Origin of the sequence: Xenorhabdus mauleonii, assembly GCF_900113945.1 — a bacterium.
Taxonomy (GTDB): Bacteria; Pseudomonadota; Gammaproteobacteria; order Enterobacterales; family Enterobacteriaceae; genus Xenorhabdus; species Xenorhabdus mauleonii.
Map to the genome: position 1 here is coordinate 1 of NZ_FORG01000004.1, position 230,686 is coordinate 230,686.

Genomic DNA, 230,686 nt, shown 5'->3' on the forward strand with positions numbered 1-230,686 from the left:
TTTGACAAGGAGAAAGAGCGCCAGCGTCTGGCACAAGCTCAGGCCATTGCAGAAATTGGTAATCAGGCGATGGATATCTACAATACGCAGGAAGCAATTACCGCGACGAAGACCGCCACGGAAGCGATGAAAGACCCACAACAGCAACAGGCATTAAAGGAAAAAGCGCAAGCCCAACTGAAAAAAGAAAACAAGGAAATCAATGCCAAGACCGTTGCTGACCGTGCCTATGACATCGCATATGATAGGGCTCTCGAAAATCAGGGGGCAGCCATCGGTGGCGAGCGACGTCAAGCAGTGACGGCTGTCGTCACGGCGTTGCAGGGACTGGCTGGCGGGGATATCAAGGCAGCCATTGCCAGCGGTGCAGCCCCTTATTTGGCGAATGCCGTCAAAGGGCTGACGTATGGTAATAAAACGGAATATAGTCAGCTCACGCCGGAAGAAAAAGCCACCAATCTGCTGGCGCACGCGATTTTAGGCGGTGTTATTGCGGAGATGAAAGGCGGGTCAGCAACAGGCGGCGCAGTAGGCGCAGTGGGAGGAGAACTGGCGGCTTCTGCCATTGCCGGAGCACTTTATTCGGGCAAATCCATAGAAGAATTGTCACCGGATGAGAAGGAAAAAGTCAGTAACTTGTCTACACTGGCAGGTGGGATAGCGGCAGGACTGGCGACGAATTCCACGGCGGGAGGGGTAGATGGGGCACAGACCGCCAAAAACGCCGTCGAGAATAACTTTTTGACCGCGAAGCAAATCGATGGTTTTGCGGCGAAAGCAAAAGGTTGTGAAGCTCGGGGAGATTGCCAGCAAATCAATCAGGAAATGCGAGATCTGAGCCTCAAACAGCAAGAGGAAATTATTGCGGTCTGTGCATCCAATCCGGCGGCCTGTAAAGAAAAATACGGGGATATTCCAGCTAATGGCCTGCTCGTGCGTCAAGCCATTGATCGTGTACTGGGTGCTGATGTCCCTTCACAGATGAAGAATGACATGTCGTCCCTGCTGGCTCAGCAGATTGAAGCGGAAGGTGTAGTTTCCAGTACGGAATTTGCCCATCAGTTGATTAGCCGTTACGGTATCGACAAACAGCAGGCTGAAATCTTGGCGGGCGCTGCATTAGGGGCTGTTACTGGCGGCATGGGAAATAAAGGGTCTAAGCCTTCAACCGTTGCGACAGATAATAAAGGCAGCAACTGGAGTGCAGGCAAGGGACAATACAGTACGAAGGATCAAGGCACGGTAACAACTGTTGAGCATCCAAAAGGTAAGCACGATGGGAAATCGTTGCCTTATTTTGAAATTAAGTCACTGCCTGATATACATGGTAAAGGACATATAACAGCGGTTAAAGGTGATGCCAAAATACCAGTTGATAAAGTAGAACTGTATATGCGTGGTAAAGCGGCAGGTGATCTTGATGCACTTAAAAAAGAATATAATTCACTTAAAGATTTGAGGATTCAGAACCAAAGAGAATTTGCTAAGAACCCAGAGAATAAAACAAATTTATCTATTTTGGAGAAGAAAATTCACAATGTTGAACGTTCCCAAGAAATGAATAGGGTGTTAAATGACGCGGGGCTTCCTGATACTAAAACTAACAATAATATGATCATAGGCAAACTGTTAGATTCGGCAAAAAATGTTACACCTGAAAATAGGAAAACGTCAGTAGTTGTTTCAGGAAATAATGGGTCGGTTAGAGTTTATGCAACTTGGACAATTTTGCCTGATGGTTCGAAGAGATTAGCTACTGTTCAAACAGGTACTTTCAAATGACAGAAATAATAGAAGTTCAAGAGTTGATTTCAGGGCTAGAAAGCTATCTTGAAAATGGTTATGTAAATGCAGATTCGTATGAGAATCCTGATGATGATGCAATAGATTATCTAGGAAAACTGTTATTGAAAGATTCTGGATATTGTTTAGATTTTTGTAAAAAAATTCTAGAGTTGAGTTTTTCTGATGGTGATGCAGTTAAATCTACTGCCTTAAGTTTTTTAATTTTATCGGAATCTAATTGGTCAGATGCTTTTAATTATTTGCTCAATACAGCTGAGAAACTATCTATTTTGGAATTAAAAGAAGCATTCTTCTACTTTTTTTGCGCAAAAAATGAGCTTGAACCATACCCTGTACCGGAAGGGCTTTTTGAGAAACTGATAAAAAGGTATCAGACATTAAAAAATGAATTTGATGCAAATTTTTATCATCTACATGAAACATACGATGCCTTTATCAAGGCATATTCATTGGATTTTTAACTAGCTGTTAGATATAAAAGATCCCGGCTAAATAGCCGGGATCTTCCTTTTAGCCGTCAATCATTCTCAACCAGCCGGATAATCAACAGCCCGTGCTCAATGCAGACCTGTACCGGTTGCCCGGTAGCAAATCCCGCCGCTTCCAGCCAGTTGCCCTTCAAGTGCAAACTGGGGTGCTGGCTGTAGTGGCGGGTCATGCCGGTGTGTCTGTCGGCGTGACGGGTATTGATATAGCCGACTTTATAGCGGCGTTGGGCTGTCGAACGGCCTGAATTTACATTACAATCGCGGTTAGCCATGGTTAACTACCTCGTATAGTTGATTGTGGTTAGCGGCTATCATGAGGTGAGAACTCATGGTTGCCGCGTCATCTCAGCGCTTGGCGCTCTTCATAACAACTTTTTCCATCATTGACTTGGTGACAAAACTGTCAATCACCATAATCAATGCCTTTTGCTCTTCATCCGGTAACGAATCTGCCTGCTGCCAAAGCTCATGCAAGGTGTGGTTACGTATCTTCACATCTTTGCTGGCTTCGCTACGGCCGACCAGTTCATCAAGGGAAACCTGTAAAACATCAGCCAGCTTAATCAGGCTTTCCAGTTGTGGGACGATGTGACCGCGTTCCCAGCGGTTATACACTCTGGGGAGCGTCTCAATCATCTCAGCAAGACGTGACTGAGTTAATCCTCTGGCTTCCCTCAGCATTTTAAGGCGTTCAGAAAATGCGGACATATCAATACCTGTTTGCATCAAATTAATGTCCGGCATTGTAACCCCTCCTTTTTAGCTGCCTGTTGTAAAATCTCTATGATGCGATTATTATACATCGCATATGTGTCTATTGACAAGGTTCAAAAGGAAACACTTATGGCTAGCAAACCTGAATCCGATTTAACCCAGCTCAAGCAGTTTGTCTCGTTGCTGGGTCTGGCACGTCAGCAAGGCCGCCCGCTGAAAAAGCGCGGGACGGATTATGTGCTGTGCTGCCCGTTCCATAAGGAGAAAACGGCGTCGATGGTGATCACCCCGGCCAAGAATCTGTATCACTGTTTTGGTTGTGGTGCAGCGGGATCGGTGCTGGACTGGATCATACAAACGGAAGGCGTGACGCTGAAAATGGGTATCAAACGGTTACGGGCGCTGGCCGGGTTGCCGGAGATGGAAAATGCGGTAAATCTCTCTTCTTTAGCCGCTCAACCGGGATCACAGGCGGCTTCTCCGTCACGAGCAAAACTCGCGGATCTGGATGATGACGGACAGGCGCTACTGCGTCAGGTGGTTGCGTTTTATCACCAGAACCTGCTGGACGCCCCGGAAGCGGCCGAATGGTTGGCTAAGCGCGGGTTGAACCATCCGGAACTGGTGAGCCACTTTAAGCTGGGGTATGCGGGTAATCACGGGATCGGCGGTTCCGCCGGGCTGCTGCCGTCGAAATCGAGCAAGGAAGGCCAGCAACTGCGGGATAAACTGGCCGGGTTGGGTGTGTTGCGTGCCTCTACGCGGCAGGATCACTTCCGGGGCTGCGTCGTTGTGCCGATTATCGGTTGGGCAGAGTCGGCGAATGTGGCGAGCCGGGGGCGGATACTGCAACTCTATGGCCGCCGTACCCAACCGGATTACAAGGTGCTGAAAGACAGCCCAAAACACCTGTATCTGCCGTCACCGTTGGCCGGGGTCTGGAATGAGGGAGCCATGAAAGCCTCGTCAGAAATTATCCTGTGCGAAGCATTAATCGATGCGATGACGTTCTGGTGTGCCGGGTTTCGGCATGTGATCGCCGCGTATGGCGTGAATGGCTTTGGCCGTGAGCACCTTGAAGCGCTGCAATATCACGGCGTTAAACGAGTGCTGATTGCCTTTGACCGCGATGAGGCTGGGGAACGCGGGGCGGAGGCGGTGGCCGCAGATTTACTGGAAGTCGGCATTGAAGCGTGGCGGGTGCAGTTCCCGCCGGGCATGGATGCCAATGACTATGCGCTGAAAAGCGGCAACGCCGAACATGCATTGGGGCTGGCGTTGCAACAAGCGGTCTGGCTGGGGCAGGGAAGTGCGCCGGGCGCGGTGTTTAGCCATGAACGGGCGGTGTTACCGGATGTGATGGAAAAGTCACAATCTAGCAGCGAGGACAAAACGTCTTCTTTAGCTGCCCAGCCGGAACCGCAGGTAGCACAAGTGCCCTGTGAGCGCACGGCAGCCGGTGAACTGCTGATGAAAAGTGGCCCCCGGGTCTGGCGGGTGCGGGGCATGAAAAAATCGCCGGTGCCCGATGTGATGAAAGTCAATGTGCAGGTGCGGGATGAAGCCTCGGGTCTGTTCCATGTGGATACGCTGGACATGTACCATGCCCGGCATCGCCAAAACTATATCAACACGGCTGCACAAGAACTGGAATGCGAACCCTCGGTGATTAAACGGGAAGCCGGGCGGGTGTTGCTGATGCTGGAGCAGCAACAGGATGTACAACAACAAGCGGAGGCGGAATCCCAAGGCACCACGGCCGTGACCGTGAGCGCCGATGACGAAGCGGACGCGCTGGCCTTGCTGACATCGCCGGACTTGGCGGCGCGCATCGTGTCAGATATGGCGGCCTGTGGCGTCGTCGGCGAGTCCACTAATTTGCTAACCGGGTATCTGGCGGCGGTCTCCAGAAAGTTAGATAAACCGCTGGCCGTGCTGATACAAAGCAGCTCGGCGGCGGGGAAATCCTCGCTGATGGATGCGGTGCTGAACCTGATGCCGGATGAAGAGCGTATCCAGTATTCGGCGATGACCGGACAAAGCCTGTATTACCTCGGTGAAACCAGCCTGCAACACAAGATACTGGCTATCGCGGAAGAAGAAGGGGTACGGCAGGCGGCCTATGCGCTCAAGCTGTTGCAATCGGACGGGGAGCTGAAAATCGCGTCAACGGGCAAGAATGAGCAGAGCGGCGAACTGGTGACACGGGAATACAAGGTACAAGGCCCGGTGATGCTGATGCTGACCACGACCGCCATCGATGTCGATGAAGAGTTGCTGAACCGCTGTCTGGTGCTGACCGTCAACGAATCGCGCGAACAGACGCAGGCCATCCATGCCATGCAACGACATCGCCAGACCTTAGCAGGCTTGTTGGCTGACAGCGAGAAAGGCTACTTAACGAAGTTGCACCAGAACGCCCAACGGTTGCTACGTCCGCTCAAGGTAGTCAATCCTTATGCGCATCAACTGACGTTCCTGTCAGACAAAACGCGGATGCGGCGCGACCACATGAAATACCTGACGCTGATACAAGCTATCGCCTTGTTGCACCAGTACCAGCGGGAGGTCAAGACAGCGAACCATCGCGGGCAGGTCATTGAATATATCGAAGTCACCCAAGACGACATCGCGTTAGCCAACCAACTTGCTCATGAAGTGCTGGGGCGCACGCTGGATGAAATGCCGCCGCAGACGCGCAAGCTGCTGCTGTTGATACAGGACATGGTGAAAGAACAAGCCCAGCGCCAGCACTGTCAACCCAACGAAATCCATTTTACCCGGCGGGATATCCGCGCCTTCACGCACTGGACGGATAATCAACTGAAAGTGCATTGTCTGCGGTTGGCTGACATGGAATACCTGTTGCCGCATGGCGGCAGCCGGGGGCATCTGTTGCAGTACGAACTGCTCTGGGACGGCGCTGACAACGGTTCGGCTCACCTGTGTGGCCTGCTGGATGTGAACGAAGTCCCCCCAAAAATAGCAGGCAATGATGGCAAGTTGGACTCAGGGACCCGCAAGTTGGCCTCAAGTTGCGCCCAAGTTGGGGCTGGGTTGGACTTGGAAAATACGGCTTCAAGCCTGATGCAGCAAGGGCTGGCGTCTTCGCAAGTTGGAGACAGACAAAAAGCTGTTATCAGAAGAAAAAATAAAACCGTGTCATTGCCTGTGCCCGAAGGGAGTTATCAACCAAAATCCAATATGACAGGCAATGAAGGCAAGTTGGACTCAGAGGCAAGCAAGTTGGCCTCAAGTTGCGCCCAAGTTGGGGCTGGGTTGGACTTGGAAAATACGAACTCAAGCCAGATACCACAAGGGTTAGCGGTGCCGCAAGTTGGAGGCCGGCAAGACGCAGTTATCAAACGTAAAAATAAAATAGTCTCGCCGCCCGCTGCCTTAGCGGCCGATGCCCAGACCGAAACGGAGATCAATGATGGCAAACCGTAAACCACGTAAAGGCAGCTTCCTGAGCATTGCTGAGGTGTACCGTAAGCCCGTCGGTCCGGCGCATGACCCGAAAAGCCTGTATGCCTTGCTGCTGCGCTTTGTGGCGTGGCGGCGGGAGCGGAACTGGTCAGAGACCACGCTGAAAGTGCAGACCCACCATACTTATCACTTTATCCTGTGGGCGACCGAGCGTGGCTTGTACTATGCCGCCGACATTACCCGACCGATACTGGAGCGTTACCAGCGCCACCTGTTCCTGTACCGCAAGAAGAACGGCGAGCCGTTGAGTACACGGACGCAGCGCACCCAGTTGCAGCCATTGCAGGTGTGGTTCAAATGGCTGACGAAACAGAACCTGATACTGGCGAACCCGGCGGCCGACCTCGAACTGCCCCGAGAAGAAAAGCGGCTGCCGCGCTATATCCTGAGCATCGACGAACTGGAAGCCATCCTGAACCAGCCGGACTTAGCCACATTGCAGGGCGTGCGTGACAGGACATTAATGGAGCTGCTCTGGTCAACGGGTATCCGGCGCGGCGAAGTGGTCAGGCTGGATGTCTACAGTGTGGATGCGTCGCGCAAAACCCTGACCATCCGGCAGGGCAAGGGCAACAAAGACCGGGTGCTGCCCATCGGTGAACGGGCGTTGGGCTGGCTGCTGCATTATCTGCGGGAAGTCCGGCCGCAACTGATTGTCAATCCCGACATCCAATCGCTGTTCGTGGCGATGGACGGGCGGGACGGCTTGCAGGCCAACGGGATCAGCAATCTGGTGGGTGCCTATGTCAAAGCCACCGGAATCGAGAAAAAAGGCAGCTGCCACTTGTTCCGCCATGCGATGGCGACGCAGATGCTGGAAAATGGCGCTGACCTGCGCTGGATACAGGCGATGCTGGGCCATGCGAGTGTGGAATCGACGCAAATCTATACGCAGGTATCGATACGGGCATTACAGGCGGTTCACGCCAGTACCCACCCGGCCGAACGGCAAACTGACGAAACGCCAGATAATGACGACACCGGCTTGTTGGCCGATCTGTATGCCGAAGAGCACCCCGACACAGAAACCCTACCGGACAACCCCACGCCGACCTCAACCCCAAAATCTCGCTGACAATCTGCAAGCCCCCGTTGAGTTGGGCGGGGTTCGGCGCGGGGGCAGACCGTGACCGGACTGCCCGTCAGCCTCGGTGCGGCGGGGGTAAATAGGCAATGGTCGGCCTGACCTGCGGTGTCCCTGTAAAATCTGGTGTGGCCGGCCAAAGCCTATTCAACATAATGTCGGGGAATTATGCGAAATTCGCCGTCCGGCTCGGCAATCCACCTAAACGCCGTGCCGCGGCTCACATCGCATAATACACATTATGTCTTAGGCCCCCGCTGTTCGGCCTCGCAGGGTGTGGCGCACAAGGCTGCGCCTTCTGCTGTCAGCCGCACAGCCGATCCTCGGCCAACACCGTGCCGAACCTGAGCACCGTGCTCGCATCCAGTTAACACCGTCTCTTCTTTAGTTGCCGTGCGGTGTCCGGCCAAGATCCCTGAAGGCAGGTCGGCCTGCGGCCTCCGTTAATTTACCTCCCCCGCCCCGACCCCGCTGCACTGGCTGCGCGCGGCTCGCAGTCGCAGGCTCCTTGCTCGTTCCCGTGCTCGCCATCTCCGCCCCGTGCAGCCCCCTGAGGGGGCTTCCCTGAACCCGGTTGCGTGGTCATGCAAAACCGTGCTCAATCTGAAACCCCGGTGATCCTGAGCGTCGCAGGGGCGCCGCTTGCAGGCTCTATGCCGCCCGCACCCGCAGAACGTGCGCCCGCCGTTCGCCCGTTGCCGAAAAGGGCACTACACTGAAGTGCGTTCATCAGGCAAAACTGGCGTTCAAGGGCAAAAAGTGCGTCTGGGCGTTTTGGGTTCGACGGTGAATGTGCATCAACAGTATCCCCTTGTAACTGGCTGAGTGCAAAGGAAAAAATGGCGTTCGTCAGTGAAGTTCGCATCGGAGTGAGTTGTTGTTGAGAATAACTTTTTGCACGCTGATCAAATTGATGATTTTGCAGCCAGAGCCAAAGGCTGTGAAGCACGGGGTGACTGCCAGCAGATCAATCAGGAAATGCGAGATCTGAGCCTCAAACAGCAAGAGGAAATGATTGCGGTCTGTGCATCCAATCCGGCGGCCTGTAAAGAAAAATACGGGGATATTCCAGCTAATGGCCTGCTCGTGCGTCAAGCCATTGATCGTGTACTGGGTGCTGATGTCCCTTCACAGATGAAGAATGACATGTCGTCCCTGCTGGCTCAGCAGATTGAAGCGGAAGGTATAGTTTCCAGTACGGAATTTGCCCATCAGTTGATTAGCCGTTATGGTATCGACAAACAGCAGGCTGAAATCTTGGCGGGCGCTGCATTAGGGGCTGTTACTGGCGGCATGGGCAGCAGCAAAGGAAATAAACCATCATCTTCAAACGCAGTAAAGGAGAATAAAGGTGCTAACTCATCCACCGGCCAGCAGGTTAATGCTGGAAATAGCGGGGTGAAAACACCACAAAATCAAACAGGGAAAACAGCTGAACGTGTAATACCAGAAAATTTCACGGCCGAAGTATCAAAGCATAACACTCAGGTTGGTTTACTGAATAAGAAGAAAACAAGTATATCTGGCGCCCATAAGCAAGATACATTTTTAGAATCCGTTGAAATATTAGGAGCGAAAGTAACGAATAAAATAACCGATAAGAAATATCCGGGATTAATAGAATATAGTTATCAATTACCTTCGGTAGACAGGACAGGGAAGCCTATTGGGTACAAAAAAACTCAATCGAAGACAACATATGATCCTCGGCTCTTATCTGACGATAAAGTTCTTAATATGTCTACTCAAGCTGCTAAACAATCAAAGGATTATTTTATATCCAACCCAGATAAAAGGGAGTACTCAACTAAAGTCGATGGATATTGGTTTAGAGTAACGAAAGACGCTAAAAGTGGGGAAATTAGTAACGCATTCATCACAATGCCATCAAGGAATATTCCATGAGTGATAAAACGAAATGGTTAGACGAGACAAAAGAGTATTTAACAAATAATGATGGTGAAGATTTATACTACCTCATATTTACTATGTTGGATGAAGAGAAAATGAGCTTCATAAAATTTCTCTTGGATGCTTCAAAGGGTATTGGGTGTGTAGTACATGAAGGGTTAGAATATGTATTAGATCAAGACTTGGATTATCCGGAAGACTTTGATTTAGTAACCTTTTATGTTGGAGAGTTTGAAAGTTCAGAAATTACGCCAAATCAATTTGTGATGCTGATGCGGTATATATCTGATGCTTATAATAATGCTTTTCCTGACAGTAAAGAAACGGTAGAAAGGCATATGAAAGCACTGACAGAGCGTTACGCTTAACACTGTATCCTGTTGAGAACGTAAAAATGATCCCAGTCCAAAAACTGGGATCTTTCTTTTAGCTGTCAGCCCTTCTCAACGAGCTGAATAATCAGTTGTCCTTGTTCAATACTCACTTTTACAGCTTGTCCGGTGGCAAATCCCGCCGCTTCCAGCCAGTTGCCCTTGAGATGTAAACTGGGGTGCTGGCTGTAATGGCGGGTCATGCCGGTGTGTCTGTCGGCGTGACGGGTACTGATGTAGCCGACTTTATAACGGCGCTGGGCTTTCGAACTGCCTGAATTTACATTACAATCGCGGTTAGCCATGATGAACGACCTTACTTAGTTGGTGATGGTGAGCGGTTGTAGCAGGTTGCCGCCTGCTGCCTCCGCGTTAAAAAATCCTTTCCTTTAGTTGCCTGTCTTTTACTGTTGCGCCTGCGCAATCACTGCATCTAGCATCTCTGATACCAGCTTCTGCTTAGCGCGGGGTAACTGGCTGATAATCTGTATCTGTTGCTCAAGCCATTGTCCACTCCCCAATAATTGAGACATACCTACTTAGAGTTTTCTACCTGTTTTCGATAAGCCTCCGGCGGGAGATGATTTAAACTTTCGTGTGTTCGGTTCAGATTATAATCCTGCTGCCAAAACCACACCATTTCTCTGACCTGACTTAATGATTTAAATAAATAAGCATTTAAAAATTCACGGCGGAACGAGCCATTAAATCGTTCAATAAACCCATTCTGTTGCGGTTTACCCGGTTGAATATGGCATAATTCAATTTGGTTTTCTTCACAGTAATTCAATAATTTAATTGAGATTAATTCAGGGCCATTATCCACCCGGATTTGTTTTGGGAGCCCTCTTTCAACTTTCAAACGTTCGAGAACTCGGATAACACGTTCCGCAGGCAACGAAGTATCCACTTTAATCGCCAGACATTCACGCGTACCTTCATCAATAATATTCAATATTCTGAACCGATTACCGCAATATAAACTGTCATGCATAAAATCTAATGCCCATTGAGCATTAGGGAGCCTCTCGACCGTTAACGGTCTTTTTTCACGTACTGGAAGGACTTTTTTAACTCGACGTTTTAGATTTAACCCTAAGCAACAATCAACGCGATAAACGCGTTGATGATTAAAGGGGTAGCCTTGAAACCGCAGTCGATAATAGCACTTCCAAAATCCAGATTGTGGAGACTTGGCTAAAACAGATTGTATGGCATCAATGACGGCGTTGTTTTTTTTGCGCCAATCCATCCTCTTACGATAGAAGGTTGCACGTGTCAGGGACGTTAACTGACAGGCTTTTATGACCGACAAACCCGCCTGAACCCGCGATTGTGCGCAGGATTTTTTCTCGGTCACTACCAACCCTTTTTTGCGAAAAGTTCCTTCATGGCATGATTTTCAAGGCAGACTTCCGCAAATAGCTTTTTAAGCTTGGTATTTTCTTCCTCAAGTTCTTTTAGTCTTTTAACATCATTGGCTTCCATGCCACCCTATTTAGACTTCCAATTGTAGTAAGTGGCATTACTAATGCCATTTTGGCGGCAGATATCGTCCACTTTCATACCCGAATCGGCGAGTTTTAAAATATTCACAATCTGAGCTTCAGTAAATCGTGCTTTTTTCATGTTAACCTCTGCAAATATTGGGGCAGAAAATCTAATTATAATTGTCTCATTTTAGGGGGAGTGGGCAATAATATGCCTGCTTTGTTGTTGGAATGAACATATCAAAAGCAGGCAAATACACAATTTAAATTACAGTCTCCGACATTCGTTTTGTATCTATTGAACTTCAAAAGAAAGTTTTTATGGCACCATATTAAAAACGCATAATATGAGTTTGAGGTAGCTCTTCAACTGGTATATATTCTTTCCAAATCTCCCTGCTCTCTGGATTTTCCCAAGGGGGCATACTGAGTTGCCCACGTAACCAAAAGTGTATTTTTTGTTTCACCTTAGGATTGTGTCTATTTCTATAGATCCATCTCAATTCACTTGCAGTTATATTAGTACGACTACCATTATAGCTTTCTTTTCTTACAACAGATTTCATGTCTATACCATCAAGAATAAAATGTATCTTAATATTTTGAACTATAGGATCATTGCTCATGACAACCCAAGATAATCCTCCTTTGCACTTTCTGCTAAAGTGTTTTTTACGAAATTCATCATCCCGCACATACTTAGGCGACACTGCGGTATGATACTTGTGGTTTTTCATATATGTGTTGTAACTATCCCTAATTCCTCGATTTTCAGGCAGACTCATGTTGTAATCGCGCCTGTTAGCGCTCTGTTTATATAAATCATCACTAGACAATCTTTCAAACGGAATTACAAAATGATCCATAGTTGTAGGTATATAATGATGATCATTCTCTTCTGGGTGATATTTCATATAAATAAACTGAAACGGTGTGTAAGTTTTAACATAATTACTTCTTTCTTTGGATAATCCATAAATTAGATCACCGCTAGCAATTTTTACAATAGGAATTTGGTTATGTGTCATTTTATTTTTACTTCGCTAACTAATAATGATTTGCTTGATATAAGGAAATGTAGTGTGTAACCACACTAAAAATGCGCGCTACTGAATGTGAAATATATATCTAATAAAGATGAATTACTAGCGATTTATTCTAACCATTTGCCGTTATAAGATAGGTTCTTGGTTGATGTTTTGTTTTTTATTAATTTTTTAATAAAAACAAGCGTGCACCATTTCATATATGTATGCAAAAATATTTACTTAGTGATTTTCAATAAATAAAATCTCTGATTAACATAATTAAAACATGTTTATATATAAACAAATTAAATCCTATGTTTTTCTGAGGGTTATATTGACTCATGTATTTCATAATTAATATTTATGATAATGTAATATTTTGCTTTTAGATTTAATTTACCAATCAGGATTGTTTAAATCTGTAAGTCTAATAATATATTTTCCTTCATTTAATAAAGGAAAATTATTAGTAAATACTGGTAGGCTACAATAATAAAATGAAAATTTTAAAAATTTTTCAGTCTACTTTACCAGCCGGTTTATTCCCCGCGGGTTAATCACGTAGAGCGCTTATGGCAAGCGTTGCATGACACAATAACGCGCAATCATCAATGCCGGATGATGTGGCAGTTACTGAAAAAAGTCCGACATTTTATGGAAACTATCAGCCCATTTCCCGGCGGAAAACAGGGTTTGGCAAAAGTGTAGCGGTATTAGACGCAGCTATTTAGAATTTTCGATCTGTTTTCGATATATCTCCGGCGGGAGGTGATTTAAACTTTTATGGGGTCGATTTTGATTGTAATCCTGCAGCCAAAACCACGCCATTTCTCTGACCTGACTGAGTGATTCAAATAAGTAAGTATTTATTTAGTAAATGACCCAAAATTTCAGTGTATTTATTGAGCCTAAATCATCTTTTACTATGACCCCACTGTACGATATTTTATCAACATATTCTCTGTTTCATCCCAAAGGAATTTCTCAACAAAAAGCTAAAATGGCGATGGCATTACAAGGGAAAAATCGCCACGGAGACGGGATAACAAACACCTGACGTTATCCAATATGTTGCCACTCAACTACCTGATAACTTCCCTTCACATATCAGTGGATTCATATTTGAAAATATGATGAAAAAAGCCAGTAAGCTCTACAAAGTAGCACTGGAGTCGTTTGCTCAATACGATGTTAGGTCTTCAACTTGTCTGTGTGTTCCTACAAGCTCGGGTTAATGCCTGACCTGATGTTTCATGACATTCTTTACGCCATGAATACTCAACTCAGCATCCTTACGTTATGAATACACAACTAACTGAATTAACAAGATTATTAAGAAATCTAATCCGAACAGGGGTTATTACCCAAGTCGATACTACAAACGGCATGTGCCGGGTCGCAACAGGTAATCTTGAAACCGACTGGCTGCACTGGCTGACCGCCAGAGCGGGACATTCCCGCACATGGTGGGCACCCAGTGTCGGTGAACAGGTTTTGTTGCTTTCCATCGGCGGTGAACTGACCACATCCTTTGTATTGCCGGCGATTTTCTCCAATGATTTTCCGGCCCCTTCAACATCCCCTGAAGCGACGCATACTGTATTTCCCGACGGTGCCGTGATGGAGTATGAACCGCAATCCGGTGCATTGACGGTAACTGGTATCAAAACCGCCACAGTCACTGCATCAGAATCTGTCTATATTACCGCACCGGAAATCACCTGTGTCGCCAGCACACGAATTACGCTGGACACACCGGAAGTCACGTGTACACAGCTACTGAGCACAGGAAATTTAATCGTGCGTGAAGGTGGCAAAATGACCGGCAATATTGCACACACCGGAGGTACCTTCAGTTCCAATGGCGTGGTCGTGGATTCGCATACACACACGGGTGTCAGAGCTGGTAATGATACTTCAGGCGGCCCTGTTCCTTCGGCAGCACCGGTAGCTCCAGAAGCACCAACAGAACCAAAAGAGCCAAAAGAGCCAAAAGAACCAAAAGAACCAAAAGAAGATAAAAAAGAAAATAAAGACCCGGCTCAAGATAAACCAACTCAAGATAAAGATGATGAAATGGATCTGAAATGGCTCAAAGTGCCTAAAGAACGACAATTAACATTTGATGCTGAAGGGAATGATATTGAACGTAGTAGTGGCTTTACCCGTAAAATACATTGGCCCGGTGGTGTATCAGGGATAACAATTGGCCGTGGCTATGATTTAGGACAACAAGCCAAAGCAGATGATGACTTAACACGGGCAAATATATCTGAACCCTTGAAGAGTTGGTTAGTTGAATGTCAGGGGAAAAGCGGGGAAGAAGCGAAAGGCAAATATAGATCAGCGCCAGATAATATCAAAAACTTTCATATTACCAGAAAACAACAATATGACCTATTCAATATGGCATATGATAGATTAGAAAAAGACGTTAAACGCATTTGCGAAAAGAAAGATACACTTTTAGCATACCATAGCAACCCAAATATAGATCCAGAGCAGGCTTGGAATGAAATACCTCAAAAAATAAAAGTGATATTAGTAGACCTTCGATATAGAGGAGATTATTCTCCCGCAACTCGAAAACTGATGCAACGCTATGCATATTCTGGCGATATAGTTAATTTTGGTATTATTTTAAAAAATAAAAGTAACTGGTCGCCGGGACTCCCAATTGATAGATTCAATAGAAGGGTAGAATATTATGAATCCAATTAGGCTATTTATTATTTTCTTATGCATTCCACATTTGAGTTACGCATAGTTAAGTTAAAATGAATAATCAAATTGACAGAAAAACCAAAGCAGTTAAAAGACATTATGTTACACATGCTACAATTCAATCCATTGTTATACATAGAATTGTTAGTGGGTAAGGTGTGGCGCTATTTTGTAAAGTTATTTATATGCTTGGATAATGTATTTTTAGTGAAATAAAAAATTATATCTCCATAGGGATTTATAGAATAATACCTATAATATATCAATATTCGCTTATTTTACTATCTATTATATTCCCGTTATGCGGGAATATAATAGATGCATTTTTAAATATGGTGGGTATGATTTCAATCATTAGATATTATATTAACCTGCTTAGTACTTTTTGCCTTTCAAATACGGAATATTCCTAATGGGGTGAGTGTTAAAATTGATGTAATGAATTAAAGCAGTTAGTCAGTTTGAATCGCTACGGGTTTAACAGACACCTCTGAGTCATTTAAGATGGCTTAAAGAGAGGTGCACATGAGTAGTAAGCGTTATCCAGAAGAGTTTAATTTAGTGATTTTTTATGTTGGAGAATTTGAAAGTTCAGAAATTACGCCAAATCAATTTGTAATGCTGATGCGGTATATATCTGATGCTTATAACAATGCTTTTCCTGACAGCAAAGAAGCGGTAGAAAGGCATATGAAAGCACTGACAGAGCGTTACGCTTAACACGGTATTCTGTTGAGAACGTAAAAACGATCCCAGCCCTAACAAGCTGGGATCGTCCTCTTATTCGTCAGCTAATTGGATGATTAGCAGTCCTCGCTGAACAATAATTTTTTACCGCTTCCCCGGTCGTAAACTCAGCTCCTTGTAGCCAGTTGCCCTTCAAATGCAAACTGGGGAGGCTGGCTGTAATAGCGGGTCATACCGGTACTGCGGTCAGCGTGACGGGTACTGATGTAGCCGACTTTATAGCGGCGCTGGGCTTTCGAACGGGTTGAATTTACATTACAATCGCGACTAGCCATAGCTAACTACCTTATATCGTTGGTTATGGTGAGTTGTTGTAGCAAGCTGCCGGCGTGTTAAAAAATCCTTTTCTTCGTTGTCTGTCTCTTTATTGTTGTGCCTGTGTAATCACCGTATCCAGCATCTCTGACACCAGGTTCTGCTTGGTGTGAGGCAACTGGCTGATAAATCTGTATCTATTGCCTCAAGCCGTAACACAGCTCTCCGCATGCGGATTTTTATGCCGTCTATTGCATTGAAAGAAGGCAAGTAAGTTAGTGTGAAGATAGAACCTGTTTATTCTGGCAGCAGCCAGTGGCCTACTAGTATTAACGTTCGTTATTCAGTAAATGGGGGCGTGAGAAAGAAAGAGATCTTCAGAAATGCACCGGGAGGGAAGTAATGAGAAGTGATCAGGAAATTTACAAAGGCATGGGGCTTATTCTATATAAAATCAGTCCCGACAGTGCTGAAAAAATAATCATGCGGGCAGATTTATCTCCAGAAGGTGATCACTGTGCATACGAGTATGATTATATAGATAATAGTGGCAATACTGAATGGCTAACAGCCGGAGGGCAAGCCGATACTGATATGCTGCGTTATTTGGTTGAGTTACGTGATTACTATATAGATAACAATCTTACTAATGATCGCCCTGTATGGCATGGCTGTGAGGTTACACTCGATATAGAACAAATGAAGCTCAATATAGATTTCAAATACGAAGACTAATCAGAAAATGATCCCAGCTCAATGAGGTTGGGATTTTCCCTTTATCTTTCAGTTCTTCTCAACGAGCTGGATAATCAACTCCCGTACTCAATGCTGATTTGCACCGATTGCCCGGTGGCAAATTCCGTTTTTTCTAGTCAGTTGCCTTTAAGGTGAAAACAGCAGTAAGGGCGTCAGCGTATGCACCGTATCTACTGCCTGCTGAAATTGAATTTCCGCCGCAAAGGAAAATAGCGTCTGCCAGCACGTAACCCGGCTCCACTTGCTTCGCCGGAAGCTCTGAATCAGAGCGGATCGATAGGTTTCATGCATAATGCGCTGACCTGTGGGCGGCGCTTTCGTACCTTAGCGATGTCCAGACCTGAGTATTTTACCAACAGGTGTCACTCCTTGCACTTTGGCTCTGTAATAGTGACTCCATTTCCCCAGCATGTAGCTGTCTTTTTAGGTTTTTATAATTAACTAAAGTTGGAAATATTGTTAAGATTTTATATATCAATATTTAAAGATATTTTTTATTTTGATATCAGTTTATTTATTTAATGATAATTAAATCCATATTATTAGTGTGGTATTTTATTATTTACACATTAAAATGAAAATGCCTACTTATAGAATAAAGTAAACAAAAGAACGTTATGTGATCAATGCAAGTGTATTACTTGCCCAATATATTCTTTTTAGCTAATTTTTTAATGTTAATCGTTTGATTGATTTTGAAAATTGTAACTACCATTAAATTAATAAACTCTATTTTTTACGTCTGATAATAAATTGTTCTTTCATTCTATGGTAAGAGCAAAATAAATTATTTTTTCACCATTTGCGTAATGATAATTATTTTTATTCGCGCTAATTGGTTTTAATTAATAAAATGTAACCTTTTGATAATCAGGTTATTGCGGTAGCTATTGTCTAAATCTAGTCTTTATTGTTCATATTCTGATACGGAGATGGCGCTGTGATTATTATTTATACCCAATGAGCTTCAAAATATATCCAATATAGCTACAACTTGAAATGTAATGGATATATACCACAAGCCAAAAATTAAACATTTCGTCAATCATTCATTAAGGTAAAATTATGGCTATAACTTCAGATAAAATCGCTGTTGAGTATCCAATTCCTACATATCGTTTTATTGTTTCAATCGGTAATGAGCAGATTCCTTTTAATAGTGTATCTGGGCTGGATATTCAACATGATATTATTGAATATAAAGATGGGACAGGGGGGTATTATAAGATGCCTGGGCAACGTCAGGCGATTAATATCACTTTACGTAAAGGTGTGTTCTCTGGTGATACAAAGCTTTTTGATTGGATTAATTCTATCCAACTTAATCGTGTTGAGAAAAAGGATATCTCAATCAGCCTGACCAATGAGTCAGGGACTGAAATTCTTATGACTTGGAATGTGGTAAATGCTTTCCCAACGCAATTGACCTCTCCTAATTTTGATGCCACCAGCAATGAAATTGCGATTCAGGAAATAACGCTGACTGCGGATCGGATAACAATTCAAGCATCATAATTCGATATACCCTGTTTGATAGATTTTTGCTGACGAATATTCATTCGTTATCTTATATCTATATTTAGCTCAATAACTATTTTTAACTCAATAATTATTTTATTGAGCCTATCTCGCTGTAATTGGAGATTACATGTCAATGTATTCATATCCTGGTGTTTACATTCAGGAAGATGCTTCACTCGCTCTTTCTGTACGCACGGCTTTAACCGCCGTCCCCGTTTTTGCTGTTGCAAAGAAGAATACCTTTGTAAATAACATTTGCCGCATTAATAGCTGGATAGATTATCTTGGCTTAAAGAATGCACCGTTTGATGCTGCTAATGCGCTTGATGTTTCCCTGCGTGCTTATTTTATCAATGGTGGAGGATATGCTTATCTTATCCAAACAGCGGACTTAACAGCACAAGTGCCAAAACTCGATGATGCGACTTTGTTGGTCGCTGCCGGAGAAGATATCCAACAGGCTGTAGGGGAGCTGTGTAAACCGGGTAAAGGATTATTTGCCATTTTTGATGGCCCGCAAGATAAGATTGAAGCCGAAACTAAAGGAAACTCTCAAGCTAAAGATAACTCTGAAAAATCAATTCTCGATTCGTATCCAGAAACACCCTATGGTGCAGTTTATTATCCTTGGTTAACGGCAGAATGGGGTCATGATAAAGCACCGGTTGATATTCCGCCCAGTGCAGTGATGGCGGGAGTTTACGCAAGTGTTGATAACAGCCGAGGAGTCTGGAAAGCACCGGCCAATGTGGCTGTCCAAGGCGGCTTGCAGCCTAAATATCCGGTCACGGATGATTTCCAGGCTAAATATAATCAAGGTAAGGCCTTGAATATGATCCGTACCTTTGCCAATAACAATACGTTGGTTTGGGGTGCCCGTACTTTAAATGACAGCAATAACTGGCGTTATATCTCAGTTCGTCGTCTCTTTAACAGTGCTGAACGGGATATCAAGAATGCCATGAGCTTTGCGGTATTTGAACCTAACCACCAGCCAACTTGGGAGCGTGTACGAACTGCCATTAATAACTATCTGCATAGTTTGTGGCAACAAGGTGGTTTGGTCGGCGCTAAACCAGAAGATGCTTATTTCGTGCAAATCGGCAAAGATATCACGATGACGGATGCCGATATTAAACAAGGGAAAATGATCATTAAAATCGGCATGGCGGCAGTGCGTCCGGCTGAATTCATTGTTTTGCAGTTTACGCAGGATATCGCACAATAATCTGGAGGCCGTATGCCAATTACTCCCACTTTTCCCGGCGTTTATATTGAAGAAGATGCGTCTTTGGCGCTTTCTGTTAAACAGGGAAATACCGCCATACCTGTTTTTATTGGGCGCTTTTCACCCAAAAAAACCAGTACAACCCCTCAAATTATCCGCATTGCCAGTTGGCTTGATTTTACTCACCTGTTTCAGGTGGGATGTATAAAATCAGTAAAAATAACCCCAACGCTTCCTGCAAAAGCGCAATCTGTCTCAGAGAAAAATGAGAGTGATACTGATTCTCTGACGACAAGCGATGACAGTTCTCAACATGATGCAAAGGATGATCAAACCTACAAGGTAGACATTGCTTATACAACGAGCAGTGATGCCCTAAAGCTGTATTTCCAAAATGGTGGCGGGCCTTGCTATATTTTACCAATGGGGGATACCAAACAGAAAAACTTGGCATTCATTCCCGATTTAATCAGGCAGGCTTTAGATATTACCTTGATTGTCTGCCCTGAACAGGAAGCAGATTACCAAAGCAAAATATACAGCAACTTGCCAGCCGATTTACTCAATGAAGGCCGCTTTCTTATCGCTGATAACGCTGATAAAAACAAAAAGCCTAAAACAAATGCCCCTTCACAAACGGCCACTTATTATCCTGCGGTTAATGTTCCACAACTGATAGAGGTGGAAGATGACGCTATTGCCGTTTCTGGATATCACCGCGAAATTGAAAATTTAACTCAGTTGAATAACAAGGAAAATCAGGCTGTTTATCAACAAGTGAAGCATGCCATTCAGGAAGCGATTGCCGCACAGAAAAACGTGATCCCTGCCAGTGCGGTGGTGGCTGCCGTGTATTGTGCAACTGATGCCAAACGTGGCGTCTGGAAAGCACCGGCAAATGTGGCATTAAACGGGATAAGTGAGATCACTGAGCGTCTTACTGACGAAGAGCAAGGAATTATGAATGCAAATGGCATTAATGCCATTCGTTATTTCAGCCAAAAAGGGTTTGTCGTATGGGGTGCCCGGACTTTAGAAGACAGCGAGCGCTGGCGCTATATTTCTGTTCGTCGCTTGTTTAATACAGCGGAGCGGGATATCAAGCAAGCCATGCAAATGGCTGCTTTTGAACCCAATCATCAACCTACGTGGGAAAAAGTGCGATCTGCCATTGATAATTATCTTCATCAACTCTGGCAACAAGGTGCATTGGCGGGTAATAGCCCGAAAGAGGCCTATTTTGTGCAGATTGGCAAAGATCTCACAATGAGTGCTGATGAAATCAAACAAGGCAAAATGATTGTCAAAATTGGCATGGCGGCAGTGCGTCCGGCTGAATTTATTATCCTGCAATTTTCGCAAGATGTAGCACAGTAACTGTATTGAGGCGCAGCTCAATGCTGCGTCTCAGCAGGAATGAAGGATATAAAGATGGAAATAATGCAGCCGGGCATCACAATAACAGAAAATTTTATTTCTCAGAGAGAGAATAATGCATTTATTGGCCTGCCAATTTTTATCGGTTATACCCAACCTCTTAACGATGAAGATATTCACCATAACACGGCGATTAAGTTAAATAGCCTGACTGATTTTGCCTTATTTTTCAGCCAAACGGGTTTAATGTACCATTCTGTGCGCCATTTCTTTGAGAATGGCGGAAAACACGCCTATGTGCTGTCATTGGGTCATGAATCCGCGCAAAAAAACGGGCAATCCTTGTTGGTGGAACTGCAACAAGATTGGCTAAAACAAGTTATTGCGACAAACAGTGAAATCACACTGATTATTGCACCTGATATTGTTTGTTTTAATCAATCCGACGATGCCATTTCATCGGTCGATTCTTGGTTACAGCTTTGGCAATCGGTATTGGATCTCTGCAAAAGCCGTCGTGGGATAATGGCATTATTGGATGCACCCGATGAACCTGCATTGGCAGCGCAATGTTTAGCTCGATTTTCTTCACATGATCGCCAATGGGGGGCGGTATACTGGCCAAGACTGAACAGCGTTTATCAGGAAAACAACCAACCTGTTGTACTTTCACCGACAGCAGCAGTTGCTGCCATCATTCAGCGCTACGACGATGAAGAAGGCATGTGGACAGCACCGGCGAATGTCCCCTTATCTAAAGTCATTAGCCCGTTATGTTCTCACATTAAAGCCGATGGTTTATTTAACCAAAATGGAACTTCATTAAATCTGGTGCGAAGTTTTCCGGGTAAAGGTATCCGTATTTGGGGATGCCGTACATTGGAAAACATACCTAATTCCCCTTGGCGTTATATTCAGAACCGACTTCTGGTTTCTTATATTGAATTTCATTTGACCCAATTAGGACGTATTTTTGTTTTTGAACCCAATAACGCGATTACTTGGATGAAATTTAAAGGTCAGGCCCATAACTGGTTACGTCAATTGTGGCTTAAAGGAGGGTTGCGGGGAACTCAGGAAGAACACGCGTTTGAAGTATTGTTAGGGATAAATGAATCCATGAATGAGATTGATTTGCTGGAAGGCAAAATGATCATGAAAATCAGGCTGGCGTTGTTAATTCCAGCAGAATTTATTGAGCTGAGTCTGGCATTTGATACTCGAACCGGAATGATTTCTTAAGTGGGGAACATAATATGAATAAGTTTTACACCCCGTCCGTATCACATCGTTTTATCGCCAGCTTTCTTTTTAACAATATTCCCAGCCCGCTTGATATTGCTTTTCAGCGGATATCAGGACTTAGTCGTGAATTACAAACGACTCAGTTAAGTCAAGGGGGCGAAAATGCCAGAAATACTTGGTTGGCGGAAAAAATCCAACATGGCAGTGTCCTGTTTGAACGTGGCGTTATGACAGTCACTCCCTTGACGTGGATGTTCGATCGCGTGTTACGTGGTGAAAAAGCCGTTTATGCTGATGTTGTCATTATGCTCCTGAATGAAGATTCAATTCCTGTGGCAAGCTGGACATTAAGCAACGCACTACCAGTGCGCTGGTCTACCGGTGATCTTGATGCCAACAACAATACTGTTCTGATTAATTCGCTGGAATTGCGTTATCAGGATATGCGTTGGTTAGGAGTAAAACTATGACCGTTGAAATTAAGGAATTAATCATTCAAGCCAAAGTGGTAGAGCCTTCCAATGAAACTCTGCCGTTACAGACATTGGCACAAGAGAAGCTGGATAATGCTCGTCTGATTGAAATTATTAAACAGGAAGTGCTGGACGCATTGCGGGAATCAAGGGGGGGATATTATGAGCTTGATTGAACGTAATCTCTCCAAACTGACTCTGACAGCATTCAAAGATCGGGAAGGTAAAATTTCAGTTGGTAGTTTACAGGCAATGTACAATCCTGATGCTATCCAGCTTGATTATCAAACCCGCTATCAACAGGATGAAAGCATCAACAATACCAGCCAGAGCAGCCGTTATGTCTTATCCCAGCCGGTGGGGTTGTCACTGGTATTGCTTTTTGATGCCACCATGCCCGGAAATAGCACGCCGATAGAAACACAACTGTCAACGTTGAAATCCTTGTGTGCCGCAGATGCCAGTACTCATGTCCCGCATTTTTTAAAAATCAAATGGGGAAAAATGCGCTGGGAAAATAAAGGTTACTTTGCCGGTCGTGCAAGTGGCCTCAGCGTGAATTACACATTGTTTGACCGAGATGCTACGCCATTGCGGGCTAGTGCAAGCCTGACGCTGGTGGCAGACGAAAGTTTTGTTATTCAGGCGACTGAACGGCAATTACAATCGCCACCTGCCACGGCGGTCAGTGTAACCGATATGATCTCTTTACCGTTGATTGCTCTCGGAGCAGGCGCCTCTTTAGCCGGAGGGATTGATTATCTCACGCTTGCCTGGCAAAACGATCTGGATAATCTGGATGATTTTACGTCAGGACAAATGCTGCAAGCACGGGAGGAAACATGAAGTTACCTATGCTCCCAACGATAGAAATCAAGATAGGGGGCAAATCTCTCAGTCAATTTTCCGTCATAAGTATCGCAGTGAATTGCCATATTAATGACATTCCTTCAGCCAGCATAACATTAGGAATGACGGGAGATGCCAGCCATATTTTTGACAGCAAGGCTCAGGCTGAGTTGGCACGTTTTCGTCCCAATAATGAACTGACTGTTCAAATCCAAAAAGACGTTATTTTTAAAGGGCTAATTGTCCGGCAGAGGCTTGCATTAAAAGGTCAGGATAATTTAGTCACCCTGACGGCAAAACATTCGCTACAGAAACTCACTCATGGTTTGCGTTCACAAATATTCAGCCAGCAAAGTGATGAAACCATAATTAGAAGGTTATTTAACCAAGCGGGGCTTTCTGCAACCATCAAACAGGCGCCCCAGCTTAAAACCACCCATGAGCAAATGGTGCAGTTTCGGTGTAATGACTGGCGCTTTATAAAAAAACGGTTAAACGCAACAAACACCTGGTTGCTCCCGCATCACGAAGCGGTAACGTTAGTCACGCCAGAATCGCTTAATCAATCAAAAGTGCATACGCTCCACCAGCGGGTCGGTACGCAGGATGTTGTGCTTTTCGAAGCGAATCTGCAATGGGATAACCAATATAGCCCTAAATCCGTCAGCATACAGTCGTGGGATATTACCCAACAAAAATTATCTCAGGCAATTCAGGCAAAGAACAGTGCGCTTGGCCACGGGCAACTCGGTTCAGACAATGTCTCCACGTTAGCTCATCAAGAGTGGCAATGGGTTTTCAGTTACCCATTGGATAATGAACAGGCGCGCTCCCTTGCCCAAAGTACCCTGAATAATCGACGTCACCATAACGTCACTGGTCATGTGATTGTTGAGGGGGATAACCGTTATCAAGTGGGTGATGTTTTGGCGTTAAGCGGTTTTGGCCAAGGTATGGATGGTCAGGCGATCATCACTGGCATTAATCAAAATATCAGTCAAAGGCAGGGTTGGCGAACACGATTGACTATCGGTATGCTTCCAGAGCCAGAACCTCCCGTACCTCAGGCTAAAGAGCTGCATATTGGCGTTGTTGGAAAATACCAGCAAGATAACCAATCGTTGGATCGATTACCCGTTGTGATACCCGCGTTAAGTTTAACCGGTGGCTCACTGTTTGCACGTTTAGGCAAACCTTACGCCAGCAATGAAAGTGGATTTTGTTTTTATCCGGAACCGGGAGATGAAGTCATTATCGGTTTTTTTGAAGCTGATCCTCGTTTCCCTGTCATATTAGGCTCTATGCATAATCCGAAAAATAAAGCCCCGTTGGAGCCAAGTGAAAGTAATCAAATAAAAACGTTAGTTATTCAGCAAGGAGAAAATCAACAATCATTTATTTTTGATAATAAAGAAAAGACGCTCGCCATTAATAGCGGAAAACATTCACTCTTATTGCCGCAGGATAAAGAGATTACATTTCACTCAGAGAGTGATTTCATCATGAACGCTAAAGAAATTAAAATAGAAGCTGATAATTCTTTATCCATCAATGGTAAATCTGGTGTTGATATTAAAGGTGCGAAAATTAATTTAACGCAATAATTTAATAGAAGTCTAAGACAATAAAATGACAAAAAAAATATTATCAGATATTTATGGCAGGGGGTGGGCATTTCCTCCTCAATTCTGTATTCAGAATAATGAAGAAGATATTCCACCCGGTGTCGTGATGGCAGAGGGAGCAGAAAATGTTCGCCAAAGTATAAAGACGCTGTTTTTAACTGAACCTGGCGAAAGAATTATGCGTGAAGATTATGGTTGTGGTCTGAATGATTATTTATTTGCCAATATCAGTGATGAATTAATGGCGAATATTCAAAATAGTATCGAAGAAAGTGTATTGCGTTACGAACCTCGTGCAGCTATCACTGAAATACAAGTCAGACAAAAAATCGATTCTCCCAATACTCTGCATATTTATACCACCTATACCTTGAGAGGCAGTGAAATTAGCCAACAGCTTGAAGGTGCTCTTGATATTAATGAAGGACAAGTACGAGTGATTTTATGAGCAAGCAACTGGTTGTTGATGGTGACAGTTTGCTGTTCGAACCCTTATTTGGCAACCGGCAGGTCACTGTTCTCGGGCTGGCAACCATCCGTGGCAGTGGGCACGTCACCATTCAGGGTAAAAAAACAGTAATGCTGGGCGATGAAAAAAAAGTGCAGTTTCAGGCACAATATATTACGCCAAGTCATCCAATACCCGGAATGGGTACCATTACTATTGCCCAATTGGATGCCAGCCAACCCATTAATTTTTGCCGTACTCCGGCCATGATGATGGCCGTCGGGCAACAATTTATTGCCCGTTTTACGCCGACACAACCTGCGAATAATCCATCAACAGGGCCTGATGTGACTGCGCCGAGCATGGGGAAAGGCCGTTTTATTGCCAGTCAATATATTGTCAGTACTGGATAGCCGTTAATGTTTCAAACTTATTTTTATATAAATTCCATATCCTAAAAAGTATTAAGGATATATTCAAATAACAGGTGGTATAAATATGGGACAAGCTGAGTTAGAAGAAAAACTTGCTGCTATTGTACCAGAAACGGAATTTAAACTAGATGAAAGAAGTACGCTGGATATTTTAACTTGGTTAAAAGAATATGCAGCGTTAATTCCGTTCGACAAGGATAAAGAACAATTTTGGGATGGATTCTATTTTATTCAGGAAAATGATCCCCAAAAACTGACTGAAATTTATCATAACACGCGTCAGGCAGATGGCCTTTTACCGCCACATCAGACTTTTGTATTAGCATTTTTAAAACTTTTGGAAACCACCAAAACGTTATTGAATACATTTCCGGCGCGGCATCGTCATCTTTATTATCGTGAATTATTGGGGCTGAAACCCAGAGAAGCTCAAGCAGATAGCGTTGCTTTGGGGATTGTTTTAAATAAAGAAGTAAAAGAGTATTTTCTTCCTAAAGGAACGCATTTTGAAGCTGGGCAAGACAGTGCAGGCAATCCATTACAATACGCATCAGAATCGGGTTTACTTGCGAATCAAGGGAAATTGACTGATTTACGTTGGCATCGAAAAGGCACGGATCATGTCCTATCCGCCATACCTCTGAACTTGGCTGACAATAAAATATTTCCTGAAAACGGCATGCGGTTGTTTGAACCTACTTTAGAGGAAGTTCCGGTTCTATCTGGTTATCTGGTGGCTTCACCTCTCTTAGCTATGTCAGGAGGGGAACGCTGCATCAATATCAGATTGGCGGAAACCGTAAAAGAGGATGCCACCCTGATCCAAGCTCAAGTCAGTTCAGGCAATCACTGGCTGCCTTTGGCTGTTGTCAAAGAGGGTGAGGATACGCTCAATCTTTACTTACCGGCTGATGCCGATCCTATCACTCCGCCTAATAACCTTGATGGCATGACATTTGATGTTCCGGTACTAAAGCTAGGCACGGCTAAACAGCGTGTATTGCCAGAAATCGCGGAGATTACTGTTAATATCAAGAGCCATCATGGGGTACTTTATTCTTCGGATTACGGTATTGAACAAACGGATTCAACCAGCTTTCCGTTCGGACAGTCGCCTTCATCAGGTGCAGGGTTTAATCTTATTGCACCTGAATGGTATGGGACAGAAAACGCAACACTGACCATTACGCCCCAATGGAACGATTTACCTGAAAAGAGCTTTAAAACATGGTATCAGGGGTATGAATCTAATATTGCGGATGTTGTTTTTAACGTTCAGGGCTACTTAATTACGCCTCAAGCAAGAAAAGCATTGGGTAATGCCCAACCCTTATTCAGCAGCAATAACAATCAGGCGCCACAAGGACAAAGCCTGACATTTACCTTACCGCAAATAGATTATCCTGTTGCGAACAGCATTTCTCCGCGTGAATGGCCAGCATCAATACGTGTGGAGCTGGTACAGGATTTTGGACATGCACAATATTGGAACAACCCTGCGGGAAAAAATATACCTTATACACCACAAATCAGCATGTTGCAGGTTCAGTTCAGTGCTAAAGCAACACCGGCGCAATTCGTTATTTATCCTTTGACCCCTTTTGGTTGGGGTGAACCGGCAAAAAGCGCACTTTCATTAAACAATGATACATTCTATTTAGGCTTTACTGATGTATTACCCGGACAAACGTTATCGCTTTACTGGCAATTAACCGGTTTTAAACCTCTTCAATTATCCTGGTCTTATCTCAATCAAGAGAATATCTGGTGCCCATTAGATAAATGGGTTGACGACCAAACCCGTCATTTATTTGATCGGGGCCTCTGGCGCGCATTATTGCCACACGATGCGTCAAATCAGGCAACACAAATGCCAGCGGGTCGATATTGGCTAAAAGCCGAAATACAAAAGCAGGTAGAGATCCAGAATTATCCGATCATTAAAGGGATGTTATATAACTCGACGACGGCAACGCTGATCAACCCGGAATCGGTGGCACAAGCGCATTTTATTAACGGATTGGCGGCTAACAGCATTAAACAACAGGTTAATGCGCCAGTTGAAGTGAGCAATATTATCCAACCTTGGGCACCTTGGAATGGCCGTCCACAAGAAACCGAAAGTGATTTCCTGACACGGGTTCCTGCCCGCCTATCCCATCGTAATCGGGTATTGAGCTGGGGAAATATGGCGACCCTACTGAAAGATCATTTTGTCAGCGTATTTGATGTTCAAACACCTTCCGCAGGGGAGTTGACCAAAATTCCTGCACCGGAAGTACAGCAATTGGTTGTGATCCCAGAGAATCATTATAAAGACAATGATGACGCCTTGCGCCCGACATTGAATTCAGCCCGATTGACAGAAATGGGGGAGTGGCTAATGCAATTAAGCAGCCCGTGGGCAACGATTGACATTAAAAACCCAGCGTATGTGGATGTTTATGTGCAATATGAACTGGCATTTGTTGCGGATGTTAATCCTGATTATGCCCATTATCAGTTGCAACAGGAATTAAGCCGGCAATATATGCCGTGGGCTGAAAACAGCGCTATCGGTGTCATCACGGGTACTCATATCGATTACTACCAGTTATTAGCCACTATCCAGCAATCACCTTTTGTTGAACGTGTGACTGATTTGAAAATCAAGCGTTCTGACAGCACAACAAATGCTGATGCGGAAAACATTCAAGCGGCTGATAACGAAGTATTGATTTTAGTCTGGCGGGATAAAATCCAAGGAGTGAGTCATGCGTAATCAGGATGCTTTGTTTCCCCTTGTTAAAAATGATATTAACTTTGATACCTTGCTCACTCAGGCCAAGGCGTTCATAGCGCAGCAATCCGGTCAAAAATGGACTCAGCTGAGTGAAAATGATCCCGGTATCACCTTATTGGAAGCCTGTTGTTATGGCATTTCTGATTTAGCTTATCGCCATTCATTGCCTCTTAATGATCTGCTCACCCCTAAAAGCGAAACACAAACGGCCGGAGATACTATTTTTCCGCAGGAATTTGGCCCACAGAAAATGCTAAGTTGCGGCCCGATCACCGCTGAGGATTATCGTCGGGCATTACTGGACTTGCACAGCAACGATAGCGTCAATAAACCCATTGAAGAAAGCAGTGCGGGGTATTTCCTTTTCAATGACGTACAGCTTATCCGGGAGCCGGATACAGAGCGCTATACCTATTGGTATGACAAGAAAAAACGGGAATATTGTTTTAATTCAACGTCTGACAGCGAAATGCTGGCTTTAAGGGGAAATTATTGGCTTTATCTGGTTCCCAGCCGAGAAACAGAGACGGACAGAACGCTAGCTCAGGAAATACTGAATACCTTTCTTAAAAATAATCGCAATCTTGGGGAATTTGTCAGTAAAGTTATCTGGCTAAAACCGGCAGATTTACCCTTGCAGATGAGTCTTGAGCTTGATGATGAAGTCAGTGATATCGCTGATATTTTCGCTCAGATTTATATGACGACGGAATACGCAGTACAGGCAAAGCCAGTGCGTTATACCACGGAGTCTTTGCGAGAACAGGGCTACAATCATGAGGAAATCTTTTCTGGGCCTTATTTGCGCCATGGTTGGATACCGAAATTACCGCAGACTAAAAACTATGCAGGTTCCACGACCTTAAATCTGAGTCATTTGGTTAACCAATTACTGGCGATCAAAGGGGTTAAAAATATTACCAGACTGGTGATAACACCAAATGAAAAAAATACCTTAATTTCGCCATTACCAAACGATAAATGGTCGTGGAATATTGACCAAGGTCATTATCCTAGGTTATGGGGAAATAACCCTATAACGCTAATCGCCTCATCAAAAAGCCCGCTCAAAATTACAGTAAAAGGTGGGGTGGCAGTGAGGGTGACTCAACAACAGATAGAAGAAAAAATTGTTTCTCTTCCTTTGATTAATACCCAACCGGTTGTGCTCCATCGAGGTAGACATCGCAAAGTGCGGGATTATTATCCGGTGAGCAATAAATTGCCTGCCTGTTATGGGTTACAGCGCTACGCCAGTTCAAAACCGCAGGAACAGTTGCACCAATTTATGCTGCCTTTTGAACAGATGTTGGCAAATGGCTGCGCTGAACTAGATTTATTGCCTGAATTGCTGGCATTTAAGCAACGGGGAAATCACGTATACGGTACCCAATGGCCTTTTAAAACTGATACGGTTAATCAACATGCCCATCAGAAAATCATGCCTGATTTAATCAATAAGCTGGCGCATGATACACAAATTGAAAATACCCAAGGTATTAATGAGAAAAACTACGCAAAAGAGCTGGCAATTCTGAATTATTTATTGAGCTATTTTGGGGCTCAACGTGCAATCAGGCCATTGATTACTGATCCGCAAGATTTCCTCTCAACCCAACGCGGTTATCTTGCCCAACAGCCGGAACTCACATATCAACGTAATAACATCCGCATTGATAAAGTTTCGGCACTCCAAAAACGCATCGCTGCCCGCATTGGTTTAGGAGGGGAATGTTTTAGTGAAAATCCAGATTTGGCGAAACTGCCTTTCTATTTGATTGAACATCGTCAACTCTTACCGATAAAACCGGATAAGGCATTCGATACAAAGCAAAAACCAGAAGCATTAGAACAAAGAGGCGAGCTATTAATCTTTACTCAGCAAGGAATAGCGGATCGACTGCTGCAAGGGCAAGTCATCAATCTGATTTTCCCGGACGGTGGCAGTACACACATTTTGCGTGGGCAAATGATTACCGATGTGTCAGGTGACACATTCTCGCTTACCATAAAAAACAGTGCAGATTTAGAGCGTAATCTGAGCCGTATTGAGGCGGCCTTTAAAGATGGTAACCTGAACTGGTTAAATAGCCCGATTTGGCTGGAAGACATGGATTATCAGTTGGTTTATGCCAGTGAAAAGGAGCAATGTCTTGCTGATGATGAGCGCTGGATCACATCTAGTGCACAGAGTCCCTTTCCGGCCATGGTCGAAGAAGATGACGAAATTACCCTTCAATATAAAATTACCCCTTCAGGGCCGGGTAAGTATTTTGTGCCAGCAAATCCAGTCAATAATGGGGACGGTTTTCAGCTCAAAGCTCGCGTAGTGAAATTCGATCGTATTCAAGGAAAAATTTTAATAAAACGTGATAAAGCTTCAACACATGCTTTCCCGGTCGAAGCCGAAGCTTGGCGCTATCACTGGTATTTCTCCAATGCTAAATACGCTTTGGCCGATCGTTTTTCTTTTGTTGTCAGTGTGGTTATTAATCGACAATTAATTGAAAAAGAAGGCGTTGATTTGCATAAATTGGAATCCTGGGTGAAAACTGAAATATTGGCTGAATTTCCTGCACACATTTCCATGGTTATTCACTGGTTATCACCGGATCAATTTAAAAATTTCGCCCGTACTTATCAGCGTTGGCAAAACAATGGTGCACCATTAGGTGATGAAGCATACCGTATTTTAGAAACTTTAAATTTAGGCAGATTACCGTCTGCGGCCATAGGTATCGGTAATATGCGAATTGCAACAACAGCGCAGCGTATTGAAGTTATCGGAGATAGCGGAACACAATGGAATGAAGAAAAAATCACTAATAATCAATTAAACTATGTGCCTTATACCCATGGTTTAAAAAATAAAGTCTAATTTAACATCCTATTTTATATAAAGTGGTGTTAATAAATATATTTAACTTACTGAGATGAATTGAATATATTTTGCAGTAAATGGCAAAATATATAAGGTGGTAAACATGGAAAAAGAACAAAATCTATCTAATACAGAGAACGCCAATATAAAATCAACATTACCTTCGGCAGATGCATTAAAATATCGTTTTAAAGAAGGAAGTATTCCATTACAAACCGATTATGCCGACCTGATTGAAATAGCTGACATGGGCCGAAAGGCTTGTGGTTTAGCTCTAGAACAACAAGGCGCAGGAACAGGTTTGAAATTGGGTGAGGATGGGGCGCTTAATTTAAAAATAGGCAATCTTTCCAATCAAAACGCAGCGCCTTTGGTATTAAAAGAGGATGTATTATCTGTAGAATTGGGGGATGGCTTGAATGGCGGAAATAAAGGCATTTCTGTAAAGGCCGCTCAGGGTATCAAAGTGGATTCAGCGGGTATTGGCATTGATTACAATCATGTACTTCCCCGTGGAATGATCGTGATGTTTTCCGGTGATACAGCGCCTGATGGATGGGCTTTTTGTGATGGGGGCACTTATGAGGGCGTGACAGTTCCCGATTTAAGAAATCGCTTTATTATGTGTGGTGAAACCGTTTCTGAGAAAGGTGAAAATGGTAAAGCTCGCGGAGAAGGGAATGGTAAAGAATTCTGTATAGATACAGAAGCTAAAAGAATTAATATTAAAGTGCAGGAAACAACATTAACCACATCACAAATACCTCAACACAACCATATTAGTGGGATAACGTTCCATTCTGAAAATGAGGGTATGAAATATAAATTCGATCACACTAAAGTTGAAAAGTATGGTGCAAAAAAACCACCTTCTGTATTCGCGTTAAAGAATGAAACGTGGGAGGTTAAGGAACCTAAAATTGTAGAACACCGCATTGGTTTTGGTTATAGAAGTTTTTATCAAACTAATGCCTATAATCCATATACCTCAGAAACAGGGGAAGGAAAAGGCCATAAACATGAAATAGAGACATCATCAACAGAACATACACACAGCGTTAATGTTATTCCGCCTTATTATCTGTTGGCATTTATCATGAAGCTTTAATTTTTTATTTAAAAATAATTTTAGGATTAAATTATTATGGCTTCGGAGCCAAATCTGTTAAGTCAGATTACCATTGCTATTGAAACGAATAGTCAACAGGTAGCTAAAAAAATATTGCATGGCTCCCTGCTTAATCAGGAGTATATCAATCGTTTTTTTAATGCCTACTTTGATGAGCATGGCGTTAATTTAGATATTCATTTGGAAAGTCTCACGCTAGATCTTGGTGAAATACATTTGCGTGATTTTAATTCATTATTTCCCGTTAAATTAAAAAATGAATTAAACAAAATACTTTTAAAATATAAATCAGGTTTCTATCAAAAAAGAGAAAAACAAAATTCTGAAGAAGATAAAGTATCCAACAAAGAATTTGTATTTGTTAATGCTGAACAATTGTGCCATGAAAAGAAGAAGAACTATGTTCCTAATCAAGAACAACATATAACGCAAGTGATATCTGATCACACTATAAGTGGAGCTGTATTCTCTGATAAGGTAAAGCCAGTTGAAGCCGAACAGCTTATCGCATCTTTATCAAAAATAAAATCAATCTCAAATCAACATGAGTTTATAAAAAACAATCCTGCTATTAATAATATTGACAAGGCAATAAAACAATTAGACAAATTGGAAAACCGATGGGTCGTATTATTGGCAAAAAATTGTCTGATTGAATCTTGTTTGCAATCAATTTTGTCGTTAAAGAAACCAGAGTTACTCGTTGCGATTAGCCGGCAACTGGTGGAAAGAAAAAATGAAAGCAAAAATAACGTTAAAAACAAAATTACAAGCATATGCACAAGTAAAAACAAGACATTCAAAGTGGGGATTTCTTCTGGTGAATTGATATGTCATGCGTTGATCTATTTAGAGAAGCACGAGGCTTTAGAGATACCTGAACCTGATAATCATATCATTTCGCGTATTGTTACAGAGATAAACACCGGATTAGTTAATAAAGAATCTGTGTTGTTATTATTCCGTCAGGCAAAAAGAATGGAAACTCCGCTAGTTCACTGGCGAAAAAAAATCTGGCAAGGAATATCCCCAAAAGTTAAAAAATATTTTTCCGCAAGAGAATATCAAGAGATATCAACAAATTTCGATGCCAGTAAAATAGATAAGGATATATATAAAACTGAACCTGATACACAAAATATGGTATTTTCAGCAAATTCCGGAAACAGTAAACCTGATCGGCTTCACATTGAAAATAAACCATTTTCTATTCCGCTAATGTTACCAGAGAAACAAATTCCTCATGAAATCAGTAATAGTGGAATTTTAATTTTATGGCCAATGTTACCAGCTTTGTTTAATCAACTGGGTTTGCTTGAAAAGCAGAATTTCATACATCTACAGGCTCAACTGAGCGCTGTTACAGTGCTCGATTACTTGATATGGGGCAATGAAAATGCACAAGCAGAACGCAACATGTTGAATAACGTGCTATGTGGATTGTCTATTGAGGAAAAAACGGAATTATTGCCGTTGGCACCAGAAAAACAATTTATCATTGATCACTGGTTTGATGCCGTTATCGCCCAACTTCCCGGTTGGAAAAAACTCAGTCGCAATGATGTCCGCCATTTATTTTTACAACGCAAGGGAAAATTATTGGTGAATGAGCAGGGCATCAACATCACGATACAGAAACAACCTTTCGATGCTTTGCTGACGGATTGGCTCTGGCCATTGAACGTCGCTAAATTCCCTTGGCTTAATCATCCCTTAGTTATCGATTGGCAATATATTTAAAAGGTTTATATGGACTATCCATTCATAAATAATGGTGGCAGCTTTTTGCCTACGATGTCGGATTTGCACTGGATTTATCCCCATTTGGAACGTATTGATTTACGATTGCAGCACTATTATTACCGGAAAATAGACAAATATGATTCTTTGCCTGAGAGTTTTTTGCTTAGTCCAGAGCAGGTCAAATTACGTCTGGCAGAACCAACAGGGGCGCCTCATTGGTTACAGCAAGAGAATGGTATTGTCCGCCATGCTAAAATAGATGAAAGCATTGATAGATTATCGTTATTAGTTGAACGTTTTGAACTCACAGAATTTGAACGGGATGTTTTATTGCTTGGGTTATTGCCTCATTTTGATGACCGTTATTATGCTCTATTTGCTGCTCTTAATGGAAATCATAAATTACCGTGGCCCAGTTTTATCTTGGCAATTGAACTCTTCAGCGAAAGCCAAAATGACTGGCAACTACTGCAAAATAGTTTTTTACCTCAATCTCCTTTATTCAGCAGTCGCCTTTTGAGGTTTGATAAGTCTGAAAATGCTGTTTGGTCAAGTACGCAATTTTTAACGCATAGCACTATTTGGCATTTTTTATTGGAGCAACGAACTATTTTGCCGCCATTAGACAATTGTGTTTATTGGCATGTTTCAGGCACACAAATAGAATATCCACAAACACTTTATCATTCCTTTGAGCAAACAATACTGAATGACACTGATGAAGTTCGCCCGTGGGTCATACTCAGGGGCAAGCAAGACAGCGCCAGAGAATTAGCAGTGAGCCATATTATGGCATCGCATGATATCAGCACTCTAATTCTGGATTTTGCCCAATTGCTAGAAATGGGAGGAACAACGGAAATAATTAATCTGTTGGCAGAGGTAATACGGGAAGCGAGATTACATGATGCCTGTTTATTAATTCGCAATTTTGCGTTACTGACAGAAAAAAGAAAAATAGCACATCAACAGTTATCTGTTTTATTCAATCAGCCTGGATTGCGTGTTGTTTTACTGGCAGCGCAGGAAGATTCATGGGAATGGGGAAACCATTTATCCATCGTGCAAATTGATATGCCAATCATGACGCTGGCAGATAAACAAGCCATGTTACAGGCAAGATTGCCGGATTATGTTGTTCAGGAAATCGATCTTCCCCGGCTATGTCAGCGTTTTTCATTTACCGCAGAAACATTGCCCTTAATTCTTCAAGAAGCGGCGCAATATCAACGACTGAGAGAACCCACAGGCAAATTGGAAGAAATCGATTTGCGCAAGGCACTGAACCTTCGTGCCCAGCAAAATTTTGGCAAGTTAGCCCAACGAATTACGCCTAAACGCAGTTTTCAGGATTTAGTCGTTTCTGACAGTTTAATGCTGCAATTGCAGGAAGTTATTGCTGCTATCCATTATCGTGAACATATTTTGGCAACCGGTTTTCAGGAGAAAATAGGCTATGGCACCGGGATCAGTGCACTGTTTCATGGAGAATCAGGAACCGGTAAAACCATGGCCGCTGAAGTGATAGCTGGGCAGCTCGGTGTTGATCTCATCAAAGTTGATCTCTCTACCGTGGTCAATAAATATATCGGTGAAACTGAAAAAAATATCTCCCGTATTTTTGATTTAGCAGAAGCGGATTCTGGGGTTTTATTTTTCGATGAAGCCGATGCATTATTTGGTAAGCGTAGCGAAACGAAAGATGCTCAAGACAGGCACGCCAATATTGAAGTTTCCTATTTATTACAACGATTGGAAAGTTATCCCGGATTAGTGATTTTAGCGACGAATAACCGTAGTCATTTAGACAGTGCTTTTAGCCGCCGTTTTACTTTTATTACATGTTTCACTTATCCAAGCGAAGAAGAACGTAAAAAAATGTGGCAAATTATTTGGCCCGATAATTTGAAATTGTCTGGCGATATTGATTTTGGAAAATTGGCTAAACAAGTTGATTTAACGGGAGCAAATATCAGGAATATTGCTTTGCTTACATCCATATTGGCAGAAAGTGAACATTGTGAGCAAATAGAAAACAGACATTTAAAACGCGCGATTAAGCTAGAGCTCAATAAAATGGGCCGTTTAACTTTTTAACCGTTATTTGAGGTAATTATGGCAACTGTAGTGACATCGAACAATATTATCATTGAAGTCAATAAAGCATTAAATAAAATTTTCTCCCGGCATCTTAATAAAGAATCGATTTACTTATCAAATGATAATGAGTTTGATTTTTTGGATAGTCAAAAAAAAGAAATTGACGAAGGCGAGGTTAATATCAGGTTTGATTTACCTGAAGTGAATTCCATTCAATCTAAACCGACCATAAGTGTATTTCTTTATGATATCAGCGAGGATTTACAACTGCGTACTGCTGAATCAAGAAGATATAATGCAGCAACCAACACGTTATTGCCAGGATGGGTTAATATTAATTGTAACTATTTGATTACCTACTGGGATACGAATTCTCCCTCAAATAGTGGTATGGGGCCTGATAGCCAACCGGATAACCAGGCGGCAAAAATCATGACTCGTGTTTTAAGTGCGTTAATTAATAACCGCCAATTAGAGGGTATACCGGGTGCCTATACGAGAGTCATTCCACAACAAGAAAATTTAAACAGCTTAGGTAGTTTTTGGCAAGCGTTGGGGAATCGACCTCGCCTCTCTTTACTTTATTCCATTACAGTACCAATGAGACTCGAAAATATTGAAAATAAAGTCGTGAAGGTTGAAAAAGATTTAATCTCAGCGAGTTTTGAAGAAAAATAATACTGATCCAACCTATTTAATAAGAGAAATTAAGATGTATTCAGTTACAACAATAAGAGGCGCTCTGCAAGAACTCGGAGTAAGTATGGGTAAAAACCCATTTATGTGGGAAGAGAATAAAGGTGTTATGCATGAAAAATTAATCAAGAAATATCCCTATGGCAGACGGTCTGATAATCACCTTAATAACTTCACTGAATATTGTTGGCGAGCTTATAAAAGAGCGCTGAAATCAGAAAAGCAAATGTATGTCGGTCGTGTGAAAAATGTATGGACGAAAGATATATTAGAAAAAGCCGGCATGGAAAACGAAGGGGATTTTCTCTGGAAAAAAGGTGCCAAAGGTAATGTACTAAAGATGGATAAGTGGTCTCTCATTCTAAATGATATTTGGGTGCTTGGTGGTATTCACAGGCATGCTGATTTTCATTTAGAATCTCCGAATATACCAGAGAATTTGTGGGATTCTAAAGATAACCGTCATATTGTAACAGCGAGAGAAATATTAGGGCTATTGGGATCTGGATATAAAAAAGTAAAGAAAGGCAATAAAACGATATTTAGATGTGAAGACAAAGCAGCCGCAGACAGAGCAACGCTTCGTTCATATCAAATTATAATGGATGCTGAAGCATTACTGGGAAAAGCATCAATAGAAAAAATTCTCCCCGAAGTAGGTGGGGTGGATGTGAATAATCGCACTGCAACACTTAATTATTTAAGATTTAATGAAATAAGGAAAAAATATACCTAATTCTGCATACCCTCGTTGTCTTTCAAGCTGTATTTTTGTTGGCTGCGCTCGCCCACCCCGGCCACATAGTTTTCTAAACTTCCGGGGACTTACTTCTTTGCCGCCGCGATGTAACTTGAAATCCATAGGGTATATACGCGTCGTACTTCAAGGCGCATGTATCATCATCCCGCGACGCGGGATGATGATACGTTGCTTCCTGAAACTTGGAGTTAATAGGGTATAGATCCTAGTCAGTATGAACTGCATCCCAAAAGTAGACACCACAACTCATTGAGGTGCAGTTCACAGCCCTGGAATTTACTTTTAAGCTTTCCATACATCAATAGCCTCTGGTTGAAGGTAAGTAAGATTCTGCTACTGTTAATCTATAAGGAAGAAACAATAGGACGAGGCTTATGTCATCAAATAATTGTACCTTTCAGCGTAGATTTCATAGCAAAATCGGATTGTTTTATATACTTCTTTCAGTGAGCGCCGTAGCAGGTATTTCACTCAGCAATTTTGTTAACCCAGCATGGATTTGGCTCCATTATCTGACCAAGCCTACCGCGACTGCATTACTCGTGTTTTGGGTTTTGTTGCGCGGTGCACCTGTCTCAATCCGTTATCGCAACGCTATTGCGTTTGGGCTGGTATTTGCCGTAGCGGGTGATATTTGTTTGATGTTACCGCAAGACTATTTTTTGGCCGGACTGTTTTGTTTTCTACTCACTCATTGTGCTTATATTTATGCGCTATGTTGTGACAATATTTCTCTTTCTGATATTAAAAATAATGCATTAAATTCAGAATTTACCCTTGTTCGTACGATTCTCGTTATAACTGCCGTTTTTGCCATATTTGAGGGCATTGCAGCATTAATACTCATCGGATTGTGGGATCATCTCCCGAACAGCATGGAAATTCCGGTTTCTGTCTATGCTGTAATTTTGGCGTTTATGGCCGGGCTGGCGGTTAACAGGGCAGTTATTTATTCATTTAAAAACCCGTTGCCTCCAGTGTCATATGTGGCAAAAAATGTTGCGAAATATATCGCGAAAAATCCCGCGCATAGTGCAGCCTTTGGCGGTATCTTCTTTGTTATCAGCGATAGTTTGCTCGCTTATGGGCGCTTTTACGTTGAAACGCCGTTAAGCCCGCTTTTAGTTCTCGGTACTTATTATATAGCCCAAGGGTGTTTTGCCAGCTCCGTGCAGAGGCGCGATCAATGACAGAATTAATCAATATTAAATTTGATGCACTGCGCCAAGCATGGGAGCAGAATCGACCTGATGAAAATCAGCGGCGCAATGATCTGTTGCGCTTACGGGCAAGTTTTAAAGCCAGCCTGAATGAAATGAGGGAAGCCATTTCCCGTGATTTTGGTCATCGTTCCAACCATGAGAGCATGCTGGCAGAAGCAATAACGGTGTTGGCGGAAATCGATCTTTGTCTGCGGCATCTTAAAAAATGGGTAAAACTGCAAAGGCACAAAGCCGGGTGGCAATTGTGGCCGGCAACGGCTGAAATACGTTATGTGCCGCTTGGCGTGATTGGCATTATGGCACCGTGGAACTATCCGGTTAATTTAACTCTCTCCCCATTAATAGCAGCGATTGCCGCAGGCAATCATGTCTTTATTAAACCGTCTGAACATACTCCGCATGCCAATGCTTATCTAGAAAAACTTCTGGGTGAGGTTTTTCCGGAAAATCGTGTCTGCATTGCGCAGGGCGGAGCAGATATTGCGGCCGCTTTTTCTGCCTTGCCCTTTGATCACCTGTTTTTCACTGGCTCCGAGGCTAACGGTAAAAAAGTCATGGCGGCGGCCGCACAAAACCTCACTCCTGTTACGTTAGAGCTTGGTGGCAAGTCTCCGGTGCTCATTGCTCCTGATGCCGATCTGAAAAAAGCGGTAGCCCGCATTGTAACCGGGAAACTTTTCAATGCCGGGCAAACCTGTATCGCGCCAGATTATGTATTATTGCCGGAAAGCGTGATTGAGCCGTTTGTTACTGAGGTGAAGGAACAGGTTTCGCAACGTTATCCTCAGTCAGGCAACCTTTCGGACTATACGCGCATTATCAATGACAACCAGTATCAACGTATTTCCAAATTGCTTGAAGATGCGATCAGGCGCGGCCATCAGGTTATTCCGCTGATGTCATTTGATGATCCGCAACAAGCGCGTGAGCAAGGTGTTTTCGTTCCTGCGCTAGTCCTGAACCCCGATGATGACAGTGCAATCATGCAGGAAGAGATTTTCGGCCCATTGTTACCGATTAAAACTTACCGATCTTATGATGAAGCGATCAATTATATTGCACGCCGTGATCGCCCATTGGCTTTTTATTGTTTCAGTAAAAACAATGAACACATTGAAGTTGCCTTATCACGTATTATCGCAGGTAGTATCTGTATCAATGACACGCTGTATCAATTTGCATGTCCAGATTTACCCTTTGGTGGCGTAGGGCAGAGTGGGATGGGAAGCTATCATGGTTATGAAGGCTTTAAAACCTTTTCCAAGGCGATGCCAATTTTGCGCAAATACAATCCAGCACTGACAGATAAGTTGCGGCCTCCTTATGGTAAGTTAGCTGATATGATTATCCGCTTTCTCACGCGATAAACTTTCCCACACGACAAAAAACGCAATACTTCAGACAAATTCAGCTTTCGCTTGGAGCGTTACATATGCTTTATATAACTAATGCATAAGCCTATTTATTACGTTTGATTATTATCAGGGGAGCGAGTAGATACCCGGAAATTGAATCCGCTAACTTATTCAATAAAGGTGTAGCGTGAGAAAGAAAAAGAAGTGGCTTGAAAAAATGTAAGTAGGGCCAATCGATAAGGCCCTACATATATCTTATTGAAGATTACTCGACTTCCAATACCCGACAGGTATTGGTACTGCCGATTGTTCCCATTTGGTCACCTTGGGTCACCAAAACGACATCTCCAGAGGTAAGGTAGCCTTTATCGCGCAGACGATTCACCGCTTCGCTTGCTGCGGCAATACCATCGGTATGCAGGCTGCAATAAACGGGAGTCACTCCACGGTAAAGCGCGGTACGATTTAAGGTTGATTCGTGGCGTGACATGGAGAAGATAGGCAAGCCGGAGCTGATGCGGGACATCATGCGAGCTGTGCGGCCAGATTCTGTCATGGCAATAATGGCTTTGACACCTTTCAAGTGATTGGCGGCATACATCGTGGACATTGAAATCGCTTCTTCAACGCTGTCAAATGTAATGTCCAGACGATGCTTGGAAACATTGATGCTCGGCATTTTTTCTGCGCCCAGACAAACTCGTGCCATTGCGGCCACCGTTTCCGCCGGGTATTGGCCTGCCGCAGTTTCGGCAGAAAGCATGACGGCATCAGTACCATCCAGAACCGCATTGGCGACATCCATCACTTCAGCGCGGGTCGGCATTGGGTTGGTTATCATGGATTCCATCATCTGAGTGGCCGTAATCACGACTCGATTCAGTTGTCGGGCACGTTGGATCAGCTTTTTCTGTACACCGACTAACTCGGGATCACCAATTTCAACGCCCAAATCACCACGGGCAACCATCACAACGTCGGAGGCGAGAATAATTTCGTCGATAATTTCATCGTTACTGACGGCCTCGGCTCGCTCAATTTTGGCAACGATTTGAGCATCACAACCCGCATCACGTGCAAGACGGCGGGCATAGTTCAAATCTTCACCGGAACGGGGGAATGAGACAGCAAGATAATCAACACAGATTTTAGCGGCAGTAAGGATATCTTCTTTATCTTTTTCAGTCAGCGCTTCGGCCGATAACCCGCCACCTAATTTATTGATACCTTTATTGTTGGAAAGAGGGCCTCCTACAGTAACTTCCGTGAAGACTTTCATGCCCTGAACATCCAGAACTTTTAACTGCACCCGCCCGTCATCCAATAACAGGATATCACCGGTCACAACATCAGACGGTAGACCTTTATAGTCGATACCGACTTTTTCTTTATCGCCTTCTCCTTTCCCCAGATTGGCATCCAGCAGAAATTTATCCCCGATATTCAGGAAAATTTTTCCTTCTTTAAAAGTGGATACGCGTATTTTGGGCCCTTGAAGATCACCGAGAATGGCAACGTGGCAGCCTAAGCGAGCAGCAATTTCACGAACTTTATTTGCACGTTGGATATGATCTTCCGCTGTGCCGTGGGAGAAATTGAGGCGGACGACGTTGGCTCCCGCGCTGATAATCTTTTCTAAATTGTTGTCACGATCTGTAGCCGGGCCAAGTGTAGTGACAATTTTTGTTCTTCTGAGCCGTCTGGACATGCATTACTCCGTTGACCTGTGAAGTATGAGTTTCTGATTACCGTAGGATAACCATTTAATTTTGTTATTATCAACCCTACACTGCCAAATGATGCAGTTGGGTGCCTCTATACCTTGCGTCTTTCAAGTTGCTTTTTTTGTTTGCTGGCTGCGTTCATTCACCCCGAGCCAAGCTCGCCGGGGCTTTTCTTGCTGCCGCAATGCAATTTGAAATCCATTGGATAGATATGATATCAGTCCGGAGAGTTGATAAATAGTGAACAAAAACACAGCCTATTTTCTGGTTTATTCATGCTTATCAAACCGCGAATTACGCAACGCTTCCTTGACCTTTTTCAAATTATCTCTGAATTTTGAGCCTCGGCGCAGTGTAAAACCCGTTGCCAGCACATCAATGATGGTAAGTTGAGCAATTCTGGACACCATCGGCATGTAAATATCGGTGTCTTCTGGAACGTCCAATAAAATGGAAAGGGAGGCTTCATGTGCCAGTGGAGAACCTGTTGAAGTAATGGCGATGACGGTTGCATCATTTTCACGGGCCAGTTTTGCTATCTCCACAAGGCTTTTTGTTCGTCCTGTATGGGAAATCAGTACAACCACATCTCCTTCATTGCAGTTCATGCAGCTCATTCTCTGCATCACGATATCGTCAAAGTAGGTAACCGGAATATTAAAGCGAAAAAATTTGTTCATGGCATCATGAGCCACTGCGGCAGAGGCGCCCAAGCCAAAAAACGAAAGCTTTTTGGCTTGGGTCAGTAAATCCACCGCGCGGTTAATCGTGGCAATATCCAGATTATTTTTCACCGTATCGAGGTTAGCCATGACCGATTCAAAAATTTTATTGGTGTAAGAGGTGACGCTGTCACTTTCTTCCACATTGCGATTGACATAGGGAGTGCCATTGGCAAGGCTTTGTGCCAAATGCAATTTAAAATCGGGAAAGCCTTTAGTATCTAATCGACGACAAAAACGATTAACCGTAGGTTCACTCACATCCGCCATTTTAGCCAAAGTGGCGATACTTGAATGGATAGCTGTCTGGGGGGAGTCAAGGATAACCTGCGCAACCTTTTTTTCTGACTTACTCAAAACATCAAGACTATTTTGGAGCCGTTCCAGTGTGTTCATAAAACGCAGTTCAACCTCGGTTTTAACGATTTCATTAACAGGAGAAATCTATGTCATTTTTGTGAAAATATACTACTTGTTATTGAAAGCTGGCAGTGCCTAAAACGGAATAATTCGAGAATTTTCATTAAAATATGACAAGTGTCTAACTTTCAACTTAGTAAGATTACTTCTTAAACGTTGTAAATTTTCAATAAACCACCACTATTTCGTTATATGCGATAACAGATAGATTTTGGTTATGGAGCAGTATAAATGCAAAACAGCGATGAATGTCAAAGCTCCGATGATAAGATAGGGGGAATACATGAATAATCAATGTTTACTGCTTATAACCAAAAGAGTACATTACTCGCAGATTCTGTAAAAAAATTACAATATCCCGTAATCGAGGAGATGCAACATGGCGGTGACGTCTACAGCTCAGGCTTGTGATTTGGTAATTTTTGGGGCTAAAGGAGACTTAGCGCGCCGGAAATTAATGCCTTCCCTTTACCAGTTAGAAAAAGCGGGTTATATCCATCCTGATACCCGGATTATCGGTGTTGGCCGTGCTGACTGGGATAAAAAAGCCTATACCAAAGTTGTTGAAGAAGCGTTGGCTACATTTATGTCCGAGAAATTGGATCCAGAATTGTGGCAGAAACTCAGTGCTCGCCTGGAATTTTGCAATCTGGATGTGAATGAGACGGAACATTTCAACCAACTGGCAAAAGTACTTAACAAGAGCAAGTTGCCAGCCATTCACTACTTTGCCATGCCGCCAAGTACATTTGGCTCAGTATGTCATGGGCTGGGGGCTGCGGGGCTGAATAAAGAACCCAATCGTGTTGTGATGGAGAAACCTCTGGGAACGGATCTTGCTTCTTCCAGGGCCATCAATGATGAAGTAGCGAAATACTTCGAAGAAAACCAAATTTACCGAATTGACCATTATTTAGGTAAAGAAACCGTATTGAATTTGCTGGCCTTGCGCTTTGCCAACTCACTCTTTGTCAATAATTGGGATCATCGCACGATTGATCATGTACAAATTACTGTTGCTGAAGAAGTGGGGATTGAAGGGCGTTGGGGTTATTTTGATCAGGCTGGGCAGATGCGTGACATGGTTCAGAACCATCTTCTGCAAATTCTGACGATGATTGCAATGTCGCCTCCGGCTGATTTGTCAGCGGATCGTATCCGCGATGAAAAAGTGAAAGTGCTGCGTTCCTTGCGCCGGATTGATCATACCAACATACGGGATAAAACTGTTCGTGGACAATATACCGCGGGTTTCGTTCATGGTAAGAAAGTGCCCGGTTATCTGGAAGAAGAGGGTGCGAATAAAGGCAGTAAAACAGAATCTTTTGTATCAATTCGTGTCGATATAGATGATTGGCGTTGGTCTGGTGTCCCTTTCTACCTGAGAACGGGAAAACGTTTACCTGCCAAATGCTCCGAAGTTGTCGTTTACTTTAAAGAGCCTTCTTTGAATTTATTTGCTGAATCCTACCAGCAATTGCCGCAAAATAAGTTGACGATCCGCTTGCAGCCAGATGAAGGCATTGATATTGAAGTATTGAACAAGGCTCCGGGGTTAGATCATAAACATCGTTTACAGACAACCAAACTGGATCTGAGTTTTTCGGAAACATTTAATCAAACACATCTTGCGGATGCGTATGAAAGATTGCTGTTGGAAGCGATGCGCGGCATTCAGGCGTTGTTTGTCCGTCGTGATGAAGTCGAAGAAGCATGGAAATGGGTTGATTCCATCATGGAAGCTTGGGCGGCGGATAATGAACCACCAAAACCTTATCAGGCGGGAACTTGGGGGCCGGTGGCGTCCATCGCTTTGATTACCCGTGATGGGCGCTCATGGAACGAGTTTGAATAACGGGCGATTTTTTCTACTGCATTCCTCTTTCACTATATAGATATATCTGAATCTGACCGCATCCAGCGGTCAGATCTTAGTTAAGCCAATCTTTATTCTAATTTTTTTGAAGTTCATCACTCTGAAAATAAGGAGTGGGCATTATCGACCCATGAGGCAATCTGTATTAGAGTTTGGTGCTGCAGCTCATATATTACCCCGTAAATTGTTTATAGATTGCTTCGGCTGAATGTTTTTTGTTATATCCGGTTGGAAGAATAGTGTTTTGTTTGAAAAATAATCGAGTAACCTAAAAATCTGCCGGATATTTGTGTTTAATTTTTGAATATGCTATAAAAACAAGACAATCAATTACATATACCACTAATATGAGGATTCGTAGTATATCACACAGCAAAAATCGTGTGATGAAAGAATAAAATATTATGAATAGCGCCAAAAGCGTCAACATTCAACACAGTAACAAAATTCAACGTTGTACCCATGTTCTTTTCCTTTCAGCTATCTTATCCAGTGAGCACTATTGGTGTGGTGCCCTTTAGGGTCTTCTCCTGCTAATCGGTTTTTCACCGATAAATTTCTATCTGCCAACATATTCGCCTAAAACGTCAACTCGATCTTGGTATCGCGTAGTTGCATTCGCGTCTGCGCCTGTTGGCTTTTATTGCTTGAATATCTTGGCATGCTTATCTGTATGTTCAGGAGAAGAACAATGATTTATTGGATGTTTCTTGTACTGGCAATTGTGGCAGAAGTCATCGGTACTCTGTCAATGAAACAAGCCAGTATTTCGGGTGATTTTGCGGGCATGGTCGTGATGTACACCATGATTACAACTTCTTACATTTTGCTGGCAATTGCCGTGAAAAAAGTGGCTTTAGGTGTGGCTTATGCTTTATGGGAAGGTATCGGCATCCTGTTTATCACTGCGTTTAGTGTACTGTGGTTCAACGAATCTCTGTCACCAATGAAAATTGGTGGTTTGGCCCTGCTGATAGCCGGAATTATCTTGATTAAAATAGGCGCGAAAAAAGACTCAGATGGTTCTTCAAACAAGGCTGCCAAAAGTGCCGTAAACCAGCAAATGAAGGAGGCATAGTATGTTGGCTCAATTTGAATGGTGGCATGCTGCATTTTTGTTTTTGGCTGTTTTTTTAGAAATTTTAGCGAATATTTTATTGAAATTATCTAACGGCTTTCAGCGTTTTTGGATAGGCATTTTATCTTTGGTTTCTGTTTTGGGCGCGTTCAGTGCTTTGGCTCAGGCTGTTAAAGGAATAGAACTCTCCAGTGCCTATGCTTTATGGGGAGCGTTCGGGATTCTCGCGACAGTGGCGGCAGGCTGGATCATGTTTAATCAACGGCTGAATTTTAAGGGATGGGGCGGTATCGTGTTGCTGCTCATCGGCATGATTATGATTAAAATGGCTTAAACGTAGCCTATAAAATGGCATTGAGTGAACGGCATGGTTTTGCTCAATGCCATCTTGCCCGGTAGTCGATTAGTTTGATAATTGATCAGTTGGCAAAAGATTACCGTTAAAACATATCTCAATCTGCTAATTATTTGCTAATTTATTTTATAATGAACTTGATTATTTTTAATATAAAACAATAAGTTAATTTTTTGGCTAAAAAACAACCAATTCTTTGTTGCCCAATTGTAATTATTGGTGATATCGTTTCTGTCATTCATATCATTTAGTTATTTAAGTTTTTAGCAATCGAGCATTGAACAGAAAGCTCAATTTACTTTAATAAAATTGATATTTTAAACCTTCATTAATACACACTGATTTATCACCAACAACGCAAGTAAGCATTTTTCACTCCCTATTATTCATATGAAAATGCTTCATTTGAATATTTCGATTTATTTATGATAATAAATTATCACAAATAGATTAATGCGAATTCATCGAGCGTATTTTCCATTGATACGTACTTTTCTGGGCTAAAGAGTAAAACATAATATTTTAGTCAGTATCTAAAATAAGTTAGCTAAACTCAGTTTATGAGGTTGTTTATGTTATTAGATATTAAACCTATTAAGAAGCATTTTGGTGCGTATGTGACCAGTAAAGATAATTACTCAACGCTTAACTGATGTTAATGCAGAAATGCGGGTTTCAATTAGTGCATTGGATACCAATGAACAACTAAAACAGCGGCTCGACTTTATTGAAAATTTCCGGGAGGCGGGGGGAATTGTTATACCCATTGTGCTGACCGCGTTTTTTAAAGATATTACCTTGATGGAACGACAGCAAAATATAGTCGATTGGATGGTAAAACATGATTATCCTGCGGCCGAAAATAGCTTGAGATTCCCCAAAGATGCCAGTATTACTCAGGTCATTGATCCTGAAATGATTAGGCCATTGGGCGATGGTGATTCAATCTGGAGTGGGCGTCTCTATGCGGATCAGCTTGTTTTTCCTGCAACAACAACTGTTCCGGAGGATTATCAGGGCATTGATAGTGGTTATCTTTCTGAACTGGATTTGGATGAAATTCAGCAATTATTCATCGATCCGGTTAAAACACATCAAGAGGTCATGCTATCCGATCCGCCGCTTGCCAGTCCCAAAATGTGCGGGTTATCTGATACGCATCGTCATGTCAGTCCGAATTATTCTCAATAAAAGAGTTTATGCCCGTCATCTTTGAAGATGTAATTTGAAATACAGTGGGTATATTTATGAAGCCTGAGAGCAATACCCTCAGGCTTTTTTTCTACAGAATGGGAAACTAATTTGAAACCAATTACAAACTCATTCGCTGCTATGCAGGCTTTATAAATAGGGATTATAAAGCCGCGATAATTTTGATTTCTACTTTATATTGAGGGTTCATCAGTTCAGCCTGAACGGTACAACGAACAGGCGCGCTTCCTGCAACGACCCATGCATCCCAAGCGGCGTTCATGCCGGCAAAATCGGTTTTGTCTGCCAGAAAAATGGTCGCGTCCAAGATCTTGCTTTTATCTGAACCCAAACGGTGCAACAGGGTATCAATGGCTGCCAAGGTATCGGCTGTTTGTTCTGTAATATCACCATCAAGTTTCTCGGGTACGCTAGTATAATAAATGGTGTCATTATGAACGACTGCTTCAGACCAACGGGTATCTGGATCAATACGTTTGATAGTCATTAAATCTCCTGTTAATTTATACAGTTTTTGCTGAGTTGAAGGTTTATGACGCTATGTTTATAACAACTGCAACTCAGTGCTGACATAATTTGGCTACACCGCCAAATCGGATGGGATAGTTTATCTGCCTGTGTATTCCTAAGGGAAAGATTATATTCCAATTTAAGTCAGGCTGGAAAGTTAAAGGAAAATTGCACTGACACAGGATGCGATTCAGCAATATTGAAAGAAGTTGGCGCAGCATCCTCAAGCCAAATGGGTTATCATTTGTGGAAGAGTAGTTATCTGATCATTAAAATCATTTCATTGAAAGAGACAGTTCGTGTCAGACGATTTTGCGAAAAATGGCGTGCTAGCCAAGGCGATACCGGGGTTTAAGCCGCGTGAAGCTCAAAGAAAAATGTCTTCGGCAATTACAATTGCTATCGAAAATCAAAAGCAATTGGTTGTGGAAGCAGGAACAGGAACCGGCAAAACGTTTGCTTATCTGGTGCCTGCACTGCGTTCCGGTAAGAAGGTGATTGTTTCTACTGGCTCTAAGGCGTTGCAGGATCAACTCTATAATCGTGATCTTCCTACCATCGTGAATGCCCTGGGTTTCGAGGGTAATTTAGCCTTGCTGAAAGGCCGTTCAAATTACTTATGCATTGAACGCCTCGAACAACAGTCCCTCGGCCATTCTCAGTTAGATGCTGAAATACTGGCAGAAATAATCACACTGAAATCTTGGTTAACCCAAACGGAAGAAGGGGATATCAGCAATTGTCATCATGTTGCGGAAGATAGCTCCGTTTGGCCATTAGTGACGAGTACTAATGATAATTGCCTTGGGAGTGATTGCCCGAGTTACCAAGAATGTTTCGTGCTGAAAGCTCGCCGCAAGGCAATGGAAGCCGATGTGGTTATCGTCAATCACCATCTGTTTATGGCTGATATGGTTGTTAAGGATACGGGATTTGGGGAATTAATTCCGCAAGCTGATGTGGTTGTATTTGATGAGGCACACCAGCTTCCTGATATTGCCAGCCAATATTTTGGACAACAATTAAGCAGCCGACAATTACTCGATTTATCACGCGATATCATTATGGCGTATCGGGTTGAATTGCGTGATCAGGCTCAGTTGCAAAAAAGCGCCGATCGGCTTAGCCAGAGTGTGCAGGATTTCCGTTTGGCATTGGGTGAAAACAGTTATCGGGGCAATCTTCGCGAGATCTTGCAACAACAGCATGTTCAGCGGATGCTTGTGAGGCTGGATGATGCGCTGGAGCTTTGTTATGACGTGATGAAACTCTCTCTAGGGCGTTCAACCATGCTGGACGTCGCTTTTGAACGGGCGACACTCTATCGTAACCGCCTGAAACGCCTGATTGATGTCACCATTCCCAATTATAGCTATTGGTTTGAAAGCTATGGGCGGCATTTTTTATTGGCGCTGACGCCGTTGTCTGTCTCCGATAAATTCAGTGACATGATCCGCGAACAATCAGGTTGCTGGGTATTTACATCAGCAACCTTATCAGTCAATGAACAACTCAATCATTTTACTGAGCGTTTAGGTTTAAAACACGCTCAAACGCTACTATTGCCCAGTCCTTTTGATTATGAGCGCCAAATGCTGTTGTGCGTGCCACGTCATTTACCGCCACCAAATCAGAATGGAGGGGCTAAATGGTTGGCCAAGATGCTGAAGCCTCTGATTGAAAGCAATAAAGGGCGTTGCTTTTTCTTGTGTACTTCCCATCAAATGATGCGCAATTTGGCAGAGGAATTCCGGGCCAGCATGACATTGCCCGTTTTGGTGCAGGGGGAAACAAGCAAGGGGAAACTGTTATCACAATTTATTGCAGCAGGTAATGCCGTTCTGGTTGCCACCGGCAGTTTTTGGGAAGGGGTGGATGTGCGTGGTGATGCGCTATCCTGTGTAATTATTGATAAATTACCATTCACTGCCCCGGATGATCCGCTGCTTAAGGCGCGTATTGAAGATTGCCAGCTAAAAGGTGGTGATGCATTTAATGAAGTGCAGCTTCCTGATGCCGTGCTCAGCCTGAAACAAGGGGTTGGTCGTTTGATCCGTGATATTGATGATTATGGGGTTGTGGTGATTTGTGATAATCGATTGGTAATGCGCCCCTATGGTGAAGTGTTTCTCAACAGTTTGCCGCCGGCTCCCCGTACCCGTGATTTATCAAAAGCAGCAATGTTTCTGAAATCACGTCCTTCACAGTCAGAGTAAAATCATTGGGGCTATGATAGTATAGCCCTTTGTTTCGAATTCTATTCTTGCCGGAGTTAAGGCATGTCCACGCGGATTTTAGCTATTGATACTGCAACTGAAGCCTGTTCTGTTGCACTTTTGAATGATGGTGCCGTTGAGGCGCAATTTGAAATTTCCCCACGAGAGCACACTCAGCGTATTTTACCTATGGTGCAGGATGTATTGTCGAAAGGAAATATAGGCCTGCAACAGCTGGATGCATTGGCATTTGGTCGTGGCCCTGGCAGTTTTACCGGTGTGCGAATTGGGATCGGTATCGCCCAGGGGCTGGCTTTGGGGGCTGAATTGCCGATGATTGGGATCTCTTCCTTAAAAACAATGGCACAGGGTGCATTTCGTCTGAAAGGGGCAACCCAGGTGTTAGTTGCGATTGATGCGCGCATGGGCGAAGTGTATTGGGGGCAATATACCCGCAATGCTTTGGGTGAATGGCAGGGCGATGAAACAGAAGCCGTGTTGAAACCTGAACAGGCACAGGCCATGATGAACTCGTTGTCTGGTGAATGGGCAATTGCAGGGACAGGGTGGGAAGCATATCCTCAATTGCTGGATAGCCACTTAGCATTGATAACCAGCGATATCACTTTGCCTCATGCAGAGGATATGCTGCCATTGGCAGTGCAAATGTGGGAAGCAGGAGAAGCAACGGCGGTTGAGCATGCTGAGCCGGTTTACCTGCGTAATGAAGTGACATGGAAAAAACTACCGGGCCGTTGAGGTTCTTTTGCCTGACGCACTAAAAATTCATGCAACTTGTGACAGGAAGTGGTGTCCATGAAATATACGCTTCACACCTTTTAAGTTGTACGCTGTCGTAAATCGTGCGTTGTTGTAAGTTGAACGTATTGGTTGCGTTAACTTCCACCCATTTCCCGGTTGCATCGAATCACTCATGCTGCCGGGGATGCATCCCTTTGCTGCCCCTCAGTTACTTGAAAGCGAACGTTGTCGTATATAACTCTTTTAGACAGTTTCCTGCGTTGGAGGAATTATGCTCAATAGAACTCACTATCGAAGAATGTGGCAAGCGGTGATGCTGTTGGGAACGATGACACTTATAGGTTGTGTATCGGTTCCTGATGCGGTTAAAGGGACAGCCAAATCACCGGTAGAGAATTTATTTGCTGTTAAAAATACGCCTGAAATATATATCGGGCACGAAGGGCGGTTTGGCGGAAAAGTGCTCGGTGTGCTCAATGAAAAAGACCAGACCCTACTGGAAATTTCTGCTATGCCACTGGCAGCTAACGCCTCACCACGTCTAGAGTCTGCTTCTTTGGGGCGAATTTATGCCTACGTGGATCGTTTTTTAGAGCCGAGTGATTTTAAAGACCGCTATGTCACTGTTGTGGGGCCGATTATTGGTATTGAAAAAGGAAAAGTAGGCAATAGCCCGTACAATTATGTCGTGTTGAATGTCACGGGTTTCAAACGTTGGCATGAATCCCAGAGAGTTATTTTCCCATCCTCAGCAGGTGTTGATTCATGGGGATATTATGGCAATTCTTACCCTCTGGATTGGCATGGCTATTCGTCATCCCGGCCAGCATCAGTTGAAACAATATTGACTGAATAAATTTTGATTGAATAAATTGGCTGAGTAGATTTTCCCTCCATAAAATTGCAAAACATAACACCATTAGCCTCATTCCTGATGAGGCTATTTTATGTGCGGATTTTATTTTAGCCTTACTCTTAATAATTATCTTTCAATGAAGTATCATTGTTATAACCATTTGGAATAATGACGAGACTTTAAGTCAAAAATTAGTAAATAGGTGTATAATCAATGAATTATAAATTTAAGTGTCAACAAGTTATGTAATTTGTTGATTATTGGAATAAAAACACCCAGGTGGCAGAAGCTGCCTTATTTTTTGCAGTAATTAATGATAATAAAATAGTGATGTGTATCGCCAACCTGAACATTGTCGCTTTTCAAACTGGTACGCTGAGTTAATAATTTGTTAAATATATAGTTCTGGTTTTTTTATGGTCAGTGGTTACACCGCAATTAGATTTCAGGAGTATTCAACTTGGAAAAAGTCTGGCTAAAACACTATCCGGCAGATGTTCCGGCAGAAATCGATCCCGACCGTTATTCGTCGTTGATTGAAATGTTTGAAAATGCTGTGGCGCATTATGCTGATCAAGTCGCATTCATCAATATGGGCGAGGCTATGACCTTCCGCAAACTGGAAGAACGTAGCCGTGCCTTTGCTGCCTATCTACAAAATGGGCTGGGGCTGAAAAAAGGGGATCGCGTGGCATTGATGATGCCAAATTTATTGCAGTATCCCGTTGCTTTGTTTGGAATTTTGCGGGCAGGAATGATTGCAGTCAATGTCAATCCGCTCTATACCCCTCGTGAATTAGAGCATCAGCTCAATGATAGTGGAACTTCAGCCATCATTATCGTTTCTAACTTCGCGCATACCTTAGAAAAAATCGTATTTAAGACACAAGTTAAACACGTTATTCTGACTCGAATGGGAGACCAGCTTTCCCGCCCGAAAGGGACTCTGGTCGATTTCGTTGTTAAGTACGTTAAACGGCTGGTACCGAAATACCACCTGCCAGATGCCATTTCATTCCGTAGCGCTATGCAGAAAGGCTACCGGATGCAGTACATTAAGCCAGATGTAAAAAGTGAGGATCTCGCTTTTCTGCAATATACCGGCGGCACGACTGGCGTTGCAAAAGGTGCGATGCTGACTCACCGCAATATGCTGGCAAACCTTGAGCAGGCCAAAGGTAATTACTCTCCATTGATGAAACCAGGAGAAGAGTTAATAATCACGGCATTGCCGCTGTACCATATTTTTGCCTTGACGATAAATTGCCTGCTATTTATTGAATTGGGCGGGCAAAATCTGTTAATCACTAATCCCCGTGATGTAAATGGAACGCTTAAAGAAATCTCACGTTATCGCTTCACGGCGCTATCGGGGGTTAACACGCTGTTTAATGCTTGGCTGAATAATCCAGAATTCCAGAAGATCGATTTCTCTTCATTGCGCTTATCTGTTGGCGGCGGTATGGCGGTGCAAAGAGTGGTGGCTGAGAAATGGGAAGATATGACAGGCTGCCATTTGCTGGAAGGTTATGGGCTAACAGAATGTGCTCCTTTGGTTTCCGCCAATCCTCATAACTTGACACACTATAGCGGCAGTATTGGCTTTCCGGTTGCTTCGACAGACATCAAGCTGGTTGGATCTGATGGCAATGAAGTGCCTTTGGGAGAAGCTGGTGAAATGTGGGTACGTGGGCCACAGGTGATGAAAGGTTACTGGAATCGCCCTGATGCCACGGCGGAAATATTGCAAGATGGCTGGTTGGCAACCGGGGATATCGCCAGCATAGATGAGAAAGGCTTTTTCCATATTGTGGATCGGAAAAAAGACATGATTCTGGTTTCCGGTTTCAATGTCTATCCAAATGAAGTTGAAGATGTTGTTGCTTCTCACCCCAAAGTGCTGGAAGCGGCGGCAATAGGTGTTCCGAGCGAAAATTCGGGAGAGACGGTCAAAATATTTGTGGTTCGTAAAGATGTTAGTTTGACTGAGGATGAAATTAAAGCACATTGTCGCCGTTATCTGACGGGATACAAGGTGCCGAAAATCATTGAATTCCGCGATGAGTTGCCAAAGTCTAACGTGGGTAAAATTCTTCGCAAGGAATTGCGCAATGAAGAATTAGCAAAAACAGAAAAAGCAGAGAATACTGCTACAAATTAAGCACATATATCCCTATCTTTGAAATCGATAACGCCGGTTTTTCCCGGCGTTGTTATGTACAGTTCACCTCGCTCACCTCCAATATTTTCTTTATATCTCCAGCCCTGAACTCGTTAAAGTTGTGGTAAGTGGAAAGTATGTCTAATACTATAGAAACAACTATCCAAATAATGGATGTTTAGAGATTTTTATTGTTTGTACATAATCGTGTACATATACTATATTTTTAGCTTTAATGGCTGCGTAACGTAATGTATTTAAAGGATATTCAATCTTCTGGTTCTAATTATCAGTTGATTACTAACGATGCCCAATTACAGGCAATCTGTGAACAGGCAAAAAATCATGCAAGAATTGCACTCGATACCGAATTTGTACGCACACGTACGTATTACCCGCAATTGGGTTTGATCCAATTGTTTGATGGCGAAAATCTTTCTCTGATTGATCCCCTCGAAATTTCGCAATGGCAACCCTTCAAGGATCTACTGATTGATCCGAATGTACTAAAGCTCATCCATGCCGGCAGTGAAGATTTGGAAGTTTTTAGTAACAGTTTCCAATGTCTGCCTACTCCTTTGATTGATACCCAAGTATTGGCTGCATTTATTGGACATCCGATATCATGCGGCTTTGCAACTCTGGTTTGTGAATATTTGCAGGTAGAATTGGACAAAAGTGAATCTCGTACCGATTGGCTGGCTCGTCCATTGAGTGAAAAGCAATGTGAGTATGCTGCGGCAGATGTTTATTATCTATTGCCACTTGCCGATATTCTGTTGGAGAAAGCAGAGCAAGCGGGTTATCTGGATGCGGCAAAAGATGAAAGCGATTTGATTTCTGAACGACGTAAAGAAATATTGATGCCGGAATATGCTTATAAGGACATTGGCAATGCATGGCAATTGCGTCCAAGGCAATTGGCCTGTTTGAAAAAATTGGCTGGCTGGCGGTTAAATCAGGCGCGGGAACGTGATTTGGCAATCAATTTCGTGATCCGCGAAGAAAATTTATGGCAAGTTGCCCGTTATATGCCGACATCTTTGGGGGAATTGGATGCCTTGGGGCTAAGTGGGCAGGAGATCCGTTGTCATGGCCGCCGTTTGCTGGCGATGGTTGCAGAGAATCGGGATACTCCAGATGAAGAGTGCCCGGCCCAGATCATGAATCTGGTTGATTATCCGGGTTATCGTAAGGCATTTAAAGAAATAAAATCATTGATTGCCCAAGTGGGGGAAAGTCATCAGTTTAGCGCAGAATTGCTGGCATCACGCAGGCAAATCAACCAATTGCTTTCGTGGCATTGGAAACTGAAATCACTGGAAAATCAACCGGAACTACTCAGGGGTTGGCGTGGGAAGTTGTTGGCTGAACCCATTACTGAAATTTTGGCAGTCTATTAAAGAAAGCCGCCTTAAGAACATGAGTGGCATGATTAGTTAATCATGAACTGGATAGGACAGAATAAATCGGGATGCTAAAGCATCCCGATTTATTATCCCTGAAAAATCACAGCCTTAAATTAAATAGCACAATTTGATGCCGTTATTTTGGCGATTCCTCAACCTCAGGTAATGTTACATTAAGTTCCAGTACAGAGATATCGTCATTTTTTTGCTCAAACTGTACAGAAAGCATATCGGGATGAATTTGTACATACTTACAAATCACAGCCAAAATATCCCGTTTCATTTCTGGCAAATAAGCAGGCTCGGAGTCACCACGGCGCCGCTCTGCCACGATGATTTGCAGCCGCTCCTTGGCAATATTGGCTGTCGGTTTTTTTCTCGACAGGAAGAAATCTAACAAAGCCATGCGTTACCCCCCAAACAGGCGTTTTAAAAAGCCCTTTTTCTCTTCTTCGATGAAACGGAAAGGCCGTTCTTCACCGAGTAAACGTGCGATAGTATCTTCGTATGCTTTACCCGCATCAGATTCCTTATCCAGAATAACGGGTTCCCCTTGGTTGGATGAACGGAGAACAGATTGATCTTCCGGAATAACACCAATTAAAGGAATGCACAGAATTTCCAGTACATCTTCCATGCTAAGCATATCGCCACGGTTCACGCGTCCTGGATTATAACGCGTCAGCAGAAGATGCTCTTTGATAGGATCTTCGCTCTGTTCTGCACGGCGAGATTTAGACGCCAGAATACCTAAGATACGATCAGAATCACGGACAGACGAAACTTCCGGGTTTGTTGTAATAATTGCTTCATCGGCAAAGTAGAGTGCCATTAATGCACCGCTCTCAATTCCTGCCGGTGAATCACAAATAATAAAATCAAACCCTTGCTGAGTTAATTCATTCAGAATAAGCTCAACACCCTCACGGGTGAGGGCATCTTTATCACGAGTTTGAGATGCAGGCAGAATATAGAGATTCTCTGTGCGTTTATCTTTGATCAGTGCTTGATTCAAGGTGGCATCACCTTGAATCACGTTCACGAAGTCAAAGACCACTCGGCGTTCACAGCCCATGATTAAATCGAGGTTCCGCAGGCCGATATCAAAATCGATAACTACAGTTTTTTTTCCTCTTTGGGCGAGACCGGTAGCAATGGCCGCGCTTGAAGTGGTTTTGCCAACGCCACCTTTACCAGATGTAACAACAATAATGCGTGCCATGAAGCGATTCCTTGTTATAAGGGCTAGACTAAGGTTTCAATAGTTAATTCATTGTTCACCAGGCGTAATTTTGCGGATTTACCGACAAAATTTTCTGGGATCTGTTCGCTGAGCCAATATTGACCCGCAATAGAGGTCAGTTCAGCATTTAAATGGGTGCAGAAAATCTGGCTTTCTCTATCACCAGATGCGCCTGCCAATACTCGTCCGCGTAGCACACCATAAATATGAATATTTCCATCAGCGATTAATTCTGCACCAGCGCTAACATTATTTGTCACAATAAGGTCACTGTCTGGTGCATAAATTCTTTGTCCTGAACGAACAGGCGTATTAATTATACGAGTTTTTTTGAAAATAGGTTCAGTTGGTTTATTTTCTTGAGTGGTTGTTTTAAGACGTTTTCCTTCTTTCAATAAAGGAAGCTCAGAATTTAAAACAATTTTTCGTTGTTCTTCATTTTGACAACCGCTGATACCAACAACTCGTAATCCGACGGATTCAATCGCCCGGTGAAGTGCAAGAAGATCTGCCTCAATAGGAAGCGCAGATATATTGATAACGACTGGTGCATTCTTCAAAAACTCGGGTGCCTGTTCCATTTTCTCCTGTATGGCTCGGTGGATGATTTCCGGCTGATCATCATACAGATGAACGACCGAAAGCGTAAAATTACTGCCTTTTAGCTCAATTGGCGACTGTGACATCGATATTCTGACTCAGCAAGGTTAAGTTTCCCAAGATAGTTTTAAATCATTTCCGAGAATCAGTCTCAGGAAGACGATATTCTTAAATATAATAAGCATGTTATAGTTAGTGAATTATTCAAGCAAGTCGCAGAGTTAATTTAAAAGAGTTTATGACAATGATTTGTGTAATCTACCGAAGCCCAAAACGTGACCAAACATATCTTTATATTGAGAAAAAAGATGATTTTTCACGCATTCCAGAAGAATTATTAAAAACTTTTGGCAAGCCACAGTATTCAATGATGATTTCATTATCGGATAGAAAAAAATTAGCCAATGCAGATATTGAAAAAGTAAAGGCTGCATTGAATGAGCAAGGATTTTACTTGCAAGTGCCGCCGCCTGTAGAAAATTTAATCGATGAACATTTGGCGTCAATCAAATAATAAATGTTGGTTGGCAATTGCTTGATCCTAAGTTGAGGGCTGGTTTATGAAATTAATCACTCAAGTGACCTTATTGGCAGCAACTCTGCTGGCAGGTTGCAGTACATCAAGTAGCAACCAGATGTACAGTCCATCTGAGCAAGCCAGGCAAGCACAAATAGACACCAACATACTGGAACAGCTCTTTCCCCTGAAATCTCGTGATCCGGCGCAATTTCCTGCTTATGTCGCTTTACTGAAGCAGCAAGCTCAGACGCAAGGTTTCAGTGAAAAAACGTTGGATCGCGCATTTTACGATATCCATTTTATTCCACGCGTAATCAAGGCTGACCGTAACCAACCAGAGAAAAAGGTGACTTTGGATGATTACTTAAACCGTGTCTTGCCCGCATGGAGAATCAAGCAAGGCGTTACGCAATATCAAAACCATCTCCCGCAATTAGAAAAAATCAGCAATCGATACGGTGTCCCAAAAGCCTATATTGTTGCCTTGTGGGGCTTGGAAAGCGGGTTTGGCAAAATTCAAGGAAAAGAAAATGTCATATCAGCCTTGTCCACGCTGGCCTTTGAAGGGCGACGGGAAGCGTTTTTCATCAAGCAGGTATTGGCTGCGTTAGAAATAATGGAAAACCAATATATTGATGAAAACCAAACGCTGCAAGGCTCTTGGGCTGGAGCCATGGGGCAAAGCCAATTCATGCCGACATCTTATTTAACTTATGGTGCAGATGGTGACGGCGATGGAAAAATTGATATTTGGCAAAATAAGGAAGATGTATTCGCCTCAACAGCCAACTACTTATCTAAGGAAGGCTGGCAAAAAGGGTTGCCGTGGGGGTATGCAATTTCATTGCCTGAGGGTTTTGATACTGCTTTAGAAGGTGTTAAAACTGAACAAGGAAAAACCTTGACCCAATGGCAGGCTTTGGGGGTTTCATCGCCGCATTTTGCAAACTTGCCTGCCAATACTAAAGGCTGGATTGTGATCCCTGATGATTCAGAGGGACGGGCATTTTGGGTAACGCAAAACTTCCGTACTATCATGCACTGGAATCGCTCTTACTATTTTGCGCTCAGTGTTGGTATGATGGCGGACGGGATCACACAAGGTGTTCATTCCCTTGCCCAGTGACAATCAAGGCTCAATGAAAATCAAATTTTGAAGCTATAATAGCGGTAAATTCGTGAATTGGACTCAGTGTATTGAAATCGTCGGGGGAGAATATTATGTATCAGCATCGGGATTGGCAGGGCGCACTGTTGGAATTTCCTGCCAATAAAGTTGTTTGTGTTGGCAGCAATTACGCCAAGCACATGAAAGAAATGGGCTCTCAATCTACCGAAGAGCCGGTAATATTCATCAAACCTGAAACGGCACTGTGTGATCTCAGCCAGCCGGTTTCAATCCCACAAGGATTGGGTTCAGTGCACCATGAAATTGAATTGGCCGTCTTGATTGGTTCCTCCCTCAAGAATGCCAATGAAGATCGCGTCAGCAAGGCTATTGCGGGTTTTGCGGTCGCGCTGGATTTGACACTTCGTGATTTGCAGCGAGAATTTAAACAATCGGGGCAACCATGGGAAAAAAGCAAGGCATTTGACGGGTCATGCCCGATATCGGGCTTTATTCCTGTTCATGCTTTTGGGGATCCCCAAAATGCTCAATTGTCTTTAACAGTTAATGGCGAATTGCGGCAAAACGGCAATACGAGTGACATGCGAACGCCTATCATTCCATTGATTAGCTATATGTCACGTTTTTTTACCCTGCGTGCAGGCGATATCGTCTTAACGGGCACACCTGAAGGCGTAGGGGCACTACAATCTGGTGATTTACTAAACATCGCTCTTAATGAGCATATTTTGATAACCAGAGTGATTTAACCATGAGGAATGACAGAAATTATGTCTCAACCTTTCTGGCAGGTAAAAACCCTGGAACAAATGACAGATCAAGAGTGGGAAGCACTGTGTGATGGCTGTGGTCAATGTTGCCTGCATAAATTGATGGACGAAGACACAGATGAAATTTATTTCACCAATGTTGCCTGCAATCAATTGAATATTAAAACCTGCCAGTGCAAGAATTACGAAGATCGCTTCAGTTACGAGCCGGATTGCATCAAATTAACCCGTGATAATATGTTCACTTTTGAATGGTTGCCACAAACCTGTGCCTATCGTTTGATTGGTGAAGGGAAAAAGCTGTTGCCGTGGCATCCATTAGTCAGTGGTTCAAAATCAGCCATGCATGCGGAACGCATTTCAGTCAGACATATTGCGGTGCGTGAAGAAGATGTCGTGGAGTGGGAAGATCACATTTTAAATAAGCCAGAGTAGCTATATTACTAATTGATATAAAAGGGATTTTATATCATGTGTATGTTTGGGGATATTTTCCCAAACTCATGCGCAAATTTCAGCGTATCTCATGCTCGTGTTGATTACTCATATTCATAAATTTCGCCTTTGTGTTGCTGGCGATATATAGTGGTTCGTCATTAAAGGTCGCATCCGCCCGAACGAATTACTCACTTTCATCTTCTTATTTATTGCTAATGCCAGTGGGCTTTTTCCTGCCTGTGGCGTTCCGAGGAAATTAATTATTGTTTTAATTTGAAGTTATATTAGAATCAGTTAAGTAATATAAATGGAAAAGGCCTACCAATATGGATAAATGGTTTTGTACTAAATGTGGGAAAAAGGAAATACCTCAAGACACAGAATATTGCGAAGAATGTGCAGAGGATTCATTTAAGAAAATTGGAGGGTGGCTTTATCTGCCCGCTATAGGTTTAATATTCTCAGTGATCTTCATCATATTTCAAATTGTGGTGGCTGTTCATACAATACCCAGAGTTTCATATTACTCTACATTGCAGAATACAGTCATATTTACTCTCGTTGCAAATATAATATTATTGTTATTAACTATTTATACGGCCATTCAATTTTTTAATAAATTAAAAAAAGCCCCTCGTCTTTATATATTATTGCGCCTGTTGAATATTGTTTTTCAAATTATTACTGTTTATTTGATTGTTGATGGATTGGGGGAGTCAATGACTTATAGCCTTATGGCACCTGTTCTACAACAGGGCATTACAGCTGCTATATGGATACCTTATTTTATGGTGTCAGTGAGAGTTAGGAAAACCTTTGTGAATTAGCTATTCCGATACAACTCTCTGCAACTTCAGAATCTGAGTGAGTTTATTTTAACTGAAAACCACCTCCCCCGTGGAGAGGTGGTTAGTGTGAATAATAGTAACTTATTTACTGTTTGGAGGTTTTTGGATATCTGTTTTTAGGATTATAATTTTTCCATTCTTGTTTATCAAAGATGTTACTATGAGGAACAAACTCTCCATTTTCCCAAAACTTTAGATTTTGCTTAACTTCATCAGTATCTTTATGGCGATATAACCAGCGTAATTCACTGGAGGTTATACTTTGGCCATAACCTTCTTTTGATACAACTGTACCAATATCTTTACCAATCGTATCAGTTAAAAAATGAACGGGTAATTTTCTATGCATTAATTGATATTCCAATCCCGCTTTACTTGTTTTTTTCCACATTTGTTGCCCTGTGTTTCCCATTGGATTTTCCTTAATTTTTTTAATAAGCTTATCATTTTTAACATCATATTTAGGGTGATTAGATAGAAACTCTTTAAATCCAATTGCACGATTGCCATCATGCAAATCTCTTTTTATACTTTCATCGTCAGAATATTCTTCTGGATTAGCAGGATTCCAAACAGCATTGGTAATATCATTCTGTGTCAGAATATTTGTCTTTTCCAGCTTTTTTCTATTAAGACGTTCTTTTAAGCTAGAAAATAATGCTTTTGAAGCCCCCGGTATTCTACTTTTGCGGCGAAATTTTAGGCTTGATAAAGCTGTATCTCTTGGTGAATCTAGGCCATATAAAATATCACCTGGCTTAAATTCTGTAATAAGTTTCTTTACTTTTTCTTTTTCTTTGACTTTATATATATTCATAACTATTCCTTAATTTTTTAATGGAATGGGTGATTTTTTAATGTTTTTTATAATCTTTGAAATTTCATATACCTACTCGGTTTCATGCTTAATAAAACCATGGGTTTTACGCTATCTAACTTATTGTTGCTTATTAACAAGAATTAGTGAATGAAACTAGACGTGATAACTTTAATTGTCATTTTATTTATGCCGATGTAATTATTTTGTTAAAACAAATCATATGTTATTTATTATTAATTTCATAATAGGATGGCTTATGATTCTTGTAGTCATTTTCGATATTTTTAAGTTGTTCATAAATTGACAAAACTTTATTGTATAGACATTCTCCTTCTTCCGTTAGTGTTAATCCTTGGCTTTTTCTGATAAAGAGTTTTACACCTAGTGAGAACTCCAGTTTTTTTAAACTTCGGCTAATTGGCGACTCTGTAATAAAAAGCTCCTTTGTTGCCTTGTTTATTGATTTATTTTTGGCTACAACAATAAAATTTGCTAAGTCTTTTGAAATAAACACCTGAACTCCTTTTTAAATTAAATAGGCTTTATTCCTGGCGTTGTAAAATTTTTAATAAATTGTTGTTTTTATATTTTTTAAAAAAGTTGATGCAGTGGTTTATCTTAATAAAATTCATTAGCCACACAATAATCATATATATGCATTAATATTTGTCAATAATTAATAATGCGACTGCCATATTTATCAGTATGAATTTAAAATGAAAATTCTTATTTAATATCAGAGGAATGCCATGATATAAGGCGGGTCAACCTTATTAATTATAAGTTTTATTTAAATATTATTGGATGAAATTTTACTGACTCCTGCTTTTTATTTCGTGGTTTTTTTAAAAGATAATAAATTAAATGCCCAAAAGATGATTATTTTCTATGTTTTTAATGTATATTCCATAATCATCAATTGTAATAACAATCTTGTTATCATTTAGCCAATGCGCAAAGATTTTATTAATGTCCTGAAGATATTTCTGATGGGTAATGCCCGATACAGACAGAGATATCGAAATTTCTTTTGAGTTATCTGTGTTCATAGCTTCTTTCTTCGTTAATAGTTCAACTTTGCTCAGGGCCAGCCTAATATTTTCTTCACGTTCTGATTCAGCCGCAGGTTGCTTTTGTAGTTCTGTAATTAATAATTCTCGCAAGGTATGGCTAATTGTTTCCGGATTGACGGATGTGGCCTGTTCCAAGGTGGAAGAAATGGTGCTTACCGGCGTTGCCGTATTCTGTTCATCAGTAAGGCTAATCGGTATTGTCACTGAGTAATTTAAAGAAAGTCGTGGGCGATTCCCCAGGGATTGCCAAAAACTGCCCAAACTGTTTAAACTTTCTTTCGGGGGAACAACCTGAGTATAAGCGCCAGGAATACCTGCCAGTTGGCGGTTATTAATCAGGGCATTCAAGACTTGCGACATGACTTGTATTGCCTGATTATCCGGTTGGCTATCCGGGCTATTGGGATCGGTTGCGGGTTTGCTTGATTCCCAATAGGTAATCAGATAATTACATTTAATATTGACCCAACCCGGCAATAATCTGCCTGAAGTGGCATTGAACACTCTGGATTCTGTTGAACGAAGCTGTAGATCTTCATGGATATCATAAAGAAAGACACTCACCATTGCGTCAGATTGCACGGTATCTAACTCAGGCAGGTCAAAACGGATTGCGATTTTTTTATCCAGATATTTTTCCAAAATTTCTTTCATTGCTTTATTGGCATCAATAACAGTTTGCATTTTTAACATAAAATGATCCTCTTGATATACTTTTAGGAAAAAGAGTGGGTCGTTGATACATTTAATTTTTAGTTCTACTTATTTTTATGGGGTTTTAAATATCAATCTGCCCACTTTATCTAATTCTCGTGTTAATGCTGTTTCAATATGATTATTATTCACTTCTTTATAGTTGTTCTCTGCGGCAAAAAGCGAAGACAATAAAGCAATATTCCGAATATTTGCTCCTGTTATACCTGCCCGTTGGGCTAATTTATCAAAATCCACATCTTGGGAAATCGGTATATTTTCAGGCCAGATTGCTTGCCACATTTTTTTGCGGAGAATTTCATCTGGGTAAGTAAAACGAGTAATAAAGGTAAAACGGCGATTAAAGGCGTTATCCAAATGGCTGCGATTATTCGTGGATAAAATAACTAAACCAGGATAATTTTCCAGCCGTTGCAACAAGTAAGAGACTTCAATATTTGCGTGCCTGTCTTGAGCATCTTTGGTTTCACTGCGTTTACCAAACAGTGCATCTGCTTCATCAAAGAATAAAACACCGGCATCCTGTTCTGCCAAATCGAATATACGGGATAAGTTTTTCTCGGTTTCACCGATATATTTATTCACGACGGTGGCTAAATCCACTTTGATTAAATCAACGCCAATACAATTGGCAATCACTTCTGCCGCCATGGTTTTTCCTGTTCCAGAATCACCATAAAACAGGGCGCTGATACCCGTCCCATAACCAATTTTGTCTTTAAAACCTTCTGCAAGAACGTGTTCCCGATATTTAATTGCTGTGAGTATTTCTTGTATTTGTTGAGCAATATCATCGGATACCAATAAATCTTTTAATGAACGTTTAGGCGTGATCCGCTGTGCCAATTGACCAAAATTTTGTTGGGCGCGTAAATTGAGCGCTTGATGGATATCGCATTGCTGCAAAATATCCAAAGGATTTCGTTGTTGTTGGTAAAGTTGGGCTTCCTGCAAAATCAATGGCAGGGTTTCAGGATTAAAGGTGTAACGCTGGCTTAAGGACATTGCGTCAATATTATTTGCGCAGTGATTGGGTAATTGCGCCGTCAATAGATTCGTTTTTTCCTTCAGGGTCAGAATGGGCATTTCTACCAATAATGTTGATAATTTTCTCAACCAGACCAGTGGGGAAGAGGGTTCAATTAAGCATACCACTCTTAATTCAGGTTGCTGCAATAATGCCGACAGCGGTTCCAGTAGCTGTTTATTCTGTTCAACGAATAAGCAAAAATTTCGCAGCAATAAGCAGGCTCCGCGCATGCGAATTTCCCGCAAAATGCGCTTCATTCGGGAAAGCAGGGCGCTATTATCATTGTCAGCCAATTTGGCGATATCTACTGCCAATGTTTGTCGCTCTTCTGAGGCCATGATATTGGCAACGGCATAAGCTCTGGCACTGCCGGCATTGCCCTTTAATAAGATAATGGAGCGAATATCATCGTGGTCAGATAACAACGCATTATTGAGTAATTGCTTTAATTGGGGTGGATAATAACCATTCTCTATAGGTGGTAACCACTCAGAATAATATTCTAAGTCAGGCGTAATAGGGTGATGCCCCAGTAAAAAATGATACACACTGTTATCAGTGATAAAAGGTGTTTGGATCCAGGATAATACTTTTTGATGGCTCTCAATGGATAATAGCCGGCAGTTAATCAGAGGAGAACAATGCAGGAAACTGGCTTGTTGTGCCTGCTTCTCCGACATTGAGTGACAAAATAGTTCCAGTGCCAGCGTAAAAGAAGGAAGCCGGGCTTGTTGTTCTCCTTGGATGAGCGCAAACAGTTGATAGTATCGGCTATCAAAATGGGGAAGTAGGCCTAACAGCAACACATCTCTTTCAAAATCAGTCAGTTCAAAACGATCAATTAAATCAGTCAGCCGGGAAGCTACAGAAGTGACGGTTTGCGGTATTGCCAGATAATCATCATTGAACCAGTGAGGTTTACCCTTGGGGTTATCTAATCTGGCGATAATATCTTCTTCATTTAGCAGGAATTCATCAAGACGTTCATCTTGTTGGATGGAGATGCAATGGAGATGATATTGAAGAACGAGATCGATACGTTCCAGTTGGCTCAATAAAAACGCTAAATTAGCGTCATTATTCTGCTGAAATAAATTAGGGAAAATAGATGCTGTATTCATATAGTTTACTCAGGCTATTTATACCCAATGAATTTCAAGATGCATCGTAGCGGCCAATGAGTCAGCCAATAAAGAAGCAATTTGAAAGGCAAAGGATGTAGGATGTTTGATAGTTTTTTATGACTATAACCATGTTGTCATGACGGGCTGTTCCAACCAGCTAAAGCGGGCTATATTTATTGGCCACGGCCAATTGTTTATCAGTGCATCATAAACTTCGGATTTAATATGGATATTGGTTAATCCATTTAATTCACTCAATTCCCCGGAACGTTGTAAAAATAAATGCCGCACATCATTTATCCCCATTTTTTTCCAGTTCGGAAGTTGTACGAGCGTTTTTTCCAGCCATTGGTTGATAGCAATTTGTTGTTCTGGCTCAGGTGCGCGCCATAGCGCATCATCATGTATGGATAGCCCGCACAGTATTTTATTGAGGGTCAATCGCCATGCCGGTATTTCCTCTTCAGCCCAAATCATCCAATCCAATAAACAGACCGCCACTCTTTGCGCTTCAAGGCTGATAAATTGTTTTTCCTTCAATAAATCAAAGGTGCGGAAAAATGTTGGCAATAACGGCCATAAAAGCATACAGCCGGCATTACTGATGGGTAAAACAGATTGTACTGATGGCGTTTGAATCCCATTATTAGGTTGTTTGAATGACATGTGCGCTGACAATGCGGATTTCGGCAATTCTTTGTGTGATTTCTTGTGCTGTAGAATTGTTGGGTTTTGTTTTAATTCCCCCTTTATCAAACCATAACGCTGCTGTAGGGGAGCCGGTTGCTGATTGATTTTTATGGAGTGGGGTGTAACTGGCGGTATTGTATCTATTGGTATATGGATTTTATGAACAGCCTGTTTTAATTGATGGTTTTCATCCTGATGGATACTGACTGTTGATGTTTTCTTAATTTTAGTTTGTGATAACTTTTTTGTTTGCGTATGGGATTCACTATTATCCGGTTGTAATGAATTAACATAATTTTCTGCAATACCATTCTCTGGTATTTGTTTGTGTTGAATTTTTGGAGCTGTTTTTATTTTCGCATGCGTTTCATTACTAGTTGGTTTTGATAAATTAATGTTATTCTCAATAATATTATTCTCTGATGCCCACTTGTTTTGCGTGCTCATGAGGGTTTTCGTTTGTGTATGGTTTTGATCAATATCCGGTTTTATTGCATGACTGCTATTTCCTGAAATGCCGTTCTCCGGCATCCGCCTGTTTTGCGTTCTCAACGTAGTTTCTGTTTGCGCATGGATGCCGCTGTTAGCCGGTTTTAATGGATGGCGGCTATTTTCTACAATATCGTTCTCCGGTATTCGTTTATTTTGCGTTCTCAGTGTGGTTTCTGTTCGTGTATGAATGTCATTATTATCCGGTTTTAATGAATGACCGTTATTTTCTTTAATGTCGTGCTCCGGCATTCGTTTATTTTCTGTTTTCAGTGTGGTTTCTGTTGGTGTATGAATAGCATTATTCTCCGTTTTTAATGAATGATTGGTATTTTTCATCATTCCTTTTTTCGATGCCGGTTTGGTTCCAGTTTGTAATGTGAATTTTTTTTGTGTGTTATTTGCATAATTTGCCTGATGTTTCAGATAATATTTTGCAGATAATTTCAATTTTTCTGGAGTCACACCTTCATCTTTGATTGCTGGCTTATCAATAAGTTGGGGGCTTTTTATTGCCTCGGAAAATAAATTGAAAAGTATGTGGAGAACATCGGCTTGGCAGATTTTAATTAATCGACTTAGCTTCTCGGGTTGTAAACAATGGTTAGCTAGCATGGGAAGCCACTGCTGTGGTTGAAGGTTGATTTCTTCCAACAACCAATAACTAAATTCAGAGTTGCTTACCTGTTGCCATAAAATAGGTGAGTCCCAGTTGCCATGATTCAAATAGTTATCGACACTATTTAATGTGAATTTTTCTGGATCTAACGTATTGGATACATTGAGATCACGCTTAATTATCGATGAAATATCATTTTTATCCCCGTTATCCTTCAGATTACCTCTTTGTTGGTTGCAATCGTTCACTCCAGTAGCACGGCTATCTATTCCATCTGTGCTATTTATTCTCAGGAAATGATGCGTGGTTTTTGTTTCCCATTGAAATTTGGCCTTTGGCGGTACAAATTCGTCTCTGGTGAAGTTGTCACTCCCTTGCTGCCTCGATACATCCCGAAGTTCATAAGGTATAGTTTTAGCTTTTCTTGAGGTGAATAAGTTACGGTCAGCATTCTGTTTCATGCTTTCTGTGAATTCATGGGTCTTATTTCTTAATTCTCTTTCCAATCGCCAAATAAATTGTTGTTCAAAATTTTCTAACGCTATCTCTCCAAGATCTAAAACTATTTTTGTTAATGATAGATCATTGTTCTGTCTTGCCCATTTTTCCACTTCTTCATTAATTAAATGACGCAGTTTACGTTTAAATAAAGCAGAGCATTTTTCAATTATCTTATTGCTGTGATGTTTCTCTGTTTCAAGTGATATTGATAATTTGTCAATGACACCCTTGAGATTTTCTTTGTGGTTTCTTTCCAAGACAGTTGTCCCTTTACATGCTATGAATATGTTCAATGGGCGATAAATAGCGACGCCCATTGTGAAAGAATTAAGACTTCATAATAAATGCCAATATGTAATAGGGTGGGACTATATCGACTTGATGTGTATGGGCCGGCAGCGTCGTTGATGCAGTATGATCATGGCCTTCTGAACTGCCTGTTGAACTGGTGTACGGCCACCAGTGATTATAATTAACCGATCTGATCCAGGGTTCTTCTGTAGTATTATATATTATGCGATAGTGGTTAAGATCCTTGTTATTAATTTCATCGTTCAGGTCATTATTTAATACAGCACTGTATCGTAATCCTGTGTTTTCAGTGAATCCACCACCTTGTATGTGTTTATGCTTTGGTATTTGTTTTATATTTAATTGGGTTTCATTGACTCTAACATCCATTTTTTTAGTTGAGTTCTCGTTGCTATTGACGACAAAAGATTTCGCATTACTTTGCCCTGTAGCTGTTTTTCCATTAGTGCCATCGATATTTGCAATAGTTCCCCCTAATATAAATCTATCTATTAGATTAGGCGTGCCTTTAGTGCCATCGCATAATAACCAGCCTTGTGGTATTGCCGAGCCTGAAAACATAACAATCATACCCTTGGGTAATACAGTATTAGGATCAATGGCAACTTGATCATTGTCTATCTTAATACCGTGGCCCGTTTTAATACGAATGCCTGATGAACTATTACCGATACCGCCATTGGCATGAAGATGAACTTCTAGACCATTACCAACGGTAATTCCTCTTCCTGCCTTAACTTTTATGCCGGCACTATCTACTGTAATGGTTGAATCCGCGGGGGTCGCTTCCAATGCACCCTCTGAGTTAAATGCTATTCCGTCGCCCGGTTTTATGGCAATGCCATTGGCATCAACAACTAAGCCTTTGTTCGCCGCCAATTTTACCGCAACACTTTGAGAATAAACGGTAATGCCATGCCCCTGACCCACCGATATTCCATCACTTTTATTCGTCAGGCCACGGCCCAGACTGACCGATAAAATATCTTGTTCCAGTTTTAATGGAGAAGAATTATTGTGGTCAATGATACCCATTTTTAAATTCAGAGTGCCATCATCACCCAGCGTTAATCCTGTTCCCGGGCCATTTTGTTGTGGTGCCAGACCACAGGCTTTGCGCCCGACATCGGCAATATCAATTAATTGGCTGAAATCAATTTGTAAAGGAATACTTCCTTCTTTGAATTTATATTTCAGTTTATCCGTTTCAGGCCCAATACCTTTTTCATTAGATAATGCTTGTTGCGTTTGTATTCTTGCAGAATAAAGCGTCTCTTTCATGGTTAACTCCATAAAATTTAGTAAATATAAAATATTGCGGTAGGTGTTTTTATTTGTTCTCTTTAGGAACGTAGAATAATTCGTTTTGAATTATTTTTTCGGTATTCCACTGATCATTATTTTTACCGACAACTTCCTCTCTCTGATATGGTGTGGCAATCCGCATTGTTCCTATTCCTTTTAAAGCAGCAGGTAATTTGCCTAATGTTAATTTTTCCAGAATAGAGTAGGCTGCATCCCCCAATGGAGCACCATTATTTTGCCAGCGTTGATACGTATTGCCGAAATTGAAAAATGCCTCTTGATCCATCCAGTGAATAATCATGGCGGTATGGGCAGGAAATTCGGTCAGCATCGTTTCTTTAATCCATGCCTCCAATTTATAGAGATCAACACCGGAGATTTTAATTAACTCAATGTTGACTACAACACTAATCACGAATGAAAAACGGTCTGTCTTTTCATATTTTTCACCTGAAAAATGCCAACTGTATTCCCAGGCTTCTTCAGGGGCAGGAAATTTCAATGTCGAATTATCTTGGCGTTCAATAATTAAAGTGCCTTTGATGCGGTCAAAGCTGACGACTTTGGCATACAATTTTTCTGCTTTATCTGCATATGCCAATGTGGCATTGGCTATTCCTAATTTCTGATTCAGGGTAATTTCATTGCCTACTGCAATCAGGGAAGGGAAAGGGGTCTGCGCGGTGCGGGACAGACGCCGCTGATTTTCAGGTAATGGATTACCATTTTGGGACTGGTCGCCATCGTAGGTTAAGCGGTAGTCCATATCTTCCATCCAGACCCTGCTGTTTTGCCAGAACAATTTTTTTGCTTTGGCTGCGGCCATTACCCGTTCCAGATTGTATTCCAGTTGGGTGCTATTCCCCACATCCAGCCAAAACTGATCCCCTTCGGTTTTGGTTATCATTTGGCTATATATTGTAAATTGATTTAGGTTCTGCTCGCCTTCATAGATAACTAAATTGATCACTTGCCCTTGTGTCAATTTACCCTTAATACCCGCTTGCTTAATGACTACATAATGTTGATTAGTTTGGTTCTCTTCTGCCACTGAATCGGGTTTCTGTTCTTTATCAAATTGGTTGTTGGGCCTGATTGGCAGCAATGCCCGATGCTCTACCAGATAAAACGGCAGCTTACTCAGATCAGGTTCTGGCTTAAATAGTTCACCGCCTAATCCCATGCGAGCCGCAATACGCTTCTGTAGTGACGATACTTGATCAATCTGAATATTGGCACGGTGATAAGTCAATATCGGTTGCTGGGCCAGATAACCTTGTTGTATGGCACGAAACTCATTGATGTCGCTAGTAAAGGTGCGGGGTGCCCGCTGAGTGCCAAAGTATCCGAGCAGGTAATTGACAATATCCAATTCATGATCGCTATCGTGCGCAATTTGTTTGAGCAGTTCCTTTAATGTCGAAGCATAATTTTGATGAACATGATTGCTGACAGAATCCGGCTTAAACGGCCATTGATCGCCCCAAACTTCATATCCTTCACGCTTAAAGGACAGCAACTTGGGCAGCATGGCAATTTGTTGGCAGCTACAGGCTAAGAGCTGTTCAAATGGCAGCATAAATCGATGAAGTGACTTCAGTCGTTGGTCATCCCCATTGTTTGATAGTTGGTTATCTTGGTTTTCTGATAAAGGCTGTTGTAGCTCGTAGCAAGCGGGCAACGTATCGCTGACGGGATAATAGCGGCCTACATCGCGGTGTTTCCCGTAAGCGAGTATCACTGGTTTATTTTGGATCAGGGGGCGATCGGGTAAATTGTCGCGAATCTGATTTTCATTGACCGTAGCGCGAAGCCCGCCTTTGGTGATGACTCGCAGCGGGCCATCATGCTGTGCCAATTGGTGAAGCGGATCTTGCCCCCACAGACGAGGGTAATAACCTTTTTTAATTGACCATGACCAGCTATCTTGGTTAACCGGTTCAATTAAGTTTTTATCAGCGCTGTCAGCTAGACTCAGGTGGTTAATACTCTGAATGCCTTTAATCTCCAGCAGCTTATTAACCAAACGGCTAAGATTGAGGGTAAGCCGATTGGTATAATCACGAACTGCCGGCAGTTCAGGTATCCAGCCATGTTTTAATTGCGGCCCTTCAAAAATTTCATCATTGCGCAATCCTGCATTTTGCAGTGTTTCAGTAGGGTAACGTTGTGCCTCAGGCATCAAGTATTGCTCTGCTGTGCTATAGACGGCAGCAAAAATACCCGCGACATTTTGCACATCGTCATCCAGTTCGATCTCCAGCAATAGCGGGAAATCAACCGGCTTTGTCCAGATAATTTGGCTGACAGATTCACCAATATTGCGATTCTTGGTTAAAAAATCAGTTAATTGCTGGGTGGCATGGTTCAAATTTGCCTGAGTGCGACGGGTTGGTTCCAGATAAAGCCAGTAATTTCCCCGCAGCGTAAATTTTTTCGCATCCTGGCTACTGGCGAAGCTATATTCCCTTTTGGCGGCATCATACCAATAGGTATAACGTTGCGTTTCCGGTTCACGGACTAATTGCACGTTACGGAACAGAAAATCCCCTTTATCCTGTTCTGCTTTCGATTTTCCTTTTGTCCAGTCGCTACTATGTAAATCCAGCAGCGCTTTTCGATAATCAGCGGTAGTGATGGGGCCACATGTCAGTGTATTGTGAGGGCCAAATTCGGCAGGGAAAATGCCGTCTTGCTGTTGCTGCTTATCGGGGGCAGGGGTCAGTAAATCTGTTAAGGGAAGGGTATGGCGGTACGACAAATCTGACACGCCGTAGCTGAACGCTTCCAGAAACGTTATGCCGGGATCATGTTCCGCAGTGTCACTCCAGAGTTTTCCTGCTTGTTGCTCAACGACCTGATGAGCCTGTTCCAGCAAGGTATCAAAGTGAATATCGTCTTTCACTTTGTGAAACAGTACATCTTGATTACTCATAGCGATTTCCTCAGTGTTATAGCTTGTCACCTGCTTCCCAGACTAAGATCAGCACTTCATTATCTTTGGCTTCTACTGATGTGGTGATATCACTGTCTTGAGTCGCATCCGACCGATGCAATGCCAGACGGATGACTCGCTCAACCAAGGGTTGCTGTTGAATGGTCGCCAGCAACTGATAATAACTTATGCTGTTATGCAACATCACCGGACGTTGCTCGTCGATGCTCCAGGGCATGTATGTCTCACTGAGTCGCTGTCGTAGCTGGCGATAGCCAAAATCTTCGTTCACGTTTGGCTTAAAAATCACGTCGTAACTGATTTTCACATCAACGTATTTAGGATTGCTGATCTCAATCTCAGCCCAGGGCGAGCTTTTTTGCTGTAGCCATGTGGCCATTTCTTGCAGGCGTGCAGGGTTTAGTACCGGACGTAAAGGATCATCGCTGTCGTTGTATCGATTAGCCGGAATGATCGTGAGCTGTTGCTTTTCTAATGCAGGGACTCGGGTGAGTTCATCATTGCCGGGGTATTTAACATCAAAGATGCTGACATAACGCTCTTTTAACAGTGCAGCCATGTTGCCCCAAGTTAAGGCCCGGTTACGGTGGGACAGGTGTTGTGCTTCCCGCTTAAAAAAGTCAGTGTAGGATTCCTGTGCACGCCCATTCCATGATGCCCATGGTTGGTTGATTGACGCGACCATCATGATAGGAGCAACCGGGCGCTGAATAGTGCCTGCCGGTAATGGCGCCAAGAAATGGCTGTTACTGATGTTATCGGTATTCACCAATGTTGCTGTCATCGCGTTATAGCTCAGGCCATATAACCAAGGGTTTTCCCCCCACGAGCCTTTAGGTGTGGATAGGGCGGCGACAGCTTTCAACCAATAGTGCCCCGTTGGCATTTGGGTTGCCTGAGCAGAAGCATCTGCCGGCAGGGTAACTTGCCAGATGCCATCTTGATACAGATGTTGGGTTTCATCATTGACCCATGCATCCAGTGCAATCCATTGATTCTTTTTATTCAGGTAATACCAGGAAACTTTTTCCGGTTGCTGTGGCGATTTTAATTTCCAATATAATGATAGAGTTTGTCCCGGCTCGACGCCCGTGAAACCAAGATACAATGTGGGATATTCTTCCAGTGGCTCGATTTCAAGACCATAACCAAAGGGAGTGAGGTAATGTGTCTTGAATGAGGCTCCGACGATATTCTGTACTTTGAGGGCCGTTATCGTTGGCAAGGGTGAGCTGTTTTTTCCCTGTAACCGGAGTACAGGTTCATTGAAAATCAGGTTATCCAAATCCTCTGGCGCACGGGTTGCTGGCTCTGTATCTGCCAGTGTCAGTGTGATTTCTGTTCCTTTTCCTTTAGCAATCAAGGTTAGCCATTGATCTCCACTGCTGATTTGTGCCATCAGGTTTTGGCTGTGAACCTCTTTTTCAAAGGTAACCGTTATCTCTCTCGTTCCTTCTTCCATCGCCAGATGTTTTGACGTGATTAACACACCGCCCAGTACCTGTTTATCAAAATCCGTTTTGCTGAATAATCGTATTCCATCAGATGGTAATGATAACTGTGCCTGTGAATCCCAGGGCGCAGAGGTTATCCACTTATGTTTTTCTTTTTTACGTAGCCAATACAATTGACTGATATGGCCACGGTTCGCCAGTAAATTGGCGTCCAGTGCATATTGCAAGGCGTTGCCTTGTTCATCTTGCCCGGCTTCAAATAAGGTACCTTTCGTCAGCAATTGCTCTGTGACTGTGGTATTCAGTTCGACAGATAAGGCGACTTGATCAGGTTGCGCCGGGCGGGGCGATAATCCTAACAGCGCCCGGTAATAGAGATTGCGATGAGTTGCAGGTAAGGCATTAAATAAAGATATCGGTGTTTCCAATAATCGTAATATTGCCAATAGAAAAGCTTGGTGAGGCAATAATTCTCCATTGGCTTCAATTTTCCCTTGATACAATTCGGCAAGTTTGCCCGGCGTGTTATTCGCCATAAAGAAGAATTCATTCCAATGTTTGTCGTTCTCTTTATTAAAGGGAACTATTTTTGTGTAGGCTTCAATATATTGGAGTAATTGCAAACTGGTTCGATTATCTAATTTAAAATCGCTCATCGGTACCAAGTCTGACAATTTTTTATTTAACTTAGTTAGTTCCATGACATCACCTGTATGGCACAGCGATTCCTCTGTGAATAAAAGTTTATTCACACCATTTAATATGAATATTTTGATTCAGATAATGCGTTAATTTACGGTGGAAAAATTCTGTTGAGTAATAAAACTTCCTGTACCTAATGAAGGTGTCAGAATATCCGGTTGTGGCGGAATGACGGTATTATTCATGGCCGGAACTCGGGGTGTAAATATAGCCGTAAATCTTTTCCCTTTGATAATTAGGGCAGCGCCACTGGTACACTGAAGGGCCTGTTGACTGATATCCAACAGGCTGATGGTCAGAGTGCCAATTCCCGGTGTCATATGGATGATTGTGGTATAAGTCGCAGTTACCGTAACCCGTTTCTCATCACCTAGAATGCAAACTTTTTTGCCGTTAACCTGTGCATGGCCTGTGCCAATGATCTTGCCGGGGATGGGAATTTTCACCTGTCGATGCCCAAATTGAGGCTCAAACTGAAGTATGTCACCGTCTGTTACAATGGGGCCACTCATGAAGCCTCCAGTCTCTGGCCTTCATTCAGCGCCAGTGTTCCTTGGATCTGCTGGTGGATATCGCTTCCCCGCAGGCGATACATCACCTGCACTTGCAAAGCGCTCTTATTATTTGGCGACTGACGAACCTGAATATCGGTAATATCTGCCCGTGATTCATAACGCAATACGCTGTCATGAATATGGGACTCCATTTCCGCAAATAATTCGTTGCGGATATTTTCAAACATAAAATCATTTAATCCGCAGCCATAATTTTCGCGCATAAAGCGTTCCCCCGGTTCAGTTCTGAATAAGATGTGCAAACTCTGCCGCACATCTTCCGCGCCTTCGGCCATTTCTACCCCTTTTTCAAGGGTGAAGACGGGAGGGAACGCCCAACCACGACCATAGAGTTGTGTCAGTATTCGGTTTTCCATTATTCACCTTTTATTGGGTCAGATTAATTTTCCGGCCTTTGATCTCAACGCTATTTTTGCCAGAAATATTGAGTGATTTATCCATTTCGGCATTCATGGTTTGCGCTTTCAGCATGAATTCTTTTTTCGCTGTCAGCGAAATATCTTTATCCTGCTGGAGCATGATTTGATTTTCTCCCGCACTCATTTGAATGATTTTTTCTTTGCCATGAATCATGATTTGTTGTTGATTTTCTCCTTTTTTCACCACCAGAACTTTTTCCTGATTATCCTGAGTGGGTTCTAAAGGCGCTTTATTTTTCGGGTTGTGCATTGCTCCCAGAATGACCGGATAACGGGGATCGTTTTCAAAAAATCCGACAATCACTTCGTCACCGGGTTCAGGATAAAAACAGAAGCCGCTTTCATGGCTGGCGTAAGGTTTTCCCAATCTGGCCCACAAGAATTCATTCGGGCGATTCAGTACCGGCAGAATAATCGGAATGCGGTTCAGAGCCGCTTTATCCTGTTGATACTTGGCGACTGTCGCAATGTGCAATTCGGTGGCATCGGGCAGTATTGGCAGGTATTCCTGCTGTAATCCAATGCTCAACGTCGTTTCCCAATCAATTCGTCGGTTAAAATGATGGCGAACCGCAGTGATGTTTGCCGTGCCGTCCAATTGTGAACCAAATCCCGTCAATTGAACGTTGTCTCCCAATTGATAACGCCCATTACCTTTAAGCAGAAATTCGCCTGTCACACCAGAAATGCGCTGATTCAACAATAGCCCCTGTGCCAGATAGCCACTCTCTTGGGTGGTTAACGGGCTGCTGTAACGAATATCCCAGCCTGTTTTATTTAAAGAAGCTAACCGGTCAGGAGAGAGGGCGGCTTGGCCCAAGGCTATGCTGCTGTGGCGACCGCCTGATAATTCCTGTTGCTTGTTGATATCCCAACTACTGACTTCCAGCGAAGCAGGGTTAAGATGGTTATCAAATTGCCAACTGGCATCTTTGACGAGGATATCTTTTTCCTCATCTCCCCGGCTTTTCAGGATATGGATTGGTTTGGATTTCAGGGTGTCAGGTTGAATAAGGTGAGCACCTTCTGTTGTGGGTAACAGCCAGACGCCGGTGGCCGATAGCCGACACAGCAGAAAACGCCAGTCTGAACAACGAAATTGCACCATCTGCTCATGTTTTTGCTCCAATGCGGCGATCTGTCCAAAATGTGCTTTGATGCCTGCCTGATTCAATAACGTGTTCAGAATGTTTTTTTCGTTACTGGTTTTGAACAATTGTGAGTGCTGTGTATCTGCCATCAGTTGCAATCTATGTCGGACAACCAAAGTAAGCAACAGTTGATTATTTTTTATCTTCAACGAATTACGGGTGATTTGGCCGTTAAACAGCACCGATTTTTGGCCGCCGTCAATCAATTCCAAAAGCAGGGTTTTTCCTGTCTGACAAAGTGCCAGCTCTGCCTGTATATCTGGTTGATTGAAAGAAGAATGCGGCTTGTCCGGCAGACTGAGCTTCAGCGTTGCGGAAGGGATGCTGTTAACGCGGAAGTAGGTATCGACATCAACGGCAGCCAGCAAGGAGAGCGCCTTACCATCGGCAATGACGTTCAGTTGATGATTCATCAGGCATCTCCTCTGGTGGCCTGCAATATCTGGCCAGGTGCAAATCCGTTAAGATTATCCAACCCGTTTTGCGAGGCCAGCGTCAGGTAATCAACACCGCCAGACAGCGTTGAAGCTGTGCTGGCTGCCATCAGGGCCAGTGAAGCGCCATCCTGTACCCGCAAAGCGATTTGTGCGGGGGATTTCAGGTTTTGCTCTGTCTCTTGTATGACCAGACTTTCATCCGCCACCAGTGTCAGGATGACCCTTGCCCGTAAAGGCGTGGCATCGCGATCAAACAAAGTGTAATTCACCGACAACCCGGTCACTCTGCCGGAAAAATAACCGCGATTTTCCCAACGCATTTTTCCCCATTTGACTTGCAGGAATCGTGTTTCATTGCTGGTAGCGTCCACGCTGCACAACTGCTTGAGCTGCATTAATTGTGCTTCAACAGGGATTTTATTGTCCGGCATTGTGGCATCAAAAATCAGCTCAAGAGATAACCCTGCGGGCTTGGCTTGAATATAAATGCTGCTCTGTTTTTCGTTATTGATTGCCAGAGATTGTTGGTAATCCGTTTGGTAATCCAGTTGCAGGGAATCAGGGTTATACATGGCTTGGATCGTGCCGGCCTGTATTTTTCCTTCTCTGTCTTTAAAAGCATTAATCGTCAGCTTTGCTAAACCACGTTCAATTAAACTCATGGGCGCCATCCTTCCTCATCGCGTAATGCAGCCAGCACTTCGCGTTTAATTTTTTCAACGAAAACCGCCTCATCCAGACTTTCCTGAATCAACGAATGGCTTTGTTGAGCTGGGCCAGTTGGCTGTGTTGATGAAACCACTTTTGCCTGAATAACTAATTCTCTGATTTCAATGGTCATACTTTAACTCCCAGCCAGCACATATCCTGATAGCGCAGTTCGAGGGTATTCACCAGAATGGCATTGCTGTTTGCATCAAAGTCGCTGGTCTGCCAGCGTATCGGCAGGGCATTACTTAACGTCCAGCTGGATAGGGGCAGTGAATGTTCGTTTAGCAGCATAATCACGACATCCGCATAGACGATTGTTTCACCGCGCAGTACCCGATCAAATGCCACGGTCAGGGGAGAAACCGTCATCACGCCACGTTCCAGTGTTAGGGTGCCGTGCTGGATCTTTTCGGCCAAATAGTTATTGCGGGCGTTCTCACCACCTTGGCTGTGTTGGGTCACCTGAAGTTCCCGGCTCAGGCCGGAAATACGCTGAAACCGGATATCCAGTGGATTGGGAATGCCGTTAAAAATAAAACTCGCCATAAAACGGTGGGATACCACGGGGGTATAAAAATCGCTCATTGTGCTCTTTCCTTTTTAAGATAAAAGCGCGCCCGTTTGAGTATCAAATACCAAACTGATCTCGATAAATTCAACAGGAGACAATACCGCTAAGGCGACTTTCATGATCATTTTCCCGGCTCGGATATCCTCTTCCGTCATCGTTTCATTGACGCCTAACAATACAGTAAATGCCTCATCTTCCCGTGAACCGTACAAACCTCCCTGTAGCCACAATTGCCGTAGCCAGTTATAACTTTGCCCCTTGCATTTCATCCACGTCAGTTCGTTATTAGGCTCAAAGATGTACATACGGGCCAATTGCGCCAAATGGACAGTGACATAAGAAACCAAGCGCCGGGTTTGCAGGTAACGCCAAGGTGTGTGATCCGTATTTTCCAGTGTGCGGCATCCCCATACGCGTATACCTTTACCGGGGAAAGTGCGGATCACATTAAGAGAGGTTCCATTAATGCTAAACAGCCCATTGCCTTGAAGATACGACTTAACTGGCCGGATAACTTGAGTCAGGGCAATATTGGCTGGTGCTTTCCATATTCCCACTTCACTATCCGTGTGCTGGATAAGCGCTGCAACGGCAGCAGTAGGGGATATCAGCCTATTTTGGGGGTTGGGGATATCCTGATAGGCCGTTTCCAGACGAGGCCAATAGGCGGCTCCCCATTGGCGGTATGCTGACGAGAGTCCTTCCAGACATTGCTTTGCCTGCACGATGTCATCCGGCGCGTCCAGCAGCACAAAGAGATTAGGGCGGATCTGGCTGAGTTTCAGCAGGGTATTCCAACCAGCAGACCACAAATTGACCGGGGTTTGTTCGTCATCAATTACACTGTCATTCAGCCGGGCGATATCCGGCGCCAAAATCAGGGTAATCTGTGTTTCCTCGCCAATGGCGTTTTGCACCGCATCAGCGCTTAATGCTGTCATCAGGGCTTGCGCTTCTGTTTCGGTGATGTTTGCTGAAGGCATATCTCCTTGCAGTGGCAAAATAAAAGCCGGTTGACCGCCATTATCGAAATAGTGCCTGATTGCCAATGCCATCAAATGATGGTCGCCGAATAATCGGATATATTCCGCCAGATTGTCGATACGAACTGTGGTTTTCGCGTGTTGCTGGTTGCGGGAGGTATAACCAATAAATACAGGCACTGCGCTGGCGATTTCTGGTTGCCCCGTGGTGATGATACTTTCTGTTAAGGTCACGCCCGGTTGAATGATTTTCATCATCATCTCCTTTCATTGGGTGAGATAGGCACTGTTAATACAATTAATATTGCTAATACAGTGCCTTGTGTTTAATCACGGAGATTACTGAGCGACATCCTGCGTGAATTGCAGAACGATAAATTCAGCCGGCCGTACTGCGGCCAAACCGACTTTCATGACCATTTTTCCTTGTTTGATATCTGTATCAGACATAGTGATATCCTGACCAATTTGCACAAAATACGCTTCTTCAGGGGTGTTTCCCATCAGGGCATTTTTTTGCCAGAGGGCGTAAAGATAGTGCTCAACAGCCGCCTTGGCGCGCATCCAGGTCGGTTGATGATTGGTTTCAAATAGCACGGCACGCAGTGCCTGACGGATATCACGTTCAATGGAATTGAACAGACGTCGGACAGGAATATAGCGCCAGCGGGTATCGTTTACTTCTGTACAAGTACGGGCTCCCCAAACTATAAAACCGCGATCTGTAAATGATCGAATTACATTGATGCCCTTGTCATTCATATTACCTTGCCGATCATCATCAACTTTATCGGTCAATCCTTTGATACCGCTGAGGGCAACGTTTGCGGGGGCTTTCCAGACACCACGCTGGTTATCCGTTTGGCAATAGATTCCCGCGATGGCAGTGCTGGGTGGAAGAGTGAGCGGGTGTTGTTGCTCCTGCTGTAATGTGGCATCAATATCCTGCGCCAGCGTTTCATTTTTTTTCCTGAGTTCAGCCAGATTTTTCAGTTTATCCTTGCCTGATTCATCTTCATATCCACTGATAATAATGTTCTTGTCATCAGGCAAGGCAGATAATGTCAGGTGAGTTTCCAACTGAGGATAATAGACGGCAATCTTGGTACGCGTTCCCGAACTCGGTATTGATTCACCATCAGGGCTATCGGCAATCAGAAAATAGCCCGCTTTGTTATCATTCAGCAGTGAGCTGACTGCATCATAAACTTTGTTTTTGTAATCCCACTCGGTTTCCGGGCAAACCAGCAGGGTAATATCCCCTTTTTGTTCAATTAACTCAGGGAGGGCGGCCAGAGCTGCATTGTCATTAATATTGTTCAGTGGGTAGATATAACAGGCACCGCCCCCATTTTGGAAATAGAGCTTTAAGGCTTCTACAGCCAGAGATTGGTTGATTTTCTCAATATTGTGGAGCCATTTTTTGTTTTCCCCTTCAGCAGGAAGGTTTGATTTGATAACAATGTCTGTCACGGGAGCCAAAGAAAACGCGGAAGTAAATTCAAGCCAATTGCTGATACGAATGCAGGCTTGGGTCGGCTCTGCGGTGTTGGGTGTGAATTTACCGATAAAAACAGGCACGGCAGTGGGGCTATTGCTGACAGATAATGCAAGGGAAGCATTTTCTTCAATATAAACGCCGGGCGTTTTTAGATTAGCAGGCATAATAATTCCTCATCAATCAATGAGATTAACGCTGTTCTACATCTTGCGTAAATTGGAGGATGATAAATTCCGCAGGCCGGACAGCCGCAAGACCGATTTTGACGATCATTTGCCCCTGATTAATTTGGTCTGGTGTCATCGTAATTCCTTTGCCTATCTGCACAAAATACGCTTCTTCTTCCTTGCTGCCCGCCAATCCGCCTTGTTGCCACAGACTATGAAGGTAATTACTGATTGCTGCCCTGACACGTTCCCAAGTGGGTTGGTTGTTAGGTTCAAACATGGCAAAGCTCATGGCACGCTTAACATCCCGTTCGACGGTATTAAACAGGCGACGCACAGGGACATAACGCCAGTTATCATTATCTTCCAGCGTTCTTGCACCCCAGACAGTGGTGCCGGTATTACTGAAATTTCGAATCATATTGATGGCACGTTTGGCGTTATATACTCCCTGAATTTCATCAGTGACTAAAAATACAGGTTCAAGCCCGCCTTTCAATGCAATATTGGCAGGCGCTTTCCACACGCCACGGGACAGATCGACGGAAGCGTAAACGCCAGCCATCACCGCACTCGGTGGAATGGTAGTTTTTGCCCAATCGGCTTTCAGCCACGGGTAGTAAACTGCTGCGAATGCCGTGGAATCATACTTGCCTTTGATGGTTTCGGCATTTGCAATAGTCAGTGCTTCTTCAGGGCCATCAAAAATGGCAAATAATCCTTTTCCCGGCCGGCATAAAGTTGCCGTTGCGGTTTTAATATCTTCACCCGCAGCAACCAGTAAAGTGACATCATCTAAGGTCGGAATCACTTTTTCTAAATTACTGGTTTTGACGAGGTAACAGTAACCTCCGCCATTGGTAAAATAAGCACGTAGAGAAACAGCCAATTTATCGGTTGCATCAAAACTGCTTGATACTTTATTAAGGTATTCCATCCAAGAATTGATTCGGACTGCGGTGTTTTCGCCAATAATATTATTTTTATCATTCGCGGCAAAAACAGGAACGGCAGTCGCGTTATTGGATATGGATAGTGCCAGGCTATTTAATTCTTCAATATAAACGCCAGGATAACTGGTAACGGTTGTCATAAATAAATCCTTTATACAAAATGATTAATTATCAATGAATCAAACAGCCTGCATAATGACGCGATCGGCTGCCAAGGTAATTTCCTGCACAGCAATATCATTGCTGGTGGCATCAAAGGAAGGGGAGGTTAATGATGTCGGAAAAGCATTGGCAACATTCCAGGTCATTAATAATTCAGTGCCAGCATCGTTGGTTAAACTAATGGTGATATCTTTTTTCTCAATTTGATTAAGTTGGATGGAATTAATCCAGTCAAATAATTCTGTTTTACCCGGAAAAACACCTTTACGCAGGGTAATGTTAATCGGTTGGGGCTGGCCGGGCATTTTAAACCAATTACCTATGCCATCACGATATTCAATGGTTTCAAAATTAATATCCAGCCCTGAAACGCTATTGAACGGAATGTTTTCGCCTCCAATAGAAACGATGAAACGATAAGAAGGAATAGGGTATTCAATAGCAATTTGAGACATGCTTGTAGACATAATAGCCTCTCTGTAAATAAAGTGAGTTATGGTTGATTAAATTAAGTGGGTTTTTAAAAAGCATATATTTAGACAAAGCTACCGCCACAAAATGAAAGTAAACTTCCTTTTGAAAAAAATTATGCGGTAATATTGGTTTTATATCGAAAATGATCGTGCCGAAAAATTTATAATGTGTACATTGCCAATAATGCAAATTGCTTTTTATGCAATTTAATTCTTTTTGAAATAAAAATGTTTTTAAGAATGTTTGAAATACATTCAGTGTGTATTAAAAATTATTCAATAAACGAAGAGTGAAGTATTGATTCTGGGATGGCAAAGGGAATATCAGGAGACAATAGCCAGAATCTCTCAGATTCGGAAATGGGTGTTATCAGCGAGACGGAGGTAAACTGTCCTGCGAATAACTTCACGTGCATCCTGTCGTTGGATAAAGGTATTATGATGTTTTTCTCATAGCTGATTATATTTAGATCAAGAGAGTGAGGAAGTAACCTACGCTCGACATAAATTAATTATGAATATTTATATATTTCTAGATAAAATCATTTACTATTCCTAGTATGTCATAGCCATCATTATGTCGTCTGGACATAACGTTTTTACTCAACGTGGCATATCAGCCATAACTCGCACTGCGATCTCCACGATAATACAAACGAATAATCCTTACTTGTTGTTTACTCTTTGAAAATAAATGAAATATTAATCACTTCGCCCATTTTTTCACGGTCAGAATAATAAGGTAGTCGTTAAAATAAGAGCTTGTGTTACCACCTTTCCGGATATTGTGGCATTTCTAAATTTGTATGTTATCGCGCTTCATTTGAAGCACTATCAAAGGCCATTCAGGATAAACCTTGAAGAAAGCCAGTCACGGTCTGCTTAACCTTTTTGGAGGTGATTATCCCTGAGAGAGAGATTAGCACTGAAGGTTTATCGCTGAAAGGAACGCAACCATAAGTGCCGCTTTATTTCTTAAAGAGCACGAAATGATTTTGTTTTATGTTGGATGGTTAATTAATCAAATGGCGAAAAAAAGAACACTTCTGTACAGTGTGCCAGACAGCATAAAGCGGAGGAATGAATGATGAGTCAATATATTGTTACTTATAATGGCCTGGGTAGTGACAATTCTGTTTTGGTTAGCTCACAAATTTCTTTCGATTTTGATTGGAGTGATAATGCGGTTAATGATTTTTTAAACTTGGTGATAGATACCGCATCTTCTAACGCTAATCAACTTAATAATAGCGTAGCAAGAATCTCTATTGTCAGAATATATAACCTACCATAAAAATCCCATTAACTAACCCGCTTCCGGCGGGTTTTTGGTTCCGATCGCCAAAGCGGTTTTTTTTAATAGGTACTCAAAGAAATAGTCATTAATATCGGTTTTTTTCTTTCTTTTCTCGCTTTAAATAGTAAAGGAAAACTGATAACTTGTTTGTTCAATAGTCGATACAAGGAAAGAAAAATGGCAAGTTATTTGGTTCGCGTAGAACTTTATGGTACAGGTTCTGATGGTTATGACAAATTGCATAAAAGGATGACGGCGAATCAATTCAGCCAATCTATTCGCTTTCCCAATGGCAAATGGCATCGCCTTCCCAGTGGGACTTATATCGGCAGCTCTACCTTGGAATCTATGCAGTTAACGGAAAAAATTAAATCCATGGCAACACCGTTTTCAAACAAAGATCCGGCCATATTTGTCTGCACTTACAGTAACTGGAGTGCGGCGCTTTATCCCGAGAAACAACATACAGAAGCAGGTTCGGGGGATTAAGCCCAAAGGAAAGGCGGCGGCGGCCCGGATGCCAGTGCCCAAAGGTTAAAACATTCGATATGGAATCGTTGGAGCTTGTTTTTATCATGCTGTTTGGTTTTTTTGATAAAAACAGCTCCCCCTCTAATATATTTCATCTTCTCTGATTTCTGGCTTTATTGCTCAGGAATTGTCTTATTTCTAAAACAACCCAGCCGTTTTTATGCTCATTGTAATAAATATTAAAATAGCGCTTATGCTGCTTACCCAATATATATAAGGTACTGTCGAAATGATTTCTATTTCAGACAATCAAAGCCACTACCGTGCAGCTATGGATATTTGTTTGATAATAAGGGAAGGTGAAAAAATGAATAACAGATTGATGAGCTATATAACGTTTGTAGGGGTTTGGATTGTGGTAACACTGGCTATTGGTATTATGTTGTCACAATAAATAACTATATGAAAAAGTTCTATGACCTCGCTTTGGCGAGGTTTTTTCTACAAAACTATCTTAAGTAACTATTATAAATATTGATTATCAACAATAATAACTATTATTTATAATAACGGCATCTCGAAATAACTATTTACACAGTGGCTACCATCATGCTGTTCCGTTTATCAGATTACCCAGCATCATACCGGGTAATCGAAAAATTATGTGAGCGTATAGTTTTTAAAACAGAAAAAAATAATGCATTAAACTGAGCCTGAATGACTGTGCATTAACAACTTATTGAGTAAATTCCCTATCCCGTAACGCATAGATCAATGTGTTTTGGCCTTGCACCAGAATGAGTTTCTTGCCTTGTAAACTGACTTTTGCCCCTTTGATCAGTACATTACTGATGACTCTATCCCATTGATTAAGCTTATTATTAACACACGACATCTGGGTGCTGGCTAAGTTTTTTACAGTGAGAATGCTATTTTTTAATTTGCCTACTCCCATGAAATTGTTGCACATAGCACCAGATATGTGCATGTCTTTACCGAATGTAATGGAGAGTTTGCTATCGTTTTTATTTGAGACATCCTCACTATTGACGCTGACTAGAGCAAAATGATGATTTTGTAAGTCTTTGATTGTGACATTTCCTGTGGCGTTAACCTCCTGAGACTGACACGCTGCAAGTAGTAAAGTGGCGACCACTAACGGAATCGCTTTTTTCATTTGATCTCCTGATGTTTGCTGACATTATCCAACGAGATTCGGGCAATCTTTCCCGGAAGTTAATTGCTGGATATTTTGTAAAGTAGTTTCACTGATGCTGGTTAATGCTTCTTCTGTCAAAAATGCCTGATGACCGGTAAACAGTACATTATGACAGGAAGACAAACGGCGGAAGATATCATCTTGGATAACATCATTTGATTTATCTTCGAAGAATAGTTCGCGTTCGTTTTCATAAACATCCATACCTAATGCCCCAATTTTCTGCTGTTTCAATGCATTTATGGCGGCAATAGAGTCAATGAGGGCACCCCGGCTGGTATTGATAACCATAACTCCATCTTTCATTTTACTGAATGCAGTTTCATCCAATAGATGATGATTTTCTGGAGTCATGGGGCAATGCAAAGAAATGATATCTGATTCAGCATATAGCGTATCTAAATCAACATATTCTACTCCCATATCCAAGGCTTCTGGATTTGGGTATGGATCATGAGCCAACAAACGCATCCCGAATCCTTTCAAAATCCGTAGAGTGGCAAGGCCAATTTTCCCCGTACCGATAATGCCTGCCGTACGTTTGTACATATTGAAACCTGTCAATCCCTCAAGGGAAAAGTTGGCATCGCGGGTACGTTGATAAGCACGATGAATACGCCTATTCAGGCACAACATCAGCCCAACAGTATGTTCAGCGACTGACTCAGGTGAGTAGGCAGGCACCCGGACAATTTTAATGCCTAACTCTTTGGCTGTATCGAGATCAACATTATTGAAACCTGCGCAACGCAATGCGAGTATCTTGATACCCATCTCTGACAATTCTTGCAGAACTTCCGGCCCACCATCATCATTGACGAAAATACAAACTGCATCTGCTCCAATCGCATTCTTGGCTGTTTGTACGCTCAGGGGAAAGTCAAAAAACTCGATGTGATAGTCAAGGCCAAGTTTTTGGTTGAGCATTTCAAAATGTTTACGATCATACTGCTTTGTACTGTAAACAACCAATTTCATAACAACATCTCCACCCAACAGTAACGTGAAATCATTCGAGTCGTCCATTGAACTCATCTTGCTGTAAGTCTGTGTGCAATAATGATTTCTATTGAAGACTCTAAGCGTTATCTCTCGCTATACTCGAATAAGCCATTCTTCGTAATTGCCAGTATAATAAATCGGCTCAGAGCCTGATATGAGACTATCATAACAGGAAGTTGCTCTTAGGTTGAAAAGATGAGATATGGATTTGATGACCAAGCTATTAAAAGTGTTCGCAGTAATGTTGATATTGCTGGTGTTATTGATTTTGGTGGGATGGTTTACACTTCCACGTTGGGTGCCATGGATTGCCAGTTATTGGTTGCCACAAGGCGTTACCCTCTCTTTAAGCCAGCCCGAATGGAAAAAGCAGGGATTATGGTTGGAAAGCCTGTCATTAAGAGCAAAAGAGTGTGAATTGATTGATATATCAGGTCTTTCAGTGGCGTATCTGTACCGCAAGGATTCGTCCCCTAAAAGCAACCAAGGCCATAATTGGGATGTTCATGCAAATAATATTGACACCCAAAGCCAGTGTTTGACGCAGCTATTGGCCGAACAACCGACAGAAATGCAATCCTCACCTTTATCGATTCAACACATATTATCTTCTATTCCTGCGCGTCATTTTACAGTCGAGCGTTTCACGCTAATGCCGTGGCCGCAATTTGCCGGTAGAGTTCAATTCAGTTCTTCATCTCAGAAACAAACTTTTTCTTATCAAGGGGAACAACTAAAACTCAGCGCGAACATCACGGATAAAAAGGCGCTTATTATTCAGCAGTTTTTTATGAAGCTGCCTGAACAAGAAATTAATCTGCAAGGTGATATCGAATTGCCTTTGGATATTGAAACCTGGCCTGAACAGGGGCAAGTCATCGCTTATTTGTCTTTGAATCAATATTCTGAGCCACTGCAATTGGCGTTGAAATGGAAAGGGCGAGCCGGGCAACTAACCGTTACAGAAGAACAAAAACAACACAGGCTGGCGGAATTACCTTGGTCGTTTGATGAATCTCAATTTCAGATAACGAATGGTAAATGGCAATGGCTGAATGCAGGGCAGTCTTTGTCTGGCGGGATAAATGTGCGACTCGAACAATGGAAAAAGGGATTGGCTGGAATGTCTGTCAGTGGGCGGATAAATCTGGTTACGCAAAATGAACAGGGTAAAGGCAATGTTGTCCTTTCAATACAGCCGACATCCATCAATATTACTGATGCCCATATTCCATTCCAGTTAACCGGGCAAATGAATAGAGATTCCATGATCATGACCATGTCATTGCCTGCTGTTGTGACAGGATCGCTGGCTGCGCCTAAAATCACGTTTCGGTCAGGCGCCTTATTTAGAGCATGGGGGAAAGTGAGTGAAACTTTTTTTGTCAAAGAAGCCCGTTTGCCTTTAGCTGGGACTCACTTGACTCGCGACGGATTCACGGGCCGGCTTCAAGCGATTGTGCAAGCAAAAGACAGTTATTGGGGAGCATTTAAAATCCACCTGGATGGTTATGCAGAGAATTTTATTCCCGATCACGGAAATTGGAAATGGCGTTATTGGGGGAATGGGAATTTACCTCCGCTACAAGCAAAATGGGATATTGCAGGCACCGGCAATTGGAATCAATCACGAATAACGGTGAACCAATTAAGCACAGGATTTGATCGTATCCAACATGGCTCGGTGAAAATCATCGAACCACGTTTAGCGTTAGTTAACCCACTGATTTGGCAAAGGCCTCTAAATCGTCCCGCTTCAATGGGGGATGTGCAATTATCATTGCAGTTGTCCGCGAAGAGAACAGAATTCCGCTCCGGGGGCTTTTTGCCTCCCTTCGATTTTAAAGCCTCATTGGTTGGCCAATCGCCTGAAAACTTTATGCTGAATGGTAAATTGTACTCTAAAGGAATTGGCCCCATTCCATTGTATGGGCGTTGGGACGGCGATCGCTTGAGGGGAGAGGCCCGTTGGCCACGACAATCGCTATTGGCTTTTCAGTCGTTGATCCCGCCGGATTTGGGAATTACATTACGTGGCGGAAATATTTACGCTCAAGCCGCTTTTTCAATAGCAAAAGGGCAAGGTCTGCGTGCCGGCGGGCATTGGGTTGTGAAAAATGCAGGCATGTGGTTAAAAAATGGCGAAGTTGATGGTTTGAATTTCGTTTTACCATGGCGTTTGCAGGAGCACATTTGGCAATTGGGCGTGGCATCTCCGGTTCAGCTACGCGTCAAATTGATTCAAGACTTATTTGCCATGCAGAATGTGACTGCTGATTTGCAGGGGTTTTATCCGTCAACTGATACCAAGCCATTGGTATTGAGCAATGTGAATGTTGATCTGTTGGATGGCAAACTGGAGATGGATAAATTACAACTGCCGCAAAAAGAGGCAGCCGTCTTGCGGTTTAATAAACTGAATTTGAGTAAATTATTTGGTGTCTTGAAAGTCAAGCAAATGGCCATGTCAGGTCACATCAGTGGCGAATTGCCCGTGTTGTTGAATGATAACTACTGGATTATCAAGAAAGGGTGGATCTCCAACGAAGGGGATTTAACCTTAAGGCTGGATAAAGATACCGTAGATTCCATCGGGAAAAATGACTTATCTGCAGGTGTAGCAATGGATTGGCTGCGTTATTTGGAAATAAGCCATTCAAAGGCCTATGTTACGCTGGATAATCTGGGTGTGTTGAGATTGCATTCAGAAATTAGCGGGGTTAACCCTGTGGTAGATAGACGGCGTGAAGTCCGGCTCAATTATCGCCATGAGGAGAATATTTTTCAATTATGGCACAGTCTGCGTTTTGGCAGTAATCTGGAAGAATGGTTACAGAAAAACATATCTGTAATGGGTGGGAGTGACAAATGACAACAGAAATTGGGTACAGGTCGCAGGGTGCCAGTATGCGAATGATGCTGGGGAGCATGATATTGAGCAGCCTGATGTTGATGGGGTGTGTCAGGCTGGAAATGGCGACACCGGATAAGCCCATCAACATCAATATGAATGTGAAGATTGAGCATGAGATCCATATTAAAGTCGATAGGCAAATTGAGGATATGCTCAAAAATAACTCTAATTTATTCTAAGGGCGGGAATATGAAAAAGGCAGGAATAGTATTTGTATTGAGTCTGCTATTCAGTTCTTTTGCCATCGGCATGACGTTGAGTGAAGCAAAGCAACAAGGGTTGGTAGGAGAGACATTCAGCGGCTATCTGGCACCGGTAAAAAATACTCAGGATGCGCAGTCTGTGGTTCACAAAATTAACAGTGAGCGAGGAAAAAAATACGCTGAAATTGCCGCTCAAAACAATATGACAGCCGATCAAGTTGCGAAAATCGCAGGTGAAAAATTGGTAAACCGGGCTGCCCCAGGAGAATATGTTCTTGGTATTAACGGCAATTGGGTGAAGAAATAAGCGCGCCACACGGCGCACTTATTTTTTGTATGTTCAGGTTTTGTTTGGGGCTGTTCAGGCGGCATTTTCTTCTGGTAGTGTCTGTATCATTTCCTGGATGATATCATCCATCAATTTATTGGCATTCAAGTGGGCTTGCTTGGCTGATTCTTCACCTAGCGACAGACCTTCCGCATGTATGAATTCCACATCAGTAATACCAATAAACTCAAGAAAAACACTCAGGTATGATGGGATTGTATCCCTTGGGCCGCCTTTATAAATACCACCATGACTAATTAAGACGATGGCCCGTTTACCTTTCAGCAAGCCTTGGGCACCTTTTTCGGTATATTGGAATGTCATTCCTGCCCGGGCTACCAAATCAAAATAGTTTTTTAGCTGTGTAGGGATAGCAAAGTTATACATTGGTGCAGTAATCACGATGACATCGTGTGTTTTTAGCTCTGAAATCATTTCCTCTGACAGAGCCAGAGCGGCTTTTTGGCGCTCTGATAACTCTGTACTGTTTTGGCGTAACGCATCGAATAGTTCACTGTCTAGCACTGGAACCGGAGTACCAGCCAGATCGCGCTCTGTCACTTGGCTATCAGGATTATGAGACAGCCATTCTCCGGTGAAATAATCAGCCATTTTGCTGCTTTGTGATGCTTGTGCCAGAATACTGGATTTCAATACGAGCACTTTACTCATTTTCAATTCCTTATATAACAAAGTGTGAATTGTCACTTTGTTTATTATTGTGGAGTGGTGCTATCTTAAGTGGTAAACCAGATTTCTAATAGTTCATTATTTCGAGGTTAGAGTTCAAATTTATTGAATAACTTCATTACCTAATCAACCACCTGGTATACAAAGTAATAAATTAGCTAAGAGTGGATTGTATATGAGTTACATTGAATTTCATAAAATATGTTACACTTTTAACCATTAAGCTAAGCCATAAGCAATTACCCTCTGAGCCTGCATTAGACAGCGCTACTCAGTTAAAAACGTCACAAGGATTTATCACTGTGGAATTACCCTTGACCGCACCTATTGCTAAATTATTTGCTGAACTTGATCATATATCGCTGCGCGATCAGTTCCGTTTAAAAAAACGTTTGCATGGAGCAGCAAAAATTAAGAACCAGGCATCCCAGCAGGCGGTTGCTCAATCCATTTCTACGGACATTGCGGCTGCAAGACAAAAAGTCATCAATCGCCAAGCGGCTTGTCCATCAATTAAATATTCTGAAAATTTACCTGTCAGCCAAAAGAAAGACGATATCTATAAAGCCATTCGGGATAATCAGGTTGTTATCATTGCCGGGGAAACCGGTTCGGGGAAAACCACCCAAATTCCGAAAATCTGTCTTGAATTGGGGAGAGGGGTTAAAGGGTTAATCGGTCATACCCAACCCCGCCGTTTAGCCGCACGTTCAGTTGCCAACCGCATTGCTGATGAGTTGGAAACTTCGCTTGGTTCTACGGTAGGTTATAAAGTCCGCTTTAATGATCAGGTGAGTGACAACACGCTGGTCAAGTTGATGACTGATGGTATTTTGTTGGCAGAATTGCAGCAAGATCGCTTACTGTTGCAATACGATACGTTGATTATCGATGAAGCCCACGAGAGAAGTCTGAATATCGATTTTATTCTTGGCTATTTACGGCAATTGCTGCCGAAACGCCCTGATCTGAAAGTTATCATCACTTCAGCCACCATTGATCCTGAACGTTTCTCCCGCCATTTTAATAAAGCGCCAATTATTGAAGTCTCTGGGCGTACTTATCCGGTGGAAGTCCGTTATCGGCCTGTAGCGAGTGATGATAGTGACGGCGACCGGGATCAACTTGAGGCCATCATTGATGCGGTGACGGAGCTGGGGCGAGAAAGTGCCGGTGACATATTGGTCTTCATGAGTGGTGAACGAGAAATTCGTGACACCGCAGATGCGCTCAATAAACAAAACTTCCTGCACACTGAAATTTTGCCGCTGTTTGCACGCCTATCCAACAGTGAACAGAACCGGATATTCCAGCCTCACGTCGGCCGGCGTATTATTCTGGCAACGAACGTAGCAGAAACATCACTGACGGTACCGGGCATCAAGTATGTGATTGATACGGGTTTTGCGCGCATAAGCCGATACAGCTACCGCACCAAAGTACAGCGTTTGCCGATAGAGCCTATTTCCCAAGCATCGGCTAATCAGCGTAAAGGGCGTTGTGGGCGAGTTTCGGACGGTATCTGTATTCGCCTTTATTCGGAAGATGATTATTTATCACGGCCGGAATTCACGGATCCTGAGATTTTGCGTACCAATCTGGCTTCTGTTATTTTGCAGATGACCTCCATTGGTTTGGGGGATGTCAGTGCATTTCCATTTGTTGAAGCTCCGGACAAACGTAATATTCAAGATGGTGTTCGGTTGTTGGAGGAACTGGGAGCAATTGATCCGGAAACCTCGTCAGAAGGCATTTATCGACTGACTTCAATGGGGCGGCAATTGGCACAATTGCCCATCGATCCGCGTTTAGCCCGTATGGTGCTGGAAGCCAAGGCTCATGGCTGTGTTCGTGAAGTGATGGTCATCGCCTCGGCACTATCCATTCAAGATCCGCGGGAAAGGCCGCTGGAAAAACAACAGGCTTCAGATGAAAAGCACCGCCGTTTTGCGGATAAAGATTCTGATTTTATTGCGTTCCTGAAATTGTGGGATTTCTTACAGGAACAGCAAGAAGCACTTTCCAGTTCCCAGTTCCGCAAGCTTTGTCGTCAGGATTACCTGAATTATCTGCGCGTCAGAGAATGGCAGGATGTTTATACCCAGCTCCGACAAGTGGTGAAAGAAATTGGCTTACCAATCAATAGTCAAGAAGCGGATTACCGCAGTATCCATGTTGCGCTGCTGACAGGGCTTCTTTCCCATATTGGCCAAAAAGACACGGATAAACAGGAATACACTGGTGCACGCAATGCCCGTTTCTCTATCTTTCCTGGTTCGGGATTATTTAAAAAGCCGCCCAAATGGGGAATGGTGGCGGAATTGGTCGAAACCAGCCGCTTGTGGGGGCGTATTGCTGCGCGCATAGAGCCTGAATGGATTGAACCATTGGCAGCCCATTTGATTAAGCATCATTACAGTGAACCACACTGGCAAAAATCACAGGGCGCTGTGATGGCAACGGAAAAAGTCACCCTGTATGGTTTGCCTATTGTGGCAGGGCGGTTGGTAAATTACAGCCAGAAAGATCCCATGCTATGTCGCGAATTGTTCATCCGTCACGCATTGGTTGAAGGGGACTGGCAGACTCGCCACTCTTTCTTCCGTGCTAACCTAAAACTGCGTGAAGAAGTAGAAGAACTGGAGCATAAATCGCGTCGGCGGGATATCTTGGTGGACGATGATACTTTGTTCAGTTTTTATGACCAAAGAGTCGGCAAGGACGTTGTGTCATCCCGTCATTTTGATCGCTGGTGGAAAGTCGCAAGCAAAGATCAACCAGAATTGCTCAACTTTGAAAAGAGCATGTTGATTAAAGGGGATGCCAATAAAGTCAGTGCCTTGGACTATCCGAATTATTGGCATCAAGATAATTTGAAGTTCCGTTTAAGTTATCAATTTGAGCCGGGAACCGATGCTGACGGCGTTACAGTGCATATTCCTTTGCCGGTGTTGAATCAGGTCAGAGATGAAGGGTTCGACTGGCAAATTCCGGGAATTCGTCATGAATTGGTGGTTGCCTTAATCAAATCATTGCCAAAACCGATACGGCGTAATTTTGTCCCTGCGCCTAACTATGCACAAGCCTTTCTGGAACGGGTCAGTCAACCGCAAGGCGCTTTATTGGAGAGCCTTGAGCGGGAACTGCGCCGTATGACCGGCGTGACAGTGTCACGCGAAGACTGGCAGCTAGAACAAGTTCCTGATCATTTGAAGATTACATTCCGTATTCTTGATGAAAAAAGGGCGGGCGAGAAAAACAGATTGCTGGCTGAAGGTAAAGATTTATCTGCCTTGAAACTGAAACTGAAAGGAAAAGTTCAGGAAACACTTTCAGCGGTTGCAGATGACGGTATCGAACAAAGTGGCCTGCACATCTGGAGTTTTGGAGAATTGCCCGAACGCTATGAGCAAAAGCGTGGTGGCTATTCCGTCAAAGCGTTTCCGGCCTTGGTGGACGAGAAAGATTGTATCGGCATTAAACTGTTCGAAACTGAAATTGAACAGCAAAATGCAATGTGGGAAGGAACACGTCGCCTGCTGCTGCTGAATATACCGTCACCGATAAAATATCTGCATGAGAAATTACCGAACAAATCCAAGCTGGGGCTGTACTTCAATCCTTATGGCAAAGTGTTGGATTTGATCGACGATTGCATTTCCTGCGGTGTGGATAAACTGATAGCAGAGCATGGTGGCCCGGCATGGAATGAGCAGGCGTTTTCTGACTTGCAGAATAAAGTGCGTGCTGATTTGAATGACGCAGTAGTAGAGATTGCCAGACAGGTCGAGCAAATCCTGACTGCGGTCTTTAATATCAATAAACGTCTGAAAGGGCGGGTAGACATTGCCCTTGCACTTGCCTTATCAGATATTAAAGAACAGTTATCAGGTCTGGTCTTTAATGGATTTGTGACTTCTCATGGTTGGAAACGGCTGGCGGAGGTTTTGCGCTATCTGAATGGTATTGAGCGCCGATTGGAAAAACTGGCGGTTGATCCGAACAAAGATCGGGCGCACATGAGCCGGATTGAGCATATTCAGCGTCAATGGCAACAATGGCTGGCAAAACTGTCTGTTCAGCAAAAACAACTACCGGAAGTAAAAGAAGTTCGCTGGATGATTGAAGAACTTCGGATTAGCCTGTTTGCCCAGCAATTGGGTACGGCTTATCCAATATCTGACAAACGTATTTTTCAGGCTATGGAAAATATAGCGTCTTAATATGATGATAATAGGGCTGTAGTAAATAAATTACTCACAGCCCTATTAACCAATACTTGATTAAATTATTGATCGAGTTTTTAAAATACCATCATATTGTGAACACTAATCTATTAGTCCATATTTCTTTGCGAAAATATCGTGATGGGGATCATTGTTCCATTCATATTCTGCCATGTCTGCAAAAGAAACTGCAGCATCAATGCCATAAATCTTAGCTATCATCGCGAGTGACATATCTGTACCGGCAGATACTCCAGAAGAAGTGAAGTATTTTCCATCTTCTACCCACCTTGCTTCTTTTACCCAATCCACACTTCTGTTTTGCTCCACAACCCACTGAAAAGACTCTTTATTGCTTGTGGCTTTTTTGCCATTAAGCAAGACCGTTTTCGCTAACAGAGCTGATCCTGTGCAGATCGTACCAACGTAAGTCGATGTTAGTTAAGGTTAAGTAGTAATTCAAATAATAGATTCTTAATAACGGAAGTGACGGTAATATTGAATCGGGTGGTTCTGGCGAAAAGCTAATATTTCTCTATATTAGTTACAACATACTTGTTGCACTACAATCAAACCCCTCATCATCAACTACAGAGAAAATTCAATCTATCTTTAAAGCAGGGGACTGAAAAACGGGAGGGTGGAATTATTGCTATTCGTTTTGATTATCGGATATGAGGATTTACGAAAATGGGACTACGGGGGTTTACATTCCAGAGTAATGTTTTTTAACCCCGCTCAATATTGAGCGGGGTTAAAAATAGGATAAAACAATCTATTGATAAGTCAGGGTAACAGTGGCAGTCGCATCTGCCTTACCGGGGGTAATGCGCGGATCAGTTTGAATATACCGTGCCTGCAATGGAATAGAGAAATGTCTTACTCTATGGCTGGGGCGAAGCATAATAGGCTCACGCATATCTAATGGTTTATTGAATAACAATATCTGTAAACCAATACCTGTAGCCGTGACGTTGTCACTACTGTAATCCAACGCCCAAATATTATTGGCATAACTTTTCGCTGGCCGTCCATCCAATGTAACATCAACATCTAGATTAGCATCACAATCTACTTCCAAATTGAAGTCCTTTAATCCCGCAGTACTATTAACACCACGGAAATCACTAGTCTTGACTTCACCCATATTAACGAAAGTCGTGCTTTGTGTAAGGGAACACCCTTGAGTGATGATGCGGGTATTGGTCAGATAAAAAGTATGTATAGTCATATCAGGGTCTAGTCTAGCCCGCGTCAATAGCCTATTTTGCACCATGCCTGAGCCAGTTGTAGGGGCTATTTTTATTAGCTGCACAGTTAAGTAGCCGAATGTTTTACCACAATAGGGGACTTTGCCGTGATATCCATGAACCGGGTAGCAATATTGTGCTGGATATGCCGTTCTGGGTAGCCAATCGATACCAAAGCCAGGCCCCCAAGTATTAATGCGGATCCCGACGCCGGGTATGCCAGATTCATAAATCGCGTCATAGTTATAGTGTGCCCGATCAAGTGCGGGTTCATCCCATGTGGCGGAGGTATGGTAATCACAGAAGGCGAGGTAGCCCTGCACATCCACTTCATCGAGATAAATTTCCCGGATGGTTGTCCCGATGGGATAATCCCTTGGGATCACGATATCACCAAAAGAGACGGCTGTTGTTTTGGCTGCAACACCGGGAGCATACCCGCAATAATTTCTTGCCTGACTGGCAAAACTGCTTATCATGCTGAGGATAAACACACTCAGCAATAATAATCTGGATCTACTGGTCATAAATAATTTCCATAGTATTTCAACGACATATTTTAATCTGAAATAGATATCCGGTTTTGTTATTCACACGTTGCGTTCAAAGTGTATAAACCCGATTCAGGCGTTTTATCAGGAAGTTGGTAATTTACCCGGCACTCCTGAGCACCTTTCTGACCCCATTTCACCCAAATCTGGCCTGAATCAGGTATACCGCTGAGGTAAGCCTGCCCATCATTGCTGACAATGGTGCTATTGGGTTCACTTCTTTCATCATGTTGTTGTTCTAACGTTGCAGTTGCACCAAACGGAATTTCTTTGCCTTTGTGAGACAAAGTCAATAACACACGGTGACCAATGCGTGTCTGAAAATTAGCCAAAGTTACTGAGCCTCGGGTTGGGACGATGGTTTGGGTATTGATATCAATATCAACATCGTTGCCCATTGAATAGGTATCCAGAGCAATGCGGTTTTTTCGGTAGCTGCTGACATAAGGTACAATGGCATGGCCTTTCCAGTCCGTCTTAATGCCGGCATGGTTTTGCACTTTAATTCCTTTAGCACCATTTGCCCGCACCAATACCAGTGTATCTCCCAAAGATTGAGAAAGAGTGACACCGTAAGGGTGGGCAACTATGCCGCCATTTAAACCGTAAGTCAGTTGTTTGAAATAGTTATTGTAACTGTAGCCCGCGTTAATCTGACTATAGGCTCCTTTGTATTCAGCAGTAATATTCCCGCCAACATCTTTGTTGCGGCTGGTGTAATTTTGCTGAATGCCATAAGTCAGTTTGTTATCTTCAAGAGCAGTGCCGTTTAAGCTGACTTGGTGAGACATGTCACCGTTTTTACTACTCGTCATGTTGTAGCTCACCCAACTGTCTTTTAACAAACGGTCAAGAGGGATTTGAAGGCTCAAAGAGACAATCTGTTCATTACGATTTGCACTCGGGAAAGCATTGTAGGAGTAGCTCAGGTTATAGTTGATGGAATTGTAATTCGAGCTGTAACCTGCACTGATATTTTTTTCGTAACCTTTCTGCTGCCAGTAATCCTGCTGTAAAGCCGATATGTAAACAGATCCCCAATCTTTCAACGGCTGGTTAATGTAAAGCTGCAATTTGCTGCGTTTATTGCTGCTATTGTTGATGCCTCCGTTATTTGTATTAACCAATTCATTGGCTTCTTTAAAATCGTAAAAATCTTGCGTCGAGTAACGATATCCGGCAAGGGAGAGGTTAGTTCCTGTCAGGGGGATATCTTTGGCATATTGGAAACGATAGGATTGACCATAATAGCTGCCGTTGGATGTTGAATTAGTTTTGGCATAAGTCGCATCAAAAGAAACTGAGCCCCAATCCGCGAAGTTATAACCGGCACCTAACGCAATAGATTGATAATCCTTTGATATTGTCGTTCCGCCGTATGCCGTGACATTATTGGAAACGCCATATATCAGTGTGCCCTGCACAAAATAAGGTTCTTTACCATGATCAGAATTGGATTTGTATTTTCCCAAAGCCAGTGAATGCCGTAGGCTATTTTCCCGGAGCATGATAGGAACAGTCGAAAACGCTTGCACTGAACGATGCTCTTTCCCATCAGCTTCTTTGACAATAACTTCCAGATCACCGTTAGACGATGTTGGATAAAGGTCATTGATAACAAAAGGCCCAGGGGATACGTAAGATTCATAAATGGTGTAACCATTTTGTTTAATGATGACCTGAGCATTGCTTTGTGCAATTCGCCTGATCGTCGGTGCAAACCCTTTTTGGCTATCAGGCAACATGCTGTCGTCGGAAGCTAACTGCATTCCACGAAATTGAAAACTATCAAAAATAGGGGAAGGGGTATAGCTATCCCCAAATGTTAATTGGCTTTTCAATGCATGAATATCGCGTTGAAGATAGGTATTGAAATGTTGCCATTTTTTATCTTGGCTGCTGTAAGTGGAATGATTTCGTAAACGCCATGCATCCCAATTGGCACCTGTTCTGATATTAAGAAAATGATTTTTTGTTGTGCCTGGTTGAGCGTCTTGCCAAGTCATGGAACCGCTGTAATTATAATTGACCATCAAGGATGTCAGCCCCTGTTCCCACAAATGAGGGGGAACATAATCTCTGGCTTGACGATTCAATACCGCTTGCGGAATGCTGAGATCCAATCGTTGATGTTTGAAATCAAAAGAAGACGATGCCGATGGGATATATTGGCCAATATCATCAAGTTCCGTATCTTGGGTTAAATCACGCAGCAAAGGGAGTGATTCAATATTGACACCCATTTCCCGGAGTTTTTGTACCTTAAATTTTGGTGATAGCTTATGGTTTACAATAATAAAATCGATATTCCCGGTATCTACTTTCTCCCGGTTAAGATAGATATCTACCCAATAGCGGCCGGGTGGCTGCTGTTCATCCTGAGTGAAAAGAGATAAATCAATATCCTCTGGAAAGCCTGAATGGTTTTCCAATGCATTAATATTGAAATACTCTTCCGTGTAAGCTTTATTGGTATAAGCCCAAAAACATGTGATGAACAATGCGCAAAAGAATACTCGGCTATAATTTATTTTTACAGAATAGAGGTAGCGCAAGCGTAGCTTGATAAACAACAGCCAATAATCAGAAAAATTTTGTTGAAGATAATGACGGTAGTTATCCATGATAATTTTCTAATTTTAATATACCCGCTATCTTTCAGGACGTAGCTTGAAATTTATTGGGTATATAAGTGGTATAAGTTATTTCTCAAAATGTCTGTTTTTCTTCTGCCGTTACACCACCAAAATCATTGATAGTTTTCCAAGTGACTTGGTTGATGTTTTTAATCGGTACATCCCAGCTTGATTTCCCAAAGGGCGGGATCATGCCAGCGGATTTAATTTCATAATTTTTTGTACCATTGCCGGTCTTTAGCTCAGTAAAAGAGATGTAATAAGGTGTCGGGTTTTCGGCAATCAACTTGTGTCCATCGGTCTTGAATTTCAGAGCCTTATAGGCAATTACAGCACCTTCAGCCAAGTCGGCAGGGCGATAGAAAAGCTTAAAGCGCGATTTCACCGTGATTTGCAGCTGGTTTTGCGCTGATTTAGCTGTGGCAGGAATAGATTTAACATTGAGCCAGAATAAAGACTCTCTATCTTCAGGTAAATTATTCCCGGTTTTAACAATTCGTAAAATATTCTCATTTCCACTTGTTAACTTAAAAAGTGGGGGAGTAATAATAAAAGGCGTCTTAGTTTCATCGTGTTCATCTTGAACCCAAGATTGGATGAGATAAGAAATATCCGTTTCTGGATTGCTGATGGAAATAGAAGCTTCTTTTTGGTTACTAATATAAATAACACGAGTGCCGCCAATTACGACTCCCGCAAAAGAAGTATTAATGCTGAAGATGCAGATGAAAATAAAAATAAAAATGCGAAAATATCTCAAAGTGATAACTCCAAATAAAAATTATTTTTATATTTATTAATAAGTAAATGTAATCAGAAAGCTATTGGCAAATGTAACTATTTAAACCCGTTAAACGAGTACTATGGCATTGGCATCCTTGCCATTAGTTCCTTTTGGCGTTAGGATTTTTTTGTAATTAAGACAGCTTAGTTATAGGTAATAGTAAAGTTAGCTACTGCATCACCTGCACCTGGCTCGACTTTAGCCGTTGTTGCAATGTATTTAGCAACAAAACTCAATTCATCAGTTTTTTGACCACTCAAACGCTGAGGACGTGAGCTTTCAGCCATGTTTATCATCGAGTTACCATCATCTTCATAAAGTGCGATTGCAACACCTCTGGCAGTTGCTGCTCCAGTATTACTGGTTAAAGCTAATAGTCTGCTGTTGCTTCTATCTGTCTGACCATCGAATTTAACTTGAGCTGTTTTATATTCTGTTGGGCAGTCAGTTAATTTAATACTAAAGCGAGTAGGAGCAGAGGTACTGTGAATACCACTGAAGGAACTTGCACTAATAGTCCCCAGATTCACAGTTTGATCGATTGAACCAGAATCTACTTTACATGCAGACGCTGTTACTTTCCCTGTAAATTTAACTAGTCCATCAGCAGCATGAGCGGTAGACATTAATACAGACGAAACAAATAAAGATGAAATAATTAGTTTGGTTTTCATTTTTTAATACGTTCCATCTCTGGCGTAGTTATACGTCAGAGAAATAGTTTATTGAATTAACGTTAAAGCCGTACATAAATACAGCAAGTAAACTTTGCGAACTCACATCTTAAAAATAACAAAGAAACAACAATTCATGTTTCTTTATCGATAGGTAATACGGAGAATATAGTAGCGAGTAATTAACAAAGTTCAAAATAATAACTCGACAAAACCCATTCTTTGAATTTTTTATCTGTAAAGTAAACATTAATAGTATTGTTATTCATAAAACAGTGTATTTTTTGAACGTAAAATGAACTTTTATTCTGTTTTATAAGATTAACTATTAATTGACGATTTTCTATAAAAATAAATATGCAAATAAATACATATATTTCTTTAATTTGTCTTTTTTGCTACATTTTTAAGTAAATATTATACATTTGTGATCGGATCTTGTTCTTCTGGTTTTTGTGTTATATATTTCACATAAGTAAGACTTGAATGGATACCTTAAGCCAAATATGCAATGATTTTATCTATATAAAGTTAACTTGTTATTAATAATATCTCTTACAATTATTGTGGCTAATAACGCTATTTATTTTTTATGAAAAATAAAATCAAATAAAAACAAAATAAATGCTTATGTATTGGGTGTGATTTGTTCATATTTTCTCTATATTAGTTACAACATACTATTAAGCAACAACAAAAAATACACATGTAACAACAAACAAAAATTCAGAAACCTGCACTATGAAAGTACAAAAAGAGCCCACTATCTGGGTTTTTAAAAATCCATCTCATGGGAAAAAATCAGGGAAATGTGTGATATGTTGTCTAGGTGAGGGTGTAACTATCTACTTTTTTTTGATAAACCAGACAAAAATACTAACCAGGTTGAGTTAGTTTTTCAGCATATTTTGAGCAAAAAATAAGAGGAGAATGGAAGTTCTCCTCTTAAATATTGGCTTCTGAATAGAATGGTTAGAATAATTTGTATCTAAAAAATCAGATGGAGCAAGACCTCAATCAGTGCATTAAAACCCATGTGGAAGGAATTGCTGTAATGATTAGAATCACTATGGCTGATTTTTCCATTAAGTTGAGCGGCGTTTTTTCCTCATTTTGCCTACGGGCATACAGAAACACCAGCAAACCCGGAGCATACAGCACAACGGAAAGGAGCAAATTCATTAAGCCTGAAGCATAAATCAGCCATAATCCATAAATACAAGCGCCTACAGCGATAGACAGCAAAGGGCGGCTGCTACGTTCAAATGCCACTTTTACTAAAAATGCACCAACGAGAAAGTAGGGCACAAGAATCATCTCTGATGCAATCGCAAGCAAGGTATTGTAATTACTGCCGGTTATCCAGATGAAAATCAAAGAAATCTGAACGGCTCCATTTGTGATCCAGAGAGATGACACCGGCGCTTTTTTGCTGTTTTGCTGGTTGAACGCTTTTGGAAATGTACCATGCAAGGCGGCAATAAATGGCACTTCTGCAGCCATGATTGTCCAACTCAAATAAGCCCCACAAACGGAAATGATTAATCCACCAATAATGACAATCTCACCTGTGGAGCCCATTAACTCAACCATGAGATTCGCCATTGAAGGATTACGCATGGCCGCTAATTCAGGTCTGGTGACTAAACCTAACGAGAGAAGGGTAACGAGTATATAAACGCTTAATGCGGAAACCACAGCCAACACAGTGGCAAGACCAATATCCCTGCGTTTTCTAGCTCGGGCGGAAACAACAACAGCGCCTTCAACCCCGATGAAAACCCACAGAGTGATTAACATCGTATCCTTTACTTGCTGCCAGACGGGAACCCCCATATCAACGCCGGTGAAGTCAAAAGTAAACACATCCATTTTAAAAGCGGCGATTGCCAAGACAATAAATATACCTAACGGCAGTAATTTTGCCATCGTAGCCAGCTGATTGACTCCTGCGGCCGTTTGAACACCACGAAGCACCAACCAATGAACAAACCAAAGCAAGATTGATTCACCAATCAACGATTGCCACGTATTGCCATCACCAAAAATTACAGAGTGTTCAGTATCAGTGAAAAAACTTAATGCTGAAAAGACAATAACCAAGTAAGAAACATTGGCAATAATGGCGCAAAACCAGTATCCCCATGCTGAACAAAACCCAACTAACTCCCCAAACCCTTCCCGGGCATAAGTAAAAATGCCGCTGTCTAAATCAGGACGAAGACGCGAAAGTAAAAGCAAAGAAGTGGCTAAAAAGAGAATACCGATGCCTGTTATTCCCCAACCAATCATAAGTGCAGCAGGGCTGCCAACCTGTGCCATATTTTGTGGCAAGCTGAACACTCCCGCACCCACCATCGAGCTGAGTACCAGTGCTGTCAGAGAAGTGAGGCCTAATTTCTTTTCCAAAGATACGTTCCTAAAAATAATATAATCGACACGATTAGCCAGAACACTTGTTCTGAATATCGAACACATATTGGACATTTATTGCATCCATGCTATGGATTGCAGAAAAGATTTAGTAGATAAATCTAAAAACAGGGGAATTCTACGGAGTGAATGCAGTGTATGCAATGGGTGACTATGCAAAAAAACATAAATTTTATGCATAATATTATGTGAGGGTATAAGAAAATCAATTAATGCTGGAAGCTGAATACTCCAATAAAAAGAGGCACAAATGTGTTATTTGTGCCTCTTGGATAACTTAAGGAGCTATCTGCTGATTATTTGAATAAATCAGCACTGATGGTGACATTGCCACCATTGGACTGCCATTCCCTTGTAACATGGTAATACTTAGCCCCTTTTTCTGCTGCACGCTTGGCGACCTGATAAGAAACTTCAGGTGCTGTTGTGTAATAACCAGAGAAAGTGACGGAATCAAATGGAACCATTTGGGCAGCGGATGCTTTGTTCAGCTCTTGAATTTTTGTACCATCAGGCAAGGTTACAGTGTAACGCCCGCCTTTTGATGTCTGGGTTTCAAAAAAGCGACCGACGAAATTACTGGTTGAAGAGGAGGAAGCGACACCCGGAATTTCTACTTTTTTGGCTTCTTCTCCACCTTGTGCCAGTGCCTGGCGGCCAGCATCGGAATCAGCAGGGATCACGGCATCATCGGACTGAACCTTGCGTTTCGGCGCATCTTCTTTGTAGACATAAGCGGTGACTATCTGATTTCCACCATTATTTGGTGTAATGTCGCGAACGATAAAGAAGGATGCTGCATCTTTCTTCTTGGCCGCTTTGGCAATGGCTTCTTTCATGTCAGGATCGGTTGGGTAATAACCGTTGATGGTGACAGTATCAAAAGGTTCTAAAGTGATGGCTTCAGTCTTAGGTAATTCTTTAATGCCACGATAGACACGATAATTTTTTGTTTTATCCGCTTTTTCTGCATCTTTATGATACAAATCAGCTACAACGCGCAAATTACCACGTCCATTGAGATCGTCCAGACTCTGGATATAAAAGCTTTCAGCGCCTTTTTTATCGGCCTGGCGGGAAACTGCATCAGCAGCTTCATAGATTGCATTAAAACGTCCAGTAACTGCGATTCGCTCGAAAGGTTTGAGCTCTGCGGCTTGTTCTGGAGTTAACTCTTTGGCCGCATGTGCAGCAGTAATCGACATTAATGAGAACACCGTGGTAGCGATGATCGTTGTCTTCAGCTTCATAAAAAATCCTTTCGCCTTCTTGCGCATTAAATATTTATAACGTGCTGAACATTGTTATGGTTTTATCTCACATAGGGCGCAATTATTATATGTAATTTTAAAAATGTCCAAATACTTTGATGATTCTGTATGTCATAGTCAATTCACAATTCGTGCCTAATTACGCTTACTGGTATTTCTATGTTGAAGGCAGCGCCTCTTTTTCCCGCTGATCCTTTTTGGTTATAAACCACGATATCTTTAAATAAGCCACGTCGAAAACGGTTTTTTTCTCAAGACGGGGTAATATCTATTCTGCAAATGTATCAATCGTGATATTGATAGGTAGGCTCTGATTCTGTTGGTTACTTTAGGGCCAATTAACCCATTGATAATTTTTCCAGAAAATATTTTTATAACGTTACCATTTTTTTGATAGATTTTGCTGATACCAGCAATAACATCAAACAAATCGTTAAAGAGGCTTCAACAGGTAATAATCGGCAATATATTTCATTCTTAGAGAAGGAAACATTATGCATATTGGTGTACCAAAAGAGCGGCTCTTAAATGAAGCTCGCGTTGCTGCCACACCATCAACCGTGGAGCAGTTGCGTAAGTTGGGGTTTACTGTTGCAGTAGAGGCGGGAGCTGGGAAACTCGCCAGTTTTGATGATGCAGCTTATCAAAAAGCCGGGGCTGACATTGCAGAACATCATCAGGTTTGGCAATCAGACATTATTTTTAAAGTAAATGCTCCCGACGATAATGAAATAGCTTTAATGAAAGAAGGAGCTACATTAGTTAGCTTTATCTGGCCGGCACAAAACCCAGAATTACTCGCAAAATTATCAGAACGCCAGATAACTGTTTTGGCGATGGACTCAGTGCCCCGGATTTCTCGGGCGCAATCTTTAGATGCTCTCAGTTCAATGGCGAATATTGCAGGTTATCGTGCCATTGTTGAAGCAGCTCATGAATTTGGCCGTTTTTTCACGGGGCAAATCACAGCAGCAGGAAAAATACCACCAGCTAAGGTGATGGTTATTGGCGCTGGTGTCGCTGGTTTGGCGGCAGTCGGGGCGGCTGGCAGCCTTGGCGCCATCGTTCGTGCTTTTGATACGCGTCCGGAAGTGAAGGAACAAGTACAAAGTATGGGCGCTGAATTTTTAGAATTGGATTTTAAAGAAGAAGCGGGCAGAGGCGATGGTTATGCTAAAGTCATGTCCGAAGCCTTTATTAAAGCAGAAATGGAATTGTTTGCCGCACAGGCAAAAGATGTTGATATCATCGTGACCACAGCACTGATCCCAGGCAAACCGGCACCAAAACTTATTACTAAAGAAATGGTGGATTCCATGAAACCCGGCAGTGTGGTTGTCGATCTGGCGGCACAAAATGGCGGGAATTGTGAATACACACAGGCTGACCAACTTGTCGTGACATCCAATGGTGTCAAAATTATTGGCTATACCGATTTACCCAGTCGTCTCCCCACTCAATCGTCACAACTCTACGGAACAAATCTGGTTAATTTGCTGAAATTACTCTGCAAAGAGAAAAATGGGGAAATTATTATAGATTTCGAAGATGTTGTTATCCGTGGCGTCACGGTTGTGAAACAAGGAGAAATTACCTGGCCAGCGCCGCCCATTCAAGTTTCAGCTCAGCCTGTGGCTAAACCTGCGCCGCTGAAAAAAGAAGATAAACCTACCAAAGCTCCCAAATCTCCGTGGCTGAAATATGGATTATTGGCCTTGGCCATCATTTTGTATGGCTGGTTGGCAGATGTTGCACCGAAGGAATTCTTATCTCATTTCACTGTATTTGCCCTGTCTTGCATTGTGGGTTATTACGTTGTCTGGAATGTCAGCCATTCATTGCATACCCCATTAATGTCAGTCACTAATGCGATTTCGGGCATTATTGTCGTTGGTGCAGTACTGCAAATTGGTGAAGGGGGATGGGTGAGTTTCTTCTCATTCATTGCCATCTTGATCGCCAGCATCAATATTTTCGGTGGCTTCACGGTCACTCAACGTATGCTGAAAATGTTTCGTAAAGGGTAAGGGGTAACTTATGTCGAACGGAGTAGTCATCGCGGCATACATTGTTGCCGCCATTTTATTCATTTTCAGTCTCGCTGGGCTTTCCCGCCATGAAAGTTCCAAGCGGGGGAATATTTTCGGGATTGTAGGGATGGCGATTGCGTTGATCGCGACAATCCTTGGCCCTGACGCGGGTAAAATCGGCTGGATTATTTTGGCGATGGTCATCGGTGCCGTCATTGGCATTCGCCTTGCTAAAAAAGTCGAAATGACCCAAATGCCGGAGTTGGTCGCCATTTTGCACAGTTTTGTCGGTCTGGCCGCGGTGTTAGTGGGCTTCAATAGCTTTATTACCCATGATACTTTTGCCACTCCGATTATGGAGAATATCCATCTGACGGAAGTTTTTCTCGGCGTATTCATTGGCGCAGTAACATTTACCGGTTCAGTCGTGGCATTTGGTAAATTGCGCGGGAAGCTCTCCTCCAAGCCATTGATGTTGCCACACCGTCATAAACTTAATCTGGCGGCGCTGATCGTTTCTCTGATTCTGATGGTTACCTTTATCAGATCGGAAAGTGTTGGCCTGCAAGTTTTCACCTTATTGCTTATGGCCGTGATAGCGCTCGCTTTTGGTTGGCATTTAGTCGCCTCAATTGGGGGGGCAGATATGCCGGTCGTGATTTCGATGCTGAACTCATATTCAGGTTGGGCCGCTGCTGCTGCAGGTTTCATGCTGAGTAATGATCTACTGATTGTCACCGGTGCGTTAGTTGGTTCTTCAGGGGCAATTCTTTCTTATATTATGTGTAAAGCGATGAACCGTTCTTTCATCAGTGTTATCGCCGGCGGTTTTGGAACAGATGGTGTTTCATCCGACGATAAACAAGAGATGGGAGAATATCGCGAAACAACTGCGGAAGAAGTCGCTGAACTGTTAAGAAATTCCACCTCAGTGATCATCACGCCGGGCTATGGCATGGCAGTGGCTCAAGCACAATATCCGGTTCATGATATTACGGCGAAATTGCGGGAGAAGGGCATCAACGTTCGTTTCGGCATTCACCCCGTTGCGGGCCGCTTGCCGGGTCATATGAACGTACTGCTGGCTGAAGCAAAAGTGCCTTACGATATCGTTTTGGAAATGGATGAAATTAACGATGATTTTTCTGAGACAGACACCGTTTTGGTCATTGGTGCCAACGATACCGTAAACCCTGCGGCCCAAGACGATCCTTCCAGCCCGATTGCCGGTATGCCAGTATTGGAAGTCTGGAAAGCCCAAAATGTGATTGTCTTTAAACGTTCGATGAATACGGGTTATGCCGGAGTACAAAATCCGCTCTTTTTTAAAGAAAATACCCAAATGTTGTTTGGTGATGCTAAAGACAGTGTAGACTCAATCCTTCGAGCGTTATAATTCAGTGATATTATTTTATATTCAGAGCTTTATGTTTTGACATAAAGCTCTTTCTTATTTCATAGAATGAAAGAAGAATAAATTATGTTTGGGGGAGCGAATAAAAGTATCTACCTTTGATTGTTTTTGATGTACAAATAAAAAAAGCAAATGACGGCTCCTGACAAGACTATGTTAGTATGATTGTTAATGATTTTAATCTATATTTAACATTATATTTATGGCTATGATTATTGATTGTTCTTCAAGGGAAGCCTATTTAAAAGTAAAAGTCCCGCCTTATTTTTTATTTCAGGAACCATTCCTCAGACAATGTGTGCATGAAATATAGATGTGATATCTCCCTATATCAAATTATAACGGTTATAAATATATATTATCCAGCACCTCACACCTGTATTAAAACATTCATATTTTTCTCCTCGATAAAAGTAAGGGGCTTAAAATGTTTTATATCCGTTAATTACAAAATGAAAACTTATTTCCACGCTGAGGAAAAACAACACAAAAACCATTGAAAGGTGAAAAGTATCATATGAAAAATGCTGCTCAAATTGTCAATGAGGCTTTAAATCAAGGGATTACTCTATTTGTTGTTGATAACCAATTACAGTATGAAACCAACCGCGACAGTATACCGTCAGAATTGTTCAATGAATGGAAAAATTATAAGCAAGAATTGATTGACTTTCTCAGTCAGGTTGACGCAACAGAAGAAACTCAAATACACCAAGCACAAAAAATTCAGCGCAATGCTGGCGCTGCGGATTATCCACTCTCATTTGCCCAGCAACGTTTATGGTTCATTGACCAATTAACTGAAGGCAGTGCGCAATACAACTGTGTAGAAGACTTTAGGCTACAGGAATCACTTAACATCAAGGCATTTGAGGAAGCAGTGAAAACGATCCTTGAACGCCATGAAGCTTTGCGCACCCATTTTAAAACGATTGATAATGAGCCTAGGCAGGTTATCGAGACTGCCTACGATTTACCCATCAAGTACTATGATTTGTCAATATTTCCGGAAGCAACAAAAAAAGAACAAATAAAACAATTGGCAGAGGAAGAAGAGAATCTGACATTTAAACTCGATACAGATTTGATGCTGCGAATTAGAGTAATAAAACTGGCTGAAAAAGATTATGCCATTATCTATAACATCCACCATATTGCTTGTGATAGCTGGTCACAGGAAATATTCCTTAAAGAACTTCTCACGTTATATCGGGTTTATTGTCATGATGAAAAAAATCCGTTGCCAGCGTTAAAAATTCAATATGCAGATTATGCCCAATGGCAACGAAGCTGGTTACAAGGCAATGTGCTGGAAAAACAACTGGCTTACTGGGAAAAGCAATTATCCGGTGTTTCACCGGTTCATCATTTTCCGTTGGACAATCCCCGCCCGGCAAAACAAGGTTTAGAAGGACATATTCATACACAACGTATCCCGATGCCTCTTACCCAAAAAATCAGGGCGCTGTGTGCCAAGCATGAAGCAACATTATTTATGTTCTTGGAAACCGCCTTTGCCGTATTACTCAGTCGTTACAGCGGTGAAAAAGATATTTTGGTAGGAACGGCGTTGGCAGGCAGAACACACCATGACGTAGAGCCTTTGATTGGTTTTTTTGTCAACTCTTTGGTGATCAGAACAGATTTGTCAGGAAAACCAACGTTCAGTGAACTACTGAAACAAAATAGCCGCAACATTTTGGATGCATACGCCCATCAAGATATACCCTTTCAAACTTTAGTAGAAAAAATCAGCCCTGAACGAAACTTAAATTATAACCCCATATTCCAGATAGCTTTTACTTTAGAAAATACCCAGCAAGATACACTGCTGGAACAGGATAAACATATTGAGATAAAAAAACGCCCATTTTGGAAAGCGCGCTTTGATTTAGAAATTCATATTTACGAAAAAGACAACGAATTATATTTGGAATGGATTTCAGATGCCAATCTGTTTAATAGAAATACTATTGACAGATTAATGGTCAATTACGAAACATTACTTTTCAATATAGTCAATGTAATGAAATACAGTGCGGGCAATTATACAACAAATAAAGAACCTTCCGTTCACGAAATACCGCTCTTGTCTGACTCTGAGAAACAAATTTTATTACATCATTGGAATGGGCCACGGAAGCAGAATCATCATGGGTTTTGTTTCCATGAATTATTTGAAAAGCAAGCATCGGCGACAATGAAATGCTGCGCTATCGTTATGACGTTATCTTGCATAAACAAGTTAAAGATACAGAACCATATCGCGCTCAGCCTGTAACCTGGCTTAATTTCAATACAATCGAAGAAATTAGTAGCCTGTTGCAAGCAGGAACGTTCGAGACCTTTGGTATTTCAGCCATACCCAACGCCCGTATCAAAGATGATGTTGAAGTGGCAGAAGGATTGCGCTATTGGTCAGCCAATCAATTACTCCATCCGCCAGAATATGCCGGAAAATTCTCTCCTCAGGCAACCAAACAGGTTCAAGCATTTGAATCCTTATTTCAATATGCAGAGCAGTGCGGCTATCAATGCGGTTTGACATGGTCACAACAACAACCCGATCTACTGGATGTGATTTTCAGCCGTGGCGCATTACCCCAGATACAGGCGCGAGCTGTTTACAGTCAAACCCATTTGGCGAACTACCCGCAACTCTCATCGATTAGCGGCGAACTTTCAGAACATCTTGAATCTGCCCTGAAAAAGCACTTACCGGAATATATGGTGCCCAGTCTCTATATCACACTGGAACGCATGCCGCTTTCCCTGAACAATAAAATCGATAAAAAAGCACTTCCGACCCCAATAGACAGTGACTTACGTCAACAGACTTATATCGCACCAGAAACTGAAATTGAAATACAAATTTGCCGGTTATGGCAGGACTTGCTGAAAGTTCATCAGGTGGGGCTTCGCGACAACTTTTTCACGCTAGGCGGACATTCACTTCAGGCAATACGGCTGATCAGTTTAATACGCAATGAATTACACATTGAAATCCCATTGAAAAGCATTTTTGAAAATCCAACGCTGGAAAAATTATCGCAACTTGTCACGGTTCATCTTATTCAGACAAGAAGAAAACATGCCCAGACAGAGCAAGGGAAAACACAAATATTATTTAGAGGGGATATATGAAAAACGCAGCTCAGATCGTCAATGAAGCATTAAACCAAGGAATTACACTGTTTGTTGCAGATAACCGCTTACAGTATGAGGCTCAGTATGACACGATACCGCCGGAGTTGCTCAACAAATGGAAAACTCATAAGCAAGAATTGATTGAATTTCTAACTTCAATCGATGCGGAAGCAGATACTGATAATCATTTATTGCAGGATATTCCCCGTGACGGTCGCTCCGCACATTATCCACTCTCATTTGCCCAGCAGCGCTTGTGGTTGATTGATCAGCTTAATGGCTGCAGCCCACAGTATAACGGTACTGGAGATTTCAGATTAAGGGAATCAATCAATATTGAAGCATTCGAAGCGGCAGTGAAAAGTTTGCTTGAACGCCATGAAGCCTTGCGCACCCATTTTAAAGTCATTGATAACGAACCACGGCAGATGATTGCGACGGCCTATGATCTGCCTATGGTCTGCCATGATTTATCATCACTTTCGGAAGCAGAAAAAAAACATCAATTAAAACAAATTAATAAAGAAGAGGAAAACCAACTTTTTAACCTGAGTGCTGATTTGATGCTGCGTATCCGGGTCATTAAAATGGCAGAAAATGACCATGTCATTATTTATACCATGCATCACATTGCCTACGATGGCTGGTCTATTCCCATTTTCCTCAGTGAGCTTCTTACCTTATACCGTGCTTACTGCCAAGGCGAATCTAATCCGTTGCCTCCGTTAAAAATCCAGTATGCCGACTATGCCCAATGGCAGCGGAATTGGCTGCAGGGTGAGGTTCTGGAAAAACAACTGACGTATTGGCAAAATCAGTTAGCCGGCATTGCCCCTTTGCATCATTTCCCGCTGGATAATCCTCGCCCGGAAAAGCAAGGTTTCGAAGGACATATTCTTACACAACGCATCCCGATGTCTCTTACCCAAAAAATCAGGAAGCTGTGCATCAAGCACGAAGTGACATTATTTATGTTCTTGGAAACCGCTTTTGCTGTATTGCTCAGTCGTTACAGTGGTGAAAAAGATGTCGTGGTCGGCATGCCGATTGCGGGGCGGCGGCACCGGGACATAGAACCCCTGATCGGTTTTTTCGTCAATTCTCTGGTTATCCGGACTGACTTATCGAAAGAAATCACTTTCAGTGAATTGTTGAAGCAAAACAGCCGTACCATTCTTGATGCCTATGACCATCAAGATTTGCCTTTTGAAAAGTTGGTGGAAACAATCAGCCCGGAGCGAAATTTAAATCATAATCCCATCTTCCAGATAATCTTCGCCGTACAGAACAACCAAAAAGACACGACGCTGGAACAAGAAACTATTGTTCCGGATAGAGAAAAATCATTTATCACCACCCGATTTGATTTAGAAGTTCATGTTTATGAAGAAGGGGATGAACTATCGATTTTATGGATTGCGGACACTTGCCTGTTTAACCGCGATACGATTGACCGATTATTCACCAATTACGAAACGTTGCTGACCAGCATTGTTGAGACGATGAGTCTCGATGCAAACAATAAAGAGCCATCCATTGATAAACTTTCAATCTTGGGCGATGTGGAAAAGCGCACATTATTGCATGAATTAAATGGACCAAAAACTCAGTACCAGCGCGGCCTGTGTTTCCATGAGCTGTTTGAAAAGCAAGTTGCACTCACCCCCGAAAAAAACGCGTTGATATTTGGTGAAAGTTCGCTCAGTTATCGCGAGCTGAATGAACGAGCCAATCAATTGGCGCATTACCTTATGGAACAAGGTATTCAACCCGATACCTTGGTTGCAATTTGTCTTCCCCGAACGATGGAAATAGTTATTACACTGCTGGGAATTTTAAAAGCCGGCGGTGCTTATGTTCCGTTGGATATCAGTTATCCGAAAGCGCGCCTTCAATACATGCTGGAGCACAGTGGGGCAGAACTGATCCTGACAGAAACGAACTTGGTCGATCAATTGCCACTTAACCAGCAAAAAGTGATTTGCCTTGATACCACCGACATACAGTCAAGTCTGAAAGATTTACCCACCGAAAATATAACCAAGCGGCCATTTCCATTGACTGAAAATCATCTGGCCTACGTAATTTACACCTCTGGCTCTACCGGCAAACCTAAAGGTGCAATGCTGGAACATAAAGGCTGGGTCAATTTGGCGTATGCACAGGCGGATTTGTATGGTGCTGATGCCAACAGCCGCGTATTGCAATTTGCTTCCTGGAGTTTTGACGCAGCTACTCTGGAAATGTCTATGACATTGGCTTACGGGGCAACGCTATACCTTATTTCTGAAAACCAGCGCCGCTCCCCTGAGTTACTGAATGACATTGTTGCAACACACCAAATTACCCATGCAGTTTTACCGCCCGCATTACTGCCTCATTTGGATTTCAACCAATGGCGCAGCGTTTCAACGCTATTGTTAGCTGGGGAAGCAGTGCCGCCATACATAGCCGCACAATGGTCACAAGCACGGAGACTGTTCAATGTCTACGGCCCGACAGAGTGCACGTCCATCATTACCAGCGGGTTATTGACGGCAGACAAGCGGATTACGATCGGCAAACCGCTGCCGAATGCCGTAATGCGCATTATCGGCTCTGATGGTCATTTAGTCCCTCTTGGGGCGGTGGGAGAATTGCATATCGGCGGTATCCAATTGGCGCGGGGTTACCGGAACGCGCCAGAACTGACAGAAAAACAGTTTATCCGTGATCCATTCAGTGCTGAACCAAGCGACAGACTTTATCGCACCGGGGATTTAGTACGCTGGACGCCTGACGGTGAATTGGAATTTATTGGTCGCATTGATTCGCAGGTTAAAATTCGCAGCCACCGGATAGAGCTGGGGGAAATCGAGTCCGTTTTGTCCGGGCAGGCGATTTTAAGCAGTGCTGCAGTGATCACGGATGGTGACGGTGAAGATAAAAAGCTGATCGCCTATGTTTGCCCGAGTACAGAGTGGTTGGCTGAGAAAGCGGCTGAATTTAATGCCGATTATGTAGAAAGCTGGACAAAAATCTTTGATGAGCAATACCGGCAAACAACGGCTGCAAATATTATCGTCGATAAGCATGACGTTGACAGTGATTTTGGCGGTTGGGTAAACAGTTATACCCGCCAGCCGATCCCGCTTGAGCAGATGGAAGAATGGCGCTCTGGCACCATGCAACGCATTGAAGCCCTGCGTCCGCGTCGTTTACTGGAAATCGGCTGCGGTACGGGCTTGCTGTTATATCGCTATGCTGAACAGTGTGAATCGGTACTGGCAACCGATATTTCGGCAGAAGTTTTGGCTCGGCACCAGCACATCCTGCAACAGCGTGGTTGGTCCCATGTTCAATTGCATCAAGGGGATGCCCTGAATTTAGGCGTAGGTACGAATGATATCTTCGATACGGTTGTCATTAACTCGGTGGTGCAATATTTCCCCAACGTGCAGTATCTGGATGAGGTGATTGCACAGTTATTGCCGATAGTTGAAGCAGGCGGAAACATTTTGTTGGGGGATATCCGTAACTTAGATTTACTGACGGCCCATGTGACAGCGATAGAACAAAGCCGCTGTAACGGACAGCGCATCGACGCGGGAACGCTGGCAAACCGTATTCAGCGGCGGTTACAGCAAGAAGAAGAGTTCCTGCTCAGTCCGACTTACTTTGCTCAATTGCCTGCCCGTCATCCGGAAATTGACCGTGTGGATATTCTGGTCAAGCGGGGCATCGGCGACAATGAAATGCTGCGCTATCGTTATGACGTCATATTGCATAAAAAAGCTGCCAGCAATCAAAAAGAGGAAAGCATAAACAGCAGGGGAGCTTTTGCCCATACGCCTTTCACCTGGCACGACTTTGTCTCCCTTGAAAATTTACGCGATATATTACAGCGGGAAGAACAAATATTTGGTGTTTCCGGTATCCCCAATGCACGTATCAACGATGATATTGCCTTAGCTGAAGGCTTGAGGCATTGGTCAGCAAATCAATTCATTTATTCATCGGAGCAAGTGGGCAGTTTTTCCCCACATTCGGCGGAACAGGTTCAATCTTTTGAACTGTTGATCCAATATGCTGAAATGTGCGGTTATCAGTGTGGCATAACATGGTCACAACAACAGCCCGAACTGCTGGATGTGATTTTCAGCCGTAGCGCATTACCCCAGATACAAGCGCGAGCTGATTACAACCAAACCCATTTGGCGAACTACCCGCAAATCTCATCGATTAGCGGTGAACTTTCAGAATACCTTGAGTCTGCTCTGAAAAAGCAACTACCAGAATATATGGTGCCCAGCCTCTATATTACACTGGAGCGCATGCCGCTTTCCCTGAACAATAAAATCGATAAAAAAGCGCTGCCTATTCCTAACGAAGACGATCTGCGACGCCAGACTTATATTGCCCCAAGAGATGAAATAGAGAAGAAACTTTGTCAGTTATGGCAAAACTTACTGAAAGTTCGTCAGGTTGGGATCTATGACAATTTCTTCACATTGGGCGGGCATTCACTTCAGGCAACACGCCTTATCAGTTCAATACGCAATGAACTGGATGTCGAAATCCCTTTGAAGAGTATTTTCGAAAATCCAACGCTGGAAAAATTATCACAACTTGTCACGATTCATCTTATTCAAACAAGAAGAAAGCATTTCCAGACGGAGCAAGGGAAAACACAAACATTATTGAGAGGGGATATATGAAAAACATCGCCCAGATCGTCAATGAAGCGTTAAAGCAAGGAATTACGCTGTTTGTTGCAGATAACCGCTTACAATATGAGACCCAGAATGACACGATACCGCCGGAGTTACTCAGCGAGTGGAAAGAGCATAAACAAGAATTGATTGAATTCCTGAGTTACGCTAACTCAGCGGAAGGAACGAATACATATCAATTGCAAGACATCCAGCGTGATGAGCATGCAAGCGATTATCCACTCTCATTTGCCCAGCAGCGTTTGTGGCTGATTGATCAGTCTAATGGCAGCAGCCCGCAATACAATGGCACCGGAGATTTGAGATTAAGGGAATCAATCAATATTGAGGCATTCGAAGCGGCAGTAAAAAGTTTGCTTGAACGCCATGAAGCCTTGCGCACCCATTTTAAAGTCATTGATAACGAACCACGGCAGGTGATTGCGACTGTTTTTGAACTGCCCATTATTTATCATGATTTATCTTTAGTTCCGGAAGCTGAAAAAGAACGCCAATTAAAACAAATTAATAAAGAAGAAGGGCGTCAGGTTTTTAACCTGAGTGCCGATTTGATGCTGCGTATCCGGGTCATTAAACTGGCCACAGAAGATTATGCCATCATCTATACGATGCACCACATCGCCTACGATGGCTGGTCTATACCGATTTTCCTCAGCGAACTGCTCACCTTATACCGGGCTTACTGCCAAGGGGAGCCTAATCCGCTGCCTCCGCTAAAAATCCAGTATGCCGACTATGCCCAATGGCAGCGGAATTGGTTGCAAGGTGAGGTTCTGGAAAAACAACTGGCGTATTGGCAAAACCAGTTAACCGGCATTGCTCCTGTGCATTGTTTCCCGCTGGATAATTCCCGCCCGGAAAAACAAGGCTTCGAAGGGCGAGTTTACCCACAACAGATTTCGCAGCATCTGACTCAAAAAATCAGGGAACTGTGTACCAAACATAAAGTCACATTATTTATGTTCTTGGAAACGGCTTTTGCCGTATTGCTCAGTCATTACAGCAATGAAAAAGATATTGTGGTCGGTATGCCGATTGCGGGGCGGCGGCACCGGGACATAGAACCCCTGATCGGCTTTTTCGTCAACTCTCTGGTTATCCGGACTGACTTATCAGGGCAGCTCACTTTCAGTGAATTGTTGAAGCAAAACAGCCGTACCATTCTGGATGCCTATGACCATCAAGATTTGCCGTTTGAAAAGTTGGTGGAAACACTCAGCCCGGAACGACATTTAAATCATAATCCCATTTTCCAGATAATTTTCGCTGTACAAAACAATCAATTTGATATCATTTGGGAACAGGAACACGCTGTTTCTGAAGAAGAAAAACCGCTGCTCACGACTCGGTTTGATTTAGAAGTTCATGTTTATGAAAAAGGAGATGAGTTATCGATTCTATGGATTGCAGACACTAACCTGTTTAACGACGCTACCATTGACCGATTACTCGAAAATTACGCAACACTGCTGACCAGCATTGTTGAAACGATGGATGAAAATTCAGTTACTGCTGAGCCACCTGCCCATGCTCTCCCATTTTTAGTTGATACTGAAAAACACGCACTGCTGCATGAACTGAATGGGCCTCAAATTCAGTACCAGCGCGGCCTGTGCTTCCATGAATTATTTGAAAATCAAGTTGCACTCACTCCTGAAAAAACCGCGTTGGTTTTTGGTAATCATTCATTAAGCTACCAAGCATTAAATGGGCAGGCTAACCAGCTTGCCCATTATCTGATTGAACAAGGGATTCAGCCAGACACTTTGGTTGCGATTTGCCTCCCACGCTCATTGCAGGCCGTTGTTGTCCTGCTGGGAATTCTTAAAGCGGGTGGCGCTTATGTACCACTGGATGCCAGTTATCCAAAAGCGCGCCTCCGATATATGCTGGAGAACAGCGGGGCAGAACTTATTCTGACGGAATCATCATTGGTTGAAAAATTACCTGTCAGTCAACAAAAAGTGATTTGCCTTGATACCACCGACATTCAGTCGAATCTGAAAAATTTACCCACCGATAATATAACTGAACGCCCATTCCCATTGACTGAAAATGATCTGGCCTATGTTGTCTACACTTCGGGTTCAACGGGCAGGCCAAAGGGCGCGATGCTGGAACACAAAGGCTGGGTTAATCTGGCACATGCACAGGCGGATTTGTATGGCGCTGATGCCAACAGCCGTGTATTGCAATTTGCGTCATGGAGCTTTGACGCGGCCATTCTGGAAATGTCCATGACATTGGCGTACGGGGCAACGCTGTACCTTATTTCTGAAAACCAGCGCCGCTCCCCTGAATTGCTGAATGACATCGTTGCAAAACACCAAATTACCCATGCGATATTGCCACCAGCTTTATTACCTCATCTGGATTTCAATCAATGGCGCAGCGTTTCAACGTTGTTATTAGCTGGAGAAACTGTGCCGCCATACATTGCCGCACAGTGGTCACAAGAACGGAGATTGTTCAACGTCTACGGCCCGACAGAGTGCACGTCCATCATTACCAGCGGATTATTGACGGCAGATAAGCGGGTGACGATCGGCAAACCGTTGCCGAATGCCGTGATGCGCATTATCGGCTCTGATGGCCATTTAGTCCCCCTTGGGGCGGTGGGAGAATTGCATATCGGCGGCATCCAATTGGCGCGGGGTTACCGGAACGCGCCAGAACTGACAGAAAAACAGTTTATCCGTGATCCATTCAGTGCTGAACCAAACGACAAACTTTATCGCACCGGGGATTTGGTGCGCTGGACGCCTGACGGTGAACTGGAATTTATTGGCCGCATTGATTCGCAGATCAAAATTCGCAGCTATCGGATAGAATTGGGGGAAATTGAATCTGTTTTGGCTGAACAGGACATTTTAAGCAGTGCCGCAGTGATCACGAATGGCGAAGACGAAAACAAAAAGCTGATCGCCTATGTTTGCCCAAGCACTGAGTGGTTGGCTGAAAAAGCTACCGAGTTTAATGCCGATTACGTAGAGGGCTGGACAGAAATATTTGATGAACAATATCGGCAAAAAACCAATAAAAATCCTGTCGCCAATCAGGATGACGCTGACAGTGATTTTGGCGGCTGGGTAAACAGTTATACCGATCAACCCATTCCGCTTGAGCAAATGGAAGAGTGGAGGGCGGGTACAGTTCAGCGAATTAATGATCTGCATCCGCGTCGTTTACTGGAAATCGGTTGTGGTACAGGCTTGCTGTTATATCGCTACGCTGAACAGTGTGAATCGGTATTGGCAACGGATATTTCGGCAGAAATTTTGGCACGACACCAGCACATACTGCAACAGCGTGGTTGGTCCCATGTTCAATTACATCAGGGGGATGCCCTGAATTTAGGCGTGGGCACGAATGATATCTTCGATACGGTTGTCATTAACTCGGTGGTGCAATATTTCCCTAATGTACAATATCTGGATAAAGTGATTACTCAATTATTGCCGATAGTTGAAGCAGGGGGAAAAATCCTGTTGGGGGATATCCGCAACTTAGATCTGCTGACAGCCCACATGACAGCCATTGAACAAAGCCGTTGCAATGGGCAACGCATTGATGCGGGAACACTGGCAAACCGTGTCCAGCGGCGGCTACAGCAAGAAGAAGAGTTCCTGCTCAGTCCGACTTATTTTGCCCAACTGCCAACACGTTATCCGGAAATTGACCGTGTCGATATTCTGGTGAAACGGGGCATCGGCGACAATGAAATGCTGCGCTATCGTTATGAGGTCATCCTGCATAAACGCGATGAAAATGCAGCGATATGTCACGAACAGTCTATAGTTTGGTTTTATTTTAATACAATTGATGAAATTAACAGTCAGTTGCAAGCAGGCACATACGATACGTTCGGTATCTCGGGCATCCCTAACGCCCGCATTAAAGATGATGTTGAATTGTCTGAAGGACTGCGCCATTGGCCAGCGAACCAAATCATACCATCATTGAAAAATGATGGTTGTTTGACACCGGAAGCGATGGAGCAAATTTCGGCGTTCGAATCCTTGCTCCAATATGCTGAACAGTGCGGTTATCAATGCGGCGTGACATGGTCACAACAGCAATTTGACCTGCTGGATGTGATTTTCAGCCGACATGAATTGCCTCCCGTGCAGGCTCGCCATGAATATAGTCAAACCCATCTGGCTAATTATCCGCAAATCTCTGCCATTGGTGGGGAGCTTGCCGAATTATTGGAAGCGGCCCTGAAAAAACAATTGCCAGAATACATGATTCCCAGCCTTTATATCCCAATGGAACGCATGCCGCTCTCATTGAGCAATAAAATAGATAAAAAAGCGCTGCCGATGCCAAACGATGGTGACTTACACCACCACGCTTATGTTGCACCACGGGATGAAATTGAAGAAAAACTTTGTCAGTTGTGGCAGCACCACCTGAAAATCAATCAAGTTGGCATTTATGATAATTTCTTCTCACTCGGTGGTCATTCGCTATTGGCTGTGAAAATAACAGCTTCTATAAAAAAAGATTTAAACAACAATTTCAGCATGAATCACATGTTTGCGAACCCAACGATTGCCCAGATTGCTAATCTGATTCGCAACACTCTCACATTATCATCAACATCACATTCACTAACGGAAAATGTATTCGATAGGAAAAATATCACTGATAGAAAAATACCGATTTCTTACTATCAAAAAATGTTTTGGTCTCTGGCCAAAGAAGGTCTATTGGACGATGCTTTCAGTATCCCTCTCTTCTTTTTGCTCGAGGGGGAACTGAATAAAAGGGCATTGGAAAAAAGTTTTTCTGTAATTATAGAGCGGCATGAAAGCTTGCGATTGCGATTTTACGAAGAAGATGGACAGACTTTCATAACGCCCAATAACAATATGACAGCCAATTTGCAAATTATAGATTTATTGCCAAAAGGATTAGAAAAAGAACACATTACCGCTGAAATTAACAAGCTCTGGGAAACGGAATTAAAGATACCTTTTGATATATTCAATGGCCCGTTATTCAAGACATTTTTATTGCCGATGTCAAAAACACGCTCAGTTTTGTTCATTAACATTCATCACATTATTTTCGATGGATGGTCTATCAACATTCTTATGAATGAGCTGAAGACATTGTATACGGCATACTCACAGGGGCAAGAAATTACGCTTCCGCCTCTTTCAATGCAATACTCTGATTTTTCGTATGATTTGTATGAACGTCATAAGACTGAAAAATATCAAAATCAGCTAAAATTCTGGCAGCAACAATTTGCTGATATTAATACGGATGAGCGTAGTTTCCCTGTTGCTTTCAGCAAGCATATGGATACAACGTATCAATTTAAAGTCATCAATATTAATACACCGGAATCACTGGATAAGGCCGTTTCACAATACTGTGAAACCCATAAAATCACCCCTTACATGTTATATATGGCATTGTTCCATGCTTGTCTCTTTATGTATTCTGGTGAATCGCAACATGTTGTCACCTCACCACAAGCAGATCGTGCTCATATCGATAGCCATCCAATCATGGGCTTGTTCTTGGATGACTTGATCGTAAAATCAACTATCAGTAAAGAAATGAGTCTTCATGACATCATCCAGCAAGTCAGCCAGTTTATTTATAACTCACTGGAGAATTCAGATATTCATATGGCTGCGGTGATTGATAGTGTAGGAGAAAAGACCAGGGACTGTATATTTAATGTTATTTTTAATTATATGGATGCCCAGAATTTCTATAATTACGCGGATAGCCCAGAAAGCAGCAAAATATCGTTACCCAATCTCGATATGGAATCGATAAAAATTGATCCGGTACCTTTTCAGTCACTGGGGATAAACTTCATCAATGCATCGCAAAATATCATTTGCGAATTAAGCTATAACCCAGAATTGTATACCGAAGAGATCGCCAATAGCCTTGCGAAGAATTATGAAAAGTTGTTGGAAGTCATCGTATCGGGTCAAAGTAAAGTGAGTATCAGTAGACTTTATGAATAACTTCACTTAGGAAAAGTTGATTAGATTAATAAACGAGACGAGAGTAGAGCCTCATGGATGAGGCCAATTATCTTCAAACGCTATCAATTCCATGAGGCTTCTGAAATCTGGTGAAATACACCGACAATAAAATTATACAACAGGGATTAAATACTCATAATTCCAATGCGTATCCTGAGAGTGAATTGATACATCGAAGTTACGTATAATGATGACATCAGGATCTGGGCGTAATACATAAGAGGACCCAATAAGTACACTATCATAGATCTGTTGTACTTTTTTACTGAGATCTTGGCTTGCACCATACCATCTAAAAACCAGATAGTTGCCCTTGACATTGATTTTGGATGTTCGAACACAATTCGATGAATGATGCCCAAGGTGTACGCGAACAGCAAGATTATCTGTCTTTCTTAAATATTGGTTACTAATAGTTACATATGTATCTATTGGTTGATGAATATTTCTATTTAATAGAATATTAACGCTATGATTTACATCATTATAGAATTTATTGCTATTTTCTTCCTCTTCGATTGTTAAGCTACCTGCATCATTCTGGATGAAAATATCATAACCTTCTATTTTTTCGAGAATAAGTTCAGGAACATCGTCTGTTGCAGGGGTAAATGGCGGGAATAACCGATTTAACTCTAAATTCTCAGTTTTTCTCCAAGCTCCCGGAGTGACGCTGAAATGAGATTTAAATGAACGTGAAAATGATTGATGTGAATCAAATTGGTATCGAACTGCAACTTCATAGGCCTTTTGTCCAGAGAACCACAAAGCTATCGCTGTTTTATAAAGTCGACGTTTAAGTATGTAGCTTCCCAGAGATTCGCCGGTGATCGCTTTAAACAGGCGTTGTAAGTGCCACTTACTATAACCTGATTTCTTAGCAACAATATCTATATTAAGTTGATTATCAAGGTTTTTTTCAACCCAAGAAATCAGCTCAAAGATAATGGTCTTAGTGATCATTACGGACATATCTTTCCTTATCAATTGACTGGCTATATATCTTGAAATCTACTGCAACTACACCTAATGGATTGCTGCAGAGCAAGAAACATTCGCATCGAACGGGCATTTATTTTGGTTAAACGCTTCAATATTGCAATTTTAATGCGGTAATTTCAATACGGTAATTTCAAGACCATAGCCAGTTTTATGTTTTGTATAATCCGATGATCTAACTAAGAAAATAGATTCTTATTCTCATTCTCACTTGATGTAAGTTATTCATCCCAAATAGGGGATAATTTATCCGGGCTAACGATACGCCCATTACTCTCAAGATTGTAAATCGCTGACATATCGTCATTATCAAGATTAAGCTCTCTGGCCAGAAGGTTACTGGCAAGATTTTCCCGTTTTGTTGATGACGGGATCACCGAATAACCCAGTTTAAGCGCCCAAGCCAGTGCAACTTGCGCGGTTGTCGCATTGTGTTTATTCGCAATGGCAGTCAAAACGGGATCTTGCAAAACTTTGCCATAGGCAAGCGTCATATACGATGTGACATGAATATTCTGGGATTTTAGAAAAGCCGTCAGCTTGCGATTTTGTAAATACGGACTCAATTCAATTTGATTGGTTGCTATCACATTGTTGCCAACAACATCAATGGCTTGCTTTGTTAATTCAATATTGAAATTAGATATCCCGATCTGCTTTGTTAAGCCTTGTTCTTTTGCTTCAAGCAAACTTTCCATATACTCCTTAAGGGAAATTTCCCCATCAGGTACAGGCCAATGAATGAGAGTTAAATCGACATAATCTGTTTTTAGCTTGTCCAAACTCTCTTTTAGGCTGGGAATAAGTTTATCTTTTGAATAATTATCAACCCAAATTTTAGTTGTTAAAAACAACTCATTTCTGTCGATACCGCTTTGTGAAACGGCTAATCCCACCTCAGATTCGTTATCATAGACTTGTGCAGTATCAATAGCTCTGTAGCCGCACTCCAATGCATTAGTGACAGAATCAATAACTGTTTGTCCTGACAATCTAAAAGTGCCAACCCCGAATGAAGGTATACTCATAAATCCTCTATAATCTGTATTGAATCACTTACTGAAAAATAGACGTATTAGGTAATTTTCCCCGGACAGGAAAGTAAGCCGGATTTTTCATCTTATATTAATAGATTAATAATTAATGAGATCTGGCGCTCAGCGGAACTAAAACTTACATTAAGCGATTTTATCAACTTTTTCTGCTATATTTTTCGCCACATTTAGATAACAAAAATCTGTATCCAGTCCTTATTCCTCAGCTTTTCGTTGCACCGAATTACTGGTACGAATGCCATACAGTACCAGTGGGGCAGCAATGACATTGGTGATAGCAGCAACAAGCCAGATGGCACCGGGCCAGTCATTCCTGACGGTAAAATAAAAAACAGAGAAAAAAAGTGGGGCAATGACTGATGACAGGCTCATTGCCGATGACAGAATTCCCTGAAGTTGTCCCTGTTGATCTGCTCCGGCTTGACGACTAGCCAGAGCTTGAAGTGCCGGAGTGCCTATGCCGCCGAGTGCAAAAACCGGCATAATGGCAAAAACCATCCAGCCATCGGTTGCGAAGGCCATAGCGCAAAGCGCAGCACATAAGGCGGTAATGCCTGTTAAAATAGCTCCCCGCTCGCCCAAAATGCTGACCGCTGGACCAGGCAAAAAAACTTGCGAGAACGTCTGGAAAAAACCAAATATCCCCAGAGATAATCCCACCATAAACCCATTCCACCTGAAAGCATCATGTCCCCACATAGCCCAGCAAATGCCGCAGGCTTCTCCGGCAAAGCCAAGAATGAAAAAAGTAAACACAATCGGCAGGACACCCTCTGTCGTCAGCAACCAACGCAGAGGAAAAAGGGGGTTAAGAGCTGCCGGCCTGAATGAACTTCGCGAGGCGGTACGGGTTTCAGGCAATACAAATAACACCAACAAGAAATTACAGCCATTAAGAAACGATGCGGCCAGAAAAGGCAAGCGAGCCCAGTAATCACCAAGCATACCGCCAAGAACGGGGCCGAGAATGAAGCCAATTCCAAACATGGCATTGAACAGGCCAAAATGCCGTGCCCGCTTCTCGGGCGGAGATATATCAGTAAGGTAGGCCATAGCAACCGGCAGGCTGGCTCCCGTTATACCGGCAATGGCCCGACCCAATATTAATAATGGCAAGCTGGTGGCAAAGGTCATGAAAATATAACTGATGGCGGCTCCACCGAGAGAGAACAACAACACGGGCCTGCGCCCAAACCGATCGCTCAATGCACCGACCAACGGCGCGAAAATAAACTGCATTAAGGCATACAGCGCCGTCAGGATGCCAACAAACAGAGCCACATTTTCAGCATGTGTAATATCTTTAAGTAACGCGGGTAAGATGGGAAAGATAATGCCTGTGCCCATGGCATCAAGAATAACGGTGGCAAAAATAGCAATTAGAGGATTGTTCATTCAGCGCTCCTGTAGAAAATCAGACCAGACGCCGATGGCGCTGAAGCCTGATAATGATGCCCGATATTATTTCAGGCGATTCTCTGGATACGCTGGCCATTTATGTGTGTTGCATATTCTTGGCTTACACATTTTGGGCTTATGTGTTGACAGCTTAAGCCGTCACTTTTTCGCGAGGTTAAATGCCATATCTAAAAATACGGCAATGCGCGTATTCTGCCTTTCATTTGTACTCTTGTAAATATTTGCTCCGGCATTCATTGATCGGATCTGTTCATAATATGTGTCATCTGAAGCCAAACCTGCCTGTATTCGCTCATATCATTTTCAGAAGACAGTTGTACGGAATGTCAAAAGTCGGCTGCACCCGATCGATAACGAGGGTTATGTGGTATTTCCTGAGCACATAACATTAAGTTCGGCTTTGCGATGTTTTTTAAACTGGTTTTTATACAGGCTTCGTAAAATTGAGCGCAGTGTTATAGCACTGTGAAACGATGATAGGAGGTAGCGGATGAATCGTAGAAATGAAGAAGTGGCCAGCAGCAATTCCGGATCTATGCGGTTTCGCCTTCTTGGAGGCTGGGTAGAGCAGCCTAGCGATCTTCAGCCAGAACTGGAAGGCTCTGTCAACGCTGATGTAATCGTAGTCGGGGCAGGCTTTGCCGGTCTGTCCACGGCCCTTGAGCTGACCGCTCGTGGCGCGAAAGTCATAGTGCTGGAGCAAGAATTTGGTGGCTTCGGTGCCAGTGGGCGTAATGCTGGCTACTTGGTTGGCAGCTTGGGGATTGAGTTCGAAATGTTCCTCAAGCGCGTCGGCCATGAACATGCGAGGAAGTTCATCAGCTTCTACGACGAGGCTGTGGACTACGTCGAGAGACGTCTGGTCGAGTTGGGCATCAATTGCGATTACAACCCTTCCGGCATCATCCGGGCTGCCGTGCATCCCTCGCAGGAAAAGTGGCTACGTCGGAGTATGGAGATCGGTCTTGAACTGGGTTCAGTTACTCGCTTTGTTGACCAGGCCGAGATGCGTGCCCGTGGGATTCCTCCCGCCTTCCTGTTTGGCTGCGAGCAGCGCGGGGGCACGCTGAATCCGGGGAAGTATGTAAGCGGTTTGCGTCGTGCGGCAATCCAAGCAGGGGTGCGGCTGTACGAAAAAACGCCGCTACTCTCCTACAGTGAGGGGCCGACCATCACCTGTAGAACTGCTCGTGGCAGTGCAAGCGCACCAGTCATGGTGCTGGCGACCAATGCTTTCACGCCACAGTTGGGGTTGCTGCGTGACAAGGTTGCGCCGATACGGGTCTCGGCGATTGAAACCGAGCCGCTGTCCCCGAAGCAATTGGCATCGCTCGGTTGGCACGGCCGGGAGGGTATCATCACGCCGCATATAACCATGGAAAGTCATCGTCTGACGGCGCACAACACGATGGTGTTGACTGTCAAAAAATTGAATTACGTCTACGGTTCAAAGGCTCCCAATGTGCCGGATAACAGCGCTTATGCTGCATTGGCGCAGACGCTGCGTGAGCGGCATCCTACACTGCGAGGCCTCGGTATCCAGCATTGCTGGAGTGGCTACGTCAGCGGGGCATATGACCTGCTGCCTGTGGTTGGCACAAGCGGGGCGCAGCAAAACATCTTCTATGTGGCTGGTTGCTCGGGTCATGGGCTTGCCACCCACTCGTTCATCGGGCAGCTCCTTGCAGAGAGAATTGACGGCGCTGAAAGTGCACTTTTTACAGCGTTGGATCACAAGACTCCTTCCACGCTGCCTGAGCCATTCCAGTGGTGTGCTTTCAAAGCTGCTTTCATGGCGACTAGGCTGTATGACAGATGGACAGATCGCAAAGCTCGTAAAGCCGCCACCGAAAATTCGGTGATGTAAGGCGTTCTCTGACGCGATGATGGTCATTGTCGCTTTTGGCGTGTATTCTCATTTTGCTCTTAGCTATTTATTTCTGTTGTTGCAGCATCTTACAGGCATAAACTCCAGTCAGGCTTTGAAGTTAAACTAAAGTTATGGTAACTGCGGGTAACAGGATGAATTACCCGCATTAATACGGTTAACGATTATTTCTTTCTTGGGCTATCAGAAAAGCAGGTCTATTCATTGCTCTGTCAATGTAATGTTCGATGCTTTTATCCATAGGTATTCCACAAAATTTGGCCCACTGCAAAGTGTGAGACATAAATATATCTGCCAATGTAAAGTTTTCTCCTGCTATCCATTGGTCATTCTCGATCAACTTAACCTGGGAAACAGCCTTATTAGCTTCGATCCTGAAATAATTGACCACATCCGGTGAACGCCGATTCTCAGGAAGGAACATTAGTTGTTTGATCAGACCCCATACGGGGGCTTCAAGATCGGTAAGGGCAAAATTCAACCATGAATTGACTGCCGCTTTTTCTTCAATTTTTGCTGGATAAAGTGTCTCGCCGGCATACTTCTCACACAGGTATATGCATATAGCAAGCGTTTCACTGATAGAAATATCCTCGTCAGTACAAAAGGGGATTTTTCCTCGAGGATGGGGGGATTTTATGTCTGAATCAGGATTGAACAGGTCAACTTTTACAGAATCGTAAGGTATCCCAATTTCTTCGATTGCCCATAACACTCTCAATGATCTACTTTTTGGGTAGGTATATATTTTCAAGGTGGTATTCCTTTTTTTAAGGAAAAAACACGAGCAAATAAAATTGTCCAAAAGTAAACATAAAAAAGTATCGGTTTTTATTTTAAAATTTAAATTAATGTGATTTAAATCTCACTCTTTGAGATAGTGATTATAATAAATCATTCGCCGGTTATAATAAAAAATCAAATCGATGTTTAAAAGGGAAAAATAACCGGAGAGCATAATGTGTTTTCTACTTAATAAATATATTTCTAAGCTTTCATTTATTGCCTTATCATTTTTGGCTATGACAAACGCTGTGGCAGCTGAAACAGTGATGCACATGGATTTTCAACTGAATAAAAAAACATCTCTGCCAATTGCAACGATTGACATTGATGGGGAAAAACAAGAATTCATGATCGATACCGGTTCAATGAATGGATTTCATTTATCTAAGGATTTTATGTCAAAAATTTCAGGTTTGGTTATAGAACCTGAAAAAGCACGTTCTACTGATGTTACAGGTAAAGTTTTCTTTAATGAGAAATTTAATATTCCACAAGTTTCAATCAATGGGATGACATTTAAAAATGTTTCCGGGGTTTCATTAACCCCATGGGGAGCATCAATGACTATTTCTGATGGGAAAAAGATAAAACCTACAGTGGAAGGCAACCTTCCTGAAGATATGGTTATTGGCTTAGGGTTATTTAAAGAAAAAGCGGTTCTTATTGATTATAAAACGCAGAAACTATCAGTTTCTGATCACACGCAATCATTGGGGATAGACACTGCTCATGGTTGGATTGAATTGCCATTGAACTTGAGCAAGGAAGGAATCGTTATTAAGGTTTCACAAAATGCCAAGCATTACAATATGGTCTTAGATACTGCTGCTTCAATTTCATTTTTTTGGAAAGAAAAATTATCTGTTGATGCAAACCGTCTTTCGTGTCAAGTAGTACATAGTCTTTTGACAAATAAAGAGTGTGTTGCTTCAGCCTTTAAACTTGATGGAACGGGGGATAAAGACCTCTCAGTAAATACGATCTTAATGGATGGGGAATTTAAACAGTTAAACTTTGATGGATTAATTGGATATAATTTTATCAAAGATCATGCGATATTAATCGACTTTCCAGGAAAGAAATTATTCATTAAATATCACTCCTGAAATTTTATCCCAGAAAAAAGGAGAAATGTACTCAATTAGAACTCAAGTTTTAATATTATTTGAGTTATTATTATTTATCCAATTAGTATCATGGCGTAAGGTTTTAATTTTTTATTATTACTTAATTTTGAGGATAAGTGCGCTATAACCGACGATTAAGTTGGCTCGCACTATACTTATAAAAAATTAACTATTAAGGATCTACTATGTCTGAACGGTTGGTTGCATCTCTTATTGTTGAACAACTTGAAAAAGCTGGAGTACAACACTGTTATGGCGTGGTCGGAGATACGCTTAATTACATCACGGATGAAATGAGCCGTAGCACAATTGATTGGATCCATGTGCGTCACGAGGAAGTGGCTGGATTTGCAGCTGGCGCGGAAGCGCTAATATCTAAACGACTCACCGCCTGTGCTGGCTCTTGCGGCCCAGGGGGGTTACATTTTATCAATGGGTTATTCGAGAGCCATCGTAATAGGGCTCCTGTTATTTTACTCGCAAGCCAAATTAGTAGTGAGTCACTGGGTAATGATTTCCCGCAAGAGGTGGATTTTCTATCTGTCTATCAGAGCTGCTCTGTGTTTTGCGAACAGATCCTTACTCCCGACCAAGCCCCAGCCGTGATTCGACGCGCCTGCCAAGCAGCCCTGAATAAACAAGGTGTTGCCGTTGTAATTATTCCTGTTGATATCAGTAAAGCGAAAACCAAAGCCACGACACAATCTATTTGGATGCCTCAGCCGCAGCTGATCCCTAGTGCTGAAGAGATTGACACTTTGTCCCAGTATCTTAACAAAGGGAAACGGGTCACTATTTATGCCGGGGCAGGGTGTGAAGATGCTCACGATAGCTTAGTGGCGCTGGCGGAAAAATTACAGGCCCCTATCGTTAATACCTCTCGTGGTAAAGATTTTATCGAATATGACAATCCATACTCTGTGGGCATGACAGGTATATTTGGCTGCGAAGCCGGATTAGAGGCAATCAATCAATGTGATACTTTACTGCTGCTCGGTGTCGATTTCGCATGGTCCCAATACTATCCGGATAAAGCCACTATTCTTCAAATCGATCGAGATCCCACCCACCTTGGGCGCCGGCATCCCATTACATTTGGTGCTGCGGGACATATTGCTGAATCTCTTGAAGCCTTGCTCCCACACGTAGCAGCGCGTACGCAGGATGATTTCTTACAAAAAATTGCCAAGTTTCGTGAAAAATCGTTAAAACGCCGACATAAAGAGGAACAAAGATCTTCAGGCCAACCAATTCATCCGCAATATTTAGTTAGCCTTCTTAATCAGCATGCAGATAAAGATGCGTTATTTACCGCGGATGGTGGCTCTGCAATGGTATGGCTGCTACGTCACATTGATAGCCTCGGTACGCGACGTACTCTTACTAGCTTACTCCACGGCACAATGGCTAATGCGATGCCGCAATCCATAGGGTTGCAGGTTGCTTTCCCGAAACGTCAGGTTATTGCGTTATGTGGTGATGGTGGCTTAAGCATGTTACTGGGTGATTTGTTTACACTGGTACAAGAAGAGTTACCGATCAAACTAGTCGTAATTAATAATGGCTCGCTTAATTTTGTTGAATTAGAACAAAAAGTGGAAGGTTTATTGGATCACTACACTAAATTAAAAAATGATGATTTTGCCAGAGTTGCCGAGGCTATTGGTATACACAGCCAAAAAGTGGTAAATGCGGACGTTTTAGAAGAAGAAGTAGTACGTTTTCTCGCTCATCCGGGGCCAGCGTTACTTGATGTGCATACTAATCCGAATGAATTAGTGATGCCTCCAGAAGTTACCTTTACTCAAGTCGCTGACACAGCTCTTTACGCAACTAAAGCAATTTTTCATGGACGCATTGCGGATGTGGCAGGTTTTATCGGCAGCAATTTGAGCCAAAAGATTGGTAAATAGTTTCACTGAACGCCTGATGTTGGATTTCGTCGGGCGTTTTATATTTTAGGCAGAGTATAAAAATAGGCGGGGCACTCAATTCGTTTTGAAGAATAGACTGAAAAACCAGCGCTTCAGGTAATGACTTAAATCGATCTCGGGTTAGCTAATCTCTTTTTGAGTAGTCGCGGGCAGTATTAGTCTTATGACTAGTGCTGCCCATTTTTATCTGATTGAAATTTCAACAAGTCACTTATTGATTTGCCATATTTTCTTGTGGCAACGCAGAAGCCGGTAACCCAAAGATCTTATCGAATGCCCAATTGAATGCAAAAGTATATATAGGAACATAAATAATAAATGCAATGTCCAATATTAATGCTTCCAATAAGGTAATAGATAACCACCAAGACATCAGCGGAATTAAAAATGTGACTAATGTCAGTTGAAATAAAACTGCGTGAATGAGCCGACGACGAAATGTACGCGTTCGTGATATCTGACGGGCTTCCCAATATTCAAATAAGGTATTAAAAATAAAGTTCCACGTTACTGCTATAGTCGTGATGGCCACAGCAAGAGGTGCTGTAGTGCTGGTAGAATTTCCTGATAAAAATGCCATGCCCAAGGACGAAGTCACCATCCCAATTATTTCATAAGCAGAGATAAAAACTATTTTACGTTTGATACCTTGCATGATAATTACACAATTTCCTATTTTTTAGTTTTGAAGAATGACAAATTAAATCAATAGAAATGATAATAAAAGTTAGCTACTATCAGATTTTTTGAAAGGTGGACGGGTTCGTGTCATTTTCAAGTGAGAATTTACAACTGTTTCTGACTGTTCTGGATAAGGGTTCTTTTTCTGCTGCTGCACGTGCATTAAACCGTGTACCATCAGCCGTTAGCATGGGAATAGCCAACCTAGAAGCTGAGTTAGGCTATGAATTATTTGATAGAAGTCATAGAGAACCTGTTCCTACGGAAAAAGCACAAGTATTAGTTCCCTACGCACAAGAAATTGTCGACAAGCTAAGCCAGATTAATGCCTTTTCTCGGGAATTATCCCAAGGCATGGAAAGCACACTATCTCTAGGCGTGGCGACAGATATCAATCCGTCCAGCATATTCATTGCCTTGCAAGAAATTAATCAGCGCCATCCATTAATGAATGTTGAGATTTTAACCGCTCCACAAGACGACCTTTTACCATTATTACATCAACGCCGGATTCAATTGGCTGTTGTCTTCGGTGGGTTATATATTAATCCGCAAGAGCAGTTTCAGTGTTTGGGGCATGAATCGCTGATTGCAACAATTTCAGCAAAACATCCTTCATTATCAGATACAACCCCTCTCTATATTGAAGATTTGGTACAAGCCCGTCAGATTATTATTGCCAGCCATCACCATAATCTTCGTGATGTCCGCACTCAGGTCGGCGCGAAATTCTGGCGTACGGACAGTTTTTCTATGGCATTAGGTTTAGTGGAAGCGGGGCTGGGATGGGGAAATTTGCCTTACTCGTTGATTAAAAATCAGTTATCAACGGGTGAATTAAAACGTTTAAAATTTCGCAATTTGCACAATGGATTGGTGTTACCAATACACGTTGTGTGTTTGAAAGGGGAAATATTAAAACGGGGTGCTCAAGAATGTATCGAACTATTGAAAGCAGCTTTTGGGCAGCAAAAAACGGATATTCTTTAATCCAACTGTACAAACGCAGTTCAATACAAAAATACTATGCATCATGCAAGTCATCTGGCTGCAGAGTATCGTTAGAATCCACATAAGAAAAAAACGCTGGTGATAACATACTCGTCAGAAAACCTACCGATTACATGCCTGTATCATCACGTTTCCAATAAGGAAAATAGCAAAAATTGTCAAATTGTTGTATAAAGCAACTCAAAATTTACTTATTTATGTTTTTTTATAAAAAAGGCAGAACTTTTACCATGAATATCAAAAAGTTACTTTTACCGGTTTCTCTTCTCGGCGCTTTATTTCTTAGTGGCTGTGCCAGCATACCTCTTGCCACCGAACAAGAATCAACTCAGGTTAAAAGTTTCTCAGCACCAGAAGAAAGCAAATCTGGCTTGTACATCTATCGTGACAGTTTTGCTGGCAAGGCATTGAAAAAAGACATTTATATTGATGGAAAATGTCTCGGAGAAACAGTAGACAAAACATTTTTCTACACACAAGTGGCAGGCAACCAAGACCACAAAATAGCCACTGAATCTGAGTTTTCGCCTAATGAAATATCTCTTTTCACTGAAGCCGGGAAAAATTATTTTATAAGACAATCCATCAAGATGGGTCTTTTTGTTGGTGGAGCTGACTTAAGTGTATCAACAGAACAAGAAGGGAAAAGGGTCATTTCTAAACCAGATGTCCGTCTCGCAAAAGAAGGGCATTGCGATAACTGATTTTTAGTGTGATTTTGCTTTTTAAAGCTAACATTTTATGAATATAACGTTAGCTTTGATTGGTAAAGTGTGTAAGCGACCATGCCTTTACCCCGGTCGAAGTATTTACGCGAATGTCGGTCTTTAACTGTTGGTCGCTTAACGCCAAATTTTTTCCATCAACGGCACCGTAAAGCGTTTCCGGATCAAACGAATATAAGCATAAGACTGGCAAACGCTTGCCAGCTTATGCTTCTGAAATGGATAAGCCCGTAGAGGCGTAACAGTCAATCAATTGACAAAACTCTGGCGACTACCTGCGTAGAAACCTTACCCACGAGCCAGCTCAAATAGCCGCCGCGCAGCCGGTGTCAAACCGAGCATATGGATGCAGGCGTGCACCATGCCTGGCAACCGTTCACAGCGTACCGGTACGCCCGCCTCATGCAGCCGCTGTGCATACAGTTCGGCCTCGTCGCGCAGCGGATCGTATTCGCAGCTCAGGATGGTGGCGGGCGGCAACCCTCTCAGCGAAGCGGCATGTAAGGGTTCGGCGTAGGGATCGCGCTGCTGACCCAGATAATTTTCCCAGCAAAACGTCATCACCTCGCGCGTCAAAAAATAGCCCTCAGCAAATTCCCGATAGCTGCCCGTTGCCATATCGCGACTTAGCGGCGGATATAGCAGTAACTGACATTCAATACGCGGGCCACTGCGATCACGGGCCAGCAATGTGGCGGCGGCGGCCAGATTAGCACCAGCACTGTCGCCGCCCACAGCCAGCCGATCAGCGTCGATATTCAGTTGTTGTGCCTGTTCGGACACCCAGCACAACGCCTGATACACATCTTCCAGTGGCTGCGGATACGGATGTTCCGGAGCCAACCGGTAATCGACCGACAGGAGCACACGACCGGTGGCATTGGCCAGCGCCTGACAGGGTTGATCATACAGCGATAGCGATCCCAGGCACCAGCCGCCGCCATGGGCAAAGAGCATAGCCGGGCGTGGGATTCCGGGATCATCTCCCGCTGGCTTATAGGCTCGAAGAGTAAGTTGATGGCCGTCATCAGAGATGACAACAAAATCTCTGATGCCACCGTCGGGCGCCTTTTCTCCCTGCAACCGCCGCAAACCGATTTCTGTAGCGGCCCGCATATCTTCCAGTGAAGCGGGCGGGGGCGCCTCCGCCGAGGCTGCCAAAAAGGCGGCAATATGCTCATCAAGCGGCATAGCGTGCATCTCCCCCTGACAGGAACGGCGTAATCAGCGCGGTAAACGCCTCATGGCTTTCTTCTGTGATAAAATGACCGCAGCCGGTTATGGTTTCGCCACGCAGATCGAGCGCATTGCCCTGCAGTGTCGTCAACGGCGCATCCCCTGTGGCGTGTTCCGCACGCAGCCGGTTCTGCCTAATGGTTTCCGGGATTGCCCGCTTCAGCGCGTATTTATAAGGCATTCGGCTCCAAAGAGCAGCTGTTCCGCGAAGCTGTCGCTCATTACGAAACCGGGGAAGGCGGTTTCGCCGACCGGGCCTTCGCCTCTGAAAACAACGTACGCGAGGCGATCAAACGCCTGTTGACGGATGCCGTGCGGCTTTACAGTCAACAAGATCTGCCGCAGGGATGCCTGGTGGTGACTTCCGGCGCGAGTGTCAGTGTAGAGAATGACGGGATCAGGGTCTGGCTGGCGCAGCACCGGCAGCAGCGCACACAACAGATCATCGACCACTTACGACAGGCGGTGCAAAACGGTGAACTGCCAGCCGACACTGACGCCGACAGTCTGGGAGACTATTTTGCTGTTTTCCTGCACGGTCTGTCGATTCAGGCCCGGGACGGTGTTACTGAAGCGCGATTGCTGGCAGCGGTTAAAGTAGCACTCACTGCAATAAACAACGTTGCTTAATAATCGCTGAAAAGATCTTCAATTCGAAGATCTTTTATATTGCATGTCAAAATCACGATATTCGTGCACATCTTTTAACCATTTACAATAAGGCAGAATAGCTATCTGGAAAAACAGAGGCAGCTTTAATAAGTAGGTCTTCTTTATTTTTTAGAGCTAGCAATTCCATGCCAACCGGAAAACCACTAGGCGTAAATCCAACAGGAACGCTCAATGCTGGGGCGCCAGTAACAGGTGACAGGAAGGCATTATTTTCCAATTGTTGTGGTTGCCCGATTTTTACTGGAGAATGGCGAATCACAGGATATGCGAGGATATTAATCCCATTTTTACTAAAAAATGCTTCCAAATCCTGATAAAGCCTAGCTTGCCGGTCTTGAACTAGGGAGTATTCATCATCTGACATTCCCTTATGAAAAGCCCAGATACTAAAAGCATCCTCTAGCTGTGGATGATAAAGTTTTAAGTCAATAATCTCTTTCAGGGATTTAAATTTCGCGTTTTTATTTTCTGATAGAAATCTTTCTAAAGACTCAGCAAATTCAAAAGTGATGATACTGGCATCGGCGGTTAAGCTATACAAATCACGGTAGTGCAATTGTGGTATTTTTTCCTCTTTTCCACCCAGTTTTTCTAATGCTTTCATGATCAAGGCATTAATCGACTCACTTTCATCATCAGAGTAAGAAAGCCACTCAGTCAGTAACCCTACTTTGATATCTTCATGAGATATCTCACATGGTTTCCCAGATAATACTTCATGAATAAGCCTGAGATCGCCGGCACTTCTGACGAATGGCCCAGCAATATCTTGAGTTGGCGATAAAGGTACAATGCCTGCCGATGGAATACTTCCCCGGGTAGCCCTCAACCCATAGAGATTATTAAATGCTGCCGGAATACGCACTGAACCGGCCGTGTCCGTTCCAATGGCAAGCGGAACATAGCCAGCAGCGACTACAACAGCTGAACCACTACTTGAACCACCGGGCGAATAGCCAGGAACCCAGGCGTTCTGGGCGAAACCTGATAAAGATGAAGCGCCGGTAATACCGGCTGCAAGTTCATGCATAGCCGTTTTACCTAACAATATAGCGCCTTCCTCCCTTAGCTTTGCGACTATTGGGGCATCTTGTTCTGCAATTATTCCTTGAAGAGCAACAGAGCCTGCGGTAGTTGGCCAACCAGCTACTTCAATGTTGTCTTTAATCAGAACGGGTATTCCTTCCAATTTTCCGGAAGGAATACCTTTAGAACGTTTCATATCACTCTGGATCGCAGCTTTTTTTGCCTCATCTTCAAATAACCATGTAATGGCATTTAACGTAGAACCGGCTTTATCCAGCATATTTATACGTTCAATCGCATATTCAATGAGCTTAAGAGAAGTGACTTTTCTCTGCTCAAGAGCGTCTAATAGTGTAGTTACAGATGAATTCATATAATCAGAAAATTGCATTATTAATTTCCTCGGCCAGTTATCTATTTACTCCAATGATTTTTTTAATCTCGTAAAATTTTCCAGTGACATAGGAAGTATTCAAAATATGAGAATAAAGCCAAACAGCATTATGTTATGTGTGCTATTTTATGGTTTTTATTCTGAAAGATTCAGTTAACGCAGAATTGCTCTCCTGACGGTCAGAAGTCTAGTTTTTAAGGCATTTTTTGTCGAGATGATTTATTACTTTTTTTGTTATTTCCGTTCTAAATATTGTTTGTCATATGATTAGATATCATTGTCATATTTCAAACGCGAACGGTTACACTTGCTGTGTTTCAAAATTAATGTATACAACATATTATTTTATTGCATAGCATATAAGGAATAGTTCTATGAAAAATGAAAGAAGACGCTTTCTAAAACAAGCAAGTGTTACTGGAGCAATGTTTTCGTTATTACCATTGGTACCGACTGGAGCCCTTGCATCTACATCGACTCAACCAAGTAAAAAGAATGGCATTGATATAGGCGTTTGCGAAATGGCGCCGGAGGAAATGTCAGGTCCATATTTTATTAATAATAAATTACTGAGAAGGAATATAACTGAGGAAGAGGCAGGAATACCTCTTTTATTAACAATGAAAATAATTGATTCTGTCACATGCAAACCTTTAGATGATGTTTTTATTGACATATGGCATTGTAATGCAATGGGAAAATACTCAGGCTGGAAATACATCAACCCAGATCTAGAGGCACCAACAGATGGTATAGGAACCATTTCAAGAACGGATGAAAGTACATTCCTTCGCGGGGCTCAGAGAACAGACAAAGACGGTGCAGTCAGGTTCACCACCATATTTCCTGGATTCTATGCCGGAAGAGCAATACATATTCATGTGTCGGCAAGGAAGGCTAATGTGCAAAAAAGACAGGATGATAAATTCTATTTTGTAGGTCAGCTCTATTTTCCAGAAAATATATCTAAAGAAATCATGGCCAATGATATGTACTCGCCAAGAGAAATCAGCAGGCTTAAGAATGAAGATGATGCTGTTTTTTCTGGTGTTAAAAACGGGGCTGCAATTTTATCAATAAAGAAAGTAGGCGAAAACATATTAGATGGATTGCATGGTGAAATAGTATTGTCTATTAATAAAAACCATGTATCCGAAAAAATAACACCTGATGATTTGGCTAAATACACAGTGTAAATAAATTTTTCTTAGGGAAGCATTTCATCACCGGGTTTTGAATCATAATAGGATGAAAGTGTACGTTAAGCGGTATTAAAAAATAGAATTTAGACTCTAAAAAATAGTAAAAATTCGACTGCTTCATCATATGACCATGCGATATTAATCGATTTTCCCGGAAAATATTATTTATTAAAGAGAGTTCCTGATAGCTTCATTACATATTTTCTCCCAGAAAAATGGGAGAATTATCATGCGTCGAGTCACTCTTCGCCTAACTATTCAGACAGTTACTCGCTATTAATGATTTTTGTATCAAGGAAACAATCTATTATGTCGATAACAACATTTCGGGTCGCGGCAGTTCAAGCCGCGCCTATCTTTCTCGATATAGAAGCCACTATCGAAAAAACCATTTCCCTCATAGCATCAGCAGCCAATCATGGCGCTAAATTGATCGCATTTCCTGAAACGTGGATACCAGGTTATCCGTGGTTCATATGGTTGGATTCACCTTTATGGGGTATGCAATTTATCAAGCAATATCATGGCAATTCACTGGTTATTAATAGCCGGCAATATCAAAGAATTGAGAGGGCTGCCGCTGATCATAATATTATGGTCGTGCTTGGTTTTAGTGAAAAAGACTACGGCAGTCTTTATATTTCCCAATCTATTATTGATTCCTCAGGTAAAACGTTACTGACCCGAAGAAAACTGAAACCTACCCATGCAGAAAGAACACTTTTTGGCGAAGGTGATGGCAGCAGTTTAAATGTTATCGATACGTCTCTTGGTAAAATCGGTGCATTGAATTGTTGGGAACATATTCAGCCGCTATCCAAATACGCCATGTTTGCTCAAAATGAACAGATACATATTGGTTCTTGGCCAAGTTTTTCTGTATATAAAGGGCGCGTTCATGCTTTGTCCGGTGAAATGAACACTGCGGTCAGCAATGTATATGCATTAGAAGGCCAGTGTTTTTTTGTCGGTGCCTGTGGTTTGGTTTCACAAGAAATGATTGATATGATGTGCCAAACAGAAGCACACAGATCGTTGCTTGAAACTGGTGGAGGTTATGCCTGTATCTACGGTCCGGATGGTAAACAACTTGTCAAGCCTCTGTCTCCCGATGAAGAAGGGCTGTTATATGCAAATATCGATCTGAGTGATATTACATTGGCAAAAGCGGTTGCAGATCCTATCGGGCATTATTCACGGTCTGATGTTACTTGCCTTCTTTTGGATAAAACCCCACGTCCTCCAGTAATTATCAAAGATAAGAAATGATGTTTATTTTTTATGTCATCACGTTCTCGTTATCATATGGGCACGTATCTTGACTCGTATGGCTGTGTTTCGCAAAAGAGGTAACTCAATGGATTTCATCAATGAAATATTTAAAGTTGCGGGGAAAATACCGTTAGCTAACTCCCATAAATGGCCTTTTGGTAAGATCAAAATAATTCTAGCGGACAACTTTAAAAAGCGCCATCCACGAGAGTATATCTACTTAAAGTCAAAATATAAGGACATGCTTGAACTGTTCAGTGAGGAAGAAGGATATTTTTACAATAACTTCCATTATCTTCAATCGGTGACGGAAAATGACCGCATAGATATTTTTGCTCATTCCTCCGAGTGGAGCTTAGGCCGTACTTACTGTCAGGGCAATTTGGACAGTTTAGCTGACGATCTGAAAAGAATGTCACTTCGCCGGGTTGGAGTGATTAAATTTCAAGCATGTTATATCGGGAGAGGAAACTGGTTGGAACAAGCACGAGATACCTTTATTCGTAAAGGAATAAATTTCGCTTACATGGCGGGTCCCACGGATCGTGTGGTCTGGAATAATCCCTTTGTAAAATATGTGCAGGGTGACAGTCATCAAGCATATAAAGTGGTTAAAGGTAACATCAATAAAACATTCCCAGGGACAAGATACACGCTTTAACCACTTAATCTATGACATCGTTTATCTGTGACTTTTTGTGTGGTTGAATTTATGAGTTATTTACGAGCCAAAAACATGGCTTCTAGAATTTCAACAATCAGTTCTGCATAACAGCCATCGGGGTCTAAATCAGGATCAAAAACAGAAACAGTCATACCGCAGCATAATGGGTTATTGAGTAATTGCGCACCAATATTTTTTAACCAATTTGGTTCAATTCCCGGACTGCCGGGTGAATCAACTGCCGGCATGACAGCCTGATCGAGAACATCAACATCGAGATGTATCCAGAAACGCCATGTTGGCTGTGCAGCTAACATTTGTTCGATTTTGTTAATGATCCCTTTTTCACCTATCGAATTTGCAGTAAAAACATCAATCAGCGAAATGGCGGTTTGGTTAATATCAGGCCAAGCAAAATCAGCATCTCGATTTTCGCGTTCGCCGAGTTGGAGAGCCTGTTGCTCTGGCACTAGTGGACTTTCTATATCTGGCCAATCGGTTAACAAATTTTCACCGCGGCCTATTGCCAACGCTAAATCCATTCCCGCCACCGCACCTAGCACCTGTTGCGCATCATAATTATCTGGGTGGCGATAATCACTGTGTCCATCAATATGGATGAGTGATACTGGTCCAATCCGACGAGAGCCTGCTAATGCGCCTAGCAAAATTGAGCAGTCTCCGCCAATAATGAGTGGAAAATCGCCACGTTCTTGTACTTTAGCCACTTCGGCCGCTAACTGAAGATTAAAGTCACGAATGCCATAACCATTACGTATACGTGTACCCATTTGCGGTTCAACTGAATAATTTGGTTTCATTAATTCGCTAACCGAATTTGCTTGCAACCTTTCCCCCAATCCATGTTCCATCAGCACTTGTGGAGCCCGCCATGTTCCCGGTATGTGTCCCTCCCATAACGGGCTTAACCCAAGATTTGTTGGTGCAAGAATGAGATGCATAATGAGAGCTCCATTAACCAATCATCAGTAAATTAATTAACATGGAAGCATAGACGGGATAAAAAGAAGAGTAAACATAACCATTAACATTTTACCAATCAAAGTAATACAAAATTGTCTCTATACACAATGGATTGCAAGTTGCATCGTGGCGGCAGGGGAATGACAAATTCGTCGGGAACGAATTTGAACAGCCAAAGTCTGGCCTCCGGTGATCGGGGTGATCGAGCGCTGCCAACAAAGAGGCAATTTGAAAGACGAAGTGCATATGGTTTTGAACTGTAGCAATGCAGTAACTGAATGAATCAGATAAAGTCTGATTTTAATTTAATCTCTTATGAGCAAACGTTGTTATTCTTGCGTATTCATACTTCATTGTTTTTTAAACATTATTTTTTCTACTTATTAAAAGATACATTTGAAAAAGTAAGGTTAACGAAATAAAATGGTGTGAGTAAACACCCTCATTTTTTACAGAGAGCAACCATTTAAGTGCTTTAAATTTGAGTTAAAAATAGACAATGGGGATGTTTGTTATTGGTGAGATATGTTTTCGGGGAGTTGTAGACATTGAAGTCAGGAGGCTGAATTGAACCACCACAACCAAAATAACGATAATCACGAAAATGATAATGAGAAAAAATCACTGATCGTTTCTCCGAGGCATAGACAAAAAACGGGCGAATTGATGTCCTTGTCCACGCCGGGAAAACAAATATATGACAATCCGGCGATTGCTTATCTTGTTAGTCTTAGCTCAAAACGTAGTCGCCAGACCATGAAATCATTTTTGAATATCGTGGCAAAGATGCTCGGGTATCAAAATCTACAAGAGTGTATTTGGGGAGCTATACGCCGCCACCATATTCAAGCTGTTATGGAAATGCTTTCAGATTCAGGAAAAGCACCGGCGACGATCAACACTTATCTTTCTGCGTTGAAAGGTGTTGCATTGGAAGCATGGACAATGAAACAACTCGATACCGACAATTTTCAACATATTAAACAAGTACGTTCTGTCAGAGGAAACCGATTACCCAAAGGTAGGGCGCTTGAGCGTTATGAAATAAAAACCTTATTTTTTACCTGTGAAAATGATGTCAGTACAAAAGGTGTACGAGACGCCGCTATCATTGGCGTACTTGTTGGTTGTGGATTGCGGCGAGCGGAAATTGTCTCTTTGGATATGAAACATATTATTCGTCGTGAACAAGCATTAAGAGTTATGGGGAAAGGTAATAAAGAACGTTTGTCTTATATGCCGGAAGGAACTTGGGAACGATTGAATCGTTGGATAGATGAAGTGCGCGGTGATCATGCCGGCCCACTTTTTACTCGCATCCGTCGTCATGATGATGTTACAGACAATCGCTTAACAGATCAGGCCATCTACCATATTCTTGAAATTCGCAGAATAGAAAGTGAATTGGAGAAATTTGCTCCCCATGATTTGCGCAGAACATTTGCATCCGCGATGCTGGATAATGGGGAAGATATCGTAACCGTTAAAGATGCAATGGGTCATTCCAGTATCATCACCACTCAAAAATATGACCGCCGTGGAGACGAACGTCTGAAAAATGCAGCTAGAAATCTAGATTTTTGATGAAGCAGGAATTCCGCATAAAATTAAAGTATGTTCGATAAACCGACTTGTAAATAATAGGCTTTTCAAGTTAGTTTATAGAGCGTTTATTCATTGAGCTATAAGCTATTTCGTTTGCAACAACAATAACAGGTATACCTGGTTATGAACTCAAAAATGTTTTGGAGTACATACGGTTCAACGACTCTTTTCGTTTTATTATGGAGTAGCGGGGCTATATTTTCCCGATGGGGACTTGATCATAGTTCTGCTTTCGCCATTTTAACTGTACGTTTTAGTATTGCATTTCTATGCTTGTTATTGCTCTGTGTGTTCAGAAAACGTTACCTTCCTGCACCGGAAAACATTAAAAAAGTTGCCGGTATTGGTTTGTTGATTATTGGCGGGTATTCCATTTTTTATTTTCTTGCATTAGAGCATGGAATAACTCCCGGTATTTTAGCAACGATAATGGGGATTCAACCTATCATTACGCTTTTGGTAATGGAAAGGCGATTTTCTGCCCGCCGCTTCATGGGGCTATTATTAGCTTTAACGGGATTAATATTCGTTGTATTTCAAGGATTGGTATTAACAAAATTTTCCTTTACCGGAACTTTTTTTGCTTTAGCTGCACTCGCTTGCATGAGCATCGGCGCTATATTCCAAAAACAAATTAAACAATCTCCCTCTGAAGTTCTGCCGTTACAATATGGTGTCAGTTTACTGGCATGCTTATTGTTTGTTCCATTTAAGCCTTTTCATATTGAACCTGTCGTCGGCTTCATTATTCCTGCATTATGGCTGGGATTAGTGATTTCAGTTGTAGCCCAATTACTGCTTTATCGACTGATCAGCGCAGGGAATTTGGTTAATGTTACCAGCTTGTTTTATCTGGTTCCGGGCGTAACCGCAATCATGGATTATTTATTTTTAGGTAACAGTTTATCAAACTTAAGTATTGTTGGAATGTTTGCCATCATATTCGGTTTAGCAATTATTTTCCGTGAAAAAGGAAACGTTAAGATTGAAAATCTAAACGAAAAATAAAATGATGGGTATACAAGATTGCCCGAATTAACCTCGGGCAATCAAATCATCAGTCATCATCATTGTCATTTCATCGAATGTTGAATTTATTACTCTTACTGTTCATTTAAATGGATAGGGCAGATAAACCCATCAGGTTTGATTGCCAAAAGATCACATTTAAGTCGGTCAATAACATGTTCGGCAGTATTGCCAAGAAATGCAGCGGATAATCCAGTCCGGCCAAGAATACCCAAAACAACGACCCCAGTATTTAATTCATCACATGTTTCCGGAATAACTTTTTCTGGCACCCCTTCATGGACATGGGTTTGTTTCTCATCAATACCGAATTTTTGCCGCAATTCTTTCATGGCAATCAAATGTTGACCCCGCAATGCTTGGTTATACACATTCGGATCAAAATCAGGAATTTCGGTTGCAATGTTTAAAGGGGCTACAGGGTAGGCACTAACAAGGTGAATCAGTGGATCTTTAACAATTCGGTTGGCGATGTCTTGTGTTTCACGTACTAACTTCAAATTGAGTTCACGATGATAAGGTTCTTCATTAGATAAGTTAACTGCAACAACAACGGAGCCGTTTTCAGGCCATACTTGATCTTTGACCATCCAAACTGGGCAAGGACATTTGCGTAACAAATGCCAGTCAAGGGGAGTAAAAATCATCGATTCTAATCGGGAATGCTGATGTGCCATTTTCAATAACAAATCATGCTCACCAACGATGACTTCCTGAATGATGGCTTCATAAGGACGATTATGCCAGACCACTTTAATCTCAATATCAATTCCTGATTCGAGATAATAATGGGCTTGCTGTTTTATCCAAGCCACTCTTTGACCAATGACTCCCTTACGCATCGCATTCCTTTCTTCTGGAGAGAGTAATGTGGTCATTTCATATGAAAGATCGTAAATAGGTAAGAATGCTTTTATCCGACCACCATTGCGTTGCACTATATAAACTGCACGCCTGAGTGCCGGTTGATCATCCTGATTAGGGTCAATTGCAACTAAGAGATTTTGATAGTTAGCCATATTGAGTTCCTCACAGAGTCTGGATACCTCTTTCATACAGAAGATAAACCAATATAGATAACTATAACAGGGTAAGGAGAAGCCAGATCGGTAAAATATAGTGATCTGGCTTAAAATTTAGATAATGTTAGGCAACGTTGGCGGGACTTTTACCGGCTAATTCAGTTAATTTGGCCATATCTTCGACCCCAATGTATTTGCCTTTTACTGCCAAAATGCCATTTTTCTGGAAACGGCCAAGGAGGCGGCTGATTGTTTCAACGGTCAAACCGAGATAGTTCCCGATGTCTCCACGAGTCATGGTTAAACGGAATTCGCGAGGTGAAAAACCCCGTTGCGCGAAACGGCGTGACAGGTTGTAGATAAATGCCGCCAGTCTTTCTTCCGCATTCTTTTTAGACAACAACAAAATCATTTCCTGATCGCCTTTGATTTCGCCACTCATCAAGCGCATCATTTGTTGGCGGAGGTTAGGCATTTTGCCAGAGAGGTCATCCAACGTTTCAAATGGAATTTCGCAAACCATTGACGTTTCCAAGGCTTGGGCGAAACTTGGATGTTCAGTGTTAATGATGGCATCAAACCCTACCAAGTCACCGGCAAGATGAAAACCGGTAATCTGCTCATCACCTTCTTCGGTGATAGTATAGCTTTTGATAGTTCCAGAGCGGATAGCATAGAGCGACTTCAGAGCATCACCGGCCTTAAATAAAGTTTGACCTTTCTGGATAGGTTTCTTGCGCTCAATGATATTATCAAGCTGATCGAGTTCATGTTCATTTAAGGTGAAAGGGATGCATAGTTGGCTGATGCTACAATCCTGGCAATGAATTGCGCAACCACCAGATTGAATCCGACGAATGATACGTTTTTCCGGGATCATAGGGATGCCCATTAGAAGTGATTGATATGTGTAAATTTAACATATTTAGGTAGCTCTGATAAGAGCAAGATACTCGCATTAATTACGGTATTTATCATCATCAACGAAAAAAAAGTGAAAATTTTTTTGGATTCACGTGTAACTTGCGTAAAATTTTAGACTTTCGATATAACATATCAATCAAACTGAAATTGAATAAATAAAATATGGATATAATATGCATCGGTGATGTTGTTTGGTTGCAGATAAATGGAATAGAGTTGACATGAGTGAGTGGTTGTTGATTGCATTTACAATGATAGTGCAAAGCTCTGTGGGGCTTGTATTGATGAGCGCACTTTTTATTTACTGGTTTAAGCATGAATTGAGTACATGGCAGAGTTCAGCCGGTTATTTTGTACACAAGATTTTATTGAGGGCGTTATTGGCAAGTGGGTTATTGGCAGGAATTGGGCTGGCAGCCTCTGTGAACGTTTTGGAATACCCATCATTTAGCATTTATCAATCCTTGCATAATGTCATGCCGAAATGGGTAAACATTGAAACAGCATTTGCCGCAGCTTATTTTGTGTTGGTTGTTTTGTATACCTCTTATGTGGCCGTTATCAAACAAATACATGCTTATGTCTTATTGACCATTGGTGTCGTTGGGCTAATTGACCTCTATTATATAACGATTATTTACGTTAATAGCGCAATGAACACATGGGCAAACGTTAATACTTATTTTTTGTTCTATAGCGCAGTATTTACGCTGGGACCTGCATTGGCACTGTCATTTATTGGCTGCCCGTTAAAAAACTGCATAAAGGGTAAATTACCTGTCAAATTGGTGGTAACGGCGTTGTTTGTGGTTTTTATCAGTGTCACGACAAGGCTCATTGAGCATCCTGCTTATATGGGATGGTTGGCAGAAGTCACCGCAATTGATACTAATGTTATTTTTCCGCACCAAACTGAACTTAATATCAAGAGTGCCTTTGGGTTAAGAATGCTTTCTTGGTGCCTATACATTATTGCGATGACAACTTGGATCTATGCCTTGTGGAAGGGAAGAGATAACTTATTGATTAAAAACCATAGTTCGATTCTTGCCGGTACTGTCCTCATGTTTGTTGCTGAATTGGTTAATCAATATACATTCTTTATTATGTGCAATGTATGATTGGCGATTTCACTCTGCACTTAAATCATATTTCTCGCCATTTACTTGTTCAAAAAAACCATCTTTTTTCCATTTTGCATAATAGGAGTTGTGACAACGTCACGAATCCTATTATGCAGAGTATCCAACACATCCTTCTTCAGGCGATGAATTACGGCAATAACAGCACAAAGTGAGACGAATCATCCAATAAAGGATAGGCCACTTTGGCTGTTTGACTTAGCTCTTCCATCCCTGAGAAATTAAGGTGTAATCGTGCTAAAAATTAATTCATCATCGGCCACTGGGCCATGCCGCAACCGTTTAAGATCGTATTCATAGGCATGCTGACTCGTCCAAGGCCCCTCTGTTCCTGCTTTGGGAAATTGAGCAAGCCCTCGTTGCATATATCCTGGGTTCAGATCTGTTAAGGGTGCCCGTTTCATATTCTTTTTCCGAATAATAGGTTCAAACTTGCTGTAACCCAGTTTATCCATATGGTCCAGTATTCGGCAAAAATGCTCCCAGACTAAATCAACCTTTAATGTCCACGAATTATTTGTATAACCCAAAGCAAAGGCCAAATTAGGTACATCTGAAAGCATCATTGATTTAAACATTGTTGTATCAGGATAGTGAATAGGGCGATCATCCACTGATAATTCAATTTGGCTAAAGGCAAGCATATTAAGCCCTGTTGCTGTAACAATAATATCTGCGTCTAATGTCTCGCCTGATTCTAATAGAATGCCATCTTCAGTAAATTGTTTAATATGATCAGTGACAACGGATGCCTGACCTGCCGAAATTGCCTTGAACATATCGTCATCGGGCACTAAACATAAGCGTTCATCCCATGGGTTATAACGAGGCGTAAAATGGGTATCAACATCAAAATCTTTTGGAAGTCTCCGGCGTACACCTGCAATAAGCAGTTTTCGCATGGTTTTGGGGAAGCGGCGACAAGCCTTATATATTACTAGATTAAATAAGATATTTTTTTTACGAATAATCGGATAAGCACGTTTATATCCAAGAAGTTTATTCAGTAAACTAGCAGTGGAATCAATAGCAGGCACAGAAAGAATATATGTTGGTGAGCGCTGCAGCATGGTGACATGTTTTGCTGTAGCTGCCATTGATGGAATCAGTGTGACGGCGGTTGCACCACTACCGATAACAACGACACGTTTATCTGCATAGTCTAAGTCTTCTGGCCAATATTGGGGATGGATGATTTGACCCTTGAAATTTTCACTCCCTTCAAATTTCGGTGTGTAAGCATGTTTATAATCGTAATAGCCTGTATTCAGTAGTAAGAAACGCGCATTGAATGTAAATAGCGTCTTAGTTTCTACATTTTCAGCTGTAATCGTCCACCTTCCATTTTTAGATGAAAAAGCCGCCTTAATTACCTTATATCCCAAGCGAATATGTTCATCAATCCCATTTTCTTCAATTGTATCTTGTAGATAACTACAGATATCTCTGGCATCGGCAAGGGATTTTTCATCAGTCCATGGCTTAAAACCAAAACCAAAAGAGGGCATATCAGAATCCGAACGAACTCCCGGATAACGGAACAGTGTCCATGTTCCCCCAATGGTATTGCGCCCTTCTAAAATGATGAATGAATTATTGGGGCGGTGCTTTTTTAAGTGATAAGCTGCACTAATTCCGGAAATACCCGCCCCAATGATCAATACATCAGTATCGGTTGGTTGAGTCATTTCATTCATATTGGCTCCCCCCACCGCTGGAGGTTGCAGCAAGTTGGGACATCACGTTATTTGCGGCTCGAACACCAGTTTCTATTGCCCCCTCAATACTGCTTATTCCTATTGCTGCAATGTCTCCACCTGCAAAATGAATGCGCCCATGTGGTTGGCGTATTAATGGGGCGGCACCAGTGAGGTTCCCCGGACGATGATGTACCCAGGTTCCCTGAGAAAATGGGTCATTTATCCAATCGTGAAATGCGACATCCACTACTTCTATGTCCGGTACAAATAGGCGCAATGCTTGTTGAACCGCTTCGGGATCATTGGCATCAATAGAAGAAGCATCAGAGATAAAACCAACGAGTATTGTGTCGCCTTCGTGATAATACTCAGTCTTTATGGTATTGATTGGATTCTGTTTTACCGGCGCAAAAGCAGCAAAGGAGTCTAATTCCCCACGGACACGGATCATGATTTTTATCGTACGCATTGGGTACTTGTGTTCTATCATTTGCCGAGCGGGTTCCACAACATTAGGTGTAATTTGTAAGTCAGACAGAACATTCAGTGGAACAGCCACAATAGCCGCTTTAGTCGCAATTTGTTCGCCGGCATGAGTCGTTATCGTAATACCTGAACCATCATCATGGATTTCAGAAACTGGGGTAGAAAGACGCAATTCAGCTTTAGAATCATTATGGATCGCCTGAATTAAGCGTTGGGTTCCTCCCTCTATGTTCCAAAACCCCGCTGTTTCAAGAAACGCGTCCCAGTAACCAAAGTATGTTGCAGTCCATAATAAAAATTGAGCAATGCCTTGTTGATCCCAATTATGTACAAAAGTCGATAGAGCGCCATCAATGATATCTCGCTCATAAGCCGAGAGATTGAGTGTATTAAGCCGATCAGCCAATGTTTGTTTTTCAATTGGCTGTGTATCCATTGCTGAAAGTAAAAATGGAACGGGGAACCATGTCCGCGCATCCCCTAAATATTTTGAGAGTAGTGGCGCTGCGATGGCACTGAATTCTTCCATTGTTCCGGTGTGCAATGTGCCATCAGCAAGCCAAAGCATTTTGTTGATTTCAGCGGGCGCTTCCAAACTAATACCATAACGTTGTAATTCACGCCAAACATATGGTTGAGTCCAGTGAGCGTAGGCTCCCCCAAATTCTACTGGATGACCAAAGGCCTCTCCTGAATAGGTACGCCCACCAATACGATTACGTGCTTCAAGAAGAACAACAGAATAACCCGCATTACTTAAATCACGGGCAGCAGTCAATCCGGCAGAGCCTGCCCCTATAACAGCAACATCATAATGGTAGTTCATATTAAATACTCTCCACAATTTCGGCGTTCGGCGTACCAACGCGCTCTAAAGCTGAATAAAAATCTTTTGGCATGCTCCAATCTTCTGGTGCAAAAGTACCTGCCCGTTGCCCATATTGATCCAATGCCATAACCACAAATGCTGCGCAGGAAGTACCGGTAATAGATGCCATGCTTTGCATTAGATATGAGTTTTTTCCTGCACCGACAATGCGACGAATAGCTACCGCTGGCTGGTCATTGTTGCAAGACTTGCTGGCAGCTTATTTACCAGAGGTGTAAGGCGACACATTTCACCTGCGGCATCAATAAAAATAATGCGATGCGTCATATGAGATCTCCTTGAATACGGCAACTCATGCCAATTGCGGGTTTAATTATTTCCATGACTTCAGCTCCTGTTGAATGAAAAGCCTATTTCTAATCACTGGTTCATGTACTGCTGGTTTTTGCACTGAGCATAAAAAACCGGCTTGCAATATTAATAATGCGACAATTACACGACGTCAATGACATTGTGTAATTGATGATTATATTTTTTGAATAAGGGGTAATAGCTTTTATTTCATGAACGATTTAAATAATATTTTTATGTGGTAAGTGATATTTTTTGAATAAAGACATAAGCTGTCACCTCATCTCATGAGATAAACTGGCACTATCAAATAGTAAGGAAAGGAACCAATGAGAGTTCCATTATTAGCTTGTCTGATTAAGTATTAATGTTTTACACTTACACTGTGTCAATTAAACATGGTGTCAATTAACTTATTGGTAATTATGAAGACATACCAACGACGTCCTAAACATGACCCGAAAGAGTCTGAACAAGAAATATTGAATGCTGCTGAACAATTTTTAACTGAGCACCCATTTCGTGCATTAAATGTTGATGAGGTTATGCGTCGCACAGGCCTTAAGCGCCCAGCGTTTTATGTGCATTTTCGAGATAAGTATGATTTGGTTTTGCGGCTTGTTCAAAATATTGGACAAGAACTATTCAAAATAGCGAATCACTGGTTAGAAGGTAATAATTTTCAAGATGATTCTCTTCAAGCGATTGAGTGCCTTGTAGAGGTTTATCATAAACATGGTGCATTTTTACGTGCTTTAGCTGAAGCTGCTGGAGCTGATGAACGGGTTGAGCAAGTTTATTACTCATTAATACAAGATTTTATATCTGAAACTATTAAGCGTATTCATAAAGAACAATCACTTGGCCTGATTAGTAAAGATATCGAAGTAGAGGAAACAACTCGAGCACTAATTTGGCTTGAAGAACGTTATCTGTCCGAAGCATTTGGCCGGACTCCTCAAGCTGATCCTAAAACTGTTGTAAAAGTACTTCACAATATTTGGATGTCATCCCTTTATAGATAGAGTGACCTGAATTTTTATTAAAATTAACCACTCATAACGTCAAGACAGTTCTTAAAATATTAAAGTAGCAAAATTCAGAGCAGGTCCCACGCTCTGAAAAAGTTACTTTAAAATTCAAAAAATTGTTTCATTTTTCATATTGACCCTTCTAAAAAATTCCATTCGTTATAGTTTTGTTTTGAAAATTTCATGTATGTTTACCGCCGAATTTTCAGAATTAATTTGGTGTAGCGCACAAATTCAACTCTAATTGTTAACTTATTATCAATTTATTGGTAATTATGAGTTATATCGATGTAACATTTTTATAATCTTTATTTTTTTGGAATCCATTTACTCTTAAATTTTAAATTAACCAATTTAATTCATGGTGTTATGTTTTTTGTTTCACATCATCACAAAAATTACACCACCAGCAAAACAGTGAAAATCAAAATATTAATAGTTTTATGAAATCACAAGAATACAAAAACAGGTTAAAAGGTTGGGGATTATGAGTAGATCATTTCAGAATTTGAATATAGATGCGTTGTTTCTAGGCCCGAAATCAGAAAATGCTGTTTTTTTTAGGGAAATGATGGATTACGCCGTCAGTGAACATATGCATTGGCGTTCTGGGTTTCATCCTGGTGATTCCGCGTTTATTACATCCGTAGATCGCCATGAACATAACTACAGAGAGACGCTTTACCGAACAGAAGGGATCTTAAACCAGCTATCAGCGAAACTAAAAAACACATCAATTCCTTTTTTCTCCCCCCGTTACCTTGGACACATTAACAGCGATACGTTGATGGTTTCTAATCTGGCCTACGTCATGGCTATGATGTACAACCCAAATAATTGTAGTTATGAAGTATCTCCGACAACGACAGAGCTGGAGCTTGAATGTGGATTGGATCTCTGCCGCATGTTTGGTTATGACACGAAAAAGGCATGGGGACACATCACATCCGGCGGGACAGTCGCTAATTACGAAGGGGTGTGGGTTGCCCGAAATTTAAAAACGTTACCTTTTGCAATATCCCAACACCCACAAGTAAAACATCTAGTCAGCCATAAATTACCTGAGCAGTTGAGAAATATGCCAACTGCCGAAATTCTAGATTTAATCAGTGAATTGCATGGTTATGGTGTTTTTGAAGAAATACGAGACATGACATGCCGCGGCACCGGTGTAAGACACGAAATATTGGGCAAGTTGCTGGTTCCGCAATCTAAACATTACTCTTGGATGAAAGCGGCTGATATTTTCGGCATTGGTCAAGACAATATTATTTCATTGCCTGTTAATGACAACTATCAAACGGATGTTGAACACATGCGAAGGATCACCTTTGATTTAATTGAAAAAGGTGAGTCAATTTTGGCAATGATTGCCGTAGTTGGAACCACAGAAGTCGGGGCAATCGACCAAATTGATGAGGTCGTCGCATTAAGAAAAGAGTGTGAAGAACGTTACGGACAATCATTCTATATTCATGTTGATGCAGCTTATGCTGGATATGCTTGTAGTATGTTGTTGAATGAACAAGGTGAGTTTGTCGAATACCATGATTTAGCTAAATATCATCAAACCGCAGGTATAATGCCGGAAGATATCAGTTGGCCAAAACCTGAAACGTACAACAGTTTCAAAGCAATGAAAGAAGTTGATTCAATTACCATCGACCCGCATAAAGTTGGTTTTATCCAATATACAGCGGGTGCCATTTGCATGAAAGATAAACGTATTCTCGATTTAATTTCATCCAAGGCAGCCTATGTATTTCAAGATGCTGACGGTTCTGCATCGACAAGCAATAAAGCGATATTGGGTTCATCCATTATGGAAGGTTCAAAGGCCGGGGCAACCGCTGCAGCACTTTGGGCGGCACATCGTTTATTGCCATTAAATGTGAGTGGATACGGCAAAGTCATTGCTGCCGGAATTGTTACCGCACATCGGTTATTGGAAAAGTTAGGCAAACTGCCTCCAATAGAAGTAGGTAAGCATCGGTTTGAAGTACACATCATGCCATCTCCTGATTTCCATATGATCAATTTCACCTTTAAGGAGGCGGGGAACAATAGCCTGAGCAATCATAATGAGCTTAACAAACGGCTTTACGAACTTTGCTCCTATTCAACAGGCCGCGCATATACCAACGATTTCATTACCTCATCAACGATTCTGGATTATAAAGAATATGGTGATACACCGTGGCGCTACGCTGAAAAATGTGGGTTCAGCCGCAGTGAATGGGAAAAAGTTCACCGCATCTATGTATTGCGGGCGGCGGTAATGACATATAGCTTGCGTAATGAAGAATATTTCGAGGAATTCTGGCAACAACTTCATACTATCTTTGTTAAAAAATTAAACCAATTAGTTGACGAAGAAGAAAAGAAAGCGCGATTAATATCAAATCTTTATGTCCCATTCATTGAATTAGCCTAATTTTAGCGAGCTTGGGAAATACCCAAGCTCTTTATTTGGTTACAGTGTCACTTATGTTGTCTTTACATATTAACCAAATTCCTATGATAAAACCGATACCGGGTAGGATGACCGCTATTGCAGCTCCATATTGTGTCAACAATAGGGTGTAAATGGGGAGAAGAAACAAAATTGTTAGGTTATTCAAACTCTCTGAAACGGCCAATACCTGGCCTTTATCGTGTTTTGCTCGGCTTGCCAGAATGGATGTGCTGATTGGTGCAGCCATGCCAAGTGAGCATCCCCATAGCGTTAAACATGCGAGGCTGAAAAATAGAGATATTGGCATTAGCATGAATATAGTGCTGGTAACGAAAATAAACACGATTGCTAGCAACAGTATCCGTTCATTACTGATATCAAGATATTTCACGAAGCGAGTAGCTAGATTTCCAAACCCAAGGCCGACCCCAAAGACAGAAACAGACATCCCAATCGCTCCCGTTGTCAGATCATAATATTGCCGCAGCACTTCCCCGGATAATATAAACGAGGATACCGCAGTTCCATTCCAAAGCCCTTTGGCAATCAGGGGGCGCATTACATTTCCTTGCCGTATCCATTGAAAAGCCAAGGCTTGATATTTATTTCGCGTGTTACTCTGAATCGGAATTGAAATTACATTTCTGCTCAGAAAATAGAGCAAAAGATATCCTAATGCACTTACCCAGAATGGTAGCTGCCAATTAAACGCTTCCGTTAGTACGCCAGCAAATATAGGGCCACCAGCAATTCCTGCGGTCATTCCCAACATAACGATCCCCATGGCAGGCGCTTGTTTATGGGGTGGAAAAATATCTGCAATAAGCGAAAAAATGAGCGGTACTAAAGCAGCGGAAGCAATACCACCGAATATACGTAATCCAATGGCGATTTCTAAATTTGGAGCGATAGTCAGCGCCAATCCATCAAATGAAAGAAACAATAAAGATATCAAGAACAATTTATGTCGGTTTATCCTATCAGACAGCCAACCTAAAATCGGCGCTGCCAGCGCATATGCAAATGCATAACCGGATATCAACCAAGTTGCTTTTTCCATTGTGGTATTAAATGCTTCAGTTAATGGTTTCAACATAGGAGATAACATAAATTCTGTCGCACCAATAAAAAACACGATAAATGAAAAAACAGGCAGAATGATTGGCGAAATACTTTTATGTGGAGCACTATTTGCTGGTATTTGGGGTAATTTAATCCGTGGCGGCATAATAAGGCCTCCTCTAAAGAAATAGAATAAGTCAGTAGTTAGGTTTGTGGTGGATAATTACTCAGTCGTGTTAACAGTCACGCTGAAATAATATTTGGCTTGTAACGAAATGCAGGAAAGGGGATTCGGGTAATTGAGTTTTGAAGAATTGGGAAATATTAAGGATGAATAGACATGATGATTGACAGGCTCTATCAAGATAGCAATTTAGCTCAATTTTATGATTTTGACAACGACGAGTGGACGCCGGATGATGATTATTACCTAGAACTTGCCAGCAAGGCACATTCCATTTTAGATATCGGCTGTGGCACAGGCACATTAACTAATAAAATTGCCCTGACTTATCCCGATAAGGTGATATTTGGTAATGATATTGCGGGTTCTATGCTGGACATTGCTAAGTCCAAACCTGCTGGAGAACAAATTACATGGATAAAATCTGATGCTAAAAGTTTATCATTACCCCAAAAATTCGACCTAATCATCTTATCCGGCCATGCATTTCAAGTATTTTTAACCCATCAAGAACGGGTCGCCGTGCTTAAATGTATTGACGAACATTTAGCAGAAGGGGGATTGTGTATTTTTGACAGCCGTAATCCTGTAGTTAAAGAGTGGCTGACTTGGACAAAAGAAGATTCTCAACGTCAATTTTCTCACCCAACTTTAGGCCCGGTCCTGGCATGGAATGATTTTCGAATCAACGATAATGCCGTTACTTATGGGACTTACTACCAAACCTTAAACGATAAACAGGTATATCAGGCATTTTCAACAATTGCGTTTCCTGACTTTGCTGACATTCAGCAAGCACTCGCCGAAGCAAACTTAATCGCAACAAAAGTATTGGGTAACTGGCAAGGAGATGCCTATCATGAGCAGGCGGAAGAAATGATTTTTATTATCAGGCAAGATAAGTGAAGGGATTTATATCATTGCCGGTAACAAAGACGACAACAAAAAAGCGGGTTAGTGTTTTCAACTAACCCGTTTCTTAAAATTTACTTAACAATCAGAAAGGTAATTAATTCGTTATTTAATCTCATGAATGTCAATAGGACCTGCATTTCGTGCCATATCTTCACCGTATGTGCACATGCGCCATGGAGCTTTAGACTTATCCAACGTGATTGGTCTCCAGAAAGGACTGTAGCCATCTTTATCATCACAATTAGTCTCAGCTTTTGGGCCATATTTAACATACGCGGCTGTTAACTCATAAGGTTTTGAGGTCACAGTAATAAACCACTTGTCACCACCGTAATCTTTTACGTTCAAAATAGGTTTGATGGTGGGTGGTGTATTATCAATTTCCCGCAGCACTACAGAAGCATCTTTTGTATTTTGCCATTGGCCGGCTTTATTCTGGTGAATAACGCAGAGTTTATAGATCCCATCCTTCTTAGGAAGGAGCATGTCCACCAGTGGATTTTGCTCAACGGGGATAGAAGCACTATATCCAGCCTCATCCGCACAATTTACTTTGCTGATCAGTCCAGTTTTATAGCGAATACTTTTGGCATCAGCACCTTCTTTGATAATGATGTCCCATTTTGCTATTTCGCCATTCATTGGATCGACACTTTGAGATATCCACGATGACCAAGGATTACTTCTTTCTACGATGTTGCCGCTATTATTCTGGAGCTTAGACAGTTCTAGCTTGCTATCCTTTGTGAGTGCGTTGGCAATATTGTCAACAGGAATAAAATAACTGGCACCTTCTGCCGGCACTCCCTTGTTGTCTTCAATAACACAAGGTCTGCTGGAACCACATCCGGTCATTCCCGGCGTTGTCGTAGTATTGAGAACACCAATCACATTTATCTGGTCTTTTTCAAATACCGGTGAACCAGAAGTTCCGCCGACAACACCGGCGCAGTTTACAGAGAAGACCGGTGACCAAATCCACGGCGATCCTCCTTCATATAACACAGGTGATTTCCCGGTAATATTACACTCAGATTTTCTGAGGTAAGCGTAGTTGTAATCAACATTATCAACAGGAATATGTGTTAATACGATGGGCTGATTTTTCATATCAAGGTTTTTCTTCAGCTTCATGGGATGATAGCCTTTTTTAGCTAAATCACCATAAGTCGCATCCAATTGTAAAACCGCGATATCTTCTTTTTTCATCGTTGAATATAGAACACGATTAACTTTTATCGGGGTAAGATTATCTTTTTTATCGATGAAATAATCGGGGGTGAATTCCCAATGAGCTTCCGCAGGTTGATCAACTATCACATCATTTGTCCCAACATTACTGTCAACACAGTGACCTGCAGTCAGTATCAACGCAGGTGTATTGCTGCTTGGCGTGTTTTCACCAGAAATCAGGGTTGCGGTACAATGTGAATAACCCACGAATTTGCCGACGGTTCTGTATTTCTCAGCACCAGGATCGGTTGATTTCATCAATGGAGCACCATTATCATTTGCTGTGACAAAAGGCACGGTCGGATTAGCTTCTGCATTATTTAAAACCAGCGCGTTTGAACCTGCCGAAACAGATAGCAAACTGATTAATAGGGCTTTACGATAAGTCATAATTTTTCTCCTTTGTATGTTTCAATGACTTGAATCCATTATCATATTTAATCATTGATTATGACTACCGAGGCTATTTGTACCATCGTCTGTACACAGCAACCGCCACTATTCGCCCATACAGAGAATCTTAGAATCTGACACTCAGTAAAGTAAAAACTCACTGCCAACCATTGTCAGCAGTGAGTTTTGTTGTAAAAAAGATAAGTAATTTTTACTTGCTATTTATTACTCATCTCTATTTTCTGACTTATCAGAACCGCCAATTGGCATTCAGGAATACACCGTTATCCGTGTGGCTGCTGGATAAAACACCGTTATATCCCAGAGATAATTTAGTGTTTTCACTGATGCTTAATTCAGTTCCTGCTTTGACCACAGCAGCGTCACGCGAAGCTGAAACGCTATTGAGTGTAAATGCGGCATTGCTATTGCTGAAACTTAATTTAGTACCGCGATCTACATTGCCAAACTGATGTTGCCAGCCTAACTCACCATACAAACTTACAGTAAGTTCATTTTCAGTCTGCCATTTTTTAGAGGCACGTAAACCTAAGGTCGAGAGAGTGGCATTTTTTGACTGTTTGCTAGCATTCAATGCCGCCGCGCCGCCATGTTCATTAATGCCATCATTACGGAAGTTAACATGAGACAAGTTGGCAAATGGCTCTAATCCCACCAACGCGGTGTCCATGCTGTAAGCTGCTTCAGTAAACAATTGCCCGGTCTTCGCTCCATATTTCGCTTTCAGATTATCGAACTGGCTACCAAAGGCAACTGAACGTTTTGTATCAAAGCGATGCCAGCTATAAGCTACACCGGTACGCAATGCTAAGGCATTAATTTGCTTGCTACCATAAATAGCAAGGTGGAAATTATTGCTATCCGCTGAGGTGTTAGCGCCACCATCCAGAGATGAGCGCGTATAACCGGTCGCTACACCAAGCCGCCAATCATTGCCCAAATCTTTATCAGCACCCAGTAAGACACCGTAGTTAGATACACGGTAGCCACTGATGTCATCGCTGCCTTTAGCACGTTGCCAGTTACCTATCATCTGCGCCCAGACACCGTTTTGATCTACTTTGATATTTTGCCCGATCATGCCACCATCTGCCTGACGCAAGCGGGTATTCAGCGTATCGCGCAGATAACGGCTGTTATCGATTTGAGCACCAACGATATCTGCATGGATCTGACCAGACGAAAGTTGCTGAAATGCTTTACTGGCTTGTACTGATGTATCAGACATCAGAATACTTTCGTATACCGGATGCCCAAGATTCAGTTTATCGGCAGCATTCGCCAATGAGCGCTCATTAGATGTCTGAGCAAAACTTGAAAAACGGGTGGAATTGCGTTTGATATCCAACATCACGCGATTAGGCTGGTAACTTAGCCCTGTGCCAATGAACAAATAGTTCGGCTCGACAGCAGAAAATTGACCAGTGATCCCATTGTTTGCTTGCAAAATATTGTATTGCTGACCAAGCAAACTACGGACTTCTGGCTTCGATAATAAATTGCTGCCGTTTTCCAATTTAACCCTAACTTCACCACCCTTGATTGTTGCGGAACCATTGCTGGCAATGCGGTCGCCATAGCCTGGGTTATTTGGTGCAACTTCAATGTGGTAGAGTGAACCGTTGTGGAAAGTAACATCGCGATCAACACTCAATGTCCCACTTGAATCGGCATTACCCGGGGCAATATTAGCGCCGGCATTGGCAACGATAGAACCCACTTTGCCGTTTCCGCCCAGTGTTGCGCCTTTCTGTACAGTGACGTCTGAAGTGATGCCGCCGCTAACTTGCAACAGACCATTTTCTACCAACGTTGGGCCTTTATAGGTGCTGTTTTTACCAGCAAGCTCAAGCATACCACTGCCCGTTTTCGTCAAACCGCCGTGACCACTGATATCATTGCTCCAACTATCATAGGCGCACTCAATGCTATCGCATACACGCTCTACAGTTGTTCCTTTTTCAACCACACCGCCGATGCCCGGGATATTGGCTATAAATTGAGTCTCAGTATAAGAACCCTTAATATAGAAATCGTTGGGAATATCTTTCTCTGTGATGAACATTTTAGGCCCATCAATGGCATCTTTCAGATTCAGCATCCCCCAACCATACAGTTTATCCAGACCTGGATCGCCTAAATCAGTAGCCGTGGTTTTCAGAACATCAGAGATTTGTCCGGTGGTCATGTACGGGAAGCGTTGCATCAGGACGGCGGCGGCTCCAGCGACATGGGGAGAGGCCATAGATGTTCCGGTATAAGCCTCATATGTAGGATCAATCTTTAATTCGTTATCATCAAGAGCATCTTCGTCTATCCTTCCTCCTGGATTTAGAGAAACGAAACTACCTGTACTGCTGTAGATTTTTGTGCCGGGAGCCGACAAGCAGTAGCTGGCGGTATAACCGCAGCTGGTTGATGAAAGATTGAGCTTATTTTCTTTGGTCACATTGGCGACACTGAGATAATTTTTCAATGCATCAGGGAAGAAATACGGCATGCCGGCATGTAACCAAGTCTCGTTATAGTTATTGGCATTTCCCGCTGCAAAAACAACTAATTTCCCTTCACGCGCTGCTCGTAATAATCCCGCGGTTCTCGTAGTGTAGTCATCACGAACTGGAATAGGGTAACGACTTAACCTATCTATTTCATCTTTGATTGGTTCGACATAGTCTTCGACATCTTTCAAGGTAACTTTATAATAATGCACCGTACCATCTGGCAACCGGATTGGCTTACCGTTTTCATCTTTATAGTATTTAGGGCGAACACCCCAACTATTGTTAATAATGCGCGCATTACTCTGTATCATGGCTTCTGTGCGGTTGAATTGGTTTTGCAAATACTTGCCAGTAATCAGCCCCGCATCAAATGCCACGCCATGCATTTCCTTACCGTCACGATTCGCTGCAATGATTCCGGAAACATGGTTCCCGTGAGCACCGAACTCAATGATTCCAGTATAGGGGTTTTCATCATAATTCCAGGGATCTTCCGGACTAAGGATGTTCAGTTTTTTTGCAAATTCAGGGTGGTGGGTTACCGCTTCATCCAAAACACCAACATTGATGCCTTTTCCTGTGTAACCCCGGGCATAAGCATAATGGGCACCAATAGCGGCCAATCCCCATTGATGATTAAATTCTTCCGATAACCAGCTGTCAGGTAGATTTTTCTTACCTTGTTCGTGATATTCGGTCGCTGCCATTGACGCATTTACAGGTAATAATCCAAAAAATAATGTCATCCACAAAAAAATCGGTCGTGCCGAATTGTTTTTTTTCATGAGAGAGTTTCCATTTTTAATAAAGTGGAGACTTTCAATTCGCTGTTTGGCACATCGCTCCTTGAAAAGTCCTTATTTATAAAACCGATGGTATAAATTGCGGCAAGCAGGCAGGGGGATTTAGCCCTATATAATAAAATATTAAATAGAGGATAAACTTTGCCATAACTATCTGCTTACAGAGCGATATAGCATAATAATCAAGACCAAAATGCAATATTTTCTGTTAACCATTTTGTAACATAAGTTAAACAAAAAAGAAAAATACCGAAATATGCGTAAGATATTGATTGTGATCATGTTTTTGTGTTCATGTGAAACTTTAACGAACCAAATTGTTAAGTTATTGTTAATAATTATAGTTGTTTTTATATTGCTTAAAGTTGCTATTTATTTCAGTGGGGATTTTGTTAATGGTTAATGGATTATTAATCATAAAAATTGATAAAGGAGAAAATATTTAAGCAATGGGTTATTTGTTTCGATGTTATAAATATATGATCCAATAATTACAGCTGATAGAAAATAAAATTAAAAATATCTTGTTGTAAGTAGCGTAGCTTATTAATGGCGCTTAGTTCATAATAAGGAAGTTTGATATTAGAATAAGAGTAGCTGAAAAGAGATTAAAACTAAAAATGTAAGTAAACAACAGGTACCCATTACACTAACCAAATAAGAAAAATACTATGCTGACTTCTTTATCAATTTCCAACTATCGTTCTGTTTCTGAACTTACCATGTCATTAGGGCAATTGAACGTTATCACGGGTGAGAATGGCAGTGGGAAATCCAATCTATACAAAGCATTACGTCTGTTGGCTGAAACAGCGAAAGGTGGAGTGATTAATTCTTTGGCTGAAGAAGGGGGCTTGTCATCCACTTATTGGGCAGGCCCAGAAGTGATTTCTGCTGGGATGCGACGGGGAGACACACTGATTGAAGGGCAACAGCGTAATAATGCTTTGCGACTTAAGTTAGGCTTTTCCAGTGATAGTTTTGGTTACGTTATTACGTTGGGATTGCCTCATCCAAGCCGTTCTGCATTTTGCCGCGACCCTGAAATTAAACGAGAAGTCATTTTTAACGGCCCATACTATCGGCCTGCTTCATCTTTAGTCGAGCGTAGGGGGAATAGCATTAAAATTCGGGATGGACGGCAGTGGAAAGTTGTTTCACAACATGTTCCTGTATACGGCAGCATGTTTGACTGGTTGGCTGACCCTACCGCTGTACCTGAAGTTTTTCATGTCCGTGAAATGATCCGAAATTGGCGTTTCTATGATCATTTCCGCACCGATAAAGAAGCACCGGCTCGCCAAACCCAGTTAGGCACACGAACACCTATCCTGCACCCTGACGGCCGTGACTTGGCAGCCGCGCTTCAGACCATCATAGAAATCGGCGATCCTAACGCGCTTTATCAGGCGATTGATGATGCATTTCCCGGCAGTCGGCTGGAAGTCATCTCGCATCATGATGGCCGTTTTTCGCTGGCATTTCACCAGAAAGGCTTATTGCGTCCTCTTTCTGGCACTGAATTATCAGATGGCACATTGCGTTTTATTCTTTGGGTCGCGGCGCTGTTAACACCTCGTCCTCCTGAACTGATGGTGCTCAACGAGCCAGAAACCAGCCTGCATCCTGATCTGTTGCCTGCACTGGCAAGGCTGATTTTGCGGGCATCACAACATTCCCAAGTTTGGGTAATCTCACACGCTAACCGGCTAGTGAATAGCCTTATCCGCGCCCCAAATTGCCAACATATCGAACTGGAAAAAGAGTTGGGGCAAACCAAAATCAAGGGCCAAGGTATACTGGACGCCCCCGCCTGGCATTGGCCAAATGAAGGTTGACAATAATGACGAACATTCAGTTTTCGGCATGAACAATAAGGCGCAGGTGCCTTTCTACGTCAATCACCATTGACGTATAATCAAAAGAAATGGTGCGGCCATGGATATTTAATTCCCTGACACCGTTGCAGGGTTCGTATATTTCATGTCTGTGCCACATTTCGTAGAAATCAGGGGAGATCTTCAGTAGGTTATTGACGAGATCTTGCATATAAGTGTTTTGAGTTGTCAGGGCATAATCGCGCCGAAAACTTGCCAACATGCGATAGGCATATTTTTCCCAATCATAAAATAGATGCCGATAATATTCGCTTGTAAATAAAAGCAATAGGAAGTTTTGTTGTGTGCTCTCGAACTGACTAAAACGAAAATATTCATCTGCCGGTTGGTTATAAGCTAAAACGTCCCAGTGGAGATTAAGCACATATGTTAGATGTGGGGACAAATCTTCCATAATACGTTGAATCAACGGGGAAACAACGTGCTGTGTTTCACCCGTTTCAGCAGGTTCACGCATATGTGCCAATAAGTATAAGTGCCTTCTTTCAGCCATATTCAGCATTAACACTTTGGCAAGATTATCCAGAAAAGTAGCAGAAACCCCGATATCTCGCCCCTGTTCCAGCCATGTATACCAGGTTAACCCAACACCCGCTAAAGCCGCGATTTCTTCACGTCTTAAACCCGGTGTACGACGGCGTCCAATATTGGGTAATCCAACAGATTCAGGATTGATACTTTCTCTTTTAGCACGCAAAAAATTGGCTAATTCAGTACGGGAACGCTGTAATTTTGTCATTTGTTTAGACCATTACTTTTAATAACAGTATAAGTGGTTAAATTGTAACAGCATAATAAGGCCATTAGAATCCACCGATATCAGGCTATTTACCGAAAAACTGTGGGGGTTCTAATTATGACCAAAAAAGATTATTTAGCTCTATCTGTGCTGTTATCAGCTGGATTTTTGACTATTTTTGATCTTTTTGTTGTCAATATTGCCATCGCTAATATCCAGTTACACTTACAGGCAAGTTTATTACAAATTACTTTGGTTATTGTCAGCTATGAAATTGGATTTGGTTTATTGTTAATAACAGGAGGGCGCTTAGGTGATTTATTTGGCCGGCGACGCTTGTTTCAAATAGGTATATTCGCTTTTATCTTAACATCCTTGCTATGCGGAATTGCATCTACAGCAAATTTCTTGGTTTTTGCACGTTTTATTCAAGGATTATCAGCCGCGCTGTTATTTCCTCAGGTTTATGCCAGCATCCGCGTGAGTTTTGATGCAGAGAATAGCCGCCGGGCATTTGGTTTACTCGGAATGACTTTGGGGTTAGCCGCCATTGCCGGGCAAATATTAGGTGGCTGGATAATTTCTGCAAATCTATGGAACCTACAATGGCGCACTATTTTTTTGGTAAACATACCGGTTGGTTTATTGGCGTTGATTTTTTCAAGGCATATCCGTGAAAGTCTTGCCCCTGAAAAATCAGAATTAGATTTGATGGGTGTCTTACTTTCCGGCATTGGGATTTTTGCCTTATTATTGCCATTATTGATTGGCCCGACATTTAACTGGCCTATGTGGTGCTGGGCATTACTCTTCTTTGCTTGTATCACACTTCTGCAATTTGCACGGCATGAAAAACAATACGCCAAGCAGGGTAAAAAACCATTATTGGATTTTAATCTGTTAAAAAACAAACAATTCTTTTTAGGATGTGTGCTGGTTCTGTTTATTTATTCCACTTCCAGTTCATTTTTCCTTGTCTTCGCGTTGTTTTTACAAAACGATTTAGGCTTTAATCCATTTAATGCTGGATTATTGTTTGCTCCTGCCAGCGTGGCATTTGTTTTTTCCTCGCTCAATGCGGCTCATTTGGTTAAGCGTTTTGGCAGTAACGTCATAACCGGCGGCGCATTGCTCTATTTTCTCTCCTTTATTGCTTTAATTGTTACCATTATGGCCGTTTCATCAATAACAATATTGTTATTTTTAATCGTGCCAATCCTGATGTTACTTGGATATGGACAGGGGTTAATTATGACGCCATTGCTCAATATTGTTTTATCTTTTGTCAATGTACAATTTGCGGGAATGGCTTCAGGTATTATTGCAACATTACAGCAAGTTGGTGCTGCATTTGGGGTGGCTATTGTCAGCGTATTAGTTCAGTACCATACAAATAGTGTGGATTCCCTCTCTTCTATAGCATCTCAAAATGCTTTTGCCCAAAGTATGCTCTACAATGTTTTTGCTGCTTTTGTTTCATTTTATTTATTGAAAATATTACATCGGAATAAGATGCAAACGCCCTAAAAACAATAGGCATAAAGAGGAGAATAATGATGAGTAAGAAAATTACTGATATTGAGGCACTGGAACAAATATATGGAAAACCTTCCGGAGGTTCAATATTTAAGGAAGTCAGTTATATTCACCCTGTATATCGTCCTTTTATTGAATCTGCGCCTTTTGTTGCATTAGCGACAGTGGGGCCTGAAGGAATGGATGTTTCTCCTCGCGGTGATCAAGCTGGGTTTATTCATATTGCAGATGAAAAAACATTACTGTTGCCAGACAGAGTAGGGAATAACCGTGTTGATAGCTTGCGTAATGTCTTGCAGGATGATCGCGTTGCTCTATTATTCTTGATTCCGGGTATTGGTGAAACATTGCGTATCAATGGCCGGGCAGAGATTATTATTGATCCTGAAATATTAGAACGTTGTGCTTACCGCAATATACTGCCTCGTTCAGTATTGCGTATAACGGTAGATACTGTTTTCTTCCAATGCTCTCGCGCTATTTTGCGCTCAGGCTTATGGGATGCTTCTGCTCAACTGGAACGCAGTGCCTTACCCAGCGCAGGGAAAATCTTAAAAGAGATCAAAAGTGGCTTTGATGATGTAGATTACGATGCAAGATTACCTCAGAGGTTGAAAGACAATCTGTATTAATCTGAATTTGATTTATCTTGAGCTTAGTTTTTATTGACCTTTATACAGAAATATATTGAGTTGGTTATTTTTAAACCATAAAGATTAAATTCAAATCAATATTTGTTCTGTAATTAAACAAAAATGCCAAATAACCCATATACTGTGTTTTTATACAGTGTGTGGGTTGTTAGAATTTCATGAGAAAAGAATTAGTAGAAATTGGGATCATTATTCTTGGTCATTGTGCTTTTCATTTCAGAAATTTTGAATAGAGGTTGTAGAGCGGGGTAATAGAAGATTGGAGCAGATATACTCGGCCCTGCAAAAATTTGAGCCGAGTACGAAAATGGTTGTTGAATTACATCCCGTTTTGATAGTTACGGCTTTCTTCTTTAATCTCTTCGCGAACCAGCCTCAATGCCTTAGTGTAAGATTTGAGTAGTTTCAATGTATAGTTAACACGGCCTTCAAATGCAGGATTACTGCACACAAAATTATCTGATATCAACTCGCTGCTCTGGCGGAAAATTAAATGATCCGGCAAGAAGCACACATGGTTGTTTTTGAACCCTGTCATGCGTAATTCGCAGAGAGGATAAACACCATTCGTTCCGCTGGATACACTGGCTAATAATGTCGGTTTATGGCCTAGTTCAGCCAATGAGCAATGTAACAAGAAGTTCTTTAATGCGGGTGTTACCATGCCATGCCATTCTGGCGTGATGAAAATAAATGCTTCGCTTTTTCTTAAATCCCGCGCAATGACTTGCCATGGATGAGACTCTGCAGATATATCCGTGGTAAAACCATCATGCAAGGGTAATTCCACGTTTGAAAGATCAAAAACTTGCACATCAGTAAAACCGTGTTCAACACTTAGTTTTTGCAAGTAATTAGCGATACGTTGACTGTTAGAATCTGGGCGCTGGCTGCCAGAGATAATAGTAAGTTTCATGGATTTTCCTGTTATTTTCATCAGTTAGTTAAAACTGAATTCCATTACACTCTATGTAGGCTTAGAGGTTTTATAGTTATTTTAAATCTGAATAAAAGAGAGGTTAAAATAATAGCCTAAATGACCTTTATCAAGTATCTTTTTATCGGAACAAAGTGAATAGGACAAAAAAAGCATGATGTATGATCACGTTGACCGATTACTCATACAGTGGAAACAACAACGCCCAGATCTTGAACTATCGTCAATGAGCGTCATTGGACGACTAGGCCGCATAAATAAAATAATTGAGCAACGTTTGCAACATACTTTTAAGGAATATGGTCTGAGTGCGGTTGAATTTGATATTCTTGCAACATTACGTCGCAGCAATGCACCAATTACGCCAACTGAAATGTATCAATCCATCATGCTCACTTCCGGTGCAATGAGTACCCGTATTGAGCATATGGTACAGCGAGGGCTAATTGAGCGAACGGCTAATGCAGAGGATCGGCGTAGTCGTAAAGTCTTTCTGACGTCTGAAGGAAAAGCACTTATAGACAAAGCAATGGAAAATCATTTAGATAATCAAAAAGCTGTCCTTAAGCCTCTGACAGACGCGCAGCAAGAGCAATTGGCAAAGTTATTGCAGCAATGGTTGTTGAGCAATGAATCAGGCAGTTAAATATTATCCGGATGGTGTAAACGTTATCTTTTCTCAAGGGAATAATTAAATTTCCCGCATAAGAAAATGTTTTAAACGCATTTGCAAATTAATTCGCCCTGACATAAGTCAGGGCGAATTAAACCTACAAACAACAAATAAAAACAACAAATATTAGAACTTAACGTTAATTCGCGCCCAATAAGTACGACCCGGTTCGTTTACAGGTATTGATTTATCAGAAGGGTAACCAAAACCGCTGTTTCCGGCTAAATTAAGATGCTCGCTATACGTTTTATCAAAAAGGTTATCAACCCCAACGCTGAGTTGAACATTTTTATTCACTTTATAGGCAGTATTTGCAGACAGAATGGCGAAACCTTTGCTGCTGTCAAAATCTTTACCTATCACGTTACCTTCACCAACCGCTACACGGTGCTGGCTGTTAACCAGACGCAGCAAACCAGTGCTGGCCCAATCCCCGTGTTCCCAAGTCAGACCGAAACGAGCTTCTAATGGCGGTGTTTGTGGTAATGGACGATGGTTGGTGGTGTTTTGTGCCCAAGAATACGCCAAGCTGGCATCTGTTTTCCAATCATCGTTCAGTTGATAGGCAACACCCAATTCTCCCCCCATAATGGTGGCATCCACGTTTCCGGCATAGTTCATTTGATTCTTACCCGTACCTTGGTAGTGGAACAGAATAAAATCATCCACTTTGCCAATATAACCCGATACCCAACCTTTCAATCGCTTATCATCATATTGTGCGCCAATATCCAATTGAGTAGTTTTCTCACTCTTTAACTTGTTAAAGTTATTGCTGTTTTTGGGGGAGAAAAGCTCCCAATAGTCAGGGAATCGTTCGGTATAACCAACACCGGCATAGAACATAACTGGCATATCTTTTAGATCATGTTCATATCGCACAAAACCCGAAGGAAGAGTGTCTTTGCGTTCTTGCTGGGTTGCATATTTATATACCGATGCGCGATCCAAACGGGCGCCGCCAATAATTTTATTGCGTTCAGCAACATCCCAGGTTAATTCACCAAAAATGCCATAATCGCGGAAACGGGCATTCTTTTTCCATCCATTATGAGCGGTGTTGGTTCGGTGAATATTGGTTTGCACATCTACACCGCTTTGCAGTTTAAAATCATCCCAGAACCAAGTTCCAGCCATGCGGCCACCCATCGTTAAACGACCTGGTTTTGACACCATTGGGTGCTTAGAATGACGCAGGGAATAGTTGTCCATCACATGTTCGGTGTTGTTGTAGTAGAAATTGGATTCAAATTTGTCAAACACTTCACCGATATTGGACTTTTCAAAACGCACTCCCACGCTTTTTCGCTTGAATTGAGTGCCATCCATACCCCTTGTTGCGTAACGTGCTTCTCCATCACCTTGTCCAGCGTTCAATTCAAGCAAGGTATCTTTATCAGGTGTCCAACCGAATGCGACATCCGTATTCCATTTATCCCAGCGGGAAGGAATACGCTTGCCATCGCCATCTTTATAATCATCAGCACGAGACTTATTGCCAATCATCCGGATATAGCCCAGCTCACTCCCAATGCTGATATCTGCATTACCGTCCCAGCGACCATTAGAACCGACAACTGTGCTGACGTTACCTTGCGCACCTAACTTTTCAAATTGTGGACGAGTCCGTTCGAAACGAATTGTGCCCGCAGAGTTACCCGGCCCCCAAAGTACAGTTTGAGGCCCTTTGATCAAGCTGAGTACATCATAGCTTTCGGGGGAAATGTAAGAGCTTGGTGCATCCATTCGCCCACCACAAGCGCCCAGAACTTCACCGTCATCAATGAGCATACGTAAACGAGAGCCAAACATGCCACGGAATACCGGGTCGCCATTAGTACCGCCATTGCGGACTTGAGAAAAACCCGGAATGGTTTTCAGATAGTCTGAACCATCACTGGCAGGTATTGGCTGGCGGGGAGTTTTTAATGAAGTCGCGATATTAAGCGGTGAAACGGCAGGGGCAGCTACGATTATGACTGATTCGCTTTCATTGGTAACAACGTGTGTTTCTTTTTCCTCTTTTTTATTGTGCTCCACATCAGCAGCCCAGCCACTGATTGGTACAGCAAGCGCCATGGTTAACGCGGTTGCCAGAGGGGATATGCGAAACAATTGTGCAGTAGACATAAAAAATATTCCTTAATTAACAACAAATCCTGTTTTTTAGAATTTGTGTGACACAAGTCCAGCTTGTCTTACCAAAATGGCAGAACAAGAAAAATAAAATGATTTATTCCAGATAAGTGATTAATTAAGGGGCGGGGCGCGCGGTTGTGATTCACCATAAAACAGTTGAACGATTGGGCGATAAAGACGTGGTGCGGGTGGCGCCCGTGAAATGATTAACAGCAATAAAATAAAGGGAATAAAACTCCCTGCCAATAATGGCAGGTTAATCAAAAGCTGGCAGTAACCACAGGCAATATCATCCATCAATCCCGTATGGGTATGATCAATACCATGATGATTCATGGAGTGCGATGATAATTGATGATGTGAAGTAGGCATGTCAGGCATAGACATGCTGTGATTTATTTCACTTTTTATGCTATCACGATAGTGCTCCAGTGTTTTTGATACCACTGGCGCGATGAACAGCATCAAAATCGACAATAAGGCGATAAAGGCAGGTGTTCGGCGTATTGATAGGCGAAAAAGCGATAACAAGTTAGTGATCCAGATCAATTCCCACTACAATGGGCGCCGATTTTACTGCATTTTTGCTGAAGTTGTGAAAATAATTTTCAGGTTCTTTGATCAACAATTCAAAAATTAGACAATCAATTTTTAATCAACAAGTTAAACACCAAAGTAATAACAACTCACCTTGGTGCTTAAATAAAGACCCTAATTTTATAGTAAAAAAATGAGAACATTTTTCGGTCTAAAGGGAGTTAAATAGGCTGCCAGCATATACTTATACATGGTGGTTCCCCATCGCTTTTTTCAGCATAAGAAAATTGAACACTGCCAATTAAAAGCGATACAACAAATAGTTTCGTCAACATTTTTCCAAAAAAACGCATTATACTGCCCCATTATATTATCTACAGATGAATATCAATTTAGCTGCAAATATATTAAATAATGATTCAGTGTAATTCGTATAATGAAAAATAGTTATTAATTGATAACCATTTAATTCCCAGGTAAATCATAATGCTATTTATTTACAATCCATTTAATCCAAAAATAATTCATTTATTACATTAGTTCGATTTATTTTGCGAGTGACGGTTAAAGTGCCGTCTGTTAAGAAAAACAGACAGATTCTGTGACAACTTTAACGTCTTGCAATAGTTTGAATTAAAAATCAATTGGTTGAGTAAGATTTGTGAATTTCATTTACATAAGTAAACTCATAACTAATGATTCTATAATTGAGATTTAACTTGAGCGTATTTTCATTGCAAACTCTTTGTTACAACCTTGTGGGAGGAGTTAAAAAATGTCAGATAACAATATGGTTAAAACCCATCAGTTTCAAACTGTTCCTTCTCAATCACTAAATTTGAAATCGCACTGGATGCCATTTAGTGCCAATCGTCATTTTCAACAAGATCCACGCATAATTACCTCAGCAGAAGGAAGCTGGCTGGTCGATGAGCAAGGCCGACGTATTTACGACAGCTTATCTGGCCTGTGGACTTGTGGGGCTGGGCACTCACGTGACGAAATACGTCAGGCTGTTTCCAAGCAGTTGGGAACGCTGGACTATTCCCCTGGTTTCCAATACGGCCACCCATTGTCATTTAAATTGGCCGATAAAATTGCAAGTCTCATGCCCGGAGACTTAAATCACGTATTTTTCACCAGCTCAGGTTCAGAATCAGCAGATACCGCGGTAAAAATTGCGCGTGCTTATTGGCGAATCAAAGGGCAATCGTCAAAAACCAAATTTATTGGCCGCGCCCGTGGCTATCATGGTGTCAATATCGCGGGTACCAGCCTTGGCGGCATTAGCGGTAACCGCAAAATGTTTGGCCAATTTATGGATGTGGATCATTTGCCGCATACATTACAAGCCAATATGGCGTTTACCAAAGGAATGCCATCTACCGGTGGCCCTGAATTGGCGAATGAGCTGTTAAAAATTATTGAGTTGCATGATGCCAGTAATATTGCAGCCGTTATTGTCGAACCTGTTTCTGGCTCTGCCGGTGCGATTATTCCGCCGTTGGGTTATTTGCAACGCCTGCGGGAAATATGCACCCAACACGACATTTTGCTGATTTTCGATGAAGTGATTACCGGCTTTGGCCGCTTGGGGCACTGGAGCGGCGCTGAGTATTTTGGGGTAACCCCCGATCTCCTTAATTTCGCCAAACAAATTACCAATGGCGCCATTCCCTTGGGAGGCGTTGTCGCATCAAGCCAAATTTATGATGCGTTTATGTCACAGCCTCTGCCTGAACATATGGTCGAGTTCAGCCACGGTTATACCTATTCCGGTCATCCGGTTGCCTGTGCAGCTGCATTAGCCTCATTGGAACTGCTGGAAAAAGAGAATTTGTTGCAACAATCCGCTGAATTAGCGCCGCACTTTGAACAGGCTTTACATCACCTGAAAGATTGCCCAAATGTGGTGGATATTCGTAATTGCGGGCTGGTGGGCGCCATTCAAATCGCGCCACGGGAAGGTGATGGCGTTGTCCGGCCTTTTGAAGCAGGTATGGCATTGTGGAAAGCGGGATTTTATGTACGTTTTGGGGGCGATACATTGCAATTCGGCCCGATGTTCAATGCCAAAAAAGATGATTTAGATCGCTTGTTCAATGCGGTAGGTGATGTTTTACACCTGATTAAATAAAACCGAAAGGAAAGAGCATGCAAACAATTACGCATTTAATTAATGGTGAAATCACTACAGCAAACGGCAGAACAGCAGCAATATTTAATCCGTCTACCGGAAATATCATACGTCAGGTTGAAATGGCGAACACGGAGAGGGTTCAGCAAGCAATTATCGCAGCTAAAGCAGCGTTGCCCGCTTGGCGTAATACACCACCCGCCAAGCGGGCACAGATATTGTTCCGCTTTAAGCAACTGCTTGAACAACACGAAGAACAGATAATCAGGCTCATTAGCGAAGAACACGGTAAAACGTTGGAAGATTCTGCGGGAGAACTTAAAAGGGGAATTGAAAACGTAGATTTTGCTACCGCTGCGCCGGAATTATTGAAAGGTGAGTTTAATCGTAATGCAGGGCCTGATATTGATTCATGGAGTGATTTTCAGGCCGTAGGTGTTGTTGCAGGAATAACACCGTTTAATTTTCCTGCTATGGTGCCTTTATGGATGTATCCACTGGCAATCGCTTGTGGCAATACCTTTATCCTTAAACCTTCCGAACGCGCACCCAGTTCAGCATTGTATATTGCGGAATTACTCTCTCAGTCAGGTTTGCCAAAAGGCGTATTGAATGTTGTCAACGGTGACAAAGAAGCGGTTGATTGTTTAATTACATCCCCTGATGTGAAAGCGCTCAGTTTTGTTGGTTCGACATTAACGGCAGAATATATTTACAGTGAAGGGACGCGGCACGGAAAACGCGTTCAGGCACTGGGCGGAGCGAAGAATCATGCGGTCGTTATGCCAGATGCTGATTTAAATAACGCAGCCAGCTCGTTGATGGGGGCGGCTTATGGTTCAGCTGGTGAGCGTTGCATGGCAATTTCGGTTGCTGTATGTGTTGGGGATCAAACAGCTGATGCTTTAATTGAAAAATTAGTCCCGCAGATTCAGGCCCTTAAAATTGGAGCAGGAACAGAGTACGGTCTGGATATGGGGCCATTAGTCACCAAAGCCCATTTGGAAAAAGTGTCTGGTTATATTACTGACGGTGTGAATTCTGGCGCTGAATTGATCGTTGATGGCAGGGATTTGTCTGTTACCGGACATGAAAATGGTTTCTTCATCGGTGGTTGTTTATTTGATCACGTCACACCAAACATGCGTATTTATCAGGAAGAGATTTTCGGGCCTGTGCTGTGCATTGTTCGTGTATCCAGTTTGGAAGAGGCCATTGCATTGATTAACGCCCATGAATATGGCAATGGAACCTGTGTTTTTACAAATGACGGTGAAGTAGCCAGATTATTTGCTAATGAAATTGAAGTCGGTATGGTAGGAATCAATGTTCCATTGCCTGTTCCGGTTGCCTATCACAGTTTTGGCGGTTGGAAACGTTCATTGTTCGGTGATTTGTATGCCTATGGCCCGGATGGCGTACGTTTTTATACTCGTCGTAAAACTATCACTCAACGTTGGATTAAACGTGAAAGCCATGAGGCAGCGCAATTTGCTTTTCCGAGCCATAACTAGCCCAACTTTCACCCAGAATCATTCATGTATAGCAATTCACAAAAAACAAGCAAATTGAACAACAAAAATTATTAACCTATTAATTGAGCGGTAATTCACCGCTCAATTTTACTGCGCTTGTTATTCGCTTTATGAATAATTAAGAAGTTCGTCATGCAGTTGAATGAAATTAGTAGTGAAGTGTTGTAGCATTATGTTAGTAAATAAACCCGCAACTAAAACTTGATGAAACCCCATACGATAATATGAAAACAAATGAAATCACGGAATTAATGGAAAGCAAATACCCAAAAGCAGGACGTTGGGTATTTGGTGATTCTGCTGCCATGCAAGACGAATTGGCTGTACTTGTGAATCAAGGCATAAAAACAGCAACAACTTGCCCGTTCGAGGCTTACACTGCCTATGAGTCAGGCGATGGAAAAATGACGGTGGGAAATCATTATGTTGTCTTTGACAGCAAAGATCATCCAGTTTGCGTTGCAAGGGTCACAGCCATGCATCTCATGCAATTTTCAGAGATGACCGAGGAACTGGCATGGAAAGAAGGCGAGGGAGATAGAAGTTTACTTCATTGGCAACAAGAGCATCAGTGCTTTTTCGAAAGGCTGGGTATTTTTGCATCTGATATGGAAATTGTTGTGATCGAATTTAAGGTAGTTGAAAACATTCAATAAGTTAAAAATAGCAAGCTGTAATAATACGTTACGTTAACGACTTTTGGGTTAGCTCTAATATTATATTCTCTGTTCAAGCTGCTTTTGCGGCTTGAAATCTACTTCAGCTCCTTTTTCATTGATTAACTAGATTATTTTTTTAATAAACGACAAACCAATTATTAAAAAGGGACATCTTATGATCGACAATTCTGTTTTTACCGATTTATTCTCTCCAGCCAAGCTAGGCGAAATTGAACTTTCCAACCGTATAGTCATGGCTCCTTTGACGCGCAGCCGCTCGAACAAGGAAGGTATTCCAACCGAGCTTAATGCAACATATTATGCCCAACGTGCCAGTGCCGGTTTGATTATCTCAGAAGCCACTAATATTTCAGCGCAAGGACTTGGCTACACAATGACTCCAGGCATCTGGACAGAAGAGCAAGTCGCTGGCTGGAAAATAGTTACCGATGCTATTCATGCTGCTGGTGGAAAGATAGTCATGCAATTATGGCATGTTGGCCGCTGTTCCCATGTCGATCTTCAACCTAATCACGAAGCCCCTGTGGCTCCATCAGCCATTAAAGCCGATGGTATGGTTTTTACCGACAAAGGTATTCAAGAAGTTTCCATGCCTCGTGCACTCAGAACCGATGAGATCCCCGGCATTATTGATCAATACAGGCATGCGGCTGTATGTGCTAAACGTGCAGGTTTTGATGGTGTAGAAATTCACTCAGCCAACAATTATCTTCTGGAACAATTCATACGTGACTCAACCAACCATCGTACAGATCAATACGGGGGTTCAATAGAAAACCGTACACGATTGGTTCTGGAAGTGGCAGAAGCCGTAACTCACATTTGGGGTGGTGGTCGCGTTGGTATTCGACTGTCTCCTGTGACACCAGAAGTCGGAAATACTCCACTTGATAGTGATGTGATGGCTACGTATGGTTATTTGATCCAGCAGCTCAATAAATTCAAGCTGGCATATCTTCACTTTGTTGAAGGAGCCACAGGACAAAATCGTAATGCTCCTGATGGCGTCGATTTAGATGCCCTAAGGGCTCTGTTTGATGGCGCGTATATTGGCAATAACGATTATGACCTTGAAATGGCAATTTCCCGTCGTGCAGAAAATAAGATTGATGCCGTCGCATTTGGGCGTCTGTTTATTTCCAATCCTGATTTGGTGGAACGCCTGCGTTATGGGATTGACTTAACAAGTAATTACAAAAATTCTCATTACGGTAATGGTGCGGCCGGCTATATTGACTGGCCACAAGCAGATTTGTCTCATCTTGATTCTTCACACTCATAACAACTTCATGCAAAAGGAGTATTTATGAGAAATATGAAAATATTAAATATGATGATGTTGTCCATCTCAGTGATGATGACCTCGAATGCGTTGGCTAATGGTAGTATCAATGAACCGAGGGCGCGAGATCTGGGTATTCCGCTCTCCGGAGTAACAGGAAAATATAACGCGATTACAGATGTAACTGGGGTAAAAGTGGGTTATTCAACCATCATAGAAGGTGATGGAAAGTTAGACGTTGGAAAAGGCCCAATAAGAACTGGTGTAACTGCGATATTGCCAAGGGGAAAGAAATTCAGCCCCGTGTTCTCCAGCATATTCTCTTTGAATGGAAATGGGGACATGACAGGCAGTCAATGGGTTGAAGAAGGTGGTTTTCTGGAGACACCCATATTGATAACCAATACCCACAGCGTGGGTGTTGTTAGAGATTCAACAATTAGCTGGATGATTGATAATAATCTGACATCACCGCTAAAAGATGATTTATTTTGGTTACTGCCTGTAGTTGCTGAAACATGGGATGGAATTTTAAATGATATAAACGGAATGCATGTAAAAAAAGAACATGTCTACAGCGCGCTGGACAAGGCTAAATCCGGAATAATCGAAGAGGGAAATGTTGGTGGTGGAACGGGGATGAACCTTTTTAAATTCAAGGGCGGAACCGGCACTTCATCACGCGTTTTAGATAAAAAACAGGGCGGATATACCGTTGGAGTATTGGTTCAAGGTAACTTTGGCGATAAAGATGATTTGATTATTGCGGGCATTCCCGTTGGTAAAGAAATAGTAGGTTTTGACCCGATCTATCATGGAAGCAAGGAAAAATTAAAGGATGCGGGTTCCATTATCGTCGTGGTTGCCACTGATGCGCCATTGGTTCCTCACCAGTTAAATAAAATTGCGAAAAGAGTATCACTTGGGCTTGCAAAAGTAGGTGGAGTGGCCAGAAATACGAGTGGTGAGATATTTATCGCTTTTTCAACGGCAAACAATGATGCTTTCTCAAGAGAAGGGGTGAAAACAATTAAAATGCTGTCAAATGACAGCCTCGACCCATTATATGAAGCGACAATCAATGCAACAGAAGAAGCCGTAATTAATGCTATGGTAGCAGCTAAAACCATGGTCGGAAGAAATGGCAATACGTCTTATGCCATCCCTAAAGATAAGGTTAAAGAAATACTTAAAAGCCATAATCTTCTTTTGAAAGATTAATCTGCCTGCACCTGCGCAATGGAATAGTAGCAAGTGAGGCACACTGAAAGTAAAGAAGCCATATATTTGTGGCTTCTTTACTCAAATAAAATGGGTTTTATTTTCCGACAACAATACATGAATTAAATAACAATGCCCCAATTAAAAAAGTTTAACTTGAGCGTTTCTTACCTTCATGCCTCTTAGCATACATAGCCAAGCCAATACGCTGACTCCCATCAAAATGATAAACAAAGAGTAGGGAGGGAGATGAGTGAGTATCACACCACTGAACATGGGGTTAAATGCACCACCGAGCCAGCCCAGGGTTTGTGCTGAGAAATAACTGGCTTTCATCCCTTCGGGAGCAATATTATCAATCAACATATACTCACCAGGTGCGTAGATAAGCTCGCCAAATGTGAAAATTGCCACCGCAATTCCCCAGATTACCAGGTTACTGCCCGCGAGTATGAAACCGCCCAAACCGAATAAAAAGAAGACAGTGCCAAGGGTCATCAATGCCTTGATATTATCCGGGCGAATTCGCTTGCCGACCATATATTGCAAAGACACTACGATCGCTGCGTTAATAGGCAATACAACACCTACTACGGATTCGGCTAAAGAGCCGTCAGCAATAGTTAACACATATTGTGAAATACAAGCAGCGAAAGCACCAAACACCAATGAGCCAAGAAAGACAGACAAAATAAACCAAGCAAGAACCCGATCTTGCAACATGACCAAGGGATTCCATGTTGAAGACTTCCTATTCCCGTCGGTTATACGCATATTTTGTACATAATATTGAATAAACACGATTGGCAAAGACGCTGAAGCGGCAGCAAGCCAGAACGGTAAACTCATGCTATGCATCATCAACCATGTTCCCAATGGAGGGCCGATAGTCCAGCCTATATTGGTGAACGTATAATTCAGTGAAAATACTTTTGTCTTGGCAGCGGCAGGTAATGTATCAGCAAAATAACCTTTCAGAACGGTTGAGAACACCGAATAAGAACAATTTATCAACGATAAAAACACCACCACCAAACTGGCGCTATTCACCTGCGGAATGGCGATGAAGCCACAGATAAAAACAGTGATTGCCAGCAACATACAACGCTTTTTATCGAATCTGTCAGAAAGAATGCCAAACCCGATGCTAAACAAGACGCCAAAGCTTAATGCCGCTGTCATGGCAAAACCGACCTGATCTACCGGCATGTTATATTCACGCGAAAGGTAAATGGCCATGAAAGGAATAGTTGCACCGCGTCCAATCGTTAATAATAACGAAGAAGAAAGCAGTGTTATTGTAGAAATAGTTGATTTAGATGGCATATGTTTTAATTTTTAGAATAAAAGTTGATTATTTATATACGGTTACCCATTGCTTATACTAACTCTATTGTAATTGTGTGAAAATATCCTGTTGTTAAAGAAGAATTTTCAGCACAAACTTCGAAGCCTAATCAAAATGTAATAGATTAATTTATATAAGGTCAAAAGATAGGGATTTGAAATAATTCATTATGAAAAGATCTTATTCAATAACTCAATCAACGAATAGTTTCATTGTTGCAATTATGTCTATAATGAGTGGAGCTGAATTTCAGCTAATCGTTTTAAACAATAATATTAATCAATAAAGTATTTATTATCATCTAAACGGATCAGACATGAATTTAAAGCTGTTTACCATGCCCGACCATTTATCATTATGTGGGGATATACTCTCAGCGCAACGGCATCGTCACGATTTTATGCACCTTATTGTCTCACTTAACGATGATCCTATAACAATACAGATTAACGACGAAAATTATCAGTCAACCGCATTTCTTTTAAACAGCGGGGTAACTCACTGTATTATGTTAGAAAATCAAGCTTATTGGTTGGTACTGATAAATCATACATCTTCGCTCGCCGCATGCTTACGCCACCAATGGTTAAATGATAATCTGCATTTTCAAGACTTATCGCATCATTTGCGAACTCTTATTCCGGATGCTTACAACATGTTTGAGCAACCTCAAGTTAATGGCGATACTTACAAGCAATTATGGCAAAAAACGGTAGATAGATTGGGTGTTTCAGCTTGTTATTTACCTCATGAAATCAGTGACAAACGTGTTGATGCCATTATCTCAACACTTCAATCCACCTCAAAATTGCCTCTCCATGATGACAGCCTTTTAGCCAACATCTATTTGTCACGTAGCAGGCTTTCACATTTATTTACCGACAGTACAGGAAGTAGTTTAAAAAGCTATTTTCTGTTTCATCGATTAATTACGGCATTATTAAAAATTCATCAAGGAGATAGCGTGACACAGGCCGCGTTGGAGAGCGGATTTGATTCTCCTTCACATTTATCTGCAACGAGCAGAAGGCTAATGGGAATTTCCCCTCGTTTTGCCAAGCAAGTCAGCCAATTTTTGAAAGTTTTTCCGACCTAGGGCATTAATATTCATGCATGCTTATTAATCAATGGGATGCTGAATATGTCACCTTTAAAAAACAAATTCGTATTAATTATCGGCGCGGGCCAGGCGGGCTTGGCGATGGCTTTCCGGTTAAAAGAGAAAAATATTCCTTTTATAGTGGTCTCCGCCGACAACCGTATTGGTGATACTTGGCGTAAGAGATATGCTTCGTTGACTTTATTTACCCCCAGAGAACTCAGTGCGTTACCGGGTCTGAAACTAAAGGGAGCGGCGGATAATTATCCCACACGAGATGAGTTCGCAGACTACTTAGAACAATATGCATCTTACTTTGATTTCCCGATTCGGCTTGGCATAGCCGTTGTAGAACTTAAGAAAAAAATCATCAGCGGGCAATTCCTTGCTGTCTTATCCGATGGCACCGAAATTGTTGCGAGCCATGTGATTGTGGCAACCGGTGGTTTTCAAGATCCGAAGATACCCACACAAGCTCATCATTTCAGTAAAACTATCAAACAGTTTACGCCTGACACTGTGGGTGATATGCATACAGTGCCTGAAGGCACCGTACTTGTTGTTGGCGATGGGGCAAGCGGAAGAGATATCGCACTCGATCTTGCATCTACCCACTCCGTTTTACTGGCGACAGGTAAACCTCGTAACTTATTGCCCGAATATATTCTGGGGCGTTCCGTGTGGTGGTGGCTGAACCGATTAGGGCTATTGAAAGCATCCAGTTTATCGATGATAGGCAAAATGCTGCGCAGTAAAGACCCGATCCCAAATAGAAATAGAGACTTACCTTACTTAGCCAAAAAAGGAGTCAAAATAATGCCTCGCTTAGTAAGCGTAAATAATGACATTGCAAAATTTGAGAATAGCGCATTGGAAAAAGTCACTTCGATCGTTTGGGCAATAGGTTATAAAGATAATATGGCATGGATAAATATCCCCAATGCTTTTGGCGCAAAAGGAGAGGTTTTACATAGCAAAGGCATCTCTCCAATAGAGGGGCTTTATTTCATCGGACGACCGTGGCAACGTAACCGGGCATCCGCGTTGATTATGGGCGCTGGAGAAGACGCTATCTTTATAAGGCAGCATTTAAATACTGAAAATTAACCATTCCGGTGTTTTCACACAGTTGGATTTCAGACCCTTAAGCCTGTCGTCACAGGCTTTTTTTAGCTATTGCTAGCTCGATAATCGCGAGTAACTCAGTCACTCTCACTGGTTAACATTTGGTAGACGATTTCAATTGTTCCACGGGCAACATTAAGTTTACTGGCTAAAGTACAAATTGCGTGCAAACGCTGATTAGGCTGCCATTGTCCTAAATTAATGGCTTCTTTAACACGTCATTAAATAGCGATTTTTCCATTTCCTCTCCTATATGAATTAGCATTTTTTGTGCCTGTGTCATGGGACAATATATCTATAACATACAAAGAAAACCGCAGACAAAGGTACTCACAGTGTTGGAAATTATTTCGTTAACTCAGTCAAAACACTTATTGGACAGCTTTGTGTTAATGCAGCAACTTCGCCCGCATCTGGTGAATCCTCAGTTATATGTGGAGCAAGTGGTGCGTCAGCAGCAAGCAGGTTATCGACTTCTGGCCATTATGGAGTCATCAGAAATACGTGGGTTGGCAGGATATAGAATCCAAGAAAATCTAATCTATGGCCGTTTTTTATATCTGGATGATTTAGTAGTCGCACACGATAGCCAAAGTTTGGGTATTGGTCAGCAATTGTTAGACGCTGTGCGAGCTAAAGCAGCAGAAGCGCATTGCGTCCATTTCGTGTTAGATACGGGTTTAGGCAACGCCCGGGCACAGCGTTTTTACTTTCGCCATGGCTTGTTATCGAAAGCGATGCATTTTGTTGAGGTGCTCTGATGCAAGATTATTTTTGGTTAGATGTTAGTCCTCATAGTACTAATTCACTAACGACTCGGCTTATTGAAAATGCATTCGCCAATGTTTCAGGCTTGCAAGGAATGAAACGCCAATTATCAGATGAGCCTTTACCGAACATTACCGCAGATTATGCTCGGGCGGTAACTCAAAACCTGGCATTTGATCACCCGAGTTATGCAATTTCTGAACAATTGATTAATCAGCTCGAAATGAGCCGCGCTTTAATCATTAGCACACCAGTGCATAATTTGGGCGTTCCTGCCAGCCTAAAACTTTGGTTGGATTATGTACTGCGCAGTCAAAGAACGTTCACCTCTGGCAGCGAAGGAAAAGTAGGGCTATTAGCGGATAGGCCAACCATTATTATCGTTAAGTCAGGATCGCGCATTGTTAATAATAGCCGTCAGCAAGATTTTTTTACGCCGTACTTAACGTTTGCACTTAATATTATGGGCATTAACCAATTGAGTTTTGTGTATTTGCAGGGATTTGATGTAAATATCGAGGAACAAAACGCGGTGCAACAGAAAATTCAGTTATTCTTGCAACGCTTATTATGACGGTATTGTGATTACCGTATAGTGACCCATTCTGATCATTTTTTATTTGGTAGAGATAGATTAACGGTTATCACGGCATAGCCAAAATAGTCACAATTGCATGAGTAAAAAAGCCATACTAGGTGGCTTTTTTACTTTCAGTTTTTCTCGCTTCCAATTATTCCATTTCGTAGATTTATAAGAGTAAATGTTGATTTACTTCAATGGGGCTTTCCAACCTATGTATTACTTTTTGGCATCAGAAATAGCATCGGCAATAATATTTTCAAATAGCTCATGTTGATTGACTGGGATTAATGGGTGATGCATTTTTCGACGTTTTTCGCTATCAAAAAGTTTTTCTGCAATCCAGCCCGTTAGGTACATGGCGGAAAGACAACCACCAGCAGTGCCTATGTTTCCACGTACAACCAGCGGCTTATCTTCTATATCAGCGCCCATATTGATAAACGCAGATCTGGCATAAGGATGAGTCGTTGCTTGGATTCCGTCGAGTAACCCGAGCTTTTGGAGAATGAAAGATCCGGAACAGATGGAACCGATAATCTGCCGTTGCCGGTCTAGTTTGAATGAATTAATAAAATTATCGTCAGCCAATACCTTTCGGGTACCTAATTGGCCACTACTGAATAAGACAACATCCGCATCATTGGCGAGGGATATATGATCATCGATTTCTACTTTCTGTCCAAGAATGGAAGTGTGGTGAGGCTTTGTTCCTAAAACTTTCACATTAAAATCATTCCGACAACGGCCAAAAATATCGCGCATTAGAAAGTAATCTATATCGGTAAACTCATCAAAAATAACCATTGCAACTGTATACATGTATCACACTCCAGTTAAAAATATGTTAACTTTTAATTTGTATTTGCTTGCTGTAGCTATAGCGTAAGGTTTATTTTTCCGCCGTTTTGCTTATTAATATTTATGATGGCCGAAAAGAGAGTAGCAATATTTAAAGCAACCAGATGAAGCTATTGTGCTCTTCGAATACTATGATTAAATTCTGATTTAAACGCATACAACTGAAAATGGCTTCATAAATTAAAGTGGATAAAGCGTGCAAATTGTCTACTTAAATTTAAACGAAGTTAGATTAAGAAAAAAAGTAATTGATAGGAGAAAATCAATGAACAATCTTAGCGAAAAGGTTATTGAAGTCGATGCAATATTATTCGATATGGATGGCACCCTAATCGATTCCAGTAGTGCATGTGCACGGATTTGGTCACGTTGGGCGCAGTATTATGGGCTGGACTCTCAATCTGTTATCGACCAATCACATGGACGTCGACCGGAAGATACTGCACGCAGCATTTTAGGTGATGATGCCGATATCCAAGCCGCTGTAGATATTTTCACGGTTGAAGAGGCGAAAGAAAGTCATGTCACGACGATTTCTGGCGCGAAAGAACTGATTTTCGCGATTCCGGAAGGTAAGTGGGCAATAGTGACATCTTCGACCGAAAATATAGCAACGACAAGGCTGGCTTACTGTGGGATTCCTGAACCCAAGGCATTGGTGACAGCCGAAAAGGTTCAGGCTGGCAAGCCGGATCCTGAAGGTTATTTGCAAGCGGCTGAAAAATTGGGGGTCGATATTCACCGCTGTCTGGTCGTTGAGGATGCACCGGGCGGAATCGAGGCAGGGCACCGTTCGGGGGCATACGTCATCGCTCTGGCAACGACTTACCCGCCATCAAAATTTCCTGACGACGTCGTCGTGTCCGATCTTCGGGACATTATTGTGAGCCATGTTGGTCAGGATGGGAAAATGCAATTGGCAATTAAACCTGTTCGCGCAGCTTGATGTGATATAAGGATACTTTTTTACATCAAATTGTTATTAAGTATAAGGGCCGTTAAACGGCCTTCTTAAATCAAGATGTTTAATGATGGTTTTGAATATCAAACTGGCACCATCATTCTTGCAAATGAAACGCACCTTCTTTCACATAACCTATGTGACTCGCCATTAACTCAGCTTCTTGTTCACTGTGGGTGACCAAAAGAGCTGTTTGTTTTGCATCATGCAAAATATCTCTAACTTCTTGACCAAGTCGTTGGCGATTCGCAGGGTCAAGGCTGGATAGCGGTTCATCAAGCAGCAACACGGTTGGTTGAGGCGCTAAAGCCCGTGCCAACGCAATCCGTTGTTGTTGCCCGCCGGACATTTCATGCGGATAACGATGTGCGAGTGGTAAAAGGCCTACCAATTCAAGCAAAGTATGAACGCGGGATTGCTGGATGTCTTTCGGCTGCTTGCGGAGGCCAAAAGCGATATTTTGCGCAGCTGTCAGGTGAGGAAATAGGGCATAATCTTGAAAGACCATGCCAACATTGCGTTGCTCAGGGGGAAGATGTATGTTCGGCCCGGCAACACAGCGCCCACCAATATGAATAGTCCCTTGATATATCGGCTCAAAACCCGCGATAGCTCGTAGGACGGTTGTTTTACCGCATCCTGATGCCCCAAGTAAACAGGCTAATTCCCCAGAGGCAATATGCATAGAGAACCCATTGAGTACGTGATGGAGACGATGTTTGCTTCCATAGGAAACGCAAACATCATGCATAATGAGTGTTAAATCAGACAATTTTCTAATTCCTCATATCCTTACTATTGCTTCCCACTCGTTTTTAATTGACTACGCGCCAGAAGCACAACCGGAAGTGTGCCAACCATCACTATCATTAATGCGGCTATCGCTCCTTCTTCATAAGTGCCTCGAGCCGCTTCAGCATAAAGCGTTGTCGCCAAGGTTTCGAAATTGATTGGCCTCAACAACAACGTGGTAGGAAGTTCTTTCATTGCATCAGCAAAAACCAGTAAAGCACTTGTGACCAAGGCAGGGCGCAGTAAAGGCAGGTGCACCCGCAAGAAAGTCATAAATTCATTTTCACCCAGTAGACGTGATGTTTGTTCCATCACAGGTGGAATTCGGGTTAACCCTGCATCAAGTGATCCAATCCCAATAGCCATAAAACGCATAGCACAACAGATAACCAACAATATGCCAGAAGAAAGCAGGGGAAGTTCTTGAACATTAGCCAATCCTGCAAGGAAGTTGTCGATTGCCATGCCGGGCGTCAACAAACCGATTGCCAGTACAGTGCCAGGAACAGCATAGCCCAATGACGCAATCCGCAATACTATGCGGCGACGTTCCGGCGAGCGATTCGAGATCGCAGAATGACGGGCATACCAAGCAATAATTAAACTGACTAATGTGACAACAGCAGTGACACCCACAGCCAATAGCAATGAATTTTGCAATGAATGCATCAGATTGCTGGAGAGTTTCATGCTCTCTCCCAGTCGCTTAGAACTTTCCCACCCAAGAAAGAGAACCGGCGCGACAAAACCGAGCAGAATAGGCAGTCCGGTCAAGCAAGCCACCGCCCAAGCCTTTATGCCGGTTAATCGTGTTGCTTGTATCCCTCTCATTTGTTTGTTTGAACTGTAGCGCTGGTTTTTACGGCCATAATATTCCAGTGTCAGTAGCAGAATAACGATTGTCAGCATTGTGCAGGCAATTTGTGCAGCAGCAGGCAAATCTGAGCGAGTGACCCAAGCCGTATAAATCGTTACCGTCAGTGTGTTTACACCAAGAAATTCTGATGCGCCAATATCGTTTAACGTTTCTAATAAGGCCAGACTGGTTCCAACTACCAAAGCAGGGCGGGCCATTGGTAACGCAACCCGGAAAAAAGTTCCTGTGGCGCTAAGGCCTAAAGTTCGTGCAGCTTCCAGCAAATGAGCAGGTTGGCTGATAAACATGGCTCGCATGGTGAGGTAAACATATGGATACAATACTAGGCCAAGCAGAATGGTCGCCCCGCTCATAGATCGCAAATCGGGTAGGCGAAATTGCCGTGGGCTATCGTAGCCTAGAATACTGCGTATAGCCTCTTGAATCGGGCCAATCGGGTGCAGTAAATCTAACCAAGCAAAAGCGACAATGTAAGTTGGCATCGCCAATGGCAGCAGTAATGCCCAGCTAACCAGCCGTTTTCCCGGAAAGTCAAACGCAGTCACCAACCAAGCGCAGCCCGCTCCAATTGATATAACAAGTATGGCGACCCCAACCAAGAGAATTAATGTATTAAAAATTGCACTAGGCAAAACGTAGTGTATCAAGTGCTCCCAATGAGAGATCCCTGCGTTTGTGGCTAACCACAATAAGGACATCAAAGGAGTCAAAATGCCCAGTGCAACGCTTATGGCTGATATACTGAGCAGAGAAAAAATGAAGCGCGCACGCCTAAAGGCGCCGCGCTTATCAGCTGAAGGTACTTTATTGATCGAAGCCAACTTTATCTACCAATTCGCTAGCTTTTTTACGGAATTTAACGATATCAGTGAGCGAAATGTTATCCACTTCAACATGACCTATCGCATTTCCTATCGTCTTATCAAGCTGAACGCCTTTACGGACAGGATACTCGTAGTTAGCTTGTGCATAGAGTTGTTGAGCTGGCGCTGAAACGAGGTATTCCATCAATTTTACAGCTTGCTCTTTATGTGGAGCATTCTTTGCTACCGCGGCTCCCGATATATTGACGTGGGTTCCGCCGTTCTTAAATGTAGGCTGAATAACGTTGATTGCATCACCCCATTTACGGGCATCAGTGCCTTCTTTTGCATTCTTCATACGGCCGACATAGTAAGAGTTTGCTAATCCCACGTCACAAATACCGCCCAGGATATCGCGTGCCACATCGCGATCACCCCCAGTCGCTTTGCGTGCAAGATTGCCTTTCACACCACGCAACCAAGATTCAGTTTTTGCTTCACCATCATGTGCAATCATGGCTGCAATGAGTGCTGTATTATAGGGGTGCTGGCCTGCGCGGATGCATACCTTGCCTTTCCATTTTGGGGCAGCGAGATCTTCATAATTAATGTGAGTAATCGGCAGCGATTTTTCTACATAAAGCACACGAGAACGCATTGAAAGACTAAACCAGTGATTATTTTTATCACGCAATTCGGCAGGGATTACCTCGACTAAAGTCGTTGATTCAATAGGCTGAGTCACTCCGGCATCAACAAGATCCATGAGATTACCTGCATCGACAGTCATCAGTAGATCTGCGGGTGAATTTTTACCTTCGGCTTTTACTCGCTCTAACATTCCATCCTTAATGAATACCGTGTTTACATTGATGGATGTTTCTTTTTTAAATTCATCAAGCAGTGGTTGAATCAGGCCAGGTTCCCGTGTCGTGTAGAGAGTTAGAGAATCCTGCGCAATAGCAGGTAATGCAAAGGAGGCCAGCAATGATGATGACAATGTAAGTAAATACGCTTTTTTACGTATACCTGACAACGTTTTTGACATGTTCTTATCTACTCCGGAATTTAGGTAATGCGTAACTTAATGAAAATATGGGTTTTTATTTAAGGAGCATGATTATATATGATAATGAGTCTCGTTTGCAATTATATTCATCGTAATTATTAATCTATTTCAATTAATTACAAAAACAAAAGCAAACTGAGAATAATTAACAAAACCTCTAAATAATAATCCATTTATATTAATTGCGATATTTACATTCATTTATTTTTATTTTGTTATCATTTTCATCTATAACATGGTCGATATAAAAGACAGGGTTGAGGGTGAGAAAAGCCAAGTTTTATAATCATTTTTAATAAAAAAGCAGCACCTAGAAACATCATTCTTCACCGCTAAACACGAACCTGACTAAGCACTCGGCGGGCTAACCTCTAACAACATATTCGGTTTGACGCATATATTATTTGGATGTAAATTGCAAAACAGATTACAAAGGAGCAAGCATGGAACCATTACAATTGTTTAAGATATTGAGTGATCAAACGAGACTGGACATCGTATTGCTTCTGAAAGCAGTCGGTGAATTGTGTGTCTGTGATATTTATACCGCGTTAAATTTGTCTCAACCCAAAACTTCCCGTCATCTTGCTATGTTGCGAGAATGCGGTTTATTACTGGATTCAAAGCATGGTAAATGGGTTCATTACAGATTATCACCTGCATTATTGCCGTGGGTAAAGAACATGATAGACCTGACTTATGCCACAGAGAAAAACAGGGTTTCTCAATTGATTAATGCGATAGAGACAAATAACTCTGTCGGCAGTTGCTCTGCTTAAAAATTTTGAATCAATACATATGGAAAATCATATATAATTTCATCATTATGAAAAACTTTGAAAAAGTGACACTGACAAAACGTGTTGCCATCGTCCTTTTTTAAAAAATGAGCAGGTTGGAATATCAGCATGAAGTCAATTAGCTGATTAATCATTATTCGCGGATAAAAGGCGCTTTTCAGCATCTTTTAAAAGAGGTTGTTATGCTTATCGCAGCACTAATATTTATTCTGACGATTACTTTTGTTATTTGGCAGCCTAAAGGGTTAGGTATTGGCTGGAGTGCAACTCTCGGGGCAATATTGGCTTTGGCATTTGGTGTTATCAGTTTTCAGGATATTCCCGTTGTCTGGAACATTGTCTGGAATGCGACAGCAACATTCGTTGCCGTGATCATCATCAGCCTTCTTTTAGATGAAAGTGGTTTCTTCGAATGGGCAGCATTGCATGTAGCAAAATGGGGCGGAGGAAAAGGGCGGTTACTGTTCAGTTATATCGTTTTGCTCGGCGCTTCCGTTGCCGCTTTATTTGCTAATGATGGTGCAGCGCTGATTTTGACCCCCATCGTCATCGCCATGTTATTAGCGTTAGGCTTTAACAAAGGAACAACGTTGGCGTTTGTAATGGCCGCTGGTTTCATTGCTGATACAGCCAGTTTGCCGCTTATTGTCTCCAATCTGGTCAACATCGTTTCTGCTGATTTCTTCAATATCGGTTTTAGTGAATATGCATCTATCATGGTTCCCGTTGATATTGCCGCTATTGTCGCAACGTTAATGATGCTGCATTACTTTTTTCGCAAAGACATACCTCAACAATATGAGGTCTCAAAACTGGGCAACCCGGCTTTAGCAATTAAGGATATGACAACATTTAAAGCAGGATGGTTTGTATTGGTGTCATTATTGATAGGTTTCTTTGTGTTAGAGCCTTTGGGGATTCCAGTCAGTGCTATTGCTGCAATAGGAGCGTTAATTCTTTGGATCATTGCTTCCAAAGGACACGTGATTAACACAAAGAAAGTGTTACGTGGTGCACCGTGGCAAATTGTGATTTTTTCACTTGGCATGTATTTGGTTGTGTATGGTTTAAGAAATGCTGGGTTAACCAACTATCTTTCAGAAATACTCAATTATCTTGCTGATAAAGGTCTATGGGCAGCAACGCTGGGGACTGGGTTTATCACTGCTTTTTTATCTTCCATCATGAATAACATGCCAACCGTGTTAATCGGCGCATTATCCATTGAAGGGAGTGAGGCTACCGGATTAATACAGCAAGCAATGGTTTATGCAAATGTCATCGGGGCTGATTTAGGGCCAAAAATCACTCCCATTGGAAGTTTAGCAACCTTGTTATGGTTACACGTTTTATCGCAAAAAAATATGACCATCACATGGGGATACTATTTTAAAACAGGCATTATCATGACCATCCCTGTATTAACAGTCACGTTAATCGCTTTAGTGCTCAGGCTTTCACTATTAAATTAATGGTAACGTGCCTCCGACAAGGTAGGCTTTAATTAAGCTTACTTGAAGGCCGAAGCCGCAGTCACTGACTTCCATCTAAGTGACTGCGGCTTTTCTTTTTTATTCGTCAGGGGTGAGCATTGTGAAATCGGGTTGCTGCATGGTCACACAATGGATCCCACCGCCGCCAATTGCAATGTAATCAATATCCACTTGAACAATGCGTTGCTGCGGAAATAGAGATTCCATTAACTCTTTTGCTTCCGCATCCGCTTTTTTGTCACCAAACTCTGGCAGGATAATTCCGCCGTTACACGGGTAAAAATTGATATAACCGGCAGCAAAATCCGGATATACCTCTCGGTTAACCCGCGTATGAAGTGGGTTATTAACTATGTGAATAGTATCAAGCAGTTAACTTCTATCGCGCCGCCTTCCAGTATCAACGGGCTGGTATATAGCGGCATCCCGCAGTATTCCGCCATGACTGCCGCAACTCCAGCATCTTGTTCTGAGGTCTGTTTTCCACCCCAGCCATTAAAGTTGAAGCTGATGGCAGTCGGTTTATGTGTTGCAGTGTCATAAACAAAATTTTCGGGTTTAAATTTACTGGTAATATAGTGGATGACGAGCATATCTATGAATTATTACTAGAGTAAAAATGCATGAGTTTTATTGCGGTAATCGAATAACAAAAGAAAAAAGGTAGACTAATTGATGGCCTACCTTTTATGTTTTATTGGTTATTCCCTTTAGCGCTATAATTTATTGGAACCCAACGATAGCCATTATCAACCGCCTTTTTCACATGTCCGAATCCCGGGAATGAAATATGGGCAGCGGCAACCCAGTCACCTGATTTAACGGTCTCAGCCAAAACACTTTCGCGTGTTGAAACCGCCTGTTTTTGGTTAACATCAAAATGGATTGCCACGTCAGGTTCAGGCATCTGAACCGCTTTTGCATGAATGATATCTCCCCAGAAAATCATATTTTGGCCGTGATTGCTGATACGATAAATAACACTGCCGGGGGTATGTCCTGGAGCCGGAATGGCACTAATCCCGGGCATGATATCTGTCGGGGCCTGAAATGTCTGGAGTTTTCCGGCGTTAATGATAGGGCGCAGGGATAACTCTGACTCTGCAAATGTGTACTGCTGACTTTTTTCCACTTTACTGATATTAGCGGGATCGAGCCACCAACTGACATCTTTCTGATCCACATAAACCTTCGCATTAGGGAAGGCCGGCAACCCATTGAACTGCACACCACCGGAATGATCTCCGTGGATATGAGTTAACAGGACAATATCAATATTTTCTGGCAGGATGCCTGCTTCACGCAGGTTAGTCAGTAAATGGCCGCCAGCCTCTCCCATAAGTGCACCGGCACCAGTATCAACCAGAATAAGTTGTTTACCGGTATTAATTACAAAAGTATTAATAGAAGTTTCAGCCAATGGCGTCATCGCATCCTTGGCCATCTGACGCTTTAATTTCTCAGGTGAAATATTCGTTAGTAATTTATCCAGAGGGATAGTTACCGTTCCATCAGAAACAGCCGTTATCTGCCATTCACCTAACATCATCCGGTAATAGCCGGGTGCCTGTTGTTGCGTGACCGGTACAGGTTGGGCAAGGAGTGGTGTTGTCGTAAGCAGGCTGCCCGTAAGAATTGCAAGCAGTGTTAGTGCGGTTTTCATTTTCTTTTCCTATCAATATGTTTGACCTGCATCAGTATTATGGAGATAGTGTTATCAAACAAATTGATTGAATTTATTATGACTATTAATGAAAATAATTTTAGGGGCATGGATCTGAATCTGCTGGTTACCTTTATGGTATTGTTCAGGGAGCAGAGTGTTTCTGTTGCCGCAGATAAACTTCATTTGGGGCAACCAGCAGTTAGTGCATCACTGGCGCGTTTACGTAACATGTTTAATGATCCGTTATTTATCCGCAGCGGTCACCGGATGCAGCCTACACATAGAGCGGTAGAAATTCACCAATCGATTTTACCGATAATGACCCAGTTACAGACCTTCGTGTTTAAATCCGACGAGTTTATTCCAGCAACGGTACAAGCAACCATGACATTAGGTATGACCGACTGGATTGAAATGTTGTTGATGCCAAAATTATTGCCGATACTTGCCTCTAGAGCTCCGGGACTCAGAATTAATACTGTTGAAAGCGATCCTTTTATAGATGCACAGCAGTTGGAAAAAGGAACGCTCGATATGGCCATTTCCGTGGCAGTGCCGTCAATACAGCATATTTGTAGGCAAACAGTGATCCCGATGAATTTTGTTATGCTATGGGATACAGGCCAACTGACATTAAAAACACCTGTGATCACTGAAAATTATGCTGCATTGCAACATGTTATGGTGAGTTATAAATCAGCAAACCGAAGCCAGATAGATACCTTACTGGAATCAAAAGGGCTGTCCCGCAGTGTCGTTTATACAACACCACATTTTTCCGCCTTGCCAGGATTACTGAAAGCCATGCCGCTTATCACTACTGTGCCGTGTGCATTAGGGAAACTATGGCAACAAGAGTATGGTTTTGAGAGCAGTCCGTTACTGTTCGATATTCCGTCGTTTGATATCGGTTTATTGTGGCACGAACGTAATAATAGCCATCCGATCCTGATGTGGTTAAAGACAATCATTGCTGAATTATTTGATTGCGGATATGAAAATGGCAGTGAGCATGGATAGTATAAAAATCCATAACTTAACTCATTCGCTCATCCAATGCATTACGTCGATATTTACCGGGGCTCACAGCCATAACCCGTTTAAACGCCGTACTGAATGCGCTCTCCGATTCATAGCCTGAAGAGAAGGCGATAGTGGCAACGCTGTCGCTGCTGTTTTGCAAACGATCTGCCGCCTTCAGCATTCGCCAGCGGGACAGATACTCCATCGCTGTCCTGCCAACCAGCGCTTTAAAACGCTGAGCAAAGACGGTACGGGATACGCCTGCCACCTGCGCCAGCGAGAGCAGGGTCCAGTTACGTTCCGATTCTGCGTGAATCGCCATAATAGCCTGGCCAATTTGCTTATCGGTTAGCGCCCGAAACCATCCCTGCGGCAGCGCGTCAGAAGTCGTCAGAAAAAGGCGCAACACTTGAACAAGCATCAGATGTGCCAGGTGTGTGGACATCAATATGCCTCCCGGTTTCGGCTCCCTTAACTCAGTGGCCCACTGCGCCAGAGACCAGCGAATCACCTCAGCCTGGTCGGTAGCCTTCGGAATGTGCACAATTGACGGTAGCGCATCAAACAGCACTCCGGCATGTTCACCGGAAAAGATGAACAGGCCACTTAAAATGAACACATCGCCGCCGCCATTGTACTTCACCAAGCCATTTCTGACGGCCTCTTCAGCCAGTGATGCCCCGTCCGTGACCGGTAGCGCCGGATCGGAAGAGAGCAGCAAACTCTGGTGGCTGTTGAGCAAAATACAGTCTCCGGCATGAAAACATATCGGCTTCTCAGCATCTTCAACTACGCCCCAGCACGTGCCTTTGGTCACAGCCATGAACTTTATGCCTTTTTTATAGGGCGGAAAGTTAAATGCCCAGTCACCCGCTGCGTCAAACCCCGCGTAGTACTGGCTGTGCGGTTGCAGTAAAGAAAGAACATCTGACAACGGATCCATAGTTATTCCGTACGATTGCAAAAGAAATAAGGACTCTAAAGCATGGATAGTACTCACAGCAACAATTATTGTTACATCAGTATTTCGTCCCCATAAACGGAGAGTTTTCCCTATGCATCACGCCAATAAAGTATGGTTCATCACTGGCGCATCATCTGGTTTTGGTAAAGCGCTGGGCGAACTGGTGCTGGCAAAAGGCGACAGCGCCGTGCTCACTGCCCGCCGCCTCGAACCGCTTCAAGAGATTGCAGAAAAATACGGCGAGCGAGCCCTGCCGCTACAACTGGATGTCACCAGCCCGTTTGAGCGTGCCCGGGTGCTAAAAGCCGCATTCTTCCACTTTGGACGTATTGACGTACTGGCCAATATTGCCGGAGCCGGGGCCTATGGTGCACTGGAGGAGTTCACCTCCGAACAGATCCGCGCCAATATGGAACTGAACTTCTTTGCTGCCGCCGAGCTGTCGCGGGGGATTCTGCCACATATGCGTGCTCAACAATCAGGACATATCCTCAATCTGACCAGCATTGCTGGCCTTGTGGCGTTCCCCGGCAACGGATTATATAACGCCTCGAAGTTTGCTCTGGAAGGTTTTACTGAATCGCTGCACCATGAGGTAAAACCGTTCGGTGTGCGCGTAACATTGATTGAACCTGGCGCGTTCCGTACCGGATTTGCCGGTGCTGCTGCAATGAAAGCCAAGGGAATCATTGCAGATTATGCTCCGCTGGATGCCGGACTGGATGAGTACTTCTCCAGTCAGGATGGCCAGCAAATGGGCGATCCGGTCAAAGGTATGCAGCTGGTGATCGATATGGTGGAAAATGATACCGCACCTGTGCGTCTGATGCTGGGCGAGGATGCTTATCAGCTGTGGGAAAGCGCCGTCGCCTCGCGAAATCGTGATCTGAACACATGGCGGAAAAAAGGCATCGACACTGCCATCCCTGGCGCAGCCACAAATCCTGTTCAGGCAACCTGATACTTTGTTGTTCAATAAATCCTTAATCCCCCCGGCAAATGTAAACCGGCCGGGGCTGAAATCGACACCATCTGTATATCCTTAAAAGGATAAAAAACTTTCTGGTGAAAGAATATTATCCTGCCGCTTTTATGCTTCCGATGATCCGCATTTGTGTCACTATGATAATAATCCTATATAATCCAGCGATAACAACTATTGCTTTTGCAATAGTTGTTATTTAATCTATATGTCAAAATTAGGAACCGATTATGAATGCCAAGATTATTTCTCTACATAACCTTTCGAACGCACTGCAACCCACCAGAAGAGCATGGAAACAGGCTGCAGGTCTGGTTACTGCCCAACACAATATTTCAATGGCTCTGGCGACAGTCGTGATCCATGTCAACCGTCAGACTGAAGGTATTAACCAGCGTGATCTGGCTGAGCTCGTGGGAGTGAATCCCGGAGCACTGGTCCGGTTGCTGGATCAGGCGACTGAAGCAGGCTATCTGGAACGCCGGGAAGGGGAGAACGACCGCCGTTATAAGACGCTGCATATCCTGCCGGAAGGTGCCAGACTGGCGCAACAACTGGAGGATGCAGCCGATAAACTGCGTCTGGAATTGATGGCGGATGTGCCACAGGAAGACATTGACGCGGCTACGCGCATATTACGCTTGTTCGAGGAACGAGCCTTACATTACTTTAAGAATAGCGAAAATGAGTAGCAATGCCCGGAAAAGCAGAGTTGTTATATAGTAGTAAGCTTTTTATTTCTGCCATGCTGGCATTCGGCTTGGCCGAAAGTATTGGCCTTCTTAATCCTTACTGGGCAATGGTGACATGTTGTGTACTGAACAACGCTGTCAGTGGTTCAGTGCGAGCCCGCGCAGTCTATCTCCGTTAACACGTTTGCGACTTCTGCATTTTCCTGACAGTACCAGCTGGACTCCAATTCATGATTAGTGAGATTAATATCGATGGCATCTTTATTTCGCCATTACTGTTGTGCCTTGCGCTGGCTTTTCCAGCAAGACTGTTGACTTCCCGGTTGATGGAACATCTAGGATGTTACCGGCTTATCGCACAACGTCCGCTTTTTGATACATGCCTGTTTTTGATCCTGACAGGTGTTTTTTCCCTGACATTAAAATATATTTCTGTTTCCTGAGGTTATTATGCAGTACAGACAACTTACCGGCTGGTTAAGGAAGTCCATCACGCTATTGGCTTTTATTGCTGCCGCGTATGTATTATGGCAGCTTTATCTATATTATGTTTATGCTCCGCAAACCAGAGATGGAAAAATTACCGCAGATGTTGTCCCTTTGTCGACGGATGTTTCGGGCATCGTCTCCCGCGTATATGTCCAGGATAACCAGCGGGTTCATAAGGGACAACTGCTGGTTAGCTTGGATAAGGTGCGTCTGGTTAACGCGGTGGAGCAGGCCAACGCGACAGTGGAACAGGCCAGAATAAAACTGGTAACAGCACGTCGGGAAAACCAACGCTATCAATCGCTTAAAAATGCTATTTCGCAGCAGGAGCAGGACAACAAGAGTGATGCGCTGTCGCTGGCGAAGGCAGATTTGGACCAAGCGATCGCCGATCAGAAACTGGCTGCGATCAACCTTCAACGCAGCGATCTCTATGCGCCCGTGGATGGCATTATTACAAATTTCTCTTTGCGTCCGGGGCATTATGCTACTGCTGGTCAGCCGGTAATGGCGTTAGTAGATTCCGGTAGTTTTTTCGTCGCCGGATATTTTGAAGAAACAAAACTTGGCAAAATAAGAGTCGGAGACTCTGCCTCGATCCGTATTATGGGTGAATCTCAGGTGGTCAAGGGGCATGTCGAAAGCCTGGCTGCGGGCATCAACGACAGCGAACGCACGACCACATCCGGGACGCTGCTGGCGAATGTTAATCCCACATTCAGCTGGATCCGCCTGGCACAACGCATTCCTGTGCGTATTAAAATTGACAGTGTGCCTGAAGGTATAACCTTAATTGCAGGAAGAACCGTTTCTGTTGTTATCGACGAAAAAAATCATTCCAACTGAACTGAGCTGTCAAAACAGTTCGCCAACACTTGTGACCGTCGTGCTGAATCAGATTAAATTGAATTTCAGGAGTTTTTGTCGATTGACTGTATTGCCGATTTTTGTGATGAAAAACTAATTAGGCTGGAATTGTGTCAGCAGATTACACATCCGGGTGAGATTATCGCCAGAGATTTGTAGGATATAGAAATGAACTGTGAGGTTTTCACAGACAGAAGTGGATTGACAGATTCTGAGGCGAGATCGTTGTTGGTTAGGAAAGGGGGGATTTTAATCTGGAGATTGCTAATCGAATTTCCTCTGTATGGGGGAGTACGCCAGATGTTTGTTGCATCTACAGCAGCATATAACCAACGGTGATAGCCGCGAGGGAGTTTTAAATGAAAAAATTCACAACGCATGAAGAAGTTAAGAATAGGTTTTTCAAAGATCCCGAATTCCATGCAGCTTATGAGGCTGAATTTCAAAACCCTGGCCCTGATTATCAGATTGTTTATCATCACGAAGATGGAACTGAGGAGATTGTCTTTGATTCACGAAGCCAGAATGGGCAAAACTAATGAAATAAACCATATTGATTTTTTTGTGAAGGGATAATGGTACCATGACCAACAACGTGAGGTTCAACTAAATGAGCTGCGAGCACTGCCAGGAGCTATGTGTTAAATACGTTATCCGGACACCAGAGCAATTACGAAAGGCAATACGTATTGCCAGAAACGCGCTCAGTGAAGGAATATTGTCAGAAATTCAAACAACCGATAACTGGAACCAATACAGCTTCCGTGAGTGCGCTGAAAAGATGATATGGGGCGATATAGTTGATTATCATTTTACATGCAATTATTGCGGAACTAAGTTCGTCCTGGGAGCAGAAACCTACCACGGTCGAGGTGGCTATTGGTCACCCGAAAATAAAAAACCATCCGCAATAATACTTACATAAAATGTGATTATAAACAAATTGTCTAACCCAGGTAATGTATGCAAGTGAAAAATGAACAGGGTAGCTAACTCTATGATTACATAAGGACGTAAAAAGATTATGAGCTTTATGTTCCATTGATTTAATTTAACATAATATAGATTATGCGAACCAATATTGTCATAGCAAAATTGTAATCTCCGCTCTGGACTAAGTTATTACGACTTATCGAGCGGAGTTTTTACATTGGAAATCGTTAGCCAGTTAGAAGTCCGTCAAGATATGATTGATCATCAACTGCCGACTAAAATGCATTGCTGGGGCGAAGTTCATCATACGAGATAACGACATGTTCACGATATGCAGGTCTACTAAGAAGTCGTTTATAGTATGCTTCAACATTTGGCATTGATTTTTTCTTTATATCAATATCATAAATTCTTCTGCAATAATTTATTCAATAATACATTCATAAATCAGGACATTTCTACTTCGCCTTGGCATTTGGTGCCATGAAGGTTTACGTTGAAATTTTTTCCAATTCATTATCAAAACTTGGTAATGGGAAGCTCATTTATATTCATTGGTTCGAGATTATCAAATAAATGCGAAGATATTATTTTTGTAATATCTGACGGATATATTATCTCCTGTGTTTGAATCAGTTCTTTAAGCCCCCACCAATGGTGGCGATGGATAACTGATTTTTCGTTATCAGTCCATCCATTATTGTTGATTTCTTCTTCATCAGATAACACGATAAAAAAACGCTCTTTTGCCAGAACAGTTTCTCCGCTGGGGAGGGTCATTTCAAAAGCTCTCTGCGCAACATGTTTCCCAACATTATCCCTAATAATGCCAGTTTCTTCTTTCAGTTCTCTGACAGCTGCCTGTTCAAAAGACTCGCCATGTTCAACACCGCCACCAGGAGTAGCCCAGTAAGACTTACCTGCCAACGCATCGTTTGTATGTGCAAAACGAAATAACAACACTTGCCTGGACGAGTTGATGATAAGCAATCTAGCGGAACAACGAACACGCATACTTTATTACCCTATTCCTACGAAGAAATATGTTCATTCTAAACAATCAGTTATAATGTAGCCGGAGTTATATTTGTAATAAGAAAATCCATGAGATGATTTCCGATGTTTAGATTTAAATTCCATTTTCATACTAGACAAAACTACATGGTAGGATTTTTTAAATTATCCATAATTGGGATCCAATAATGCAGTTGGTGCAGATATGTCTAGCAAAGCACCACTTTCATCTTTAATAAGAAATCGACGTTGGCCATAAGGTAAATCTCGTGGCGGTTCAGCAATATTGAGTTCCAATTTCAGCGCTTTCAAATAATAAGGTTCTACATCTTCTACAATACAAGTGATAATCAGCCCCTGACATGGTTTCTGATATGCATCTGGAATAAACTCGCTCGTTCTCAGGAAAGCGGAAACTTGCCCATGTTTTTCAGAAGACATTGAGATAAACCAGTCAGATTCATATTCAATACTAAAACCCAAGAGATTAACAAATAAATCTCGTGTACTGGTTAAGTTATCAGTAAGAATGTTAGTTAACATGTAGCCCTTCTGTTTTAACAATCTAATTATTCAATTAGCGTGCTCATGCAACCACGGAGTAATAGTAACCGCAGTCAAAATCCCTTCTGGGCTAAGTAAGCGTGTCACTATTTGCCCCCAGGGTTCTTTCCGCTTAGCTACCAACACGCGATAATCTTTAGCTGTCAGTGCATTGGTGGCAGCATCAATATCACTGACTTCAAACTCAAGCCAAGCTTGGGGTTCTGCTAGTACAGAGGGCCAGTGTTCAGTACCAAAACAAGAATAAGCCGCCTGTGTTAATGGCCAAAGTGCAAAATGTTTAACTCCCACCAGCCCATCTTGCTCTGTGAGCAAATAATCATTATTTCCATCCATAGACTGTAAAGGCAAGCCAAGCAGATCCACATAAAATGACTTACTGATTTCCGTGTTACGGGTTATTGGGCCAAAACCAGCAACAAATAGAACATCAATTCCTGCGACATGACCTTTCATAAAATGCCTCGTTGATATAATTCAGTGAAAAGCATTCAATCACCCCATTCTCAATTATAGATATAACTGACAGGATCGAATGAGTAACTTTTTTTGTTAAGTTACAATCTATTGATTCATCGCAAAACCATTTAAAAACAATATGATAAATTTATCTTGGGAAAAAGTTTTCTTGACTAGAAGGAAATAATTTTTTAAAAAATGTAAAAACTAACGATAACAATTCACAGATTAAGAGGACAGTTATGATCGTTTTTGTGACAGGGGCTACTTCCGGTTTTGGTGAAGCAATTGCAAGAAAGTTTATTGAACATGGTTCCGAAGTTATTGCTACAGGGCGTCGAAAAGAGAGATTAGATGCCTTGAAAGCAGAGTTGGGTGAGAAATTCCACCCCATTCAGCTTGATGTGAGAGATCGTGCCGCCATTGAGAATGTCATTCAACAATTACCTGATTCATTGCGTAATGTAGATATTCTTGTGAATAATGCCGGTCTTGCTTTGGGGCTAGAGCCTGCCCATCAAGCTAATCCAGATGATTGGGAAAATATGATCGATACCAATACTAAAGGATTAGTCAATATGACACGAGCTCTATTGCCTAACATGGTTCAAGTTAACCGTGGTCATATTATTAATATTGGCTCCACAGCAGCAAATTGGCCTTATGCCGGTGGCAACGTTTATGGCGCAACCAAAGCGTTTGTCAAACAATTTAGCTTAGGGTTGCGAGCTGATTTACACGGTAAAAATATTCGAGTCACTGATATTGAACCAGGTCTTGTAGGCGGAACAGAATTTTCTAATGTACGCTTTAAAGGTAATGAGGAAAAAGTTGGCAAGACATACGAAGGGGCTGATGCACTTACTGCTGAGGATATTGCCGATGCCGTATTTTGGGTTGCCACCCTCCCTTCCCGCGTCAATATCAATACGTTGGAAATGATGCCCGTCTGTCAGTCATTTGCAGGTTTAAGTGTGTATAGAAATCAATAAGGTTTAAGGAAATGACCTAGTATTATTCAATGGCACATCTTTGTTAATGGCACAATGAAAGAGGTTCAAACATGAGCGCATATAGTTCCTTAATTGTTAAAACGGTTTCCGCTATTGCTCTAGTGTTGTCGTTCCTTTGGCAAGCGCCGGCATTCTCTGCGCCTTGCTCATCAGATAGCACTTGCGTAACCATTAATGGTGGTGAGAATTCGATGAGCAAGGAAAAGGCTCGCCAAAGCAAAGAAAAATGGAATGAACAAAGGAAATTACGTCAAAAAATAGACAACCGAAGAGAGAAAGAATTTGATAAGTACGAGGTAGCAACAGATAATCGAGAGGATTGTTTGCAAAGCGCCAATATTAATGCGTACTGGGAACCCAATACAAGACGTTGCCTAGATATTAATACAGGTCGCCCAATCAAACCGTGATAGACTTGGCACCTACATCAAAATAAGGAGATGATGGTGAAAAAGATCTTACTGACTGGGGCGTTATTTTTTGTGCTTTCTCCCCTTGCAGCGCAAGCGTCACAAAAGACAACTTGTGAAAGCCTGAAAGAAGAAATAGCGCAAAAAATCATTAAAAATGGCGTAGCAGAAACGGATTTTAAACTTGAAATTGTTCCGAAAGACCAAGCCATAAGTGATGGTAAAGTAGTTGGTCACTGTGGTCTCGGCAAGCAAAAGATAGTTTACACTCGTTTTACGCATTCCAATACGGCCAATACTCAGGCCTCGACTCTTGCTGATGGTAAGAAAAACCAAGAGTAGCATCAAAAGTAGTATTGCATTCGTATTACGCCGTTATGGCCACTTATTAAAAAAAGGGAGCATTTGTTTGCTCCCTTTTTTATTGTCTTGTTTAGAGACTAAAAGATCTATTATCAAATGCTGATATAGCAGAAACATCCAGATAACAAGATAAATCTCGTTCTTCTGGCCTTAAAAGGTAAGGAATCTCTCCCACTTGCGGAGCTGGAATGTGACACCGTAACCTATCCAATGTCTTAGCATAATGCGCTAAGCCAGGGTTAATCCGATTTGCAATCCAACCAGCCAAAGGAACGCCATCATTAATGATAGATTGAGCCGTTAATATGGCATGATTGACGCATCCCGCCTGAATCCCAACAACTAAGATAACCGGGAGTTTTTCTTGTATAACCCAATCAGAATAAAACGTCTCATCGTCAAGTAACATACGCCAACCGCCGTTACCTTCAATAATGACGCGATCTGCTTTATTGCCCAAATTTTTAAGGCCTTTTGTCATTTGAATAAAATCAGCCTTATTCTTTGCATCGCAATTGCTTTCCCAAATCATAGGGTTGATTTCTTCATAAGCTACATGAACCGGTGAAGATTTATGTATGACTAAGGCATCACGATTACGTATTCCCTCCGGTGTTTCTTGTTTCTCTGTTGCAATAGGTTTATACCCTACCGCAGTTGCTCCTTCACGATTAAAAACTTGCAATAATGCGCGAGTAACAACTGTTTTACCAATGTTGGTATCTGTGCCTGTAACAAATAAGCGCGTTAACATAAATTCACTTTTCCGTTTTCCGTAATAACAAAACAGATTGACCGGTTACTCGTTCAGCGAGCAAGTCTAGAGTGTAGGAGATGTGGTTAAGATAGGGATTGCGTTAGCTCAATGTTTTGCCTGATATGTATTGTCTTTGTCCTTTATCCTTGCATAAGTTCAAGCAAGAGTTCGCCACTATATAGAGCTTGCTTAATCGACGCTGCCGCAGGAAGTGTACCGCTGTTATCAAATTGAGCTGCCACAATATCAACTTGCTGGCTATAACCGGGAAGTGAGCGCTGTGCAATTTGTTGCTGAATTGCAGGGTAAAGGATATGTTGCGCCTTGTTCAGCGGCGAGCCAATCAATATCCGTTCTGGATTAAAGATATTGACGATTATCGCCATAATCCGCCCAATTTTTTCCCCTATTCCATGGATAATTTCGCTGGCCAAGGCATCACCATTAATGGCGGCCAAGCAAAGTGAATCTATGGTCAATGACTCAATATTATCGGTGCCGGTCTCATTGATAATCGTATTGATAAAGGAATCAGGGCGACTTTTTGCCAGCTCGCGCGCTTTTTCTAAAATAGGTTTGAGGCCCACAACCGTTTCAAGGCAGCCTATATTTCCACAATAACAAGGTTCGCCGTCAGGATCGATTTGTATGTGCCCTATTTCTACAACACTGTGGTTTCCTGCATGAAGAATTTGACCTGCTGTCATAATCCCAGCACCGACATGATCATCAATGACGAGATGGATAAGATTTTGACAATGCTTTCCCGCGCCATATAGAGATTCAGCAATTGTCCATGCTGTAATGCCATGTTGCAGAAAAATCGGCAGCCCCGTACGCTGATGCAAGAACGCGCCAAGAGGAATATCTTTTACGTTATAGTCTGGGGAACTATGGATTACCCCATTTATAGGATCGACAATTGCATTTATTGTAATGCTAATAGCAGTAAGACGTTCTAGATGAGATTGATGACGGAGGAAGAAGTTATCTATCTTATCAGCGAAGCTATCCAAGAAAGATTCATTTTGAGACACAGAAAAAAGCTGTTCATCTTCTGCCACCAGATTACTGCTCAAATCTCGTAGCCCAATGACAAGGCTTCCTTTATTGATGCGTATACACAAAAACTGCCACCCTTCGCTATCTATCTTTAACCCAATAGCCGGACGCCCGCGAAAACCGAGTTCAGGAAATTCGGTTTCTTTAACTAAATGAGCATCTATGAGTTCTCGTGTAATTTTTGTAATGCTGGCAGGCGCTAACTGGGCTCTTTTAGACAGAGCAATACGCGAGATAGGTTCATATTGATCAATCAGCCGATAAACTAAACCGATGTTAGTTTGCTTAATCTGGTCAATATGACTTGGCTGGATATCGACACTCACCTCGCTTCTCACTATTCGTGCCTCCCACGATTTAATTCACTCCGCGAAAAAATCATTGATGATTATGTCGCTGTTTAAGTGAGAAGATATCCATTTGGCACAGAAATGTGATCTTTCACACGAACTTATTTATTGTTACGACGGATGAGTGAGTTTCATTTCCCTTCTTTGAAAGCAAAAATGTTTGAGATTAAAAGATTTGTTAAATTATCAGCCGCAGCACCATTGTTATGGTGATTCTTATGCCTAACTAACCACACTTCAGAATAAACGGTGTTATTGGTTAAAGGCAGATATTGAACGCCATCCAGCTTCATTCGGGTAAAAGATTCTGTGATAATGCTTACCCCTAATCCTGCGGCAACTAAACCAAGGATTGTCATCGCCTCTCCTGCCTCCTGAGAAATTGTTGGCGTCACACCTGCATTTGCCAGTAGAGAAATGATCTCATCATATAAAGCGGTTCCCACATCACGCTCAAAGAATACTAACGGATACTCAGACAACATGGCCAAATCAACGCCATTTTCCGCATATTCAAGCAAAGGATGGCCATCATATACCGCCAGCATGAAGCGTTCTCGAAAAAGTAACTGATGCTCTAAGTTATCTGGCAGTCGCGTATTACGCATAATCCCTATATCTAACCTGCCGGTTTGCAAAGGTGCTATTTGTTGTTTGGTATTCATTTGGTGCATATGAATACTTACATCAGGATAAAGCTCCCGGAATTGGCGCAGGCTAAGCGTTACTTTATGCATGAAAGGTGTGGTGGATGTGAAACCTATAGATATCTCACCTAATTCACCTTGTTGCATTCGAGCAGCCTTTGTTGCTGCTGCCTCGACTTGAGCAATGATTTGGTGTGCTTCCTGAAGAAACATATGCCCGGCAGGTGTCAAACTAACATTTCGGTTATCACGAACCAGTAGTTGAGCGTTAATGCTTGCTTCAAGAGACTGAATCTGTTGGCTTAGTGGTGGTTGTGACATATTTAACCGTTCTGCAGCGCGCCCAAAGTGCAACTCTTCAGCAACAGCAATAAAATAACGCAAGTGCCTCAGTTCTATATTAGCAGCCATAATCTATCACTCGATTGATATCTTAAAAGTATCATTCCTAACTATTAATATATTAGACAAAATATTTATGAATTTCTATTCTTGATCTAAATCAAGTTGTTAACATTTTTGTATAGAAATAAATAAGGAAATAACGTGAATATAACCCGAAACGTCAGTAAAAAATCAGCAGTCCCTGACGTTGAAAGTCATGTTGAAACCACGATACATCAGGAATACCGAAACGGACAGCGCTACATTCAACGTGAAGATGCTGCATACCTGCGTGTCACTCTATCATTCTTTGCAGTTGGTCTGGCTACCTTTGCGATACTCTATTTTGTTCAACCAATATTGCCGATCTTGTCGGAGGAATTTAACGTTTCCCCTGCCAGCAGTAGTTTAGCTTTATCACTCTCAACTGGGATGTTGGCTCTCGGATTATTGATCACCGGCCCGCTATCTGATGCAGTTGGCCGTAAAAATGTCATGGTAATCTCGTTGATTTCCGCAGCTATCTTTACGCTTTTAAGTGCCGTTGTGACCAGTTGGAATGGCATTCTGCTGATCCGTGCATTAATCGGTTTATCAGTCAGTGGGGTGGCCGCCGTTGCAATGACTTACTTAAGTGAAGAAATACACCCCAGCTATGCGGCCTTATCCATTGGGCTTTATATTAGTGGCAATTCATTCGGAGGTATGAGTGGACGATTGGTCACTGGCGTGATTGCAGATCATTTTCCTTGGCAATTTGCTGTTATTTTATTGGGAACTTTTGCCTTGTTGTCTGCCGTCGTATTTTGGCGGATGTTACCTGAATCCAAAAATTTTAAGCCCAGCCCAATAAACCCCAAAACGCTGCTTATCAATTTAAAGCTACATTTTCGCGATAAGGGCTTGCCCTTGCTCTTTGCTGAATCTTTTTTGTTGATGGGTAGTTTTATCACAATGTTTAATTACATTGCTTATCGGCTATTAGCAGCACCTTATCACTTTAGCCAGACAGTGGTTGGGTTGCTATCCATCGTCTATTTAACAGGAACTTACAGTGCGGCCAAAGCAGGAAAATTGACAAGTAGGTATGGACGCGGAAAGGTATTATTAGTTGCCATCAGTATGATGTTGATAGGCTGCGTATTTACTGTTTTTTCCTCTATTTGGATTGTGATGTTCGGAATGATGATCTTGACTACCGGTTTTTTTGCTGCCCACTCTGTTGCCAGTGGATGGGTAGGACAGCGGGCAAAACAGGCAAAAGCACAAGCATCTTCGCTGTATCTATTTGGTTATTATGTTGGATCAAGCATTGCCGGCACGGTAGGTGGTATATTTTGGCTTCATTTTTCATGGAATGGTGTTGCAGCTTTTATTTCATTATTAACAATAATCGCGCTTTATTTAGGATTCAAACTCAATAAATTAGAAAAGCAACAACTAAAAAATAGCAATAAATAGAAAGTCAGTTAAATCAGCTCACCGACATTTATAACTACGCCTGCATTTATAACTATGTTGGTGAGCTGATGGGATTCATTTTTTTCATTTTACAAACCAAAATTAAAGATCAATAATTAACCAATCAAGTTAGCAATATTTAAAATTTACCTTATATTTCAATAATAAGATTGTTCAGGCAATACGAGAACTTTTGTTAAATAGCCATTTGTAATTTCTATACACCCTTCTTTTTTTAGCGAAAATAATATTCGCTGTATGCAACTTCGGGAAAGAGTACATCGTTTCTCAATATATTTTATAGCAGAAATACTTTCTCTAAATTCATCCGGTAAAGCCATCAAACGAGATAACAGATTGCACACAACTTCTTTTGCGTTATGCCTGAAGATACTTACATCCCTAGCATACATAAAAGATATTTTGTACGAAACTATCCTCATCCACTCTCTGTACAGGTCGTGTTTCTTGATAGAGTTTAATGCAGTAACTCTAGGAATTTGATACATTTTGCAATGCAAACCCATTTCAATGGAATAATAGGCTTCCGCACCAGGATAGAAAGAGAGACCAATAATATAAGGTGAAAAAATCGTCGATATGATTAAATCATCATTTATTCTGTGCAAATTTACATAACCATGATCTAATAAAAAAAACTTAGCAAATTCATTCTCAATTTTAATTAATCTCCCTTGTGTGAGCAAATCAGGCGTGATTAATTCGGAATATGGCAATAATGTCTCGATAACCTTTTTAAAGGAATTCACTGGTTTGACTATTTTTTTCATATTGCACTACCTTGTAGTCTAACTCATTCTAATATACGACCATTTAGAATGAAAAAATAAGTGAAAAGTATTTCTTATGTTTAACCTTACCTTGCTTTTTTGATTAATTATTTATAATTTAAATTTTTACCATAAAGTCGAATTCTAGGGCAATAGATGCCCTTTTTTATTGCTACTTATTTAGCTTTTTTTGATTAGTTGTAGAGGTTCTGATGTTGTGTGTTTATACTGTACAGAGAACGGTATGTTGTAACTAATAAACTATTGTCGTTAAAAAGGCAATAAGCATCACTGGTGAGAACAGCAATGAATAAATACTTTTCAATAGAATCAATGACAACGTGTTTCAAAAAGCAGGAAGAAAAGTTGTCTGAACTCATCGAGTTATTGACTCTTTATCCTATTATTGATGCACGGGTATTTAAATTACCGCAGATCGAAAAAGGTGAAGAACATGAGCAAATAACAGAAATTATCGTCGATCCCCTGCAAGGCAATGAAGCACTCGACTTAGGATTACGCTTCTATCAAAAGCTATTTATACATCACAACAATCCTAATATCAGCAGCAAGGCTGCAAGCCGTCTTCCCGGAGCATTATGTTTTTCCGTCAGCCACCAGCAATATAAAAAAGCCATCGAAGTGATCAATGAGGTAAATCAACTAAAAACTGAGCTGGAAAACATCGTCACGAAAGAGTCAGGTATCAGCAAAGAACAACGGTTTGAATTTGTTCATAATCATTTACGAGGTTTAATTACTCTCAATGCTTATCGTACTATTACCCCCCTGCTGAATCCTGATTCCATCAACTTTGGTTGGGCCAATAAAAACATTATTAATAAAGTCACTAAACAACAAATCCTAGAGCGACTGGAAAAAAGTTATAACGCTGGCCGGGCTGTCCCGCCCTACTCCAGCGAGCAATGGTCAGCACTGGTGGAGTTAGAAATTACCGATATCCAAAAACTTCCCGATGATGTCGTGTTAAAAATAAAACGGCCAGTAAAAGTTCAACCCATTACCCGTGTGTGGTATTCAGAACTACAAAAACAAGTTCAATATGCTTGCCCTCTTCCCGTTATAGTCTTCTATACAGAAGAGAGCGAAATTAAACCTAAGATCGGCACGTTACCAAATTATAATGCCAACGCGATAAAGCATAGATATAAGCCTAAAGCCAAACCGCTTGAGCTGGTGATTCCCCGCTTGCATCTTTATCGAGAAATCTAATTGTTCGATAAATCTATACACAATGGATTTCAAATTACATCGCGGCGGCAAGGGAGAACATCCCATCCCCGGATGCATAGCTAGCCGTATGTTTATAAAAACGGCGACCGGGGTGAGTGAGCGCAGGCTGTTTGAAAGATGACGAAGTGTATAAGACATAAAAAAACCGGAGTAAATTATACTCCGGCTTTCATGGTGTAACTTGACCATCAAACCATCAAAGTTACTTCATGCTACCAACCATGTCTTCAGGGCGAACCCACTCATCAAATTCAGCTTCAGTCAGATACCCTAACTGCATTGCAGACTGTTTCAGAGTCAACCCTTCTTTGTGGGCTTTCTTGGCAATCTCAGCGGCTTTATCGTATCCAATATGCGTATTCAATGCAGTTACCAGCATCAGAGATTCGTTCAGCAATTGAGTGATACGATCATGATTAGGTTCGATACCAATCGCACAATGCTCATTGAAGCTGCGCATACCATCCGCCAGCAAACGCACAGATTGCAGGAAGTTATGGATAACCATAGGACGGAACACGTTCAGTTCGAAGTTGCCAGATGCACCACCAATATTGATGGCAACATCGTTACCCATCACTTGGGCACACAGCATTGTCATCGCTTCGCACTGAGTTGGGTTCACTTTACCTGGCATGATTGAACTGCCTGGCTCGTTTTCAGGAATGGAGATTTCACCAATGCCGCAACGAGGGCCTGAAGCCAACCAACGTACATCGTTAGCAATCTTCATCAGCGATGCTGCCAGACCTTTCAATGCGCCATGTGAATGAACCAGTGCATCACAGGTTGCCAGTGCTTCAAATTTGTTAGGTGAAGTTACAAAAGGCTGACCTGATAATTCTGCGATTTTCTTCGCAACGCGAACGGCATATTCAGGATGAGTATTCAGACCCGTACCTACAGCGGTGCCACCCAGAGCCAATTCACACACATGAGGAACGCTATCTTCAATATGTTTCAGATTATATGCCAGCATAGCGGCCCAACCTGAAATTTCCTGACCTAAAGTCAGAGGAGTTGCATCTTGTAAGTGAGTACGACCAATTTTTACAATGTGCTTAAATGATTCTGCTTTATCTGCCAATGTTTTTTGCAGCACATTCAGTTCAGGCAGAAGATGTTCACGTATTGCGATAACAGCAGCAACATGCATTGCTGTTGGGAATACGTCATTTGAGCTTTGACTTTTATTAACGTCATCATTAGGGTGAATCAAACGCTCATTACCCCTTTGACCGCCAAGGATCTCACTACCACGGTTCGCCAACACTTCATTCATGTTCATGTTGCTTTGCGTACCAGAACCGGTCTGCCAAATAGCAAGAGGGAATTCTGTTGGGTGTTTGCCGTCTAACACCTCTTTTGCGGCAGCGATAATTGCATCAGCACGCTCTTTAGGCAAAAGGCCCAAATCCATGTTGACACTTGCAGCTGCTTGTTTAGTTAATGCAAGAGCATGAATCAATGCAACAGGCATTTTTTCCTGAGAAATGCGGAAATGCTCCAGTGAGCGCTGAGTTTGCGCTCCCCATAATTGGTCAGCAGGTACTTCGATAGGTCCCATTGAGTCTTTTTCAATGCGAGTGGCTGCCATTACTATCTCCTTAGCAAACAGAATAATTGAATACGCCGGAACAAACTTTGCAGATAAATTAGTCGGCATTTCTCCATAATGCCATAAATTCGTTATCGATAATGCGACCTAACCGTGTTTATTGTATTGTTGTCATATAAATAAGTTATTTTTTATTACAGGAAATTACGCCATGCTGAAAATGATTAACAACATTCAACACTATGATTGGGGGAGTAAAACCGCACTGACGGATATTTACGGCATAGATAACCCTGATAATCAGCCAATGGCAGAACTATGGATGGGAGCGCACCCGAAGAGCAGTTCATTGGTGACAGATCCCCAAACCGGCGAAACAATCACGTTGGATGCCCTGATAGCCAAAGAGCCAGAAAAACACCTTGGAGAGAAAACTGCACATCAATTTCAGCGCCTGCCTTTTTTGTTCAAGGTATTGTGCGCCGCACAGCCGTTGTCTATCCAAGTACATCCAGATAAAAGATCTGCGGAAATCGGGTTTGCAAAAGAAAATTCAGCAGGGATACCTGTAGATTCAGCGCAGCGCAATTATAAAGATGATAATCACAAACCTGAATTAGTGTATGCTCTGACGCCGTTCAAGGCCATGAATGCGTTTCGCCCTTTAGCAGAAATAACACGATTATTGGCTTCGGTTTCCGCTGCACATCCTGATATTCAGACATTCCTCCAGCATCCAACTGAGAAAACGCTGTCGTTTCTCTTTTCTCAGTTATTGAACATGCAAGGAGAACAAAAACATTTGGCTATTGCCGTCTTAAAGTCTGCGCTAAACAGCAATCAAGGAGAACCGTGGGATACCATCAGAAAAATGACCGCTTTCTATCCCGATGATAACGGTCTGTTTTCACCGCTTCTGTTGAATATCGTTGAGTTAAAGCCCGGGCAGGCCATGTTCCTTTACGCTCGCACTCCCCATGCTTACCTTGAAGGTGTGGCGCTTGAAGTTATGGCAAATTCTGACAATGTCCTGCGTGCCGGTTTAACCAGTAAACATATCGATGTACCAGAATTAATGGCTAATCTGGACTTTATACCCAAATCTGCCGATACTTTGCTGACGCTCCCAAAACAGGAAAAAGGCGCACTGAATTATCCTGTTCCCGTCAATGACTTTTGCTTTTCTGTTTATGCTGTTCAGGAACAGCCAATCACTTTGGCGAATGATTCCGCGTCAATACTTTTTTGTTTTGAAGGCCAAGTGGTCATCAGCACTGATAAACAGCAATTGAGACTATTCTCAGGTGAATCAGTTTTCTTATCTGCTATAGAACAAGCCGTGATTGTTCAAGGCAATGGAAAAGTAGCCAAGGTATACAATTAATTGCCTTATATTCAAATGGTTGCATCTATCTTCATCGGTGAAAAAGAAAATTTTTGGTAGAAACCGATTAAAAATATTTTAGATAGGCTATACACTTAACAACCATTATTGACATAAATACAAAACGCATAATATTTATCGTTTCATATGCGTTAAAAAGGATGGGATTTCTACATGAAAAAATCGTTAGTAGCTGTAAGTGTTGTTGTTGCACTAGGTGTTGTGTGGAGTGGTGCATCATGGCTCACAGGTAAGAAAATCGAAGATAATTTGAATGAATATGTCAAGAACGCCAACAGTGAACTGAAAAATGCATTTCCTGACAGCGGTATCGAATTACAGGCAAAAGATTTCAAACGCGGCATTTTCAGCTCTGATGTCAATTTAGTATTAAACATCAAAAAAGGTGTGAAAAATGTTGGTATTGAGCCAAATGAAGAAGTCATCTTCAAATCCAACATTGATCACGGGCCGTTCCCGCTTGAAAACCTGAAAAAGTTCAATCTGATGCCTAAAATGGCAACTCTTCATGCTGAACTTGAAAAAAATAAAGAGCTGGAAAAACTGTTTGATATTACCGACGGGAAGTCGTTGCTGAACTTAAATACCAGTGTTGGTTATACGGGAAACCTTTCAACCGACATAGAGCTAATTCCTATTAATCATGAAGAAGCACAGAAAGATGGAGAAAAAAACGTTTTCTCATTCTCAGGAGCTAAAATCGTTGCTGAAACCAGCCGTGATTTAAGTTCATTCTCATTTAAGATTAAGAGTGACGAGCTGTCTATCACTACTCCTGCAAAAAATGAAGCGATCATCCTGAAAGACATTAATTTTACAGGGGATAATAAAAAAGGGAATTTCGATTTCTATATCGGCAATCAGAACTATAACATTGGCGAAATTACCGTTCGTGGGAAAAATAATGAAGAATCGTCCCTGAAAGGGTTCAATATCGCATCTGATTTGTCCGAAGATAAAAATAACCTAAACATCAAGCTGGCTTACAGTGTTGATGGGATGATAGTTAAAAACATCAACTTGGGTTCAGGTAAGTTTACCCTGAAGATGGAAAAGTTAGATGGCCCATCAGTACGTAAATTCACTCAAGCCTACAATGATGATGTAGCAGAAGCGCTCTCTTCCAACGAGTTGTCATCTGATGTAACAACCTACGCTATTCTCAATAATGCACACCTGCTCTTTAATAAAAGCCCGCAGCTCAGTATTTCGCCTTTCAGTTGGAAAAACAGCAAGGGTGAAAGCATGGTAGATTTCAAACTCGCCTTGCAAAACATCCCTGAAAATAAAGATACTCTGAATACCATGCCTCCTGAAGAGATGATCCGTACTCTGGTTCAAGATTTGTCACTGCGCATCAATATACCTAAGGCTATGTTGATAGAGTCCATCGCACAGGCAGATGAATTAGATGGTAAGGATAAGGCGACCGCTGAAGCTCAGGCAACGCTATCCGTTCAGATGATTGCCAAAGGCGGCGAAAAGTTCATCACCGATAAAGACGATGTTCTTGGCCTTAACTTCAACTATTCAAATGACAAAGTTGAATTAAACGGCAAAGAGTCCAGCCTGCATCAATTCCTGCTTGATAATGGCCTTGCTGACTCCTATGATGGGACAGATGGTGAGCAAAATCAGCATGATGAGACTGAAAAACCTGTTGCTGAATAAGTGAAAGGTTTAGTAACAGTCACTATAAACCGAATAATCGGGATCTCATTCGGCTCCCCCCTATAAGAATCTTCTTGCCAGTCAATACATTGACTGGCTTTTTTGTATATCCAAGTTTTGATAAGAAGGATAAAAAAATGATCGATACACGGCTTCCCTTAACCGATTTACACCGTCATCTGGACGGCAACATTCGTCCTGAAACTATTTTGGCTCTCGCCCGTCAACATAATATCCCTCTTCCCGCTTATGAATTGGAAGCATTACGTCCTCATGTTCAGATTATTGAGAACGAACCAAACCTCGTTAGCTTCCTCCAGAAATTGGATTGGGGTGTTGCTGTTCTGGCTGATTTGGAAGCCTGCCGCAGAGTTGCCATTGAAAACGTCGAAGATGCAGTCAATGCGGGGCTGGATTACGCAGAACTACGTTTCTCTCCCTATTACATGTCCATGAAACACCAATTGCCTGTTGAAGGTGTTGTAGAAGCGGTCATTGATGGTATTCGCTCTGCCAGCCAGCAGCATGACATTCAGATTCGCTTAATTGGTATCCTTAGCCGAACGTTTGGTGAAAAAGCCTGTACTCAAGAGTTGGCAGGACTTCTCTCCCATAAACAACATATTACGGCATTGGATCTGGCTGGTGATGAATTGGGTTTCCCGGGCCATCTTTTTGAACAGCACTTTAAGCAAGCACGTGATGCAGGATGGAACATTAGTGTACATGCCGGGGAAGCTGCTGGAGCGGAAAGCATTTGGCATGCCATTCGAGATTTGGGTGCAACGCGTATTGGTCATGGTGTCAAAGCGATTACTGATCCTGCTTTGATGGATTATTTAGCTGAACACGGTATCGGGATTGAATCCTGCTTGACATCAAACCTGCAAACCAGCACCGTCGATTCTTTGCAAGCGCATCCCCTGAAACAATTCCTGCAGCATGGCATTCTGGCTTCAATCAATACCGATGACCCTGCGGTAGAAGGCATTGAAATTCGCCATGAGTATAATGTTGCTGCACCAGCCGCAGGTTTGTCGGCAGAGCAAATCCGACAGGCGCAAGTTAACGGACTGACGACAGCTTTCCTCAGCGAAGCTGAAAAACAGGCACTGAAAGCCAAAGTAGCAAACCGATAATACGCTGATTAATTGCAAAGGCAGAAAATCACTCTGCCTTCTTGGGTTTCGGTTCATTACTGAATTTCTGACGCTGTGCATAACGTTGGGCAATCACCGCACAAACCATCAGTTGGATCTGGTGGAAAATCATCAGTGGCAGCAACATAATCCCCACCATCGAGGCAGGAAACAAAACATTTGCCATTGGCACTCCATTCGCGAGGCTTTTCTTCGAACCACAAAATACAATCGTGATTTCATCTTCTTTGCTGAATCCAAGCAAACGGGAGCTATATACGTTAATAACCAAGACGATGGCTAATAACACACAACATACAACACCAATGATAAGAAGCGAATAGGCATCAATTTTATGCCAAATCCCTTCGACAACCGCTTCACTGAATGCAACATATACCACCAGCAAAATAGAAGAACGGTCAGTCATGTTGACCCATTTTTTATGTTTTTCTATCCAAGCGGCTATCAAGGGGCGTGATAAATGCCCAACGATAAAAGGCACCATTAGTTGCAAAATAATGTCTTTTATCGCCTTCCATGTATCTGTATGTGCACCGCCTTCGTGAGTTTGGATCAAGAAACCCACCAGCAGAGGAGAAAGGAATACCCCTAATAAACTTGAAGCAGAAGCGCTGCATATTGCAGCAGCTACATTGCCTTTTGCCACAGAAGTAAAAGCAATTGAAGACTGAACAGTGGCTGGTAATGCACAAAGATAAAGAAAACCCATGTAAACAGTAGGTGACATCCATTCCGGCACAATAAAATGTAAGCCCATGCCCAGTATCGGGAATAAGATAAACGTACTGCAGAAGATAACCAAATGCAGCCGCCAGTGACCAATGCCTGCAAAAATGGCATCACGGGATAATTTCGCGCCATGCATAAAAAACAATAACGCGATGGCCGCTATCGTTAAGTACTGAAACCATGTTTTCGCTTCCCCTTCACAAGGGAAAAATGAGGCAATGACGACGACTGTTACCAGTATAACCAAGAACGGATCAATTCTTAATTTATGCAGCAAATTCATAAAATGCTTCCCTTGCTTTATCAACAATAACCTAGTCACATTTCCATTGGCCACAATAATGACGGGTGACCAATGAATATTGACAGGCTGGCAGATTACTGGGCAATTTATTTAATGAAAGTCATTAATCAATGAGAACTGCGCGTTGTTCCCTTGCCGATTTGTCCCCCGCCTCAATGAGCTTCATAATCAGAATAGCTTCATCGGCTGTGACAGGATTCGGCTTCCCAAACAAAATCGCATCACGGATAGCGGCATAATAAACGCCATAATTACCCGGTATAGTTGGAATGACTTGTGTGATCAAGTCTTCTCCTTGTGACAACGTCACAACACCATCACGTGCATCATAACCCCAATCGGCTCGCAAAGGTCTTTCTCCTGCCTTCAAACACTCCTCTTGTGGATCCAATCCATATTTCATGTAACTACCCGCCATGCCATGCAAGGTAAAGATAGGCGATTCTGCAGCAACAAGCATCGATGCATGCAGCACAATTTTCAAATCAGGGTAATTCAATTGGGCATGAAAATAATCTGCTGTCTCAGCATTTGGCCGAATCATACCTAAATCAACATTAATTGCTTGTGGCTTACCAAAAAGCTGAACAGCCTGATCCAATAAATGCGGAGCTAAGTCGTACCAAATTCCTCCCCCTATCGCCGCCGATTCTCTCCAGCGTTGACGAACGGCCGGGCGGTAACGATCAAAATGGGATTCATAATATTTCAATGCACCCAATGTATTCTCTTCAAGGAGTGATTTCACTGTCAAAAAACCAGAATCCCAACGACGATTATGAAATACCGATAATAACAAGTTGGATTCTTCGGCTTGTTTCTTCAATGATTCCGCTTGTTCCACCGTGATGGTGAAAGGCTTATCAACAATAACATGTTTACCTGCGGCCAATGCTTTCTGTGCTAGTGGGAAATGTGTATCGTTGGGTGTTGGGATCACGATAAGGTCAATGGCAGGATCGTTAAATAGTGCTTCTGGAGAAGAAACAACGGATACTGCCGGCCAATCTTTCTTCACTTTCTCTGCATCACTGCTGGAAATGGCAACCAATTCAACATTGGGGGTTCCTGCAATCAATGGTGCATGGAACGTTTTACTTGCATAGCCATAACCAACCAAACCAACTTTCACAAAATCACTCATAACAGCCTCTAAAAAATAATCGTAATGTCACAGAGAGTAAGCATAACAAGATAGTCAATATCATGGACAGGTAACAAGATATCAGAAAATAACTCTGCCTATCACACGTTAGCAAATAATCCTGACTCCTGTGCTACTATCTTTTTCCTGTTTCGGAACACGCATTATGGAATGAAGGTTTGTTTATGTATCAATCCAATGATTATTATCGTATCAATGGCTGGTTATTAGCTCCTGCTGCTTATTTAATCATGACATTAATTGCTGCCAGTTTAATGCTGGTGTTATATATCATGACGTTTATCCAACAAAGTGAGTTGATTCACCAAGTTAGCGAGAACTTCACCTCCATGTGGTATATCTCAGTATTAACCACAGCAATAATGTGGTGCTTTACGGTGTGGATATTAAAATTGCTTTTTATTCGCTCAAAACGTTTTCCTCGCATGTTTATTATCTGGCTTATGCTTTCTATCTTGATTGCCATTAAAACATTTGCTTTTTCCCCTATTGCAGATGAAATGGCAGTACGTGCCTTATTATGGCCATTACTGGCAGCGGCTGTTTTCGTTCCTTATATAAAACGCTCTTATCGAGTAAAAATGACTTTCACACAAGATCGATAACATACCCCACAATTGATTGTTATCATTGCCCCGCTTGCCTCACCGAAAGTGGGGTATTTCTATTCAGACCATATAGCAATTTTTCATTTTCCAGCATCTTATTTTCAGGTATAGCAATGACTGAATACCTTCTGTTATTTATTGGCACCGTACTGGTCAATAACTTTGTTTTAGTAAAATTTTTGGGCCTGTGCCCTTTTATGGGTGTATCCAAAAAACTCGAAACAGCCATTGGCATGGGGCTTGCGACTACATTTGTTCTGACTCTCGCCTCCATCAGTTCTTGGCTGATAAACACCTTTATTCTTGTACCTCTCGATTTAACTTATTTACGTACCCTGAGTTTTATTTTGGTTATTGCGGTTGTCGTCCAATTTACGGAATTGGCAGTTCGTAAAACCAGCCCAACCCTTTACCGGCTTTTAGGTATCTTCCTTCCGCTGATTACAACCAACTGCGCTGTACTCGGTGTTGCATTGCTCAACGTTAATCAATCCCACGGTTTCTTGCAGTCCGCCGTATACGGTTTTAGTGCCGCTGCCGGTTTTTCCCTTGTCATGGTGTTGTTTGCTGCTATACGCGAACGTTTGGCTGTTGCCAACATACCGGCACCTTTTCGTGGCTCATCTATCGGGCTGATTACCGCGGGATTAATGTCCCTCGCATTCATGGGTTTTAGTGGTTTGGTGAAATTCTGATGACGTCATTGTGGATTGCTATCAGCGTGCTGGGCGTGCTCGGATTATCCTTTGGTTTAATCCTTGGGTTTGCTGCCCGTCGTTTCAAAATAGAAGAAGATCCGATTGTTGAGAAAGTCGACAATTTACTGCCTCAAAGCCAATGTGGTCAATGTGGGTATCCTGGCTGCCGCCCTTACGCTGAAGCGGTGGCCAATAATGGTGAGATGATCAATAAATGCGCTCCCGGCGGGGAGCAAGTTATGCTCAAGATGTCTGAACTGTTGGGCGTTGATCCGCAACCACTGGATGGAGATGAGAGCATTCAAAATCCCGTCAGAAAAGTCGCTTTTATTGATGAAGAAAATTGTATCGGTTGCACAAAATGCATTCAGGCCTGTCCTGTCGATGCCATCATTGGGGCAAACCGCGCCATGCATACCGTTGTTGAAGACCTCTGCACCGGATGTGACCTGTGTGTCGCACCTTGCCCAACGGATTGCATTGCGATGATCCCTGTCGCTACCACTACAGCAAATTGGAAATGGAATTTAAACACTATCCCGGTAAAAAACATTCCCGTAGCATCAGAGCCTGTATTGTTCTCTCCTGCTCAGTCTGTTGAGGTTGAAAGTAATGTTTAATCTATTCAACTTACTCAACAAGAATAAAATCTGGGATTTCGAAGGTGGTATCCATCCACCAGAAATGAAACTGCAATCCAGTCGTACACCTTTACGCCATGCTCCACTGCCGGATGAATTAATTATCCCCTTGCAACAGCATTTGGGGCCAGAAGGTGAATTGCTGGTTAAAGCTGGTGATGCCGTACTGAAAGGCCAACCATTAACGTTCGGAACTGGCCGGACTGTACCCGTGCATGCCCCAACTTCTGGCGTCATCGCCGCCATTGAGCCTTGCGTCACCGCGCACCCTTCCGGATTGAAAGAGTTGTGTGTCAGATTACACCCTGACGGCAAAGATCAATGGGGAGAACGGATTCAGACCGCTGACTACGCAACGCTTGATGCTGACACATTGCTGCAACGTATCCATCAAGCGGGGATTGCAGGTTTGGGCGGCGCCGGTTTTCCAACCTCGACAAAGCTCAATGGCGGTCGGCACAATCTCAAGACATTAATCATTAATGCCGCAGAATGTGAACCCTATATCACAGCAGATGATCGTCTGATGCAAGAGCATGCCAATGAAGTTATCGAAGGCATTCGTATTTTGATGCACCTGCTCGCACCCAAACAGGTGCTGATCGGCGTTGAAGATAATAAACCCGAAGCCGTTGATGCCCTGAATACCGCTCTTAATGGTGATAAATCTATTATTGTGCGGGTGATCCCGACAAAATACCCGTCAGGCGGAGCCAAACAACTTACCAAAATCCTGACAGGGAAAGAAGTTCCTTCAGGCGGCAGGTCTTCTGAGATTGGCGTTCTTATGCAAAATGTCGGCACAGTAGTGGCAATCAAACGCGCCATTATTGATGGCGAACCGCTAATCGAACGCATTGTGACTGTAACAGGAGAAGCGGTAGCATCCCCGGGTAATTTCTGGGCGCGTCTCGGGACGCCAGTGAACTTCTTGTTACAACAAGCTGGATTTAAACCTAATTCAGAACAAGAACAAATGGTCATTATGGGTGGCCCATTGATGGGATTCACCCTGCCCGATTTGAATGTACCGCTCGTAAAAATCAGCAACTGTATTCTTGCGCCTTCAATAGAGGAAATGGAACCCAAAGAGATTGAAGAAGCCTGCATCCGATGTGGATTATGTGTTGAAGCATGCCCTGCCGGATTATTGCCCCAACAACTTTATTGGTTCAGTCGTGGGCAAGAACATGATAAAGCCAAAAACCACAATTTATTCGATTGTATTGAATGTGGCGCCTGTGCTTATGTATGCCCGAGCAATATTCCTCTGGTGCAATATTATCGACAAGAAAAAGCGGAGATTCGAGCTATAGACGCAGAATCCCGCCGTTCAGCAGAAGCAAAAATTCGCTTTGAAGCCAAGCAAACTCGCATGGAGCGAGAGAAATTGGCACGTGAGGAGCGACATAAAAAATCCGCTGTCCAAATTAACAGCAGCGATAAAAATGCAATAGACGCCGCCCTTGCCCGTGTGAAAGAAAAACAAAATACGGCGGGTGAATCCATCATAGTGCAGGCTGGTCAATCACCGGATAATGCAGCAGCAATCGAAGCACGTAAAGCTAGAAAGGAACAATTGCGTGCCCGTAAAGCCGAAAAACAGACCACGGTTGATGCTGAACTCAGTGCAACAACCCCAACAGTTGAAAGCAATGACCCTCGCAAAGCTGCTCTTGCCGCTGCAATAGCCAGAGCAAAAGCGAAAAAAGCATCTCAAAGCGAAGAAGTGACAGCGTCACCTAACGAGCTGCAAAACAACGCTGATGATAAACCAGATCCGCGTAAAGCAGCCGTGGCTGCCGCCATTGCCCGTGCCAAGGCCAAAAAAGCGGAACAACTTCAGGCTGAATCAGTGCCACAGCCAATTGTCACTGCGGAAGCGGAAGATATCGACCCGCGTAAAGCCGCCGTGGCCGCTGCCATTGCCCGTGTTAAGGCTAAAAAAGCAGAACAACTTCAGGCTGAGCCAGCGCCACAGCCAACTGTCACTGTGGAAGCGGAAAATATCGACCCGCGTAAAGCAGCCGTCGCCGCTGCCATTGCCCGTGCCAAAGCCAAAAAAGCGGAACAACTTCAGGCTGAGTCAGCGCCACAGCCAACTGTCACTGCGGAAGCGGAAGCCGTCGACCCGCGCAAAGCAGCCGTCGCCGCTGCCATTGCCCGTGCCAAAGCCAAAAAAGCGGAACAACTTCAGGCTGAACCCGCACCGCAGCCAACTGTCACTGCGGAAGCGGGAGATGTTGACCCGCGTAAAGCCGCCGTCGCCGCTGCCATTGCCCGTGTTAAGGCTAAAAAAGTGGCACAAGAACAACAAAAAATTCCAACAGAATAGTGACATTGAACGATGAAATTTAGGCCAGTAAAAACTGACAATCACCTGCTAAAAGTCGCAAGTTCGCCTTTTACACATAATAAAAAAAGCACCAGCCAAATCATGTTCTGGGTAGTATTAGCTGCAATACCCGGTATTGCAGTACAAACTTATCTATTTGGCTATGGAACGTTATTTCAGATCTTGTTGGCAATCATAACGGCGTTGCTGACTGAATCCGCTGTTATCACGCTGAAAAAACAATTAATACTCCCCTATCTTAAAGATAATTCGGCCTTAGTTACCGGGCTACTGCTGGGAATTAGCTTACCTCCACTTGCACCGTGGTGGTTAATTGTACTCGGTACATTTTTTGCTATCGTTATTGCCAAGCATCTCTATGGCGGGCTTGGGCAAAATCCGTTTAACCCAGCAATGGTAGGCTATGTTGTTTTGCTCATCTCATTTCCTGTGCAAATGACCAGCTGGATACCGCCTGCCTCTTTGCAAACTTTCACTCTAACGCCTCTGGATAGTTTGATGGTTATCTTCTCTGGGCATACGCCTGATGGCTCCACCTTGCTGCAATTACAACAAGGTGTTGATGGATTGAGCCAAGCAACACCATTAGATAGCTTTAAAACTGGCAGATTGACCCACGATATTCATGAAGTATTACAGCAGCCTATCTTACAAGGTGTTTTAATCGGCATCGGCTGGCAATGGGTCAATATCGCCTATCTGGTTGGCGGATTAATTATGATTAACCGCAAAGTCATTAGCTGGCAGATCCCAACAGCATTTATTTTATCATTGGGCATTTGTGCATTACTGAGCTGGCTGATTGATCCCACTCGCTATTCACCACCTTTGTTGCAACTTTTCTCAGGCGCAACCATGTTAGGCGCATTCTTTATTGCAACAGATCCGGTCAGTGCCTCAACAACCCCAAGAGGGCGTCTCATTTATGGTGCCATTATTGGGATTTTGATTTGGATTATCCGCGTTTATGGCGGTTACCCAGATGCCGTAGCCTTTGCTGTGTTACTGGCAAATATCTGCGTCCCATTGATTGACCATTACACACAGCCCCGTGCTTACGGCCATAACTAAGGGAGGGAAAGTGCCATGTTAGAAACTATGCGACGCCACGGTATCACCCTTGCAATTTTTGCAGCGTGTACAACAGGATTAACTGCCATTGTCTATTCATTGACAAAAGACCGGATTGCCGAGCAAGCGGCACTACAGCATAAAATATTATTGGATCAAGTTGTTTCCCCTGATTTGTATGACAACCAAATGCAGGATGAATGTTACTTGGTGGCAGATAAGGCCCTTGGCAACTCACAACCTCATCGCCTTTATCTTGCCCGCAAGCATGGAGCGCCGGTTGCTGCGGCTCTGGAAAGCACCGCACCTGATGGTTATTCAGGTGCAATTCAATTGCTGGTAGGCGCCGATTTCTCTGGTAATGTGCTGGGGGTTCGGGTGACGGAACATCATGAAACTCCGGGCTTGGGAGACAAAATTGATACCCGTATTTCCAATTGGATCTATGCTTTCTCCGGCAAAAAAATTACCTCGCCAGATGACCGCAACTGGGCAGTCAAGAAAGACGGAGGCGAATTTGATCAATTTACTGGCGCCACCATTACTCCCCGTGCCGTTGTCAATTCAGTCAAACGTACAGTCCTGTATCTAGAAACCGTACCGGCACAACTTTCTTCACTTCCAGTTTGTGGGGAGAAATAATCATGAATGAAACAAAAAACCTATTTATCCAAGGATTATGGAAGAACAATTCCGCCCTCGTCCAACTTTTGGGCCTTTGCCCCCTGCTTGCTGTTTCTTCCACTGCAACCAACGCACTTGGTTTGGGATTGGCGACAACGCTGGTCTTGTTGAGCACCAATATCGCCGTATCTGCTTTGCGCCGCTGGGTTCCACACGAAATTCGTATCCCCATTTACGTGATGATCATTGCATCTGTTGTCAGTGCTGTTCAGATGTTAATAAACGCATTCGCGTTTGGGTTATACCAATCATTGGGGATCTTTATTCCATTAATTGTGACTAACTGTATCGTCATTGGTCGTGCCGAAGCCTATGCATCTAAAAACACTATCTATAATTCTGCAATTGATGGGCTGGCGATGGGATTGGGCGCAACTTTTGCTTTATTTGTCCTAGGGGTAATGCGGGAAATTTTAGGGAACGGTACTATTTTTGATGGAGCAGATTTGTTATTAGGTCATTGGGCAAAATCATTACGCATTGAAATTGTTCATATGGATTCTCCCTTCTTGCTCGCTATACTGCCTCCTGGGGCATTCATTGGCTTGGGATTGATGCTGGCAGCAAAATATATTATCGACGAACGTCTCAAAAATCGCTCAGAAAATAAAGAGCGTCAATACAATATAGAAAAAGGCTGTGGAAGCCACATCACAAGAAACTGAGGGTGTAATAGATATGAATCAACAAAAACGGGTCGAAATATTAACCCGCTTGCGGGATAACAATCCACACCCAACGACTGAGTTGGTTTTCAACTCCCCTTTTGAGTTATTGATTTCCGTATTGCTCTCTGCACAGGCTACGGACGTCAGTGTGAATAAGGCGACAGCAAAACTGTATCCTATCGCCAATACCCCAAAAGCAATTCTGGATCTTGGTGTCGAGGGCTTGAAGGAATACATAAAGACTATCGGGTTATACAATACCAAAGCTGAAAACGTCATTAAAACCTGCCGTATTTTGCTAGAAAAACATGGTGGAGAAGTGCCGGAAGATCGTGCGGCATTGGAAGCCCTGCCGGGTGTTGGTCGCAAGACTGCAAATGTCGTGTTGAATACCGCTTTCGGTTGGCCAACTATCGCGGTGGATACACATATCTTTCGTGTCAGTAATCGAACCCGATTTGCCCCAGGCAAGAACGTTGATGAAGTTGAAAAGAACTTATTAAAAGTTGTACCGGCTGAATTTAAGGTTGATTGCCATCATTGGTTGATTTTACACGGTCGATATACCTGCATTGCTCGTAAACCCCGTTGTGGATCTTGCATTATTGAAGATCTTTGTGAGTATACGGAAAAAACTGAATAATAGTCGGTCATTTCCTCTATACCTATAAATTTTGAATTGCATTGATTTTAAGTTGCACTGAAATAGCAAGGAAACGGATTTACCCAATCAAAACAAGAGCAGCTAACAAGGAAGCAATTCGATAAGCTGAGCATTCTTACCTTCATCACTCCTAGCCTGTCTTCTGTTGACATTCATCGAGGACAGGCTGAAAAACAATTCAACGCATCCTGCATTTATCACATTGAAATATTTCACCTAAAAACCAGCCCCACTTATTGATAAAAGACAACGTGCTTTTAATGTCTCCCCTTTTAGAATTATTGTTTTTTGAAGTTTTTTACACAGGAGGTTAAGTGGATGGAGTTTTCGTAATTACACAAGTATGTTGTAACTAAATTGGGGTTATTTTGATATCGCGAAATAATCAACTTCAAATGCTCAATTATTGCGCTTACCACACAGTTTTTCCTGTTTTGATAAGATGTTACTTGCCCCACACTCCCGATTCGCGTAAAACTGTTATCTAAAATTACTGATAATAACTCCACACTCCTCAGATATTATGTTTCAAAATAATCCGCTGCTTGCGCAGCTAAAACAGCAACTTCACTCTCAAACCCTGCGAGTAGAAGGTTTAGTCAAAGGTACTGAGAAAGGCTTTGGATTTTTAGAAGTTGATGGTCAAAAAAGTTACTTCATTCCACCGCCCCATATGAAAAAAGTGATGCACGGAGATCGGATTACCGCTGCTATCCATACAGACAAAGATAAAGAGATTGCTGAACCAGAAACTCTGATTGAACCATTTTTGACCCGTTTTGTAGGAAGGATCCAAAAGAAAGAAAACGATAATCGACTATGGATTATTCCTGACCACCCATTATTAAAAGACACAATTCCTTGCCGTCCAACCAGCCAAGTGACCCATGCTTTCGAAAATGGCGATTGGGCCGTAGCTGAAATGCGCCGACACCCATTGAAGGGTGATCGCGGTTTCCATGCTGAAATCACGGGTTATATCACTAAAGGTGATGACCACTACGCGCCTTGGTGGGTAACTTTGACTCGTCATAGCCTGGAGCGCAGCGCACCAGAAATGACGGAATGCCAGTTAGATGATACGGCAATCCAGCGTGTTGACCTTACAGCCCTTGATTTCGTCACTATCGATAGCGCAACAACCGAAGATATGGACGATGCTCTCCACATCGCCAAAAATGATGATGGTAGCCTGAAACTTTCCATTGCCATTGCCGATCCTACCGCTTATATCAAAGCGGACAGTGAATTGGACAAAATTGCCTATCAGCGCTGCTTCACTAACTATTTGCCGGGCTTTAATATCCCGATGCTCCCTCGCGAGCTGTCAGATGACTTGTGTTCTCTGCGTCCTAATGCCCGCCGCCCTGCCCTGGTTTGTCAGGTGTCAGTTCTGGAAGATGGTCAATTGGGCGATGACATTCAGTTTTTTGCGGCTTGGGTCGAATCAAAATTCAAACTGGTTTATGACGAAGTTTCTGATTGGTTAGAGTCTAAAGAAGGCTGGAAGCCTGAATCAGAAGCCGCTACGACACAAATCACTCTCTTGAAAGAGATGTGCGATCGCCGCAATAATTGGCGTCAGCAACATGCCCTGGTTTTCAAAGAGCGACCAGATTACCGCTTTATCCTTGATAATGGTGGCAATGTTGTTGATATCGTTATTGAGCAACGCCGTGCAGCCAATCGCATTGTTGAAGAAGCAATGATCACAGCCAACCTGTGTGCAGCCAAAGTATTGCGTGAAAAATTAGGCTTTGGTGTTTATAACGTCCATACTGGTTTTGAAGCAACTCAAGTTGAACAGGTCGTTGAAACGCTGAAAGAACATGGCATCAATGCTAATGCTGAAGCCTTACTGCAACTGGAAGGTTTCTGTGAATTGCGCCGTGAGTTGGATAAACAGCCGACCCAATTCCTTGATAGCCGTATCCGCCGCTTCCAAACGTTTGCAGAGATAAAAACGGAACCAGGTCCACATTTTGGTTTGGGTTTTGATGCCTATGCAACATGGACTTCCCCTATCCGCAAATACAGCGATATTATCAACCATCGTTTGCTAAAAGCGGTCATTCAACAAACCGATGCAGAAAAACCAACCGAAGAAACCTGTCTGCAATTGACAGATCGCAAACGGGCAAACCGCTTGGCAGAACGTGATGTCGGTGATTGGCTCTATGCCCGCTTCCTCCATCCTCATGCAGGAACAGATAAAACATTCCCGGCAGAGATTATTGATATCACTCGTGGTGGGTTGCGTGTTCGTTTGGTTGATAATGGCGCCATTGCTTTTGTTCCTGGGCCATTCCTGCATGCTGTTCGTGATGAATTGCAATGCAGTCAGGAAACAGGCTCCGTATTGATTAAGGGTGAAGCTGTCCACCAATTGAATGACATCATCAATGTCCGTATTGAAGAAGTCAGAATGGAAACCCGCAATATCGTAGCTCGTCCTGTAAATTAATCGTTAAACCCTCTGTATAACACTATGAGACTGCCGCCTATTAATGGCGGCAGTCTTTTATAAATAGCGATTTAGGATATTCATATGCGCACGGCTGTATTCAAATTAGCAACACTGACAACTCTGCTTTTCCCTCTGATTAGCAACCTAAGCATTTCTTCTGCCTACGCTGCCACTACCCCCAATAATACCCTCGACGTAATATCTCATCCGAGTAATGTATCCGGGAAAAATCAGATCATCGCCCAACTTTCAGCATTAGAGAAAAGCGCTAACGGTCGCTTGGGGGCTGTATTGATAGATACAGCCGATCATTCCACTATTACGTATCGCGCCAATGAACGTTTTCCTCTATGCAGTACCAGCAAATTAATGGTTGCATCTGCGGTGCTAAAACAAAGCGAAAAAGATGAAAGTTTATTGAATAAAAAAGTTAGCTACCCACAATCAGCGCTTGTTGAATACAGCCCAATTACGGAAAAACATCTCAAAGAAGGAATGACTTTAGGTGAGTTGAGCGCTGCAACACTGCAATATAGCGATAATACCGCCATGAATTTGCTTCTTAATCAATTAGGTGGTCCACATAAAGTTACTGAATTTGCCCGTACAATTGATGACAATCACTTTCGCCTAGATCGTAAAGAACCAGAATTAAATACCGCTGAACCGGGTGATAAGAGAGATACTTCCACACCACAAGCTATGGCAGACAGTCTATATAATTTGACTCTGGGAAATGCCCTGGCTTCTAAACAGCGTGCTCAATTGGTCGAATGGTTAAAAGGAAATACTACGGGTTCCGCTAGTATTCGTGCCGGAGTGCCAGCCGATTGGGTTGTCGGGGATAAAACCGGGCGCGGTGACTATGGCACAACAAATGATATTGCGGTAATTTGGCCAGACAATAAACGCAGCCCGTTGATTTTAGTGACTTACTTTACTCAACCCAGCAGCCCCGAAGCCAGCGCCAGACCTGATGTTTTGGCCGATGCGGCGCGTATCATGACTCAAGATAAAACACATTAATTCAGTAACAATCCCTCTTTATATAAGGGGGATTATTTCACTCCAAAAAAGCGCTCTTAGCCCAGATTCTGATTGCCATCACTTCCCCTCTTTTGATTGCCTTCTTGTTCTTTTGTTTCTCTCTTGGTATTTCACAGAATTTCTTATCATCTTTGCATTTATACCTGCGATACTTGTAACCCAAAAGGACGCGAAGGTAAGACACATATACCCCGCTTAAATCATGCAATATCATGCCAGTAGAATGTGAACCATCAACCCATACAATTCATTAAATCAATCATCGCCATTATTGCCACGACAGTAGATACCAACGTGTCAATGGATGGGAATTTTATTTTTATAGAATGGCTCAAACAGGACAATTGGCGCAGTGCTAAAAATGGAAAAAGACTGATAGTTCATTCAATGAAAAAACCTGGCATATATATTTATATGTCTAACCACATAAATTTAAGATCTTTGCTGATTTCCTTGGTGAATCCCATAATTTTTTATAACAACTAAATTTGCATCAATATTTCTTTTTCACCCATGCAAACTCTATTAATCGAATTCAATTACCAAGCCAGACTACTTATTTGCGGTCTGGCTTGTATGCTTATTTATGGAAGTAATAAGAAACTGAACTTAGCCTCCCGCCAGTTTCACTTTCATTCCTTTGGCTTCCAATAATTGCTTTAATAAATCGCGTTTATCGCCCTGAATTTCAATTTCGCCCTCTTTAACAGAGCCACCACAGCCGCATTTTTTCTTCAACTCTGCTGCCAACTTAGCGAGTTCCTGATCATCAGCATCGATTCCTGTAATGATACAAACCCCTTTGCCCTTACGCCCGCTGGTTTGACGTTGGATCCGTACAATACCATCACCTTTTGGGCGAACAGGTTTAATTTTTTCTTCTTGGATACGACCTGTATCTGTCGAATAAACCAAACGAGAGTTATTATCCATGAATGTTCCTGATAGATTGATTAATCTGCTGTAGTGCCAAAGACGGATTTTCCGCGCGGGTAATCGGACGCCCTATCACCATATAATCTACCCCCGCTTTAACGGCTTGAGGTGGTGTCATAATTCGGCGCTGGTCACCCGCGTCTGAACCTTCCGGGCGAATACCCGGGGTAACAAGCTGAAATTCTTTGCTACACACAGATTTTAATTGCTGTGCTTCATGAGCCGAACAAACTACACCATCCAGACCACACTGTTTTGTCAATAAAGCCAGACGCTCAGCATGCTGTGCTGGAGTCACATCGACACCGATGCCCGATAAATCAGCTTGTTCCATGCTGGTTAGCACGGTAACCGCTATCAACAATGGTGCGTCCTTACCGTAAGACAATAACGCTTCTTTGGCAGCGGTCATCATTCTTGCGCCACCACTCGCATGAACATTGACCATCCAAACTCCCATTTCAGCCGCCGCCGCCACCGCTCTTGCTGTGGTATTAGGGATATCATGAAACTTAAGATCTAAAAATACGTCAAAACCACGTTGATGCAGTGCCTGTACAAACTGCGGGCCATACAGCGTAAACATCTCCTTACCCACTTTTAGACGACAAGATTGCGGATCAATCTTGTCGACAAATTCCAGTGCTGCGTGCTGATTATCGTAATCCAATGCAACAATAACAGGCGAGTCAATCCGTTTGTCTAAAGTTTGGGCTGTATGGGAAGTCATCTTTATATCCTTCGATTTACCAATGGACTTGCATTACTAATGAAAAGAAGCATGTTGTCATTAACATGCTTTGAGGCTATTTGTCGTTTAAAATTTTTTTGTGGATTAAAAACCAGTCGTTGAATTAACACGATACGTTGCCAGCACAGGATGCCAACATTAGTGACACTGTCACTGACCATCCAAACCTCGAATCGGTTTAATGGAATCCCATGAACGGCAAGATGGGCAATGCCAATATAGCGCACGGGAAGTAAATCCACATTTATGGCATCGATAATCAGGTTTTGTACGGATTTGCTCGCCTACCATATTGCGTAGCAGGATCAAACTTTCTTTTGCTCTCCCTTCTTCCGCATCCGCTAAATGGTAATCCATCAAGCGGTAAAATAATTTCATGGTTGGATGACGCTCCAGCTGACGATTAATGAAGTTTTGGGCAATATCGCGCCCTTCTTTCTTCTCAATAATGTCGGCCATATGAAGCTCGGCAATTGCACCACACTTTTCTTCTACGCAGCGCTGTACAAATACTTCCCACTCATCCGGTTGTGACAGATGCTGATAACATTCCTTCAGCATCGACAGAGATTCGCTGATCAGCTCTTTATCCTGTTCCAGAACACGTTTCAATGCATCAATGGCTTTAGCATATTCATGCTGGGCCATATAAATGCGGCCAAACATGATGGAGACACGAGCACAATTTTTGTCTGCCTGCGCAGCTTTATTCAGGTGCCCAATAGCATCAGTAAAATCATCATTTCCCATGCATTGCAATGCTAATTCACAGTAAAAATGAGCAATTTCTTCCCTAAAATGGTGTTTGCCCAACTTTACCAATTTTTCAGCAACATCAATGGCTTTATTCCAATCACTGGTAGATTGATAGATGGTTAGCAAAGAGTTGAATGCATTTTCACGGAAGTCAGTCTCATCCACCAGCTGGATGAACATATTTTCAGCACGATCATAGACTCCGGCAGCCATATAATCTCGCCCCAATTGCTGGATTGCGAGTAAACGTTGCTCAAATGTCAGTGATGCGCTTTCCATCAGCGATTGGTGGATACGAATAGCTCTTTCAACCTCCCCCCGGGAACGAAACAGATTCCCCAATGTCAGGTGAGCCTCAAATGCAGAGCTATCTTCTTTCAGCATATCAAGGAATAAATCTACTGCCTTATCCTGCTGGTTGGAAAGTAAAAAGTTAACGCCATCAACATATTCACGTGCAAGACGATCAGCGGATTGCTGTTTATCTTGTTGAGCACTTCTGCGCCCCATATACCAACCATAGGCGGCAGCAATAGGAAGCAACAGAAACAACAGCTCTAACATGAAGAATTATTCCTTGTTTAAGGCTACAGTCGATGTGGTTTTCAGGGATGACTCAGATGGCTGTTCCAACTGGGTTTCCAAACGCTTAATTTTACGCTTTGCCCGTTGCAGCGAAAGGCGAGTGCGCAGGTAAAATGCCCCACAAACTCCCCAGCCAAGAGCAAAGCCAACAGCAAATAACACCGCCAAAAGTGTTGATACCGAATAATCTCCTTTGGCGATCAAATAATTGAATGTCACTATCTGATTGTTGTTCGATCCCAATGTCACTGAAATAACAAAAACAACCAGAGCCAGCAATAATATCAAAAAATATTTCACATTTTTTCCTGTTATCTATTGTTACTGATTAGTTATGCCAAATAACAGACATAGTGGCGTGTTAAATTAGCATTTCTCGACTACGCAAAGGAAGTAATTTATTGCACCAAGCACCGATTTCCTCCTTTTTGTGATGCTATTCTACTTGTTTGCGCCCAATCTTTACTTTCTCCTCGCTGGTTCTGTCCAATGTCTTTCCGTAAAACATAAAAAGTAGCACAGCATAACCACAAAAATATCCTTACAGTTTAGCATGTTCACATTC

194 protein-coding genes and 9 pseudogenes are annotated in these 230,686 nt (G+C 42.5%); 115 read left to right on the forward strand and 88 right to left on the reverse strand.

The genetic code is table 11. The features are described from left to right. Together BM100_RS04870 and BM100_RS04875 are read left to right on the forward strand one after the other, a co-directional pair. Window positions 1-1,782 (forward strand): VENN motif pre-toxin domain-containing protein (locus BM100_RS04870; RefSeq protein WP_175494914.1); only part of this gene is annotated, 1,782 nt, incomplete at its 5' end. Beyond that, the gene (locus tag BM100_RS04875; protein ID WP_092508515.1) at window positions 1,779-2,267 is read left to right on the forward strand and encodes a hypothetical protein; all 489 of its coding nucleotides are present in this window, start codon (window positions 1,779-1,781) and stop codon (window positions 2,265-2,267) included. The genes BM100_RS04870 and BM100_RS04875, both read left to right, overlap by 4 nt. Window positions 2,268-2,323: 56 nt before the next feature. On the opposite strand, the gene BM100_RS04880 is transcribed toward BM100_RS04875, so the two are convergent. Together BM100_RS04880 and BM100_RS04885 are read right to left on the reverse strand one after the other, a co-directional pair. Then, window positions 2,324-2,566, reverse strand: a complete 243-nt coding sequence (locus tag BM100_RS04880; protein ID WP_092508517.1) for a SymE family type I addiction module toxin — start codon at window positions 2,564-2,566, stop codon at window positions 2,324-2,326. Between the two features lie 73 nt (window positions 2,567-2,639). Then, entirely contained in the window at window positions 2,640-3,038 is a 399-nt protein-coding gene (locus BM100_RS04885) for a helix-turn-helix domain-containing protein (protein WP_092508519.1), read from the reverse strand. Window positions 3,039-3,137: 99 nt separating this feature from the next. On the opposite strand from BM100_RS04885, the gene BM100_RS04890 reads away from it, so the two are divergent. Further along, the gene (locus tag BM100_RS04890) at window positions 3,138-6,458 is read left to right on the forward strand and encodes a CHC2 zinc finger domain-containing protein (protein ID WP_092508521.1); all 3,321 of its coding nucleotides are present in this window, start codon (window positions 3,138-3,140) and stop codon (window positions 6,456-6,458) included. After that, complete coding sequence (gene xerC, locus BM100_RS04895) at window positions 6,445-7,572, forward strand: site-specific tyrosine recombinase XerC (protein ID WP_092508523.1); 1,128 nt, start codon at window positions 6,445-6,447, stop codon at window positions 7,570-7,572. The genes BM100_RS04890 and xerC overlap by 14 nt, the downstream gene beginning before the upstream one ends. 248 nt (window positions 7,573-7,820) lie before the next feature. Here the strand turns inward: xerC and BM100_RS22945 are convergent, their stop codons facing one another. Together BM100_RS22945 and BM100_RS22950 are read right to left on the reverse strand one after the other, a co-directional pair. Further along, window positions 7,821-7,991 (reverse strand): hypothetical protein, encoded by a 171-nt coding sequence (locus tag BM100_RS22945; RefSeq protein WP_175494915.1) that lies wholly within the window; start codon window positions 7,989-7,991, stop codon window positions 7,821-7,823. Between the two features lie 188 nt (window positions 7,992-8,179). Then, on the reverse strand, window positions 8,180-8,530 hold the full coding sequence (locus tag BM100_RS22950; RefSeq protein ID WP_169924661.1) for a hypothetical protein: 351 nt from the start codon (window positions 8,528-8,530) through the stop codon (window positions 8,180-8,182). Window positions 8,531-8,592: 62 nt separating this feature from the next. On the opposite strand from BM100_RS22950, the gene BM100_RS04905 reads away from it, so the two are divergent. Both BM100_RS04905 and BM100_RS04910 read left to right on the forward strand, forming a co-directional pair. Beyond that, window positions 8,593-9,486: a CdiA family toxin C-terminal domain-containing protein gene (locus BM100_RS04905; protein ID WP_244590572.1), complete on the forward strand. Its 894-nt coding sequence runs from the start codon at window positions 8,593-8,595 to the stop codon at window positions 9,484-9,486. Continuing rightward, the gene (locus tag BM100_RS04910) at window positions 9,483-9,860 is read left to right on the forward strand and encodes a hypothetical protein (RefSeq protein ID WP_092508525.1); all 378 of its coding nucleotides are present in this window, start codon (window positions 9,483-9,485) and stop codon (window positions 9,858-9,860) included. The genes BM100_RS04905 and BM100_RS04910 overlap by 4 nt, the downstream gene beginning before the upstream one ends. Before the next feature lie 65 nt (window positions 9,861-9,925). On the opposite strand, the gene BM100_RS04915 is transcribed toward BM100_RS04910, so the two are convergent. The 4 genes and pseudogenes from BM100_RS04915 to BM100_RS04930 form a co-directional block, all read right to left on the reverse strand. After that, on the reverse strand, window positions 9,926-10,168 hold the full coding sequence (locus BM100_RS04915; protein ID WP_092508527.1) for a SymE family type I addiction module toxin: 243 nt from the start codon (window positions 10,166-10,168) through the stop codon (window positions 9,926-9,928). A gap of 99 nt (window positions 10,169-10,267) precedes the next feature. Further along, a pseudogene (locus BM100_RS04920) lies at window positions 10,268-10,381 on the reverse strand (transcriptional regulator); the annotation flags it as partial. Window positions 10,382-10,398: 17 nt separating this feature from the next. Next, window positions 10,399-11,492, reverse strand: a pseudogene (locus BM100_RS04925) (IS3 family transposase). 193 nt (window positions 11,493-11,685) lie between these two features. Continuing rightward, window positions 11,686-12,381, reverse strand: coding sequence for a hypothetical protein (locus BM100_RS04930; RefSeq protein WP_092508529.1), 696 nt, complete (start codon window positions 12,379-12,381; stop codon window positions 11,686-11,688). 516 nt (window positions 12,382-12,897) lie between these two features. Here BM100_RS04930 and BM100_RS04935 point away from each other — a divergent pair. Then, window positions 12,898-13,089, forward strand: a pseudogene (locus BM100_RS04935) (IS630 family transposase); the annotation flags it as partial. Between the two features lie 15 nt (window positions 13,090-13,104). Here the strand turns inward: BM100_RS04935 and BM100_RS04940 are convergent. Continuing rightward, window positions 13,105-13,251, reverse strand: a pseudogene (locus BM100_RS04940) (integrase core domain-containing protein); the annotation flags it as partial. Between the two features lie 429 nt (window positions 13,252-13,680). Between BM100_RS04940 and BM100_RS23545 the strand changes: the two are divergent. From BM100_RS23545 to BM100_RS04955, 3 genes and pseudogenes are all read left to right on the forward strand, one after another. After that, window positions 13,681-14,310, forward strand: a pseudogene (locus BM100_RS23545) (phage baseplate assembly protein V); the annotation flags it as partial. A 147-nt stretch (window positions 14,311-14,457) separates the two neighbouring features. After that, window positions 14,458-15,102: a pesticin C-terminus-like muramidase gene (locus BM100_RS23550; RefSeq protein ID WP_244590582.1), complete on the forward strand. Its 645-nt coding sequence runs from the start codon at window positions 14,458-14,460 to the stop codon at window positions 15,100-15,102. 528 nt (window positions 15,103-15,630) lie between these two features. Continuing rightward, window positions 15,631-15,825 (forward strand): hypothetical protein, encoded by a 195-nt coding sequence (locus tag BM100_RS04955; RefSeq protein WP_092508535.1) that lies wholly within the window; start codon window positions 15,631-15,633, stop codon window positions 15,823-15,825. Between the two features lie 134 nt (window positions 15,826-15,959). Here BM100_RS04955 and BM100_RS04960 read toward each other — a convergent pair whose 3' ends face one another. Further along, window positions 15,960-16,127, reverse strand: coding sequence for a hypothetical protein (locus BM100_RS04960; RefSeq protein ID WP_244590573.1), 168 nt, complete (start codon window positions 16,125-16,127; stop codon window positions 15,960-15,962). Window positions 16,128-16,509: 382 nt separating this feature from the next. On the opposite strand from BM100_RS04960, the gene BM100_RS04970 reads away from it, so the two are divergent. The 21 genes and pseudogenes from BM100_RS04970 (at window position 16,510) to BM100_RS05070 (ending at window position 40,744) form a co-directional block, all read left to right on the forward strand. After that, complete coding sequence (locus BM100_RS04970; protein ID WP_092508537.1) at window positions 16,510-16,842, forward strand: hypothetical protein; 333 nt, start codon at window positions 16,510-16,512, stop codon at window positions 16,840-16,842. 174 nt (window positions 16,843-17,016) lie between these two features. After that, window positions 17,017-17,187: pseudogene (locus tag BM100_RS22470) on the forward strand (IS3 family transposase); the annotation flags it as partial. Between the two features lie 741 nt (window positions 17,188-17,928). Beyond that, window positions 17,929-18,378: a phage tail protein gene (locus BM100_RS04980; RefSeq protein ID WP_092508539.1), complete on the forward strand. Its 450-nt coding sequence runs from the start codon at window positions 17,929-17,931 to the stop codon at window positions 18,376-18,378. A gap of 133 nt (window positions 18,379-18,511) precedes the next feature. Further along, the gene (locus tag BM100_RS04985) at window positions 18,512-19,612 is read left to right on the forward strand and encodes a phage tail sheath family protein (RefSeq protein ID WP_092508541.1); all 1,101 of its coding nucleotides are present in this window, start codon (window positions 18,512-18,514) and stop codon (window positions 19,610-19,612) included. Between the two features lie 12 nt (window positions 19,613-19,624). Then, on the forward strand, window positions 19,625-20,989 hold the full coding sequence (locus BM100_RS04990; RefSeq protein WP_092508543.1) for a phage tail sheath family protein: 1,365 nt from the start codon (window positions 19,625-19,627) through the stop codon (window positions 20,987-20,989). 54 nt (window positions 20,990-21,043) lie between these two features. Next, window positions 21,044-22,231: a phage tail sheath family protein gene (locus BM100_RS04995; RefSeq protein WP_092508545.1), complete on the forward strand. Its 1,188-nt coding sequence runs from the start codon at window positions 21,044-21,046 to the stop codon at window positions 22,229-22,231. Between the two features lie 14 nt (window positions 22,232-22,245). Further along, the gene (locus BM100_RS05000) at window positions 22,246-22,704 is read left to right on the forward strand and encodes a phage tail protein (protein ID WP_092508546.1); all 459 of its coding nucleotides are present in this window, start codon (window positions 22,246-22,248) and stop codon (window positions 22,702-22,704) included. Beyond that, the gene (locus BM100_RS05005; protein ID WP_092508548.1) at window positions 22,701-22,883 is read left to right on the forward strand and encodes a DUF5908 family protein; all 183 of its coding nucleotides are present in this window, start codon (window positions 22,701-22,703) and stop codon (window positions 22,881-22,883) included. Before BM100_RS05000 ends, BM100_RS05005 begins: the two co-directional genes overlap by 4 nt. Further along, a complete protein-coding gene (locus BM100_RS05010) occupies window positions 22,870-23,553 on the forward strand; it encodes a CIS tube protein (RefSeq protein WP_092508550.1) in 684 nt (227 codons plus the stop codon). Before BM100_RS05005 ends, BM100_RS05010 begins: the two co-directional genes overlap by 14 nt. Next, window positions 23,550-25,160: a phage baseplate assembly protein V gene (locus tag BM100_RS05015; protein WP_092508552.1), complete on the forward strand. Its 1,611-nt coding sequence runs from the start codon at window positions 23,550-23,552 to the stop codon at window positions 25,158-25,160. The genes BM100_RS05010 and BM100_RS05015 overlap by 4 nt, the downstream gene beginning before the upstream one ends. A gap of 25 nt (window positions 25,161-25,185) precedes the next feature. Further along, window positions 25,186-25,629, forward strand: coding sequence for a GPW/gp25 family protein (locus BM100_RS05020; protein WP_092508554.1), 444 nt, complete (start codon window positions 25,186-25,188; stop codon window positions 25,627-25,629). After that, complete coding sequence (locus BM100_RS05025; RefSeq protein ID WP_092508556.1) at window positions 25,626-26,042, forward strand: hypothetical protein; 417 nt, start codon at window positions 25,626-25,628, stop codon at window positions 26,040-26,042. Before BM100_RS05020 ends, BM100_RS05025 begins: the two co-directional genes overlap by 4 nt. Before the next feature lie 85 nt (window positions 26,043-26,127). Continuing rightward, window positions 26,128-28,824, forward strand: a complete 2,697-nt coding sequence (locus BM100_RS05030; protein WP_092508558.1) for a hypothetical protein — start codon at window positions 26,128-26,130, stop codon at window positions 28,822-28,824. Beyond that, window positions 28,817-31,723, forward strand: a complete 2,907-nt coding sequence (locus tag BM100_RS05035; protein ID WP_092508560.1) for a hypothetical protein — start codon at window positions 28,817-28,819, stop codon at window positions 31,721-31,723. Before BM100_RS05030 ends, BM100_RS05035 begins: the two co-directional genes overlap by 8 nt. Before the next feature lie 106 nt (window positions 31,724-31,829). After that, window positions 31,830-32,834, forward strand: a complete 1,005-nt coding sequence (locus tag BM100_RS05040; RefSeq protein WP_092508562.1) for a tail fiber protein — start codon at window positions 31,830-31,832, stop codon at window positions 32,832-32,834. A 36-nt stretch (window positions 32,835-32,870) separates the two neighbouring features. Further along, a complete protein-coding gene (locus BM100_RS05045) occupies window positions 32,871-34,595 on the forward strand; it encodes a contractile injection system tape measure protein (RefSeq protein WP_092508564.1) in 1,725 nt (574 codons plus the stop codon). A 9-nt stretch (window positions 34,596-34,604) separates the two neighbouring features. Beyond that, complete coding sequence (locus BM100_RS05050; protein ID WP_092508566.1) at window positions 34,605-36,695, forward strand: ATP-binding protein; 2,091 nt, start codon at window positions 34,605-34,607, stop codon at window positions 36,693-36,695. An 18-nt stretch (window positions 36,696-36,713) separates the two neighbouring features. Beyond that, a pseudogene (locus tag BM100_RS05055) lies at window positions 36,714-37,373 on the forward strand (Pvc16 family protein); the annotation flags it as partial. A gap of 88 nt (window positions 37,374-37,461) precedes the next feature. Next, window positions 37,462-38,130, forward strand: coding sequence for a hypothetical protein (locus tag BM100_RS05060; RefSeq protein WP_153044888.1), 669 nt, complete (start codon window positions 37,462-37,464; stop codon window positions 38,128-38,130). A gap of 398 nt (window positions 38,131-38,528) precedes the next feature. Further along, window positions 38,529-39,344: a lysoplasmalogenase gene (locus BM100_RS05065; protein WP_092508573.1), complete on the forward strand. Its 816-nt coding sequence runs from the start codon at window positions 38,529-38,531 to the stop codon at window positions 39,342-39,344. Continuing rightward, window positions 39,341-40,744 carry a coniferyl aldehyde dehydrogenase gene (locus tag BM100_RS05070; protein ID WP_092508575.1) on the forward strand — a complete coding sequence of 468 codons (1,404 nt, stop codon included), beginning with the start codon at window positions 39,341-39,343 and terminating at the stop codon, window positions 40,742-40,744. Before BM100_RS05065 ends, BM100_RS05070 begins: the two co-directional genes overlap by 4 nt. A gap of 253 nt (window positions 40,745-40,997) precedes the next feature. Here the strand turns inward: BM100_RS05070 and pyk are convergent, their stop codons facing one another. Both pyk and BM100_RS05080 read right to left on the reverse strand, forming a co-directional pair. Next, the gene (gene pyk / locus BM100_RS05075; protein WP_092508577.1) at window positions 40,998-42,440 is read right to left on the reverse strand and encodes a pyruvate kinase; all 1,443 of its coding nucleotides are present in this window, start codon (window positions 42,438-42,440) and stop codon (window positions 40,998-41,000) included. Between the two features lie 285 nt (window positions 42,441-42,725). Next, window positions 42,726-43,574 carry a MurR/RpiR family transcriptional regulator gene (locus tag BM100_RS05080; RefSeq protein WP_092508579.1) on the reverse strand — a complete coding sequence of 283 codons (849 nt, stop codon included), beginning with the start codon at window positions 43,572-43,574 and terminating at the stop codon, window positions 42,726-42,728. A 403-nt stretch (window positions 43,575-43,977) separates the two neighbouring features. Between BM100_RS05080 and zwf the strand changes: the two genes are divergently transcribed. The 4 genes from zwf (at window position 43,978) to BM100_RS05100 (ending at window position 48,098) form a co-directional block, all read left to right on the forward strand. Continuing rightward, entirely contained in the window at window positions 43,978-45,453 is a 1,476-nt protein-coding gene (zwf, locus tag BM100_RS05085; protein WP_092508581.1) for a glucose-6-phosphate dehydrogenase, read from the forward strand. Between the two features lie 712 nt (window positions 45,454-46,165). Continuing rightward, window positions 46,166-46,552, forward strand: coding sequence for a multidrug/spermidine efflux SMR transporter subunit MdtJ (gene mdtJ, locus BM100_RS05090; RefSeq protein ID WP_092508583.1), 387 nt, complete (start codon window positions 46,166-46,168; stop codon window positions 46,550-46,552). Between the two features lies 1 nt (window position 46,553). Continuing rightward, window positions 46,554-46,886: a multidrug/spermidine efflux SMR transporter subunit MdtI gene (gene mdtI, locus BM100_RS05095; protein ID WP_092508585.1), complete on the forward strand. Its 333-nt coding sequence runs from the start codon at window positions 46,554-46,556 to the stop codon at window positions 46,884-46,886. A gap of 687 nt (window positions 46,887-47,573) precedes the next feature. Continuing rightward, entirely contained in the window at window positions 47,574-48,098 is a 525-nt protein-coding gene (locus BM100_RS05100; RefSeq protein WP_244590574.1) for a hypothetical protein, read from the forward strand. A gap of 163 nt (window positions 48,099-48,261) precedes the next feature. Here BM100_RS05100 and BM100_RS05105 read toward each other — a convergent pair whose 3' ends face one another. Then, window positions 48,262-48,606, reverse strand: coding sequence for a RidA family protein (locus tag BM100_RS05105; RefSeq protein ID WP_092508587.1), 345 nt, complete (start codon window positions 48,604-48,606; stop codon window positions 48,262-48,264). A gap of 322 nt (window positions 48,607-48,928) precedes the next feature. Here BM100_RS05105 and yoaA point away from each other — a divergent pair, with 322 nt between their 5' ends. The 5 genes from yoaA to rnd all read left to right on the forward strand — a co-directional run bounded on the left by yoaA (window position 48,929) and on the right by rnd (window position 56,027). Continuing rightward, on the forward strand, window positions 48,929-50,845 hold the full coding sequence (yoaA, locus tag BM100_RS05110) for a DNA repair helicase YoaA (RefSeq protein ID WP_092508591.1): 1,917 nt from the start codon (window positions 48,929-48,931) through the stop codon (window positions 50,843-50,845). A gap of 63 nt (window positions 50,846-50,908) precedes the next feature. After that, a complete protein-coding gene (tsaB, locus tag BM100_RS05115; protein ID WP_092508593.1) occupies window positions 50,909-51,604 on the forward strand; it encodes a tRNA (adenosine(37)-N6)-threonylcarbamoyltransferase complex dimerization subunit type 1 TsaB in 696 nt (231 codons plus the stop codon). 274 nt (window positions 51,605-51,878) lie between these two features. Further along, window positions 51,879-52,463 carry a Slp family lipoprotein gene (locus tag BM100_RS05120; RefSeq protein WP_092508595.1) on the forward strand — a complete coding sequence of 195 codons (585 nt, stop codon included), beginning with the start codon at window positions 51,879-51,881 and terminating at the stop codon, window positions 52,461-52,463. Window positions 52,464-52,923: 460 nt separating this feature from the next. Continuing rightward, window positions 52,924-54,624, forward strand: coding sequence for a long-chain-fatty-acid--CoA ligase FadD (gene fadD, locus BM100_RS05125; RefSeq protein ID WP_092508597.1), 1,701 nt, complete (start codon window positions 52,924-52,926; stop codon window positions 54,622-54,624). 251 nt (window positions 54,625-54,875) lie between these two features. Then, window positions 54,876-56,027 carry a ribonuclease D gene (gene rnd / locus BM100_RS05130; RefSeq protein ID WP_092508599.1) on the forward strand — a complete coding sequence of 384 codons (1,152 nt, stop codon included), beginning with the start codon at window positions 54,876-54,878 and terminating at the stop codon, window positions 56,025-56,027. A 142-nt stretch (window positions 56,028-56,169) separates the two neighbouring features. Here rnd and minE read toward each other — a convergent pair whose 3' ends face one another. The 3 genes from minE to minC are packed head-to-tail and all read right to left on the reverse strand — an operon-like array spanning window position 56,170 to window position 57,962. Continuing rightward, the gene (gene minE / locus BM100_RS05135) at window positions 56,170-56,439 is read right to left on the reverse strand and encodes a cell division topological specificity factor MinE (RefSeq protein WP_092508601.1); all 270 of its coding nucleotides are present in this window, start codon (window positions 56,437-56,439) and stop codon (window positions 56,170-56,172) included. A 3-nt stretch (window positions 56,440-56,442) separates the two neighbouring features. Further along, the gene (gene minD / locus BM100_RS05140; RefSeq protein WP_092508603.1) at window positions 56,443-57,255 is read right to left on the reverse strand and encodes a septum site-determining protein MinD; all 813 of its coding nucleotides are present in this window, start codon (window positions 57,253-57,255) and stop codon (window positions 56,443-56,445) included. 23 nt (window positions 57,256-57,278) lie between these two features. Next, window positions 57,279-57,962 carry a septum site-determining protein MinC gene (gene minC, locus BM100_RS05145; RefSeq protein ID WP_092508605.1) on the reverse strand — a complete coding sequence of 228 codons (684 nt, stop codon included), beginning with the start codon at window positions 57,960-57,962 and terminating at the stop codon, window positions 57,279-57,281. 158 nt (window positions 57,963-58,120) lie between these two features. Here minC and BM100_RS05150 point away from each other — a divergent pair, with 158 nt between their 5' ends. From BM100_RS05150 to BM100_RS05170, 5 genes are all read left to right on the forward strand, one after another. Beyond that, a complete protein-coding gene (locus BM100_RS05150; RefSeq protein ID WP_092508607.1) occupies window positions 58,121-58,390 on the forward strand; it encodes a YcgL domain-containing protein in 270 nt (89 codons plus the stop codon). A 46-nt stretch (window positions 58,391-58,436) separates the two neighbouring features. Beyond that, on the forward strand, window positions 58,437-59,522 hold the full coding sequence (locus BM100_RS05155; RefSeq protein WP_092508609.1) for a lytic murein transglycosylase: 1,086 nt from the start codon (window positions 58,437-58,439) through the stop codon (window positions 59,520-59,522). Window positions 59,523-59,617: 95 nt separating this feature from the next. Then, window positions 59,618-60,274, forward strand: coding sequence for a fumarylacetoacetate hydrolase family protein (locus BM100_RS05160; protein WP_092508611.1), 657 nt, complete (start codon window positions 59,618-59,620; stop codon window positions 60,272-60,274). A gap of 18 nt (window positions 60,275-60,292) precedes the next feature. Beyond that, a complete protein-coding gene (locus BM100_RS05165; protein ID WP_211284486.1) occupies window positions 60,293-60,730 on the forward strand; it encodes a YcgN family cysteine cluster protein in 438 nt (145 codons plus the stop codon). A 329-nt stretch (window positions 60,731-61,059) separates the two neighbouring features. Continuing rightward, entirely contained in the window at window positions 61,060-61,560 is a 501-nt protein-coding gene (locus BM100_RS05170; protein WP_092508615.1) for a DUF2569 family protein, read from the forward strand. Between the two features lie 106 nt (window positions 61,561-61,666). On the opposite strand, the gene BM100_RS05175 is transcribed toward BM100_RS05170, so the two are convergent. The 18 genes from BM100_RS05175 to BM100_RS05260 form a co-directional block, all read right to left on the reverse strand. Then, window positions 61,667-62,398 carry a hypothetical protein gene (locus BM100_RS05175; RefSeq protein ID WP_092508617.1) on the reverse strand — a complete coding sequence of 244 codons (732 nt, stop codon included), beginning with the start codon at window positions 62,396-62,398 and terminating at the stop codon, window positions 61,667-61,669. Window positions 62,399-62,624: 226 nt separating this feature from the next. After that, window positions 62,625-62,915, reverse strand: coding sequence for a helix-turn-helix domain-containing protein (locus BM100_RS05180; protein ID WP_092508619.1), 291 nt, complete (start codon window positions 62,913-62,915; stop codon window positions 62,625-62,627). 346 nt (window positions 62,916-63,261) lie between these two features. After that, window positions 63,262-64,167, reverse strand: coding sequence for a Pvc16 family protein (locus BM100_RS05185; RefSeq protein ID WP_092508621.1), 906 nt, complete (start codon window positions 64,165-64,167; stop codon window positions 63,262-63,264). 75 nt (window positions 64,168-64,242) lie between these two features. Continuing rightward, on the reverse strand, window positions 64,243-66,339 hold the full coding sequence (locus BM100_RS05190) for an ATP-binding protein (protein WP_092508623.1): 2,097 nt from the start codon (window positions 66,337-66,339) through the stop codon (window positions 64,243-64,245). 123 nt (window positions 66,340-66,462) lie between these two features. After that, entirely contained in the window at window positions 66,463-68,898 is a 2,436-nt protein-coding gene (locus tag BM100_RS05195; protein ID WP_092508625.1) for a contractile injection system tape measure protein, read from the reverse strand. Window positions 68,899-68,968: 70 nt separating this feature from the next. Next, window positions 68,969-70,234: a tail fiber protein gene (locus tag BM100_RS22475; protein ID WP_169924662.1), complete on the reverse strand. Its 1,266-nt coding sequence runs from the start codon at window positions 70,232-70,234 to the stop codon at window positions 68,969-68,971. A gap of 49 nt (window positions 70,235-70,283) precedes the next feature. Then, window positions 70,284-73,193, reverse strand: coding sequence for a hypothetical protein (locus BM100_RS05205; protein ID WP_092508627.1), 2,910 nt, complete (start codon window positions 73,191-73,193; stop codon window positions 70,284-70,286). A gap of 16 nt (window positions 73,194-73,209) precedes the next feature. Further along, window positions 73,210-75,369, reverse strand: a complete 2,160-nt coding sequence (locus BM100_RS05210; protein WP_092508629.1) for a baseplate J/gp47 family protein — start codon at window positions 75,367-75,369, stop codon at window positions 73,210-73,212. An 87-nt stretch (window positions 75,370-75,456) separates the two neighbouring features. Continuing rightward, the gene (locus BM100_RS05215) at window positions 75,457-75,882 is read right to left on the reverse strand and encodes a hypothetical protein (RefSeq protein WP_092508631.1); all 426 of its coding nucleotides are present in this window, start codon (window positions 75,880-75,882) and stop codon (window positions 75,457-75,459) included. Continuing rightward, on the reverse strand, window positions 75,879-76,301 hold the full coding sequence (locus BM100_RS05220; protein ID WP_092508633.1) for a GPW/gp25 family protein: 423 nt from the start codon (window positions 76,299-76,301) through the stop codon (window positions 75,879-75,881). Before BM100_RS05220 ends, BM100_RS05215 begins: the two co-directional genes overlap by 4 nt. A gap of 10 nt (window positions 76,302-76,311) precedes the next feature. Beyond that, entirely contained in the window at window positions 76,312-77,928 is a 1,617-nt protein-coding gene (locus tag BM100_RS05225; protein ID WP_092508635.1) for a phage baseplate assembly protein V, read from the reverse strand. Next, on the reverse strand, window positions 77,928-78,614 hold the full coding sequence (locus tag BM100_RS05230) for a CIS tube protein (RefSeq protein ID WP_092508637.1): 687 nt from the start codon (window positions 78,612-78,614) through the stop codon (window positions 77,928-77,930). The genes BM100_RS05225 and BM100_RS05230 overlap by 1 nt, the downstream gene beginning before the upstream one ends. Continuing rightward, complete coding sequence (locus tag BM100_RS05235; protein WP_092508639.1) at window positions 78,611-78,793, reverse strand: DUF5908 family protein; 183 nt, start codon at window positions 78,791-78,793, stop codon at window positions 78,611-78,613. Before BM100_RS05235 ends, BM100_RS05230 begins: the two co-directional genes overlap by 4 nt. Then, window positions 78,790-79,248 carry a phage tail protein gene (locus tag BM100_RS05240; RefSeq protein ID WP_092508641.1) on the reverse strand — a complete coding sequence of 153 codons (459 nt, stop codon included), beginning with the start codon at window positions 79,246-79,248 and terminating at the stop codon, window positions 78,790-78,792. The genes BM100_RS05235 and BM100_RS05240 overlap by 4 nt, the downstream gene beginning before the upstream one ends. A 15-nt stretch (window positions 79,249-79,263) precedes the next feature. Then, window positions 79,264-80,472: a phage tail sheath subtilisin-like domain-containing protein gene (locus BM100_RS05245; RefSeq protein WP_169924663.1), complete on the reverse strand. Its 1,209-nt coding sequence runs from the start codon at window positions 80,470-80,472 to the stop codon at window positions 79,264-79,266. A gap of 84 nt (window positions 80,473-80,556) precedes the next feature. Next, a complete protein-coding gene (locus BM100_RS05250) occupies window positions 80,557-81,882 on the reverse strand; it encodes a phage tail sheath family protein (RefSeq protein WP_092508645.1) in 1,326 nt (441 codons plus the stop codon). A gap of 25 nt (window positions 81,883-81,907) precedes the next feature. Beyond that, window positions 81,908-82,978 (reverse strand): phage tail sheath family protein, encoded by a 1,071-nt coding sequence (locus tag BM100_RS05255; protein ID WP_092508647.1) that lies wholly within the window; start codon window positions 82,976-82,978, stop codon window positions 81,908-81,910. A gap of 39 nt (window positions 82,979-83,017) precedes the next feature. After that, entirely contained in the window at window positions 83,018-83,467 is a 450-nt protein-coding gene (locus BM100_RS05260; RefSeq protein WP_092508649.1) for a phage tail protein, read from the reverse strand. 1,090 nt (window positions 83,468-84,557) lie between these two features. Here BM100_RS05260 and BM100_RS05265 point away from each other — a divergent pair. The 3 genes from BM100_RS05265 (at window position 84,558) to BM100_RS22960 (ending at window position 85,695) form a co-directional block, all read left to right on the forward strand. Further along, window positions 84,558-84,767, forward strand: coding sequence for a hypothetical protein (locus BM100_RS05265; RefSeq protein WP_139216933.1), 210 nt, complete (start codon window positions 84,558-84,560; stop codon window positions 84,765-84,767). A 180-nt stretch (window positions 84,768-84,947) separates the two neighbouring features. Further along, entirely contained in the window at window positions 84,948-85,259 is a 312-nt protein-coding gene (gene ghoS, locus BM100_RS05270) for a type V toxin-antitoxin system endoribonuclease antitoxin GhoS (RefSeq protein WP_092508653.1), read from the forward strand. Window positions 85,260-85,530: 271 nt separating this feature from the next. Continuing rightward, window positions 85,531-85,695: a hypothetical protein gene (locus tag BM100_RS22960; protein WP_169924664.1), complete on the forward strand. Its 165-nt coding sequence runs from the start codon at window positions 85,531-85,533 to the stop codon at window positions 85,693-85,695. A gap of 282 nt (window positions 85,696-85,977) precedes the next feature. Here the strand turns inward: BM100_RS22960 and BM100_RS05275 are convergent, their stop codons facing one another. Next, window positions 85,978-86,418 (reverse strand): META domain-containing protein, encoded by a 441-nt coding sequence (locus BM100_RS05275; protein WP_092508655.1) that lies wholly within the window; start codon window positions 86,416-86,418, stop codon window positions 85,978-85,980. Between the two features lie 24 nt (window positions 86,419-86,442). After that, on the reverse strand, window positions 86,443-87,438 hold the full coding sequence (locus tag BM100_RS05280) for a 2-hydroxyacid dehydrogenase (RefSeq protein ID WP_092509038.1): 996 nt from the start codon (window positions 87,436-87,438) through the stop codon (window positions 86,443-86,445). Between the two features lie 235 nt (window positions 87,439-87,673). Here BM100_RS05280 and BM100_RS05285 point away from each other — a divergent pair, with 235 nt between their 5' ends. From BM100_RS05285 to BM100_RS05295, 3 genes are read left to right on the forward strand one after another with little or no spacing between them, the layout of a single operon-like run. Beyond that, entirely contained in the window at window positions 87,674-90,334 is a 2,661-nt protein-coding gene (locus tag BM100_RS05285) for a YdbH family protein (RefSeq protein WP_092509040.1), read from the forward strand. 35 nt (window positions 90,335-90,369) lie between these two features. Then, entirely contained in the window at window positions 90,370-90,555 is a 186-nt protein-coding gene (locus tag BM100_RS05290) for a YnbE family lipoprotein (protein WP_169924667.1), read from the forward strand. Between the two features lie 10 nt (window positions 90,556-90,565). Continuing rightward, a complete protein-coding gene (locus BM100_RS05295) occupies window positions 90,566-90,886 on the forward strand; it encodes a YdbL family probable chaperone protein (protein WP_092508659.1) in 321 nt (106 codons plus the stop codon). Between the two features lie 54 nt (window positions 90,887-90,940). Here BM100_RS05295 and BM100_RS05300 read toward each other — a convergent pair whose 3' ends face one another. Continuing rightward, window positions 90,941-91,579, reverse strand: coding sequence for an FMN-dependent NADH-azoreductase (locus BM100_RS05300; RefSeq protein ID WP_092508661.1), 639 nt, complete (start codon window positions 91,577-91,579; stop codon window positions 90,941-90,943). Between the two features lie 320 nt (window positions 91,580-91,899). Between BM100_RS05300 and hrpA the strand changes: the two genes are divergently transcribed. Further along, a complete protein-coding gene (gene hrpA / locus BM100_RS05305; RefSeq protein WP_092508663.1) occupies window positions 91,900-95,820 on the forward strand; it encodes an ATP-dependent RNA helicase HrpA in 3,921 nt (1,306 codons plus the stop codon). 105 nt (window positions 95,821-95,925) lie between these two features. Here the strand turns inward: hrpA and BM100_RS05310 are convergent, their stop codons facing one another. From BM100_RS05310 to ydgH, 7 genes are all read right to left on the reverse strand, one after another. Further along, window positions 95,926-96,240: a DJ-1/PfpI family protein gene (locus tag BM100_RS05310; RefSeq protein WP_092508665.1), complete on the reverse strand. Its 315-nt coding sequence runs from the start codon at window positions 96,238-96,240 to the stop codon at window positions 95,926-95,928. A 358-nt stretch (window positions 96,241-96,598) separates the two neighbouring features. Then, complete coding sequence (locus BM100_RS05315; RefSeq protein WP_092508667.1) at window positions 96,599-97,600, reverse strand: fimbrial protein; 1,002 nt, start codon at window positions 97,598-97,600, stop codon at window positions 96,599-96,601. Between the two features lie 59 nt (window positions 97,601-97,659). Next, window positions 97,660-100,248 (reverse strand): fimbria/pilus outer membrane usher protein, encoded by a 2,589-nt coding sequence (locus BM100_RS05320; protein WP_092508669.1) that lies wholly within the window; start codon window positions 100,246-100,248, stop codon window positions 97,660-97,662. An 85-nt stretch (window positions 100,249-100,333) separates the two neighbouring features. Further along, the gene (locus tag BM100_RS05325) at window positions 100,334-101,020 is read right to left on the reverse strand and encodes a fimbrial biogenesis chaperone (RefSeq protein ID WP_092508671.1); all 687 of its coding nucleotides are present in this window, start codon (window positions 101,018-101,020) and stop codon (window positions 100,334-100,336) included. A 167-nt stretch (window positions 101,021-101,187) separates the two neighbouring features. Further along, window positions 101,188-101,718 carry a fimbrial protein gene (locus BM100_RS05330; protein WP_092508673.1) on the reverse strand — a complete coding sequence of 177 codons (531 nt, stop codon included), beginning with the start codon at window positions 101,716-101,718 and terminating at the stop codon, window positions 101,188-101,190. 1,017 nt (window positions 101,719-102,735) lie between these two features. Then, window positions 102,736-104,127, reverse strand: a complete 1,392-nt coding sequence (locus BM100_RS05335) for a basic amino acid/polyamine antiporter (protein WP_175494917.1) — start codon at window positions 104,125-104,127, stop codon at window positions 102,736-102,738. 320 nt (window positions 104,128-104,447) lie between these two features. Next, complete coding sequence (gene ydgH, locus BM100_RS05340) at window positions 104,448-105,401, reverse strand: DUF1471 family protein YdgH (RefSeq protein WP_092508677.1); 954 nt, start codon at window positions 105,399-105,401, stop codon at window positions 104,448-104,450. Window positions 105,402-105,916: 515 nt separating this feature from the next. Between ydgH and pntA the strand changes: the two genes are divergently transcribed. The 6 genes and pseudogenes from pntA to BM100_RS05365 all read left to right on the forward strand — a co-directional run bounded on the left by pntA (window position 105,917) and on the right by BM100_RS05365 (window position 122,721). Further along, window positions 105,917-107,449, forward strand: a complete 1,533-nt coding sequence (pntA, locus tag BM100_RS05345) for a Re/Si-specific NAD(P)(+) transhydrogenase subunit alpha (protein ID WP_092508679.1) — start codon at window positions 105,917-105,919, stop codon at window positions 107,447-107,449. A gap of 10 nt (window positions 107,450-107,459) precedes the next feature. Further along, window positions 107,460-108,848, forward strand: a complete 1,389-nt coding sequence (pntB, locus tag BM100_RS05350) for a Re/Si-specific NAD(P)(+) transhydrogenase subunit beta (RefSeq protein ID WP_092508681.1) — start codon at window positions 107,460-107,462, stop codon at window positions 108,846-108,848. A 535-nt stretch (window positions 108,849-109,383) separates the two neighbouring features. Then, window positions 109,384-111,087: pseudogene (locus tag BM100_RS05355) on the forward strand (condensation domain-containing protein); the annotation flags it as partial. A 539-nt stretch (window positions 111,088-111,626) separates the two neighbouring features. Beyond that, window positions 111,627-112,010: a phosphopantetheine-binding protein gene (locus tag BM100_RS24025; RefSeq protein ID WP_420855301.1), complete on the forward strand. Its 384-nt coding sequence runs from the start codon at window positions 111,627-111,629 to the stop codon at window positions 112,008-112,010. Beyond that, window positions 112,007-116,710: a non-ribosomal peptide synthetase gene (locus BM100_RS05360; protein WP_092508684.1), complete on the forward strand. Its 4,704-nt coding sequence runs from the start codon at window positions 112,007-112,009 to the stop codon at window positions 116,708-116,710. Before BM100_RS24025 ends, BM100_RS05360 begins: the two co-directional genes overlap by 4 nt. Continuing rightward, on the forward strand, window positions 116,707-122,721 hold the full coding sequence (locus BM100_RS05365; RefSeq protein ID WP_092508686.1) for a non-ribosomal peptide synthetase: 6,015 nt from the start codon (window positions 116,707-116,709) through the stop codon (window positions 122,719-122,721). Before BM100_RS05360 ends, BM100_RS05365 begins: the two co-directional genes overlap by 4 nt. Window positions 122,722-122,853: 132 nt before the next feature. On the opposite strand, the gene BM100_RS05370 is transcribed toward BM100_RS05365, so the two are convergent. From BM100_RS05370 to BM100_RS05380, 3 genes are all read right to left on the reverse strand, one after another. Beyond that, the gene (locus tag BM100_RS05370; RefSeq protein WP_092508688.1) at window positions 122,854-123,714 is read right to left on the reverse strand and encodes a helix-turn-helix domain-containing protein; all 861 of its coding nucleotides are present in this window, start codon (window positions 123,712-123,714) and stop codon (window positions 122,854-122,856) included. 248 nt (window positions 123,715-123,962) lie between these two features. Next, on the reverse strand, window positions 123,963-124,769 hold the full coding sequence (gene dkgB / locus BM100_RS05375; protein WP_092508690.1) for a 2,5-didehydrogluconate reductase DkgB: 807 nt from the start codon (window positions 124,767-124,769) through the stop codon (window positions 123,963-123,965). Window positions 124,770-124,991: 222 nt separating this feature from the next. Next, window positions 124,992-126,191, reverse strand: a complete 1,200-nt coding sequence (locus BM100_RS05380; protein WP_092508692.1) for a TCR/Tet family MFS transporter — start codon at window positions 126,189-126,191, stop codon at window positions 124,992-124,994. Between the two features lie 514 nt (window positions 126,192-126,705). Between BM100_RS05380 and BM100_RS05385 the strand changes: the two genes are divergently transcribed. After that, window positions 126,706-128,082, forward strand: coding sequence for an NAD(P)/FAD-dependent oxidoreductase (locus BM100_RS05385; protein WP_092508694.1), 1,377 nt, complete (start codon window positions 126,706-126,708; stop codon window positions 128,080-128,082). Between the two features lie 178 nt (window positions 128,083-128,260). Here the strand turns inward: BM100_RS05385 and BM100_RS05390 are convergent, their stop codons facing one another. Beyond that, window positions 128,261-128,857, reverse strand: coding sequence for a glutathione S-transferase family protein (locus BM100_RS05390; protein WP_092508696.1), 597 nt, complete (start codon window positions 128,855-128,857; stop codon window positions 128,261-128,263). 205 nt (window positions 128,858-129,062) lie between these two features. Between BM100_RS05390 and BM100_RS05395 the strand changes: the two genes are divergently transcribed. Next, window positions 129,063-129,995 (forward strand): aspartyl protease family protein, encoded by a 933-nt coding sequence (locus BM100_RS05395; RefSeq protein WP_244590576.1) that lies wholly within the window; start codon window positions 129,063-129,065, stop codon window positions 129,993-129,995. Between the two features lie 206 nt (window positions 129,996-130,201). Beyond that, a complete protein-coding gene (locus tag BM100_RS05400) occupies window positions 130,202-131,929 on the forward strand; it encodes a thiamine pyrophosphate-dependent enzyme (RefSeq protein WP_092508698.1) in 1,728 nt (575 codons plus the stop codon). A 232-nt stretch (window positions 131,930-132,161) separates the two neighbouring features. Here BM100_RS05400 and BM100_RS05405 read toward each other — a convergent pair whose 3' ends face one another. Further along, complete coding sequence (locus tag BM100_RS05405; protein ID WP_092508700.1) at window positions 132,162-132,605, reverse strand: PACE efflux transporter; 444 nt, start codon at window positions 132,603-132,605, stop codon at window positions 132,162-132,164. Window positions 132,606-132,715: 110 nt separating this feature from the next. Between BM100_RS05405 and BM100_RS05410 the strand changes: the two genes are divergently transcribed. Beyond that, window positions 132,716-133,621 carry a LysR family transcriptional regulator gene (locus BM100_RS05410; RefSeq protein ID WP_092508702.1) on the forward strand — a complete coding sequence of 302 codons (906 nt, stop codon included), beginning with the start codon at window positions 132,716-132,718 and terminating at the stop codon, window positions 133,619-133,621. A gap of 251 nt (window positions 133,622-133,872) precedes the next feature. Next, window positions 133,873-134,346 carry a DUF2846 domain-containing protein gene (locus BM100_RS05415; protein WP_092508704.1) on the forward strand — a complete coding sequence of 158 codons (474 nt, stop codon included), beginning with the start codon at window positions 133,873-133,875 and terminating at the stop codon, window positions 134,344-134,346. A 309-nt stretch (window positions 134,347-134,655) separates the two neighbouring features. On the opposite strand, the gene BM100_RS05420 is transcribed toward BM100_RS05415, so the two are convergent. Continuing rightward, on the reverse strand, window positions 134,656-135,558 hold the full coding sequence (locus tag BM100_RS05420; protein ID WP_092508706.1) for an alpha/beta hydrolase: 903 nt from the start codon (window positions 135,556-135,558) through the stop codon (window positions 134,656-134,658). Then, window positions 135,548-135,760, reverse strand: a pseudogene (locus BM100_RS05425) (alpha/beta fold hydrolase); the annotation flags it as partial. The gene BM100_RS05420 and the pseudogene BM100_RS05425, both read right to left, overlap by 11 nt. Here BM100_RS05425 and BM100_RS05430 point away from each other — a divergent pair. Beyond that, window positions 135,754-136,233 carry a TetR/AcrR family transcriptional regulator gene (locus BM100_RS05430; RefSeq protein ID WP_420855297.1) on the forward strand — a complete coding sequence of 160 codons (480 nt, stop codon included), beginning with the start codon at window positions 135,754-135,756 and terminating at the stop codon, window positions 136,231-136,233. The pseudogene BM100_RS05425 and the gene BM100_RS05430 overlap by 7 nt on opposite strands. 82 nt (window positions 136,234-136,315) lie before the next feature. Here the strand turns inward: BM100_RS05430 and BM100_RS05435 are convergent, their stop codons facing one another. Further along, window positions 136,316-137,692 (reverse strand): amidase, encoded by a 1,377-nt coding sequence (locus tag BM100_RS05435; protein ID WP_092508708.1) that lies wholly within the window; start codon window positions 137,690-137,692, stop codon window positions 136,316-136,318. A gap of 377 nt (window positions 137,693-138,069) precedes the next feature. Between BM100_RS05435 and BM100_RS05440 the strand changes: the two genes are divergently transcribed. The 3 genes from BM100_RS05440 (at window position 138,070) to BM100_RS05450 (ending at window position 140,830) form a co-directional block, all read left to right on the forward strand. After that, the gene (locus tag BM100_RS05440; RefSeq protein ID WP_092508710.1) at window positions 138,070-138,891 is read left to right on the forward strand and encodes a dioxygenase family protein; all 822 of its coding nucleotides are present in this window, start codon (window positions 138,070-138,072) and stop codon (window positions 138,889-138,891) included. A 315-nt stretch (window positions 138,892-139,206) separates the two neighbouring features. After that, entirely contained in the window at window positions 139,207-140,166 is a 960-nt protein-coding gene (locus tag BM100_RS05445) for a carbon-nitrogen hydrolase family protein (protein ID WP_092508712.1), read from the forward strand. Between the two features lie 88 nt (window positions 140,167-140,254). Then, a complete protein-coding gene (locus BM100_RS05450; RefSeq protein ID WP_092508714.1) occupies window positions 140,255-140,830 on the forward strand; it encodes a hypothetical protein in 576 nt (191 codons plus the stop codon). 56 nt (window positions 140,831-140,886) lie between these two features. Here BM100_RS05450 and BM100_RS05455 read toward each other — a convergent pair whose 3' ends face one another. Continuing rightward, the gene (locus BM100_RS05455; RefSeq protein WP_092508716.1) at window positions 140,887-141,795 is read right to left on the reverse strand and encodes an arginase family protein; all 909 of its coding nucleotides are present in this window, start codon (window positions 141,793-141,795) and stop codon (window positions 140,887-140,889) included. Window positions 141,796-141,957: 162 nt separating this feature from the next. Between BM100_RS05455 and BM100_RS23805 the strand changes: the two genes are divergently transcribed. From BM100_RS23805 to BM100_RS05465, 3 genes are all read left to right on the forward strand, one after another. Further along, window positions 141,958-142,080: a hypothetical protein gene (locus tag BM100_RS23805; RefSeq protein ID WP_274539931.1), complete on the forward strand. Its 123-nt coding sequence runs from the start codon at window positions 141,958-141,960 to the stop codon at window positions 142,078-142,080. Between the two features lie 304 nt (window positions 142,081-142,384). Further along, window positions 142,385-143,401, forward strand: coding sequence for a tyrosine-type recombinase/integrase (locus BM100_RS05460; protein ID WP_092508718.1), 1,017 nt, complete (start codon window positions 142,385-142,387; stop codon window positions 143,399-143,401). Window positions 143,402-143,545: 144 nt separating this feature from the next. Then, complete coding sequence (locus tag BM100_RS05465; RefSeq protein WP_092508720.1) at window positions 143,546-144,430, forward strand: DMT family transporter; 885 nt, start codon at window positions 143,546-143,548, stop codon at window positions 144,428-144,430. Window positions 144,431-144,525: 95 nt separating this feature from the next. On the opposite strand, the gene uspE is transcribed toward BM100_RS05465, so the two are convergent. Both uspE and BM100_RS05475 read right to left on the reverse strand, forming a co-directional pair. Beyond that, the gene (gene uspE, locus BM100_RS05470; RefSeq protein WP_092508722.1) at window positions 144,526-145,470 is read right to left on the reverse strand and encodes a universal stress protein UspE; all 945 of its coding nucleotides are present in this window, start codon (window positions 145,468-145,470) and stop codon (window positions 144,526-144,528) included. Window positions 145,471-145,597: 127 nt separating this feature from the next. After that, window positions 145,598-146,353 (reverse strand): fumarate/nitrate reduction transcriptional regulator Fnr, encoded by a 756-nt coding sequence (locus BM100_RS05475; RefSeq protein WP_092508724.1) that lies wholly within the window; start codon window positions 146,351-146,353, stop codon window positions 145,598-145,600. A 265-nt stretch (window positions 146,354-146,618) separates the two neighbouring features. Between BM100_RS05475 and BM100_RS05480 the strand changes: the two genes are divergently transcribed. Then, window positions 146,619-147,518 (forward strand): dimethyl sulfoxide reductase anchor subunit family protein, encoded by a 900-nt coding sequence (locus tag BM100_RS05480; protein ID WP_092508726.1) that lies wholly within the window; start codon window positions 146,619-146,621, stop codon window positions 147,516-147,518. A 242-nt stretch (window positions 147,519-147,760) separates the two neighbouring features. On the opposite strand, the gene BM100_RS05485 is transcribed toward BM100_RS05480, so the two are convergent. The 3 genes from BM100_RS05485 to BM100_RS05495 are packed head-to-tail and all read right to left on the reverse strand — an operon-like array spanning window position 147,761 to window position 150,732. Then, a complete protein-coding gene (locus BM100_RS05485; RefSeq protein WP_092508728.1) occupies window positions 147,761-149,236 on the reverse strand; it encodes a flavin-containing monooxygenase in 1,476 nt (491 codons plus the stop codon). After that, entirely contained in the window at window positions 149,229-150,551 is a 1,323-nt protein-coding gene (locus tag BM100_RS05490) for a flavin monoamine oxidase family protein (RefSeq protein ID WP_092508730.1), read from the reverse strand. Before BM100_RS05490 ends, BM100_RS05485 begins: the two co-directional genes overlap by 8 nt. Before the next feature lies 1 nt (window position 150,552). Beyond that, entirely contained in the window at window positions 150,553-150,732 is a 180-nt protein-coding gene (locus BM100_RS05495) for a hypothetical protein (protein ID WP_211284485.1), read from the reverse strand. A 598-nt stretch (window positions 150,733-151,330) separates the two neighbouring features. Between BM100_RS05495 and BM100_RS05500 the strand changes: the two genes are divergently transcribed. Together BM100_RS05500 and BM100_RS05505 are read left to right on the forward strand one after the other, a co-directional pair. Continuing rightward, window positions 151,331-151,930, forward strand: coding sequence for a TetR/AcrR family transcriptional regulator (locus tag BM100_RS05500; protein WP_092508732.1), 600 nt, complete (start codon window positions 151,331-151,333; stop codon window positions 151,928-151,930). A gap of 493 nt (window positions 151,931-152,423) precedes the next feature. Continuing rightward, window positions 152,424-154,370 carry a pyridoxal phosphate-dependent decarboxylase family protein gene (locus BM100_RS05505; protein ID WP_092508734.1) on the forward strand — a complete coding sequence of 649 codons (1,947 nt, stop codon included), beginning with the start codon at window positions 152,424-152,426 and terminating at the stop codon, window positions 154,368-154,370. Between the two features lie 31 nt (window positions 154,371-154,401). On the opposite strand, the gene BM100_RS05510 is transcribed toward BM100_RS05505, so the two are convergent. After that, window positions 154,402-155,619 carry an MFS transporter gene (locus tag BM100_RS05510; RefSeq protein ID WP_092508736.1) on the reverse strand — a complete coding sequence of 406 codons (1,218 nt, stop codon included), beginning with the start codon at window positions 155,617-155,619 and terminating at the stop codon, window positions 154,402-154,404. Window positions 155,620-155,793: 174 nt separating this feature from the next. Here BM100_RS05510 and BM100_RS05515 point away from each other — a divergent pair, with 174 nt between their 5' ends. Then, the gene (locus tag BM100_RS05515; RefSeq protein ID WP_092508738.1) at window positions 155,794-156,543 is read left to right on the forward strand and encodes a class I SAM-dependent methyltransferase; all 750 of its coding nucleotides are present in this window, start codon (window positions 155,794-155,796) and stop codon (window positions 156,541-156,543) included. Window positions 156,544-156,654: 111 nt separating this feature from the next. Here BM100_RS05515 and BM100_RS05520 read toward each other — a convergent pair whose 3' ends face one another. Together BM100_RS05520 and BM100_RS05525 are read right to left on the reverse strand one after the other, a co-directional pair. Continuing rightward, window positions 156,655-158,175 carry a trypsin-like serine peptidase gene (locus BM100_RS05520; protein WP_092508740.1) on the reverse strand — a complete coding sequence of 507 codons (1,521 nt, stop codon included), beginning with the start codon at window positions 158,173-158,175 and terminating at the stop codon, window positions 156,655-156,657. A 253-nt stretch (window positions 158,176-158,428) separates the two neighbouring features. Then, window positions 158,429-161,488 carry an autotransporter domain-containing protein gene (locus tag BM100_RS05525; protein WP_092508742.1) on the reverse strand — a complete coding sequence of 1,020 codons (3,060 nt, stop codon included), beginning with the start codon at window positions 161,486-161,488 and terminating at the stop codon, window positions 158,429-158,431. Window positions 161,489-162,177: 689 nt separating this feature from the next. On the opposite strand from BM100_RS05525, the gene BM100_RS05530 reads away from it, so the two are divergent. Next, window positions 162,178-163,344 carry an AAA family ATPase gene (locus BM100_RS05530; protein ID WP_092508744.1) on the forward strand — a complete coding sequence of 389 codons (1,167 nt, stop codon included), beginning with the start codon at window positions 162,178-162,180 and terminating at the stop codon, window positions 163,342-163,344. 16 nt (window positions 163,345-163,360) lie between these two features. On the opposite strand, the gene BM100_RS05535 is transcribed toward BM100_RS05530, so the two are convergent. Continuing rightward, window positions 163,361-164,143, reverse strand: coding sequence for a helix-turn-helix transcriptional regulator (locus tag BM100_RS05535; RefSeq protein WP_092508746.1), 783 nt, complete (start codon window positions 164,141-164,143; stop codon window positions 163,361-163,363). A gap of 117 nt (window positions 164,144-164,260) precedes the next feature. Between BM100_RS05535 and BM100_RS05540 the strand changes: the two genes are divergently transcribed. Both BM100_RS05540 and BM100_RS05545 read left to right on the forward strand, forming a co-directional pair. Beyond that, complete coding sequence (locus tag BM100_RS05540) at window positions 164,261-165,670, forward strand: MFS transporter (protein WP_092508748.1); 1,410 nt, start codon at window positions 164,261-164,263, stop codon at window positions 165,668-165,670. A gap of 26 nt (window positions 165,671-165,696) precedes the next feature. Continuing rightward, window positions 165,697-166,311 carry a pyridoxamine 5'-phosphate oxidase family protein gene (locus BM100_RS05545; RefSeq protein ID WP_092508750.1) on the forward strand — a complete coding sequence of 205 codons (615 nt, stop codon included), beginning with the start codon at window positions 165,697-165,699 and terminating at the stop codon, window positions 166,309-166,311. A gap of 340 nt (window positions 166,312-166,651) precedes the next feature. Here BM100_RS05545 and BM100_RS05550 read toward each other — a convergent pair whose 3' ends face one another. Further along, the gene (locus BM100_RS05550; protein WP_092508752.1) at window positions 166,652-167,248 is read right to left on the reverse strand and encodes an NADPH-dependent FMN reductase; all 597 of its coding nucleotides are present in this window, start codon (window positions 167,246-167,248) and stop codon (window positions 166,652-166,654) included. Window positions 167,249-167,423: 175 nt separating this feature from the next. Here BM100_RS05550 and BM100_RS05555 point away from each other — a divergent pair, with 175 nt between their 5' ends. Next, window positions 167,424-167,915, forward strand: coding sequence for a MarR family winged helix-turn-helix transcriptional regulator (locus BM100_RS05555; protein WP_092508754.1), 492 nt, complete (start codon window positions 167,424-167,426; stop codon window positions 167,913-167,915). Window positions 167,916-168,068: 153 nt separating this feature from the next. Here the strand turns inward: BM100_RS05555 and BM100_RS05560 are convergent, their stop codons facing one another. Together BM100_RS05560 and BM100_RS05565 are read right to left on the reverse strand one after the other, a co-directional pair. Beyond that, the gene (locus BM100_RS05560; RefSeq protein ID WP_092508756.1) at window positions 168,069-170,072 is read right to left on the reverse strand and encodes a TonB-dependent copper receptor; all 2,004 of its coding nucleotides are present in this window, start codon (window positions 170,070-170,072) and stop codon (window positions 168,069-168,071) included. Window positions 170,073-170,192: 120 nt separating this feature from the next. Next, window positions 170,193-170,612 (reverse strand): DUF2946 domain-containing protein, encoded by a 420-nt coding sequence (locus BM100_RS05565; RefSeq protein ID WP_092508758.1) that lies wholly within the window; start codon window positions 170,610-170,612, stop codon window positions 170,193-170,195. A 796-nt stretch (window positions 170,613-171,408) separates the two neighbouring features. Here BM100_RS05565 and aptA point away from each other — a divergent pair. The 5 genes from aptA (at window position 171,409) to BM100_RS05590 (ending at window position 177,473) form a co-directional block, all read left to right on the forward strand. Then, window positions 171,409-172,755 carry an omega-aminotransferase AptA gene (gene aptA / locus BM100_RS05570; protein WP_092509044.1) on the forward strand — a complete coding sequence of 449 codons (1,347 nt, stop codon included), beginning with the start codon at window positions 171,409-171,411 and terminating at the stop codon, window positions 172,753-172,755. Between the two features lie 17 nt (window positions 172,756-172,772). Further along, window positions 172,773-174,269, forward strand: a complete 1,497-nt coding sequence (locus BM100_RS05575) for a CoA-acylating methylmalonate-semialdehyde dehydrogenase (protein WP_092508760.1) — start codon at window positions 172,773-172,775, stop codon at window positions 174,267-174,269. A gap of 245 nt (window positions 174,270-174,514) precedes the next feature. Then, complete coding sequence (locus tag BM100_RS05580; RefSeq protein WP_092508762.1) at window positions 174,515-174,946, forward strand: ASCH domain-containing protein; 432 nt, start codon at window positions 174,515-174,517, stop codon at window positions 174,944-174,946. Window positions 174,947-175,124: 178 nt separating this feature from the next. Further along, complete coding sequence (locus BM100_RS05585; protein ID WP_092508764.1) at window positions 175,125-176,252, forward strand: alkene reductase; 1,128 nt, start codon at window positions 175,125-175,127, stop codon at window positions 176,250-176,252. A 24-nt stretch (window positions 176,253-176,276) separates the two neighbouring features. Continuing rightward, on the forward strand, window positions 176,277-177,473 hold the full coding sequence (locus BM100_RS05590; protein ID WP_092508766.1) for a DmpA family aminopeptidase: 1,197 nt from the start codon (window positions 176,277-176,279) through the stop codon (window positions 177,471-177,473). Between the two features lie 141 nt (window positions 177,474-177,614). Here BM100_RS05590 and ydeE read toward each other — a convergent pair whose 3' ends face one another. Next, the gene (gene ydeE, locus BM100_RS05595; RefSeq protein WP_092508768.1) at window positions 177,615-178,799 is read right to left on the reverse strand and encodes an efflux MFS transporter YdeE; all 1,185 of its coding nucleotides are present in this window, start codon (window positions 178,797-178,799) and stop codon (window positions 177,615-177,617) included. A gap of 338 nt (window positions 178,800-179,137) precedes the next feature. On the opposite strand from ydeE, the gene BM100_RS05600 reads away from it, so the two are divergent. From BM100_RS05600 to BM100_RS05615, 4 genes are all read left to right on the forward strand, one after another. Then, complete coding sequence (locus BM100_RS05600; RefSeq protein ID WP_092508770.1) at window positions 179,138-179,917, forward strand: helix-turn-helix domain-containing protein; 780 nt, start codon at window positions 179,138-179,140, stop codon at window positions 179,915-179,917. Between the two features lie 45 nt (window positions 179,918-179,962). After that, complete coding sequence (locus BM100_RS05605) at window positions 179,963-181,027, forward strand: flavin-containing monooxygenase (protein ID WP_092508772.1); 1,065 nt, start codon at window positions 179,963-179,965, stop codon at window positions 181,025-181,027. Between the two features lie 353 nt (window positions 181,028-181,380). Then, a complete protein-coding gene (locus BM100_RS05610; RefSeq protein WP_244590577.1) occupies window positions 181,381-181,806 on the forward strand; it encodes a GNAT family N-acetyltransferase in 426 nt (141 codons plus the stop codon). Beyond that, window positions 181,806-182,387, forward strand: a complete 582-nt coding sequence (locus BM100_RS05615) for an NAD(P)H-dependent oxidoreductase (protein ID WP_092508776.1) — start codon at window positions 181,806-181,808, stop codon at window positions 182,385-182,387. The genes BM100_RS05610 and BM100_RS05615 overlap by 1 nt, the downstream gene beginning before the upstream one ends. A gap of 225 nt (window positions 182,388-182,612) precedes the next feature. On the opposite strand, the gene BM100_RS05620 is transcribed toward BM100_RS05615, so the two are convergent. Next, window positions 182,613-183,215, reverse strand: coding sequence for a DJ-1/PfpI family protein (locus BM100_RS05620; RefSeq protein ID WP_092508778.1), 603 nt, complete (start codon window positions 183,213-183,215; stop codon window positions 182,613-182,615). A 304-nt stretch (window positions 183,216-183,519) separates the two neighbouring features. On the opposite strand from BM100_RS05620, the gene BM100_RS05625 reads away from it, so the two are divergent. Further along, complete coding sequence (locus BM100_RS05625; protein WP_092508780.1) at window positions 183,520-184,200, forward strand: HAD-IA family hydrolase; 681 nt, start codon at window positions 183,520-183,522, stop codon at window positions 184,198-184,200. A gap of 112 nt (window positions 184,201-184,312) precedes the next feature. Here BM100_RS05625 and BM100_RS05630 read toward each other — a convergent pair whose 3' ends face one another. From BM100_RS05630 to BM100_RS05640, 3 genes are read right to left on the reverse strand one after another with little or no spacing between them, the layout of a single operon-like run. Continuing rightward, window positions 184,313-184,987: an ABC transporter ATP-binding protein gene (locus tag BM100_RS05630; RefSeq protein ID WP_092508782.1), complete on the reverse strand. Its 675-nt coding sequence runs from the start codon at window positions 184,985-184,987 to the stop codon at window positions 184,313-184,315. 23 nt (window positions 184,988-185,010) lie between these two features. Beyond that, window positions 185,011-186,705, reverse strand: a complete 1,695-nt coding sequence (locus tag BM100_RS05635; protein WP_092508784.1) for an ABC transporter permease — start codon at window positions 186,703-186,705, stop codon at window positions 185,011-185,013. Next, complete coding sequence (locus tag BM100_RS05640; protein ID WP_092508786.1) at window positions 186,689-187,735, reverse strand: Fe(3+) ABC transporter substrate-binding protein; 1,047 nt, start codon at window positions 187,733-187,735, stop codon at window positions 186,689-186,691. The genes BM100_RS05635 and BM100_RS05640 overlap by 17 nt, the downstream gene beginning before the upstream one ends. Before the next feature lie 464 nt (window positions 187,736-188,199). On the opposite strand from BM100_RS05640, the gene BM100_RS05645 reads away from it, so the two are divergent. Continuing rightward, on the forward strand, window positions 188,200-188,535 hold the full coding sequence (locus BM100_RS05645; protein ID WP_092508788.1) for a metalloregulator ArsR/SmtB family transcription factor: 336 nt from the start codon (window positions 188,200-188,202) through the stop codon (window positions 188,533-188,535). A gap of 203 nt (window positions 188,536-188,738) precedes the next feature. Continuing rightward, window positions 188,739-190,028 (forward strand): arsenic transporter, encoded by a 1,290-nt coding sequence (locus BM100_RS05650; protein ID WP_092508790.1) that lies wholly within the window; start codon window positions 188,739-188,741, stop codon window positions 190,026-190,028. Between the two features lie 99 nt (window positions 190,029-190,127). Here BM100_RS05650 and BM100_RS05655 read toward each other — a convergent pair whose 3' ends face one another. The 3 genes from BM100_RS05655 to BM100_RS05665 form a co-directional block, all read right to left on the reverse strand. Continuing rightward, window positions 190,128-190,421: an agmatine deiminase family protein gene (locus BM100_RS05655; RefSeq protein ID WP_092508792.1), complete on the reverse strand. Its 294-nt coding sequence runs from the start codon at window positions 190,419-190,421 to the stop codon at window positions 190,128-190,130. Next, the gene (locus BM100_RS05660; RefSeq protein ID WP_092508794.1) at window positions 190,400-190,642 is read right to left on the reverse strand and encodes an agmatine deiminase family protein; all 243 of its coding nucleotides are present in this window, start codon (window positions 190,640-190,642) and stop codon (window positions 190,400-190,402) included. The genes BM100_RS05655 and BM100_RS05660 overlap by 22 nt, the downstream gene beginning before the upstream one ends. A gap of 101 nt (window positions 190,643-190,743) precedes the next feature. After that, entirely contained in the window at window positions 190,744-191,712 is a 969-nt protein-coding gene (locus BM100_RS05665) for an MBL fold metallo-hydrolase (protein WP_092508796.1), read from the reverse strand. 78 nt (window positions 191,713-191,790) lie between these two features. On the opposite strand from BM100_RS05665, the gene BM100_RS05670 reads away from it, so the two are divergent. Further along, window positions 191,791-192,735 carry a LysR family transcriptional regulator gene (locus tag BM100_RS05670; protein WP_092509046.1) on the forward strand — a complete coding sequence of 315 codons (945 nt, stop codon included), beginning with the start codon at window positions 191,791-191,793 and terminating at the stop codon, window positions 192,733-192,735. Between the two features lie 16 nt (window positions 192,736-192,751). Here BM100_RS05670 and BM100_RS05675 read toward each other — a convergent pair whose 3' ends face one another. Then, window positions 192,752-193,681 carry an AraC family transcriptional regulator gene (locus BM100_RS05675; protein ID WP_092508798.1) on the reverse strand — a complete coding sequence of 310 codons (930 nt, stop codon included), beginning with the start codon at window positions 193,679-193,681 and terminating at the stop codon, window positions 192,752-192,754. 112 nt (window positions 193,682-193,793) lie between these two features. Between BM100_RS05675 and BM100_RS05680 the strand changes: the two genes are divergently transcribed. The 6 genes from BM100_RS05680 (at window position 193,794) to BM100_RS05700 (ending at window position 197,271) form a co-directional block, all read left to right on the forward strand. Further along, window positions 193,794-194,663 (forward strand): SDR family NAD(P)-dependent oxidoreductase, encoded by an 870-nt coding sequence (locus BM100_RS05680; RefSeq protein ID WP_092508800.1) that lies wholly within the window; start codon window positions 193,794-193,796, stop codon window positions 194,661-194,663. A gap of 251 nt (window positions 194,664-194,914) precedes the next feature. Beyond that, on the forward strand, window positions 194,915-195,376 hold the full coding sequence (locus BM100_RS05685) for a MarR family winged helix-turn-helix transcriptional regulator (RefSeq protein ID WP_169924665.1): 462 nt from the start codon (window positions 194,915-194,917) through the stop codon (window positions 195,374-195,376). Window positions 195,377-195,378: 2 nt separating this feature from the next. Next, complete coding sequence (locus tag BM100_RS22485) at window positions 195,379-195,555, forward strand: FUSC family protein (RefSeq protein ID WP_244590578.1); 177 nt, start codon at window positions 195,379-195,381, stop codon at window positions 195,553-195,555. 51 nt (window positions 195,556-195,606) lie between these two features. Continuing rightward, window positions 195,607-195,819 (forward strand): DUF1656 domain-containing protein, encoded by a 213-nt coding sequence (locus BM100_RS05690; RefSeq protein ID WP_092508802.1) that lies wholly within the window; start codon window positions 195,607-195,609, stop codon window positions 195,817-195,819. A 7-nt stretch (window positions 195,820-195,826) separates the two neighbouring features. Next, the gene (locus tag BM100_RS05695) at window positions 195,827-196,711 is read left to right on the forward strand and encodes an efflux RND transporter periplasmic adaptor subunit (protein ID WP_092508804.1); all 885 of its coding nucleotides are present in this window, start codon (window positions 195,827-195,829) and stop codon (window positions 196,709-196,711) included. Window positions 196,712-197,091: 380 nt separating this feature from the next. Beyond that, window positions 197,092-197,271: a hypothetical protein gene (locus BM100_RS05700; protein WP_092508806.1), complete on the forward strand. Its 180-nt coding sequence runs from the start codon at window positions 197,092-197,094 to the stop codon at window positions 197,269-197,271. A gap of 913 nt (window positions 197,272-198,184) precedes the next feature. Here the strand turns inward: BM100_RS05700 and BM100_RS05710 are convergent. The 3 genes from BM100_RS05710 to BM100_RS05720 all read right to left on the reverse strand — a co-directional run bounded on the left by BM100_RS05710 (window position 198,185) and on the right by BM100_RS05720 (window position 199,699). After that, entirely contained in the window at window positions 198,185-198,679 is a 495-nt protein-coding gene (locus BM100_RS05710) for an NUDIX hydrolase (RefSeq protein WP_092508810.1), read from the reverse strand. A gap of 165 nt (window positions 198,680-198,844) precedes the next feature. Next, window positions 198,845-199,222 (reverse strand): VOC family protein, encoded by a 378-nt coding sequence (locus BM100_RS05715; RefSeq protein WP_092508812.1) that lies wholly within the window; start codon window positions 199,220-199,222, stop codon window positions 198,845-198,847. Window positions 199,223-199,252: 30 nt separating this feature from the next. Then, complete coding sequence (locus tag BM100_RS05720) at window positions 199,253-199,699, reverse strand: VOC family protein (RefSeq protein WP_092508814.1); 447 nt, start codon at window positions 199,697-199,699, stop codon at window positions 199,253-199,255. Between the two features lie 245 nt (window positions 199,700-199,944). Here BM100_RS05720 and ydfG point away from each other — a divergent pair, with 245 nt between their 5' ends. The 3 genes from ydfG to BM100_RS05735 all read left to right on the forward strand — a co-directional run bounded on the left by ydfG (window position 199,945) and on the right by BM100_RS05735 (window position 201,467). Next, entirely contained in the window at window positions 199,945-200,694 is a 750-nt protein-coding gene (gene ydfG / locus BM100_RS05725) for a bifunctional NADP-dependent 3-hydroxy acid dehydrogenase/3-hydroxypropionate dehydrogenase YdfG (protein WP_092508816.1), read from the forward strand. Window positions 200,695-200,765: 71 nt separating this feature from the next. Further along, entirely contained in the window at window positions 200,766-201,125 is a 360-nt protein-coding gene (locus BM100_RS05730; RefSeq protein ID WP_092508818.1) for a DUF1283 family protein, read from the forward strand. 33 nt (window positions 201,126-201,158) lie between these two features. Continuing rightward, window positions 201,159-201,467, forward strand: a complete 309-nt coding sequence (locus tag BM100_RS05735) for a DUF1161 domain-containing protein (protein WP_422645293.1) — start codon at window positions 201,159-201,161, stop codon at window positions 201,465-201,467. A gap of 91 nt (window positions 201,468-201,558) precedes the next feature. On the opposite strand, the gene bioD is transcribed toward BM100_RS05735, so the two are convergent. From bioD to BM100_RS05750, 3 genes are all read right to left on the reverse strand, one after another. Next, window positions 201,559-202,242, reverse strand: coding sequence for a dethiobiotin synthase (gene bioD, locus BM100_RS05740; RefSeq protein ID WP_092508819.1), 684 nt, complete (start codon window positions 202,240-202,242; stop codon window positions 201,559-201,561). Window positions 202,243-202,385: 143 nt separating this feature from the next. Then, window positions 202,386-203,633: a sugar metabolism global transcriptional regulator Mlc gene (gene mlc / locus BM100_RS05745; protein WP_092509052.1), complete on the reverse strand. Its 1,248-nt coding sequence runs from the start codon at window positions 203,631-203,633 to the stop codon at window positions 202,386-202,388. A 155-nt stretch (window positions 203,634-203,788) separates the two neighbouring features. Beyond that, window positions 203,789-204,715 (reverse strand): LysR family transcriptional regulator, encoded by a 927-nt coding sequence (locus tag BM100_RS05750; RefSeq protein ID WP_092508821.1) that lies wholly within the window; start codon window positions 204,713-204,715, stop codon window positions 203,789-203,791. Between the two features lie 135 nt (window positions 204,716-204,850). Here BM100_RS05750 and BM100_RS05755 point away from each other — a divergent pair, with 135 nt between their 5' ends. Continuing rightward, on the forward strand, window positions 204,851-206,149 hold the full coding sequence (locus BM100_RS05755; RefSeq protein WP_092508823.1) for an MFS transporter: 1,299 nt from the start codon (window positions 204,851-204,853) through the stop codon (window positions 206,147-206,149). A gap of 158 nt (window positions 206,150-206,307) precedes the next feature. On the opposite strand, the gene BM100_RS05760 is transcribed toward BM100_RS05755, so the two are convergent. Beyond that, window positions 206,308-206,940 (reverse strand): helix-turn-helix domain-containing protein, encoded by a 633-nt coding sequence (locus BM100_RS05760; protein ID WP_092508825.1) that lies wholly within the window; start codon window positions 206,938-206,940, stop codon window positions 206,308-206,310. 306 nt (window positions 206,941-207,246) lie between these two features. On the opposite strand from BM100_RS05760, the gene tus reads away from it, so the two are divergent. Continuing rightward, window positions 207,247-208,173: a DNA replication terminus site-binding protein gene (tus, locus tag BM100_RS05765; RefSeq protein WP_092508827.1), complete on the forward strand. Its 927-nt coding sequence runs from the start codon at window positions 207,247-207,249 to the stop codon at window positions 208,171-208,173. A gap of 223 nt (window positions 208,174-208,396) precedes the next feature. Here the strand turns inward: tus and fumC are convergent, their stop codons facing one another. Beyond that, complete coding sequence (fumC, locus tag BM100_RS05770) at window positions 208,397-209,791, reverse strand: class II fumarate hydratase (RefSeq protein ID WP_092508829.1); 1,395 nt, start codon at window positions 209,789-209,791, stop codon at window positions 208,397-208,399. Window positions 209,792-209,963: 172 nt separating this feature from the next. On the opposite strand from fumC, the gene manA reads away from it, so the two are divergent. From manA to add, 3 genes are all read left to right on the forward strand, one after another. After that, entirely contained in the window at window positions 209,964-211,136 is a 1,173-nt protein-coding gene (manA, locus tag BM100_RS05775; RefSeq protein ID WP_092508831.1) for a mannose-6-phosphate isomerase, read from the forward strand. Between the two features lie 174 nt (window positions 211,137-211,310). Then, window positions 211,311-212,828 (forward strand): YdgA family protein, encoded by a 1,518-nt coding sequence (locus BM100_RS05780; protein WP_092508833.1) that lies wholly within the window; start codon window positions 211,311-211,313, stop codon window positions 212,826-212,828. A 137-nt stretch (window positions 212,829-212,965) separates the two neighbouring features. Next, window positions 212,966-213,967 (forward strand): adenosine deaminase, encoded by a 1,002-nt coding sequence (gene add / locus BM100_RS05785; protein ID WP_092508835.1) that lies wholly within the window; start codon window positions 212,966-212,968, stop codon window positions 213,965-213,967. Between the two features lie 28 nt (window positions 213,968-213,995). On the opposite strand, the gene BM100_RS05790 is transcribed toward add, so the two are convergent. Then, window positions 213,996-215,003 carry a bile acid:sodium symporter family protein gene (locus tag BM100_RS05790; protein WP_092508837.1) on the reverse strand — a complete coding sequence of 336 codons (1,008 nt, stop codon included), beginning with the start codon at window positions 215,001-215,003 and terminating at the stop codon, window positions 213,996-213,998. Window positions 215,004-215,127: 124 nt separating this feature from the next. Continuing rightward, window positions 215,128-216,168: an oxidoreductase gene (locus BM100_RS05795; protein WP_092508839.1), complete on the reverse strand. Its 1,041-nt coding sequence runs from the start codon at window positions 216,166-216,168 to the stop codon at window positions 215,128-215,130. A 185-nt stretch (window positions 216,169-216,353) separates the two neighbouring features. On the opposite strand from BM100_RS05795, the gene BM100_RS05800 reads away from it, so the two are divergent. The 10 genes from BM100_RS05800 (at window position 216,354) to bla (ending at window position 227,072) form a co-directional block, all read left to right on the forward strand. Then, window positions 216,354-216,794 carry a DUF2569 domain-containing protein gene (locus BM100_RS05800; RefSeq protein WP_092508841.1) on the forward strand — a complete coding sequence of 147 codons (441 nt, stop codon included), beginning with the start codon at window positions 216,354-216,356 and terminating at the stop codon, window positions 216,792-216,794. A gap of 116 nt (window positions 216,795-216,910) precedes the next feature. Further along, on the forward strand, window positions 216,911-217,492 hold the full coding sequence (gene rsxA, locus BM100_RS05805; RefSeq protein ID WP_092508843.1) for an electron transport complex subunit RsxA: 582 nt from the start codon (window positions 216,911-216,913) through the stop codon (window positions 217,490-217,492). Then, window positions 217,492-218,115 carry an electron transport complex subunit RsxB gene (gene rsxB, locus BM100_RS05810; protein ID WP_092508845.1) on the forward strand — a complete coding sequence of 208 codons (624 nt, stop codon included), beginning with the start codon at window positions 217,492-217,494 and terminating at the stop codon, window positions 218,113-218,115. The genes rsxA and rsxB overlap by 1 nt, the downstream gene beginning before the upstream one ends. Next, window positions 218,108-220,471, forward strand: coding sequence for an electron transport complex subunit RsxC (rsxC, locus tag BM100_RS05815; RefSeq protein WP_092508847.1), 2,364 nt, complete (start codon window positions 218,108-218,110; stop codon window positions 220,469-220,471). The genes rsxB and rsxC overlap by 8 nt, the downstream gene beginning before the upstream one ends. A gap of 12 nt (window positions 220,472-220,483) precedes the next feature. Beyond that, the gene (gene rsxD / locus BM100_RS05820; protein WP_092508849.1) at window positions 220,484-221,563 is read left to right on the forward strand and encodes an electron transport complex subunit RsxD; all 1,080 of its coding nucleotides are present in this window, start codon (window positions 220,484-220,486) and stop codon (window positions 221,561-221,563) included. A gap of 15 nt (window positions 221,564-221,578) precedes the next feature. Continuing rightward, window positions 221,579-222,205, forward strand: a complete 627-nt coding sequence (rsxG, locus tag BM100_RS05825) for an electron transport complex subunit RsxG (protein WP_092508851.1) — start codon at window positions 221,579-221,581, stop codon at window positions 222,203-222,205. A 2-nt stretch (window positions 222,206-222,207) separates the two neighbouring features. Then, window positions 222,208-222,912 (forward strand): electron transport complex subunit E, encoded by a 705-nt coding sequence (locus tag BM100_RS05830; protein ID WP_092508853.1) that lies wholly within the window; start codon window positions 222,208-222,210, stop codon window positions 222,910-222,912. A 13-nt stretch (window positions 222,913-222,925) separates the two neighbouring features. Next, window positions 222,926-223,558 carry an endonuclease III gene (nth, locus tag BM100_RS05835; protein ID WP_092508855.1) on the forward strand — a complete coding sequence of 211 codons (633 nt, stop codon included), beginning with the start codon at window positions 222,926-222,928 and terminating at the stop codon, window positions 223,556-223,558. A 544-nt stretch (window positions 223,559-224,102) separates the two neighbouring features. Beyond that, window positions 224,103-226,043 carry an exoribonuclease II gene (locus BM100_RS05840; RefSeq protein ID WP_092508857.1) on the forward strand — a complete coding sequence of 647 codons (1,941 nt, stop codon included), beginning with the start codon at window positions 224,103-224,105 and terminating at the stop codon, window positions 226,041-226,043. An 84-nt stretch (window positions 226,044-226,127) separates the two neighbouring features. Continuing rightward, the gene (bla, locus tag BM100_RS05845; protein ID WP_092508859.1) at window positions 226,128-227,072 is read left to right on the forward strand and encodes a class A beta-lactamase; all 945 of its coding nucleotides are present in this window, start codon (window positions 226,128-226,130) and stop codon (window positions 227,070-227,072) included. A 630-nt stretch (window positions 227,073-227,702) separates the two neighbouring features. Here the strand turns inward: bla and yciH are convergent. The 4 genes from yciH to BM100_RS05870 all read right to left on the reverse strand — a co-directional run bounded on the left by yciH (window position 227,703) and on the right by BM100_RS05870 (window position 230,421). Then, on the reverse strand, window positions 227,703-228,026 hold the full coding sequence (gene yciH / locus BM100_RS05855) for a stress response translation initiation inhibitor YciH (protein WP_092508863.1): 324 nt from the start codon (window positions 228,024-228,026) through the stop codon (window positions 227,703-227,705). Further along, a complete protein-coding gene (gene pyrF / locus BM100_RS05860) occupies window positions 228,019-228,759 on the reverse strand; it encodes an orotidine-5'-phosphate decarboxylase (RefSeq protein ID WP_092508865.1) in 741 nt (246 codons plus the stop codon). The genes yciH and pyrF overlap by 8 nt, the downstream gene beginning before the upstream one ends. Window positions 228,760-228,930: 171 nt before the next feature. Further along, window positions 228,931-230,100: a lipopolysaccharide assembly protein LapB gene (lapB, locus tag BM100_RS05865; RefSeq protein WP_092508867.1), complete on the reverse strand. Its 1,170-nt coding sequence runs from the start codon at window positions 230,098-230,100 to the stop codon at window positions 228,931-228,933. Window positions 230,101-230,106: 6 nt separating this feature from the next. Then, window positions 230,107-230,421 (reverse strand): LapA family protein, encoded by a 315-nt coding sequence (locus BM100_RS05870; protein ID WP_092508869.1) that lies wholly within the window; start codon window positions 230,419-230,421, stop codon window positions 230,107-230,109. Between the last annotated feature and the right edge of the window lie 265 nt (window positions 230,422-230,686).

What these genes read in the sequence shown, in the direction of transcription:
- BM100_RS04875 (WP_092508515.1), top strand. Translation starts at nt 1,779, where the DNA reads ATGACAGAAATAATAGAAGTTCAAGAGTTGATTTCAGGGCTAGAAAGC.
- BM100_RS04880 (WP_092508517.1), bottom strand. Translation starts at nt 2,566, where the DNA reads ATGGCTAACCGCGATTGTAATGTAAATTCAGGCCGTTCGACAGCCCAA.
- BM100_RS04885 (WP_092508519.1), bottom strand. Translation starts at nt 3,038, where the DNA reads ATGCCGGACATTAATTTGATGCAAACAGGTATTGATATGTCCGCATTT.
- BM100_RS04890 (WP_092508521.1), top strand. Translation starts at nt 3,138, where the DNA reads ATGGCTAGCAAACCTGAATCCGATTTAACCCAGCTCAAGCAGTTTGTC.
- xerC (WP_092508523.1), top strand. Translation starts at nt 6,445, where the DNA reads ATGGCAAACCGTAAACCACGTAAAGGCAGCTTCCTGAGCATTGCTGAG.
- BM100_RS04905 (WP_244590572.1), top strand. Translation starts at nt 8,593, where the DNA reads ATGATTGCGGTCTGTGCATCCAATCCGGCGGCCTGTAAAGAAAAATAC.
- BM100_RS04910 (WP_092508525.1), top strand. Translation starts at nt 9,483, where the DNA reads ATGAGTGATAAAACGAAATGGTTAGACGAGACAAAAGAGTATTTAACA.
- BM100_RS04915 (WP_092508527.1), bottom strand. Translation starts at nt 10,168, where the DNA reads ATGGCTAACCGCGATTGTAATGTAAATTCAGGCAGTTCGAAAGCCCAG.
- BM100_RS04930 (WP_092508529.1), bottom strand. Translation starts at nt 12,381, where the DNA reads ATGACACATAACCAAATTCCTATTGTAAAAATTGCTAGCGGTGATCTA.
- BM100_RS23550 (WP_244590582.1), top strand. Translation starts at nt 14,458, where the DNA reads ATGGATCTGAAATGGCTCAAAGTGCCTAAAGAACGACAATTAACATTT.
- BM100_RS04955 (WP_092508535.1), top strand. Translation starts at nt 15,631, where the DNA reads ATGAGTAGTAAGCGTTATCCAGAAGAGTTTAATTTAGTGATTTTTTAT.
- BM100_RS04960 (WP_244590573.1), bottom strand. Translation starts at nt 16,127, where the DNA reads ATGGCTAGTCGCGATTGTAATGTAAATTCAACCCGTTCGAAAGCCCAG.
- BM100_RS04970 (WP_092508537.1), top strand. Translation starts at nt 16,510, where the DNA reads ATGAGAAGTGATCAGGAAATTTACAAAGGCATGGGGCTTATTCTATAT.
- BM100_RS04980 (WP_092508539.1), top strand. Translation starts at nt 17,929, where the DNA reads ATGGCTATAACTTCAGATAAAATCGCTGTTGAGTATCCAATTCCTACA.
- BM100_RS04985 (WP_092508541.1), top strand. Translation starts at nt 18,512, where the DNA reads ATGTCAATGTATTCATATCCTGGTGTTTACATTCAGGAAGATGCTTCA.
- BM100_RS04990 (WP_092508543.1), top strand. Translation starts at nt 19,625, where the DNA reads ATGCCAATTACTCCCACTTTTCCCGGCGTTTATATTGAAGAAGATGCG.
- BM100_RS04995 (WP_092508545.1), top strand. Translation starts at nt 21,044, where the DNA reads ATGGAAATAATGCAGCCGGGCATCACAATAACAGAAAATTTTATTTCT.
- BM100_RS05000 (WP_092508546.1), top strand. Translation starts at nt 22,246, where the DNA reads ATGAATAAGTTTTACACCCCGTCCGTATCACATCGTTTTATCGCCAGC.
- BM100_RS05005 (WP_092508548.1), top strand. Translation starts at nt 22,701, where the DNA reads ATGACCGTTGAAATTAAGGAATTAATCATTCAAGCCAAAGTGGTAGAG.
- BM100_RS05010 (WP_092508550.1), top strand. Translation starts at nt 22,870, where the DNA reads ATGAGCTTGATTGAACGTAATCTCTCCAAACTGACTCTGACAGCATTC.
- BM100_RS05015 (WP_092508552.1), top strand. Translation starts at nt 23,550, where the DNA reads ATGAAGTTACCTATGCTCCCAACGATAGAAATCAAGATAGGGGGCAAA.
- BM100_RS05020 (WP_092508554.1), top strand. Translation starts at nt 25,186, where the DNA reads ATGACAAAAAAAATATTATCAGATATTTATGGCAGGGGGTGGGCATTT.
- BM100_RS05025 (WP_092508556.1), top strand. Translation starts at nt 25,626, where the DNA reads ATGAGCAAGCAACTGGTTGTTGATGGTGACAGTTTGCTGTTCGAACCC.
- BM100_RS05030 (WP_092508558.1), top strand. Translation starts at nt 26,128, where the DNA reads ATGGGACAAGCTGAGTTAGAAGAAAAACTTGCTGCTATTGTACCAGAA.
- BM100_RS05035 (WP_092508560.1), top strand. Translation starts at nt 28,817, where the DNA reads ATGCGTAATCAGGATGCTTTGTTTCCCCTTGTTAAAAATGATATTAAC.
- BM100_RS05040 (WP_092508562.1), top strand. Translation starts at nt 31,830, where the DNA reads ATGGAAAAAGAACAAAATCTATCTAATACAGAGAACGCCAATATAAAA.
- BM100_RS05045 (WP_092508564.1), top strand. Translation starts at nt 32,871, where the DNA reads ATGGCTTCGGAGCCAAATCTGTTAAGTCAGATTACCATTGCTATTGAA.
- BM100_RS05050 (WP_092508566.1), top strand. Translation starts at nt 34,605, where the DNA reads ATGGACTATCCATTCATAAATAATGGTGGCAGCTTTTTGCCTACGATG.
- BM100_RS05060 (WP_153044888.1), top strand. Translation starts at nt 37,462, where the DNA reads ATGGGTAAAAACCCATTTATGTGGGAAGAGAATAAAGGTGTTATGCAT.
- BM100_RS05065 (WP_092508573.1), top strand. Translation starts at nt 38,529, where the DNA reads ATGTCATCAAATAATTGTACCTTTCAGCGTAGATTTCATAGCAAAATC.
- BM100_RS05070 (WP_092508575.1), top strand. Translation starts at nt 39,341, where the DNA reads ATGACAGAATTAATCAATATTAAATTTGATGCACTGCGCCAAGCATGG.
- pyk (WP_092508577.1), bottom strand. Translation starts at nt 42,440, where the DNA reads ATGTCCAGACGGCTCAGAAGAACAAAAATTGTCACTACACTTGGCCCG.
- BM100_RS05080 (WP_092508579.1), bottom strand. Translation starts at nt 43,574, where the DNA reads ATGAACACACTGGAACGGCTCCAAAATAGTCTTGATGTTTTGAGTAAG.
- zwf (WP_092508581.1), top strand. Translation starts at nt 43,978, where the DNA reads ATGGCGGTGACGTCTACAGCTCAGGCTTGTGATTTGGTAATTTTTGGG.
- mdtJ (WP_092508583.1), top strand. Translation starts at nt 46,166, where the DNA reads ATGATTTATTGGATGTTTCTTGTACTGGCAATTGTGGCAGAAGTCATC.
- mdtI (WP_092508585.1), top strand. Translation starts at nt 46,554, where the DNA reads ATGTTGGCTCAATTTGAATGGTGGCATGCTGCATTTTTGTTTTTGGCT.
- BM100_RS05100 (WP_244590574.1), top strand. Translation starts at nt 47,574, where the DNA reads ATGCGGGTTTCAATTAGTGCATTGGATACCAATGAACAACTAAAACAG.
- BM100_RS05105 (WP_092508587.1), bottom strand. Translation starts at nt 48,606, where the DNA reads ATGACTATCAAACGTATTGATCCAGATACCCGTTGGTCTGAAGCAGTC.
- tsaB (WP_092508593.1), top strand. Translation starts at nt 50,909, where the DNA reads ATGTCCACGCGGATTTTAGCTATTGATACTGCAACTGAAGCCTGTTCT.
- BM100_RS05120 (WP_092508595.1), top strand. Translation starts at nt 51,879, where the DNA reads ATGCTCAATAGAACTCACTATCGAAGAATGTGGCAAGCGGTGATGCTG.
- rnd (WP_092508599.1), top strand. Translation starts at nt 54,876, where the DNA reads ATGTATTTAAAGGATATTCAATCTTCTGGTTCTAATTATCAGTTGATT.
- minE (WP_092508601.1), bottom strand. Translation starts at nt 56,439, where the DNA reads ATGGCTTTGTTAGATTTCTTCCTGTCGAGAAAAAAACCGACAGCCAAT.
- minD (WP_092508603.1), bottom strand. Translation starts at nt 57,255, where the DNA reads ATGGCACGCATTATTGTTGTTACATCTGGTAAAGGTGGCGTTGGCAAA.
- minC (WP_092508605.1), bottom strand. Translation starts at nt 57,962, where the DNA reads ATGTCACAGTCGCCAATTGAGCTAAAAGGCAGTAATTTTACGCTTTCG.
- BM100_RS05150 (WP_092508607.1), top strand. Translation starts at nt 58,121, where the DNA reads ATGATTTGTGTAATCTACCGAAGCCCAAAACGTGACCAAACATATCTT.
- BM100_RS05155 (WP_092508609.1), top strand. Translation starts at nt 58,437, where the DNA reads ATGAAATTAATCACTCAAGTGACCTTATTGGCAGCAACTCTGCTGGCA.
- BM100_RS05160 (WP_092508611.1), top strand. Translation starts at nt 59,618, where the DNA reads ATGTATCAGCATCGGGATTGGCAGGGCGCACTGTTGGAATTTCCTGCC.
- BM100_RS05170 (WP_092508615.1), top strand. Translation starts at nt 61,060, where the DNA reads ATGGATAAATGGTTTTGTACTAAATGTGGGAAAAAGGAAATACCTCAA.
- BM100_RS05175 (WP_092508617.1), bottom strand. Translation starts at nt 62,398, where the DNA reads ATGAATATATATAAAGTCAAAGAAAAAGAAAAAGTAAAGAAACTTATT.
- BM100_RS05185 (WP_092508621.1), bottom strand. Translation starts at nt 64,167, where the DNA reads ATGTTAAAAATGCAAACTGTTATTGATGCCAATAAAGCAATGAAAGAA.
- BM100_RS05190 (WP_092508623.1), bottom strand. Translation starts at nt 66,339, where the DNA reads ATGAATACAGCATCTATTTTCCCTAATTTATTTCAGCAGAATAATGAC.
- BM100_RS22475 (WP_169924662.1), bottom strand. Translation starts at nt 70,234, where the DNA reads ATGAAAGAGACGCTTTATTCTGCAAGAATACAAACGCAACAAGCATTA.
- BM100_RS05205 (WP_092508627.1), bottom strand. Translation starts at nt 73,193, where the DNA reads ATGAGTAATCAAGATGTACTGTTTCACAAAGTGAAAGACGATATTCAC.
- BM100_RS05210 (WP_092508629.1), bottom strand. Translation starts at nt 75,369, where the DNA reads ATGGAACTAACTAAGTTAAATAAAAAATTGTCAGACTTGGTACCGATG.
- BM100_RS05215 (WP_092508631.1), bottom strand. Translation starts at nt 75,882, where the DNA reads ATGAGTGGCCCCATTGTAACAGACGGTGACATACTTCAGTTTGAGCCT.
- BM100_RS05220 (WP_092508633.1), bottom strand. Translation starts at nt 76,301, where the DNA reads ATGGAAAACCGAATACTGACACAACTCTATGGTCGTGGTTGGGCGTTC.
- BM100_RS05225 (WP_092508635.1), bottom strand. Translation starts at nt 77,928, where the DNA reads ATGAATCATCAACTGAACGTCATTGCCGATGGTAAGGCGCTCTCCTTG.
- BM100_RS05230 (WP_092508637.1), bottom strand. Translation starts at nt 78,614, where the DNA reads ATGAGTTTAATTGAACGTGGTTTAGCAAAGCTGACGATTAATGCTTTT.
- BM100_RS05235 (WP_092508639.1), bottom strand. Translation starts at nt 78,793, where the DNA reads ATGACCATTGAAATCAGAGAATTAGTTATTCAGGCAAAAGTGGTTTCA.
- BM100_RS05240 (WP_092508641.1), bottom strand. Translation starts at nt 79,248, where the DNA reads ATGAGCGATTTTTATACCCCCGTGGTATCCCACCGTTTTATGGCGAGT.
- BM100_RS05245 (WP_169924663.1), bottom strand. Translation starts at nt 80,472, where the DNA reads ATGAAAATCATTCAACCGGGCGTGACCTTAACAGAAAGTATCATCACC.
- BM100_RS05250 (WP_092508645.1), bottom strand. Translation starts at nt 81,882, where the DNA reads ATGCCTGCTAATCTAAAAACGCCCGGCGTTTATATTGAAGAAAATGCT.
- BM100_RS05255 (WP_092508647.1), bottom strand. Translation starts at nt 82,978, where the DNA reads ATGACAACCGTTACCAGTTATCCTGGCGTTTATATTGAAGAATTAAAT.
- BM100_RS05260 (WP_092508649.1), bottom strand. Translation starts at nt 83,467, where the DNA reads ATGTCTACAAGCATGTCTCAAATTGCTATTGAATACCCTATTCCTTCT.
- BM100_RS05265 (WP_139216933.1), top strand. Translation starts at nt 84,558, where the DNA reads ATGATGAGTCAATATATTGTTACTTATAATGGCCTGGGTAGTGACAAT.
- ghoS (WP_092508653.1), top strand. Translation starts at nt 84,948, where the DNA reads ATGGCAAGTTATTTGGTTCGCGTAGAACTTTATGGTACAGGTTCTGAT.
- BM100_RS22960 (WP_169924664.1), top strand. Translation starts at nt 85,531, where the DNA reads ATGATTTCTATTTCAGACAATCAAAGCCACTACCGTGCAGCTATGGAT.
- BM100_RS05275 (WP_092508655.1), bottom strand. Translation starts at nt 86,418, where the DNA reads ATGAAAAAAGCGATTCCGTTAGTGGTCGCCACTTTACTACTTGCAGCG.
- BM100_RS05280 (WP_092509038.1), bottom strand. Translation starts at nt 87,438, where the DNA reads ATGAAATTGGTTGTTTACAGTACAAAGCAGTATGATCGTAAACATTTT.
- BM100_RS05285 (WP_092509040.1), top strand. Translation starts at nt 87,674, where the DNA reads ATGACCAAGCTATTAAAAGTGTTCGCAGTAATGTTGATATTGCTGGTG.
- BM100_RS05290 (WP_169924667.1), top strand. Translation starts at nt 90,370, where the DNA reads ATGCGAATGATGCTGGGGAGCATGATATTGAGCAGCCTGATGTTGATG.
- BM100_RS05295 (WP_092508659.1), top strand. Translation starts at nt 90,566, where the DNA reads ATGAAAAAGGCAGGAATAGTATTTGTATTGAGTCTGCTATTCAGTTCT.
- BM100_RS05300 (WP_092508661.1), bottom strand. Translation starts at nt 91,579, where the DNA reads ATGAGTAAAGTGCTCGTATTGAAATCCAGTATTCTGGCACAAGCATCA.
- BM100_RS05315 (WP_092508667.1), bottom strand. Translation starts at nt 97,600, where the DNA reads ATGACCAGTAGATCCAGATTATTATTGCTGAGTGTGTTTATCCTCAGC.
- BM100_RS05320 (WP_092508669.1), bottom strand. Translation starts at nt 100,248, where the DNA reads ATGGATAACTACCGTCATTATCTTCAACAAAATTTTTCTGATTATTGG.
- BM100_RS05330 (WP_092508673.1), bottom strand. Translation starts at nt 101,718, where the DNA reads ATGAAAACCAAACTAATTATTTCATCTTTATTTGTTTCGTCTGTATTA.
- ydgH (WP_092508677.1), bottom strand. Translation starts at nt 105,401, where the DNA reads ATGAAGCTGAAGACAACGATCATCGCTACCACGGTGTTCTCATTAATG.
- pntA (WP_092508679.1), top strand. Translation starts at nt 105,917, where the DNA reads ATGCATATTGGTGTACCAAAAGAGCGGCTCTTAAATGAAGCTCGCGTT.
- pntB (WP_092508681.1), top strand. Translation starts at nt 107,460, where the DNA reads ATGTCGAACGGAGTAGTCATCGCGGCATACATTGTTGCCGCCATTTTA.
- BM100_RS24025 (WP_420855301.1), top strand. Translation starts at nt 111,627, where the DNA reads ATGCCGCTTTCCCTGAACAATAAAATCGATAAAAAAGCACTTCCGACC.
- BM100_RS05360 (WP_092508684.1), top strand. Translation starts at nt 112,007, where the DNA reads ATGAAAAACGCAGCTCAGATCGTCAATGAAGCATTAAACCAAGGAATT.
- BM100_RS05365 (WP_092508686.1), top strand. Translation starts at nt 116,707, where the DNA reads ATGAAAAACATCGCCCAGATCGTCAATGAAGCGTTAAAGCAAGGAATT.
- BM100_RS05370 (WP_092508688.1), bottom strand. Translation starts at nt 123,714, where the DNA reads ATGTCCGTAATGATCACTAAGACCATTATCTTTGAGCTGATTTCTTGG.
- dkgB (WP_092508690.1), bottom strand. Translation starts at nt 124,769, where the DNA reads ATGAGTATACCTTCATTCGGGGTTGGCACTTTTAGATTGTCAGGACAA.
- BM100_RS05380 (WP_092508692.1), bottom strand. Translation starts at nt 126,191, where the DNA reads ATGAACAATCCTCTAATTGCTATTTTTGCCACCGTTATTCTTGATGCC.
- BM100_RS05385 (WP_092508694.1), top strand. Translation starts at nt 126,706, where the DNA reads ATGAATCGTAGAAATGAAGAAGTGGCCAGCAGCAATTCCGGATCTATG.
- BM100_RS05395 (WP_244590576.1), top strand. Translation starts at nt 129,063, where the DNA reads ATGTGTTTTCTACTTAATAAATATATTTCTAAGCTTTCATTTATTGCC.
- BM100_RS05400 (WP_092508698.1), top strand. Translation starts at nt 130,202, where the DNA reads ATGTCTGAACGGTTGGTTGCATCTCTTATTGTTGAACAACTTGAAAAA.
- BM100_RS05405 (WP_092508700.1), bottom strand. Translation starts at nt 132,605, where the DNA reads ATGCAAGGTATCAAACGTAAAATAGTTTTTATCTCTGCTTATGAAATA.
- BM100_RS05415 (WP_092508704.1), top strand. Translation starts at nt 133,873, where the DNA reads ATGAATATCAAAAAGTTACTTTTACCGGTTTCTCTTCTCGGCGCTTTA.
- BM100_RS05420 (WP_092508706.1), bottom strand. Translation starts at nt 135,558, where the DNA reads ATGCCGCTTGATGAGCATATTGCCGCCTTTTTGGCAGCCTCGGCGGAG.
- BM100_RS05435 (WP_092508708.1), bottom strand. Translation starts at nt 137,692, where the DNA reads ATGCAATTTTCTGATTATATGAATTCATCTGTAACTACACTATTAGAC.
- BM100_RS05440 (WP_092508710.1), top strand. Translation starts at nt 138,070, where the DNA reads ATGAAAAATGAAAGAAGACGCTTTCTAAAACAAGCAAGTGTTACTGGA.
- BM100_RS05445 (WP_092508712.1), top strand. Translation starts at nt 139,207, where the DNA reads ATGTCGATAACAACATTTCGGGTCGCGGCAGTTCAAGCCGCGCCTATC.
- BM100_RS05450 (WP_092508714.1), top strand. Translation starts at nt 140,255, where the DNA reads ATGGATTTCATCAATGAAATATTTAAAGTTGCGGGGAAAATACCGTTA.
- BM100_RS05455 (WP_092508716.1), bottom strand. Translation starts at nt 141,795, where the DNA reads ATGCATCTCATTCTTGCACCAACAAATCTTGGGTTAAGCCCGTTATGG.
- BM100_RS23805 (WP_274539931.1), top strand. Translation starts at nt 141,958, where the DNA reads ATGACAAATTCGTCGGGAACGAATTTGAACAGCCAAAGTCTGGCCTCC.
- BM100_RS05465 (WP_092508720.1), top strand. Translation starts at nt 143,546, where the DNA reads ATGAACTCAAAAATGTTTTGGAGTACATACGGTTCAACGACTCTTTTC.
- uspE (WP_092508722.1), bottom strand. Translation starts at nt 145,470, where the DNA reads ATGGCTAACTATCAAAATCTCTTAGTTGCAATTGACCCTAATCAGGAT.
- BM100_RS05475 (WP_092508724.1), bottom strand. Translation starts at nt 146,353, where the DNA reads ATGATCCCGGAAAAACGTATCATTCGTCGGATTCAATCTGGTGGTTGC.
- BM100_RS05480 (WP_092508726.1), top strand. Translation starts at nt 146,619, where the DNA reads ATGAGTGAGTGGTTGTTGATTGCATTTACAATGATAGTGCAAAGCTCT.
- BM100_RS05485 (WP_092508728.1), bottom strand. Translation starts at nt 149,236, where the DNA reads ATGAATGAAATGACTCAACCAACCGATACTGATGTATTGATCATTGGG.
- BM100_RS05490 (WP_092508730.1), bottom strand. Translation starts at nt 150,551, where the DNA reads ATGAACTACCATTATGATGTTGCTGTTATAGGGGCAGGCTCTGCCGGA.
- BM100_RS05495 (WP_211284485.1), bottom strand. Translation starts at nt 150,732, where the DNA reads ATGCAAAGCATGGCATCTATTACCGGTACTTCCTGCGCAGCATTTGTG.
- BM100_RS05500 (WP_092508732.1), top strand. Translation starts at nt 151,331, where the DNA reads ATGAAGACATACCAACGACGTCCTAAACATGACCCGAAAGAGTCTGAA.
- BM100_RS05505 (WP_092508734.1), top strand. Translation starts at nt 152,424, where the DNA reads ATGAGTAGATCATTTCAGAATTTGAATATAGATGCGTTGTTTCTAGGC.
- BM100_RS05510 (WP_092508736.1), bottom strand. Translation starts at nt 155,619, where the DNA reads ATGCCGCCACGGATTAAATTACCCCAAATACCAGCAAATAGTGCTCCA.
- BM100_RS05515 (WP_092508738.1), top strand. Translation starts at nt 155,794, where the DNA reads ATGATGATTGACAGGCTCTATCAAGATAGCAATTTAGCTCAATTTTAT.
- BM100_RS05520 (WP_092508740.1), bottom strand. Translation starts at nt 158,175, where the DNA reads ATGACTTATCGTAAAGCCCTATTAATCAGTTTGCTATCTGTTTCGGCA.
- BM100_RS05525 (WP_092508742.1), bottom strand. Translation starts at nt 161,488, where the DNA reads ATGAAAAAAAACAATTCGGCACGACCGATTTTTTTGTGGATGACATTA.
- BM100_RS05530 (WP_092508744.1), top strand. Translation starts at nt 162,178, where the DNA reads ATGCTGACTTCTTTATCAATTTCCAACTATCGTTCTGTTTCTGAACTT.
- BM100_RS05535 (WP_092508746.1), bottom strand. Translation starts at nt 164,143, where the DNA reads ATGACAAAATTACAGCGTTCCCGTACTGAATTAGCCAATTTTTTGCGT.
- BM100_RS05540 (WP_092508748.1), top strand. Translation starts at nt 164,261, where the DNA reads ATGACCAAAAAAGATTATTTAGCTCTATCTGTGCTGTTATCAGCTGGA.
- BM100_RS05545 (WP_092508750.1), top strand. Translation starts at nt 165,697, where the DNA reads ATGATGAGTAAGAAAATTACTGATATTGAGGCACTGGAACAAATATAT.
- BM100_RS05550 (WP_092508752.1), bottom strand. Translation starts at nt 167,248, where the DNA reads ATGAAACTTACTATTATCTCTGGCAGCCAGCGCCCAGATTCTAACAGT.
- BM100_RS05555 (WP_092508754.1), top strand. Translation starts at nt 167,424, where the DNA reads ATGATGTATGATCACGTTGACCGATTACTCATACAGTGGAAACAACAA.
- BM100_RS05560 (WP_092508756.1), bottom strand. Translation starts at nt 170,072, where the DNA reads ATGTCTACTGCACAATTGTTTCGCATATCCCCTCTGGCAACCGCGTTA.
- aptA (WP_092509044.1), top strand. Translation starts at nt 171,409, where the DNA reads ATGGTTAAAACCCATCAGTTTCAAACTGTTCCTTCTCAATCACTAAAT.
- BM100_RS05575 (WP_092508760.1), top strand. Translation starts at nt 172,773, where the DNA reads ATGCAAACAATTACGCATTTAATTAATGGTGAAATCACTACAGCAAAC.
- BM100_RS05580 (WP_092508762.1), top strand. Translation starts at nt 174,515, where the DNA reads ATGAAAACAAATGAAATCACGGAATTAATGGAAAGCAAATACCCAAAA.
- BM100_RS05585 (WP_092508764.1), top strand. Translation starts at nt 175,125, where the DNA reads ATGATCGACAATTCTGTTTTTACCGATTTATTCTCTCCAGCCAAGCTA.
- BM100_RS05590 (WP_092508766.1), top strand. Translation starts at nt 176,277, where the DNA reads ATGAGAAATATGAAAATATTAAATATGATGATGTTGTCCATCTCAGTG.
- ydeE (WP_092508768.1), bottom strand. Translation starts at nt 178,799, where the DNA reads ATGCCATCTAAATCAACTATTTCTACAATAACACTGCTTTCTTCTTCG.
- BM100_RS05600 (WP_092508770.1), top strand. Translation starts at nt 179,138, where the DNA reads ATGAATTTAAAGCTGTTTACCATGCCCGACCATTTATCATTATGTGGG.
- BM100_RS05605 (WP_092508772.1), top strand. Translation starts at nt 179,963, where the DNA reads ATGTCACCTTTAAAAAACAAATTCGTATTAATTATCGGCGCGGGCCAG.
- BM100_RS05615 (WP_092508776.1), top strand. Translation starts at nt 181,806, where the DNA reads ATGCAAGATTATTTTTGGTTAGATGTTAGTCCTCATAGTACTAATTCA.
- BM100_RS05620 (WP_092508778.1), bottom strand. Translation starts at nt 183,215, where the DNA reads ATGTATACAGTTGCAATGGTTATTTTTGATGAGTTTACCGATATAGAT.
- BM100_RS05625 (WP_092508780.1), top strand. Translation starts at nt 183,520, where the DNA reads ATGAACAATCTTAGCGAAAAGGTTATTGAAGTCGATGCAATATTATTC.
- BM100_RS05640 (WP_092508786.1), bottom strand. Translation starts at nt 187,735, where the DNA reads ATGTCAAAAACGTTGTCAGGTATACGTAAAAAAGCGTATTTACTTACA.
- BM100_RS05645 (WP_092508788.1), top strand. Translation starts at nt 188,200, where the DNA reads ATGGAACCATTACAATTGTTTAAGATATTGAGTGATCAAACGAGACTG.
- BM100_RS05650 (WP_092508790.1), top strand. Translation starts at nt 188,739, where the DNA reads ATGCTTATCGCAGCACTAATATTTATTCTGACGATTACTTTTGTTATT.
- BM100_RS05660 (WP_092508794.1), bottom strand. Translation starts at nt 190,642, where the DNA reads ATGCTCGTCATCCACTATATTACCAGTAAATTTAAACCCGAAAATTTT.
- BM100_RS05665 (WP_092508796.1), bottom strand. Translation starts at nt 191,712, where the DNA reads ATGAAAACCGCACTAACACTGCTTGCAATTCTTACGGGCAGCCTGCTT.
- BM100_RS05670 (WP_092509046.1), top strand. Translation starts at nt 191,791, where the DNA reads ATGACTATTAATGAAAATAATTTTAGGGGCATGGATCTGAATCTGCTG.
- BM100_RS05675 (WP_092508798.1), bottom strand. Translation starts at nt 193,681, where the DNA reads ATGGATCCGTTGTCAGATGTTCTTTCTTTACTGCAACCGCACAGCCAG.
- BM100_RS05680 (WP_092508800.1), top strand. Translation starts at nt 193,794, where the DNA reads ATGCATCACGCCAATAAAGTATGGTTCATCACTGGCGCATCATCTGGT.
- BM100_RS05685 (WP_169924665.1), top strand. Translation starts at nt 194,915, where the DNA reads ATGAATGCCAAGATTATTTCTCTACATAACCTTTCGAACGCACTGCAA.
- BM100_RS22485 (WP_244590578.1), top strand. Translation starts at nt 195,379, where the DNA reads ATGCCCGGAAAAGCAGAGTTGTTATATAGTAGTAAGCTTTTTATTTCT.
- BM100_RS05690 (WP_092508802.1), top strand. Translation starts at nt 195,607, where the DNA reads ATGATTAGTGAGATTAATATCGATGGCATCTTTATTTCGCCATTACTG.
- BM100_RS05695 (WP_092508804.1), top strand. Translation starts at nt 195,827, where the DNA reads ATGCAGTACAGACAACTTACCGGCTGGTTAAGGAAGTCCATCACGCTA.
- BM100_RS05700 (WP_092508806.1), top strand. Translation starts at nt 197,092, where the DNA reads ATGAAAAAATTCACAACGCATGAAGAAGTTAAGAATAGGTTTTTCAAA.
- BM100_RS05710 (WP_092508810.1), bottom strand. Translation starts at nt 198,679, where the DNA reads ATGCGTGTTCGTTGTTCCGCTAGATTGCTTATCATCAACTCGTCCAGG.
- BM100_RS05715 (WP_092508812.1), bottom strand. Translation starts at nt 199,222, where the DNA reads ATGTTAACTAACATTCTTACTGATAACTTAACCAGTACACGAGATTTA.
- BM100_RS05720 (WP_092508814.1), bottom strand. Translation starts at nt 199,699, where the DNA reads ATGAAAGGTCATGTCGCAGGAATTGATGTTCTATTTGTTGCTGGTTTT.
- ydfG (WP_092508816.1), top strand. Translation starts at nt 199,945, where the DNA reads ATGATCGTTTTTGTGACAGGGGCTACTTCCGGTTTTGGTGAAGCAATT.
- BM100_RS05730 (WP_092508818.1), top strand. Translation starts at nt 200,766, where the DNA reads ATGAGCGCATATAGTTCCTTAATTGTTAAAACGGTTTCCGCTATTGCT.
- BM100_RS05735 (WP_422645293.1), top strand. Translation starts at nt 201,159, where the DNA reads ATGGTGAAAAAGATCTTACTGACTGGGGCGTTATTTTTTGTGCTTTCT.
- bioD (WP_092508819.1), bottom strand. Translation starts at nt 202,242, where the DNA reads ATGTTAACGCGCTTATTTGTTACAGGCACAGATACCAACATTGGTAAA.
- BM100_RS05750 (WP_092508821.1), bottom strand. Translation starts at nt 204,715, where the DNA reads ATGGCTGCTAATATAGAACTGAGGCACTTGCGTTATTTTATTGCTGTT.
- BM100_RS05760 (WP_092508825.1), bottom strand. Translation starts at nt 206,940, where the DNA reads ATGAAAAAAATAGTCAAACCAGTGAATTCCTTTAAAAAGGTTATCGAG.
- tus (WP_092508827.1), top strand. Translation starts at nt 207,247, where the DNA reads ATGAATAAATACTTTTCAATAGAATCAATGACAACGTGTTTCAAAAAG.
- fumC (WP_092508829.1), bottom strand. Translation starts at nt 209,791, where the DNA reads ATGGCAGCCACTCGCATTGAAAAAGACTCAATGGGACCTATCGAAGTA.
- manA (WP_092508831.1), top strand. Translation starts at nt 209,964, where the DNA reads ATGCTGAAAATGATTAACAACATTCAACACTATGATTGGGGGAGTAAA.
- BM100_RS05780 (WP_092508833.1), top strand. Translation starts at nt 211,311, where the DNA reads ATGAAAAAATCGTTAGTAGCTGTAAGTGTTGTTGTTGCACTAGGTGTT.
- add (WP_092508835.1), top strand. Translation starts at nt 212,966, where the DNA reads ATGATCGATACACGGCTTCCCTTAACCGATTTACACCGTCATCTGGAC.
- BM100_RS05790 (WP_092508837.1), bottom strand. Translation starts at nt 215,003, where the DNA reads ATGAATTTGCTGCATAAATTAAGAATTGATCCGTTCTTGGTTATACTG.
- BM100_RS05795 (WP_092508839.1), bottom strand. Translation starts at nt 216,168, where the DNA reads ATGAGTGATTTTGTGAAAGTTGGTTTGGTTGGTTATGGCTATGCAAGT.
- BM100_RS05800 (WP_092508841.1), top strand. Translation starts at nt 216,354, where the DNA reads ATGTATCAATCCAATGATTATTATCGTATCAATGGCTGGTTATTAGCT.
- rsxA (WP_092508843.1), top strand. Translation starts at nt 216,911, where the DNA reads ATGACTGAATACCTTCTGTTATTTATTGGCACCGTACTGGTCAATAAC.
- rsxB (WP_092508845.1), top strand. Translation starts at nt 217,492, where the DNA reads ATGACGTCATTGTGGATTGCTATCAGCGTGCTGGGCGTGCTCGGATTA.
- rsxC (WP_092508847.1), top strand. Translation starts at nt 218,108, where the DNA reads ATGTTTAATCTATTCAACTTACTCAACAAGAATAAAATCTGGGATTTC.
- rsxD (WP_092508849.1), top strand. Translation starts at nt 220,484, where the DNA reads ATGAAATTTAGGCCAGTAAAAACTGACAATCACCTGCTAAAAGTCGCA.
- rsxG (WP_092508851.1), top strand. Translation starts at nt 221,579, where the DNA reads ATGTTAGAAACTATGCGACGCCACGGTATCACCCTTGCAATTTTTGCA.
- BM100_RS05830 (WP_092508853.1), top strand. Translation starts at nt 222,208, where the DNA reads ATGAATGAAACAAAAAACCTATTTATCCAAGGATTATGGAAGAACAAT.
- nth (WP_092508855.1), top strand. Translation starts at nt 222,926, where the DNA reads ATGAATCAACAAAAACGGGTCGAAATATTAACCCGCTTGCGGGATAAC.
- BM100_RS05840 (WP_092508857.1), top strand. Translation starts at nt 224,103, where the DNA reads ATGTTTCAAAATAATCCGCTGCTTGCGCAGCTAAAACAGCAACTTCAC.
- bla (WP_092508859.1), top strand. Translation starts at nt 226,128, where the DNA reads ATGCGCACGGCTGTATTCAAATTAGCAACACTGACAACTCTGCTTTTC.
- yciH (WP_092508863.1), bottom strand. Translation starts at nt 228,026, where the DNA reads ATGGATAATAACTCTCGTTTGGTTTATTCGACAGATACAGGTCGTATC.
- pyrF (WP_092508865.1), bottom strand. Translation starts at nt 228,759, where the DNA reads ATGACTTCCCATACAGCCCAAACTTTAGACAAACGGATTGACTCGCCT.
- lapB (WP_092508867.1), bottom strand. Translation starts at nt 230,100, where the DNA reads ATGTTAGAGCTGTTGTTTCTGTTGCTTCCTATTGCTGCCGCCTATGGT.